The organism is Mucilaginibacter sp. P2_D11 (assembly GCF_056404435.1).
The window spans coordinates 115,344-346,029 of the sequence record NZ_JBFUEA010000006.1 but is presented as its reverse complement, the minus strand read 5'-3'; the positions used below and the strand labels follow the sequence as shown (position 1 = coordinate 346,029).

Sequence of the window (230,686 nt, the reverse complement as noted above, 5' to 3'; positions counted from 1 at the left end):
GAGGTATTGAAAGGGGCGTTGGCAATCTATTTTAACCAGCCATACATCATCCCTTCCTTTGTAACTGCAAAGGCCGAAAGCCTGGATAAGTACACCGGTGTGTACGCCTGCCCGGCTTTACCCATAAAAATAACAGTAACAAAAGATGGCAGTACGCTTTTTGCGCAGGCTACCGGGCAGGGTGCTTTTCCGCTGGATGCAACAACCACGCCCGATAAATTTAAGTTCGATGCGGCAGGGATAGTGATGGAATTTATGCCTGTCGAGGGTCAATTTACCTTAAAGCAGGGTGGTGGCGAATACGTGTTTACCAAAGAAAAGTAAATGGGCCTGCCCGAAAGGTAACGCGCTGTGTTATTCGAACTGTAGTTCCCAGGTGTCCTCGCCACCATCCACTATCCTGAAGATGGTTTTCGTTACCGAATGCCTGCCATCTGACGATTGCAGGGTTATGGTGTCATGGTCGTGATAAGTGCTTCCTGCTTGAGGCACCATAATGGCGGTCATGCCTTCGGGGTTGCCGTTTACGATTATTGTTTGCATGGTATTGGAGCTTTAATGTGAGGTAACAACAATCAGCAGGGGAATAAGTTTCGCAAGGGCGGTGTTGCCGTTATTGTTGTACTCAACCGCTTTGCCTAAACGGGTTTAGGAATTTCAACTCCATCTTTAAAATAGGCCTCCTTTGTAACAACTCCGTTCGCATCCCATGTTTTGAAGATGCCATCAAAGTTATTGTGTTTCATAAATATCTGAGATTTAATATTGCCACCTGGGAAGTGGTAAGTTGTTTTAAATCCCTCCTGGTAACCATCCTTGTATTCAATCTCACTGTAGAGAATGCCATCATTTCTCGTCTCCCAAATGCCCGTGAATGGCTGTCCTTCATAATCAAAAATCTCTTTTCCACCAACATCAAAACCTCTCAGATAAAGTTCTTCGAATGACGCTCTAATCATAACTCTTGTTTTAATATTTGATCTTTGTTAAAAGCTTCACGGATTTTTGGTGGGGACACCAAAAATAGAGGAGGGGTAAGGAGAGGTGCAAGGAGATAGCGCCACAAGTTACGGTTTCTTCGGTATCACCGCCGTGGCATCTATCTCCACCAAAATGTCATCGCGGAATAGTTTGCTCACCTGTACCAGCGTACTTGCGGGCGGGTGGTTTACATCGATGAATTTATCGCGGATGCTACGCAGGGTTTGGATATTGGCCACATCCAGCAGGTAATAATTCAGCTTTACCACGTTCGCCATAGTGCCGCCCTGGCTTTCTATGATGGCTTTTATATTGGCAAAGGTTTGTTCTATTTGCGCAGCTATGTCGCCTGGGCCAACAAGTTTGCCGTTTTTATCCAAGGCAACCTGCCCGGATAGGATAAGCATTTTGCTTGTGCCCAAATCTATAACGGCAACCTGCGAGTAACCCTTAGGCGTGGCAACAACAGGTGGGTTTACAAAGCCCACGGCAGTTTTTTGCTGTGCGAAGCAGGCCGTTGAAAATAACAATGTTGCAATTGCAAATAAGATATTTTTCATGAATATGTCTTGTCTCTTGATTCTTGTTTCTTGTCTCTTGCTTCTTTATTCCTAATGCCCCTTCTTCCTTTTCAACAAACCGCCCGTAGTATCATCCACGCTTTGCTGTACGATGAAGGCCTGTGGGTCGATGCTGAGTATCTCGCGTTTGATGAGGGGCACTTCTAAACGGGTGGCTACGGTGAAGATGATCTCGCGGGGCGAATTGATGTGCCCGTCTTTACCATAACCGCTCTTGCCCTGGTACACGGTTACGCCGCGGCCAAGGTTTTGGGTAATGGCCTGGCGTATCTCTTCGCCTTTGGCAGATACTACCGTCATGCCGGTGTATTGCTCCAAACCGTTCAATATCAAGTCAATCATCTTGGATGCAGAAAGATACGTAAGGATGGAGTACAAGCCTTGTTCTACGCTTAAAACATAAATGGCCGCCATAAAGATGAACACGTTAAGGGTAAGTATCACGTCGCTAACGCGTACTATCTGGGTTTTTTTGCTTACCAGTACGGCGGCAATTTCCGTACCGTCTAATACCGCGCCACCACGTATGGCCAAACCTATGCCGGCACCTATAAATACGCCGCCGAAAATGGCCGTAAGCAATTTATCGGGCGTAACATCGGGGAATTTTACAAAGGCTAATACCAATGCCAGCCCGCCGATAGCCAGCGCACTGCGGATGGCAAATCCAAGCCCCAGTTTGCGGTAACCTAAAAACAGGAAGGGCAGGTTTATAACGAAAATCAGTATAGGTAGGGGGAGGTGCGTAACATCGGCCACTAAAATGGCAATGCCGGTTACCCCGCCATCAATAAAATGGCTGGGCAGTAAAAAACCTTTAAGCCCCATCCCGGCAGAGAATATGCCCAAAATAACTAAAACGGTGTCGACTATTGCAGATCTGTATTTCATGGCGATACGTGTAGATGTGGGGTTAAGGTAGGGAAAAGTTTGCAGTTTCCGGTTTGCAGTTTGCAGTTCTTTGTAAACTGCCCACTGCCCACTGCCCACTGCCCACTGCTACCTGCCCACTGCTAACCGCCCACTGGCTCTACCACCCGCTCTTCAAGCCTTCTTTCAACGCTGCCTTATAATTCTCCAGGTCGAACGAGTAGAGGTAGGGGGCCTTGTGCGCGCCGCCTTTGCGGGTTTGCGGCAGCTTATTCAATATACCAAAGGCGAGTATGCGCCGCTGGAAGTTACGCCTGTCGAGCTTTTTGCCCAGTATAGTTTCGTATAGCTTCTGCAACTCGGGCATGGTAAATTCCTTAGGCATCAGGTTATAGCCTATGGGTTGGTAGCTTAGCTGCAAGCGCAGGGTATCAAGGGCCGTGTTGAAGATCAGTTCATGGTCCAGCAAAAAGACGGGCAGGTCGTTCAAGTCGCGCCAGGCGCATAGCTCGCTGAATTCATCTGGCGTGGGGATAGCGTCGAAAAAATCTACCAGGGCATAATAGCCTATGGAAATGAAACGGTGCGAGAAGAAGTTCTTTTCTTTCGGCAGGATATCGTTATACTGTTCGTTATGCAGCCGGTTACGGTCGGGGTCGCCAAATACATGAAACTGCTTCAAAAAAACTTTATCTATACCTGTGCGGGTAGCCAGTATGCGGCTAGCGGCGTTGTCGATAGGTTCGCGTTTCTGCACAAAGCCGCCCGGCAATTGCCAGCCCTCCTCGTTCTTGCTTTTCAGCATCAGCACTTTCATCTGCCCCTCATGGAAACCAAACACCACGCAATCTATAGAGATATGGTCCAGGTACACCTCAAAAGCATCGGTCGAAAATCGTTCCAGTTCTTCTTTAGTCAACATTTGTACTATTATACAAAATTACTTTGATTGTTTAAATTTAATATCTACAATTGTGTACCAATTACACCATTTAACGATACTTACTTACTGCCAATAATAACCAATAAGTTTAACAAACTGTTATTGGGATAGCATATCCCGCTGGGTTCGTTTTGGCAAAATATAAATTAAGCTTGCGCAATGAAAATTTTATTTACAAAAAAACCTCTTTTGAAGATAGCGGCAGTAGCCATGCTTACGCTACCCTTTGGCCAAGCCATGGCCCAGCAGCCGCGCCCGGACGCCAGGATGGACGCCTTCATAAATGCGTTGATGAAAAAAATGACCGTCGACGAAAAGATCGGCCAGCTTAACCTGGTTACCAGTGGCATGGCCATCACCGGCTCGGTTACCAACAATGGCGTAGATAACGGCATTGCCAAAGGGCAGATTGGCGGCATCTTTGGTTTATATGGGGTAGATAACGTACGCAAGGCGCAGGATCTGGCCGTAAAGAACAGCCGCCTGCATATACCTTTAATATTCGGGCTGGATGTAATACACGGGCACCGCACCATTTTCCCTATCCCGTTGGGCATGTCGGCCACCTGGGATTTGCCTTTGATACAAAACGCTGCACACATTGCCGCTAAAGAAGCCACCGCCGAGGGCCTTAACTGGGTGTTTTCGCCGATGGTTGATATTGCGCGCGATGCACGCTGGGGCCGCATATCTGAAGGCAGCGGGGAAGATCCTTTCCTGGGGGGAAAGATTGCCGCTGCTATGGTAAAGGGTTACCAGGGTACAAGCCTGCGTAATGCCGACGCCGTTATTGCCTGCGTAAAGCACTTTGCATTATACGGTGGGGCAGAGGCCGGCCGCGAGTACAACACGGTTGATATGAGCCGCCTGCAGATGTACCAGGATTACCTGCCGCCTTACAGGGCCGCAGTTGATGCCGGTGCGGGTAGTATCATGAGTTCGTTCAATACGGTGGATGGCATCCCATCAACAGGCAATAAATGGTTGCTTACAGATTTGTTGCGCAAGCAATGGGGCTTTAAAGGTTTCGTGGTGAGCGATTATACCTCGCTGAGCGAAATGAGCAACCACGGGCTGGGCGATCTGGCGCAGGTATCTGCCATTGCTTTAAAGGCAGGGCTGGATATGGATATGGTAGCCGAAGGTTTCCTGAATACCCTGAAGAAATCATTACAGCAAGGTAAAGTAACGCAGGGCGAGATAGACCTGGCTTGCCGCCGCGTACTGGAGGCCAAATATAAACTGGGCCTGTTTGATAACCCATACAAATCCATTAATGCCGATAACGAACGCAAAGACGTATTTACTGATGATAACCGCAAAGCTGCACGCATAGCTGCCGAGCACTCCTTCGTACTGTTGAAAAACGCAGGTCAGATTTTGCCGCTGAAAAAGAAAGGCGGCACTATTGCCGTTGTTGGGCCTCTGGCCGATAACAAACGCGATATGCTGGGTACCTGGGTTATTGCCGGTGAGTGGGAAAAATCGATAAGCGTACTGGAAGGCATCAAACACATCGTGGGCGATGACGTGAAGCTGCTTTACGCCAAGGGATCTAACATTACCGATGATGCCGAGTTTATGAAACGCCTTAATTTTGGCCCCGGCATGGTAACGCTGGATACCCGCACACCCCAGCAAATGATAGATGAAGCAGTAAACATGGCAAAAAAGGCGGATATCATTGTAGCTGTGGTAGGCGAGAGCCAAAGCATGAGCGGCGAATCATCCAGCCGGTCAGACATCAGCATCCCCGAAAGCCAGAGGAACCTGCTGAAAGCCCTTGCTAAGCTGGGCAAACCAATAGTAATTGTATTATTCAACGGCAGGCCGCTTACCCTAACCTGGGAAAACGAAAATGCAGCCGCTATATTAGATGTATGGGCGCCCGGCACCGAAGCTGGCAACGCCATTGGCGAAGTGCTGTTTGGTAACTACAATCCATCGGGCAAGCTTACCGCAACCTTCCCGCGCAGCATTGGGCAGATACCTATATATTATAACCACAAAAACACCGGCCGCCCTTATACCGATGGCCCAACCAAATTCAAATCTAATTACCTGGATATTTCTAACGATCCGCTGTTTCCGTTCGGTTATGGTTTAAGCTATACCAGCTTTAGCTACAGCGACGTGAAACTTAATAAAATGAAACTAAAAGGTAACGAAACTTTAACGGCAACAGTTACCATAACCAATACCGGCAGCTATGCAGGCGAAGAAGTGGTACAGCTTTACATCAGCGATCCGGTTGCCAGTATATCGCGCTCGGTAAAAGAATTGAAAGATTTCAGGAAACTGAAACTGGAAGCAGGAGAGGCTAAAGTGGTTACTTTCAGCATCACAACCGAGCAATTGAAGTTTTATAACAGCCAGTTGAAGTACGATTGGGAGCCGGGCGAATTTGTGATACAGATAGGTACCAACTCGGCCGATACGCACAACGCCAGGCTAACCTGGCTTAAATAGCCGATTGCCTAATGGTTAAATAGGGCTTATATAAATAATTGTAAAATATGCCATTGTACAACGCAATGGCATATTTTGTTTATAAAACCCTTAAAACCGCCGCCGCCCCAACGCAGCTTGAGCGCAAGGGCGGGGCTTTATTTAATTAATAAAAAATTAACATAAAAATAACCTACAGGTAATTTGTGTGGATGGGCGAGGGGCAAAAAGGGGGGCATTTTCCAAAAAAAAAACACCCGTATCAGAATTTAGAGGCTCCGTAAAACAAAATGTGCAGCATTTGATATAAAAACTGCTTTATAACAACTTTTTTACATTGCTAAGTTTTTATAAATAAGCCCTAATCGTTAACAGGTGAATAATAAAGTTTTTAAAAATTGTAAATTATCCTGCCAAACTTCTTAAAAAATAAATAATTCATAATTCTATAAAACAAACTTGTGTAACCTGTACACTCTATTTATATTAGATGCAGTACCATTATAAACTTTTCTGTAGTAGGAAAAGCCACAAAATTTCGGGGATTTGAAAAGGATGATGCGGTCGCCAAGACATATCGTTCAATTGTAAACAGGAAAAAAATTAGACAGGGTAGTATCGTTATATGATTAAACTTCTACAAAATTTTCTTTTTGACAACTTCATGTATAAAGGGAATCTCACCCCTTTAGTTAAAGAAAACTGTTCAGGTTTTTTCGTGTGCCTTCCTATCCTTAGTTACAAGCCCAAAATCATACATTAATGTAACCAAGATCTTAAATCAAATATATTAATCAACTAAATCTCAATCTCATGTTTAAAAGTTTACTCCTTAAAGGAAGAGTACTGTGCGTGCTATTATGCTGCATGGTTTCTTCACTGGTAGTTCAAGCCCAAACAAAACACACCGGCCGTGTAACCGGCAGCGATGACAAGCTGCCCGTTGTTGGCGCCAGTGTGCGTATCAAGGGCACATCTACCGGTACACAAACAGACGTTAGCGGACAGTTTACCATCAGTGTAAAAGCCGGCGACGTTTTGGTAGTTTCTTACCTTGGCTACACCAGCCAGGAAGTTACAGTAGGTGCCAGTGACAACATCAGCATCGTACTGCAAGTAGCCGCCAACAGCCTTAACGAAGTTGTTGTAACGGGCTATACCTCGCAACGTAAAAAGGACATCTCCGGTTCGGTTGCAACGGTAGATGTGGCACAGGCCATCAAAGTGCCGGCCAGCAGTTCAGACCAATTGCTACAGGGCCAGGCATCAGGTGTTACCGTAGTTACCCAGGGTTCTCCGGGTGCAGGTGCACAAATCCTTATCCGTGGTATCTCTAACTTTGCAAACTCTTCGCCGCTTATCATTATCGATGGTGTGCAGGGTGGTAGCTTAAGCAACGTTAACCCTAACGATATCGAATCTATGGCGGTATTGAAAGATGCGGGCGCCGCAGCTATCTACGGTATAGCGGGTGGTAACGGTGTTGTTATCGTTACAACCAAAAAAGGTAAAGCCGGCAAATCTACCATTACTTACGATGGTTACTACGGCACGCAAAGGCCTTTGGGTGGTAATCCTTTCAACGTATTGAACGCAAAAGATTACTTAGCATTGGTTAAAAAGGTAGATCCGCAAAACAGCTTGTTTTTGGCTAATGGTTCCATTGCAGACTACGGTGCGCAGGGCCCGGGCGTAAAAGGCAACTTTGCCGCAGGCGCTTCGCAGGTAGATCCTTCTAAATACCGTTTTGATGTGTTTAACCCAAACAACGATTACCTGATCCAAAAATACAATAATAACGAGGGTACCGATTGGTTTCACGCAGTGTTCAAACCTGCTACTATGCAATCGCATTCTGTGAGCGCACAGGGTGCAAATGATAAAAACGCCTATTACTTCTCTGCAGGTTACCTCAATCAGCAAGGTACGTTGATGAATACCTACTTCAAAAGGGCAACTACACGTATCAACACCACCTTCAATATCAAAGATCACTTCCGTTTTGGTGAAAACGCTTCGTTGTTTTATACGCTTGCTCCAAACGGCCAGGGTACTATCCCCGGCGGTAACCAGAATGAAGGTAACTCCATATCTGAAATTTACCGTATAGAGCCGCAAATCCCTATTTACGATATCTCTGGTAAGCAATATGGTGGTACCTGGGCAGGCCCTACCTCTTTAGGTAACGCGGTTAACCCGGTAGCTACACAGGACAGGCAAAAATACAACACAGTTAAAAACTGGAACATACAAGGTACTGTATTTGCCGAAGCAGATTTCTTGCAGCATTTTACTGCACGTACAGCTTTTAGCGGTACAATTGAGAACCAGGAACGCTACGCTATAGGCTATAGGCCATATGACAGCGGCGAAGGCCATGGTGGTACCGAAAGTTTTAACGAGCAGGCCAGCTACTATAACAACTATAACTGGAGTAACACTGTGGTTTATAACCAGGCATTTGGCAAACATAAGGTTAACTTCCTGGCTGGTTATGAGCAACGTGAAGAATTTGGCCGCGGCGTAGGTGGTAACGTAGTTAGCTTGCCGTCTTTAGACCCTGCTTTCGTTACCTTATCCGGCGGTACAGGCTCGTTAACAGCTTACAGCTATAACGCACAGCCTATTACCCACCAGTCGTTCTTTGGTAAATTCGATTATTCATACAACGAAAAATACTACATATCGGCTACAATACGCCGCGATGGTTCATCAAGGTTTGCGCCCGGCCACAACATCGGCTATTTCCCGGCCGTTTCTGCTGCATGGAATGTAACCCAGGAAGATTTTGCTAAAGGCATCAGCTGGTTAAATTCGTTTAAATTACGCGGTAGCTACGGTGTTTCCGGTTTTGATAATAACGTATCCCCGTCCAACGCCTTCTCTTTGTATGGCCTGGATAAAGGTTCATCGTTCTACGATATCACCGGTTCAAGCAACAGCATACAGCAAGGTTTCTTTAACCGTACTATCGGTAACGCCGCTACTACCTGGGAACGTGACTATGTTGCCAACATAGGTTTCGATGCAACCTTGTTCAATAAATTGAACCTATCTATTGAGTACTATCAAAAAAGATCTACAAACTTATTGTTCGCCCCGGCATTGCCTGCAACTACAGGTGGTGCCAGCCAGCCTTCTATCAATACGGGCGAGATACGTAACAAAGGTTTCGATGTATCGGCCAGCTACCGCGATAAAATCGGCAGCGATTTAAACTTCAACGTAGGGCTTACGCTTACTACTTACAAAAACAATATTTACGATATACCAAATCCTTTCACCAATGTGGGCAGCCGTATCGGCGATATCTCCCGCCAGGCAGCAGGTCACCCGGTAGGTTCGTTCTATGGGTATGATGTAATTGGTTATTTCGCTTCAGCTGCAGATGTAGCTGCTTCGCCTACACAATCTGATGCAGCCCCCGGCCGTTTCAAATACCGCGATGTTAATGGCGATAAAAAAATCACCTCTGACGACCGTACCTACTTTGGTAACCCTAACCCCGATTTTACTTACGGTGTTAACTTAGGCCTGAACTATAAAAACTTTGATTTAAGCGCTAACTTCTATGGTTCACAAGGCAACGACAACTTTAACTACGTAAAATATTGGACTAACTTCTACAGCTCGTTAACCGGTAACAAAGGCAACGACCTGTTGTACAACTCGTGGAGCCCAACCAACCTTACCCCTAAAGCGCCAATTGCAGAAGCTGCAAGTACCTTTAGCAGTGCAGGTGTGGTTAACTCTTACTACCTCGAGAACGGTTCGTTCCTGAAACTGAAACAGGTACAAGTAGGTTACACTTTTAAATCGGGCCTTAAACAAATTGGTGCTGATAAATTAAACGTATATATACAAGCTGTAAATCCGTTTGTTATCACCAAATACACCGGTTTAGATCCAGAATTGCAGGCCGTTACCGGTAACAGTAATGGTGTAGATTTTGGTAACTACCCAACTACCGAGCGTAAGTTTATCATTGGTGTACGCGCAACATTTTAATTAGAAGGATTTTTAAAAAATTTTAAATATGAAAAAATTAAATCACAAATTGATCATTGTGGGCTCCATTGCCACCCTTGCCTTCTCTTTGTCGTGTAAGAAGTTTTTGGAACAAACGCCCACAGGTTCGCTAAACCAAATAGTTTTAGCAAACAAAGCAGGTGTAGATGGCTTGTTGATAGGCGCTTACGCTTTGACGGACGGTGTTTACAACGGGCAGGCCGGTGCTACCTGGTCTACAGGTACAGACAACTGGATTTATGGTAGCGTTGGTGGGGATGATGCGCACAAGGGCTCTACCCCGGGTGACCAGCCAAGTGCCGCCGACATCGAGGCACGTACGCAAAACGGCGTAAATGATTACCTCGATCCAAAATGGAGAATGAACTTTGCGGGCGTTCAGCGTGCAAATGACGTAATCCGCGAGATACCTTTGGTAAAAGACGGTTCAATGTCGGCAGATAACATTGCCCAGGCAACTGCAGAGGCCCGTTTCCTGCGTGGTTTCTACCACTTCGAACTGGCCAAATTATGGAGGAACGTACCTTATGCAGACGAAAGCATCACTTACGATGCCGGTAACTACACCATAGGTAACCCTGGCCCAATATGGGATAAAATTGCTGCCGATTTTGCAGCAGCAGCAGCTGTTTTGCCAGAAACACAGCCACAGGTTGGCCGCGCAAACAAATGGGCAGCTAAAGCTTTCCAGGCAAAAGCGTTATTGTACGATCACAAATACGCCGAAGCGCTTACCATCTTAAAAGATGTTATCGCAAACGGTAAAACTGCAGGCGGTGCTAAATATGCGCTGGTACATTACGCTGATAACTTCAACCCATCTAAAAAGAACGGGCCAGAAGGTGTATTCGTGGTACAAACATCAGTAAAAGATGGTGCTAACGGCTTAAATGGTAACGCCGGTAGCACACTTAATTTTGCCGCTGGTGGCCCTGCTTCATGCTGCGGTTTCTTCCAGCCATCGTTCAGTTTTGTAAACGCATTCAAAACAGATGCGGTTACAGGTTTGCCATTATTGGACACCTATAACAATGCCGATTTGAAGAACGACCAGGGTATAAGCGAGTCTTCTGCTTTTGTTCCGGCAACTGAAACTGTCGACTCTCGTTTAGATTGGTCTGCCGGCCGTAGAGGTATCCCTTACCTTGACTGGGGCATTCACCCGGGAAAAGCATGGGCTCGTGACCAGGATGACGGTGGCCCATACAGCCCTATCAAAAACGTTTACTACCAGGCAGCACAAGCTACAACTTCTGATACTTACGGCGGTTGGGCAGCTAACCAGTCAACATCAAACAGCTACAATGCAATTCGTTTTGCCGACGTTATACTGTGGGCTGCAGAGTGCGAAGTAGAAGTAGGTTCGCTTGATAACGCGCTTGCTTACGTAAACATGATCCGTACCCGTGCAGCTGATGCTACCGGCTGGGTGCATACTTACGTAGATGCTACTAAACCAACAGGCGGTTACACCAGTACACCTGCTGCTAACTATAAAGTTGGTTTGTATCCTGCAGGTTCATTTACCGACAAAGCTACTGCGCGCAAAATCGTACAGTTCGAACGTCGCCTTGAACTTGGTATGGAAGGTCACCGTTTCTTCGACTTACAACGTTGGGATGGTATCACCGGCGGCCCTATGGGCAACGGCTTTATGGGTGCTCAGATCAATTTCTACCTGGATCATGAGAACCACGTGCCAAACTTCCCTATCCTGCTGTTGAAACAGGCTAAATTTACAGTTGGTAAAAACGAACTTTATCCAATTCCTCAGGCTCAGATTGATATTACCGCAGGTAGCATCAAACAAAACCCGGGTTATTAATTCGTAACCAGTACTTTAATCATAAAGAGGGGGAGATAATATCTCCTCCTCTTTTTTTATATTTATATATTTGTGTACTATTGAAACCTATGAGATCTGTTAAGCCCTTCCTACTCTTACTGTTTTCTGTTGCTTTTTTTTCGTGTAAGAAGGCCGCCCTTTTTGAGAAAATCGAATCGTCGCACTCGGGCATAAAGTTCAATAACCTCATTGTAGAGAACGATACCATCAACCCCCTGGATAAGCTGAATATATATAATGGCGGCGGCGTAGGCATAGGCGATTTCAACAACGATGGCAAGCCCGATATCTATTTTGTAGGCAACGCAGTATCAAACTGCATGTACCTTAACAAGGGCGATATGCAGTTTGACGATGTTACCGATAAGGCCGGCGTAGGCGGCAAAGGCGGATGGGGCAGGGGCGTAGCCGTAGTAGATATCAATAACGATGGCCTGGCCGATATTTACGTGTGCAACACGCTGCTGAACGACCCTGCAAAACGCATGAACCTGCTCTACATAAATCAGGGCGTGGGCAAAGATGGCGTCCCCACATTCAAAGAAGAAGCAAAAGCATACGGGCTTGATATCAATATACACTCTACCATGGCATCGTTCTTCGATTATGATAACGATGGCGATCTGGATATGTACCTCACCGTAAACGAGGCCCAATCTACCGATAACACCAGCGCCTTCAGGTACCTGGCTACTGATGGCTCGTCGCGCAGCACGGGCAGGCTGTACCGCAACGATTACAACCCTGCGCTAAAGCATCCCGTTTATACCGATGTTTCTAAAGCGGCAGGCATACTGATAGAAGGCTACGGCCACGCAGCCACCATTGCCGATATAAACCGCGATGGATGGAAAGATATTTACGTTACCAACGATTTTTTACCCAACAACATCCTCTACATCAACAATCACGACGGTACGTTTACCGACCGTTCTAAAGAATATTTTAAACACACCGCTACCAGCGCCATGGGCCAGGATATACAAGACATCAATAACGATGGCCTTGCCGATGTGTTTGAGCTGGATATGGACCCCGAGGATAACTACCGTAAAAAGATGTTCATGCCCGGCACGTCGTACCAGCTATACCAAAACTTCGATCATTACGGTTACCAATACCAATATAATCATAATACCCTGCAACTAAACCAGGGCCCGCGCCTGGGTCAAAACGACTCGATAGGCGCGCCTATATTTAGCGAAGTTGCCTTTTTTAGCGGTGTTGCCCAAACAGATTGGAGCTGGGGGCCGATGATAACCGACTTCGATAACGACGGTTACCGCGATATAGTAGTAACCAACGGCTACCCCCGCGACGTTACCGACCACGATTTTATCACTTTCCGCGACGAATCGTTCGCCGTAGCCACCAAAAAGCAAGTGCTCGATCAGATACCCATCGTAAAAATACCCAACTATGCTTTTCATAACAACGGCAACCTGGGCTTTGATGATGTAACTAAAAGCTGGGGGATGGATATTGCCTCCTTCTCTAACGGCTGCGTTTATGCCGATTTGGATGGCGATGGGGCCATGGATATGATTATCAATAATATAGATGATGAACCCTTCCTGTACCGCAACACCTCGCGCGATAAGGAGAAGGCCGATAACCATTTCTTACAGGTTCAATTTAAAGGAGGCCCTCAAAATTTGGGCGGCATAGGTGCCTGGGCCGATATTTATTACGATAAAGGCAAGCACCAGGTGTATGAGAATACGCCGTTCAGAGGCTACCTCTCCACGATACAGAATATTGCCCATTTTGGCCTGGGTAAAATAGGCGAAGTGGATTCGGTTGTTATCAAATGGCAAAACGGCAAGCAGCAAACCCTGAAGAACGTAAAGGCCGACCAAACCCTTGTGGTGGATATAAAAAACGCCGTTGATGGCTATAGTTTCGATACCGCGCCTATCGCTAAATCTACGTTGTTTACAGAAGTTACCAGCTCATTGGGTGTTACCTACAAGCACCAGGCCGATGATTTTATAGATTTCAATATACAGAAGCTGCTTCCGCATAAATTATCGGCCTACGCACCGGCCATTGCCGTTGGCGATGTGGATGGCAACGGCTTCGATGATATGGTGCTTGGCGGCACCGCCAAATACCCTGCACAGCTGCTTTTGCAGCAGGCAAACGGCAAGTTTACCCAACGGAATCTGCTGGCGGCTGTTGGCCCCGACGAAAAATACCAGGACGAAGGCTTGCTTTTGTTTGATGCAGACGGCGACGGCGACCTTGACCTGTACGCTGCAAGTGGCGGCTATGAAGACAAGTCGGGCTCACAATCGTACCAGGACAGGGTGTACGCTAACGATGGCAAGGGTAATTTCACCCTACAACCCAATGCCTTGCCCGTAAATTTTACCAGCAAGCTGTGTGTAAAGGCTGTAGATTACAACAAAGATGGCTCGCTGGATCTGTTTGTATCGGGCCGTGTTAACCCATGGAATTACCCTAAACCGGTATCGAGCTTTGTGCTGCGAAACGATAGCAGGAACGGGCAGATAAAGTTTACCGATGCCACCCCAACAGTAGCTAAGGGGCTGGACAATATAGGTTTGGTATGCGATGCCGCCTTTACAGATTACGATAACGACGGCTGGCCCGACCTGGTACTCACCGGCGAATGGATGCCCGTAACCTTCCTGAAAAACGACCATGGCGTATTCAAAAACGAAACGCCAACCACCGGCATTGCCGATAAATTGGGTTGGTGGAACACCATTGCCGGCGGCGACTTCGACCACGACGGCGATATCGATTACATTGTAGGCAACACCGGCACAAACACCTTTTACAAAGCTAGTGACGAATATCCGGTGTACATCACCGCGAAAGATTTCGATAACAATAACAGTTATGATGCTTTTCCGTCTTTGTTTTTGAAAGACCGCGAGGGCAAGATGCAGGAGTTCCCGGCACATACGCGCGAGGATATTGTTAAGCAGATGATCAGCATGCGCGTACGGTATCAAAATTATAAGTCGTTCGCGGTATCAACCATGGATTCGGTGCTTACGCCCGCTATGCGCGAAGGCGCCATCAGGTTAAAAGCCAATACCTTACAGTCGGTTTACCTGCGTAACGATGGCCATGGCAAATTTACCATGTTGCCGCTGCCGGCCGAGGCGCAAATATCGCAGTTGGCAGGTATGGTAGTAGATGATTTTGACGGCGATGGCAACCTTGATGTAGCACTAAACGGCAACGACTATGGCACCGAGGTAAGCACCGGCCGGTACGATGCTTTTAACGGCCTGCTGCTAAAAGGCGATGGCAAGGGCGGCTTTAAGCCTTTATCCATAATGCAAAGCGGCATTTATATCCCCGGCGATGGTAAGGCATTGGTAAAATTGCGTGGCGCAGGCGGGCAATACCTGCTGGCTGCCAGTCAGTTTAGGGGTGCGATGAAGATATTCCAATTGAAGAAGCCGGTACAAACCGTTGCCCTGCAGCCAACCGATATGTTTGCTACCATTCGGTACAAAAACGGGACAACCGCAAAACAAGAATTTTATAATGGACAATCGTTCTTGTCACAGTCGGGCAGATTCTTTAATATTGGTGGTTCAATGGCTTCGGTTGCCATAACCGATATTGCTGGCCACAAAAGGAGCATACCAATTAAATAACCTATTGCACTAAATTATGAAATACTTTAAAGTATTATTTGCCGCCGCGTTTTGTTTGGCAATAGCCGGCTGCGTTAATAAACCCAAAATAGCCCTTAAAAGCGACGCCGACGTATTGCACGAAAATGTAGACCAATTAACCCAGGTTATCATATATGATGTGTTTACGCCGCCCGTGGCCAGCCGCATATACGGCTATACTTCGTTGGCCGCCTACGAAGCCATGCGGTATTCAAACCCCAAATATAATTCGATAACGAGCCAGTTGAAGGGCTTCAAAAAAATGCCCGAGCCCCAAAAAGGCAAAAAGTACAACTTTGCGCTTGCTGCCACCAAGGCTTTTTTCACAGTAGCGCATAAGGTAACTTTCTCTATCGATACCCTAAAAAAATACGAATCGAAAGTATTTGCCATGTATCAGGACAACCTGGATACGGCAGAGTTTTCGCGCTCGGTTGATTTTGGTGAGAAGATAGGTAAAGCCATACTGGCCCGCGCAGCATTCGATAATTATCCGCAAACACGCGGCAAACCCCGCTTTATAGGCAGCAGCGACCCTGGTAAATGGCGCCCTACCGCTCCCGATTATCTGGACGGCGTTGAATATTGCTGGGGCACCATGCATACTTTCGCCATAGATACCTCTACCCAGTTTAAGCTGCCGCCGCCACCGCCCTTCAGCACGGATAAAAACAGCGAATTTTTTAAGCAGAACGTGGCAGTTTACGAGCAAAGTAAAAGCCTTACGCCCGAGCAGATAGAGATTGCGCGGTTTTGGGACGATAACCCCTTCGTAATAACGCACCAGGGGCATTTGATGTTCGTTAACAAAAAGATTACGCCGGGCGGCCACTGGATAGGCATCACTGCTATAGCCTGCAAAAAAACAAAAGCCGATGGTGTAAAAACCGCACAGGCCTATGCCTTAACTTCTATTGCCCTGTTCGATGCCTTTATAAGCGGCTGGCAAGTAAAATACGATACCCGCTACATAAGGCCGGTAACCGTTATCAACGAAAAGATTGACCAGAAATGGCTGCCTATGCTGCAAACTCCGCCCTTCCCCGAGTATCCGAGCGGGCACAGCGACATCAGCGCAGCATCGGCAGTTATGCTTACGCACTTATTTGGCGATAATTTTGAATACGACGACACCAGCGATCTGCGTTACATAGGTATGCAGCGCCATTTCAAGTCGTTCATGAAAGCATCGGATGAAACATCTATCAGTCGCTACTACGGAGGCATACATTACCTCAATAGCGTAAATGCGGGTGCCGAACAGGGTAAGCAGATTGGCGAATACATCTGGAACAAGCTAAAGCTGACCAATTAATATAGGCGGCGTTACTTTTATCATCAAAAATGAAAAGGACTTTTTTATTTACCTCCTGCATACTATCCGGGGTATTAGTATTATCCATAAGCACCATTTTCAATAGCTGCAAAAGCAAGGTTGGCGGGCCATATGAGCTAACAGGCGATACTTTGGCCGATGGTAAAGCGCTTGTACAGCAACATTGCACCAAATGCCATGCGCTTGTGCCGGTTGATGCACTCACCAAAGATGTGTGGACGATACATACCTTGCCGGCGATGGCACAGTTCTTCTCGATAAAAACCTACGGTGCCGATTACTATAAAGCCGATAACGATACCAGCGGCATGAGCCTGCTTAACTGGCAGGCCATCGTATCCTACTATAAGAAAGCAGCACCCGATACGCTGGTTGCTGCAAAGGCCCCTACGCCATTGTTGAATGATTGGGCTGGCTTTACCCTGAGGAAAGCCGAGAAAACGGCGGATATCTCTTTTACCTCGATGGTAATGGCTAACCCTAAAACCGGCAATATTTATACGGGCGATGTGGTAACCGGCAATTTAACCGAATTTAATAGCCAGCTTAAGCCGGTTAACAAAGTGAATTTACCCTCCGCTGCTGTCGACCTTAAATTTATAGCAGATTCGGCGGGCGTAAACCAGGCCATCGTATCGTGCATCGGTCGTATGGATCCGGTCGATTTCCCTAACGGCCGCGTATTTAAGGTTAACCTGGGCAATACGCTAACACTTAACCAGTTAGAAACCGACCTGCCACGGCCGGTGCAAACCTTAAGTGCCGATTTTGATAAGGATGGCAAACAGGAAGTTGTGATATGCTCCCAAGGCTTCCACACGGGTGGCGTTTACCTGCTTAAAGCATATGCAGACGGCAAGGGGTATAAGCGCACCTCTATTACCGATAGGCCCGGCGCTGTACAGGCTATTACCGGAGATTTCAACAGCGATGGCTGGGCAGACGTTATGGTGCTTTACGGCACCGGCGATGAGGGCCTTGCCATGTACATCAACAATAAAAAGGGTGGCTTTGATGCTACGGAGTTGATCAAATTCCCGCCTACCAATAGCTCCACCAGTTTCCAGCTGGCGGATATTGACCACGATGGCGATTTGGATTTGGTTTACACCTGCGGCTACAATTTCCACGATTCGCGCATCCTGAAACCCTACCACGGGTTATACATTTACGAGAACACGGGCAAATTCAACTTCAAACAAAAATGGTTTTACCCCATTAATGGTTGTAGCAAGGCCATTGCGGCTGATTTTGACGGCGATGGCGACCTGGATATAGCCACCATTGCTTTTTTTGCCAATATGAAAGATAAGCCTGCCGAAGAATTTATATATTTTGAGCAGGATAAGGCCATGCAGTTTAAGCCGCACGCCATCCCGGTAAGTAAATTAGGCCGCTGGATGGGCATGGATGTTGCCGATATAAACCACGATGGTAAGCCCGATATATTGCTGGCCAACTATGCCACCGGCTTTTTGTTCCAGCCGAATTTTGCACCAAATTGGGATGAGCATACGCCCTTCATCGTGTTAGAGAACCATACAAAAAAATAGGGCAAAAGATTAAAGCGTACCTGCGGGGCAAAGCGAATTGATGTTGAAGAAAAATAAGGTATCTGCAAATAAACTAGCCTTAATTATAGCTGCAGTAACAACTGCGGCTATAATTGTTTTTTACGGATGCAATAACACGCCACACGTAAACACCCCGGCAGAAAACATTGCCGATGGCAAGGCGCTTAGCCTGCAATACTGCAAAAGCTGCCACCAATACCCCGATCCCTCGCTTTTGGATAAAACCACCTGGGAAAACGGCATAATGCCCCAGATGGCCCTGCGCCTTGGCATACAGCAGGAAATGGGGCAGTATTATGTAGATAGTCACTCGGCCATGAGTTTAACCGCTTGGCAAAAGCTGCGCGATTATTATAAAAGTGCAGCTCCGCAAAAGCTGGCTCTGCCCAAACCGGATACCAGTACCGATTGGGCCATCTTCGGCCTTAAACTTCCCGCCAGGGTCGACCGAAAAGGCTCGCCTGCCATGACATCTATGATTGCCTTTAACCCCAACGATGGCAAACTTTATACCGGCGACGGCAATAACCTGTTAACCTGGAACGCGGGGTTGAAAGCAACACTGCTAAAAAAGCTACCCTCGCCAATATCTGCTGCAAACTTTTTTAAGCGGGCCGATGGCAGCAATACGAGCGTTTTTACCTGCATCGGTGTGCTGCCGCCGAACGACTACCTTAAAGGCAGCCTGCAGCAGTTGACACTTGGTGAGGCAAACGCCGATACGCTGATGCTGACCGATAGCCTGCCGCGCCCAGTTTTTACCGCCAGCGGCGACTTTAACAAAGATGGCCGTACAGATTATATCGTATGCGGTTATGGCAACACTACCGGTGGCCTGTACCTGGTAAAGCAGCAAGCTGATGGTCGTTTTATAAAGAAGATAATGCGGGCCGTCCCCGGCGCTATACAGGCAGAAATTGGCGACTATAACAACGATGGCTGGCCCGATGTAATGTGCCTTTTTGCGCAGGGCGACGAGGGCGTGTGGCTGTTTACCAACGATAAGAAAGGCGGCTTTATCCAACGCAACCTATTGCGCTTCCCGCCGGTTTATGGCACCAATAGTTTCCAGCTGGCAGATATAAACGGCGACGGAAAGAAAGACATCATTTACACCTGCGGCGACAATAACGATTATAGCAGTGTACTGAAGCCCTACCACGGCGTATATGTATTTACCAACCAGGGCAATTGGGCTTTTAAGCAAACCTACTTTTACCACATCAATGGGGCATCCAAGGTTATGTCGGCAGATTTTGATGGCGACGGCGATTTGGATATGGCCGTAATCGCATTCTTTGCCGATTTTAAGGATAACCCTGCCGAAGGTTTTACCTACCTGGAACAAACATCGGCAGGCAAATTCAAGCCTCACCGCGTACCCGTAAGCAAATATGGGCGCTGGATTTCTATGGAGGTAGCCGATTTCGACGGCGACGGCGATAAGGATATCGTGCTGGGCAACTTCTCCATCTACGGCGATAAACTCATCAACCAAAAAGATTTCAAACCCAACTGGGATATGTATAATCCCATTGTAGTGCTTGTGAATAAGGGGAAGGAGTAGGGGATTGGTGATTGGGAACACCCTAACCAGCCTGTCATCCCGAACGAGCAGTGTGGGGCTAAAGGTAGGGGCGAGGAGGAAACTTATGTGGCTTGATTAGCTGGAAATTCCTGGAAAACCATAGCTGCAACTGTTCAAAAACCTGGAAAAAGCTGGACAAGATTTCGCAGCCCGCAAATCTGCATTTAGCCTAAAAATGCCATTTTGATGCAAATTTCGCCCTTTTTTAGCCTGCGATGAAAAAACCATAAAAAAGCGTGAAAAAGTCCGAAAAACACAGAAAAACACAGATTTTCAAGGGCGTTTTTTGCACGTTTGAACCGTAGCCGGGCCAATAAAACCGGGTGTGGAATTATCTGAATCCGTCACATTTTCCGACTGATTTTCCAATTTTCTATAAAACAAAAACCGGACAAACAAAACTCTTTACCAATCGCCCAAATAGTATAACCAATTGATAAATAAGTACACTCTTTTAGGCGACGCTGAGCGTAGTTTTACTTCGCTAAATATTCATGATGAAGAAACTATTTTACGTCGCCGCTTTCGGTATCCTCATAAACGCTTTGCTGCTTGCAACCGCTTTTGCCCAGCAGGTTAAACAGGTAAAGCTCACCAACTTTGACTTACAGTCCTCCTCGCTTATTAAAGAAAACGGTGCCGAATTATCGGGAACAAAATACCATTCGGGCGTGTATTGGTTCCCGGTAAAGGTACCCTCAACTGTGCTCACTGGTTTGGTTGCCAACAAAATTTATCCCGACCCATACCAGGGGCTCAACAATATGCTGATACCCGATGCATCGGACCAGTTCAACAAAGAGTACAACCTGGAGCAATACAGCCACCTGCCAAACGACCCCAACCCATGGAAAAAGCCTTACTGGTACCGCACCACCTTTAAAGTGCCTGCGGCAGATAAAGGCAAGTTTTTCCAGCTGATATTTAAAGGCATAAACTATCGTGCTGCGGTATGGTTAAACGGCAAACAAATAGCCGATTCTACCCAAATGGCCGGCATGTTTGCCGAACATAATCTGGACGTAAGCGCAGCCATAATAGCCGGTGGCGATAATGCGCTGGCTGTCAAGATATATCCGCTGGATTATCCGGGTTATCCTGCAAAAGAACAATTAAAGGCCCTCGGCCCATTCTATGAAAATGGCGGCCCTACAGGCGATATCGGCAAAAACGTTACCATGCTTTGCTCTGCAGGCTGGGATTGGATCCCCCCCGTGCGTGACCGCAATATGGGCATATGGCAACCGGTTTTCCTGCGTACCACGGGCGGCGTTACCATCGGAAGGCCCAAATTAGTTACAGACCTGCCCAAGCTGCCAGATACCAGCGTGGCTAAGCTATCCTTAAGCCTCACGCTGGCCAACCATAGCGCGGCGGCAAGTACCGGCAAGCTCACCATCAGCATAAAACCTGAGAATTTTACGGGTGCAGCTGTACAGTTTTCGCAAAGCTTCACGGTGCCGGCCAATGCAGGCAAAACGGTGTCGCTCAGTGGCGATAACATCAGCCAATTGCTCATTAAACAGCCAAAACTTTGGTGGCCAAACGGCTATGGCAGGGCCAATTTATACCGCATCCGCCTGCAATACGCCAGCGGAACGGCTATTTCTGATGATACTACCTTCGTTTTTGGCATACGCACTGTAAGCTCTAAAGCCGAAACGGTGAACGGCTTTGTGCGCCGGAAGTTTTTCGTGAACGGCGAGAATGTGCATTTGGTAGGAGGGGCCTGGGTACCCGATATGATGGTGAACCGCGACTCGGCACGGTACGATTATGAAATGCACCTGTGCCGCAACGCCAACGTAAATTTGGTGCGCATTTGGGGTGGCGGCGTTACAGAGCCCGATGCTTTCTGGAACGCAGCCGATAAATACGGGCAGATGGTATGGTCGGATTTTTGGATAACCGGCGATACCCAGGGCGAATTTAAAGGCTCGCCCGATTGGCCGCTGGAGGGTAACGTATTCATCAACAACGTGGAGAGTACCATATACCGCATACGCAACCACCCCAGCTTGCTGGTTTGGACGGGCGGCAACGAGGGCCACGCCCGCAAAGAATTGTACGATGTAATGCGCAACGATATCATTACGCTGGATGGCACGCGCCCGTTCATCCCAAGTTCATCGGGCTTTGCCAAATTACCTGAGGGTTGGAAAGGTTCCTGGCCGGATGATATGCCATCGGGCGTGTACAGCGGCGGCCCTTACGAATGGAAGGACCCTAAAGATTATTACGCGTTGGCCAACGCCGGTAAAGATTGGGTATTTAAAGATGAAACCGGCCTGCCATCGCAACCGCCATACAGCACCCTAAAGCGGATAATACCGAACCTGGTTTGGGATACCAAATTGCCCTTCCCGCTGAACGATAGCTGGGGCTACCACGATGCAGCCACGGGTGCTGGCAGGTACGATAAGTACATCAACCAAATGGTGAGCCGCTACGGCCAGCCCAAAACTATGGTGGAGTTTAGCGACAAGATGCAGTTGATGAACGATAACGGGTACCGCGGCATTTTTGAGGCCGACGGGCATAAGCTGAACGAAACCGGCGGCGTAATGCTTTGGAAGCTAAATGCAGCGCTGCCAAGCGTTATATGGCAAATTTACGATTGGTACCTGGAACCCAACGCGGGCTACTACGCTATGCAAAACGCCTGCGAGCCACTGCATATACAATATAATTACGATAATAGCAGCGTGGCTATCATCAACCGTATGCACAAGGCTACCGGCAGTTTAACCGCCACGGCCGACGTGTACGATGTGGATAGCAAGCTCATCAAATCGATAACGGTTGCCCATGTAGGCCTCGCCCAAACAGGCGTGCAGGAAGTGGTACAATTGAAAGACGTATTGGCCGGCAACAAAGGCATGAGCTTCGTGGTGCTTAACCTGAAGAATGCTGCCGGCAAAGTACTGTCGCACAATGTTTATTGGTTATCGGCTACCGACGATTTTAATGCGCTGAACACACTGAAAGCTGCAACAGTAACCGCAAAAGTTATCAAAACAGAGAAAGGCCTCAGCGAAAATAAATGGACCATGACTTTCAGCAACACATCAGATAAGATTGCCTTCTTCGTGCGCCCGCAGCTGATGAGCAATGGCGACGAAGTGATGCCTAGCTATTGGACGGGCAACTACTTTTCGCTTGCCCCGCATGAAAGTATTACCGTAACCGTAGGGGCTCCGCTGGCCAAATTAGGCGGCAAAACCCCTACAGTACTATTAGAAGGATGGAACCTGCAAAAACAGGTAATTACGTTGCCAGTTAAATAGTTATATATAGTTGGGAATTGGTGTAAGCCGGGCGACACTTGCCCGGCTTTTTTGTGCACGGTCACAATGTACGAAACTGTACGTAGTAGTGTCCGTTATCGTACACCTCAAAAATAAAAAAGGCCTTAAACACTGCAATAAGGCGGTTTTTTCTGGTGGCATTGGCTTTGACTTAAAACTGGCAGACTAATTAACTCACCCACCGTTATGATAAAAAACCTCTTTAAAACCGCATGGCGTAATGTGTACAGGCAAAAGGCCTACACGTTTATCAACATTATCGGCCTGGGCTCGGGCATTGCCGTTTGTCTGGTGATTTTCGTGCTGATACAGTTCCATACCAGTTTCGATAACTTCCACGCCAAGAAAGACCGGACATACCGCCTGCTTACGGAGTATCACCATGCAGATTCTAAAGAGATTTTTTACGGGAAAGGCGTGTCCTGGGCCATCCCGCAATTCCTGAAGCAGTATATACCCGGCGTGCAGGAAGTTGCGCCGGTATTCAACGCCCGGCAAGAGCAAATGCAAGTGTTGAATGCAGAAGGGGAGGTATTAAAGAAATTTAAAGAGACCCAGGGCGTATTCGCGACAACGCCCGCTTTTTTCCGCATTTTCGATTTCCCGATGCTGCAAGGCAGCCCCAACGTGCTGAAAGACCCCAACATTGTTTTGCTAAGCCAGGCTACTGCCGAGCGTTACTTTGGCGACTGGCACAAGGCAATCGGCCAATCCATCAAATGGAATAATCAAACAACCATGAAAGTGGCCGGCATCATCAAAAACGCCCCTGTCAATACCGATTTCGATTTGCAGATCGTAATGTCACTGGGCACCGGCTGGACAGAGCGCATGGTGAAAGAGCATGAGTGGAACGGTACCATGGGTAGTTTTGGTTGTTATGTACTGGTGCCCCCCGGTATGACCGGCGATTACCTCACCGCCCAGGCACGTGCCATGGTGAAAAAGAACCACGAGCCCGACAATAAAGATAGCGAAATAGCCCAGGCACTGAATGCTGTGCATTACGATACCAAAGCCGGCGATTTTTCAGATAAAAGCATCAGCCCGCAGATGATAACCATGCTTTGGATGATCGCATCCTTCATATTGGTAATAGCCTGCGTAAACTTCATCAACCTGGCTACTGCACAAGCGATAAATCGTGCTAAGGAAGTAGGCATCCGCAAGGTACTGGGCGGCAACAGGGGGCAGCTGCAAATACAGTTCCTGGCAGAGACTCTGGTAATCGTATTGATTTCGCTGATACTGGCTGTTATCATTAGCTTAATCGCCATTCCCATGATCGGTAAAATTATGGATCTGGCACTTTCTGCAGCTATGCTGCTACAATTTAAGGTTGCTGCATTTGTGGCCGGGTTGGTGGTAGTGGTTACTGTGGTAGCCGGGTTCTATCCTTCGATGGTGTTGTCGGGCTTTAACCCAATCAATGCATTAAAAAGCAAGCTTGCATCTAAAGTGCCTAAGGGGATTTCGCTAAGGCATGCCCTGGTGGTGTTTCAGTTTGTGATAGCGCAGGGGCTCATCATCTGCACTTTCATCATCGTAAAGCAGATGAACTATTTCACTAAGCAAAGTATGGGCTTTGCCAAAGATGCCATCGTTAACGTGCCTTTCCCGGGCGATAGCGCAGGCATTAGCAAGTTAGACTACCTGAAACAGCGTTTGGCTACCATAAAAGGAGTGGAGGCAACCAGCCTTAACTCGAGCAGGCCCGCCGATGGCGATGAAGACTGGACGAACTTTATTTTTGAAAATTCGCCTAAGCGGGTAGATTTTTATTCGATAATAAAGATGGTGGATGAGAACTACGCCCCGCTGTACAAACTTAAATTTGCTGCGGGCCATAACCTGTCCCAATCAGATACCATCCGGGAGTTTTTAGTTAATGAGGCCTTGGTTGCTAAACTTGGCATCAGCAAGCCAGAAGATGCTTTAAATAAGCAGATAGCATTTAACGACAAAGTCAAAGGCAAAATAGTAGGCGTGCTGAAGAACTACCATAACCGTTCCTTTAAAGAGGAATATGCGCCGCTGCTCATTTCTTCGAATAAAAAGCAGTTTTCGCTTGCCAGTATCCAATTGTCGGCAGCAAATTTCAAATCGGCTTTGCCCGAGGTTGGGAAAGCATGGAACGATATTTACCCTGAGTTTGTGTTTGAATATGAGTTTGTAGACGACCAGTTGGCAAGCTTTTATAAACAGGAAAACCAATTGAGCCAGATATACCAGTGCTTCGCAGTAGTTGCTATCCTGTTAAGTTGCCTGGGCTTATATGGTCTGGCCTCATTCATGGCTGTACAGCGTATCAAAGAGGTGGGTATCCGCAAGGTGCTGGGTTCCTCAGTATCGGGCATCGTTTACCTGTTCTCTAAAGAATTCGTGGTGCTTATCGTTATCGGCTTTGCCATCGCATCGCCCATAACCTGGTACCTGATGGATAAATGGCTGCAGGATTATACCTATAAGATCAGCATCAACTGGAGCATATTTGCTATGGCGGGCGGCATAGCGGTTTGCATAGCCCTGGCCACCGTGAGTTTCCAGCTGATAAAAGCTGCGTTAGTGAACCCAATTAAGAGTTTGCGTTCCGAATAGAAGGGGCGGATTTGAAATTATCTATTTGATTATAAGGAATTTATAAATTAATAGATAATTTAATAGTACTATGTATTGCATAATACCATGTAATATGTATTTTTGTCTTATATAAAAACGACAAAATATGAACAGGTATAAAAAATTGCAAGCTGTAGTGCTCGGGTTAGCATTTGTGGCCATTACAACATCGTGCAGGCAACGTAGCACCACTGTGATTTCAACAGATGATAACGGCCAAACCAAACGCATCGAATATTCGGGCCAGGTAGTTTTTAGCAAGGATAAAACCGGGATAGATTATATCTCCAATGGCGGCTATGTTAAATTCGAACTTAACGGCCGTAAGATTGAAGCCGAAAACGAAAAAGGCAAGGTAGTTTATAACTACGATGGGGGCTATAAGGCCGCAGTATTGAATGCCGATGGCAAACAGTTTTTAGCAGAAGCCGTGCAAGAAATAAGCCGCGAGCAGGAAAAGATAAGGGCAGCCGCCAAAAAGACTCAGTAGCTGACCTTTATTTATTTCGCGCTTATGCCTGTGCCTGTGGCAACAAAACTTCAAAGTTTGCACCCTGGCCCGGTTGCGAATAGATATGCATGGTGCCTTTAAGGCTATCTACCAGGTGTTTCACAAGCGCCAGGCCGAAACCATAACCCTGTTCGCCACTGGTGCCATCTGTAGAGGTAGCTTTGCCTTGCAAAATGGTATCAATAGCTTCCTGGCTGAGGCCCACGCCGGTATCGGTTACGTTTATTTGCAGCAGGTTGTGCGTTTCTTCTATCTTCAGGCTCAGGTCTACGGTTATTTTACCGCTTCTGGGCGTAAACTTCATGGCGTTGGATATCAGGTTGCCGGTTATCTGCAACAGCTTGTTTTTGCTGAAAGGTATGGTTGCCGAGTTTACCGAAGTATTGATAACGAACGCGATATTTTTGGTGAGCGCCTGCGGGGTGTACAGCTTATCCAACTTATCTTTAAATACCAGCAGGTTAAATTCGTCGGCGTTAAGGCTTTTGGATTTGGGCAAGTCGGTACCCAGTATCTCGTCGGCCAGTTCCAATAACGAACGGCCGCTGCGCTGTATCAAATTGATGAATTCCAGCACTTCGTCTATTTCGTTCTCGTGCCCTTGTTCGCTTATAACCTGGGCAAGCCCGATAATGCCGCCAAGCGGGCCACGGATATCATGCGCCACTTTCTTTTTGGTTTCGTTGGCTTCGTACAGCTTGTTTTTGAGGCCGGTAATGGTTTTATGCGCCTTTAAGCGGTTCACTATTTCGTCAGCTATTATTTTCAGCAGTTCGATTTTTTCGGGCGAGAGGGTTTTGAGGTCCCGGTCTAAAACACAAAGCGCCCCCAGGCTATGCCCTTCATCGGTTTTTAGTGGGATACCGAAGTAATACTTTAGCTTTGGCTCATCTACCACATAAAATTTATCTTTAAAACGGTCGTCGCCTGTAAGGTCTTTCACTTCAAAATGCGGTTCGGGTATCGATATCGTGTACTGGCAAACCGAATCTTCGCGGGGCATCTGATCGATCTCCAGCCCATGGTTGGTAACCGTCCATTGCGTAAAAGAATCTATCAAATTTACCAGCGAGATAGATGTGCCGGCAACTGTGGCGGCTAACCTGGCCAGGTCTTTAAACGTGTCCTGGAAACTGGTATAATCAAGGTCGTAATCTGACAGGCTAATAATTCTGCCCATCTCATTTTCAGGGATCGGAGTAGTATGCATAAGTATAGATTGGGTCTGCCACTAATTACGGATTTTTATTTTGGGCGGATGTGTGTTTAGCCATAAAATATCACAAAAACGCGCTCATTTAAGCTAAAAGTAAAAAACGCATAACCGTAAACGCAAAAAGGCGCAAAAAATGCACAAAAAAAGACGCAAAATATTGCGTCTCTACGTTGTTTCCTTTTTGTAGAGGCGCAATATTTTGCGCCTCTACTATGCATGTCTGCCGGAGTTTTATTTCTGTAGCTCGGGCATCAGCTCTGTAGTGATACCAATCCTGTTCCAACCGTTTATAGCGATAATGGCCATCAGCACCTGCGACAGGTAAACTTCGTCGAATAGCGCTGCTGCCCTGTTGTAAGTCTCGTTTGATACGTGAGTACCGGCTATCAGTGTAACTTCTTCGGTAAGTGCCAATATGGCTTGCTCCTGCTCGTCGAAGAAGTTGGTATCGCGCCAGGCGTTGAGGGCGTAAATGCGTTGCTCGGTTTCGCCGGCTTTGCGGGCATCGCGGGTGTGCATGTCTATGCAAAATGCACAGCCGTTTATTTGTGAGGCGCGGATTTTTATCAGGTCTTTATGTTTGTGGCTCAGGCCTGTGCTTTCAACATATTTTTCCAAGGCGTACATGGCGCGCCATGCTGCGGGTTCTGCGGTGTTTAATTTTAATCTGCTCATTTTCTTTTGTTTTTGTTAAGACAAAGATGGGCATTGGGAGGGCCTCGAAAAATGAACTGAGTTTAAGAAAAACGAACCTTCGCGTGGTTATTTTACCGCAAAGGCCGCTAAGCTTTGCGTCCTTGTTAGCGCAAAGAACGCAAAGCTTTGCAAAGTGGCTAATGAGCAGCTAAACATTGATATTATAAAATAAAAACAGGACAGGCTTTGTGTTTCTTTGCGACTTCTTTGTGCACTTTGCGGTTAAATAGCCACTATAAAAAATCCTGTAATGACCAACATCAAACCTTCTTCGCTCTCAACCTACTTAAAAATTGCGGCGTAAAACCCAGGTACGATGCCAGCATGTATTGAGGGATGCGTTGCACGAAGGCCGGGAAAAGTGAGGTGAAAAAACGGTAGCGTTCCTCGTCGTTTTGGTTGAAGATGTAACCTACACGCCGCTGCGCGGCAATGAAGGATTTCTGCATCATGATGCGGAAGTAGGTTTCCAGCTTGGGTATCTTTTCGAAGAGTTCGGCGCGGTCTTTCTCGTGCAGCAGCAGCACTTCGGTTTCTTCTATGGTTTGTATATAGGTGCTTGCGGGCTGGCGGTTCAGCAGGCTGTCCTGGTCGGCAATCCACCAGCTTTCCAGCGCAAACTGTATAATTTGCTCGTTCAGCTTATTGTTTACGTAATACTGCCTCAACAGGCCCTTTAGCACGAAGTAGTTGCCCGCGCAGTGGTAACCGGGCTCCAGTATCATAGCTTTTTTTTTGAACTTCTTCAGTTCCAGCCTTCTGCAGAAAAGTTCTTCTTCGGCGGGAGTTAATTGCACGTAGCGTTTGATATGGGCAAGGAGTTCGGGATACATGATATGCAAATATATCGGATTAACATCATCACAAAAACATTACACCATCGATGGCGCAACGCCAAAAGTCTTTTTGAAGCTGTACGAAAAATGCGAAAGGTTCTCGAAACCCACATCCAGGTAAACATCCGATGGCTTTCGGCCTTTTTTGCTGATGAGGTAATGGGCCTCGGCAAGGCGTTTTTGCAGCAGCCATTGCCCCGGCGAGGTATGGAAAATCTTCCCGAAATCGCGCTTGAAACTGGCCAGGCTACGGCCCGTAAGCGTGGCGAATTTTTCCGCCGGCACGTTATACATGTAGTTCCGGTTCATGAACGATTCGAGGTCTATTTTACCGGGTTCGCTAAAATCGAACAGTATCTTGCTTAAGCCTGGGTCGTGCCGCAGCAAGAGTTCCACAGCCTCCCTCGTCTTCAATTCTGCCAAAGGCGCATTTGGCTGGGCATCTTGTGCAAAATACGGCAGCAGCGAATCGAAATAACCTTTCAGGTAAGCGTCGGGCCGCAACTTGTATAGTGGCGTGCCTGTGTAAGGCTCAACCGGGCCCAGTTTGTTTTCTGCGCTGTACCGCCGCAAAAAATCCTGGCTCAAAAATATGCTTAGCGATTTAAACGCCCCGCCCGGTGGTGGTACTTTAGTGGTTTTTATCAGTTGGTTCCGCCGCACCAGCCCCATAGTGCCGGCTTCGACTATTACGAGGCCGTTAGTGGTAGCCATGTGCATTTCGCCCGAAACCACGTAGCCCAGGGCATGCTCGTAAACAAACTGCTCATTACCGCGCTGCTTTTCGGCACCGCAGGAATAGAGCAGGTTGTTGAATTGGATATGGCCTTTTTCGTCCATCATATTAGCGTTAAATATATCCAATAATTATTTTAACTGGCTCATCAATATGGCATCGAAAGTTCTGTCGGGCAGTACTTTCCGCAAGAACAATAGTACGCTGGCCAGATAACCGCCGTGGTAACGTGTTTTCGGTTTTTTGGCTTCGATTGCCTTGCGCACCAGCGCGGTGATAACGCCGGGTTCCGACTCGTTGGCTTTGGTCTTTTTACTAATTTGCCCCGAGCGTTCTACCATGGCACTGTAAGCTCCGCTGCCCGATACTTTATTCAGGCTTTCCATGGCAATGTCGCCCCATTCAGATTTTACGCCGCCGGGTTCTATCACCACAACATCTATCCCAAATTGGGCAACTTCGTTGCGCAGGCTATCGCTTAAACCTTCCAATGCAAATTTACTGGCATGGTACCAGCCGCCCAGGGGTGTGGCCAGTTTGCCGCCGATTGAGGTGATATTGATAATACGCCCAAACTTCTGCGCACGCATATGGGGGATTACCAGTTGGGCCATCCGCGCTGCGCCGAAAACGTTCACATCAATTTGCTGGCGGGCATCGCTCAGAGGTACATCTTCTATCGCGCCGTAGGAGCCGTAACCTGCGTTGTTTATCAGCACATCTACTCGTCCCTCTGCTTTAACGATTGTGTCAACAGCGTTTACCATCGAGGCGTCGTCGGTTACATCAAGCGATAAAACCTTAACGCCCAGCTGGCGGATGTCTTCCATCTTATCGGTGCGGCGGGCGGCACCATACACGATGTGCCCATCCTTCAATAATTCTTTTGCGAAATCTTTACCCATGCCGGCAGATGCGCCGGTTATTAGTATTACTTTTTGCGTGATTTTCATTTGTTTTTATTTTATAAAGCTTTTGTGCTTTGTATAAAACAAATGTCGGGGTAAATTAAGGGTGCAGTTTTGGTAGGAAGCTCAAATTACTTTGGTATAAAGCTCAGGTGACAGGCTTATAGCTGTTGGTCTCCCTGGCTAAAGGCTTGTTTTTCTGTGTAACTCAGTTCCAATGCTTCTTCAATATTATTTTTTGTGGGCCTGATGTAGATAAAGTAGCCCACCAATAACAAAGATATCACAATAAAAAAAAGCGAGCCGGTGAGAAAAAAGGCTACGATGCCAAATAAGGAGGGGCCTTCCAACAAAGCCAGCCGCACAATTAGCGCGGTTTGGTAAATTGTCAGTTTTTGTTTTAAAGTATTATCAGGCTTTACAGCGCTGCTCAATATCTTCTTGAATATAAAATTACTGAGTATAAAACACGTTATGGCAAGCGCGGGTACAGCGTATAAAAGCGGGTCGTGCGTATCGCGCACGTTGATGATAATGCGCTTGCTTAGCAAAGTAACTACGACGGCAAAAAGTATCTGCCCGGCAGCCAATGCCAGGTGGATTATGGTAAATATGCGCATGAACGCTGCCGGTGTTTGTGGTTGATTTGTATTATATGCCATGATAAGGTATGTTGAAGCCCCAATATACAACAATTCAGCAGCAGTTGTTGTAAGCAGTGCAATTAATGGGGTGACAACAAACCCTCATTATCCTTCAGGGCCACGCCCGATAACTTGCGGTTTAAGGATTCTTGTATCAGATAAAATAATTTATCAGCCGCCTGTGCAATGGGTAAACCTTCGGGCCGGATATTGGAGATGCAGTTGCGCGAGTCATCGGTAAGGCCGGGTTTGGGCATATAGGTGAGATAGGCTCCCATGCTATCAGCCGAGCTTAAACCCGGCCGTTCGCCAATCAGTATCACCGAAAGCGATGCGCCCAGTTCTGCCGCTATGCCATCGGCAATGGCTACCCGGCCCTGCTCTACCAGGCAAAGCGGGGCCAGTTTCAGCTTGGCGGCTTGTAGTTTGGGTATCAGCAGTTTTAATAGATCCAGCGCGTTTTGGTTGATGGCTGTTGCCGAGAGTCCGTCGGCCAGTATCAGTACGATGCCGTCGTTCGATATCTGGTCGGCCAGGCGGTTTACGGATAGCTCGTCAAGCAAGCGGCCAAGGTCGGGCCGTTGCAGGTATTGCTCGCGGCCGGTGGCTTGGCTATGCAGCTGCAGCACCGGCAGGTGGAATTGCTCCAACTCATCGGCCAGCGCTTCCGTATCCATTACCGAATATACCGCATCGCGTGCATGGGCATGTGCCAGCTTAAACTCCAGTGAGGGTTTGGTAGGGATGCTGCTGCCCGTGCTGCCCAACGCAATGCGTGCCTGCGTAAACTCCTTTAAAAAGCTTAAAGGTTCATCGGGGTTGGGTTTATGCTTTACTATTTTAGCCACAAGGATTGCGTTTTGTTGATGAAAGCTTCCGGCCCGCCCTTGTTGGGGTTGCCATCAGCATCGGTTATGCCCTGCCTTATCAGCCAGGCCTCAAACTCCGGCGCGGGTTTAAGGCCCAGTACTTTGCGCAGATAAAGCGCATCGTGAAAGGACGTAGACTGGTAATTCAGCATGATATCATCAGAACCGGGTATGCCCATGATAAAATTGCAGCCCGCTACGCCCAGCAGGGTAAGCAGGTTATCCATATCGTCCTGGTCGGCCTCGGCGTGGTTGGTGTAGCAAACGTCCATACCCATGGGTAGGCCAAGCAGCTTTCCGCAAAAATGGTCTTCCAAAGCTGCGCGGGTAATCTGCTTGCCATCGTACAAATACTCGGGACCGATAAAACCCACTACCGAATTTACCAACAGCGGCTTGAATTTTTTGGCGACAGCATAGGCACGCGCTTCGCAGGTTTGCTGGTCTACCCCGTAATGGGCATTGGCCGATAAGCAACTACCTTGCCCGGTCTCGAAATACATTACGTTATGGCCCACGGTACCGCGCTTGAGCGACAGGGTTGCGGCGTAGGCTTCCTCCAGCAAGTTTAAATCGATACCGAAACTGGTATTTGCCTTTTGGGTACCGGCGATGGATTGGAAGCAAAGGTCGATAGGTGCGCCTTTGTTTACCAGCTCTAAAGTGGTGGTGATGTGACTGAGCACGCAGGATTGTGTGGGGATATCGAACTGTTGCCGCAGCTGGTCTATCAGCATAACAATTTTTAGTACCGCTGCGGGGCTATCGGTAGCCGGGTTTATGCCTATGCAGGCATCGCCGCTACCGTATAGCAAGCCCTCTAAAAGGCTCGCGGCAATGCCACGCGGGTCGTCGGTAGGGTGGTTGGGTTGCAGGCGGGTGGCAAAATGGCCCTTTAACCCGATGGTGTTACGGAATTTGGTTATCACTTCGCATTTTTTTGCTACCGCGATAAGGTCCTGGTTGCGCATGATTTTTGATACGGCGGCGGCCATTTCGGGCGTGAGGGCATCTTCTACGCTTTTTAATACCGCAGTATCGGTTTCATCCAGCAACAGCCAATCGCGCAGTCCGCCTACGGTAAGGTAGCTGATAATTTTAAACGCTTCGGCATCATGGGTATTCATAATCAGCCGCGTTACCTCATCTTCTTCGTAGGGGATAACTACCTCGTTCAAAAAATCCGTAAGTAGCACATCCGACAGCGTTATCTGCGCAGCAACGCGTTCTTCGTAGCTTCCTGCGCTTAACCCGGCCAGCACATCGCCGGTACGGTGCGGCGAAGCCTTGGCCAGCAGCACCCGCAGGCTATCGAAGCTGTAAACTTTACCGAGGATGGTGTGCTGGTAGGGCATTTAGTTAAAGACTGAATTATTGAGTTAGTGAATTATTGAATGACTGAGTTTTCGAATAGATGGATGCCCACTGCAAACTGCCTACTGCAAACCGGCATTCAGCATTTCATCGTCCATAATTTTGGTTTTGTGTTTGCCCATCAGCATAAAAATTGTCAGCGCAATAGCCAGTCCCGCAAAAAACACCAGGCTTAGCTGCAGGTTGTAGTAAACGATGGCAACGAGGCAAATAACGGAAATAAGCAGGGCTATCGCCGGGAAAACCGGGTAAAATATGGCAGCAAAAGGCCGCTCCAATTTAGGTTCCTTATGGCGTATTACAAACAGGCTTATCATGCTCATCATGTACATGGTTACGGCTCCCAATACCGATAGGATGATGATTTGGTCCAGCTGTTTTTGATAGATATACAAAGCCGCAAAACTAATTATCCCGCCGGCAATAATGGCCCAATGCGGTGTTTTAAAGCGTTGGCTTACGCTGGCCAGCGGCCTTGGCAGGTAACCGCTGCGCGCCATGGCATACACCTGCCGCGACGAGGCGATGATGGTGCCGTGTATAGATGCAATAAGCCCGAACAAGCCTATGCTGGCAAAAAGCTGCGTCAGTCCGCTGCCCTTGCCCAGCACCAGGCTGATGGCTTCGGGCAAAGGGTATGCAATGCTACTTAGCTTGTGCCAGTCGGCAACGCCGCCGGTGAGTATCATTACGCCGAATGCTAAAATAACCAGCGTGCCCAAAGCATAAATGTATCCCCGGGGAATGTTCCGTTTGGGGTTATCAACCTCCTCGGCAACCATGGCCACGCCTTCTATGGCCAAATAAAACCACACGGCGAAGGGCAGGGCCGCAAAAACGCCGCTCCAACCGAAGGGCATGGCGTCGGTTAAAAAATTATCCATCTTGAAATGCGGACCAACTACGCCCATAAAGAGCAGCAGTTCTATAACGGCCAAAATGGTGATGAACACCGAAAACGTGGCTGACTCCTTTACCCCATAAATATTAAGTATGATAAAAATTGCGTTAAAAGCCATGGCAGAAGGCAGCACCCCGATGGCCGGGTGCAGAAAGTGCAGGTAGCCGCCCAGCGAAAACGCGATGGCCGGCGTGGCAATCAAAAAATCGACAAGGGTAGCGTAGCCGGCAATAAGCCCGCCAAAAGGCCCCATGGCGCGGTAAGCATAAGCGAATGCGCCGCCTGCGTGGGGTATGGAGGTAGTAAGCTCTGTATAACTAAAAATAAAGGTAACATACATTACAGTAACGATTACCGTGGCGATAAGGAAACCTACCGTGCCCGATACGTTCCACCCGAAATTCCAGCCGAAGTATTCGCCGCTGATAACCAGGCCCACCGCTATGGCCCATAAATGCAGGGGCTTTAGCACCCGCTTCAGTTGTTTCGAATCTGTGTTTTCCAAAGCCTGTAGTTAATGTGCCTTTAAGGTACAGATAAAAAACCTGAGCCGGAAATTTTGCGCCACAAACGTGCAAAACCGGCCATACTGTTATCTTAATCTAATAATAAGATAACGCTGGTTTAATATTCATGCGATTTTTTAACTTTGCAGCCCTGATTAATATTGTAATAGAATAGTGCCTAAGAATAATACCCGTACGATAAAAGAAATTTGGGTTGAAGCCCTGCAAACGCCGGAAACACGCTCCAAAATATTGCTGGCTTCTGTACTTACCATCATCATATTAGCTTCCATGCCCTTCTTTTTCGGGCAGATAGAGAAACGAAACGGCATCGTGTTGAACGATTGGGTGCTGGCGCACCTGCCCGCCTACAACGTATCCCTCCTGATTTTCGCTATCATCTGGAGCATGGGCATACTGGTAGTATCGCGCGCTTTGTACGATCCCAATATCTACATCAAATACGCCTGGACGCTGTTCTTCGTAAACCTCTCGCGCATGATCACTATCGCCGCCTTCGCGCTGGATCCGCCGCGCGGCATGGTTCACCTTATAGACCCTATCACAGGTATATTTTATGGCAATGCCGTTATCACCAAAGATCTTTTCTACAGCGGCCACACCTCTACCATGATGCTGATCTTCTTATGCGTTGATAAACGCAGCGATAAGATCGTTGCCTTTTTTGCCCTCGTGGCGGTAATCGTGCTGCTGCTGATACAGCATATCCACTACACTATCGATGTTTTAGCGGCCCCGTTTTTTGTCTACATCATCTACCGCATTACCTGCTATTTCCTCAAGCTAAGCCCTCCCGCTAAAATTACGGGCGACCAGGCTTAAAAAAGCTTGTGGTTAGTGCATAATATCTTAAATTTATAGCTCGTTATTACCATTATAAACGGCTATACTATGTTCAGGAAAATCTTCGTAATTGCTTTGGTACTGGTTACCTCATACGCGCATGCACAGCAAAAAACGCCGCGCCAGCTGTTCCCCGGTTTGTTCGAGGCCGTGCAATCGTCGGATATCTTCCCCGATAATAAAACCTTTGTAGATTGTACGCCCAGGTTCGAGCCCAGCCAGATCATGAAATCGTACAACGAGCAAAAGGGCAAAACCGGGTTCGACCTGAAGGAGTTCGTGCTATCTAACTTTACGCCGCCTGCTTCGCCTACGCATGCTTTCCAAACCAATATCGAGGATGGCATCCGCAAGCATATCGATACCCTTTGGCAGGTGCTGCAGCGCAAGCCCGATGCCGGCTCAAAGCTATCGTCATTAGCAGCCTTGCCTAACCCGTACATCGTGCCGGGTGGCCGTTTCCGCGAGATATACTATTGGGACAGCTATTTCACCATGCTGGGCCTGCAGCAGAGCCACCAGGAAAAGGTTATCGAAAACATGATCGATAACTTTGCCTACCTGATAGATACTTACGGCTTTATCCCCAACGGCAACCGCGCTTATTACCTTACCCGCTCGCAACCGCCGTTCTTCGCCATGATGGTGAACCTGCTGGCCAAAAGCGAAGGGAACGCCATTTTTACCAAATACCAGCCGCAACTCATCAAAGAATATAATTACTGGATGCTGGGCTCGGCCGGGCTGGCCAAAGGTAAAGCCTCGCACCGCGCTGTACGCATGGCCGACGGCAGCCTGCTTAACCGCTACTGGGATGAAAGCGACCAGCCGCGCGAGGAATCGTACATCAAAGATGTGGATGCCGCTAAAACCACTACGCAAGCATTGCCTGTCTTTTACCACCATATCCGCGCGGCAGCAGCTTCGGGATGGGATTTCAGCAGCCGTTGGTTTACCGATCCTGCCAAAATCGGCACTATACAAACTGCCGACCTGGTGCCTGTAGACCTTAACTGCCTCATGTATAACATGGAGTTGACCATTGCCCGCAGCTATCACGTAAAAGGGAACAAGGCGCAATACCTATTGTACGCCGCCAAAGCAATTGCCCGCAAAAAAGCCATCCTGAAATACTTTTGGGACGAAAAGAACGACTGGTTCAACGATTATAACTGGACCACCAACAAGCGCAATGCCATACCAACCCTTGCGGCAGTTTTTCCGCTGGAGTTTAAAATCGCTACCGCCCTGCAAGCCAAAAAGGTTGCCGACGGTCTAAAAGCTAACTTCCTGAAACCGGGTGGACTGGTTACCACACTCAACTTTAGCGGCCAGCAATGGGATGCGCCTAACGGCTGGGCACCATTGCAGTATATGGCTATAGACGGGCTGGAAAACTACAACCACCACGAACTGGCCAAAGACATAGCCACCCGTTGGATGAACCTCAACATCCGTGTGTTCAAACAAACCGGCAAACTGCTGGAAAAATATAACGTGGTTGATACCAGCCTAACCGCCGGTGGCGGCGAATATCCCCTGCAAGACGGCTTCGGCTGGACAAACGGGGTGTTGTTGAAATTGATGAACCGGTATAATTTTGATGAGAAGAAGGGGGAGTAAGAATTATGAGCAATACATTGCGCTTGTTGGTTATGAGTCTATTACTTAATTTTTTACAGGTAGGTACCTCTGCGGCAACTCCCAGTATGTTAAAAAGCGCTGCATTAGCAGGCGATTCTCTTACGCTTAAAGCAAAAAAGTTGAAACACCTTTATATGCTTGCGAAAAACAGCTCCGGTCAAAAGGAAATAAATGAGGAGAATTTCTTCAATGAGTTTCCCGGTACCTTTAACGAATTAAACTTGCTATACGGGTATATCGAAAATAAGCCGGCGCCATTATATGAAGAGTCTGAACTACATATTTTGGGCTTGTTCAATACGCTTACCGCCATTAATGACACGGTCTATTACAAGAAAATTATTTCGATTGCAATAGGCGGGCATTGGGACGCAGACGCTATAAACTTTTTTCAGCATGGGCTTGAGCAACGGGTAATTACCAAACCCGAGCTAACTGTTTCTATTCTTAAAAAACTACCCAATAGCCAAATCAGCAGCTTTTGGTATTTTTATTTCGATGGTCCGCATCCTCAGAAACAAATCGACCCGGCGTTGCTAAAAATAAAATTGATAGATAAAAAGGTATTCGACCTGATGATAAAAAGCCAGGCTAAGGTGTTAAGCGAGAAAGAATAGTTAGAATCAGGATGCTTTGAATAAAAATAATGGCGATGCCTTTGGCCCGGGCTTTCCGCTCATACTACACGGGCCTTAACCACAGGGCCGGTATAAGCTTCAATCCCTATCGCTGGGTTTAGTGCACGGAAAATGCTGCACGGGATTGAAATTATAATTAATTACCCAATGTCTATCGAAAGGAAAATCATTTATATCGCCATTGCCTGTGTAACAGTAATGGTGCTGTACGTGCTGCTTGATGAGTACGTAGGCTATGTGTTCTCAGGTTTGCATTCGTAACCGGAAGAACGTATTGGAAACAAGAAAGCAGTCGGGCACGGTAAAAAAATGAAGCCACACGGAGACATCTATCTCTACAAGTTGAAATAGGGGCGGGGGAGTAGCAGCCAGGGCAAGTGCAAAATTGAAGGTTTTAAACTTTGTCAACTTTTAAAAAGTTGACAAAGCTGCCCCTTTTTATTTATAAGCGGATATATGTGTTGTTTTGATGCTCAGCACAAAGGATTTGCCTACCGACATCTTTACAGCTCTGTCCTGTAAAAAGGCTTTGATGGCTTCATCGTCTTTAAGCGCCTCGTAAAGGTCGCGTGCTACTGCCGATCCGCTAACGTTGTTGGTAACCTTGCCATTCTCCATGGTTAGATTAAATGTGTACCCGGATTTGCCGCGGTCGCCCGCCGATTCGAAATCGGTTATGTTTAATTTAAAACTTTGCTCTTCGGTAAGGCTTCGTTTTAAATGCAAGCGGATAACGGGGATATACCTTTTCCAGGTAGTTAAATATTTTCTTTCTTCCATGCGTGAACAACAAAGGTATGATAATAGATTGGTGTGGCGGGAATTAGTTTCAATTCGCAGTTTTCGGTGGGCGGTTAGCAGTTTTCAGTTGGTACGTTAAGCGATTTTATATTTCGACTGTGCCCACTGCAAACGGCCCTCTGCAAACTGCTAAAGGGCAATACTTTTAATGCGCTGTTGCTTGATATGCTTAAAAAGATGACGTTGGTTTAGCCAACACTTTAAACCTTGTACGCCGTTTGTTCCACATTATTATTTTGCGCAATGTGTAAGTTTTTTAAAAAGCGAACAACTAACAGTTTAAAAAGCTTATATGAAAACTTTGGTATTCCTAACGATTGTACTAATAACCGCCACATCCTGCGGACCGGATTCATCTCCTGAGAAACGGCTGAATATAAAAAACCAAGAACTTGAACAGAAAGTTGCAGCAATAATTAAACAGCAACAAATATTGAGGGATAGTATCTCAATGTTGAATAAAGAACTCGGCAAAATCAAACATTAAAAGCATCGCAATGAAATTTAATTTCATAAAAAAGGTACTATCATTCATTATAGCGGCTTTTTTTACCACCGGCGCACTGGCACAACAAGAAACACCACAGGCGAGGGCTGTTACCAAATTGTTTACGGAATACTTTAACGCCGGAAATTATAACCTGATATGCGATTTGTTCAGCGAAAAAGCAAAGCTTAAATTCCCGCCCGAGCGGACAACTGCTTTCCTTGAACAGCTGAAAAGCACGTACGGAAATATAAAAAACACCACATTTATTTCGGTAAAAAATACATTCACAACCTTTCGTGTCGACCTTGATAAGGGGCAGGTAATAATAGGGATAGCCGTTGACAGTCTCCAAAAAATCAATGGATTGTTTGCCAGGCCTTACCAGGCTATTGATCCGCTAAAAGTTAAACGTAATACCACTAAATTAAAGCTTCCCTTTATTGGTGAATGGACGGTGTTTTGGGGTGGAGATACCAAAGCGCTTAATCAGCATAATGGTATCAAATTTCAACAGTATGCGTTTGATATCGTTATTAATGGTTTAAACGGCCGTTCTTACAAAACCGACGGGCGATCAAACGCAGACTATTACGCATTCGGCGAAAAGATATTAGCCCCGGCGGATGGAACTGTTGTACTGGCGGTGGATGGTGTTGCAGACAACGTACCCGGGCAGGTAAACACATGGTATGTACCGGGGAATTCGGTCATTTTAAAGTCGGCGAATAATGAGTACTTTTTTTTTGCTCATCTAAAGCAAAATACCGTCAATGTAAAAGAGGGTGACGTGATAAAGCAAGGACAATTGCTTGGCCGATGTGGCAATTCGGGTAATTCATCTGAACCGCATTTGCATTTCCATATCCAGGATGCACTCAGTTTCGATAACGCGACCGGAATAAAATGTTACTTTAACAATATCTATGTAAATAGACAGGTATGGGATGATTACTCGCCTATAAAAGGAGAAAAAATAAAGAACATCGAAGATTGATAATGAGTGAAAAGGAATTTCTGAGCGTGATAAAGGCTAACCAGGGTATCATCCATAAGATATGCAGGCTTTACCGTGATAGCCCGGAGGATCGCGAAGATCTTTTCCAGGAAGTGATCTTCCAGCTTTGGCGGTCATACCCGTCGTTCAGTGGCATCTCAAAAGTTTCAACGTGGCTTTATCGAATTGCGCTGAATACCGCTATGGCATCGTTCAGAAAAAATAAACCAAATGTTACATTGGCCGAGTACCTGCCGGATGTACAATTTGAAGCTATAAATAATGAAGCCAGCGAAAAACAGGAAAAATTACTGGCTGGCATAAAACAATTAAACGAAGCCGACCGGGCGCTGATCGCCTTGTATCTTGATGAATTAAGTTATCAGGAAATAGCAGGAATACTGGGCATCAGCGAAAGCAACGTTGGGGTAAAACTTACGAGGATTAAAATTAGGTTGCGAAAAATAATGATCTAAACCATGCAAATTGAAGAATTAAAAAAGGAGTGGAAAAGCATCAAAACACCAGAAATTGACATTGACCGCCTTAGAGATATGACTGTAGCGAAAAGCCATCCGGTACTTAGTGGCCTCCGGAAGCAATTCACAATAGAATTGATTGGCTGGTCGGTTTTTCTTGTTGTTTGCTTTACCGGCTTAGATGCGGATAAAAAACCAATCCTTGCAAACGCGGCGATAATCATATCCGTAACGCTGCCTATGATTTTGAATGTTTATGGCTATCAATTATCAAAGGAACTTGTAGAAGGCCCGGACATATGTTCATCGCTACGAAACCGCATAAATTCCCTAAGGCGTTTTGCTGTGGTGAGTGTAATACTAAGGATAATGCTGATCGCCGGACTTGGTTACTTCTTTCTATCTTCCATCAAAATCGATCAGCGCAAACTTATGTTGGCTGGTGCCGGGGGCGTAGTTTTTATATTTCAACTTTACTTACTTGCGCGCGTTTGGGCCAAAAGAATAGGTAAGTTACGAGATACGCTTAGCTTATTAGAATAGCGTAGCTAAGCCGCTCTGGCCCAAACATTAAGTTAGCTTGTTTCACCCCGCAAAGCCGCGAAGGCCGCAACTGAAATCTTAGATCCTTTGCGTCTTCGCGGCTTTGCCTGATATAAACTTTATGGCTCCTCTTTAACTTAACAGCATTGGAGAGCACCCATGCGGATGTGCTTTGGTGCATGGATATTTAGGGCATGCCAATAACCTCATCAGCGAGTTGGAAATAGACCAGAATTGATAATGGAGGATAAAACGCTAAAAAGACCGATTAGAAAAACGCGGTATAAATGAAAGAAGTTTCGCAGATGTGCGGGACTTTCTTTATTAAGGCGTTTGAAATATTAAACCAAATTAATTCTTTCTGCAGATAACTGAATAGCATCAATTATCTGCTCTGCCCATTTCTCAGCCAATAACTGCAGGTCTTCGCTTGACCATGATTCGTGGTAAAGACGTTGATCCCATATGGCTTGCCGACTTGGTCCGATAAGATATTTAAATTTTTCCAGAAAGAATTTTAAATCAAGTTGTGCGTTAAAGGCGTTCACGCCGCCTCTTTTAAATCCGCTCAAAAATATATTTAATCCGAATTCATGAATGTCATTTCCAGTTAAAAGGTCTGCCTCGAGATCTGCTGATCCAAGGTACGACGACCCGCTATTTATCGAATACGAAAGGGTTGATTCGTTAAACATTTCACAAACAGGTTTTAAAATTGAATCCAATTGTTGCTTTAATGGAATAAGTATTTCATTAAACATGGTTTTCGTCCGTTCGACACTGAGCGTTTCCTTGACCTCCGGCTGCCCGAGCTTTGTAATGAGGTTGTTTAATTTTGATAATTTCTCATCGATTGGTTTTTTTGGTATTTCTAATTCTTTTTCCAACTCTGTTTCCAGCTCTTCGATGCTTGGAAGTTCAGATTTAAGATCTGTGGGAATCGCATTGGTTAATTGATACTCTGCAATGCCGATAGGTTTATTAATATCTCTTAATGCGTATTCGGCTGTAACTTTATTTTTATCCTTGCATAAAATTATTCCAATGGTTGGCCCGTCATCTGCCATTCTGTATTCATCGTCAAAAGCAGAAAGGTAAAAACTCATTTTTCCCGAGTATTCCGGTTTGAATTCGCCAATCTTTAATTCTATGATAACATGAGAATGCAATATAGTATGATAGAACAACAAGTCGAGGAAATACTCTTTGCCCCCTTTCTCAAGGCGGAATTGTTTACCCATGAAAGCAAAGCCTTTGCCCAGTTCCAACAAAAATTTATAGATGTGGTTGACGAGAGCATCTTCAAGTTCACGTTCGTTTGCCTCTTCTGATAACTGGAGAAAATCAAACTTGTAAGGGTCCTTAAAGAGTTCGCGGGCCAAATCGCTATTGGATAGAGGTAATGTACGATTGAAATTATGAAGGAGTATTCCCTGCCTTAAATGCAATCCGGAATTTAATTGATTTATCATCACATCCCTGCTCCATCCGTTTTCGATCGTTTTCCTAATGTAGAAATCCCGTATTTGCGGATCTTTTACCTTGTCTAAAAGTGAAATATGATGATACCAAGTAATTTGTGCAAGTGGCGCTTGCATTATTGGATTTTTATTTTCAGATGTGTTGCCATCAATATCTTGTGCAAGCCCGCCTTGCACAAATGAAGGATAAGCAGCGGCGAACGCCCGCATATATTTTAAATTTCGTTCGGAAATACCTTTCATGTCCGGGAAAGCATCTTTAAGATCAGCCGCTATACGAGAAATTACTTTGGCACCCCAACCCTCGGTGTTTTGTTGGTTTAGTATGGAATTGCCTATCCACCAATAAAGTTCAAGCATTTGTGCGTTGGCAGACAAAACGGCTTTAATTCTTGCCTTTTGTATTTGCGATTTGATACGCCCTAAAAACTCCTGATAGTTTGAAAATGAATCCATTTATCAAAACTAAAATAATTATGAATAAGATTGCCGCGAAAAAGAGCATAGCCATAGAGAATTCCAGTTGGTAACCGGCTAAATCAGAAGTTATACAAAAAAGCCTCAAATCTTTCGACTTGAGGCTTTCTTTCTAGATGTTGAACACTCAGGATTACTGTTTCTTAATTTCCACGCGGCGGTTCAATACACGGCCGGCTTCGGTGCTGTTATCGGCAATAGGTTTGCTTTCGCCCCAGCCTTTTACGGTGAGGTTATCGCCATTGATACCGCTGTTGGTCAGGTAAAGTTTTACTGCGGTAGCGCGCTCTTTAGAAAGCTCCAGGTTATGTGCATCCGTGCCTTCGGCAGATGCGTTGCCATTCAGTACGAATTTAACCGAGGGGTCTTTTTTCATCTCTGCCACGGCTTTATCCAAAATAGGGTAAGCATCGGTACGTAATATACCCGAGTTGAATTCAAACTGTATGTTGCTGAAATTATAATCGGGTGGGGCAGGGGCCGGTGCAGGCGGCTCAACCGGTGTGGTTTTCGGCGCTTCTACAACAGGTGCGGGCGCTGGTGCCGGCGCAGGCGCTACGGGCGCTGCTACTACTGCCTTTTTTGCTTTACAAGCCGGAAAAAGGACAAACCCGCCTAAAATAGCGGCTACGAATAGGGACGATCTTAATAGTTTCATAATGAATAAGGATTTCCGTAAAAATATAAAACGTTAGCACAGATTGCATATTGTAATTTAAATTTCGTTGAAGATGAACCTTCATTTTTACAATAACCCGCGTAACCTTGCATAGGAGAAGCAAAAACCGTACCTTTGCGGCATTATTGGGAAAATAGCGCCGGTTTTTATCTGCCTCATTATCAATAAAAAAATAAAAACAAAGGCGCAGGCATGAAAAAGATAGTTGATTACAGGAAGTTATTGGGTGTTAACGAAGCTGCAGAACTGCAGGAACTGAAAACAGTTTACCGCAGCATGATGAAAACCTGGCACCCCGATAAATTTCAGCATAGTGCAGAGGAAAAGGAAGCTGCCGAAGAAAAAAGCAAGACTATTATAGAAGCTTACCACTTTTTGGTGAGCATTGCGCCCGAAACCCGCAACCAAACTATTGCCGACTACACCCTAACCACCACTTCTTCGAACATAGCCGACTATGAGTACAAATCGCAGGTACTTAAAGTGAGCTTTTTAGATGGTAGCGAGTACGAGTACTTTGATGTACCGCGTGCGATTTACGTAAAGCTTGTGAATGCCGATTCGCCAGGCCGTTTTGCCCGCAGGCATATCTTCAATAACTATGTTTACCGCAGCGTAAGCAGGCTGGTGGCCAGCGCCTAATCAACCGCCACGTTGTTTAGGATTTGATTTGTGTTATTTAAAAGCTAAATTTAACACAACAATCAGCCTAAACAATGTTATGATATTCCTTGCAAAAAACTTTTCTTACAAATCGGCCGTTGTTGGTTGCATTATGGGCTTATCCATAGGTTTGGGTATGCTCAACTTCAACATAGCATTAAATTTAGGGTTGATTTTAGCGGTGGCTTTCGGATTCAAAAAAAATCCAACCAATGTACCGGTGCATCAAAAAATGCCCAATAATCTATAATAAGGCTCTAATTATTGGTAACTCTTAAATGATTGGCAATCTGCTGCTGTTCTGCCTTAGATAACTTATCGCCTTCGTATTCCCATCCATCGCTACCGGCCAGGTTTATCTCGCCCAGGTAATCCTTCAGGTTGATATTATCCAACCCCGGGATGTTATCGCCAATTTCGCCGGGGATACTGAGGTGGTTAAAAATGCTGTCGTCTTTTTTGTTGCCGCGATAGATGGCATAAACTACGGTTTCGCTTCTGTTGAGCAGGGCGGCGTTCATCAATTCAAAATAAACTTCCAGTGCCCTGCCATTATCGGCCTTTACAGTTAACGAAGGTACGTGCAGGTAGTTGATAGATGCGTTGTCCATAGTGTTTAAGTTTTATTAATATAGCTACAAAGCTAAGCTGTAAATGTTTCTGCGGATGTTAAAAACAGGTGTCATATAAAACAAAATGCCCCGCTAAGCTAAGCGAGGCATTTCTAGTGCTTCCGATGAGATTCGAACTCATATCGACGGCTTCGGAGACCATAATTCTATCCATTGAACTACGGAAACAATCTTGGCGCAAATATAGGATAATTATGCAAGCGGATTTATCTGAACTCGAATTTTATGGAATTAACGAATTGGCAGAATGTACTGGCATGTATCAAGAAATTCTGTTAATTCTTAAAATTCGTTCAATTCGAGTTCAGACAGCTTACCCGTTCCCAACCCTTTCTATTTCATCGCCGGCACTACCGCCGCTGCGCTTTACAGTTTTGTATTGCTTGCCAAAACGATAGGTAAACGATATGCTGTAAACCCGGCTGTCTCTCCGCAATAAAAAATATTCCGTTGCACTGGGGAAGGTGGTAAAGCCTTCCATGGCATTGGTGTAGAATACATCGCGTGCACTCACTTTTATGGTGCCCTTTTTGCCCAATACCGGGCGCGATAAACCTACCGACATTTGCCCGGTTGGATATAGCAGCTCCGCCACATCGTTACGGGCGCGGGTGGTATAAAAGCCCGATAGCTCGGCCGTGTACTTTTTGCCAATGCTGAACTGGTTACTGGCGTTCAGGTTCAACTGGTCTATCTGCGTAGTATAGGTGTTGCCGTTGAAGCCTTTTAGCTGCTTATGGTTGTATTGTGCCTGTGCGGTTATTTGCCACCAGCTTGCCGGGGTGGTGGTTAAGGTTAGCGATGCGCCCAGGTTGTGCGTGCTGCCTACATTACCCTGGGTGTACAGCAAAATGGCATCGTTGCTTGGGTCGGCAACGAATATTTGAGAGAAATAATTTTTTATACGGTTGTACGATACTGCCGTGCGCAGCAGGTTTTTATACTGATGGCTCAGCTCAAAGTTCCAGCTGAACTGCGGCAGCAGGTAGGGGTCGCCGGTAATGTAGGTGTATTTGTTTACGATAAGGTAAAACGGGTTCAGGTTTTGAAAGGCCGGCCTGTCTATACGACGACTGGCGGTCAGCGTGAAAGTGTTGGCGCTATCAGCCTCCATACTTAGATAGCCGCTCGGGAAAAACTGCCCGTACGAGCGCGAGAACGACGAATCCTTCTGCATAGCATTGCCCAACTGGCTGGCATCATAGCCCGTATGCTCGTAACGCAGGCCAAATTGCCCGCTCACCTTGCCCAGCTTAGTATCGTACGAAGTATAGAGGGCGTTTATCCTCTCCTTATAAATAAAGTGGTTGTTTTTTACGTTGTCATCCATCCAGTTGCCGCCAATTAGGTTCTGGTAATCGGCCAGATTATCGGTATTGCTAAACGATGCCTTGCCGCCAAATGCAAGCACATCGGTTTTGTTCACCTTGATGGTATAATCGGCCTTTGCGGATCCTATGCTAATGGTGGTGGGGATGTTTCCGCGCGATACTTCCAGGTAACCATTTGTACCGCTTAGCTCGTTTTGGAAGTTTTGGTTCGCTTTAATACTGTAATGCAGGTAGTCGGCATCCACGGCGAGATCCTGGTTGACGGTCACCTTGTGCCGCAGGTTAAGGTTGATGGCACCGTTGCGGAAACGGTTGTCGCTGGTGTTGGTGGTGTATATGGATGAATCTACTACGCCCTGCGGATTTTGCCAGTCGGCGGTGGCGCGATTGCTGTTATGACGATTAACAGCGGTACCTGTAAGCACGATCCCGATGGTGGTTTTATCACTCAGGTAATAATCCAGCCCTGTTTTTACGGTGTTGTTGAAGGCTCTGCCCGGCGAATACGAAAACTGATCGAGCAGGGCGGTAAGCTGGTTATTGCTGTCATAGTATTTACGCAGGGCATATATACTGAAAAAGTTAGTGTTATAGTTTGCGCTGTAATTAAGGAAGGTGTTGAACTTGCCCACCCGGTAATTGAGCGTAAGGCTGTTGTTGCTTTTGGAGTAAACCCCTTGGGCGAAAGAACCGGTTACAGAGCCATTAAAACCCTTAACTGTACTCTTTTTGGTTTTGATGTTGATGATGCCCGCATTGCCGCTGGCATCGAATTTTGCGGTGGGGTTGGCTATCAGTTCTATTTGCGATACCTGGGTGGCGCTCATGCTGCCCAACAGGTTGGCCAGTTCGGTGCCCGATAGGTAGGTGAGCTTATCATCTATCATTACGGTTACGCCGGGCTTGCCGTTGAGGGCGATGCCACCGTTCCTATCCACCGTAACGCCGGGCGAACGTTCCAAAACCTCCAGCACTGTAGAACCTGTATTGGTAACGGATGCATTTACATCCAGCACCACTTTGCCTTGTTTGTATTGTACAGGCAGCGTTTTGGCAGTAATGCTTACTTCGTTAAGCCCGGTGCTGGCCGGCTGCAGGGTAACAGAATCTTTATTGATATTGCCGGGGATATGATACGCCCGCGTAGTAAGCGGCGCATAGCCGGTATAGGTAACCACAAAAGTATAATCGCCGGTTTTGATATTGCTGAAGCTGGCAAGGCCCTGCAAATTGGTGAGCGTGGTTTGCAGTACGGTATTGCCTTGCTGTAGTTTTACGGTAGCAGCCTCGGCGGGTTGCGCTTTTTCTACAGAAACGATGAGCGAAAAACGATGCGCGTTGTTGGGTTGGCTGTGGGCATATATGCAAAAAAGGCATAGCAAGGCCATGCAGATAGTCGTTCGTAAATAATTCATCGATCAGTATTTTTTGTAAGACTCCTGCACTACATAAATAGTTACAAGCTGACTTAGCAATATTTAAAACGTACGGGTACTATTGGTAACGAAATCGATAAGGCAGATAATCCATACTATTAAGTTAAGGAAATGCTGTAAAGTTTATTTCACGCAAAGGCGCAAAGGCGCGAAGATTTTTAAGCTTTTAACTTTGCGGTCTTGGCGGCTTTGCGTGCAATCAGTTCGCTTTGTATTCAAAAGGCCATCCTACCAAATCTTTATCCTTTCATTTGGAGCCTTGTAATTTTTATCGCCCGGCTGTACGTTAAAAGCCCCATAGAAAGGGTCGAAATTCATCAAAGGACCATTTACACGCCACATGGCAGGCGAATGCGGATTGGTATTTACATACGTACGCAGGAACGCATCCCGTGTTTTCACGCGCCATATCCGGGCAATCGACAAGAAGAAGCGCTGATCGGGCGTAAAGCCATCAATTTTAACATTGCCTTTTCCTTGTTCCGTCATCTTAAAGGCATCGTAAGCTATAGCAATACCACCGTTATCGGCGGTGTTTTCGCCCAGGGTGAGGGCACCTTTTACATGAACGGTATCCAGCACGGTGAATGAACTGTATAAATTTGCTACCTGGCTTGTTTTCGCTTTGAATTTTTCATAATCCTCTTTGGTCCACCAGTTTTTTACGTTACCATCCTTATCAAATTGTGCGCCCTGGTCATCGAAGGCGTGTGTCATCTCGTGGCCAATTACCATCCCTATACCGCCATAGTTAATGGCATCATCTGCCGAAAAATCAAAATAGGGGAACTGCAGGATACCTGCGGGGAACACGATTTCGTTAAAAGATGGATTATAGTAAGCGGTAACGGTAGATGGGGTTGTGCCCCACTCCGTTTTATCAACGGGCTTGTTCAGTTTTGCCAATTGAACCTGGTAATCATTTTGGTTGAGTGACAGCACGTTTTCAAAATAACGGTTGCGGCTGATACGCACCCTGTCGTAATTACGCCATTTATCGGGGTAGCCAATTTTTTTGGTGATGGCGTATAGTTTTTCTTTTGCTTTTTGTTTGGTGCTATCGCTCATCCAATCCAGATGATTGATCCTGTTTTCGAAGGATTTTTGCAGGTTATTCACCAGCACCAGCACACGTTTTTTTGCATCCTCATTAAAATACCTTTTTACGTAAAGTTGCCCCAACGCCTGACCCAAATAGTTATCTACGTCGTCGGTAATAACCTGCCTGCGCGATTTTTGCTTGTTCTGCCCCGATAATACTTTACGGAACTCAAACGAGGCATCTACGAATGGTTTGCTCAGCGTGCCGGCGTAGTTGATAAGCGTATTGGCTTTTAAGTAGGTTTTCCAATCGTTTATAGGAACAGATTTCAATAGTGCATTCAACTTATCGTAATAAGCCGGTTGGGCCATATCGATAGTATCGGTTTTGGCGCCTAAATTGGCAAGCAACACCGCCCAGCTTATATTAGCTTGCGTTTTGCCGAGGGATTTGATAGCCACTTTATGGTAATTGGCTTTGATATCCCTCAACTCGACATTTGTTTTATGCGATGCCGCAATTTGTTTTTCGATGCCGTAACAAACAGCAGCATTCTTTGTGGCGCTAGCAGCGCTGCTACCGGTTAATTGAAACAAGGTGCTGATATACTTTTTATAAGCTTGCTGCGTGCGCAGGGTAGAAGAGTCTGTTTTAAAATAATAACCCTTTTCAGGCAGGCCCGTGCCACTTTGGTACGCATGGGCTATATTGATGCCGCTGTTTTTATTATCTGGCGAGATACCGAAACCGATGATGGAGGAATTGCCCGTTTTTTGTTCATCTGCAACGAATTTCATTAGCGATCCTACATTAGTTATAGCATTGATACGTGCCAATAGGGGCTTAACCGGCTGGTACCCGCGTTTGTTGATGGTTAGGGTATCCATTCCCGACGCATAAAAATCGCCAACCTTTTGGTCGATGCTTCCCATGGCATTCTTCGTTTTCGAAACGCTATCCAGGATATTTTGCAGCAATTGCTTTTGCGGTATGTTGAGGAAAGAGTAGGAACCCACGCCGGCCTGGTCGTCCGCAATCTTTGCGGTATCGTACCAGCGACCGTTCACGAAACGGAAGAAATTGTCGCCGGGCTTTATGGTGGAGTCTATTCCGGCTACATCGACAAAACTTCTCTTAGGGCCATCCAGGAATGTCCAGGCGCTCAGGATACATAAGGCCAAACATGAGTAAAGTACTTTCTTCATAACAAGCTTTTTGTTTAAAGGTAATATTTTTTAGATGCTTTTACCATTAGGCAAGGTTGGAAATTCCTGGAAACCTACAGCTAAAATCCGCGCAAAAGTTAGAAAAAGCTGGAAATTTTTCTCAGCCCTGAAAATATGCTGTTTTACCCAAAAACCGCTATTCCATGCGAATTTCGCCCTTTTTAACCTTGCGAAGAAAAAGCCACAAAAACACCCAAAAATGTCCGAAAAACACAGAAAAACGCGGATTTTTCTCGGCTATTTTAGCAAATTTATGCCGATTAACGAAGCAAAAATCAGGCATGCACGTCCTCTCCATCCGGCATCATTTCCCGGTATTTTTTCCGGATTTCTATAAAATAAAACCTGGAAAAAATACGGTCGAAAAATCCTGGTTCAGGGGGGCTACACGTTAAACCTAAAGTGCATGATGTCGCCATCCTGTACAATATAGGTTTTGCCTTCTATGCCCATTTTACCGGCTTCTTTGATAGCCGCTTCCGAGCCGTTATGTTTTACGAAATCATCGTATTTAATAACCTCCGCGCGGATAAAGCCCTTCTCGAAATCGGTGTGGATAACACCCGCTGCTTGTGGCGCGGTAAAGCCCTGGGTGATGGTCCAGGCGCGTACTTCCTGCACACCGGCGGTGAAGTAAGTTGCGAGGTTAAGCAGGCGGTAAGCCGCCTTTATCAGCTGGGTTACGCCCGATTCGGTTAAACCAAGATCGCCCAAAAACATCTGGCGGTCCTCGTAAGAATCCATTTCGGCTATTTCCGCTTCTATTTGTGCCGAGATGATCAGTACTTCGGCGTTCTCTGCTTTTGCAACCGCTTTTACGCGCTCTACATAAGCATTGCCGTTCACAACCGATGCTTCATCTACATTACAAACGTACATTACCGGTTTAGCGGTAAGCAACCATATATCGGCGATATATTCCTGATCTTCTTCGGCAACAGGGGCGGTACGTGCGCTTTTACCTTCCAGCAGGTGGTTGCGGTAAATGGTCAGCACATCATAAGCTTTCTTAGCTTCTTTGTCGCCACCGGTTTTGGCCATCTTTTCTATTTTCGATATCTTCTTTTCTATCGAATCCAAATCCTTCAGCTGAAGCTCGGTATCAATAATCTCCTTATCGCGGATAGGGTCTACCGAGCCATCAACGTGTATCACATTATCGTTATCAAAGCAACGTAAAACGTGTATTATAGCATTGGTGGCACGTATGTTGGCCAAAAACTGGTTACCCAAACCTTCGCCTTTGCTGGCGCCTTTCACCAGGCCGGCAATATCCACTATTTCGATAACGTTTGGCACGATGCTCTTGGGTTTCACTATCTCGGTAAGCTTGGTCAAGCGCTCATCCGGAACGGTAATTACGCCCACATTAGGCTCGATAGTACAGAACGGAAAGTTAGCCGCCTGTGCCTTTGCATTTGATAAACAGTTAAAAAGCGTTGATTTTCCCACATTCGGCAAACCCACTATACCACATTGTAAACCCATATTTTATTTTTTAGAATCAAGAAGCGAGAATCAGGATGCAAGACAAAAATCTTGATTCTTGTCTCTTGTTTCCTGACTCTTTTAAAGGCGCAAAGATAACAGAAAAAAAGGCTTGGAATTTGAAAAAATAAACGACTTTTGCCAGCATAACAGCAGGGCATAAACAACGTTAAAAAGATGTAAACAAGAGGGTTTGTGATATGGAAGAAATGGTTGAACAGGTAGAACTATTACTGGGGCAGGAGGACGTTGCACAACTGCAGGATTATTTGAACAACCTGAATATATCTGATGTTGAGGAACTTATAGGCGAACTTCCCGAGCATGGCCCTAAAATAATCGCTACTTTGTCGCTCAACCGGGCGGTAAACGTATTCCGAATACTCGATTTCCCCACCCAGGAACGCATCATCAAGAAACTTACCGGGCAAAAGGTTGGGGAAATTATCAACGAACTGCCGCCCGATGACCGTACCGCTTTTTTTGCCGAATTGCATGGCGATGCCGTAAAGAACCTCATCCTGCACCTTAGCCCTGCCGACCGCAAAGAGGCCCTTTCGCTTTTAGGTTACGAGGAAGAAAGCGTTGGCCGTTTGATGACACCCGATTACGTGGCCGTAAAAAAAACCTGGGACGTAACGCGTGTACTATCGCACATACGCCGCTACGGTAAAAACTCCGAAACCATCGACGTTATTTATGTGATTGATGAGAACGGCGTGCTGCTGGATGATATCCGGATCCGCGAGATATTGTTGGTGAAACCCGAAACTAAGGTGAGCGACCTTATGGACGGCCGCCTGATAGCCCTCAGCGCCAACGACCCGCAGGAAGAAGCCATCAACGTTTTCAGGATGAACAACCGCACTGCCTTACCGGTAATTGATGCAGAAGGCATATTGCTGGGTATAGTTACGGTAGACGATATCCTGTGGATAGCCAACGAAGAATACACCGAAGACATACAAAAGATAGGTGGTACGGAAGCTTTAGACGAGCCTTATTTGGATATCAACATCTTTCGATTGGTAAAAAAACGTGTGGGCTGGCTGATTGTTTTGTTTATTGGCGAGATGTTTACGGCAACCGCAATGGGTTTTTTTGAAGATTTAATTAAGCGCGTAACAGTATTGGCATTATTTATGCCCTTGATTATATCAAGCGGAGGGAATAGCGGTTCACAGGCCTCGACACTAATTATTCAGGCCATGGCATTAGGTGAGGTGACGGTAGCTGAATGGTGGCGGGTGATGCGTCGGGAGATATTATCCGGGTTGATGCTGGGGATTACTCTTGGAATTGTTGGTTTTTTAAGAATTTATACCTGGACATTTTTTACCGATATATACGGCGAGCACTGGATATTAGTGGGACTGACCGTCGGGTTTGCATTGGTAGGAGTAGTGTTATGGGGGTCGTTAGCTGGTTCCATGTTGCCATTGCTCTTAAAGAAATTAGGCGCCGATCCGGCGAGCTCTTCGGCGCCATTCGTAGCTACGCTGGTTGATGTTACCGGCCTCATTATCTACTTTACGGTAGCGGTGCTTTTCATGAAAGGCGTTTTATTATAAATTGTTGTTGTTGTTTGAGTAGTTTTTTATATTTTTAAAAGAAATACTTAAACCCAAACAATGGAATTACCTGTACCACCTCAAGAAACATTTCCGCCGGCCGATCAGCCGCAAATCGTACTGACAGACGAAGCAAGATATTACCTGCAAAAAGCCGGGCAATGGGCCTATTTTTTAGGTATCATGGGCTTTATTGGCACAGGACTAATTTTCATAGGAGCCTTGTTTGCAGGCACTATGTTTACGACCATGGCGCGGGTAAATCCTTTAATAGAAGGGATAGCCGCCGGCTTGGGTACTTTGATGACCGTTATTTATTTACTGTTGGCAGTGTTCAGCTTCTTTTTTGCCTTATATCTTTACCAGTTTGGCGATAAGATAAAAAGTGCGGTAGCCTATAACAACACTGCCGAGGCGACTGTGGCCTTCAGCAAATTAAAATCCTTCTTTAAAATGTGGGGCATTACCACGATTGTTTACCTCTCGTTTGTGGCATTGGCATTCGTAGGTATGATAGTAGCCGGCATAGGCGCAGCGTCTATGATGAGCCACTAACCAAACTGCAATTATCCATAAACAAAAATACCCTGCCTTTCGGCGGGGTATTTTTGCTTGTAATATTCAGGTTTAAATTAGGGCCTGCTTAATAAGAGAAATCTTCGTCAGCTTTGGCAACTTCATGCCCCTCGCTGAATTCGTAACGTTTCTCTACCACATCCTGGTGGTCTTTTATGTAATCTACCGTTTCTTTTAATCCTTCGGCAAATTTTTCGAAATCTTCCTTGTATAAAAATATCTTGTGCTTTATAAAAACTCCGTCTTCCAAACGTTTCTTGCTCTCAGTAATCGTAACATAGTAATCGTTGGACCGGGTTGCTTTTACATCAAAAAAATAAGTCCTTTTCCCGGCTCTCACCTTTTTGGAGTACACTTCCTCACGTTCTCTGTTGTCAAAATCTCCCATAAATCGTTATCGTAATAGTTTTGGTTGGGATAAATATAACTAATTTTTTAAACCACAACTATTAATTGTAACAATATTGAATATTTATTAAAACTAAAGCACAATAAAATTGTATGGTACGGCGTTTGCTAAACTTTTTCTTCTTCCTCCAGCAATTGCTTTTCGTAAAGCTCGAAGTAGGCGGTTTTAAGCTTCATCAGTTGGTTGTGGGTTCCCTGCTCAATAATTTGGCCGTTATCAATCACCAATATTTTATCGGCGTTTTTAATGGTAGATATACGGTGCGATATAATCACGCTGGTTTTGCCCTGCATAATGCGGCCCAGGTTGCTCAGTATCTCTTCCTCTGTGCGGGTATCCACTGCCGAAAGGCAATCGTCGAATATCAATACCTGCGGCTGCTTTACGATGGCGCGGGCTATACTTACGCGTTGTTTTTGCCCTCCGCTCAGCGTAACGCCACGCTCGCCAATCAACGTTTCGAAGCCTTTATCCAGCTCCATAATGTTGTTGTATACGGCAGCGTCTTTAGCGGCCTGCTCTACACGCTGCATATCCAGCACATCGGCGCTAAAAGCGATATTGTGCGCTATGATATCCGAGAACAGGAACACCTCCTGTGGCACGAAGCCTATTTGCGAGCGGTAGCTATCCAGGTTTAGCCCTGTTAGCGGCTTATCGTCTACCAATATCTCTCCACCGGTTGTATCATACATCCGCATAATCAAATTGCCGATAGTTGATTTGCCCGAACCCGTGCGCCCGATGATGGCCACCATTTCGCCAGGGTTGGCCACGAACGATACATGCTGCAATGCCTTAATGCCCGTATCCGGATAGGTGAAGGATACATCCCTGAATTCAATTTTTCCTGCCAACGTGTGCGGCAATGCTTTGGGCGATTGTATCTCCGGCTCTTCCTGTAAAAACTCGTTTATCCGCTTTTGCGATGCGGCTGCGCGTTGCACCAGCGACGTTACCCAGCCCAGCGAAATCACCGGAAAAGCAAGCATATTGAGGTAAACGATAAACTCGGCAATATTACCTGCGGTGATGTTGCCTTTCATCACCTCAACGCCGCCTATATAAATAGTGATAACGTTGCTGAGGCCTATCAGCAATAGCATAGATGGGAAAAACATGGCCTGCACTTTGGCCATAGCCATGCTTTGTGTTTTATAATCTTCGCTCTCGGCGGCAAATTTTTGGCGTACAAAACCCTCACGCACGTAAGATTTGATAACCCTAATGCCTGAGAAGTTCTCCTGCACAAAGCTGGAAAGGCCCGATAAGCGTTTTTGTATCTGTTCGCTGCGGTGCTCGATAATGGTATTTACATAAAAGATGATAACCGCCAAAACAGGCAGCGGCAATATCGAGAATATGGCCAGCCGTAAGTTAACCGTAACCATGGCGTATATTACAAGTATAAAAAGGATTACGGTGTTGATGCTGTACATAATGCCCGGGCCCAGATACATGCGCACGCGGCTTACATCTTCGGTAACACGGTTCATAAGATCGCCCGTGTTGTGGCGGCGATAAAAAGCGAGCGACAAACGCTGGTAGTGGTTGTATATCTCGTTCTTCATATCATACTCGATATGGCGCGACATGAGTATGATGGTCTGCCGCATAAAAAACAGAAATAAACCCCTCAGCAGGGCAAGCAACAAAACCAGCAAGCCGAACAGCAATAAACTCGAGCCGAATATGTCGTAGATAACGTTTTGCCGTTCGAAGCCGTTGAATAGCTGGTAGGTACTGATATTCTCGGTAACCAGATCGAACGCTACCCTAACCACCTGTGCAGGCAAAACCGCAAATATATTCGATATGATTACGAACAGCACGCCGGGTATAAGCCGCCAGCGGTATTTATAAAAGAATTTATTGAGATATGCGAGTGCTTTCATGGTTGTCTACAGTCCGGAAGTCGGAAAGTCCGCAATCCGAAAGAAAGAAGCTCAAAAGTAGGTAAAAGCAAACAAGCACGGAAAGGTAAAAGGCGAAAGATGGCGTTGTTATGGCGTTATTTTACCAACCGCATATCAAACCTAAACGGTCGCACATCTCCTATTTTTAATCCGGCGGCTTCAGGATGCATGGGATTAATCAAAACATTTTTAGCCAGCGGGTCAATCGCGCTGGGGATGTATAGCAGCAATGCACCTTTTGATTTTAACCAGGCGTTACCAATCCGCTGCAGTATAGCAGGTGCAGGGTACTTTCGCCAATTAAGCGGCAATTGGGCTACTTCAATCCGTTCGCTGCTGGCATCGTCGGGTATTATGATACTTACGGTCACCAGGTCGTTATGTATCTCGCCGGTTTGCAGGTGTACCAGTTTCTCTAAAATGGTTGTAGATGAATTTACCGATGCATATATCACCGGGATATGCTTATGCCAGCGCGCCACTGATAATAACCCGCCTTTGCCACTAAGATCCCGGGCGTATTTTTCCCGGGTTATTCTGTAGAATATCACGAGTAAAAGCCGTACTCGATGTTAGAAAGCAAATCATTCACCATGCGCGCACCCTCGCCTGTATCAAGCAGTTCAATGGGCGATATTTCGCCTAAGGCCATATTTGGGCGGGCAAGCCAGGTATCGGTAGTGGCGGCATCCCCTAAAATATCCAGGCCACGGGTGTAAATACGCGTAAATTCGTATAAAAAGTTCGATTGCTCTGTAGAGAGGCGCTCGTCTTTTTCGTAACGGTTTAATTGGCGGGTACTAATGTGCAGGATGTTGGAAAGCTGCGTGCGTGAAATATTTGTTTTTGCCAAAACAGTATCAATGGCCTGCTTGGGTAGCCCATCGCGGATTTTATCGATTGCGTTTTCTGTAGAGGGCGTGCGCTGATAAACAGCGCTTGGTTCTGCTAGCAAAAAGGTTAGAACACTATCGCTCTCTGATAATTCGTATGGGAGAGATGATATATCAAATATTTTAGGCTCTTTCATCTTGATCTGCTTTATGTCCTCAAATATACGGACATATGTCTTGGATGTCAAACTTTTCGTAATTTTTCCAGAAAAAATCTTTTAATCTTCGGACTTGCGGACTTTTCCGACTTCCCACTAATATAGTTTGCGCCTATTGAAAAAACCCCTACTTTTGCAGAACTGAAAAACGAATATTTTTTTGCTGTTCTGTAATGCCCTCTAATCAACCAACCGATAGTATTTTTAACCAGCTCGACGCTTTCGGACACAAAAAAGTTGTGTTTTGCAGCGATCCGGAAACCGGGTTGAGGGCCATCATTGCTATTCATGATACTACATTGGGCCCCGCGTTGGGCGGTACCCGTTTCTGGGCTTACAAAACCGAGCATGAAGCCCTGCAGGATGTTTTGCGACTATCTAAAAGCATGACCTATAAATCGGCCATTGCAGGTTTAAACCTGGGTGGAGGTAAGGCCGTTATCATCGGCGATTCGCGTAAAGACAAAACCGAGGCTTTGTTGCGCAAATTCGGCCGTTTTATCAAAAACCTTAACGGAGAATTTATTACTGCCGAGGATGTGGGCACCAACCCGCGCGATATGGAATACATACGTATGGAAACCCAGCACGTTACCGGCGTACCCGAAACCATAGGCGGCAGCGGCGACCCGGCCCCCATTGCAGCCTTGGGCGTTTTTATGGGGATAAAAGCTTGCATAAAGGAGCTTTACGGAAACGATAACGTGACCGGCAAGTCTGTTATAGTACAGGGGATTGGGCACGTGGGTGAGCATTTGGTAAAACTGCTGCGCGATGAGAACGCAAAAGTGTACGTAAGCGACATCAACGACGAGCGCACCCGCCAGGTATCAAAAAAATATGGTGCAGAGGCGGTTTCTAATAACTCGATATTTGATATCAATGCCGATATATATGCGCCCTGTGCTTTAGGCTCTACCATTAATACCGAAACTATCGCCCGGATGCACTGTGCTATAATTGCCGGCTCTGCGAATAATCAACTGCAGGATGAGGCCCTGCACGGCCAAATGCTGCTTGATAAAGGTATCTTGTTTGCGCCCGATTACGTAATAAACGCAGGTGGCATCATCAATTGTTATTCAGAACTGATGGGCTTCAGCAAAAAACGCACCCTGCAGCTTACCGAGAATATTTACGAGGCTACACGCAATGTCTTGCGTTTATCTAAAGCCGAGGGAATTTCTACTACCACAGCGGCAAACAAAATAGCCGAAAAACGCATTGCAGATATAAAAAAAGTAAAATCAACCTATTAATATATTATCATAAACAGCCCCGATTTACCGGGGCATAATCGTTCTTACAACATGTTAAACAGAAGGCATCTCAGGGTAAAGGTATTACAATCGTTATACGCATACCATCAATCGAACTCCCACGACATTAAACATCACGAAAAACAGCTGCTGAGCAGCATAGACCAGGTATATGAAATGTACATCTGGATGCTATCGCTCATTAGCGAGGTAATAGCCTACGCCGAGCGCGATGCAGAAGAAAGGGCCAACAAGCACCTGCCCACAGCCGACGACCTAAACCCAAACCTTAAGATATTAACCAACAAATTCTATACATCGCTCGGCGATAACAAAGAGTACCTGGTTTCGCTTAAGAAATACAAGGTAGATTGGTCGTTCGACCCCGAACTGGCGAAATCCTTGTTCATTACGCTCAAAAATTCGACTGAATACGCCGAATACCTGGCCAAAACAGACGATACCATCGGTACCGATAAAGACATCATCAAATTTATCTTCAAAAAGGTTATCCTGAAATCGTCGCTAGCGGAGCAGGTTTTCGAAGATAAGTTCATTTACTGGCCGGTAGATAGGGAGGTGCTACAGGCCCTTATAGCCAAAACATTCAAAAATTTTGCATACGATGACCCTAAGCAAAACCAACTGGCCGAAATTAGCGGTAACTGGGTTGAAGATCGTGAATTTGTGATAAACCTGTTCGAGCAAACTATTCGCTTCGATACACCTTACCAGGAACTGATAGCCGAGAAGACTCAAAACTGGGAACCGGACCGTATAGCCATGATGGATACGCTTTTAATGAAGATGGCTATTGTAGAGTTTATTAATTTTACCTCCATACCGGTTAAGGTAACCATAAATGAGTACCTTGAAATTTCAAAGGAATTTAGTACGCCTAAGAGTAATTCGTTTATAAACGGTATCTTAGACAAAATTTTGGCAGAATTAAAAGCCGACAACAAAGTAAAGAAAATAGGCAGGGGATTAATAGAATAAACATATCATGAAAAAGTTGATCTTAGGTATGATGACAGCCGCCACGTTGATGACGGCCTTCAGTTCTTGCACGCAAACCGGCGGTGCCGCCACGGTTAATAACGCAAGCGCAACCAATGCGCCGGTTATCAAATTCGAAAAAGAAACGCACGATTTTGGCAAAATCAAAACAGGCGACAAGGTAACTTACGAGTTTAAGTTCACCAATACAGGTAAATCGCCCCTAATTATTAAGGATGCCATAGCTACCTGCGGCTGCACCAAACCCGAGTGGCCACAAAAACCGATACAGGCAGGCGAAAAGGGCGCTATAAAAGTTACTTTTAACAGCGTAGGTAAAATGGGCCTGCAGGATAAACAAATAACCGTTACAGCCAATACCAACCCTGCACAAACCATGGTGCACCTTATTGGCGACGTAGCGAAATAAACAATACATAAACAAAAAAATGACAGCAACTATTTTCTTAGAGGCAGCAGCCCCTACTATTTTTGGCATTAATCCCCAGATACTGATGTTTGGGTTAATTGCCATCGTATTTTATTTCTTCATGATACGCCCGCAAATGAAAAAGGCCAAAGATCAGAAGAAATACGTAGACGAACTCAAAAAAGGCGATAAAGTAATCACAACCGCCGGTATCCACGGTAAGATCTATGAAATAGCCGAAACCACTTTCCTGATAGAAGTAGAGAACGGCGGCCGCATACGCTTCAGCAAATCGGCTATCTCATTAGAAGAGTCAAGGGCTTTGAACACCCCTGCAGTAGTTAAATAGCGGGTAAAGGATAAAGGTAAAAGGCGAAAGGTTGGCTTAGTTATATATAGCCTGCCTTTCGCCTTTCTTTTTTTAACAATTTAACCTATTACGTTTACCTTTGTTTTTTCGCCTTTTACCTTTTACCTCAAATAAATGGCAATAATCAAATTATCGGCAATAGAGCGCAGGCGGTTATCCGCATTTGCTACTTGCCTGGTATTATCGGTTTTTGCCTGGTTGTTTACAGCGCTTTCAAGCCAGCAAAACTACAAAGTAAAGCTGTTGGCGGTATTCAAAAATTCGCCGCAAAAGCGTGCCTTCCATTCTCTGCAGCCCGATACCATCAACGCAACCATACAAGGCACGGGCTGGAAGATGCTGTTTTCGCGCATGAATGGCGACGATGATAAAATAAGCATAGATCTTAGCGCTCTCGAGAGCAAAAACTATGTTGTTTTGAGCACGCAGTTAAAGCTGATAAATGCAAAAAGGGATATAGAGCGGCAGGTAGTTTCCATCGACCCTGATACCCTGTTCTTCGATTTGTCTAACAGGCTTATCAAGCGCGTGCCTGTAAAGTTGGTTACAGCGCTTAACTACCAACAGCAATTTGCCCAGTCGGATGCTATCAGCATAAAACCATCGTATGTAACCATCAGCGGCCCGGCAGACGTATTGGCAAAAATTACGTACTGGCAAACCGATTCGGTTATATTGAAGGACCTCAACGAAAGTTTCAACGCCCGGGTAAATTTACGCTCTCCGGCAGAAGGGAACCTAACGGTGCTGCCTAAAAGCGTTACGGTGAAAATACCGGTGGATGAGTTTACCGAAAAAACCATGCAGATACCCGTAAAACTCATCAATAACCATAACTTTTACGACGTAAAGATATTTCCGCAAAAGGTGAAGATTACGTTTACTACATCCTTAAAAGATTACCCCGACATCAACGAGGACGATTTTGAGGCCGTTGCCGATTTAGATCAGTGGCTGCAAGGCTACCGGGTGCTATCAGTAAGGCTTACGCACACACCATCGTACAGCAAAATAGTAAAGATAGAGCCGCTGAATGTTGATTTTATAGTGAAAAAATAATGTTTAAAGTAGGCATTACAGGCAATATCGGCAGCGGTAAAACCACCGTTTGCAAAGTGTTTGAAACGCTGGGCATCCCCGTATTCTATGCTGATGATGCCGCAAAAAAAGTGATGGTAAGCGATACCATTCTGATAGATGGTATTAAAGAGGCCTTCGGTGCAGAATCGTACCACAACGACGGCTCGCTCGACCGTAGGCATATCTCGGCCATTGTTTTCAGCAGCGAAGAGCAACTGGCTAAACTAAATGCGCTGGTGCACCCGGCCGTTTTCCGCGCATTCGATTTGTGGGTGCAGCAGTTCCAAAGCCGCGAGGACGTGCCTTACGTTCTAAAGGAAGCGGCAATCCTTTTCGAAAGCGGATCTTATAAAATGTGCGATCGTTCGCTATTGGTTTCTGCGCCGCAATCCTTACGCATCCAAAGGGTAGTACAGCGCGATAAGATACCCGCCGAAGAAGTGCAGAAGCGAGAGAGCCGCCAAATGGCTGAGGAGCAGAAGCTGGCACTGGCCGGAGATGTAATTATTAACGACGATTCCCAACTGGTAATACCCCAGGTGCTCAAATTGCACCAACTGTACCTGTCCCTGGCCAAGCACAAATGATACTAGACGATTTTTTACTCATCAATGCCAACGGCATATACTGCCGCTACGGCGATTTCTACCTCGACCCAAAAGAACCTGTAGATAAAGCCCTGATAAGCCACGCCCATGCCGACCATGCCGTTAGCGGCAACACCAACGTTTACGCTACGGCGGCTACAATTGCCTTTATGCAATTGCGCTATGGCAAAGGCGCGGGTAAGGCAATCAGCGTTGCTGCATATCATACACCGTTGAATGTTGGCGGGGTACAAGTAACTTTTATACCCGCCGGCCACATGCCCGGCTCGGCACAGATACTGATGGAATACCAGGGCACCCGGTATTTGTACACCGGCGATTACAAACTACAACCCGACGCTACCTGCGAACCTATGGAGTTTGTTGAAACCGATGTGTTGATAACCGAAACGACGTTTGCCAACCCCGATACCACTCACCCCGACCCGGTAGAAGAGATTAAAAAGCTCAACGATATCAAAATAAATATCCTGTTGGGTGCCTATAGCCTGGGTAAAAGCCAGCGGCTGATAAGGATGATAAACGACTACGCGCCACAGAAAAAGATACTGGTGCATCACCGCATTATGCCCATCAACGCTATATACGAGAAGATGGGTTTTGAACTGGGTAAACACCAGATGTATGGCCGCAAACTGATGAAAACGCAGGAGGAGTGGGTGTACATTGTTCCGCCTTTTACTTTCGATAGTTACCTGCGTGCAACGGGGGTAAAGCGGCTGTTTGCTTCGGGATGGAAAAACCTGCAGGTAAATATGAACGATACACTTTATATATCTGACCATGCCGACTGGAATGATATTATCACCACCATCAATCAAACCCGGCCAAAGCAGGTGTGGACCCTCCATGGCGACGGAAAACAGCTGAAAGATTATCTCAAAAATGATACTTTTGTAAAGTTATTAAACTAATGCTGCAGGAAAACGTAGACTATTACATCAATGCCGATGGCAATTTTGTGTTTACCGAGGCTTACCACCTTAAACGAGGCTACTGCTGCAAAAACAAATGCCTGCACTGCCCCTGGAAATACGGCAGGGAAGATGAGGATGAACAAAAAGAAAAATAAATATTTATATTTGCATCAAAATCAAGCTATTGCGCTATAATGGGAATTGAGGAAGATATAAAAAGTACGAATTTTGAGGATAACTACCACAAGGCGGTGATCAATCTGTCGTACACATACGGCTGGATGACTAATATTTCCAGGCCCAAATTTGAGCAATACAACCTTACACAGCAGCAGTTCAATATACTGCGCATACTACGCGGACAATACCCTAAGCCGGCTACCGTAAATTTGTTGAAGGAGCGAATGATTGATAAGATGTCTGATGCATCGCGCATTGTGGATAGGCTGGTACAAAAGGGCCTGGTATCGCGTTGCACCAACAGCAAGGATAGGCGCGCGGTAGATATCGGCATTAGCCAGGAAGGCCTGCAGGTGCTATCGAAAATGGATAAGGAATTCAGGACGAAAGATATTTTGCAGGATAACCTTACCGAAGAAGAAGCCGGCCAACTAAGCGATCTGCTGGATAAGATGCGAGGCGCATAGCCCAAAATCACTTGCTAAAATTTCCGTGTTTTTGCCGTAATGCATCAAATTTAGGGTCATTTTTCTCGCCGTTAGGAACATTTAGGGCACTGCGGCCGGGTTGTAGTTCATCGGCCCAAAAATCGTGGGTCTCTATCTGCATCAGGCCACAAATTCCGGCTGCCATTTTTTAAATCTGGCAAAAAATAGCCAGCCCACTAATCCCCCATAAATTGCCCCGGCAGTTACATCTACCGGGAAATGGACTCCCACATAAACCTGCGCAAAACAAATGAGTGCGGCCCACAGGATAGCCGCGGGCACAACCCATTTCCATTTTTTGCCGAATGCCAGGCATAAGAATATAGCTAATGCAAAATGGTCGGTAGCGTGGGTAGAGGGGAAGCTGTAGCCCGTGCCGCAGGGTACCCGGCTGATGACGGTTTTGGAGGTTACTGCATCCCGGCAGGGCCTATCGCGCTGCACCTGTTTTTTGATAAGGCTGGCGCTGCTGAAATCGGCGAAGCCGGCAGCTAAGGCAAGCATCAGCACCAGTATAGCACCCTGTTCTTTATAACGCCATATGCTGAATGCGATGATGAAGATATACAGTGGTATCCAAAACCTGGGGTTACGCATCAAGGGCATTATCCAATCAAAAAAAGCATTGGATAAATCGTGGTTAATGAAGTAGAATAAATGCCTGTCGAGCTGTAAAAGGAAATCTGGCATTGGCTTTTTAGATGGGTTATGAATTTGCTTATTTACTGGGTTTGTCCATTATAAACTTATACTTTTTCCCATTGTGGATAACATAAATATCTGTAGAAAAAGCAGTTTTTGAAATCGTATCGCCTTCGACCGCTAATTTCAGAATATCGCCCTTAGCATAAGATTCGTTACTTTGATGAAAATAATATTCCTGGTTATTAATCAAAGTTAAACCAACCGTTGACCTATTACTATATATTTCTACAATTTTGCCGGTAAACCTACTTTCATAGGTTTTTTTGACGCCGTCTGTCAGGCGCTTCCCATCGTACCGCGCAAAAAATACTGTTGCGATAAGCACAATTGCCATAAAAATCAGGTAAAGTATCCTTTTGATTTCCATTACTTAAAATAAATATGGGTAAGTATAGCCCGTATATTCAGCCCTAAAAGTACACCAATTTTACATTGTAATGGGTTAAATAGCTTATTTTTGCAGCCTAAAATACGGTACATTTTGACACTGATAAAATCAATTTCGGGTATAAGGGGCACCATCGGCGGCGCGGCGGGAGAAGGCTTAACGCCTCTGGATATCGTGAAATTTACCTCCGCTTATGGTAGCTGGGCGGTAAAACGCTCGGGCAAAAATAAGATCGTTATTGGCCGCGACGCGCGCCTTTCCGGCGATATGGTGAACAACCTGGTGATAGGTACTTTACAAGGTTTGGGCATTGATGTGATAGACCTCGGGCTATCTACCACCCCAACTGTAGAAGTTGCGGTGCCCGATGAAGAGGCTGCCGGCGGCATCATCCTCACGGCCAGCCACAACCCCAAGCAATGGAACGCCCTCAAATTGCTGAACGCCGACGGCGAGTTCATCAGCGATGCCGATGGCAAAGAAGTACTCGAAATTGCCGAGAACAGCGATTTTACCTATGCAAACGTTGACGCCCTTGGTAAGGTGACTAAAGACGACAGCTACCTGCAAAAACATATCGATAAAATACTCGCCCTACCTTTAGTTGATGTAGAGGCGATCAGGGCCGCCGATTTTAAGGTGGTGATTGATTGCGTAAACTCTACCGGCGGCATATTTGTGCCTGCCCTATTAAAAGCGTTGGGCGTAAATACCATACACGAACTTTATTGCGAGCCGGATGGTCATTTCCCGCATAATCCCGAGCCGCTGCCCGAGAATTTGGTAGCGCTTTCAAAGGAAGTATTAAAGAACAGGGCCGACATAGGCATAGCTGTAGACCCTGATGTTGACCGCCTTTGCTTTGTTTGCGAGGATGGCAATATGTTCGGCGAGGAGTACACGCTGGTTGCAGTGGCCGATTACGTGCTGAAGAACAACAAGGGCAACACCGTATCGAACCTTTCCAGCACCCGCGCTCTGCGCGATGTTACCGAGAAGGAGGGAGGCGAATACCATGCTGCCGCGGTTGGCGAAGTGAACGTGGTAAACAAAATGAAGGAAGTAAGCGCCGTTATAGGTGGCGAAGGCAATGGCGGGGTCATCTACCCCGAACTGCATTACGGCCGCGACGCACTGGTAGGCATCGCCCTGTTTTTAACCCATTTGGCTAAATATGGCAAACCGGTATCCGTTTTAAGGGCTTCTTACCCAGGGTACTTCATTTCTAAAAATAAGATCACATTGACGCCGGAGATGGATATCGATGCGCTGTTACTGAAGGTAGAAGAGAAGTACCAAAAGCAGCCGCACAGCACCATTGACGGGCTGAAAATAGAATTCGACAAAGAATGGGTACATTTGCGTAAATCGAATACAGAGCCTATTATCCGCATCTACTCCGAGGCAAATTCGGAAACCGTTGCGGCTAATCTGGCCGAAAAGATCATTCGTGATATAAAAGAAATATTAAATCTTAGTTAGTCCGAAAGTCAGAAAGACGGCAAGTCCGAAAGATAACCACTCACTATTCACCACTCACTAATTACTACCATGCGCGTTTACTTCGATAATGCTGCCACCACCGCTCTCGACCCTGAAGTTATAAAGGAAATGTATAAAGTAATGGAGGGCCAGTTCGGCAATCCATCCTCTATACATTCCCATGGCCGCGAGGTGCGTACGCTGATAGAACGTTCGCGCAAAACGGTAGCCAATTTGCTGCATACTTCGCCGGCTGAGATATTCTTTACCAGCGGCGGTACCGAGGCCGATAACACCGCCATCCGTTGCGGCATAAACGATAACAAGCTTACCCACGCCATCACTACCCAGCTGGAGCACCATGCCGTAATCCATACGCTACAATCGATGGAGAAGGCCGGTACCATCAAACTAAGCTACGTGGATGTGGATTGTAAAGGCAATGTAGATTACAATCACCTGGAAACCCTGCTGAAAGATAATGAGCGAAGCATGGTATCGCTGATGCACGCCAACAACGAACTGGGTACCATTACCGATATCGAACGCGTGGGCGACCTGTGCGAGGCCTACAACGCCATCTACCACAGCGATACCGTACAAACGGTTGGTCACTACAAGCACGACCTGAGTAAGTTGAAAGTGCATTTTATGGTATGCGCGGCCCATAAGCTGCACGGCCCAAAAGGCGTTGGCTTTTTACATGTAAACCATAAGGTAAAAATCAAACCTATGATATACGGCGGCGCGCAGGAACGCAACATGCGTGGCGGTACCGAAAACGTGTATGGTATAGTCGGTCTGGCAAAGGCTTTGGAGCTGGCTTACAGCGAAATGGATGCTCACCAGGCTTATATACAGGATCTGAAAAGCTACATGATGGCCAAACTGCAGCAGGAGATTGCCGGCGTAGCTTTCAACGGCGAAACAGACCCAGCAAAAAGCTTGTACACTGTACTAAACACTTCTTTCCCTGAAATGGACATGGCCGATATGCTGCTGTTTAATCTAGACATAGCCGGGATCTCCGCATCAGGCGGCAGCGCATGCAGCTCGGGTTCTGATATCGGTTCGCATGTACTTACCGCCATCGGAGCCAGTGCAGACAGGCCATCGGTTAGGTTCTCTTTCTCTAAGTACAATACTAAAGATGAGGTAGATTATACCGTGGCTAAGCTGAAAGAGCTTTGCATGGTGAGCGCGTAAAGCGCGTTTTCTTAAACTATGTCATTGCGAGCGCAGCGCGGCAACCTCATAGGACAGGTCGTCCGTCCTATGAGGTTGCCACGTCGCCCCATCGCTCATCCCGGCCCGCCGCTCCTCGCAATGACATAGCTTATAAGTTTTATGCCATTGTTGTGTGTTATCACCAACAATCCGTGGTGTATGTAAATGGATGGTGAACGTAATCCCGTCATCCCAATCCGCACCCAAGGCAAGCTGTTAGCCTAAATAGTGAGTTAAAATCCCAAAATCGTCAACTCCCGTTTCATAAAATCTTGCCGACGAATATCTGTAGTTCTCAGGGGAATCGGCTAATCGCCATTTCGGCTGCATGGGGTTATTATGAATGTAGTCCAACTTCTGTGTTAGTACTTGTGGGCTCCAAAGATCTATGCTTAATGGATTTCGTTCCCAAAATTGGAATTCCCTGTCTTTAGCGTTTACCCGGAAGATCCCGAGCCGTGTGTCTTTGGCCTCCTGTAATTTAAACTTCATCTGTTGCGCAGTAAATTTCAGAAACCTTTGTTGAATGTTCTGTTGTTTGTGACCATCCTGTATTTGCCACAGCAAATGGATATGGTTAGGCATTATTACAAAACCATAAACAACGACGCTTTTTTCGTCTATCAGGAATTTGAGGCTTTTGATGATGATGTCTTTATATTCATCCTCCCTCAAAAGTGAATTCCAATTGAGGATAGTTGCTGTAAAGAATTGTGGATGATGGTGAAAATTGATGAAAGCCATGTTAGGTGCTTAGGCATTGCAATATAATAACCTTCCCGCATTGTTAGGCTTAATCGTGATAAACAAAACAAGTGCAGTAGGGCTTTCGGTTGGTACCGTGTTTAAGTGCCTCGCGGGCTTGTTAGTGATAACACACAACAAGGGTAGAAAGAAAATAAATTTCTCCATAATAAATAATTGGCAAAGTTTTTGGTTGTTTATTAATTAACAATTAAAAACTAAATATCATGGAAAGCAACGAAAGAAACCCGGAATACAATCCGAGCCACAATCCAAACGAAACACCTGAAGAAGGCAAGAGCCGTCAGGAAGGTTCGGGCTACCGCCAGCAAAATGAGCAAGAACAACAGCAGGATGGTAACGATGCATCATACAGCGAACAAAACGATGTAACGCCACCCGATAGGAAAGAATTTCCAGCAGAGGGCCCTGCTCGTACAGATTTTGAAAGTCGCCCGCATGGCCGCACAACCGGCCGCATGGTAGGGCATGAGCCAGGTACGGAAGGGATATGATCAAAGATTCAAGATAGTAAGAATCAGGAAGCAAGATTCGCTTCAATTAAAAAGTCCGCATGGTTATACACCGTGCGGACTTTTTTTGTCTTGTATCTTAAGTCTTGTTTTCTTGCCTCTCTCAAAGGGCGGGAGGGGCCGGAGCCAGCATCTTTAAAAAAGTCGCCAGCTTCTCTTTCATTTCCCTGCGGTCGACTATAAAATCGAGGAAACCGTGTTCCTGCACAAATTCGGCAGTTTGAAAGCCTTTCGGCAAGTCTTTTTTAATGGTTTCTTTAATAACGCGCGGGCCGGCAAAGCCAATGAGCGAACCCGGTTCGGCAATGTTGATATCGCCAAGCATGGCGTATGATGCGGTAACGCCGCCTGTTGTTGGGTCGGTTAGTAAAGAGATGTAAGGTACCTTTGCCTGGCTTAGCAGGGCTAATTTAGCCGATGTTTTGGCCATCTGCATCAGCGAGAAGGCAGCTTCCATCATCCTGGCACCACCCGATTTGGAAATCATCAGGAAAGGAACCTTGTGTTTGATGCTGTAATCTATAGAACGGGCAATCTTTTCGCCCACTACAGAACCCATGGATCCACCTATAAAATTGAAATCCATACAGGCAATCACCACGTCCTCACCGTTCATTTTGCCAACGCCTGCGCGGATAGCATCCTGTAAACCGGTTTTCTTTTTAGTTTCTACCAGCCGGTCGGTGTACTTTTTGGTATCGGTAAAGTGCAATGGGTCGCCCGAGGTTAGGTCGCCAAACAGTTCGGTGAACTGGTTATCATCAAACAAAATAGAAAAATATTCTTTGGAGCCAATGCGTATATGGAAACCACAGTAGTGGCAAACGTATTGGTTTTCAACCTGTTCCGAGTAGTGAAGGGGTTTTTTACAGTTGGGGCATTTGTTCCAGATGCCATCGGGGGCTTCTTTCTTTTCCTCAGTAGTCGTAATTATCCCTTTGATTTCTCGCTTAAACCACGCCATATCTATATCTAAGTCTTTCAAGTGACACAAAGAAACGAAAAAAGGTTGTAATGTTTAAAAGTTTTAATGTTGAAAGGTTGTAAGGTAAAAAGGTTGTAAGGTTTCAATTTTTGCTTGCAGGTGAAAATGTTCGTTTCAGCTTTTGAACGGCAAGTAAAGTCTACAAAAACGATTGTCTACCTATATTATTCAACTTTTCAACCTTCAAACCTTCCAACTTTTCAACAATTTTTATAACTTCGGCGCACAAACAATAAGTTAATGAGTTTAAAAGATTACAAAGGAGTACTCACCGGAGACCAGGTGCAGGAACTATTTGAAGCAGCTAAAGCACACCAGTTTGCTTTGCCGGCGGTAAACGTTATCGGCACAAACACTATAAATGCAGTAATGGAAACAGCAAAAGCTGTTAACTCACCTGTTATTATCCAATTATCAAACGGCGGCGCGCAGTTTTACGCGGGTAAATCGCTTGATAATTCAAAATTGCAAGCCTGTATTTTAGGCGGCGTATCTGCTGCGAAGCACGTGCATTTATTAGCCGAGCATTACGGTGTTGCCGTAATTTTACATACCGACCATGCCGCAAAAAAATTATTGCCATGGATAGATGGTTTGTTGGAGCATGGCGAGAAATTCTTTGCTGAAACCGGCAAGCCTTTGTTCTCTTCGCACATGCTTGACCTTTCTGAAGAGCCTATCGAAGAAAATATCGAAATATCTGCTAAATACTTAGCCCGCATGGCTAAAATGGGCATGACCGTTGAAATTGAGCTGGGCGTAACCGGTGGTGAAGAAGATGGCGTTGATAACTCTGATGTAGATAGCTCACGCTTATACACCCAGCCAGAAGAGGTTGCTTACGCTTACGAAGAACTTTCTAAAGTGAGCGACAGGTTTACCATTGCTGCTGCATTTGGTAACGTACACGGTGTGTACAAACCGGGTAACGTTAAATTGCAACCGGTTATCCTGCACAACTCGCAGGTTTATTTAAAAGAGAAACATGGCCTTGCTGCCGAGAAACCTATCAACTTCGTGTTCCACGGTGGTTCGGGTTCGAGCCAGGAAGAAATCCGCGAAGCGATTTCTTACGGTGCTATCAAAATGAACATCGATACCGATATGCAGTTTGCATTTTGGGAAGGTATAAAAGATTACTACCAGGCAAAAGAAGGCTATTTGCAAACACAAATTGGCAGCCCGGATGGCGAGGATTCTCCAAACAAGAAATACTACGATCCACGCGTTTGGTTGCGCAAGGCAGAGGAAACGTTTGTAAAACGCTTAACTGTAGCCTTCGGCGATTTGAATTGCATCGACGCTAACAGCAAGTTATAAGCTGGTAGAACCAATAAGAATAAAAACCGCCTTTGTGTAAGAACATCGGCGGTTTTTTTAGGTTGTAAGGTTAAATATTGAGCGCCATGGCCAAAAAGAAAACCAAGAATTTATTCGAAAGATTTGCAAACTGGGCAACCATAGCAACCGGTAGCTCCCCGGCGTTCCTGGGGGCCATCGCTATTATAATTGTTTGGCTGATAACCGGGCCCATCTTTGATTATTCGGATACCTGGCAGCTCATTATCAATACAGGCACCACCATCGTTACTTTTTTGATGGTGTTTTTGATACAGAAATCGCAGAATAAGGATTCGAAGGCCATTCATTTAAAACTGAACGAATTGCTTGCATCGCACCAGGGAGCCAGCAACCGCATGGTGGATATTGAGGACCTGAGCGAGAACGACCTTGACCAATTGCATAAATTTTATGTAAAATTATCCGATCTTGCCGAGAAGGAGGACGACCTCACCTGCACGCATTCTATTGACGCTGCTGAGGAGAACCATAATTCAAAGCTAACCGGCTTTAAAAGTAAACCGCATTATGCCCGAGCCCTCAAAAATAGAAGTAGAACAGGTAACTGATCCGGCAGCGCTGGAGAAAGTATTTGCCATACGCCACGAAGTTTTTGTTGTAGAGCAGGGCTGCCCGCACGAACTGGAGATAGAGTTTAACGATCAAAGCACCCATTTTTTAGTCACCGTCGATGGTGAGCCCGCCGGCGCCTGTCGCTACCGAAAAACCGATAAAGGTTATAAATTAGAGCGTTTTGCTGTATTGAAGAAATTTCGTGGTTTTGGCGTAGGACAGGAGATGGTACGCGCTGTTTTAGCTGCCTTGCCTGCCGATGCCGCTTACGTTTACCTGCATGCCCAGTTGGATGCCGTTAGCCTCTACTCCCGTTTCGGGTTTGAGAAAACCGGGCCGGAGTTTGAGGAAGCAGGGATACGGCATTATAAGATGGTGAAGGGGTAGATGTGCGGATGTGCAGATTTCAGATGTGCAGATGAATGGCTCTCACCACCACGTCATTATAAGGCGCGAAGCAATCTCCCGAATTGAAGGTGCGATTCAGTATTACATATGATATGAAAAATGAGTAAATTTGAAAAGATGCTTGTCAAACTGCTATCCGGCAATTCTGACAATAATTTTACTTTCGATGATTTACGAAACATTTTATTACATCTGAATTTTAATGAAAAAACCACAGGCGGCAGCCATAGGATTTTTTATAAAGACGGCGTAAACGAAATAATAAACATCCAGCCAAATGGCAGCAAAGCAAAACCTTACCAGGTTAAGCAAGTTCGAAACTTGATTTTAAAATATAAATTGATGTTGTATGGAATATAAATATGAAATAATCCTTTACTGGAGTGAGGAAGACAAATCAATTATTGCCGAAGTGCCCGAACTGGCTGGTTGTATGGCTGATGGCGCAACTTACAGCGAAGCTATAGCAAATATTGAAATTGTTATAGAGCAATGGATACAAACGGCAAAGGAGCTAGATAGGCCTGTGCCATCGCCAAAAGGTAAACTAATGTACGCCTAATTGAATTACCACACATATCGCATTACGTTTATGTGTTTACGAATAATTCAACTCAGGTGAATCATCTATTAAAAAAGTATGACGTTACTTTTTCCACCCAAAAGGTCAATGGGAAATCGTGCCACGGTACGAGAGGTGGCGGTTTGGCTGAATTCTTGGATTCATACACCGACCAAATTAGTATCAGCGAAGGATTAGAAAATGTCGACTATTATTTGAACGGCGGGTCGCCCGACTATGAACACGGCTCAATTTCTTCTGAATTATACACCGCATGGCTTAATACCCATACAGCAGATATTTATCCGAGCACAGGGAATACGGAAAATTTGCTGCAGTCCATTCCTTTACAAGACTTCAGGAGCATATTGAAATTGTGGCAGACGTTTCTGAAAGGCTGACAAATTCTATGAGATTGCTTCAAACGCCGCGCACAACTCCCCCCGCAGTTTTCGCAATGACAAAGTTTTTTAGTTTTACTTCGCCCTATAAACCAGTTTCCCGGCTACAATCGTAGTATTCACCTTGATATCCTTTATCTTATCCGGGTCAATGGCCGTTGGGTCGGCATCGAGGATTACCATATCGGCGAAATAGCCGGGCAGCAACGAGCCTTTCTTTTTTTCTTCGAATGTAGTGTAGGCCCCGCCGTAGCAGTAGGCTTTTATGGCATCTTCGGCATCTACGCGCTGGTTGGCGCCTATCACATTGCCTTCTTTGGTTTTGCGGGCAACCGCGCTACCCAGGCGGATCATGGCGGGGTAGGTGGATATCGGCGCATCTGAATGCAGGGCATAAACGATGCCCATATCCTGTGCGGTACGGGTAGGGTGCAGCATCTTCAGGCGTTCCTCGCCATATACAGCCATCTTTTCGCCCAGTTCGTACATGTAGCAATGGAACACGGGGATGATGCCATCGCGTTTAATATCCTCCATTATTTTTAGTGTGGTAATGCTGCAATGTTCAATGCGGTGGCGTGGGTCGGGGCGCGGGTTTTGCTGCATTGCTTTTTCAATGGAGGTTATTACCATGGCTAACTCACGGTCGCCGTTAGAGTGGCAGGCAATTTGCCAACCTGCGTTATGGATGGCCAGGAATAAGCTATCCAGCCCGGCCTGACTACGGGCAGGGGGGATGCCGTAGTAATCGCGTTTGTCCGTGAGCGGGTTTATCATATCGTACGGGTCGTTAAGCCAGCAGGTTTTGCCGCTGAGCGAATTGCCTTGCACCACTTTTATGCCTGCAATGCGTAGGAAATCGGTTTCTGTACGTGGTATCGTTCCATTTAGTACCTGGTCCAGGTATTCCCACCATATGAGGAGGTTAACGCGCATGGGGAAGTTTTCGGCAACCAGTTTGCGGTATATTTGTACCTTTTGGGGACTGGTGTTTGCATCGCCTATGCTGGTTACGCCGCTGGCCAGTACCTGGTTAAAATAGAGGCGGTACCCTGCCATTTCCTCCTCCTCGGTCGGTTTGGGCGGATAGGTGATTTTTGCGCGGCGCAGGTAACCGGCGGCAGATTCCTTGCAAATGCCATCCGGTTTATTAGTGCCTAAATACCGTTCGAACAGCCCGCCTGCCGGGTCTTTGGTGGCTTCGGTAATGCCGGCTTTATCCATCAGGAAGGAGTTGGCAGCCGATAGGTGGCCGCTTACATGCCTCAATAATACCGGATGCTCGGTAGTGGCTTTATCAAGGCTATCCCTAACTGGCTGGCCGCCAAGTAAGGTTTCGTTATAGCCTACGCCCTGTATCAACATGCCTTTTGGGGTGATGGCCGCTTTACGTTTGATCAGCGCAATCAGGTTTTTCATCGAAGTAACCGTATCGAGCCGTATGGTTGCGTATAGTGCTTCGAAAGGATATACCGGCGCGGGGTGCTGGTGCACATCGTTAAAGCCGGGGACAACGGTTTTGCCATTCAGCTTGATGATTTTGGTATCCTTTCCGGCGTATTTGGCTATCTCGGCGTTTGTGCCTATCGCCAATATCTTACCATTAGCCATGGCTATTGCCTGTGCACGGTGGCCTTTTTGTTTAAGGGTGATGATGTTGCCACCGGTGAGGATCAAATCCGCTTGTTGGGCGTGTAGGGGCAGGTATAATGCGATGAGGATTATCAGCGCGAACAGCTTTTTCATGGCCGGTAAGGTCGGCAATGGATGTTAAGGGAAAGTTTACGTTGTATGATGCTTTAAGTTGCAGAGGGGGAACTTGTTATTTGCCTTGTCGCACACTTACCAACTTGTCATTGCGAGCGATAGCGTGGCAACCTCATAGGACATTTATACTCATGCAAAACTCCGGCGCTTGTCCTATGAGGTTGCCACGTCGCGCCCCCGCGCAATTGCCACGCAGCTCCTCGCAATGACAAAATTATAAAAACACTTGGGTAGAATACTATTGCTACCGCGGGCTTCCAGCCCTTGTTAGGCACAAGGTCAGCTTTCAGCTGACGCAAGCTGGAAGCTTGTAACATGCCCAGCACGAGATACGCTTCGCTAATCTCGCGGTAGCGGATTTGCTTACCCCATTGTCATTGCGAGCGCAGCGCGGCAACCTCATAGGACATTTTGCGTGTTTGCAAGGCCCTGATGCTTGTCCTATGAGGTTGCCACGTCGCGCCCCCGCGCAATTTCCCGCGCTGCTCCTCGCAAATGACAAATTTATAAAAACACTTGGGTAGAATACGCCATTGCCTCACCCAGTTTATCTAAATCAAGCCCCAGGTCGCTGTTTTGGTGCAGCAGGTAAGCTATGAGGTTTTCGGTAGCGATGTTGCCTGTAAGCTCATCTTTGGCCATAGGGCAGCCGCCATAGCCTTTTAGGGCAGCATCAAAACGGGTGCAGCCGGCCTCGTAGGCGGCGGCAACCTTTTCCTGCCAGGTATCGGGCGTGGAGTGGAGGTGCAGCCCGAAGCTGGTGATGGGCGAAAGGTTGGTCAAGGCGGGATACAAAGTGCTTATCTGCCCCGGCGTGGCTATGCCGATGGTATCCGACAAGGCGATGTAACCGATGCCTTCATCAATCATTTTTTGTGCCCAATGCTGCACAATTTCGGTATTCCATTCGTCCCCATAAGGATTACCGAAACCCATGGAGAGGTAAATCAGAAGCGATTTATCTTTGGCAAGACACAGTTCATTGATGCGCTTTACGCTTTCAAAGGCTTGCGCAATAGTGGTATTGGTGTTCCTTAACTGAAATGTTTCCGATATAGAAAAGGGGTAGCCCAAATAAGTGATTTCATCGTGCGCCGCTGCTTCTTCGGCACCGCGGTAATTGGCTATAATGGCTAAGAGTTTTGAGCGGGTGCTGCTTAAAACCAGCTTGCTCAAAACTTCCGCAGTGTCGTGCATTTGGGGGATGGCCTTGGGCGATACGAAACTCCCGAAATCGATGGTATCGAAACCTACCTGCAAAAGCAGGTTGATGTAGGCTGCCTTTATATCCGTCGGCACAAAATCGTGCAAGCCCTGCATGGCATCGCGGGGGCACTCGGTAATTCTTATCTGCTCAGGCATTAATCTATTTTTGAAACCTGTTTATCCTTCTGCACCAGTTGTTCCGGTTCGAATTTACGGATAATCAGCCTGCTGCCACCATTGTTGTTTACATAACTGGCCACCCAGTTGATGAACACGATGACCTTATTGCGCCCGCCCATCAATGATATCAGGTGCACGAACATCCAAATCAGCCAGGCGAAAAATCCCTGGAAACGTATCTTGCCCAAATCGGCAATAGCCTTGTTTCGGCCGATAGTAGCCAGGGAACCTTTGTCGAAATACTTGAACGGCTCGGGTTGTTCGCCGCGTACAAGGCGGGTGATGTTTTTGCCCGTAAGCTGGCCCATTTGTATGGCCACCTGTGCCACGCCGGGATGCCCTTTTGGCGTATCGTCTGTTATCATGGCAGCCACATCGCCAATGGCGAAGATGTTGCTGCTGCCAACCACACGGCACACATTATCAACCTTAATGCGGTTGCCGCGCTCTATGGCTTCTTTGCTGATGCCCTCCGGCACAACGCCCGCCACACCGGCACTCCAGATAACGTTTTTGGTACGGATGCTTTTACCGCCCTCGAATTTTATCTCCTGGCCATCGTAGCTTTCTACCTTTACGTTCAGCAACAACTCAACGCCCATTTTGGTGAGGAAATCCTCCGCAGCCTTTGAACCCTGTTCTGAGAATGGGCCGAGCACCCTGGGCAGGAAATCTACGAGGTAAACTTTCATCTCGTCTTTGGATAGCTCCGGATAGTCTTTATGCAGCACGTGGTTGCGCAGTTCGGCCAAAGCGCCTGCAAGCTCCACGCCGGTAGGGCCGGCACCCACCAGTACGAACGATAGGTAAGGCGCGCGTTCTTCCTTAGAAGGCTTTAAAATGGCCTCTTCCAGGTTCTGTAGCACCATATAACGCAGGTTTAGCGCTTCGGGTATCGATTTCATGGGCATGGCGTACTTTTCGATATCCTTATTGCCGAAGAAATTGGTGGTAGAGCCCGTGGCTATCACCAGGTAATCGTAGGGGATAGGGCCGATATCGGTTTGCACTACGTTCTTTTCGGTATCGATGTTGCTAACCTCGGCAATGCGGAAACGCAGGTTCTTTTGCCCCTCGAAGTTCTTGCGGAGCGAGAAGCCTATCGATTCGGCCTCCAGGCCGCCGGTGGCCACCTGGTATAGCAAGGGTTGAAAAGTGTGGTAGTTATGTTTATCCAGTAGTACTATCTCTACAGGCTTATCTGCAAGCTGTTTGGCAACCTGTATGCCGCCAAAGCCACCGCCGATGATGACTACCGTAGGGAATTTTGAAAGATTGTTGGTATCCATATTGAAGTAGTTAGCCCCCTCTAAATCTCCCCCAGCAGGGGAGACTTTTAAAAAAGCCCTCCCTTCCGGGGAGGGTTGGGTGGGGCTGCTTTTTTGTTTAACAAAAAAGGCTCCAAATGTTCTTTGGAGCCTTTAATTATAATGTCATATTATATTATCTGAGGTCTTTTTTCCCAAAGTCGATGATAACCGGGGTTGCTACGCAGATTGACGAGTAGGTACCGAAAAGTACACCAATCAATAAGGCGAACGAGAAACCACGTAACACATCGCCACCAAACAGGAACAAGATGATCAGGATCATTACCACGGTTAAAGCAGTGATAACGGTACGGCTAAGCGTGTTGTTGATAGCATGGTTGATAACCTCTTTAGGGTCATCAGTTTTTGCGTGGTGCAGGCTAAGGAACTCGCGGATACGGTCAAACACTACCACGGTATCATTAATAGAGTAGCCGATAACCGTGAGCAATGCTGCAATAAATGCCTGGTCGATATCTAACGAGAACGGTAATATATCTTTAAACAACGTGAAGAAAGATAATACCATTGCAGCATCGTGCGCGGTAGCAATCATCGCGCCAAGGCTAAACTGCCATTTGCGGAACCTGATGAATATATACGCCGATATTACCAGGATGGCAATAATGATGGTCCACTTTGCCGAAGACTTTAATTCGTTGGCAACGGTGGCTTCCACTTTTTGGTGGCTTAAAATATCTTTTGTAGTGATTGTAGTAACCGGGTTTACTTTTAAAGCATTGATTAATGCATCCGCTACTTTCTCGTCTGCATCCGGGGCAGTATCGTTAATCAGGTAGTTGGTTGTGATACTGATCTTATCGGCACCGTAGGTTTTTACTTCAGAACCAAAGCCTAAAGCTTTATCCAATTCCTTGTGAATCTCATCGGTTGTTGCTGCTTTGTTAGGGAACTGTACCAGGTAGGTACGGCCTCCACCAAAGTCTACGCCGTAGTTAAAGCCACGGGTTACCATTGATACCAAACCGGCAGCAATGAATAGGCCAGAGAAGATATAGAATTTGAAACGATTCTTCACGAAACCGTAATTGGCGTTTTTGAAGGTATGTGAGCTCCATGGATTTGAGAATTTGATATCCCAGCCTTTTTCGAGCATAAATTCAAATATCAACCTCGAGATCAATAATGAGCAGAACAAGGTAGTAATGATACCGATCATTAACGTAGTTGCAAAACCTTGTATTGGGCCCGAACCGAATATGAATAAGATGATACCGGTTAAGAAAGTACTGATGTTGGCATCGAGGATAGACGGCAATGCATGTTTAAAACCATCTGCAACCGCAATACGGATAGATTTTGCCAAAGCAAGCTCTTCGCGCACACGTTCGTAAACCAATACGTTGGCATCAACGGCAACACCTAATATCAGGATGATACCTGCTATACCCGGCAGCGTTAATACGGCGCGTATGCTTACTAAAACACCCAGCAGGAAGAACACGTTAACCAGTACGGCTACTACCGCAATAGTACCTGCACGGTTGTAATACGCTATCATGAAGATGAGGATAACCACCAAACCAAGGATACACGATAATAAACCGGCGCTGATAGCTTCCTGGCCTAAAGAGGGGCCTACCACCTCGCCGCCAACAATGCGGGCAGGTGCAAGTAAACGGCCGGCCTTTAATACGTTGGCCAAATCCTTGGTATCATCCTGCGTAAAGCTGCTACCCGAGATAGAAGACACGCCGCCCGAAATTTCGTTTTGCACACCCGGGGCAGAGTAAACGTTATCATCCAATACAATGGCGATAGACCTTTTGCCAACAGATGCTGCTGCGGTGATGGTTTTCCAGGCATGGGCACCTTGCGAGTTCATGTACATAGTAACCTCGTAGCCGCCTTTTTGCTGATCGATGTCGCTTTTGGCATCGGTGATAACATCGCCCGACAATACTGCGCCATTTTGCGCACCGGCAAGTTTAATGGCATACAGGTCGAACTGTTTTTTATCGTTCGGTTTAACACCCCAAAGCAATTTCAGGTTCGGAGGTAATTTGCTTTTAACATCGGCACTGCGCAGGTAGCTGTTCACCTTGGCGGTATCTGTTTTGTAAGCCAGGCCTACAACCGGGCCCGGTACAGCTTGTAACTGGCCTTGTTGAGTTTGGTAATAAGCAGGGCTTAAAACGCTGAACAATGGGTTTTGAGCAGCCAACTGGCTTTTGCTTAAGTTAGCAGTATCTGATTTTATGCTCTTCTTTAGTTTTGCCAGTAAAGAGGTAGCAGAATCTTGTTTTGATAGCGGTGCTTTGCTACCGGCTTTTGCAGTATCGATTTTTGCAGTATCGGCAACTTTGTTTTTGGCAGCCAGCATGGTGTTGATATTGCTTAGCATGCCAGCAACTTCGGTATTGTCGTAAGTTTCGTAAAACTCCAGTTTGGCGGTACCCGATAAAAGCTTATTAACACGCTCCGGTTCTTTAACGCCCGGCAGTTCGATCAAAATGCGGTTGGTGCTTTTTTGCAACTGGATATTTGGCTGCGTAACACCAAACTGATCCACACGGCGGTGCAATACGGTGTACGATTGCTGCACAGCGGCAGAGGCCTGATCTTTCAGGTAAGCTTCAACCTGGCTATTGGTTGAATTGAACTTTACTTTGTCCTGATTGCTGCTGTTTGCAAAAATGGCAGCCAATTTTCCATTGGGAGCGCGTTTTTCGTAAGCTTCAACAAAAAGGGTAATGTAATCTTTGTTGGTTTTTTCAACAACATCTTTTTCAGCATCGGCCATTGCCTGTACAAAGGCCGGATCGGTGTTGTTGTTAGATAAGGTTTGAACCAACTCACGCAACGAAATTTGCATGGTTACGCTCATACCGCCTTTTAAATCGAGGCCCAGGGCCAATTCTCTGTCAAGGCAGTATTGGTAGGTGTGCCCAATGAGCGGGTACACCGGTTGAGTAGCCATTGAATCTAAATAGGCTGTTTCCCTTTTAGGATCGCCTTTGGAAATAACCTTGGCATCGTTCTCAACTTTATGGGCCACCCACGTAAATGAAAGCTGGTACAAGCACACAACAGCCAGCAGAATGGCGAAAAATTTAATAACCCCTTTACCTTGCATCGCGAATTTATATGTAATTAATTAGTTTATAAGCTTTTTAAAAATAGACGGCAAATCTAATAAAATTTCGCAAGCATGAAATTTTTAATTGAAACAAAATAACAGCAGGTTTTGTTACCGGCGATCGAGCTGGATGAACGAGTAGGGCAGCGGATTTTTCTCGTCGGGTTCAAAATCTTCGCGGCTCGTTTGCTGCCAATCTGCATAATCAATTTGCGGGAGGAAAGTATCAGCCTCGAAAGCCTTATGCACTATGGTAAGATAGATGCGGTTGGTGATAGGCATTGCCTGCCGGTAAATTTCGGCACCGCCAACAATCATCACCTCTTCTTCGGGCCCGCAAAGCGCCAGGCCTTCCTCAACCGATCTCACCACTTCGCAGCCGGTTATCTCAATATTCTGCCGCGTAACCACGATGTTCCTGCGCCTCGGCAGCGGCTTGCCAACCGAATCGAATGTTTTGCGCCCCATGATTACGGTGCGGCCGGTGGTAACATCGCGGAAATGCTTCAAATCATTTGGCAAGTGCCAAAGCAGTTGATTGTTTTTGCCGATGGCGTAATTTTCGGCGATGGCGACGATGATGGAAATTGTCATTGGGTCATTGAGTCATTGGGTCATTGAGTCATTGAGTCATTGTTGGGCTGCTCGATGATTTTTTTACCAATGTATTTTATGTAGATGTTTAGTTTATGATGGATGGTTTCTAGCTCCTTGATGAGTTCTGCATGCTTATCCGCATTTATCAAATTTCGAACGAGGCATTTGTTTAACCAGCCTTTAGTTTCGATTAAGGAACCTCTGCTAAAGTAGCAGAAGTTTTTATTTTCCTTTTAATGATACCTGCCGAATCCTTCAGCAATATTTTCGCTTATCGAATCGGCGGCTCTTGTTAATTGTTTTCCTACAGTGTCCTTTGTAAAGTAGTCCCACTCTAAAACCAGAAACCATATTTTGTTGCCGAAGGTATCCGCAAGGGTATAAACCTCCAAGTCTTCAATTCTGTTACTCATCTTTTGAAATCATTGCGCAAGCTTCCTGAGCACTTCTTCGTCTTCTGCAATTATCTGTTTAACGTACTCGGCCCGTTTCGCTCTATCGGCAATTTTTGTGCTGATATCTTGCATATACCTCAAAGCTTCCCGTAATAAGCTTTCCGGCGCATTCTCCGGAATCTGCCTAACAGCTTTCTGTATTTCTTCTTTTAATTCCGGTGTTGTCATAACTCCTCCCATAATTGCTTAATTGGATAGGTTTTTAATTTGCCTTGTTTGAACAACTTCACATCATTCAAAACCTGCCTGTAAATTTCCATCAATTTTGCCCGCTGCGATTTTTTTAAATTAGTACGCTTGCTTTCCGGTTTAACTAAGAAATTCCTGGCCATAATCGAATTTACAAAATATTGGTTGAATAGAGGAAGTAAAACAAACTGTATTCAAAAAATCAAATTCCCTTAATGACCCAATGACCCAATGACCCAATGACCCAATGACCCAATGACCCAATGACCCAATGACCCAATGACCCAATGACCCAATGACCCAATGACCCAATGATTACACCGCAACAATCCCTTTAATGTGCGGATGCGGCTCATAATTCTCCAAAGTGAAATCTTCAAATTTGAATTTGAAAATATCTTTCACCTCCGGATTGATTTTCATCGTGGGCAATGGCTTCGGCTCGCGGCTTAGTTGCAGGCGGGCCTGCTCCAGGTGGTTGTTGTAAATATGTGCATCGCCAAAGGTGTGGATGAAGTCGCCGTACTCCAGGTCGCACACCTGGGCCATCATCATGGTGAGTAAAGCGTACGAGGCAATATTGAAAGGCACGCCCAAAAATATATCGGCGCTGCGCTGGTAAAGCTGGCAGGAGAGCTTGCCTCTTGTTTCGCCCTTGGCTGCGTCTGCGGACTGCACGTAAAACTGGAACAAGCTATGGCAGGGTGGGAGGGCCATCTGGTTAACATCTGCCACATTCCAGGCCGATACCATAATGCGGCGCGAATCGGGGTTGTTTTTGAGCGTATTTACCACCTGGGTAATCTGGTCTATATGGCCACCATCGGGCGTTGGCCAGCTACGCCATTGGTAACCGTAAACCGGACCGAGATTGCCGTCTGCATCGGCCCACTCATCCCAAATGCGCACGCCATTATCTTTCAAATACTGGATATTGGTATCGCCCGTTAAAAACCATATCAGCTCGTGGATGATGGATTTGAGGTGCAGCTTTTTGGTAGTCACCATCGGGAAGCCGTCCTGCAGGTTAAAGCGCATCTGGTAGCCAAATACGCTGAGGGTGCCGGTGCCGGTGCGGTCGTGCTTTTGCGCGCCGGTATCCATCACGTGCTGCATCAGGTCGAGGTATTGTTTCATGTCGGTTGCTTGAATCGGGTGAGTGGTTGCGTGGCGGATAGTTTGGCCGGTAGTACCAATGAACTAATGAACCAGTGAACCAATGAACTTTTAAAAACACAAAGAAAAATAATCTAATTTTGGTATCCTACCGATGTTTAAAAATACATCGGTTGTTAATCAAATTTTAAATGATCGTATTTCCGAACGCAAAGATAAACATAGGCCTTAATATCATCGAACGCCGGCCCGACGGCTACCACAATCTGGAGACGGTTTTTTACCCCATCAAAATAAACGACGTGCTGGAGGTGATAGAAGCCGACGAGCTCAGCTTCGACTATTCCGGGTTGGATATCCCGGGCGACCTTAACGACAACCTTTGCATCAAAGGCTACCATTTGCTGAAGAAGGATTTCCCGAAATTGCCGCCGGTGAAAATCCACCTCCATAAAAATATCCCGATAGGCGCGGGGCTTGGTGGAGGCTCGAGCGATGCGGCGTTTTTCATCAAGCTGATTAACGAGAAATTCGGCCTGGGTTTGTCGGCCGATGCTATGATGGATTATGCCCGGGTGCTTGGTGCCGACTGCGCGTTCTTCATAGAAGGCAAGCCGGTTTTCGCATTCGATAAAGGCGACGAGTTCGAGACGGTGAAATTAGACCTCTCGGCGTACAAAATTGTTTTGGTGATGCCAGATGCCCATGTATCCACGGCAGAGGCTTACAGAGGCGTAAAACCTACGCCTGTTAAAGAAAGCTTATACGAGCTGATAAAAACCCCCATAGCGAATTGGAAACGCCATATTAAGAACGATTTTGAGGGTCATATCTTCCGCGACAACCCCGTTATCCGTGGCGTAAAAGCAGAGCTGTACGAACACGGTGCGTTATACGCCAGTATGAGCGGCAGTGGAGCCTCCGTTTTCGGGATATTCGATACCCTGCCAGACCTTAGCGGTATGGAGGCCGACAACCAGGTTTTTTACGACGTTTAGGGTTCCGGAGCGCTTCAAAGAAAACCAAAGAAAACCAAAGAAAAACACCGATTTTTCTCCGATTTTCTCGGGTAAAATGAGGTGTTTTTAGCTATAAACTTCAATCGATATAATCCCTGTCCTCGTCACTTAGTGTACGGGGATTTGGTTTGTCGTCTTCGTCTCCATCGTAGCCGGCGTGGTTGTATTTACTGCGGCCGGGGCGGCCAACCAGGTAGCCTAAAATAAAAGTGGCTACGCCTACAATCAGCATCATCGTGATTTTAGAAACGTACATGGTAGAGAACAAAACCGTGAACTGTACCTTATCCAGGTTTTGCATAAAAACGATGGTGAGCAAAATTGCGATGATGAGCACTACGATGGTTTTTATTCTCATGGCTTAAAGTTGTTTATGGTTACCACAAGATGCGATTTTTTTGACCGGTTTTAAAATCGGTTTTCTACAGGGCCGAAACCAGGTTGATAAGGAGGGGTGAGGCAAGGCCAAACTCATGGGTCTTATTGCTGCCTTTTTTTCGCATCGCCCGCACGCGAAAATCTTATCCGTTAACCTCGCCTGATTTTTGCCTCGTTGGTTGCGTTGCGAGGTTTTCCAATGTTTCCCGTGAGATTTCCCACGAGCCGGTTTCCTTAAAAACAGGGCACGATTCCTGCCGGTTTTAAAGGTCGGTTTTCTGCCCGGAAAATCAATTCAGCATGCCTGGGCGGTACTCCTGCGATTTTTAATTTACGCTCGATTTTGCATCCGGTACACTTACTTAAATGGCGGTCATTAAAATAGATGCTTGAATTTTTTAGTTATATAAGGTATTGTAAGTGTCTCATTTTTATAACGATGAAGTCATATTTTGATGTTGTTGCCAATGTGTGCTATTTTTTTTAGTATTTTAAAATTTTAGAACCTTGTTTTATCTCTATTATAACATGATATGAATCTTGTAATAATTTGATTTTGAGTGTAATATTTATTTATCTAAATGCCATTTTTTAAAATAAGATCCAGTTTTAAGACTTGTAATTTGGCTTAATGCCACTCATGAAGCTGTTTTGGTGGAGCTTTGCTTCAGTACACTATCAAAAAATGAGATTTTGCGCGTATGGAAATTAGCAGGGCCTTGACGAGCTATTCCCCGTCCTGAAACTTGGATGCCTCAGAGGGGCTAAAAGCGGCTTCTTATTGGAGGCGCACTTAGCCCCTACCCCAGGGAATATCAGGGTGGTTAAATGAAAAATCGGGAGGAAATAACTACTTAAAGTTTACCTGGTCCGGCGTTTTACAACGCGCTTTTGCGCCACGGGATAAAGGAAGATAGTGGATAGGATGATGATCGCGCCAATCCAAAAACCCGGGGTTACGCGGTTCCTGTCGCCCAGGAAAAGGAAGGCCATGATGATGCCGTAAACAGGTTCCAGGTTGGTGATTAGCGCTACGCGGAACGCAGAAAGCTCGCGCATTACCGATACCCCGGCCACGTATGCCAGCGATGTACATACCGTGCCCAGCAGCACCAGGTAGCCGATATCAGATAGTTTCGGGATACTGAAATTAGCGAATCCGCCGGTTGCCAGCAGGTAAATACTTATCCATACGAAGGCCCCTGAAAGCTCGTAAAATGCTATTACGGGAGCCTCGTAAGTCTTCACGAAACGCGAATTGATGATAGCAAATAGTGCAGCCAATACCGCGCTGGCCAGCCCTGCTATGATGCCCTTAGTGTATTGTGTTTCGAATTTAAAAATCAAAATAATGCCAATGATTATCAACATCCCCGCAACGATTTCCATTTTGGAAATGCGCGTTTTGTTGATGAGCGGCTCGAAAATTGCGGTAAAAAGTGTGATGGAAGAGAGGCAAACCAGCGTCACCGGAACGGTAGAAAGTTTGATGGAAGCGAAGAAAAGTATCCAATGGCCACCCACTAAAGCCCCTGTAAAGGCCATTTTTACCAGTGTTTTTCGGAGGATTTTCGGTGTTTTTCTTTGAAAAATAAGGTAAAAAAATAAGGAAATCGCGGCAATCCCAACCCTGTACCAGACCAAATTTACGGCAGATATGGTGATTAACTGGCCAAGGATGCCGGTAAATCCCCATACGAAAACCGTAAAATGGAGGATGACGAGGTTCTTATTTAAGGTTGGGTTGGCGGTTTTTTCGGGCATTTATTTGGGTGCTTTCAGTATCAATACTGTGCCCAATATACCAAAAACTATGTTAGGAATAAGAACCGCGATCAAGGGTTCAAAGCCTCCTTTGACGGCGAAAACCAACGCGAATCGATTTACTACGATGTACACGAAACAGATGAAAATGCCTATCCCGAGGGGCAGCCCAACGCCGCCGCGCACCTTGCGCGAGGAGATGGCAACCGCAATTACACACAGCACGAAAGAGGAAAACGGCTCTACAAAGCGGCGGTATTTTTCAAACTGCATATCAATTAAAGCACCTGTGCCGCGCAACTTTTCTTTCTCTATAAGCGTGTTCAAAACCTTTAAACTCATGCCTCCATACACGTTGCTGTTTACGTTATCGTGCACCTCAAAGTCTATCGGGCGCATGTCTAAAACGGTATCGATAGGCGGCCCGTTAGAGATGAATTTTTCCTTTAAACCGTTTACATAACGTATAGATGGGCTGATGATTTTCCACTTGGTTTTCACCGTATCGAACTGTATGCTGGGCGCTGTGAGCCGCATTTTTAGCTCATCGCCATCAAATTTTTCCAGCATAAACTGATAGCCGACGTGTACTTGAGGGTCGTACGATTGCAGAAAAACGAAGGTGTTTTTGTCCAACTGGATGTGTACTTCGCTCTTGGTTGGGTCATCGCCGATGAAGAAATATTTGCTTTCGAAGTCTACCTTAAGCTTGTTGGTAAAGGGGATTACGAAAATATTGGCCAGTATAGATACGGTAAATATAACCGTTGCCGACACCATATAGGGCCTCATGAAACGATAGAAACTGGCCTTGCTGGTGAGGATGGGTACTATCTCCGTTTGATTGGCCATCTTGGCCGTAAAGAAAATAACCGCCAAAAAATTGATGAGCGGCGATAGCATCATCATATAAAACGGTACGAAACCGGCGTAGTATTTAAAGATAATATCGTTTAGAGTAGCGTTTTTTCCCAGGAAATTATCCAAGTGTTCTGATACATCGAATACGATGGAAATAGCCATAAAAATGCCCAGGGTGAATATAAATGTACCCAGGTATTTCTTGATGATATACCAATCGATGGTTTTTAAGTACCGGTCTAAAAACTTCCTCATTTACAAGCGTTGGCCTAAGCGGCTCACCATTATTTTCTTCCAGTGGTAAAACTCCCCGCTGATGATTTTATTGCGCGCCTCGGTTACCAGCCACAGGTAAAAATGCAGGTTGTGCAGGGTGGCTATCTGGGCGCCCAGCATCTCGCCGGAGTGTATCAGGTGGCGCAAATAAGCCTTGGTATATTGCGTATCGGCGTACAAATCGCTATCAGCTTCTATGGGCGAAAAGTCGTTTTCCCATTTTTTGTTACGCATATTCAGGATGCCATCTTTGGTAAAAAGCATGCCATTGCGGGCATTTCGGGTAGGCATCACGCAGTCGAACATGTCAATCCCGAGGGCGATATTCTCCAAAATATTCACCGGCGTACCCACGCCCATCAGGTATCGCGGCTTGTTTTGCGGCAATATATTGCACACAACTTCCGTCATGGCGTACATTTCTTCGGCAGGTTCGCCAACCGATAAACCGCCTATCGCGTTGCCTTCGCGCCCGAAAGAAGCAATCACTTCGGCCGACCGCACACGCAAATCCTTATAAACAGAACCCTGCACAATTGGGAACAAGGTTTGGTTATAACCGTATTTAGGTTGGGTAGTATCGAACCTGTCGCAGCAGCGTTTAAGCCAGCGATGGGTCATTTCAATAGAGCGTTTTGCGTAGTTATAATCGCAGGGGTAGGGGGTGCATTCGTCGAAAGCCATGATGATATCGGCTCCAATTACGCGCTGTATATCCATCACATTTTCGGGTGTAAACAGGTGTTTAGAGCCATCCACATGCGAACGGAAGGTAACGCCTTCTTCTTTTATTTTGCGAACATCCGTTAGCGAATACACCTGATAGCCGCCACTATCGGTTAAAATAGGGCCATCCCAGCCGTTGAATTTATGCAAGCCTCCGGCGCCTTCAATAATATCTAAACCAGGGCGCAGGTATAAATGGTAGGTGTTACCAAGGATAATCTGCGCCTTTATATCGTTTTTAAGTTCGCGCTGGTGCACGGCTTTTACTGTGCCCGCGGTACCAACCGGCATAAAAATGGGCGTTTGTATCACGCCATGGTCGGTAACAAGTTCGCCTGCGCGGGCTTTAGATAGGGGATCTTGAGCTGTTAAAGTAAATTCCATTAATCCCGCAAAATTAGTGATTTAGGTTGAAAGCGACGTAAGCCTTAACGTGGTTTAATCGTCAGGAATACGCGTTTATACCTTGATAATGCGGGCTTACCCTTGTCTGTTACTTTCAGGATAAATTGGGTTGTTTCCGTTGTTTTTACCTCGGGTGCTAACAGGAAAATTTTATATAAATTTTCTGCCACGAGGATTTTTACCGGTGTTTTTAGCGTACCTGTTTCTGCGTACTGAAACCATAAATAGCTTAGGTTATCGCCATCCGGATCGGTTGTCCCGCTTGCATCGAGCGAAAAAAATTCGCCGGCTGTTACTGTAATAGCCGTTGAATGCCCTAATGCCGGCACCGGCGGGTGGTTGGCACCACGGTAAGGCTTGGTTGTCCAATCCATCCGGGCCGCAAAATCGTTCTGATAATCATCGCGCCAGCGCCAGATGGTTGCCCAGTTATCATGAAAAGATACCGTATCATTACGCACAGCGCGGCCATAATTGTTAAAAAGCACGGGTGTATAACTATCCGCAGCATTAGTAAAAATGGGCCTTGTTTCGGATTCTATCGGTACGCCGCCGGTAAAACCTTTTGCATCAAAGTCGGCCAGGTTAGGCTTATAAAGTTCGTAACGGCCGCCCCATCCACCCCATTCCGGATGGTTTGGAACGTTCAGCCCGTTTGGTATCAGTGATAGCCATGAGGGAGTATCGCCCTCCATTGTATAGGCAACATCGGGATAAAGTGCGCCCAAAGGCCCCTTGCCTTGTTGGATATTATCGGCTATCCATCTATTGCTAATCGTTTCGTTATTTGCACCATCCACCGCCTTGCTCATGGCCAGCCAGGTGGCTTTTCCGTATCCGCCGGGGGTAACGATATAGAACAATTCGGGGAAGTTATTCCGGATCCAAATACCGCTATCGTCCTGGTCGGATATGGTATAAACACGCAGTTTGGCAACCATTTTTTTCATCGTTGCCACGTCGTTTGAATTTTTAAGCGTGTATAATGCCTGCGCCAAAGTGTTTGCGCCGCCCCATACCGAGATCCATAATGGGCGGGGATCGTTTTGTTTCAGTTCTCTTATTATCCAATCAGAGCCCGCAGAATTTTTCCCGGCGCCCGTAGCATTTAAGCCATAGCCGGGTTGCCCTTTTTTTACCAGCATACTTAATTTTTGCGCATCGGGGTAAGCCGGATCATGTTTCCGCAGGTTTGGCAATACCTTATTATATACACTAATTATTTTTTGGATAGATTCGGGCACTATCCAGGTTTTTTGATGAACCGATGTGGTTGCAATTAAGCCCTTTATATCAATATCATTACTATAAAGCAATAACCGTATCAAGCTTTGGGTATCATCGGCATCAGCTTCTATATCGGTAAGCACAATTACCCTATTTTTGGGTTCTTGCTGTGCGTTGGCAATAGTAATAACAAAAAGACAGAGTAGCGTTAGTGCAGTTTTAAACGGATTCATAAATGAAGGTTGGCGGCTAATTGGTTGTTTATGCTAATGTAGTTATTTTAAGATGGTAAGAGTATGTTGAAGATGAATTTGCAATTGGGGGAGATAAAGGGGCGGGTATATGATATAGAAAAATATTAAGTTTGGGAAATCAACCTACAACATTATCCATTAATGAATTTAGAACGATATCCTTACTACGCAAAGCTAGATTATTACGAGTACTTTTTTTATAGCGATGGCCCTAAGGGTACTATAAAAAAGGTAGTAAAATTTGTAAAAGCAAGCGATAATCCCGTTGTTTTCAACTTAGGATTTGGTGATGAAGACCCCTTAAGCGGTGAGGTGAGCGATTTGAATGTAACAGACAATAAGGACAGAGATATAGTATTAGCTACAGTAGCAAGCACGATTAACGACTTTTGCGAATGTTATGGTAACAATTATATTTATGCGCAAGGGTCTACATTGGCGAGAACGAGGTTGTATCAAATGGGCATAGCACGGCTTCTAGAAGAAATAGTTGTGGATTTTGAAATATTTGGTTTGAAAGACGGCGGTTTTGAAATTTTTCAGCAAAACGTTAATTATAAGGCATTTCTTGTGAAACGCAGGGAAAATAATTATTTTTGATTAAGTTATTTACAAAGGAGGTTTTATGCCAGCAGTGAAAAAGGTGGTTTACGAAAAGGGTTTTGGTAAAGCTATAGTTACCAATGAGCCTAGTAGCCATGATAACGACCCTTTCTTCTTAGAGAAGTTAGAGAAAGCAAAAAAAGTATTGTCTAACGTGAAGTTCCCTGAAGAAATAAAAAAGTAATTGGGATGGAGGATAGTAATCAAAAGTCCAAAACGGTGCCATGGGGTACCCCACCTGAAATTGACCCTAATATGAAAGACCATAGCAAGGACCCATTTGTGCTAGAAAGTGTTGAACGCGCCAAAGAATTCCTCCGCCTACACCCCATACCAAACTGGATGTTGAAAAAGTACGATATAAAATAACCACAAAGGCCCGAATTTTCGGGCCTTTGTGGTTATAAATCGAGGCAAACTGCAAAAACAGCCCCCCTTAAATGGCAACATGTCCAACCATTCCAACGCTTATAACTTCTACCAACTTTTCTAAATTTTTCCAACCTTTTTTATCAAATTTGCACCTTATTAATTAGGGGTTTGGAAGCTTATATTCAAGAGGCGTTATTCGTTCTATTTCAGTTATGTTTTATTATTCAGTTGTATTACCTGGTAGGTAATCACACAAAGCTATATGCCTATGCACCTTCGCAGGCTTTGCCGGAGGTTAGCATCCCAATTTCGGTTATCATCAGCGCCCGCAACGAAGCCAAAAACCTGGCTGTAAACCTGCCTTATATATTACAGCAAATCTATCCCGATTATGAGGTGGTAGTGGTAAATGATTGCTCTTACGACAGCTCGGACGTGGTGTTGGAAGATATCCAACGCGAGTTTCCGCACCTTAAAATTGTTACCATCACCGAGCACGACCGTTACAAAACCGGCAAGAAATTCGCCCTTACCCTGGGCATCAAAGCTGCCAAAAATGAGCATCTTTTGTTTACCGATGCCGATTGCAAGCCTGCTACCCTGCACTGGATAACCCGCATGGCGGCCAATTTCGGGGGCCAAACCCAACTGGTTTTAGGCTATTCGCCATACTTTCGCAGCCGCAATTTCCTTAACGCATTCGTCCGTTTCGAAACCGTTAAAACCGCCATCAACTATCTTTCGGCCGCGCTTAGTGGCGATGCTTATATGGGCATTGGGCGTAATTTGGCGTACACCAAAACTTTGTTTTTTGGCTCCAAGGGCTTCGCATCGCATATGCATATCCTTAGCGGTGATGATGATTTGTTTGTAAACCAAAACGCCACCGCAGAAAATGCAGTAATTGAGATACACCCCGATGCCTTTACTTATACCGATGCCAAAACCACTTTAGGTAGCTGGTTTAAGCAAAAAAAACGCCACATGGGTGTGGGTAAAGAGTACAAAAACAGGCACCGCCAAATGCTTAGCATCGATGCCATAAGCGGTTTTTTATTCTACGTTTTGTTTGCGCTATGCCTGGTATTTAAGTTTGAGCCTTTGCTGGCCGGCGGGGTTGTGGCTTTCAGACTGATACTTCAGTTTGTTATTTATAGCAGGATTTTTAAGAAGCTGGATGCCGGCGATATACTTTGGGCGCTGCCATTTTTTGATGTGATTTACTACCTTTACTTAAATGTATTTGGATTGATAGGTACTTTTATAAAAACCACCCGATGGAAGTAAACGCGAATTTTACCGAGAACGCAAAGAATGATTTTCACCTGGTGGTGAAGGCCAGGGAAGGCAACCAAAAAGCCTATGCCGACCTGATGCACCGCTACAAAGATTCCATCTATTTTATGGTGCTGAAGATGGTAAACAACAAGGAAGATGCGATGGACCTCACCGTAGAAACCTTTGCCAAAGCCTTTGAAAAACTGGAAAAATACCAGCCCGAGTACGCCTTTAGTACCTGGCTTTTCCGCGTGGCTACCAATAACTGTATCGATTTTATCCGCAAAAAGAAACTGAATACGCAATCAATCCACGGTATGTTGGATGAAGACGGCGACGAAAAACCGCTGCAAATAAAGGCAGATGTGCTCAACCCCGAAGAAACTTCCATCAAAAAACAGCAAACTGAAGAGCTGAAATTGTTGATAGAAAGCCTGCCCCTGCGTTACCGTAACCTGATAACGCTGCGCTATTTCGACGAGTTATCGTACGAGGAGATTGCCCAGCAGCTCGATTTACCATTGGGTACCGTAAAGGCGCAATTATTCAGGGCCCGGTTCTTACTGGGCAACATCATCAAAAAGCATAGTAAGGATGACATCTGATTTAATTCTGAAGTATTTCCCCGATGCAAGCCCTGCTCAGCAGGAGCAGTTTGCCCGCCTGCAGGAACTATACACTTTTTGGAACAACCAAATCAACGTAGTATCGCGCAAGGATATCGATTTGCTTTACGAGCGCCACGTGCTGCATTCTCTCGGCATAGCCAAAGTAATGCCCTTTATGCCCGGCGAAACCGTGCTGGATGTAGGTACCGGCGGCGGCTTCCCTGGCATTCCTTTAGCTATTCTCTTCCCCGAAACGAGGTTCCATTTAGTTGATTCCATCGGAAAAAAAATAAAGGTAGTGAACGAAGTTGCAGCAGCTTTAGGGCTGGTGAATGTAAGAGGAACCCACGCCAGGGCCGAAGAAATAAAGGAAAAATTCGATTTTGTGGTATCGCGCGCGGTTACGCAATTGAAAGATTTTTACCCTTGGGTAAAGGGCAAGTTCAGCAAATCTACCACCAACAAACTGGCCAGCGGGATACTCTATTTAAAAGGGGGGGACTTAACGCAAGAAATTGCCGAGTCGGGTTTAGCCGTTCAGCAATTCTACCTCAGGGATTATTTTGAGGAGGATTTTTTCGATACCAAGCAGGTTATCTACGTAAAGGGATAATTACGGTTTTTTGGTTCCTGCGGTATCTATTTTGATGTTCAGCTTAGTTATTGGTGCAACTTTTACATCCACTTTCTTCAAATTTACCTTAGTTACCGGTTTTACCTTCATTGGCTTTAGGCTGATTTTAGTATTGGTAACAACTACAGGCGAATCTATGGTGATATCGAGGTTTCTTACATCTGCTGCCACAACCGGCGCTACGAAAATTTTGGGCGCAACTGCAGCCCTAACCTTTACGGCTTTAACGCGTTTAGTAGGCTTGTCGGCCACTACCTTTGGAATTTCGAAGCTATCTCTCGATATGGTAGGCGGGCTTGCGGGACTAGCGGGTTCATCTATCGTTATCATCGGTGGCGGCGGTATTTTTTTACCCGATATGTTCAGTGCTACTTTTGGCGCTTTTTTGGGTTTTGCGGGCGGCGGTGGCGGCGGTAAGTTAGGTATGTCGCCAATATTTACGGCTTTGTTAAATATAATGTTGCCTACAAAGCCCGGTATCACTCTTGTTTTATTGCTGGCAAGGTAGGTAGCCTGGTTATCGGGCAGCCAAAAGTTCATCTCCAGTATCTTTTTGCCGGGTTTGTCTTTTACCGGGTAAGGGTAGCTTTCCAAGGCTTTTAATGCTATGGCTTCGTAACCTGTGCCTTTGCTTTGCATAACAGCTATGTTGGTCATTTTACCCGCTGCATTCAAATCGAAAGTAAATACAACTGCACCGTTTTCATTTGCTTTTAATGCTTCCGCAGGGAATTTTATGGTTTTATGTAGGTAGGCGGATACTGCTTCGTAAGGTTTTTTTAGTAAATATGGGGGCGGAGGAGGAAGCAGCTTATGTTTGGTGGTATCGCTTTTAGCATCGTTCCCTGCGACAATCGGCATCTTTGTTTGGCTGTCCACATCAATTACCTCCACTGTAAGCTTCATGGTTTTTTGGATGTAGGCAATATCTTCGGGGCTGGTGCTTTTGGCTAAAAATGTCTTTTTAATGCCTTTAACGGTAAACGAAAGATTGTCGGAGTAGGCGGTGATATCTTTTACCTTATCTATTATTTTAAAATACTTAATGGTTTTTGTTATGGGTTCGTCTATCCTGATTTCGGCTTGCACGGGTTTAGCCGGTGCCAGGTCGATAAATGCATAGTTTTTACTGAACACGAGGGTTGATGCGCACAGCATCCCTACACAGAGGGGCACTGCGGCCAGGTACTTTAGCCTTGCTAAGCTGCCTGATCGTTTTTGGTTTAACATGATGATTCGCTTTTTTAGGAGATTATAATTGAAAAAAGAATGTGCAATGGGCGAGCCCTGTATGCCGTAGGCGTTGTTAAGCAAAAAGGCCGAATAGGTGAGGGCGTCGCGCTCTTGTGCGGCGGTCTGCTCATCGGCAATATACTCGTGCAGGGTACGCAGGCTGCGCTGCAACAGGTAAATAAAGGGGTTAAACCAGCTGAAAACCTTAAGCACTTCCAAAAAAATGATGTCTGCCGAATGCCGTTGGCGGATGTGTACCAGTTCGTGCGCTATAATGGTATCGGCCTGTGGTACTTCGGTGCCGATGAACAGGTAATTAAAGAACGAAAACGCCGTGTTATCGCCCTTGAGCTGTATCAACTTATACTTATCTGCATAGCGCGATTTACTTTTGCGCGTAAGTAAGGATAAGCGATACAAGCGGTACGCCAATACCGCTAAAGTTACTACCGCACCTATTATATAGGCATATAACAATACATCCCCCAGGGTTATTTGCGCAACGGGCTCTTCGATAGTTATCTCGGGCAAGGGGGGACCGTTCACTACCTGTGGAGTATAAGCAACCGGCTGCAGGGTTATCTGCTCCACTGGCTTTAGTATGCTGAGCTGCGTAACCGGCAGTATAAACGATACCACGCAGCTAAACAGCAAAAAGGCGCGGCTTAACAGGTAATGGGTTTCGTTATTTAAAAACAAGCAATAGCACAAATAAAATACCCCCAGGTAAATATTTGCTTCAACAAGGTAGTGCAGCCAGTTCATTGTTTTTTGTTTTTGAGGTTGTTCAATAGTTCGGTCAGTTCATCCAGTTCTTTCAGGCCCAGGTCCTTCTCATCGGCAATAAACGATACCAGGCTTTTGTACGAATCGCTGAAGTAGTTCTTCATCAGCTTATCGAAGGTGAATTTCTTGTAATCGTCTTCGCTCACGGTAGGGAAGTACACATGCGAATTTCCGTAGGCCTTATGGTCTATAAAACCTTTGCCTTCCAGCACCCTTACCACGGTAGATACCGTGTTGTAAGCGGGTTTGGGCTCGGGTATGCGTTCGATGATATCCTTTACGATAGCTTCGTTCAATTGCCACAGTATCTGCATTATCTGCTCTTCGGCTTTAGTGAGTTCTTTTACTTTCATAGTAAACTATTTTTATAGTTATGCTAAGGTAGAACTATTTTTATAGTTTGCAAACTATTTTTGTAGTTTTTTTTTAACGTATCGTCTTTTGCGAGAAATGGCGGTGGGGAAAGACGACGCGGCAACTAGTGGCACCGAACCCGTCGAAGAACAGAAAAACCGGCATTGGCCTGTTCGGCAACCACTGAAACTGCTAAAGCACTGGCTTCCATAGAACAGGACGCAGCCGGCAGTTTCTTTTGGTTACTTTTCTTTGCTGCCAAAGAAAAGTAACATCCACAGGCCTTGAATAACTTACTGCCTTGCCTAACGAAGCACAAAAGACTGCAACGCCTAAACCTCATCACATTTTTTAGGTGCATTCCTGAGTTTCCTTACAGCCATGACGTGCAAGATGGTGGACCAATAAAAAATACACCTATTTTGCTAATAATATTAGGATTATTGCTACTTTAGGGCATCCAAAACTATGTCGTTACATCATCAGCTTGCTTTAACATTTATTAAAAAGATAGGCCCCGTACTGGCCAGATCTATGATGAGCCAGTTTGGCGATGCCGAGCAGATATTCCGCTTATCCAAATCTTCGCTGAGCAAAGCCAGGGGCGTTGGTGCAAAAACGCTGGGCCAGGCCGATTTTGATGAGGCTCTGCGCCGGGCCGAAGCGGAGCTGAATTTCATCGAAAGGAACGATATCGACGTGCTTTTTTATACCGATGCACGCTACCCAAGGCGCTTGAAGAACTGCCACGACGCACCTTTGTTGTTATACTCGCGGGGCAACGCCAACTTCAATGTGCCGCGTATCATCAGCATAGTAGGTACCCGCAACGCTACCGATTACGGCAAGCAACTATGCAAGCAGCTGGTTGAAGAATTGCAGGAATACCATATTATGATTACCAGCGGCCTGGCACTGGGTATTGATGTGGCGGCTCATAAAGAGTGCCTGCGGGCGGGAGTACCCACAGTGGGCGTACTGGGGCACGGGTTCGATAGGATGTACCCCTCGCAAAACCGCGCTACTGCCGATAAGATGCTGGAGAATGGCGGCCTGCTTACCGAATACCCATCGGGCACCAATCCCGATAGGGAGAACTTCCCGCAACGTAACCGCATTGTTGCCGGCATGGCCGATGCTACTGTAGTGGTGGAGGCAGGCTTAAAAGGCGGCGCATTGATAACCGCCGAAATTGCTAATACCTATAACCGCGACGTATTTGCCTTCCCCGGCAGACTGGGGGACGAATACTCTGAAGGATGCAACTTTTTGATACGCAATAACAAAGCACAATTGCTTGCCTGCGTTGCCGATTTGGCCTACAGCCTCGGCTGGGAAAAAAAGGGGGAATTGAAAGGTGCACCAGAACAACTGGTTTTGCCTATCGACCTATCGCCCGGCGAAAGGAATATTTACGATATCATCCGCGAGAACAAAACGCCATTGGCTATAGACGATTTGAGCATCAAAACCAATATGCCCGTAAGCCAATTGGCTATGGCTTTATTGGAGATGGAATTGCAGGGCTTCATCCGCTCGTTGCCGGGCAAAGCTTATTGCATCAATTAAATCTTTGGGTTATCATAATAGGTGAGTTTTCCCGAATCCTCATAAATTTCTTCCCAACTATCCAAATCAAACTCAATCAGCGCCACGGTACCCGGTGGCACTTCTTTTATGGCGCCGCTTAAAGTATAGAGTATTTGTTCTACGGCGGGGTTATGCCCAACAAGGGCTATGAAATCTTGCTCGGTAGGTAACTCATTGATGATGCGCATTAAGGTAGGTTCGCCTGCCTCATAAATCGCCTTTATAATGGTTGCGGGATTCAGCTTCAACGTATCGGTAAAAATATTTGCGGTAGTGTGGGTGCGTAAGGCCGGGCTGGTGACAAAAAGCTGGGGGATGATGCCTTTTTCCTGCAAATGTGAAGCCATGGCTTCGGCCCCTTTAATGCCTTTTTCGGTAAGGGGGCGTTCAAAATCGGTGTAGCCGCTTTCGTGGGTGGCTTTGGCATGGCGTATCAGTAGTAGCTTTTTCATCGGTTTTAAAAGTATAAAAAAAAGAGGAGCAAAAATTGCTCCTCTTTTGCCATTTTGGCAATTTCTTTATCAGAAAGTAAAACCTATCGAAACGCCGAATACTTTGCTTTTTATGGTACCGCTGCTGCTATCGTTTGATAAATTAGAAAGACCAAGATCGTAGCTTAGGCCGATAAGGAAACCGCCTTTAAGCTGCAAACCGGCTATGCCTTGTATGCCAAATTCGGTCTTTTTTACATCGTCAACCCCGTCTCCAAAGTTCACATCCGTTTCGGTTGTTGTGCCGCCGCTGGTCGATTTATCTTTACCGGAGATACCCATAGCCGCAAAGGGGCCGGCACCGAAATAAATATTTCCGACTACAATTGGGGCATGATAAACAATATTAACAGGCACCTGCAAATAATATAACTGAAACTTTTGGCTGGTATTGCTTATTTGCTCATCAAATTTGTAACCTTTACCGGTATAAAACAGGCCGGGCTGGATAGAAATAGCACCGGCTTTAAGATCGGCAAATACGCCTACCGAAAATGAAGTTAAAGAACCGGGCGAAAACGAAAAGCTTCCGCTTGATTGAGATACGTTGGCAAAATTTACGCCGCCTTTAATTCCAAGTTTTGGGATTTGCGCAGATGCGAATAACGCTGCAGAAGCAAGCGCTACTGTAAAGATTAATTTTCTCATATGTGGTAAAGATTTAAATTTCAGCTAATTTAAATAATAAAAGATGAAATTGCGATGAAAGCAAATTTACCTTTTATTTACGAAGGCGGTTATAGGTTCCTCGGGCATATCAACCATGCATTTAAAATGACCCAGCGGGCATTTCTCCAACCCGAATTTGGAGCAGGGGCGGCAGCCGATATCGGTACCGGCCACCAAAGCATCCTTTACCATATAGGGTTGTACGCCCAATAAATCGGGCACGGTGCCGCCCCAGATAGATACGATGGGTCTGTCGAAAGCTTCGGCAATATGGGTTAAGCCGGTATCGAAACCGATTACACTTTGGGCTTTTGATACCAGGAAAACCGACTCATCCAGCGAGGTTACTCCGCAGGCGTTATATACTTTAGGGCCCAGTGCGGCGGCCACTTCATCCCCATTGGCCTTTACGTCCTTACCGCCCAGCAGCACAACGGGCAAGTTTATTTCCCGGCAAATGCTGATGATTTTTGAGTTGGGCAGGCGTTTGGTAAAATGGGTTGCGCCTATAATAAATGCTATGAAACCGTTTTGATGACTGGTCGGAAGCAGATCCTCCAATTGGTGCCCGCCAACATAATAGTCTATCGGTCTGCCATCGTTTGTAACGCCTAGTGGTTCGGCGGCTTTTAAATAACGGTCTACAATATGGGTGTTGGGCACCAGCTTGAGGTTTAGCTTAAGGCTGAGCCATTTGCGGATGGTGTATTTTTTGAAGGTGTACGATTTAACGGCCGTGCGCATTTTGATGACGGCCGTGCGCAGGTTGTTGTGCAGATCTATAATGTAATCGTACTTTTCCTGTTTGATATTCGCAATGGTTTCGGCCAGGGTGGGCTTCAGCAGCAGCAGTTTATCCAGGTAAGGGTTGTTGTTGTAGATGTACTGAAAAGCTGGTTTGGTAATGAAATGCACCTCGGCATTGGGCACCTGCTTTTTGATACAGCGAACAACAGGCGTGGTATAAATAATATCACCCATCGAACTGAAGCGGATAACCAGTATTTTCATCTTGGTAATATTACCCGGTTACGCTATTTGCCCGTATTTTGTTGATGATGGATGTGGACGAGTAGCCCTCTACCAGGCTGATGGTTCTCACCTCGCCGCCATTGGCCAGTACTTCTTTGGCCCCGGCAATGTTTTCGATGGTGTAATCGGCACCTTTTACCAAAATATCAGGCATCAGGGTAACGATGAGGTCGCGCGGGGTATCTTCTTCAAATAGTACGATGCCGTCAACAAAAAACAGGGCGGCCAGTAATGCGGCGCGGTTACTTTGGTCGTTAACGGGGCGGCTTTCGCCTTTCAGTCGCTTTACAGATGCATCGGCATTAAGTCCGATGACCAGTTTATCACCAAGTTCGGCCGCTTTGGCCATGTAAGTAATATGGCCTAAATGCAGCAGATCGAACACACCGTTGGTGAATACTATCTTTTTACCCTCTGCCTTCCAGGCCTGTATGCGGGCCGCAAGGGTAGGGGTATCGGTTATTTTATCTAAGAGGGTTTGTTCGAGGTTGTGGCGCATGGGGTATATACTGTTATCGCCTGAGTAATTTCTCGCAAAGGCGCAAAGACGCAAAGTGGTTTTTAATCTTGGCGCCTTTGCGTCTTTGCGCGATACAAGATTCAGGATTGTATGTTTATTTCGGTTTCTTCGCTTCAAAAATCTTTTTAATTTCTTCCAAAGATAGCGCATTCAGGCACATTTCTTTGCTGAGACCGCCTTTGCGGGCCACATTTACGCCGTACTCCATATCCAGGAAACCGCTGTTGCGGTGTGCATCCGGGTTGATGGATAGCATAACACCCTTTTCCAAAGCGTATTGGTGCCAGCGCCAGTCGAGATCTAAGCGTACGGGGTTGGCATTTATTTCGATAATTACCTTATTGGCAGCGCAGGCATCTATCACTTTTTTACAGTCGATATCATAGCCTTTCCGGCTCAAAAGCAGCCTGCCAGTGGGGTGCCCCAATATCGTGGTGTACGGGTTTTCGATAGCTTTTATCAGTCGTGCGGTGGCTTTATCTTCGGCCATTTTTAGGTTGCTGTGTACCGATGCGACGATGAAATCGAAGCGTTGCAATATCTCGTCGGGGTAATCAAGCGAGCCATCGTTCAATATATCCGATTCGATCCCCTTGAATATACGGAATCCCTCCAGTTTTTTGTTGAGATGGTCTATTTCCTCGTGCTGTTGCAGCACACGCTCTATGCTGAGGCCCTTGGCGTAAAAAGCGCTCTTGCTATGGTCGCACATGCCCAGGTATTGCAGCTTCAACTGATCGCGACAGTAAAGGGCCATCTCTTCTACGGTGTTTACGCCGTCGCTCCAGGTGCTGTGGTTGTGCAGGGTGCCTTTGAGGTCGTGGTAGGTAATCAGCTTGGGTAGCTTGTTTGCAGCCGCCCGTTCGATAAAAGTATCGCCTTCGCGCAGTTCGGGCTGCATCCAGGTCAGCCCGGCTTTTTGATAGATAAATTCCTCGCTCGATGGTTCCTCCAATTCTTCGGTCATGAGGGCTAATACAGCCTCTACGTGCTCGTCGGAGCCGGTATTGATGAATAATTCTTTATAATATTCTGCTTTATCCACGCAAATAATATCAACCAGCAGCCCGTTTTTCAGTTCGCCGCCAATGTGGTCTCCATTCAAGCTCACATTCTGTAAAATTTCCGATTTTGCAAGGGCATCAAATGCAACTTGCTGGTTGAGGCTACCGACAACGATGACTAGTTCCGTTACAATTTCATTCCGCCGGCGAAATTCTCCTGCAAAATGTTTCAGCGCTTCCGGGAAAATGCCTTTTATTTCGTCCATCAGCAGATTGGCTTCTTCCTCCACCTGTGCGTACAGGAATTTGCCGTTCCCCGCCATCCGAAACTCGATGAGCCTGCGTATCTCGTCCTGTGTTTTCAGTCCGAAGCCTTTGGCTTCTATCAGTCGGTTTTCGTTGCAGGCGTAATAAAGTTCACCTACGTTTTCTATGCCCAGGTCCTTCCAAATGGTGGCCACTTTTTTGGCACCTATGCCCTTGATGCCCATCATCTCTACGATGCCTTCGGGGGTTTTATCCAGCATTTCCTGCAGTTCGGCCATGGTGCCGGTGTCCAGCAGTTCGGCAATTTTTGCCGCGAGGCTCTTGCCTATGCCGTCTATCTTCTCCAGCTCGGCAACGGTTTTACCGGCAATAGGGAAGGGGAGCTTATCAACCTTAAAAGCCGCGTTGGCTATCGATTTTATTTTGAAGGGGTTGGCCTCGTGCAATTCCATCAATTGCGACAGCAGGCGGAGCGTACGGGCTACGGGCTTATTTTCCATAAATTGGTTTGCGGTAAAAATACAAAAGGCAGGGGCAAAAATGCCTTTTATTATTGAACAACATTATCGCATATCTGTTTTTTAACCGCAGCGAGCACGGAGGAGGCGCAGAGGGGCACAGAGCTGGAGTGTGGTTTGGATTTTAACGGCAGAGCGCGCAGAGATTAATTGACGATAGCGTAATTGGAAAGAATAGTCGGTTAAAAGAACAGCAATTTCGGAAAGAGAATAATGCCTATCATTTTATAAGTCGTAAAAAAATAAAACAGGTATGCTACGATTCCAAGGAATTTTTTTGCTGTCTGAGATTTAATTTTAATCATTAGAATATATAAAACGAAAGCTATAAAAATAGCAAGGCAAAGCCAACTACTGTAAATACCAAATACAAACGGATCTAACCTGTCTTTTATTGGAGCAAAATAGTTGACGTAAATGCATAACGTTATCGCAATGAATAAAAACAAGTATGTGCTTGTTTTGAATGCTTTAATCATAATTAAATATACATATACAAATGTGAAGGTGAATCAGGAGTTATAAATAATTGAAAATAGGGGAATTAACGCTGAAGACAGGGATTGATTTGTCGTTTAGTTAATGACATTCGCTCCAACTCGTTCAAATTCTTGTTAACTCAAATTCGCGGGTGCACAGATGTTTATTTAGCCTATATGGAATAACGTTTTAAAACTGTTCTCTTTAAGTCCGAATCAGGCCAAATTTCGATTCTATAAAAGTCGTCTCCGTTGTCGCCATCTACTGATGCTAAATTTGAAGAATAAATGCGTACACGATATGCACCGGGTTCTACAGGCAATTCTAATTGAACACTTGAATCGGGGCAATCAAGGATTTGAATAAATCCGGATTTTATTATTATGCCACCCTCAACTACATGGTCATAATCAGCCAAAATAATATTTTCGTTAAAGCGATTCAATATTTCTACCTCCGCTTTAACCTGACCATAACATTCAAGTCCGACTCCTAAAATGCCATTCTCAATTGCTAACCTATCATCAAAAGCTTCCGCCGTCCAAAAGTTGTCTGATGCGGTATCACCCGGTGAATCTTTGTCGTAGATATAGAATTGGTTGTGTGTGGTGTAGAAATCTAATGGATATTTCATCTTGCTTAAAACTAAGTAATAATCCATGTTTAGCCAAGCGCCGCAGCAAAAAACTCGAATAATCGTGTCGTTCTATTCAGTCTTTACGTATTTTGTGGTTGATAAATCGATACTCTCATATGCATAATATCAACGATGAAATATTCGCCCAAAACCTGCTGCTAACGCAAGCTTATTGCGAAACGCAGCTTGCAAATGCAGATAAATCTCCGGCGGAAATATTTAGAAGTTTTAACCCGGAGTATGATGGCAAACCGTTGTACACTTTTGTAAAGGGGCAGTATTCAGCACCGGTATATCAATCAGCTCAATCTGCTGTCTACCCTTTTGACCATGATAAAGAATCATTTTATACCGATTTGTTTGAGCTGCAGTTGCTAAATAAAAGGATAATGGTAACTACCCTCGATGTAACTTCAAACTACTCCGGGAGGATATTAATTGCAGATATCGATCAATCTATACCTGATGGTGCTTCAGAGGCAGAATCGTTTGGGTTTATAGATGAGTATGACTGCCCACCTGTAGATACATGGTTTTATATTGTGCAATTGGAGTTTACCAGGAGGTTATATGCCTGGATACCGGAACGTTTTGTTGAATTGGTGAATGAGGGAATTGATGTAAACATGTTGAATATTTTCAATTGGCAGGACAATCCACGGCATATTGATTGTAGCAAAGAGCCTGGAGTTAAGAATATCCATCGTGAATATCAATATCAACCTCATGAAAAATACATGCCCGACAGGCGTTACATATTCCCAATAGTTTGCGCTGTTCTGCTCTTGATTATATTACTTTGTTGGGTCGAGTTCCATAATTATGAAGGTTGATTTTGATGAGTTAGGAATGATTCTTCGCAGGTGAAAATTCGTGAAATTCGAGTAACTAGTTCTATTCAATCTTTACGTATTTTGTGGTTGATACGCCGAAACGCTCATATGCACAACATCGACCATGAAATATTCGCCCAAAACCTATTGCTAACGCAAGTTTATTGCGAAATGCAGTTAATTAATGCGGATAAATCAGCAGCCGAAATATTGAGGAGTTTTAACCCGGATTATAATGGTCAAAAGGCATTTTCCTTTAAACCGGGAGAATATGACGGGGAAATCAAGACTTATTTTGAAGCGGGCTGGTCGGTCGATCCATGGAGAGACGACGATATGGTGATTTATAACGATTTGTTTGACCAACAATTAGCCAATAAAATGCATGTGGTGAAGTTGGATAAACTGCAGACGAGTTGTAAAGGTAAAATACTGGTAGCAGAGGTCGATAATACTGTAGTTGATGGATGTTCCGAAGCTAACTCTGATGGACTAATTGACATTTTTGACTGTCCGCCGATAGATACGTGGTTTTATTTAACTGACGATGAACATAGTAGGCTGATGTATTGCTGGATACCCGAGAAATTTGAGGAGCAAATAAATATAGCTGTGGCAGTAAATGCAACAGACTGTCTAAGATGGTTCGATACTACGTCTCAATAAAAAAAAGCCACCCTCACAGGCAGCTTTTCCATCAAAATATTTAAACACAAAATTATCTTATCACCACTTCGTAAGGCATGCGTGCCTGTGGGGTGCGCATCATTTGGGTTACGCCTTTTATTTGCTGGTAGTATTTATAGTTTTCGCCAAGCTCGGCTTTTACGAAGTGTGCGCTCATCTGAGCGGAGAAACCCTGGCCCAATTTGCTCAATACACTTTTTTGCTCGGGGTAGCTTACCAGTTGGTAATCTTTCAGGTTAGCCTTCTTTGCGGCAGATGCAACGGCATCGCTGATGTTGCCCAGGCGGTCAACCAGTCCAATCTTCAAAGCCTGCTGGCCTGTCCACACACGGCCCTGACCGATGGAGTTGATATAGGCCTGCGTTTTTTTGCGGCCATCGGCAACAGCTTTGGTGAAGGTATCGTAGCCGCGGTTCACACTTTTTTGCAACATGGCGCGTTCTTCGGGAGTAAGGGGACGGCTAACATCGCCTAAATCCGCATACTTGCCGGTTTTTACACCATCGAAAGTAACACCCAGCTTATCGTTAAAAAACTTCTGCATGTTGGGCAGTACTGCGAAGATGCCTATAGAACCCGTGATGGTGTTCGGCTCGGCAAAGATAGAATCCGCCGCGCAAGCGATATAATACCCGCCCGATGCAGCAACATCGCCCATAGAAACGATGATGGGTTTTACCTTTTTGGTCAGCATTACCTCGCGCCATATCACGTCAGATGCCAGCGAACTGCCGCCCGGAGAGTTCACCCTCAAAACGATTGCTTTTATCTTATCATCGGTACGGGCTTTGCGTATGGCCCTTGATATTTTTTCGGAGCCGATGCTGTTATCGTCGCCATCGCCGCCACTTATTTCGCCCGAGGCGTATATTACCGCAATGCGGTTTTTAGAGTAAGGCTTTTTATCGTCATCGTCTTTGCCGTCGTCTTTAGGGCTGCTTTTAACGTATTCGCCCAGTTCGACACTGTGCAGGTCGTCTTTCTCGTTAATATCGGTACGGCGTTTCAGTTCGTTTAAAATTTCGTCTTTGTATTTCAGCCCGTCAACAAGCTTGTATTTCAAAGCATCTTCCGGCTCCTGTATGCGACCGGTGTTGGCATAATTGAATAGCGAATCTTTATTGATATGGCGGCTCTTGCCAATGCCGGTAAGGAAATGATCGTACATAGAACCCAGGTACGAGGTCACCTGCTCGCGGTTGGCGTCGCTCATTTTAGTGAGGAAGAATGGCTCTACGGCGCTTTTGTAAGTGCCCACTTTGATAATCTGCGCCTCTATGCCCAGCTTATCCAGCGCACCTTTTAAAAAGGTAACCTCAGAGCTGAAGCCCTTGAATTCGATGATGCCCTTGGGGTTTAGGTACACTTTATCGGCAACGGAAGCCAGGTAATAAAAGCCCTGGGTGTAAATTTCGGAGTAGGCAACCACAAATTTGCCCGACTTTTTAAAGTCGAGAAGTGCGTTGCGCAGTTCCTCGGTAGTAGCCTGGCCCTGCATCATATAGCTTTCATCTAAAAAGATGCCTTTTATATTGCTGTCGTCTTTTGCTTTTTTAATGCTGGCGAGGATATCGTTCAACCCTAATGATTTTTCGCCGTCGAAACCCAGGAAACCGATGGCGGCAAGAGGGTTATTTGCGGTGCGTTCGTTTATCTGGTAATCTATTTTGATGTGCAGGATAGAGTTTGAGTCAACATCAGCTACTTTGTCTGAACTGGCCGCTGTAATAAGGCCCACGATGAGCAGGACGAACAGCACCCCAAAAATTACGGTAGAAATGATGATACCCACAACGGTGGCGAACACAAATTTGAAGAATTCTTTCATTAACTGTTATAAATCATTTATATATGCAAACTTACTAAAATAGCCCTGCTTAACCTTTATTAAGAGCCGGGTATGTGATATTTGTTACAACATGATTGACGTTTTTTTACTATTGGGCACCAACCTGGGCAACAGGCAATTGCATTTGCAACAGGCCATTGAGCACCTCCGGCAACAAATTTCGGAGGTAACAAGGGTTTCTGCCATTTACGAAACGCAATCATGGGGCAAAACCGATGAACCCGATTACCTTAACCAGGTGATACAGCTACAAACGAGCCTGCCGGCCCGAAAGCTGCTGGAAAAGATATTGGCTATAGAATTGCAGATGGGCCGCACGCGCGAGGTAAAATGGGGTTCGCGTATTATCGATATCGATATCTTATTTTATGGAGATGAGGTGATTGACGAGCCGGGCCTGGTGGTGCCCCATCCACAACTGCACAACCGCCGTTTCACGCTGGAACCCCTGGCCGAACTTTCCCCACAGATGATTCATCCCGTGCTGGGTAAAAACATTTTAGCACTCAAAAAAGACTTAAAAGACAGCTTGATTGTAAAAAAGTTATACTTTTGAAATATAAACCCGAACGATGGCCGATAACATACCAGCACAAGACCTCGATCTTGATTTTTTATACGAAATTGCCGATGGCAGCGATGAATTTATAGTAGATTCTATCGGCATGTTTTTAGATCAAACCCCGCAATTGCTTGCCAGCATAACCGCTGCGATAGATGCGCAAGATTGGGTAGTTGCCGCACAAGCATCGCACAAACTGAAACCAAACCTGGGCTTTTTTGGCATGCCGTGGTGCCAGGCTACCATACAGGAAGTGGAGATAGCCTGCAAGCAAGGCGCCGCTAACCCGCCCGAAATCATCGCTACATTTAACATGGTAAAAACCATGGTAAACAAAAACCTGATAGAGCTCGAAAAAATTAAGGCAGAGAAGGAAGCGAATCTTTAAACATCAAGAGTCAAGAATTAAGAGTCAAGAATCAAGACAAAAGAATTCCTGATATAACGAAAGAGGCGACCATTTATATGATCGCCTCTTTTTTATTTACAACAAACTATCCGTAGGTAACCTGCCTTCTATCTTGATTCTTGATTCTAATTTCTTGCCTCTTCCCTAAACTTCTTCCAGCTTAAAGCTGTAGCTTTCCATAATAAGGTTGGCCAGCAGGTTTTTGCAGGCCTGGTCTACTTTGGCGCTGGCGGTTTCGGTGCTGTCGGCTTCAATTTCCAGGGAGATGTGCTTGCCAATGCGTACGTTCTGTATTTCTGATAAACCCAGGTTTTTCATGCTGCCGGTTACGGCTTTGCCTTGCGGGTCCAGGATTTCTTTTTTCGGCATTACATCTATTTCGGCCAGGAATTTTTTCATCTGTGTACTTGTTTTTAGGAAAATACTACGCTAAGCGTGTTTGTTTCTGCTTAGGATAGTATCGTCGGCAAATTTTAGTTGGATTAACGATAGGGTGATATACATTACAATAACCACCGGAACTGCCGCAAATTTAAAAAATAGTATCAGTATTGCCGAAAACAGCAGCAATAAATAACGGTAAAAGTTTTTGTTGAAATCGCTGTTCTTGAATTTGAGCGACATTAGCGGAATCTCGGCCACCAGCAGTGTACACATCAAAGCAATGAAAACCAAAATGGCGTAAGGATTGAGTATGTAACGGCTAAGCGCATCGTACTGCTGCATAATAAGCGGTATAGATGCGATTAGGATAGCGTTGGCAGGCGTAGGCAGACCTATAAAGCTATCGGCCTGGCGGGTATCACTGTTGAATTTGGCCAGCCTCAGCATAGAGAATACCGCTAGCAAAAAGGCTGCGTAATTAACATATTCGCCAATGCCGGGTATCTGTGGCGAACGCGAAAGCAACTCGTACACGATTGCCGATGGCAATACGCCGAAGCTCACCATATCCGAGAGCGAATCCAGATCCTTGCCTATGCACGATGTGGAGTTTAGCACCCGCGAAGCAAACCCATCGAAAAAATCGAAGATTGCCGCCAAAAAAATGGCATAAGCCGCTATTACCAGGTTATCCTGAAACGCAAATACGATACCTACGCAGCCACTAAACAGGTTTGCGCAGGTAATGGCATTTGGAAGATGTTTTTTTACTTGCCTCCTCATAATCGGTTATGAAGGTATAACTATTTTTATTAATAACATGGAGTTATAAGTTAAGCTTGTGCTAAATTATAACTCCATATGCATAAATATATTATGAATTCATCGAAATCAGGAACTCTTCGTTAGTTTTTGTGCCCCTTATCTGGGCCTGTAAAAACTCCATGCTTTCCTGTGAATTCATATCGGCAAGGTGATTACGTAGTATCCATATACGCTGTAACGTATCGCGGTCAAGCAACAAATCGTCGCGGCGGGTGCTCGATGCTGTGATATCGATAGCCGGGAATATGCGCTTGTTGGATAATTTACGATCCAATTGCAGTTCCATGTTGCCGGTACCTTTAAATTCTTCAAAGATAACCTCATCCATTTTAGAGCCGGTTTCTGTAAGCGCGGTAGCGATGATGGTGAGCGAGCCGCCATCTTCTATATTACGGGCCGCACCGAAGAAACGTTTCGGTTTATGCAATGCATTTGCATCCACACCACCCGATAATATTTTACCCGATGCGGGGGCAACGGTGTTATAGGCACGTGCCAAACGAGTGATAGAATCCAGCAGGATAACCACATCGTGGCCACATTCTACCATGCGTTTTGCTTTCTCTAATACAATATTGGCAATTTTTACGTGGCGCTCTGCAGGCTCATCAAAGGTAGATGATACCACTTCGGCACGTACGCTGCGGGCCATATCGGTAACCTCCTCGGGGCGTTCATCAATCAGTAAGATGATCAGGTAAACTTCGGGATGGTTTTTGGCTATCGCGTTAGCAACATCCTTCAGCAACATAGTTTTACCTGTTTTTGGCTGCGCTACAATTAAACCACGCTGGCCCTTACCGATAGGAGAGAACAGGTCCATAATGCGGGTAGAATAGTTACCGGCATCAGTAAACAAGCTCAGTTTTTCCGATGGAAAAAGCGGTGTAAGGTGGTCGAACGGTACGCGGTCGCGCACTTCGGCAGGTATGCGGCCGTTGATGGCTTCTACGCGTACCAGCGGAAAATATTTTTCACCTTCTTTTGGCGGGCGTATGCTGCCGCGAACGGTATCGCCGGTTTTTAAGCCGAACAGTTTTATCTGGGATTGCGATACGTATATATCATCCGGGGATGTTAGGTAGTTATAATCAGAAGAGCGGAGGAAACCGTAGCCATCGGGCATAATTTCCAGCACGCCCTCGTTTACGATAACGTTATCAAAATCGAGGTTGATAGCGGGCTCCTGATTTTTTTGCGCAGGGCCGTTGCCGGTGTTGTTTACGCGGCGTTCGAATTTCTGCGGGCGGGCCTCGGCGGGCAGCTGTTCGGCCCTTATAGCCTGTTCCTCATCGGTTTCTACAGTAGTAGCCGAAACTGCAGGCGTAAAGTTGCCGCGGTTGTTGTTTTCCAACTCGTCTTCTTCCTGCTCAAAAAGGTTTGTATCGTTTAAAGGCACTTCTACCCTTGGCTCGTTTTTGGCTTTTACTACGCGGGTTCTTTTGCGTGTTTTTTCGGCTGGCTCGGCTTCGGCCGGTGCTTCGGTATCTTCGCCTGCAGGTTTTGGCGCGTAATTGTTCTCGGTGATGCTTTGCTGGATCCTGGCGGCTTCTATTAATTGCCTTTGTTCAACTATTGCGGCAACAAGCTGGGCTTTCCTAAGCTCATCAGCAGTGGCAATACCCAAACTCCTAGCAATATCGCGCAACTCAGAAACGAGTTTGTCGTTCAATTCTATTGTATCAGACATGATATGAATTATAGTTCAAAAGGATTTTTTAGTTGGAAAATTGTTTTGCAAACCCTGTATATGCAATATTTAAGCCAGGTAAGTATAAGCAATAATGACGTGGTGATAAAAATTGTTTCTTGTAAGCAAGAAAATGCAGAGGAAAACGATGCAATTTTAATGAAATATTCTTAAAATGCAAATTTAATAAAAAAATAACAGGTTGTGTAGTTTTTTTTAGATTTTTGGCATCGAAATAAAACATTAAGATGATATCCCGCCAGCAACTTATAGCCCAGATAAAACAAAAGAAAACTTTTTTATGCGTGGGGTTAGACACCGATGTAGAAAAAATTCCCGAATTCCTGAGGGAATACCCCGATCCGGCCTTTGAATTCAACAAGCGCATCATCGATGCCACTAAAGATTTGTGCATAGCCTACAAACCCAACGCCGCCTTTTACGAAAGCCGCGGCATGGCCGGTTTGCAGAGCCTTATATCTACTTATGAGTACCTCCCGAAAGATTGTTTATCTATTATAGATGCCAAACGCGGCGATATAGGCAACACATCCGACAACTACGCCAAAGCGTTTTTTAATGAGGATGTAACCGGTATGGGCTTCGATGCCATTACCGTTACCCCTTATATGGGCAACGATAGCGTTACGCCATATTTAAAGTATGAAGGTAAATGGGTGATTATCCTGGCGCTTACCTCATCGGTAGGGAGTAAGGATTTTCAGTACCTCAACACCGGCGAAGGCTTCCTTTACGAAACCGTAATACAAAAGGCCAATACCTGGGCAGGGGCCGATAGGCTGATGTTTGTAGTAGGCGCTACCAAAAGCACCGAGTTCACCAATATACGCCAATATGCGCCCGATAACTTTTTGCTAGTGCCCGGTGTTGGCGCACAAGGCGGCAGCCTGGAAGATGTGTGCAAATACGGCATGACCAAGGATTGCGGCCTTATCGTAAACGCATCGCGCTCCATCATCTACGCCAGCAACGGTGAAGACTTTGCCGAAGCAGCCCGCGCCGAGGCCCTGAGCTTGCAGCAGCAGATGCAGGTAGAGTTGGAAAAGGCGGGGGTGATATAGTTTCCCGTTGGCTAAAGCCGAACGGCAATGAAGGTGGATTGGCGGTTATTATTTTCAGGCTCCCGGTTTCATTGCCGTTCCTTTCAAGCTTCCCGTTGGCTAAAGCCGTACGGCAATGAAGGAGGATTGGCCGTTTATGTTTTTCAGGTTCCCACCTTCATTGCCGTTCCTTTCAAGGAACGGCGCTTGGCGGTAAAACAAAAATAAAGCCTTCTTTGCCCGTTAGAGACTAGGTAGCTGCCAACCTTCAGTTCTCAATAATTATTACCTAAATAGAGATATGATTTCAGAACTTGAGCAGCAAACCTCCGACATAGATTGGTTTTTCACCAATGGAGAATACATAGCATTTGTTGCATCGGGCGGTGGTAAATTGCCATTATCGGTATCAACAAACGTTGAGACATCCTTTTTGGCGGCTTATTGTAGGCTGTTGAACTCTATTTCACCTATTGTAATTAATCCCAATCTAAACCAAATAGTGCCCGATTTTGATGAAAGGTATTTGGCTGATTTTAAAGATATGGCGCAAAAAGGGTTTTTCTCTTTCGATAAAACCGTTTTAAGTAATTTTTCCGAACTCAATTATCATTTGGTTGCCTCACCGGTTATTCCTTTGAACTTATCCGATTTAGAGCCAAACATCGTTAAGATGATAATGAAAACGAGCATCCATGGCCATATTGGCGATAGATTCAATATTTCGGACTTCGATTTATAATTCCCAAATTTTAAATCTTCCTAGCTACCGGTATTTTCAACCCTCCTTATTTTGGGACATTTGGATAAGAGACATGTGTAACATTTTTGTGTTTTGCTTAAAAAGCTGCAAAAACTAACCCCCATCCTCCAATCTCTAACCTCTTTTCCCTAAATTACCTCCCAATCTAATGCTTTCATATGAAACAATACCTTACGCTGCTCTTCGCCGCCTCGCTGGCATCCTCCGCATTCGCCCAAACCGATAAAAAACCATTTAAACCCGCCGATTTTTACAAGATACCCACCGTAAGCGATGCCCAGGTTTCGCCCGATGGCAAATGGGTGGCCTATGGCGTATCTACGGTTGATACCGCTAAGGATAAACGCGTATCGCACCTGTGGATGCAAAGTTGGGATGGCAAATCATCAATACAACTTACCTTTGGCGACCAGCCCGCCTCGCGCGCACGCTGGAGCCCCGATGGCAAATACCTGGCTTTTTTGTCCTCGCGCGATTCTAAGAACGGCTCGCAGCTTTGGCTGCTCGACCGCCGCGGCGGCGAGGCCCAAAAGGTAACCGATATAAAAGGCGACCTGGGCGATTACGAATGGAGCCCCGACGGCAGCAGGTTAGTAATGGTTATAGGCGATCCTGACAACGCCGGCAAAGAAGCGCCAAAAACGCCTAAGCCGATAGTGGTAGACCGCTACCATTTTAAGCAGGATTACCGGGGCTACCTGGAGCACGACCATAATCACCTGTACATCTTCGATATCGGTACCAAAAAACTAGATACCTTAACCAAAGGCAACTTTGACGAAGGCTCGCCAACGTGGTCGCCAGATGGCAAGAGCATCGCATTCGTAAGCAACCGTGATACTGACCCCGACAGGAGCGAAAACGCCGATATTTTTGTGGTAGAGGCTAAAGCCAATGGCGCGGTAAAACAATTAACCACCTGGAAAGGGCACGATGTGGGCCCCAAATACAGCCCCGATGGCAAATACATCGCCTACCTGCGCCAAAACAGCGAGGGTTATAATATGTACAGCCAGAATGTGCTTTGCCTGATGAATGCCGATGGCAGCGGAACGCAATTGCTAACCAAAGATCTCGACCGCCCCGTAGATAGCCCCGAATGGAGCAAAGACGGCAAAAGCATAGCCTTTTTGGTGGATGATGACCGGGAGCGTTATGCAGCAACCTATACCCTTGCCAATAAAAAGATAAGCATTATCCCGGCTACCCGGGGTAAAGTAAATGTGGGTGATATTGCTGCACAAGGCCCCGGCAGTTGGGTAATAACCCTCAGCGACCCATATACGCCCTACGAGGTTTACGCCCTGGAAGCCGGTAAGCTTCGTCGCCTTACTTTTCAACAGCAGGACTGGACAAGCAAAGTTACTTTGGCGCAGGTTACAAGTTTTCGCTCTACCAGCAGCGATGGTACAAAGGTGTCTGGCATATTATACCGGCCGGATAGCACCAGTACCAAAAAGATGCCTTTTATCCTGTTTGTACATGGCGGGCCGGTTGCGCAGGACGATTACAGCTTTGATGCCACCTGCCAGTCGCTTGCAGTAGCCGGTTATGCTGTGGCTACGGTGAATTACCGTGGGAGTTCGGGCAGGGGGATAGAATACACCCGCACCATTGCCGCCGATTGGGGTAACAAAGAAGTGATTGACTTGCACGGCGCGGTAGATTACCTGGTAAAAGAAGGCATTGCCGACCCTGATAAGCTTGGCGTAGGCGGCTGGAGCTACGGCGGCATCACTACCGACTTTTTGATAGCCAGCGATACCCGCTTCAAAGCCGCAGCAAGTGGCGCAGGCAGCGCGTTGCAGATTGCCAACTACGGCATAGACCAGTATATATTGCAGTATGATAACGAACTTGGCCAGCCCTGGAAGAATATTGATGTGTACAACAAAATATCGTACCCATTCCTACATGCCGACAGGATAAAGACCCCGGTGCTGTTCATGTCGGGCTTGAAGGATTTTAACGTACCTACTGCTGGCAGCGAGCAGATGTACCAGGCCCTAAAATCACTTGGCGTACCTGCGGAGTTGATACTGTACCCTAATCAAAACCATGGCATCAGCATCCCCAGCTACCAGGTGGATAGGGTGGAACGGTATATTAAATGGTATGATAAGTATTTGAAATAGAGGTTAGAGGCCGAAGAATAGAGATTAGATTAGGAAGCCCCGCACTATTGAAGTTGCGGGGCTTCATTCTTTTTAAAGCTAATTATTATTGAATTATCTTTCAATATATTTTGAAAGTTCAGGATTATATTTACATTTGTCGCATCAAATAATAAACGCGATGGATAAAGTATTAGCACATCAATTACTGCAGTTGGCGGGTTTGGCGCAAATAGTGCTGGCCGTTGGCAGCGTAGCCATACCAAAAGTATTGGGTTGGCAGCCTGAACTGGCGAAGTTAAAAACCGTTGTCAAACAAATGGTTTGGGTTCACGGAGCTTACATTTTGGTAATAAACCTTTGCCTGGGTCTTGTGTCGTTTTTTGCGGCCGGAGACCTGCTTAACGGCTCCAGGTTGGCAGCGCTGCTAACCGGTTTTATTGCAGTTTACTGGATATCAAGAGTGCTTACTCAATTCTTTTACTTCGACAGGAGCGCTTTCCCTAAAGGAGGGTTTAACTTGTTGGCCGAGGTAGTTTTAACTACGCTGTTTATAGCGCTTAGCCTAACTTACAGTTGGGTGTTTTACTTAAATTTTTAAATGGGATGGATACGCAGCTAATAGTTCACCTGCTATGTTTTGCGCTGATCAATTTGGCGGTAGTACTGGTTGGATATGTATTTATTAAACAGAAGCTGGTTTTCGCGGGTTGGTTCATGCTTGCCGTGAGCATTGCCGGCGTTTATTTCCTATTCATCAATGAGCATCCCATCCTGAAGATGCTTGCCATTATTGCCACCACCTTCAGCGCTATGAAGGTGATAGCCGTTACAGAGGGCTATAAGAACCGGCCGCTTACTTTAACTTTTAAGCAGTGGTGCACTTATGCCATCGGCTGGGTGGGGATGCGCGCGCAGCCGTTTGAAACGCTCGGACAAAAGGCCGTACCAGGCGGCGGGGAAATGGTAAAGTTTGGTATCAGCAGGATAATAGCCGGTGCGTTGCTGATTTTACTGGCGCACGGTATCGTCGCTTTACATTTAGAGGCAACACTCACGTACATTTTAGTAACTCCCGTACTTTTAGTTGCCTTGAGTTTGATACTGCATTTTGGCTTGCTGAGCGTAAGCGCGGGCATGTGGCGTTTCTCCGGCGTGAATACGTATTACCTGTTCCGCCAGCCGGCGAAAGCCCTTAGCTTAACGGAACTCTGGAGCAAACGCTGGAACATCGCCTTTAGCGAGATGACTTCCGTTGCCATATTCCGGCCTTTGAAAAATAGGGTAGGAGCACCGGCGGCCTTAATGATATCCTTTATCTTTTCCGGCTTCCTGCACGAACTGGCTCTCAGCCTGCCTGTTAACAGCGGCTACGGCTTGCCTACGCTTTATTTTGTAATACAGGGGATATTGGTTTTGGTTGAAAAACTACTGGCCAGTCGTGGTGTTCTGTTTTTGCGAAACAGACTGGTTGCCAGGGTGTGGGTTTTCTTCTGGCTCGTCGTGCCGATGCCACTGCTTTTCCACGAGCAATTTATTAAGCAAATCGTATGGCCATTGGTTGGGCTGCATGTTTAATTTGTAAGGCCGGCCGGGTTATCAGAACATATCTGAAAATGAGCACCCCGACCAACCTTATCAACACTACTTTAGGGTTGAAGCTTACCTTCTATCGAATCATCCAGCGTTTGGCCTATAGCGGCCCCTACAAGCTGTTTTACGAAGGCCACGGTGTTGCCGTGCTTATTGTCCCAATAGTAGCCTTGCGTAGGGCTTACTTTTATGACGGAGATTCGCGGGTCGTCTACGCCTTCGGTAAACCATGTTTTTAATATCGGCTCCCACAATTCTTTTATTTTTTCCTTGTCGGCGCTCACTTCGGCTATGCCGTAAACATTCAGGAAATCGGAGTATTTAGAGCCCTGGAACAGCAGCTGCACCATCGGGTCTACCAGTATTTCCGCGTTTTTGTGGCTATCGTTCGCACTCAGGAACCACAGGTCGCCGTTATCGTCAATCTTTTGTGGCGACATGGGGCGGGTAGAGAATGGCAATCCGGTTTTAATATTGCTGCAGAAAAAGCAGCTGGTGCCTTCGGCCATTTCTTTAAGTTTTTTCCAGGCATCGTTGCCTTCCAGGTTCTCCAGATTATGCTCTGGTTGTTGTTGATTGATGCTGTCCATAACAGGTTTGTATATTTTATAATGATAATATATTAACCTGTGAGAAATTTAATTGTTTGGGAGATTTAGAAATGTTAAAAAAGTTGGAGAGGTTAGAAAAGTTAGGAAGGTTGTAAAGTTGGCCGACCCATGGCACGTTGTCTTTGCGAGCCCGCAGCGGGAGGGGATGGAACAGGGGCGGCGTGGCAATCATCGGTGAGCAGAGCGATTATTTATTTCTCGTGATACGCATGGTGGATTTGCTAACCCGACCTTAGAGCCGATGGTTGCCGCGCTATCGCTCGCAATGACGATGGGATTAGTTTGGTGGTTTTTCAAGCTACACCCTACGCAAAACTCACTTTCCGCTCCGGGTGGCGGCTGGCGTAACCTGTAACGATGTTCTTGATGTAATCGTTGCCCGGGTAGGGGGTGAGGTGGTTTTTGAGTTGCTGTATGTTATCCGCTTCGAAGTAGTGCGAAATATAGCCCATGCCGTAAAAGCGGCCCTCTTCTATCAGGATGCAGCTGTGCTCGTCGCCGGTGCGGCCCTCGTCGCGGATGGCGAAGGTGGGCAGGGCTTTTTTCAGTTCGTCCATAGCAGCGGTAACTTTCAGATTGTACTCTTCGGGTGTTTCGTGGCCCTCGCAGGCGCAGGCATTTACATTATTGCCTGTGCATGGCTGGTCGTTCTTTTGGATGAAACACATCTTAGGGCACAGGCTGAAGGTCTCTATCAGCGTATTGAGCAGGTTGTAGCCCTCCAGCAGCGAGTTGCAGGCATATACCGCCGGCATGTGCTTGCGGTGCTTGTCGACAGCCAGGCGCAGGTAGCCGCGCTGATCCTCATAGGCATAAAGCCCGTAGGTATTCTCGAAACGTTTGAGCGAGCGGTTGTATTTTGGCCACAGGCGTTTTATCTCCACTGCTTCCAGAACGAATGCGATGAGTTCGGTACCGCAGGCCTGGTAGCTGATGCGGTGGATGCTCTTCAAAAATTCCTGCCGCTGCAGGCCGGGGTTATTGCCGGTAAAGTGGCTGCAAACACGTTTTTTTAGGTTTTTGGCCTTGCCTACATAAACCACCTTGCCCTTTTCATCGTGGAAGTAATATACGCCGGGGCACCAGGGGAGGGCATCCACATCTGCCTTTGGCAGGTTAGCGGGCAGGCGTTGTTCTTTTGAGTTGAGTTTCAGGGCCTGGCCTATGTGGTTGGCGGTATCGTTTTTAAGGTAAAGCGAAAATAGTTCCGCAGTGGCCTCGGCATCGCCCATAGCACGGTGTCGGCTGTTATTACCGATGCCTAAATGGCTGCAAAGCTTGCCTAAGCTGTACGATAGCAGCCCCGGCATTATCTTGCGCCCCAGCCTTACGGTGCAAAGTTTATTAGCATTCAGCTCGTAGCCGGCTGCATTGAGATGGTAACGCAAAAAAGAGTAATCGAAATTTACGTTGTGCGCCACGAATATTTGCCCTTTCAATAGGTGGAATATCTCATGCGCTACATCTTCGAACAGCGGTGCGGCGCTCACCATTTCGTTAGTGATGCCGGTTAAGGCACGGATATACACCGGGATATCGCGCTGCGGGTTCACCAGCGTTTCAAAGCGGCGGGTTATCTTTTTGCCATCGTGTATGCAAATAGCAATCTCGGTAATGCCATTTGCGCTGGCATGCCCCCCGGTAGTCTCGATATCCACAATAGCGTACATAAATCAAATGTAATACTATTTTGCTAATTTATTTAGTCTGTAAAAGTTAAAAAAGTTGGAGAGGTTAAAAAGGTTAAAAAACTTATGAGCTTAAGAAGCGCCACTGTAATCCACTGTTTCACCGTCGCCATTTATGCTATATCTGTTTCCCTCAAAATCCACTAATCTTATTTCCTTGTCGACAATATCAAAAGAGAGTTCGCCATTGAGGTTAACGAAAATATCGGCGCCGCTATATTGCCATTTGATATCGCCATTAGCAGTTATGCGGCTTATATCTACTTCGCCATGCACAATAAAGTCGCCCTCAAATTCATATATGCCAAAGCAGGTGGCAAAATCCAGTTGTTTGCGCCACAATAATTTCAAATATGGCAAAGTGAGTGCGTACACCTCGTTGCCGTAACATACAAAAAGTATCTCATTTTTTATTGCGGAAGAGCTACCTGCAGGGCTTAATGCAATTGTACCTCCGCATAATATGACACTGCAAAAATCTGCATCGTGCTCCTTTATACTGATGACATATGCATCCGAATAATACGGATTGCTTGCATCACCATATACGTTTTTATACGGCGGTGCACTTGCCATATTTTGCTTTGTTATGCTTACTTCAAATTCACCGTATTGGGTTGTCATGCCCTAAGATACAAACTCGCTCCCAATAAAAAGCCCCGATAGCAGTGCTACCGGGGCTGAAATATCTTCGGACATTCCGAATAAAGGCTTACTTAGTTTTTTTCGGCTGAACTTTCTGTTGCTCGCGCATCATTTCTTCCAGTTTGGCACCGAAGCCTGATTTTTTCTTTTTGTCTTCAGGTTTCTTTTTGTTCTCTTGTATCTGGGCATGTATCTTCTTGTCATCAACCATGAATTTGATCAGGTATTGCTGCGCAAAAGTAAGCATGTTGGCCAGGAAGTAGTAATAGTTCAAACCAGATGGGTAGCTGTTCAGTGTTACCAGGAAGATGACCGGCGTAATGTAGCCGATATATTTCATCTGCCCGGTTGCACCCGAGATCTGGTTGTTGAAGTAAGTGTATATCAATGTAGAGATGGTCATCAATAAACACATCAAGCTGATGTGGCTTACGCCGAATATAGGGGCGAAAGTGATAACCGAATCGTAGGTGGATAAATCGTGCATCCACAGGAAGCTTTGGCCGCGAAGCTCGAACAAGCTTGGGAAAAAGCGGAAGAATGCGATTACAATTGGCATCTGTATCACCAAAGGCAAGCAACCGCCCAGCGGGTTTACGCCTGCTTTTTTGTAAAGCTTAAGGTATTCCTGCTGCAAAAGGGTGGGGTTATCTTCGCCAACTTTTGCCTTTATCTCATCCATCTCGGGCTTCAACACACGCATTTTGGCCATGCTGAGGTACGATTTATAGGTAAGCGGCGAAAGCACCAGCTTAAGGATAATTGTAAGCACCAATATGATGATACCGTAGTTCCAGTTGAATTTATTCAGGAAGTTGAAGATAGGCAACGTGGCAAACTGGTTGATGTATTTCAACGGGCCCCAGCCCAGGTTCACCAGTTTCTGCAGATCGTAACCCTGGTCTTTCAGGGTAGAAAAACGGTTTGGCCCGAAGTAGAATATCAGCGGAGTTGCGCCCAGGGCATCACGGCCAAGCGACAAATCTGCTTTCATTTGCTTCACATCAGTAGTATCGTTGATATCGGTAGCAACCGATACGTTCGTTTTGCTGATGCCGCCGGTAGCGATAAGCGCATTAGAGAAAAAGTGCTGCTTAAAGGCCACCCATTGCATTTTTTTATCAGTGATGGGTTTGGCATCATCCTTGGCCTCGCTCAGGTAATCTACTTCGTTATCAGTATTTTTATAATACACAGTAGAGTACTGGCGCTCCATTTTGATATCTTTTTCCTGTTTGTGCAGGCTCGCGGCCCAGCTAAGGTTAAGGGCACCTGCGTTGGCTATAACCTGATCGAGCCCTACTGGCTTAATGGTTAAGCCCAGTTTGTAGCCGCCACCGGTTAGGCTGTATATATAATCAATATACTGCGTAGGGCTGTAGCTTAAGCGCATGGTAAGCGAGGCTGAATCTTTACCCGCAACCTTCAACTCGGTTGCGCTTGGCGTAAAGTAAAGGTCGTTAGTGTTGATGGGTTTGCCCAGCGCGCTGAAGGTCAGTCCGAAGGTGTTTTTATCGCCACTGAACAATACCAACGGTTTTTTATCGAAGGTTTTGTATTTCTTCAGCTCGGCAGAGTAAACACGGCCACCTTTGGTTGAAAGCTTAAGCGAAAGCTCGTCGTTTTCTACGGTGATGAATTCTTCTTTGCCCAAGCTTGCCGCGCCAAATGGCGATTTAAGCACAGCAGAATCTACCACGGCAGGTTTCTTTGCGGTATCGGGTTTTGCGGTGGTGATTGCGGGTGCTGTTACACCGGCTTTTTTCAACGAATCGAGGTGTACCCGTTGTTGTTCTTTTTTGATGTCGGCATCCGAAGGCTTCATGAAGTATATCGAAGCCCCCATGATCACCATGATCAGGAATAATCCTGTAAACGTATTTCTATCCATTATCTAATATATCGTATGATTACCGCCGGCGGGTTTTGTTACAACCGTGTGCTAATCAACATACTGTTTTTAAGCGTTATTTCTTGCGGGCGTAAGCCAGCGAAGCGGCGACAAAGTTAATAAAAAGTGGATGCGGATTTGCAACAGTTGATTTTAATTCCGGGTGGAACTGCGCACCCACAAAAAACGGGTGGTTTTTAAGCTCAACTACCTCTACCAAACCGTTTTCGGGGTTAATGCCCGATGGCAGCAAACCGGCAGTTTCGTACTGTTTAATGTACTCGTTGTTGAATTCGTAACGGTGGCGGTGGCGTTCGGTAATATGATTTTTGCCGTAAATAAGCGCTGCCTTGCTGTTCTTTTTCAAGTCGCATGGGTAGGAGCCGAGGCGCATGGTGCCGCCTTTGTTGGTGATGTTTTTCTGGTCCTCCATCATGGCTATTACCGGGTAAGGCGTATCGGCGTTCATTTCGGTGCTGCTGGCGTTGGCCAGACCCAAAACATTGCGGCCAAACTCAACCACGGCGCACTGCATGCCCAAACATATACCGAAGAACGGGATATTATTCTGACGAACGTAGCGTATGGCCTCTATCTTACCTTCGAAACCGCGCTCGCCAAAGCCGGGTGCAACCAAAACGCCATGCAGGCCTTTCAGCTTATCTACGGCGTTCTCAACAGTCAGTTGTTCTGATGGGATATATTGCACTTTTACCTTGCATTCGTTTGATGCGCCTGCGTGTATAAAGGCTTCGATGATGGATTTATAGGCATCGGGCAGTTCTACGTACTTACCAACCAGGCCTATCTTCACTTCGGAAGTAGGGTTTTTCAAACGGCCCAAAAATGCTTTCCAATTGTCAAGGTTAGGCTCGTTTTTGTGGCTCAGCTTCAGTTTGGTCAACACGGTTTTATCCAGCTGCTCGCGCAGCATCAACAGGGGCACATCGTAAATGGTTGATGCATCCATCGATTCGATAACTGCATTGATGTTTACGTTGCAAAACAGGGCTATCTTTTTACGAATATCCATGTTAATAGGGTGCTCGGTACGGCAAACTAATATATCGGGCTGGATGCCGTACTCTAAAAGCATTTTTACCGAGTGTTGCGTAGGCTTGGTTTTGAGTTCGCCTGCTGCGGCCAGGAAAGGTATCAGCGTAAGGTGTATTACCAGTGCATTGCCGCTGCCTGCTTCCCATTTAAACTGGCGTACGGCCTCTACGAAGGGTAGTGATTCAATATCACCCACGGTGCCGCCAATCTCGGTTATCACGATGTCGTAATTGCCGGTTTCGCCCAGTATGCGCATGTTGCGCTTTATCTCGTCGGTAATGTGCGGTACCACCTGCACGGTTTTGCCCAGGAACGCACCTTCGCGCTCGCGGTTGATCACATTTTGATAAATGCGGCCGGTGGTAATGTTGTTGGCTTTAGAGGTAGGGGTGTTCAGGAAACGCTCGTAGTGGCCAAGGTCGAGGTCGGTTTCGGCACCGTCTTCGGTAACGTAGCATTCGCCATGCTCGTAGGGGTTAAGGGTTCCCGGGTCGATATTAATATACGGGTCGAACTTTTGGATGGTAACGCGGTAGCCGCGGGCCTGGAGGAGTTTAGCTAATGAGGCGGAAATGATGCCCTTGCCCAACGACGAGGTAACGCCACCCGTAACAAAAATGTATTTAGTCATGAGATTTTTTTGAAATCCCGGCAGCGGAATATGGTCGTTGCCGAATGTTTGTGTACGGGGTACAAAAGTAGGAAAATTTACGGGCTTTGGGGTATCAAAAATGCAAATGTGGAAAAGGTTTGGGGGAGATGTTGTAATGTTGGAAAGTTAGAAGGTTGGAATGTCGTAAACTGAAGCGGGGTTCTTTGCAGATTGCCAGATATGAGCGGTAATAATGATCCTGGCTTATGCTATTTAAATGGAAAAGCCTTGCTGATGGCAACATCAACAAGGCTTTTTGATCTTCAGTATAGAAGCAAATTACTTACCTGCCATATCCGCGTTATATTCACTCACGTATTTTTGCAGCGCGGTGTAATTGTAAGTATCTTCTGCGTTGAATTTTTCTGCAAGCGGCGCATCATCGGCAATCACTGCCATGAAAATCTTTTTGCGTTTAAGCCTTAAGGCATTGTGCTGTTTCGCTACGGGTTGTAATGAAATAACGGGGGAATTGTCTTTACTAATGTATAAAGTGGTCACAGGCGAGCCGCCAATGCCAATGTTACCCCCTATTATTGGTTTGCCGCTTGTGTTGTTAGCAGCATCTTCGTAAACGGTGAGTTTTCCTTTTTGCCTCAAGGCCAGGTATTCGGGTTGGGTTGCACCTGGTTTAAGCACCGCAACGTAGTGGGTTTCGCCATCAAAATACTCCTTTATGTTATCGGCTTTTATTTTGCTGAATTCGGTTGCGTTTACCGGTCGGTATTTCATATCGGTAAAAAGCCCGCCTTTAATTTCGCATTTAACGGTGTCGTTAGCATTGGTGATAACATAGCCATTGCCTGCATTGCCTTGTGCAAAACCTGATGAATAAAAAGCGCCGCACATACATGCTGTAAGTACAATTTTGTGAATTTTCATAAAAAGGTGTTTAGATGAATAATTTAGCACATTTCACTGTAGGGGAGCGGCAAGTGCTTTGTTAGACAACCCAATATAGCAAAGGTTTAATACTCTATTTTATTTTTTGGTGAATTCCTTAGAAATAATTTCATTTTAAATTCTGCGGATTTTTTTGTATATTAAGGATAAAAGGCTTAAGTACCGTCGCTTAGGCTTTAAAAACAAATTTTTAATATGTAAAAAACACAAGTAAAATGAAATCAGAGAAAATTTTAGTGGTCGATATTGAGGCCACTTGCTGGGAGGGCAGGAACCCGCCCGGCCAGGAGAGCGACATTATTGAAGTAGGCGTTTGCCTGCTGGATGTCGACACCGGCGAAATCAGCGCCAACCGGGGCATTTTGGTCATACCAGAACGCTCGCAGATAAGTAAATTCTGCACACAATTAACTTCCATTACGCCGGGTTTGATTGAGGAAGGGATTTATTTCGACGATGCCTGCGATATTCTGGAGCGCGAGTACGATTCTCAAAATCGCGTTTGGGCAAGCTATGGCGACTACGACCGCAACCAGTTTCAGCGCCAATGCAGCGAAATGCGGGTAGCTTATCCGTTCGGCCCCTCGCACATCAACGTGAAAACCATGTTTGCACAAAAGCGCAGGATGAACCGCAGTGTAGGTATGGCAAGCGCCCTGGAATTGCTGAATTTGCCGCTGGAAGGTACCCACCACCGCGGTGTAGACGATGCGAAGAATATCGCTAAGATATTGCGCTGGGTACTCAACAACTAACGCAACAGCTTACCGCCCGGTAAGCGCGTTAAAAATTAAACCGGATGTTTACTGTTCTATCCAACCGGTTTTCCCATCACTTTTTAGCAACCAGGAATTGGTAAGTAGCCACTAAGCTTACGGGTTTCTTCAATGGCGTAAAACCAGCGCAAAGTTTTATTTCAAACAGGTGTAACAAATCTAATTAGACGGTTGTCATATGTCTATAGTACTATGCATTGCATGGTATTATGCGAATCGATAATTTTTACCTCGATAGAGACGGCTCGTATTTTTCACTGTAAACATCTAACGCAATAACTATGAAACTAAAACTTTTAATCATCATCATCTTTTCTGCTGCCATCATTCCGTGCTTTGCACAAACGGCGCCGGCATTATTCTCTTTAAAGGGGGTGACTATGGACTCGGCAACAAACAAACCCTTAAACTATGTAACCGTTAACCTGCGTAACCAAGCAAAGCAGCTTTTGCGCACAGCGGCAACAAAAACAGACGGTGCATTCCACTTTGAGAAGCTACCCGCGGGGAAATACCTGATATCGATAGTGAGTGTTGGGTATAATTCGAAAACGATTCCTATCGATCTTACGGACAATGCAAACCCTGCGCGAGACCTGGGAAGTATCGTGCTCAGCGAGCAGACAACTCAGCTTAAAGCCGTCGCCATTACAGCGGATAAGCCAATTGTAAGACAGGAAGTGGACAAACTTACCTATGATCTTAAGTCGGATCCCGACAGCAAGAGCAGCAACGTGCTGGATATGATGCGGAAAGTGCCGCTGTTATCTGTAGACGCAGAAGATAATATCCTTTTAAAGGGACAAACCGGTTTTAAGATACTGGTCAACGGGAAGCCCTCCAGCATGATGGAGCGGGATCCCAAGAATATCCTGAAAAGCATGCCCGCCTCCACCATCCAGAGTATCGAGGTAATTACCAATCCTTCGTCGAAATACGATGCAGAAGGCATAGGCGGCATCATCAATATCGTAACCAATAAAAGAATCGACAACGGATACAACGGATCCATAAATGTGAGCCACGTATTCCCGGTAGGTGGCCCAAGGGCAGGCGGGTCATTTTCTTCTAAGCAGGGCAAGTTCGAGCTGTCGGCATTTTTCGGTGCCAATATTGCAAACTCGCCTGAGGTAACCAATTCAATCCGTAGGCTGACTACCGGTAGCAGCCCGACCAACCTGAGCCAGAATAACTCTGCCGAATGGGATGGCAAAAACGGCTATGCGGAAGTAGGGCTCAGTTATGAAATAGATAGCCTCAACCTAATTTCGGGGCAATTTAACCTGAACGGCAATAACCAGGATGGCACCAACCTGCAAAATTCTATCCTGAATGGGGCAGGAGGCGTTATCCAGCAGTATGATTTGTTTAATGATAACCAGGCCGGTGGCAGGGGAATAAACGTTGCTTTAAATTATCAATTGGGTTTTAAAAGCAGCAAGCAAAGGCTGCTCACTTTTTCCTATCAGTATTTTACGTTCAATAATACGCAAAATGCCGACTTAACAGCGTCGAACCGGGTGAACTACACTACGCCCGATTATCGCCAGCATAACGAAGGGGAATCTTCGGAACAAACATTTCAGATCGATTATGTGCACCCCATAAAAAAGCTGAATATAGAAGGGGGCGTTAAGGCCATTATCAGGGATAATAACAGCGATTTTCAATACCAGTCGTTTAATTCGGCGAATGGTGGTTTTGAAACCGACCCGGCACGGAGCAATAAATTCGACAACAACCAAAAGGTATTAGGTGCATATAACAGCTATACCTATACCTTAAAAACCTGGGCCTTTAAGGCAGGGGCACGAATTGAGGAGACGATTATCGATGCCGATTTCATTTCAACCTCGTCGCAGTTAAGCAAACATTTCTTCAATATCGTCCCTTCTGTCAGCATCAATAAGAAATTTAAGAACATGAGCGCCCTTAACCTGGGGTTTTCTCAACGGATACAACGCCCGGGTATTTATCAGCTCAACCCCTTTGTCGACCGCTCGAACCCAAATTTCGAATCATCGGGCAATCCCAACCTCAGGCCCGCGGTATCAAATAATTTGCAGTTAGGCTATAGCGTATCTAAAAAAGCTTCTTTGAACCTGATGCTTGGCTATAATTATTTTAACGACCTTATTATGCCCGTAGTGGTTTTTAACCCTGCTACTAACATTACCCGCAGTAGTTTCGATAATACCGGGAAGGCCCGGCTGTTTACCTTCAACGCCAATATCAGTTACCCAATCACCAAAAAATGGAGCACGTCTTTTAACGGCAGGATAGCGCACGGGCGGGTGCAGGGCACAGTAAACGGCGTACTGGTAAAGAACCAGGGCTTTATGTACGGCGCATCGGTAAACAGCGGCTATAATTTCGAAAAGGGCTGGCGCGTTAGCGTAAACGCTTTTTTAAACGGCCCCAATTTGTCGATACAGGGTACCTCGAACCCATACGCCAGTACCTCTATCAGTGTTAATAAAGACATCGTAAAGAGTAAACTTTCGTTTGCTGTATCGGCAAATAACCCTTTCACCAAATACAGGAATAACATTAAAGATTCCTTCGGCCCCGATTTTACCCAGACCAATATTAACCGCAATTATTTCAGGGGTGTTACCGCCAGCTTAAACTACCGTTTCGGTAAACTTAAAGAGAGTATGAAGAAAAACAAAAGAGGCATTAGTAATGATGATGTGCAAGGAGCTTCTTCTGGAAATTAAATCCGGAGGAGGCGTTGTGGGGATGTTGAAAAGGTTGGAAAAAGGCAAAAAAGTTTAGGAGGTGCTATCTCCAATAAATTATTTTCAGGGTGCTTAAACCTTCGGTTTTGCAAAGGGTCATAAAGCAAAATCCTAATACACCTTTAATCAGCTATCACATGAAATTCATTTTGACGGGTTTATTCCTTTTTGACGCGCTTTCGCTAAGTGCGCAGCACAGCGGCAATATTGTTTATGGTGCACAATCGTACACCAGGATAAAACAGGATAATCAAAAACTTTACCTTACCGATTCTACCTTCGTCGTAGAGGCCAATGTTTTGATGAATGTGATTGCCGATAGTTATGTGGTTACCTTCGGCGTGGCAGATTCTGCCGCCACCGTTGCCGATGCAAACAGCCGGATAAATAAACGTATTGCCGGGTTTAAAAGCGCCTTGCCTAAATTCGATATTAAGCCGGATGACGTATTCGTTGATATGGTTACCCAGAACAAGTACTACGATTATAAGATAAAAGGCAACCTGGTTGAGCAGTATTTAAAGGGCTTCGAGATAAAAAAGAACGTAATCATCAAAATGAGCAGCGTAAAAGAGCTGGACGAATTATTGGTAGCAGCCGCCAGTTTCGGAATATACGACCTGGTGAAGGTGGATTACGTGATAAACAACCTCGATACCATCAGCGATCAGCTGTTCAAACTCGCCACGGGCATCATCAAAAAAAAGAAGGACTTATATGTGGAGGCTACCGGCATGCAACTGAAGCCTGCAGCCCAAATTTACGACGAAGCACTGCACAGTTATTACCCATCCGAGCTTTACAAAACTTATACAGCCTCTAACAGCAGCGTGGTAGAATTTGATGGCCCGCGCGTAAGGAAAGACCTGAAAACTGCCACTACTTATTATTACGACACCATCAGTTACTCCGGGTTGGATAAGGTTATTAACCCGGCAGTTACCGAGCCGGCTGTAGAGTTTGTGTTCTCGTTACAGATAAAATATAAAATTGCCAATTATAAATAACGAGCCGAAATGTGTTAAGATACGGGATAACGAGGAAATTTACTCCGGGGTTGTTGGTGACAACAACGGCGGGAAGTGGCAGAAAGTTCCGTCGCTACGGTATAATCTTTTAAAAAATTCCGCTGCTTCAGTAGTGAACAGGTGTCTACTTGGTTTTGTCCAGCACAGTAATCACGCCTTTTTTTATTTCCACATAGAAAATTGCAACGCCCTCTACGGCAACATTAGCGGCATCGGTTGCGGGTTTCCATGCTGGCACTAATGGAATCATGAATCTCATTTTTTGCACAAAATCGTTGTTGTCAACATCGTCAAGAGATACTTGTCGCGTTATGAGTGGTCTTATTAATAAGCCCTCTGCCGACACTGTGCTTGTGTACGAAAGCTGTATAGAATATTTTTCCGTTGGTAAAATCCTGCTGATCCTAACCTTTAGTGAATCTGCGAAGGCAGCGGTCATTACCGGCGGCGTCTGTGCAAACAAAGCACACGACATAAAAAGGAATAGTATCAGGCTCGAGATTTTTTTCATTTATAGTGGGTAAGAAATACTAAAACAGCCCGTTTATCTCCCGCTCTATCTTCTCTACAATGGTGGCCATATCTTCGGTATTGTTGGCAAAATCGAGGTTGTCTTTATCCAATACCAGCAGTTTACCCAGCTTGTAGCCTTTTATCCATTTATCGTACTTCTCGTTCAGTTTAGAGAGGTAATCTATCCTTATGCCTATTTCGTATTCGCGGCCGCGGCGTTGAATATTGTTTACCAGGGTAGGTACCGACGCTTTAAGGTACACCAGCAAATCGGGTGGTTTGATAAACTCGGTGATGTTATCAAACATGCTCTCGTAGTTCTGGTAATCGCGTGTGGTCATCAGCCCCATATCGTGCAGGTTCTCGGCGAAGATGTAGGCATCTTCGTAAATGGTGCGGTCCTGGATAATGTTGCGGCCGCTGCTCTGTATCTCGCGTATCTGGCGGTATCGGCTGTTGAGGAAGTATATCTGCAGGTTAAAGCTCCAGCGTTTCATTTCGCTGTAAAAATCTTCCAGGTAGGGGTTGTTGTCAACCGCTTCGTAAAGGGGCTCCCAGCCGTAATTTTTCGCCAGCATTTCTGTAAGGGTAGTTTTACCCGCGCCAATATTTCCTACAATAGCTATGTGCATGAGATGGTGTTGTGATTATTTGTTGATAGTTAATAGTTTATAGTTCATGGTAGGAGGCATAGCCCAACCAGCACTAGCTACCTCGCTAATATACACTATGAACCATGAACCATCAAACGATGTTTTGAATTTGGTGTAAGAAATGGCTGTAGCTGCTATGAACTATGAACCATCAGCCATCAACTAACTTAAAACTTCCTGAAACCGATAATTTCCCTAACCTCCCTGATAGTTTTAGAGGCGCTTTCACGGGCTTTTTCTTCGCCCATTTTGGCTACCTTCCTCAGGTATGCGGCATCGTTGGCTATATCGTTTATTTTTTCGCGGATGGGCGCGGTGGCCATGATCATGTCTTCGGCAAGCTGTTTCTTTAGGTCGCCGTAGCGGATAGCCATGGTATTGTACAGGTTATCGAAGTGTGCCAGCGTATCAGGGGTAGAAACTACTTTCAGCAAATCGAACAGGTTTTGTATTTCCAGTGGTTTCTCCTGGTTTTCTACAGTGGGGCCGCCATCGGTAACGGCGCGCATCACCTTTTTGCGGATAGCTTCAGGCGTGTCTGATAAAAAAACGGCGTTGCCTTCGCTTTCGCTTTTGCCCATTTTGCCTTTACCGTCCAACCCGGGTATCTTCACCAAACTCTCGCCGAAGCTAAAAGCATAAGGCTCGGGGAAGTAATCGTTGTTGTAGAGACGGTTAAAACGGTTGCCAAAGGTGCGGGCCATCTCCAGGTGTTGTTCCTGGTCTTTACCTACAGGCACTTTGGTTGCCTTGTGTATAATGATATCGGCAGCCATTAAAACGGGGTAAGTTAAAAGGCCGGCGTTCACGTTATCGGGGTTGGCGCGTACCTTATCTTTAAATGAGGTAGAGCGTTCCAACTCGCCGGTGTAGGCGTTCATGTTGAGATACAGATATAATTCCGTAACTTCCGGCACATCGCTTTGTACGTAAATGGTTGATTTTTCAGGGTCAATACCCGATGCCAGATACTCTACCAAAACCTGCTTTACGTTGCCGTGCAGGTTAGCAGGGGTAGGGTGGGTGGTTAAGGAATGCAGGTCGGCAATAAAAAAATAGCAGTTATATTCATCCTGCATTTTAACGAAGTTTTGTACAGCCCCGTAATAATTGCCCAAATGCAGGTTCCCGGTAGATCTTATGCCACTAACAACAGTTTCCATATAGGGGGCGAAAGTAAGTATTTTTTATATTTTTGAGGGCGATGAAAATGATATTGAAGAAAGTGCACGTGTACCTTTACGCTTTTAGCGTGGCGTTTTCGTACCTGATACTGTTCCCCTTCTTCTATTACTTTTCGCGCAAAACATCCCGCTATAAGTACATGAATGCGCTGCGGAGGTTTTGGGGCTTCATCAGTTCGTTGTTAGTAGGCATACTGTATAGCTTTGATGTTGAACAACCTATCGACTGGAGCCGAACCTACATTATTTGCCCCAACCACACGAGCAACCTGGATATCACCGCCATGAGCATCTTCGTAAAAACCAACGATTGCTGCTTTATGGGCAAGCAGGAACTGGCGGATTTCTTCGTGACGAGCCTCTTCTTCCGAACGGTAGACGTGCCGGTTGACCGTCAAAGCAAAATCGCATCCTTCCGCGCGTTTAAAAAGGTAATGGAACGTTTACAAAGCGGCGTTACCACCATCATCTTCCCCGAAGCCACCATACCCGACCATTACCCTCCCCAACTGAAAGATTTTAAGAACGGACCTTTCCGCATGGCCATAGAGCTTAAAATTCCTATAATACCCGTAACATCCTTAAATACCTGGGAAATTTTATGGGACGACGGGCTTAAATACGGCTCGAGGCCAGGGATATGTAATATATTTGTACATAAGCCGATAGAAACGGCGCACTTAACTATTGACGATGCTGATGCCCTGCGCGACCAGGTGCACGCCATCATCAGCCAAAAATTAGCACAGCATGACCATAGACGAACAAACAGTTGATAAGATAGCCCACCTTGCCCGCCTGGAACTTGCCGCCGGCGAAAAAGCCGAAATGATTGCCGATATGAACAAGATACTCGGCTTTATGGATAAGCTTAACGAGGTAGATACCACCGGCGTTGAGCCATTGGTGTACATGACCGATGAGCCCAACATCTTGCGCGAAGACGTAGTAAAGCAGGTAATAACTACCGCCGAAGCATTGAAAAATGCTCCCGGTCATGATAATAGCCACTTTTTGGTAGCGAAGGTGATTAAGTAGACGCAAGATTAATAGAGTCAAGAAACAAGAGTCAAGAAACAAGAGTCAAGAAACAAGAGTCAAGAAACAAGAAGTTAAACATCTTAAAGTGCTGTTACTCTTATCTCTTGTTTCTTGACTCTTGATTCTATTATCTTTTCAAAATCCTCTGTAACATTTCACCCTGCCTTATTGTCAAAGAAAGAAAAACGGATGATACCACTAGCTAAAGCCAAGGAAGAGCCACTGATTATTTTAAAGGATATTGGGCGTAAATACGTTATCGGCGCGGAGATTATACACGCTATCAAGTCGGTTACGCTTAATATAAATAAAGGCGAATTCGTTGCGCTAATGGGGCCATCAGGTTCGGGTAAATCTACGCTGATGAACATCCTGGGCTGTTTAGACACCCCAACCAAGGGTGAATACAGCCTTAATGGTATCAACGTAAGCCACATGACCGATAACGAACTGGCCGAAGTGCGTAACACCGAAATCGGTTTCGTTTTCCAAACTTTTAACCTTTTGCCGCGTAACAGCGCTTTAGATAATGTTGCCTTGCCGCTGGTTTATGCCGGCATCAGCAAAGAGAAACGCCGCGACCGTGCCAAAGCAGCACTGGAAAACGTGGGCCTTGGCAACCGTACCGACCACCGCCCCAACGAGCTATCGGGCGGGCAGCGCCAACGCGTAGCCGTGGCCCGTGCCTTGATCAACAATCCATCCATCATACTGGCCGATGAGCCTACGGGTAACCTGGATACCAAAACTTCCATCGAAATTATGGGGCTGATAGAGGATATCCATTCAAAAGGCAATACCATTATTTTGGTAACGCACGAGGAGGATATCGCCTTGCATGCCCACCGCATTGTACGTATGCGCGATGGTTTGGTAGAGAACGATTACCAAAACACCAACATCCAAACCGTGCGCCAGCACAGCGCTGCTGCCGGGATTGATTTGGGTAAGTAGTTCATTCAAATTATTTTCTTCACCCTCTTTGCGAAGCAGAGAGGGTCGAACAGCGTAACACATTCGGGGTGAGTCAACTCGTGTGCATGCAAATAAATGTCCTTCAATGTGGAAAATCTAAAAACGGGCCGCTTTTACGGGCAAACCAACTGTACCATCCACCTGGATTTTGCTACCATTACGGATACGGAATACACCCACGATAGGGTAGACTGGCACTACCACGATAACGCCTACTTTACCTTTATTTTAGATGGCAAAGTTATCGAGGGCAATAAGAAAGAAGTGTATAACTGCACCGCCGGCAGCCTGCTGTTCCACAACTGGCAGGATGCGCACTACAACATCAAACCTAAAGGCTTTACGCGCGGCTTCCACATCGAACTGAACCAAAGCTGGTTTGATAACTTCAAACTTTACCGCGATAATTTACAAGGCAGCTTTGCGGTGGCTAACCCCGATATTAAATTCCTGTTCTACAAGATATTCCGGGAGACCAAAGTACATGATGGCCTCACCGCGCTTTCTACCGAAGCCCTGCTGCTGCAGGCATTGGCCCGCATGCAGGGCGATACCCAATCTGCCGCCAAACAAACACCGTTTTGGGTAGGCAGGCTAAGGGAAATCCTGAACGACAACGTTGCCGCTAAATTTACCCTTGCCGAGGTATCTGCAACATTGAACATCCACCCGGTGCACTTATCACGCGATTTCTCTAAGTACTTCCACTGTAACCTTGGCGAATATATCCGCAAGCTGCGCATCGAAAAAGCTTTCAGCTTGCTGCCGGACATGAATTTGTCCCTAACGGATATTGCCCTCAGTTGCGGCTTTGCCGATCAGAGCCATTTCCTGCGTAGTTTTAAAAGTTTTAACCAGGCAAACCCAACCACATATCGTAAACTTTTAATGCGGGCATGTTAATCCTGTTCTATTTTGGGCCGTTAAATTAACGCAGATTTGCATGTACAACATCAAAACAGAAAACATGCCTATCAAAATAAAACACCTGCTATTTGCCGCGCTTTGCTTAATGGCCTTTAAAGCTTCGGCACAAACCACCAACATAATAGAGCCTGCACCCATCACGGCACCAATCCACAAAGCCAACATTGGCCGTATCATTTTTTTGAACGATACTATCCCCGTAGCGCAGATAACGGATGCTGATATCGTAAAAGAACTGGTGCTGAACCCGAAGAACAACCTCAGTATGTGCGCTTTTATGGGTAATTCGCTTACCAATTACCAGCATCAGATGGCACCGGAGCTTACGGTGGAGCAATTGAACCAGGGCAACTTCCAGTTCTCGTTTTTTATAGACGATAAGCTCATTTACCAGGAAAACATGCACAAAGGAGCCGGTTATAATTGGCTGAAAAACAGCCGAACTGCCCTGCGCATCAAACTTATCAGCACCCAGCACGAGGACATGTGGAGCCGCTACCTGTTTACCCGCATGATGACGCGTGGTGGAGAAGATGCTTTAACTACAGGTACGCATACCTTACGGATAGAGCTGCGGCCTTACATTGCCATCCCTGCGCTTAAGGTAGGAAATATCATAGCCAAAGGCGATTTGAAAATCATTGTACAGCCTGCCGAAGTGAAGGATGTACAGATACAAACTATAAAGCCCGGCAGCGGATGGCCGGTTTCTGCTGAGCCATATGATAAAAAGCTAATTATGGACATGAACGAGAAGATTGCCCAGAATAAATTCAAGAACATCAGCGGCGTAGTGGTCATCAAAAACGGCAAGCTACTGATCGAAGAATACTTTAACGGCGAAGGCCGCGATACCCTACACGATCCGCGCTCCGTTGGCAAAACATTCGCATCAGCGGTGATGGGCATAGCCATAAAGGATGGCTACATCAAATCGGAGCAGCAAACGCTTGGCGATTTTTACAACCTGAAGAATTACCGCAACTACTCGCCCAAAAAAGACAGCATCACCATCAAAAGCCTGCTCACCATGAGCTCGGTCTTCGACGCGAACGATAACGACGGCGACTCGCCAGGGAACGAAAACAATATGTACCCCACGGATAACTGGGTGAAATTCGCGCTGGATTTGAAGGTAGACAGCAGCAAGCAAGCCTACAAAAACTGGAACTATTTTACCGCGGGTATTGTAGTGTTAGGGGATATCCTCAACCAAAAAGTACCCGGCGGGTTGGATAAATACGCCGATGCCAAACTGTTCAACCCCCTCGGCATTGTCAATTACAAATGGCAGTACACCCCACAACACGTGGCCAATACAGCAGGAGGCATCAGGCTAAGAGCATTGGATTTTGCCAAATTCGGGCAGTTATACAAGAATAACGGCGTATGGAAAGGCAAGCAAATTATCCCGAAAGAATGGGTGGAAAAATCATTCACGAAACAAATGACCTTGCCCGCAGATGTTGTTGGCCCCGGCAATTACGGCTACCTGTTTTGGAACAAAACTTACACCATTGGCGATAAGGCCTATGAAACCTGGTACTGCACCGGCAATGGCGGCAACAAGATATTTATCTTTAAAGACCAGCCGCTGGTGATAATCGTAACTGCCACAGCTTACAACGAAGGTTACGCACACGCTCAGGTTGATAAGATGATGCAGCAGTATATATTGCCGGCGGTAGTGAAGTAGGGGATTTATCAAAATATAAGCAATCGTCATGTTGGACTTGTTTCAACACCCCATCATAAAAGTGGCCACTATGCTAAGCCTATTTGCATGTCGGTTACCTGCCGTGTGGGGTGCCGAAAAGATTTCGGCATGACGTTTTGTGATTTTTGTACCCTTACTAGCACACCTCCGCCAGCTTACAAACAAACTCAGCCATGTAAATTGCCCGCTCTGGCGTTATGGGTTTTTTGTTGCCTACAATGAGGGTGTGGTTTACGATTTCTATCACGAAATCGTCTTCGCGGATATCCATCACCGCGTTACGGAACTGGCGGTCCATACAGCTGATGGCTTTGGCATGGTCGTTCACCATTACGTAGAAGGTATCGCTAAAGGCTTTGTCTTCTTTAAAATCCAGCTCCAGTGGGTGTATCAGTTCGGCTAATTTATCGCGCAGAGTTTCGGGGCGGATTTTTACACGACCAAAATCGCGTTTGAGGTAGGCCAGGGCCCAGGTTTGGTATTCAAAATGGTCGGTAATGAGACCTTCGTGTGCTTTTTTGGAATGAGTGTCTACAAACAATACATAGCAATCGCTATGGCCGTTCTTGATAACGTAAGAGCCCAGCAGGTTATAATCGTGGTACTGGTTAAAGGCATCGAAATCTTCCAGATGGAAGTTGATATGCCCGGTTAGCTGCATATTGAAACGCGACCTCAACTCATCGTACGTAGCCTGGAAACTGTCTATCGTGTCCTGCGAAAGCCCCTTAGTATCGAATAAAAAACTACTCATTGCTTAAATTTATGACAGCCTAAATATAGCAACAAGCCGAATTAATTATTTTGTGTATTTTACACTAATAATTAAAACCTTCAGCCTGATGAAACATATCAAAAAAGTGGCGCTTTGCCTGGCTTGCTGCATTGCCATTAGCTTCGCTGCATCTGCCCAAACAAAAACTGCCGAACAAATAAACCAGGACTTAAGCATCGGCCGCAAGAAAATCGATTCGCTGGATAAACTCCTCATCAGCGTTTTGGGTAACAGGCAACGCATCGTGCGGGAGATTGGTGCATATAAAAAGAAGAATAACGTACCCCCATTACAGCCTGCCCGCTTTAAAGAAGTGGTTGACAGGGCCGTTGCAGCGGGTGCCGTTGAAGGCCTTTCTACCGAATTCGTTACCGAGTTGATGAACGCCATCCACAAAGAAAGCCTCCGAATGGAGGGTGACAGCACCCTTAAAAATTAAGATTGAAGTAAATTGTTAGCCTAATATTAAATTAAGCGTTGTTTACTAAGGGATAATTTTATGTATTTTGCCACCAAAACAAAACGCTGTAAATGAGAAAATTATTCCTATCCCTTATTACTTTAACTGCTGTTGCCTTGCTATTGCAAAGCTGCGAAAAATCAAAAAAGGTTATCGTACCCCAGGCCATCAGGGTGCAGGGGCTTTTTTCCTTAACGGGTAACTGGTCGTCTCTGGGCATCACTTCTAAAGCCGCTTTAGAAATTGCTCAGGAGGATATCAATAAATACCTGGACACAAAGGATGCCAACTTCAGGCTATCGGTTGCGGTATCTGATACCAAACTCGAAACCGAAACAGCCAGGTTGTTGTTCGTTGATGCTAAAGACCGGGGCATAAAATTCGTAATCGGGCCGCAATCGAGCGCCGAGCTCGCGCTTATAAAGCCAGAGGCCGATGCCCACAATGTATTGGTGGTGAGCCAAAGCAGCACAGCTGGGAGCTTAGCCATTGCCGATGATAACGTGTTCCGTTTTTGCCCTTCGGATAAGATAGAAGGTGCTGCGAGCGGTGCAACCATATTTAAGCAGGGTGCCACAGGTTTGGTTACCGTTGCCCGCGACGATGCCGGCAACAAAGGTCTGCAGACTTCTACCGGTGCGGCATTCACCACAAAAGGCGGCGAAGTAAGCGCTGTTGCACCCTATGCCATTACCACAACCAACTATGCATCGGTTATAGCCAGTATAAAAGCCGAGGTTGCACGCTTAACCACATCTAAGGGTGCGGGCAAGGTTGCGGTTTACCTGGCATCGTTTGATGAAGGTATCGAGCTATTCAAGCTCGCTAGTGCCGAGCCTACGCTAAACAGTATAAAATGGTACGGCGGCGATGGCGTTGTGCTGAGCACTGCATTGACAGGCAACGCCGTTGCGGCGGAGTTTGCCATTAAAACCGGCTTTTTTGCGCCATCATTCGGTTTGCCCACTGCGCTGCAAAGCAAATGGCAGCCCATTGCCGATAGGATAAAAGCCAAAACCGGCACCGACCCGGATGCTTACGCCCTGGCCGTTTATGATGCCTTATGGACGATTGCCTATACGCTTGAAGATGCCAAGGGCAGCACTACCGATTTTGCGAAGATAAAAACCCTGTTTGTGGCCCAGGCCAATAAAGATACCGGCATAACCGGTGCCGATGCCCTCGATGCAGCCGGCGACCGCGCCAGCGGGACTTTCGATTACTTCGGTATCGTTAAAGATGGTGCCGGCTATAAATGGGCGTTGGTAGGCAAGAGCGACGATTAAGATCGAATTCCCTGGATATTGCGAGAGCGCTGGTTGGCTAAGTGGCCGATTAGCGCTTTTTGCATTTAAACCGAATTAGCCTATTGTTTGTCGGTTGGCCAAGGCGCATATAGGTTCTCCCAGCCATTGCTCAGGTATTTCTCATTCGGTGAAAAATCGCCGGCTCCAATATCCAAATCCTTGGAATTAGGGATGCGATAATCGCCCCAATTACAGGTTTTTAGGGTCTTTTTATCGTGGCTTATCCATTGCCCTATAAATTGATTATTTGAATAACTATCCGAGTGGATGTCCATATCATCGTACTGAACAACGTTATTTTTATCGATATAAATTTTCGCGATGACCATGCCCTTGAACACTCCCGAATGCTCATTATTGCCGGTTTCTGAAAGCACGTAGGGGCCTAAAAGTGTGTACCTGCCTTTTATGCCCTTGTCTTTATATTCGTCGTCAAGTCCGTAATAATCCGGAGACGATATACCCGCCACGTTCAACGTTATCCTACCGCTAAAACTCTGGATGTTGTTTTTCACCCACGATTTGCCCGTTACGATATACGTGTCGGGCTTTTCAGGGTCTTTTTTTGCCGATAGGAATTTTATCCGCAGGCGTTGAAAATTATCGCCGATGAAGCCAAATACCGCAGAGTTATCAGTATGTGTAAATATGCCGGACAGGTCATACTTCAGTAGCTCTTTCCTGGCTGCCTTGCGTTTCTCTAATGTGTTGTAAGGTGGTGGGTCGGCTTGCGCCGAAGCAGGCCTGTGATAAGCTAAAAAGCAGAGTAATAGCAGGATTTTCAATGATGGTTTCATAGTGATTTAGGTTCAGGCTTTCCTTGGCTTATTGCGGTGCATGATAAGCTGATAAATTAAAACGATGAGAGATATCAGGACGAGGTAAATTGATGCAAAAATAACCACATAGCATATCCCGTATATTATCGTTATTATTTTTCCGCCAAAATCCAATAAAAGATTAACGGTAATACTTGACAGGACCATTGCTAAGAGGCTAAATATTAAAACCTTAAAAGCTACTCTTCCCCATTTGCTAAGCTTGAAACTTATCATTGTTATGGGTTTTATCTTTAGTTTTCGAGATGAATTACAGTGTTCTCTATCCAGTCTTCATTCATGTGTTCAAGCACATCCGCGTACCTCGGGTTGGTTTTATCAACAATCTCAAATTGCTGCCTCCAAAAACCATCTCCAACTATTTCCTGATAAATGTAAAGGATTGATTCGTTAGAGAATTGAATGAAATAGTTGGTCGCCTCATCCTCTTTAATGGCCGTTATAGTTAAATTGTTATCTAATTCAGGGTGTGGTATTTTTTGCCATAGTCGCTTTTTCCATAATTGCCTTGATAATATTTTTTTGCTTTGCTGATAGGTTAATTTAGATGAATCGAAATATAAACATCCTGCATCAAACTCCAGTACCATTTGCAAACCGTAATGATTAGTGAGGTCATTTTGAAAAAATAGATTCCGTATGATTTGCGTTTGTAAATCAAGTGCTTGCATAATTCTACATTTAACTTATCAATATTCTACTTATGCAAAACCCCATCCTGCACCCACCACCACAGCCAATTGCCGCCGCTTGCTTTGCTTAAATCGAATTTAGCCAAATCGAAATGGCCTGCACCGGTGTCTGAGCCTTGTATTTCATACACTTTCAAAGCCTGCTGGTCATGGTTCCAGTTTAATGGTTTGCCGGGGGCGAGGGTCTCAGGCAGTTTCGTAGCATCAGGTAACAAGAAATAGGCTTTGCTACTACCGAATACAACCGCCTGTCCGTCTTCGTCCATGCAAACGGCGGTGCGTTCATCGGCGGCTATGCCTTTGATAGAGACATGCCAGTCTTTGGCAATCCGGGCGAGGAACACCACATGGCGGCCCTGGCGGCTGCGGGTAAGGTAATGCTGGTCGGTTATTACATCGTGCAGGTAGGGGGCGTGGACAAAATCGTTATTGTAGAGCTTTACCAAATTGTGATAGGGGTTGGCCAACGCCGTATCTGCCGTAAGGCTGGCAATTTCGCCGCTGTAGTAAAAGCCGCCCAGGATGGCGCAACCCGCGCTGGTACCGCCTACCGGCACATACTTTTTGTTAAGCAGGTAGTTTATGGCGGCCATGGTTTTGATGCCCCGCCAGTACTTCATGTAATTACTTTGGTCGCCGCCGGCGATGAACAGCATTTCGGCATTGCGGATGATGTTGGCCACCGTATCATTATCAGCCAGCTCGCGCGAATCTATTTTGAGCGTTTCCACGGAGTTTACTTTGCCCAGTTCATAAATGTAGGGGTTATAAGCCGCCGTACCCGATGCGCGGATAATCACCACATCTCCGCCGCCGCTTCGGTTAATCATCCATTTAAAGGCCGCATCTACGTCTTTACCGCCACCCATCATCACCACACCAAGCCTGGTAGGCGTTTTTAAATCGGCGGTATCGCCGATAACGCCGAGGGATGCGGGGCGGTTGGGGTATTTTTTGGTGGTATCGGGCTTTGGGGCAACTTGGGTATCTTCCCGAACAACTTTCGATTCAACAATTAGCTGTCCATTTTTTTTCTTTGAAAAGACTTCGATGCAAACCTTGCCTTTGTTGATTGTCTTTTCGCCAATAAAATCTATAGGAATTTCTGACTGGCTTATCCACTCGTCGTAGTTGAGGAGCCGTTTACGAACGATGGTAACATCGGTATGGTTAAGTGTCCGGATAAAAGGTAGTTTTTGGTACCCGGAATATTTACCTTTCCACACGTCGGAAAAAGTGTATGTGTGTCCATCCAAATCAACCGCGTATTTCTTTAGATAGTACTTCCCTTTGTTATGTACCCTTACCATTACCGAATCGGGCAAGGTTGTTTGTCGGGCAAGCCCGGTAAAGCAAGCCAGGCAAAAAAAAGAAGCGAGTACAAACTTCATTAGGTAAACATAAGCCTTTGAAGATGAAATCGCAATATGCTCAACTTCTCTAATTCGTGCTTTATACAAATCCGAAATCGAAAACCGCAAATCCGAAATCAATTAATACTTATACGCTGCCATCTTGCCGCAGCTGCAGGCGCAATTGGGGTCGGTTATGCCCAGTTTCTTTAAAAAGAACTGGTAAAAGCCAATGCGGTCGTTCATGCTGTAGTTATCCTCGCCTTTGTTGCATTCCAGTTCGCCGTTTACGATGATGATGGTCATGCCGAAGCCGGGTGTGCGGCCGGCGGCCTTGTCTTTGGCGTTGGGCTGCCACCTGCCCACCATTACATCATGTGCGCTTGGTTTATGCGTTTCGGGCGTCATCCAAAAATAAATGGCTGTTTTAAAAGCCACTACCGGGTCGGTTTCTACCAGTGCGGGGCTATCCAGCAGTATATGTTTGTTGCCAAAGATGCAGTCTGATGCGTAACCATAATTGCCATTATAGCTCAGTTGTATTGGGCCCCGGCCATAATATTTTTGGCCTTTAACGGGCGGGTATTCGTCGCTATCGCTTACGTAGGTGCGGGTAATATCGGCTTCGCGCTTTAGCATCAGGCCATCGGTATAGCTCTCGTTAATGCCGTGGCGGGTTTCATGGGCTATCTGGGCAAAGAAAGCAGCCAGTTCGCGTTTGTTGGTTATGGCATCTTTGTCAGTACAAAAGCCGCCATAATCAACAGTAAAGGTGCTGTCGGGTTTTTCTTTGGCCCATTCTTCGTTCCAGTCGCCGTCCTGGCGCACTATACTGTCTTTACCTGTGCGTTTATCGGTACGAACGAACTGGTAAACGGAAACCGCACGCCGGTTTACTTTCACCTTTACCTGCGCCATCTCGTCAACCGCTTTTATAAAGGCCTGGTAGGTATAGAATTTATCGCGCTGGGGGAAAAGGTCGTTGTATTGTTTCTCGCTCAGAAATTTACTGAAAGAGGGGAGTGGTGGGGGGAGCAATACCACCTCCGTGATTTTGCCACTATTGCATTTAAAGCTAAACAGCGGGATAGCAAGCAAACAAATTAAAGCAAGCTTAGCGGATGATATGATGAGTTTCATGGCAGCAATGATATATATTTGAACAAACACCACGCTGGTATTTAAGTTCGGATTATTTTACCACAAAGAACACAAAGATGTGCTGCTTTATTATCACAAAGTGCACAAAGTTTTTTAAAACCGATAATAAGCAAACAAAAAAATCTTTGTGAACTTTGTGTTTTTATCTTAGCGGCCTTTGTGGTTAATCATAAACATGAGATGAAGATATATACTAAAACCGGCGATAAAGGCTATACCTCCTTAATTGGCGGTACCCGTGTGCCCAAGCACCACCTGCGCATTGAAAGCTATGGTACCGTAGATGAGCTGAACAGCTGGATTGGCCTTATACGCGATCAGCACCTGGCTCCGCATGATAAGGACATACTGAAAGAAATACAGGACAGGCTCTTCACCATCGGTTCCTCGTTGGCGGCCGATCCCGAAAAATCGCGTATGGTAACGCCCGACCTTAAACCTGCCGACGTGGAGCTGCTGGAGCAGGAAATGGACCGCATGAACGAAACTTTGCCCGAACTGCGTCATTTTATTTTGCCGGGCGGAAATAATGTTATATCTTACTGCCACATAGCCCGCTGTGTTTGCCGCCGCGCCGAACGCTTGAGCGTGCACCTGGCGGAGGAAAGCACGGTTGATGAGTTAGTGAATATTTACCTTAACCGGCTGAGCGACTACCTGTTTACGCTTGGGCGTATGGTGGGCTTTGATGCAAAAGTTGCTGAAAATCAGTGGTTACCAAGATTATAAAAAAATTACAAAAAAATAGTAAAAATCAATTTAAAAATATTATACTTTTGCGAAAAAGGAAATTTACCCAACTAATATAAAAACATGTATTGGACACTTGAATTAGCATCGCATTTAGAAGATGCGCCATGGCCGGCAACAAAAGATGAATTAATTGATTATGCAATCCGTTCGGGCGCGCCGGTGGAGGTTATAGAAAACCTACAGGCACTTGAAGACGATGGCGAACCGTATGAGAACATAGAGGAGATTTGGCCGGATTATCCTACTAAAGACGATTTCTTTTTTAACGAAGACGAGTATTAATTATACTTGTATAATACTTAGAGCCTCCGCATTTGTGGGGGCTTTTTTTGTGGGCAACGTTTTTGGAACGGTTTTGGTATGGCTATATGTAAATACATCTATACTTAAATATAAAACACAGCATTATGAGAGGCTTATTGTACATCATCGCCGTCATCCTGATCATTGGATGGCTATTCGGGTACTTCTACGGAAACGCCGGCAGCTTAATCCACATCTTATTGGTTATAGCCATTATAGCATTAATATTAGGCGTTATCAGGAGGGCCTGACCAATAAACAATGTCTGCGCATGGCCGCAGCTTTATAGATAATTCAAATCAACGGGCATTGCAACAGCGGCGCCCGTTTTTTTATGGCGTTTTGCATTGGTTTTGGCATTTACGCCAATACAGTCAACTGAAACTTTAACAATTATAACACACAACAACATGAGGGGTATATTGTACATCATTGCCGTTATGCTGGTTATTGGATGGATATTCGGTTTTTTCTTTAGCCACGCAGGTAACCTAATACATGCATTACTGGTAATCGCTATCGTAGCGTTGTTACTAGGCATTATCAGGCGGGCCTGATAAGTATATAACGTTTGCGCATGGCCGCAACGTTGTAGATAATTTATGAATGGATACGCAAACGCAATATCTGTTTTTTTTTACGTTTTTGGAATGGTTTTGGCATTAGGCCAGTACAATCTACTGAAACATTAACATATAAAAACACAACAACATGAGAAGCTTATTGTACCTTGTCGCGGTTATCCTGGTCGTTATCTGGATTTTCGGCGCGTTCGTAAGTCCGTTTGGCGGCAATATTATCCACGTATTATTGGTAATTGCTATTATCGCTTTACTACTTGGCGTTATCAGAAGAGCCTGATAATCCACCCGCAAGCAAAATAATTAACCATCGGCTTATTAGGCCGATGGTTTTTTGTTTATAAGGGCCTCGGCAATGGCAATATCATCGGGGAAAGTTATCTTGATATTGCTGTAATTGCCTTCAATTAGCTGTATTTCAACGCCTAGCTGTTCCACTACCGATGCATCATCGGTAAATTTAGGGTCGAAAGGTTGTTGGTAGGCTTCCCTTAATATTTCTGATTGAAAGGTTTGCGGAGTTTGTACCAGGTAGATGCCCTCGCGGTTTAAGCTTTGCGAGGAGTCGCCCTCTAACTGCCTTACCGAATCGCGGCTTTTAACGGCTACTACGGCGCTGCCATGGGCCTCGGCGCAATTATAGGCCTCGTCTATCACCGCAGGGCTTATAAGAGGCCTAACGGCATCGTGTACAGCAATTAGCACATTTTTATCGGTAATTTGGTCAATTGCATTTTTAACCGAATGGAAGCGCGTTTCGCCGCCTGCAATTAATGCGTGTTTTATAACAAAGTTATGCACAGCGCATAGCTCTTTCCACAGCGTATGATAGCGCGCATGCAGTACCACAATCAGCTTCGGCTGCAGGACACTGGCAGAGAAAGCCTCCAGCGTATGCATCAGCACCGGCTTGCCGTTCAGCCCAATGAATTGCTTAGGCAAGGCCGACTGCATCCGTGTGCCCGAACCACCAGCTACGATGACGGCGTAGGTTTTAGATTTTAGATTTGGGATTTTAGATTTGAGATGGGACATGCTTTAGATTTTAGACGTGAGATATGAGATATGAGATAAAATATGCATGGCGGCTTTATTAGCACCAAAGCTATAAAACACAAATGAGATATAAACTTTCGCTTATATCTCATTTGTATCTTGATGAAATTGAGCTAGTCTCAAATCTCACATCTAATATCTCAAATCTAAATTTAGATAATCAGCATCGCGTCGCCGTAGCTGTAAAAGCGGTATTTCTCTTTAACGGCAATTTCGTAGGCGTTCATTACGTGCTCGTAACCGCCAAATGCACTCACCATCATCAATAAGGTAGACTCGGGCGTGTGAAAATTGGTTATCATGCTGTTCGCTATGCTGAATTCGTATGGCGGGAAGATGAACTTGCTGGTCCAATCGTTTGCGGCTTTAAGCGTTTTGTTGGCCGATACAGCCGACTCGATAGTACGCATAGACGTGGTACCCACGGCGCAGATGCGGCTCTTGCGCTCGATGCCTTTGTTTACGATATCTGCCTGTTTTGCTTCGATGATAAACTGTTCAGAATCCATCTTGTGCTTGGTAAGGTCCTCCACTTCAACCGGGCGGAATGTGCCTAAACCAACGTGCAGGGTAACCTCGGCAAATTCAACGCCTTTCAGTTCCAGGCGTTTCATCAGCTCGCGGCTAAAGTGCAGGCCGGCGGTAGGGGCAGCAACTGCGCCTTCGTGCTTGGCAAATATGGTTTGGTAGCGTTCTTTATCGTCGGCAGTGGCTTTGCGTTTGATATATTTTGGCAGCGGTGTTTCGCCCAGTATTTCTACGTTGCGGCGGAATTCCTCGTCGGTACCGTCGAACAAGAAGCGGATGGTGCGGCCGCGCGACGTGGTGTTATCAACAACCTCGGCTATCAGTAAGTCGTCGTCGCCAAAGTATAATTTGTTGCCTACGCGTATTTTGCGGGCCGGGTCAACCAAAACGTCCCAAAGGCGTAGTTCTTTATTAAGTTCGCGCAGCAGGAAAACTTCGATGGTGGCACCGGTTTTTTCTTTATTGCCATACATGCGCGCAGGGAATACTTTGGTGTTGTTCAGGATCATTACATCCTTGTCATCAAAATAATCCAATATATCCTTAAATATTTTATGCTCAATTTTGCCCGAATCGCGGTGGAGCACCATTAAGCGCGATTGATCGCGTATGTCAGATGGCGAATGAGCGATAAGTGACTCGGGTAAATTGAATTTAAACTGGGATAATTTCATGCTTTATATATGAATTTTCAGGGCGCAAATGTACGGAATTTTTGTTAGTTTAACCGATTTTTATAACATTTCGTTTTGATTATTAGAAAAATACTTTTATGGCGAACGCTGTAACTTAAAGCCGCAGCCGCAGTCTAAACCCCATATCGCCCTGCACAGCTATAAAAGCACGGGGCGCTTTGCCTGTTACGATAACGATACCGATATGATCATATTAAAACTTATCCGCGAGAGCTTCCTGTTTGCATACGATGCGCTCAGGCAAAACAAGTTGCGTACGCTGCTTTCCCTGCTGGGCGTAACCATTGGTATATTTACCATCATTGCGGTACGCTCTGCGGTTGATACCCTGCGCAATAACTTGCAGGCAAGCGTAAATAAGCTAGGCAATAACAGTATTTACGTGGAGAAATGGCCCTGGGTAGGCGAGGATAACTTTCCCTGGTGGAAGTATATGCAACGCCCCGTGCCTAAGCTGCGCGATTTTGAGCAGATGCGCCGCCGCAGCCAAACTGCCAAGGCTATTACTTATGAGATAAGCATTGCTAACCGTACCGTAAAATATGGTAGCAACACGGTAGATGGCGCACAGATAGGCGCGGTATCGCATGAGCACGATAAGGTAATTAGCTTCGATTTTCAGGATGGGCGATATTTTACAGATATTGAATCGCGTACAGGCTCGCCAGTGGCCATCGTTGGTTATGATATAGCCGACAACCTGTTCCCCTCCGGCGATGCTGTGGGCAAGCAAATGAAGATAATGGGCCGCAAGGTTACCATTATAGGTGTTTTTAGCAAGCAGGGAGATGATATGCTGGGTATTTCTACCGATAAGCAATTGATTGTGCCATTGAATTTCGCCAAAAACGTTATCGATATAGAGGACGAAAAATACTCGCCTTCGTTAGTAATCCGAGGGCACGACAACCTTTCCGAAGATGAAGTAGAAAGCGAAGTACGCGGGCTGATGCGCTCTATCCGTAGCATTCGCCCCGGCGATGAAGATAACTTCGCCCTCAACAAATCAAGCGTCATCTCCAACCAGTTGGATAGCGTTTTCGGCTTCGTGAACGTCGCGGGCGCCATCATAGGTGGCTTCAGCGTACTGGTTGGCGGTTTTGGTATTGCTAACATCATGTTCGTATCGGTAAAAGAGCGTACCAATATCATCGGCATACAGAAATCATTGGGTGCCAAAAATTATTTTATCCTGCTGCAGTTCCTCATCGAATCGGTGGTACTTTGCCTGATGGGGGGGCTTATCGGGCTGGGGCTTGTGTACCTGGGCACCGTGGGGGCTAAGGCAGCCTCGGGGCTCCAAATTGTTTTAGACACAACCAATATCATCAGAGGCTTAAGTATTTCGGTAATCATCGGCATCATTGCGGGCATTATACCGGCCTGGTTTGCATCCCGCATGGATCCTGTTGAGGCAATACGTACCAATTAATTAGCATCAGGCGGGCAATGGCCAAATATTTTAAACTACTGCCGCCTGCTGCTTCAGATTACTTTACCTATGCTATAAGTTTTGCGCTTGTATTCGATTTCGGCTTTTTGCCGCGTATAAAGGATGGCAGCGAAACTATGGGCATGTTCCTGCTCTTCTCCGTATTGATGGCCTTTGGGTTGCTGGCTTTTTCTTTCTTGTTCTATTACTTTATCAGAAGCAAGCTGAGGCATATAGCTGCTTATTGCTTAATGATGTACCTGCTATCAGAACTTATCGCTGCTTTTGTATTGGGAAGACCCTGCCTGTTCGGCCTATTTACTGGCACCGTGGTGTACAACGGTACATCCTATCCGGAAATCTTCGTTTTCCAGAAGCGTGCAGCCCTCGGGTTATCCATGTCGTTTATTACAGCGGCAGCAATCTGTTTCGCCCGGAAAGCTCTGGCATCGTACGTAAAAAACGCAGCACCGCCTAAAGCCGGTTAAATATTCTGGGTTATTACTGGCTTACAATGCCTGGATACCTTTTCGAAAAGCACCTCGGGCACGAAGGGCTTCGTGAGGAAATCGCTCATGCCATGCTCAAAGGCTTTGGTATGGGTTTCTGGCATAGCATCGGCCGTGAAGGCGATGATAGGCAGCGAGGGTTGTTGTTCTTTGATGATAGCTGAAGCCTCGAAGCCATCCATCACAGGCATCTGCAGGTCCATAATGATTAAGTCGTAAGCCTTTTCGCCGGCCATTTTCACGGCTATCAGCCCGTTGGCGGCATCATCCACATTAGCCTGCCATTTTTTGAGGAATTTGGCTGCTATCATAATATTCATCTTATTATCATCTACCACCAAAATATTCATGCCGTAAAGATCGGGCGGCAATAAGGTAGCGACAGGTTTTTCCGGCAGCGCCGGTGCCTGCTCTGCCAGCTGGAACCATACCGAAAAAATAAACTGGGTGCCCTTGCCCAGTTCGCTGGTAACATGTATGCTGCTTTTGTAAAGCTCCACCAGCCTTTTGGTTATCGCCAGCCCGAGGCCGGTGCCGCCATAATCGGCATTGATAACTTGTTCTTCCTGTATAAATGGATCGAATATTATCCCGAAGTTCTCGGCAGCTATGCCAATGCCCGTATCGGTAACCTTAAAGGTGATGAGTATTTCGCCATCTGTGGCCCGCTCTTTCTGCAGCACAATGCCCACCTTGCCTTGTTTGGTAAACTTAACGGCGTTGTTCACCAGGTTTATGAGTACCTGGCTAAGCCTGTTTTGATCGCCTACGAGGTATGCGGGGATGCTTTGGTCGGCAATGAGTTCTATTTCCAGGTTTTTCTCCACCGCCCGGGCGTAGAACGATTGCTTGATGTTTTGCGCCAGGTGATGAATGTTGAACGGCGAGTTATTGAGCACCAGTTTGCCGGCCTCTATCTTATTATAATCAAGTATATCGTTGATAATAGCCAGCAGGTTCTCTCCGCTGAATTTAAGCGTATTGAGGTACTCCAGTTGTTCGGGCCTTGGGTCTTCGGCCAGCAGCAAATTGGTTGTGCCTATTACCGCGTTCATGGGCGTGCGTATCTCATGGCTCATGATAGACAGGAACTCCGATTTGAAGCGCGAGGCACGCTCGGCTTGTTCTTTGGCGGTGATTAATTCCTGCCGGGCAATTTGCTGCCTGGTAATATCTTCGCCTATGCTGGTGGTGCCTTTAAGATTGCCTTCGTTATCGTAGCTGATGGTGTTTTGCCAGCTGATGGTACGCAACTCGCCGCTGCGGCAGATAACCGGGTTTACGTAATGCACTTTTACGGTATTGGTGATAAACCAGTCCGTCATCATCTCGCGCAGGTCCTCGGGGATAAAATTATCCATCCAATTCATACCCAGTATCTCATCCTGCTGGTAGCCAAGCAGGTTGGCCAGGTGCTTGTTGCAGAATATCACTTCCCCTTTCTCATCCAGCGAAAGCGCGGCCAGGTTAATGGTTTCCAGCACCTGGCGGAATTTATTTTCGGTGCTTTTGTGTTCTATTTCGGCCTGCTTCCGCTGGGTAATATCCTGTAGGGTGCCTACTATCTTACGCAGGCTGCCATCCTCGCGGTATTTCAGTTTACCGGTAATAACGCTGATATGTTTTAATTTGCCCTTAGGCGTTATAATGCGGTACTCTACTGCTACATCGGATGCGGCCTTAAACAGGTTTCTTACAATATATACATCGTCGGGGTGTATATATTTTATTAACGCCCTGCCCGCGTGCGTTAACGATGCTTCGTGTTCATCCAGTTCGTATATGGCGCTTATTTCTTCGCTCCAGGTAAGTTTTTTTGTAGCGTTATAAAATTTCCAGTTGCCTATTTTGGCTATGGTTTGCGCTTCCTGCAATTCGGCCTGGCTTACTTTCACCGCTTTTTCGGCAAGCCGGGCCTCTGTTATATCCTGTATTATACCAACAATACGGCTTAACTTGCCGGCTTCATCGGTTTGCAAATCGCCGCGCAATATCTTTATATATTTAACATTCCCCCTAGGCGTTACCAGTTTATGCTCGTGGTTGAGGTTGGTAATAGTGGTAATGTTTTCGAAGTACGCTGCGGTCTTCTTCAAGTCATCCGGATGCACCAGGCTCATGTAATACTTGAATTTATCAACGCCTTGCAGTATCGAATCAAGTTCAAGTATCTTAAATAAATTATCCGACCAGTAATCTTCGCGCGTTTGGGCATCAAACCACCAGTTGCCGGTTTTGGCTATGCTTTGTGCCTGCTGAAGCAAATATTCGCTCTCCTGTAAAGCATCGGCACGTTTCTTTTGCTCGGTAATATCCGTAACTGATACCGAGATGCGGTGCAAATAATTGCCGTTGATATCGAACACAGGCGCCGCTTTGGCCATAAACCATTTTGGCTGCCCGTACAGCGAAGGGAACTCCAGCGTGTAGGGCTCGCGGTGTTTCATTACATGGTCAAAGGCCTTTGCAAAAGGTACGGCCTGCGCCGGGCCCATCACTTCGACCAAATGTTTATTGAGGAACTGTTCGCGGGTAACGTACGGCGGGCTATGCGGCCCGAACCATACGTTTAGGCATATGATGTCCTCGTCGAGCTCGAAGATGGTATCGTTCATCGAACTGATGAGCGCGTGCAATTGCTGGCGGCTCTCGCGCAGCTTATGGTCGTTAGCTACCAGGCTTTCGTTCAGTTGCAATACATCGTTTATTGCTTTCCTGAACTGCTGTTGGTAGCTTCCCATCACAAAGAACGATACATAGGCTATTAACGTGAATATCACCAGCAATATGATGAGTATGGTGCCTGAGATAAACAGCTTGGGCGAGGTATAATAGGCGCAGAGGATAACCACCAGGTTCAATACGCTAATGGTAACAAACTCCCAGCGTTTGCTGCAAAAAAATGTAAGCGAAATGAATATGGTGATAGAACTGAACAGGTACACATGCTCAAAACCGTTTTTGCCCAGCAATACGCCGTTGTTGATGGCAAGGTACGCTATAATGGTTGCGTAAACCGAGTACTTGTATGCCGTTTTATACCTGCCGAACGACAGGCCGAGCGCCAGGGCACAAAAAAGACAGTTTACAGCGCGTAGCCAGATAGGGTCGTAAGAGTTGTAATAACACAAATAGTGAAGCGATGGGCTTGCGATAAGCAAACCCAGCAGAAGCAGGCGGTAAACCGTATGGTCGTTATCTATCTTCAGCAGGGTTTTTTCCTTAAACGCCATGCAAGGGGTGTTTTTTTAACATCAGCCAACAATATACGGTAAAAACGCATCTACCGGAATAAGAATTTTACAATTAGTAAATTGTATCTTGAAGCCTGTTTATACGCATATTTACTTACATTTGTTGCAAATACTATATTTTCCATGTCTGATACCGCACAACTAAAAATTGGTGATAAAACATACGAACTGCCTGTAATTGAAGGCACCGAGGGCGAAAAGGCGATAGATATTTCTAAACTGCGCGACTTAAGCGGCTACGTTACTTTAGACGTAGGGTATAAGAATACCGGTGCTACCAAAAGCGCCATTACCTTTTTAGATGGCGAGGTAGGCATACTTAAATACCGCGGTTACCCTATAGAGGAACTGGCCGAAAAATCGAGCTTTATAGAGGTTGCATACCTGCTGATATACGGCGAATTGCCAACTGCCGGGCAGCTGGAAAGCTTTGGGCGCGAGATTAGCCGCCACACCCTGGTGCACGAGGATATGAAGAAGTTTTTCGATGGCTTCCCTTCCGGCTCGCACCCTATGGGGCAGTTATCGTCGTTGATTGGCGCTTTGGCGGCTTTCAACCCGGCATCGCTTAAGCCGGGCCTTACTGCCGAGGAGGTGAACCTGGAAATTATCAAGCTGATTGCTAAAATGAGTACCATCGTATCGTGGATATACAAAAAATCGTTGGGACACCCCATGATGTATCCGCAGAATAAGCTGGATTACGTAACCAACTTTTTGTACATGACCTTTGGGCAACGTACCGAGGACGTGGTAATAGACCCTGTAGTGGTAAGCGCCATGAACAAACTGCTGATACTGCATGCAGATCATGAGCAGAATTGCTCGGCTTCAACCGTGCGTATCGTTGGTTCGTCAGACGCTAACCTGTATGCTTCTATTTCTGCGGGGATATCTGCACTTTGGGGGCCGCTGCACGGCGGCGCCAACCAGGCGGTGATAGAGATGCTGCAGAAGATAAAAGAGGACGGCGGTGATACCGATAAGTGGATCAAAAAAGCCAAGGATAAGAACGATCCTTTCCGTTTGATGGGTTTTGGGCACCGCGTTTACAAAAATTTCGACCCGAGGGCAAAAATCATCAAAAAGGCCTGCGACGATATCCTGGAAAAACTGCACATACAGGATGAAACCCTGGAAATTGCCAAAAAACTGGAAGAAGTTGCCCTGAGCGACCCATACTTTGTTGAGCGCAAGCTTTACCCTAACGTAGATTTTTACTCGGGCATTATTTATACCGCCTTAGGTTTCCCTACAGATATGTTTACCGTGCTGTTTGCCCTTGGCCGCCTGCCGGGATGGATTGCCCAGTGGAAAGAAATGAAAGCCAACAAAGAACCTATTGGCCGCCCGCGCCAGATATACGTTGGTGCTACGGATAGGGAATATACCGATATTAAGGGAAGATAGTTAAATCTTTTTACACCATAGCGATGGGTTTCAAACCCATCGCTATAATAAATACAACAAAAGCCCGCCATTTGCCGGGCTTTTTTTATAACCAGCCAGATGACCACACGCGAACTGCTTAAGCAATATTGGGGCCACGATAACTTTCGGCCGATGCAGGAGGAGATCATCGCGTCGGTAATGCAGGGGCACGATACGCTGGCCTTGCTGCCTACCGGCGGTGGCAAATCGGTGTGTTTCCAGATACCGGCTTTGGCTAAGGATGGTATCTGCATCGTAGTATCGCCGCTCATCGCGCTGATGAAAGACCAGGTGGAGAACCTGAGGGAGAAGGGCATCGATGCGGTTTCCATCGTATCGGGCATGAGCCGCCGCGAGGTGGATATCGCCCTGGATAATTGTATTTACGGCTACACCAAGTTCCTGTACCTCTCGCCAGAGCGTTTGTTATCCGAATTGGTGCGAGAACGCATCAAGTACATGAAGGTAAACCTTTTTGCGGTAGATGAAGCACATTGTATATCGCAATGGGGCTATGATTTCCGTCCGCCCTACCTTCATATTGCCGAACTGCGCGACCTGCACCCCAAAGTACCTGTGCTGGCCCTCACGGCAACAGCCACGGCCGATGTGCGCGTAGATATACAAGAGAAGCTTTTGTTTAAACCAGGCAGCATGCTGTACCAGCAAAGCTTTGCTCGTAAAAATATCAGCTACGTAGTGCGCCATGCCGAAAACAAGAGCCGCGCCCTTATGGATGTGGTTAGCGGGGTAAAAGGCAGCGGCATTGTTTACGTGCGTACACGCAAAGGCACTGCCGATGTGGCCAAATTCCTAAACGAACACAATTACAAGGCCGATTATTACCACGGTGGCCTCAGCGCCGATGAGCGCAGCGAAAAACAAGAGGCCTGGAAAAACAACCGAACCCGCATCATCGTAGCCACCAATGCCTTCGGTATGGGGATAGATAAACCGGATGTGCGTTTAGTGGTACACCTGGAGGCCCCCGATAGCCTGGAGGCTTATTACCAGGAGGCCGGTCGCGCCGGTCGCGACGAGCAAAAGGCATACGGGGTATTACTTTACGATGGCATAGACAGGCTGCGTCGCGAGAAAGTATTCGCGCAGAGTTTCCCCTCGGTTGCAGAAATCAAGCAAACCTACCATTACCTGGCCAATTACTGCCGGGTAGCGTATGATAGCGGGGAGGGACTAAGCTTCGACCTGGATCTGGCCGATTTTTGCAGCACCTATAAGCTCGATGCCATCAAAACCCTTAACGCGCTGAAGTTTTTAGAGCAGAACGAATATGTGGCATTTACCGAGAGCGTTTTCCTGCCCTCGCGCTTCAGGTTCGAGGTGACTAACGAAGAACTTTACAACTTCCAGATACAGAACCCCGGCTGGGACCCATTCATCAAAACGCTGCTGCGATCGTATGGCGGCTCCTTCGAGAATTACGTACGGCTGAAAGAGTTCGACCTAGCGCGGCGCACCGGCATGAGCGTGCAGCAGGTGGTAGATGGGTTGAACCAGTTGGGCGGCTACCAACTGCTGAATTACCTGCCTCAAACTGACAAGCCGCAGATAACCTGGCTAATGCCACGGCAACACAACGATAATGTATTCATCAACAAGGCAGATATAGAGGCCCGCAAGGCCACCTACCGCAAAAAGATGGAGGCCGTATTTGCCTATGCCGAGCACAAACGCTGCCGCAGCCAGATGTTGTTGGCCTATTTCGACGAAACCAACGCCGCCAGATGTGGGGTATGCGATGTTTGCCTTACCGAAAAGCGGCAAAAGAATGCGTCGGAGATATTCGAGAACATCACCAACGAAATAGTGGAGCTGTTAAGCGTAGATGCCCACAACATTGGCCAACTGATAACGAGCCTGAAGCGTGGCACTGAAAAAGAAAAGATAGAAACGCTGCGCCTACTGCTGGATGCCGGGAAAATAAAAACGGACGGGGAGAAGTATTATTTGTAGGGGGGACTAAATTGCTAATGCCAATTCCTTCAATTCCTTTTGTTCTACTTTGTCGGATGGGTAATATTTATTAATCATTAATTTTATCAAAGAAAAACTCTCAACAGATTGAAAAGGCGGCTTTGCCAACTCATCAATAAATTCAGCAATTTGCTTTGCTTTTAAAATTTCGTATTGAGCAGACATCAAACCAAGGTCATCCTGCCTGTGCAAGGAAATCATCTCTTCAGTTTTTTTGATATTTTCAATCAATTCTTTTAAATGATGAATACGCCTCATAATTCAAATTTAAACATTTATTTCTAAAAAACCTTTTGGCACTCTTTTTCGCTGCGCGGTTGGTTTTGTTTTACCAAAATGGTCTAACCAGTATGCTTTGTCGGCTTCGGTGATATAAAACGACTTGCTTTCGGAAGAATGCACAACCACAATATAGCCGTCTATTCCGTAGCTATGCACGCTATTTGGGTAGATGAATTGTTTTAAAGCTTTTTCTTTAGCCTTTACGACATCGTAATCTATAAAGGAAACGATATCAATATCCAGTGGATTTTTATTTTTTGTAACGTAGGATCCATCTATCCATTGTTTTATATCGCTATTACCGCAAACAACTTTCAAATCGTTGCAATACAATTTGTACTGTTCAAATAAATAGCGGCGCTTTTCACTATCGGGTCTAATAACAAATTCCTCTTCAAACGCTGCCAAACTACAAGCTATCGTGGTTTCGGGGATAAGAAGGCCACGTTGGTTAAAATCAAACATATTTATAACACTTGGTTCGTAAATATATATATCATTTCTGCGTACTCCTAATCAGCCAGTTCACCATGTGGATTTCTTTTCTAAAAGGCACGAATCGAGCCGAATCTTCATGTTCGTTTTATCTGCACATCCGAAATCTATATCCCGAAGCTTCGGGACACATCCGCATCTTTTTCGCCGACCCTTTTCCACCGTTCACCGATGTAATTGCCCTGTACGTCTAATAGGCGGTATTTTGCTGTAACGTTTCCTAACTGGTAGCGTCATATGGGTGTATTTAATAAAACGAAAAAACACAAAACGTACTCACCATCAAAATATTAGGAATCATGAAAGCGAAATTTTTAACCATAGCAACCATCTTCACTTTAGCCTTAGGTACCGTAACCACCGCCTTTGCAGCCACCAGCAATAACAACGAAGAAGTAGCCACCGTTTTAACAAACGTTAGCCAGATAAACAAAATAGAAATACGCGGTAACGTGCAGCTGTTCGTATCAGATGGCAGCGCCGACCAGGTGAAAGTTTACAACCGTTACTACGCCGAAAGCGCCCTGGTACAAAACGATAACGGTGTACTGCGCATTGCATCATACAACGCAAAAACCCTGATAGTTTGGGTAACCGCTGCCGACCTGCGCGCCATCTCTGCTTACGATAACGCCGAAGTAAAATCATTCGGGAACCTGTCTAAAATCGATTTGGATGTTAACCTGTACAACAACGCTTCTGCACAGTTGAGCCTGGATGCCTTTAAAGCAAACATCACCGTGAACGACCGCGCCAAAGCCGACCTTACCGGTAACGTAACTGATTACAACTTAACCCACGACCAAAGCGCAAGCGTAAACCAAACCAACCTGGTAGCAGTAAACAAAGCCGATAAAACAACCAACAAGCACACCCTGGCTAAAGAAGACGTAGCCGCCCTGTAAGCACTACTTTTGCAAAAGTTCAATATATATTCTGCAGCCATCGCGTAAGCGGTGGCTTTTTTTTATGGGATCAGCTCTTTTCAAGGAACCTGTGTTTTTCTGCGTTTTTCTTTAAAAATCGTAAAGTTGTCGTCAAACAAGAGCGCTTCTCCGTCCATCTCTATTAGCACGGTATCCTGCACGCTGTTTTTGCGCGCAGCCTCTAGCATCGCAGCAGAGGTATCGATTCCGGTAACTTTGTGTTTTTTATATTGCCCCAAATGCGCGCCGTTCCCAACGCCGATTTCCAGCAGCTTACCTTGAGGTAGTTTATTTACCTCATTAAACAACCGTTGTTTTTGTGGTTTTAGAATTACATCTACCAGGGGATAGAACAATGAGAAATTGTTATAAAAGGCGGTAGTTTGTTTACTCATTAGCTATCTGTTTTTTTTATCAGCTTTTATGGCCCGTTTGTATTCGTTCAAAGACTTATCCAGATCCTGCCCCTGGTTATGTATGCTTTCGCAAAATATCTTGCAGGCTTTTGGGTTTTCGCTGCTGCCGCATTGGCTTTCGCAACCTGTTAAAGTGTTGCGGGGCATCAGGGCATATAAATGGGTAACGGTAAAGCCTACGGCTAAAAAGATGGCCAATACGCCGGCGAAAAACCATTTAGGAAAGCGGTTGTCCTGTACCAAAGGAGTAGCCGGCGGGGTGTTAAACGGAAATATGTACCTGATCCGGTCATAATGCCAGCATAGCAGGTAAATACAGGCAATCACCATGAGCGGCGCAGTAAGCAATGAACCTTCAAACCTAACCGCCAGCGATAAGATGCAAATATTGAGGATAATAGGCAGGTAAAGCAAGGTGCCTAATACCACCGTGCGCGGAATGAGCAGCAAAAGGGCGGCGAGGATCTGCGCGTAACCTATAAAAGTGTAATAATAACCCGTATGGTGCAGCGCCTCCAGGTAGTGGCCCATGGGTTGGTTATTGTGCAGATCGGTAAAGCGTTCGCCAATGATCTTAACATAGCCGGCAGGCAAAAAACCTGCGGCAAGCGACAGGCGCGTGAATGTTGTAAAATAGCGCATCCATTTATTGCGCCTTACTTCGGCGTGTAAGGTGTCAAGTCTTGCAGATAATCTCATTTTAAAAGTTCTTTGAAAAACAAAGTTAATTATCGCGGCGATAAATGCAAATTATTTTTTCATAATACTTAGCTACCTTGTAAGCAGTACTTTTGCAAAAGTTTGATATATATTCTGTAGCTATCAAGCAGTTAAGCCTGCCTTTCTTCAGAATTACCGAATTGGCCTTTTAGTTCGGGCCATTGTGCAAAAAGGGGGGAGAGAGGGAATTGTACTCCGTTTTTAATTTTTTTCCTGGCCGGAAACCTGGGAAGTCTCCACCGTAAATTGATCGGAGTCTTTAAGAACCACGATTTCTACTTTTACCAGGCCGCCTGGGCTTAACCATGTGTTCTCCTTCAACTTTTTGTAACTACTGTTCATCTTATCGGTCACCATTGGCATAATCGACATCGACAAATAACTTTTAGATGAATAGCAAATGTTATCTTTATAATACATAATTATTTTTCCGGCGTCGCGCACAGCAAGTGTATCTGTATTGTCGGCTTTAGATAGTGTGATCAAGGGATTCGGCGCAATAAGCGCCCAGATCTGTTCCCTGGTTTTCCCGAGGGTATGGTCCTGTGCTTTTACGGAACAAATTGAAATAAGAATGATAACGAGCGTTAAGAATGCTTTCATTTTTTGGTGTAGGGTTCAAGCCAAATATAAGGATGTAGCAGCGATATCAACCCACGCTCATCTTCTTTTTATTTATATTCCTCTTACTTCTTTTGCCTTGCCCTCTTGCTTCTAATTCCACTCTCCAACTTCGCCGACTCATTTCTGTCGTTCACCGATATAAACCCGCACTGTGTCTATTTCACACTATTCTCCTGTAACGTTTCGGCGTTGGGCTCGTCTTATTAGTGTATTAAGTTACTAAACAACATAAGGCATTCAAAATCAAAATATTAAATACCATGAAAACTACAATATTCGCCATCTTAGCTACAGCATCATTAGCTTTGGGCAGCACAAATTCAAGCTTCGCTTCAGTAAAAAACGATAACAAGGAAGTAAGCACTATCTTAACAAACGTAAGCCACATCAGCAAAATAGAAGTACACGGAAACGTTGAGCTTTACGTATCAGACGGCAACGCCGACCAAGTAAAGGTTTACAACCAGTACTACGCCGAAAGCGCTTTGGTACAGAGCCAAAACGGTGTGTTACGCATATCATCATACAAAGCCGAAAAATTGGTAGTATGGGTTACCGCAGCCGATTTGCGCGAGATTGCCGCTTACGATAACGCAGCCATAAAATCATTCGGCAGTTTATCTAAGATAGACCTCGACGTTAACCTTTACAACAACGCTACCGCCCGGTTGAATTTGGAAGCTTACCGCGCAACCTTAATGGTAAACGACAATGCAAAAGTAACCTTAACCGGCAGCGTTACCGAGTACTGCTTAAAATACGCCGACTCTGCCACCGTGGTAAACGATAACTTCGTCACCGTAAATGAAAGCAAAATACAAATCGACGCAAGAAGAGATATTGCCGGCTTATAATGAACATCTTTCACAACCCTACATATATCTTAAAAGCTGTTGCCTGGCAACGGCTTTTTTATTTTAGGTTTTTGATGTAACTTCAAGCCGTATATCGGCGTCAAAACCAAAAAACTCACAAACCATGAAAAATACCTTTACCAAAATATTCATTTTAGCAATGCTTTCAGTTAGTTTGCTCACCTCATCGTGCAGGCGTTTCAGGCCCGTACATGGCTCGGGCGTGGCAGGTACCGAAAAGCGTACCGTAGTAAGTTTTAGCAAAATAGACGTATCGGGCGGATTGAAAGTTATCCTTACGCAGGATAGCTCATCTACTGTAACCGTTACAGCCGACGATAACCTGCTTAAATACATTAAAACCGAGATTGAAGGCAACAAGCTGCACGTCTACACCACCCGCAATATCCAGAGCCAAACTCAGGTGTTGATTTCCATCGGCCTGAAACAACTCGAATCGTTGGAAGCATCGGGCGCGGTAGAAGTATTATCCGTGGGCCGTATCACCACCAAAGACCTCGACCTGGCCTTCTCCGGCTCTACCAACGTAGATCTGGACATCAGCGCTGCCGATGTGCATACCGATGGCAGCGGCAGTACCGAATTGAAGCTGAAGGGGCAGGCAGCATCGCACCACGTAACCCTAAGCGGCAGCGGCGATATAGACGCGTTGGATTTTGTAGTAGGCAAATACGATATCGAAACATCCGGCGCCAGCCATTGCCGCATCAACGTGCTTAAAGATCTTGGCGTACACAGCAGCGGGTCGTCTGAAATAGAATACCGCGGCAGCCCATCAAACGTAAGCAGCGATAAATCGGGCTCGGCATCGATAACGAAGATAGACTAGGCAAATAAGAATGCAGTGGTAGTTTTAACCTATTGATTATAAAAGAAGAAAAGCGGCTTCGTCAAAAGTCGCTTTCTTTTTTTGCTCAATATTTCAACAAGGGTTATCCTCTTATCTTATATCCTGGTATGATAACGGCTTCGATTTTTTCAGTGTTTTTTGCCATGCCTGCAAAGCGGCCGGTGCTTGCAGAGCGAACTATCCACTGGCCTGTTTGAGGGGTGACAGCCTTGGAAACGCTTTTGGATACGTCGGTTTTTCCGTTAGTTGGTTTCTGCAAAGATTTGCTCATAATATCCTATTATCTGTTCTGTATCAGCTATTCTGCTTATGGGTATAACAAATATAGCGCTATTTTCTTTATTCCCCAATACTTGAAAATGGTTAATAAATGTACGGCGTAGTATCTCTTTATATACCTGATAACGCTTATTATTCTCGTTAGTTGTTTCGGTAATTAAATTTGCAGCTAAAAATCCCCAGGTATTTGTGGTCGTACGTGACTCCATTTCTACCATTATATCGAGTATGGTTCCTCCGATTTGCCCAAACGAGTTTTGCCGAGTCATCATACGGTATCTTAAATCTTGGATGCTATCGACCGAATTTTGTTTTGGAGTTAAATCTATCTTCGGATAATAGTCCAATGTCATCAGTCCTTCAGGATAAGTTTTTACAGACACCACATATTTGATACACGAACGCGAATTATGGCAATAAAATCTATAAATAAATTCGCGCAGGAAGGATTCTTGCAATGGATACCTGTTCTTTCTTATTTGTATAAGTTGATATGATAAGGATTGGTCGAACATACAAATCAAATTTAGCATATTATCCGAAATGATTAAAATTTCAGTAGACGTGCTAAATATTTTGAGTTTGCTTTTCCGGCAGGAAAAAATCACTTAGGTTTTGACTTAATCAAATCGCAATCATAACTTTAAGTGTCTACAGCCATTAAAATAAATTAACCTTTAGTACTTCATATTAGCGTAGTGGTGTAAATAATCTTTCAAAATAAATTCATACTTTTGCGCCTCTAAAAAGCTGCCATGCGTTGTTGTAATCCGCATGGCGGTTTTTGCATTAAAAACAATATCCGGTAAAAAAAGATGAATATATCACAGGAAAAAATCGATAGCCTGAACACGGTCGTAAAAATCAACCTGGCGCCGGCTGATTATCAGCCACGCGTTGAAAAACTTATTAAAGAACAAGCCAAAAAAGCCAAGATACCGGGTTTCCGCCCGGGCATGGTGCCTGCTGCGCATATCAAGAAAATGTATGGCAAAAGCATCCTGGTTGATGAGATAAACAACCTGCTGAGCGATACTTTGAACAAATACCTCGAAGATGAAAAACTGGAAGTATTGGGCCAGCCTTTGCCAAAACGCGAAGACGACCGCAAAGAATACAACTGGGATTTTGCCGACGATTTTGAATTCAACTACGAAATTGGTTTGGCCCCGGCCTTCGATATCGACTTTACTTCTAAAGACCAGATAACTCAATACATCATCAAAGCCGATGAGGAAACCCTTGCCCAAAGGGTGAAAAGCATCCGTCGTGCTTATGGCAAAATGACAAATCCTGACGTATCGGCAGATGGTGACGTGCTTTATTCCGAATTGGTGCAGCTTTCTCCGGATGGTAGCATTTTTGAGGATGGCATTAGCAACACCGCATCCGTACGTTTAGACCTGATAACCGATGAAGCCATAAAAGCATCATTGATAGGTTTGAAAAAAGGCGACGAGGCAGTGATTGACCTGCAGGCAGCCTTTAATAACGATGCAGCTAAGATTGCAGGTTTATTGAAGATTGACGAGGAAACAGCAGCCGAGCTGAAATCGAGCTTTAAATTAACGGTAAAAAACGTAAACCGTTTAGATGAAGCCGATTTGAACCAGGAGTTCTTTGACAAATTATTTGGTGAAGGTACCGTAACAACCGAAGACGGCTTCAGGGAAAAAATTACCGAGGAAGTGGAGACCATGATGCAGCAGGATAGCGAACGCAAACTGCAGAACGACATCTACAACTACAGCCTCAACAAAGTGCAGTTTAACCTGCCCGATGATTTCCTGAAGCGCTGGTTGCAGGCAACTAACGATAAGCTTAGCGCCGAAGAACTGGAAGGCGGTTACGACGATTTCGCAAAAAACCTGAAATGGACACTGATTGCCAACAAATTGGTACGCGATGCAAACATCGATATTAAGTACGAGGAAGTGTTCAACTACGCAAAGGCCAGCTTAGATCAGCAGTTCCGCGCGTATAGCCAGCAATCATTGCCGGAGGATCAACTGTCGCAATACACTGTGCAGTACCTGCAAAACAAAGAACAGGCCAACAAGATATTTGAGGAAGTGAAAGCCGTTAAGGTTTTCGATTACGTAAAAAGCGTAATTACCTTAGATAAAAAAGAGATACTGTTTACAGATTTCAACAAACTGGAAGACTAAGCAGCTCCCCGTTTTTAATATCCTTTACCAAAAGCATTTGCCCAAAGCAGATGCTTTTGGCGTTTAAAGCCTCACCTAAATACCAATATCCATTATGTCATCTCGATGGAGCAGCGGGAGGTAAGAGTGTAGGGGCGAAAGAGAGAACCTGTTCGGTTTGCAAATCGGATCCGCGTGTCGGCATTGCGCAACTAACAAGGTTTCTCCTCGCTATCGCTCGTTCGAAATGACAAGCTTATGAAATAAGAAGCGCAAACAATTTTTACTTTATACAAACTTTATATCACCAAATCTATTCAACTAAAAACTATATTAGCCCCATTACCCAAAGCATTACAATATAACAAACACATATATCATGAGCAGTAATATCGATAAGAACGAATTCCGTAAATATGCCGTTAAGCACCACCGCATAAATGGCCTCACTGTAGATAAATACCTTTCCACATTCGATCGTAACAACCAGCCAGCCGGCATTTACAACCCAACCGGCATGACGCCCTACATCATAGAAGAACGCCAGATGAACGTGGCCCAGATGGACGTGTTCTCGCGCCTGATGATGGACCGCATCATTTTCCTGGGCGATGCTATTTATGATCAAAACGCAAACATTATTCAGGCTCAATTGCTTTTCTTGCAGTCGGCAGATGCTAAGCGCGATATCCAGATCTACATCAACTCGCCGGGCGGCTCGGTTTACGCAGGTTTGGGCATTTATGATACCATGCAATTCATCTCTAACGATGTTGCCACTATCTGTACAGGTATGGCAGCATCAATGGGTGCCGTATTGTTATGCGCAGGTACAGCAGGCAAAAGGGCAGCGTTGCCGCACTCGAGGGTGATGATACATCAGCCATCGGGTGGTGCACAGGGTCAGCAAAGCGATATCGAGATTACGTATCACGAAATTACTAAACTGAAAAAAGAACTGTACCAGATTATTGCCGACCATAGCGGCGCATCGTACGAAAAGGTTTGGGAAGCATCAGATCGTGATTACTGGATGATTGCCGAAGAAGCCAAAGAATTTGGTATGGTAGATGAGATTTTGAGAGGGAATACGAACAAAGGGAAATAATCTAATAAGCTTGTGCAACGTTTATGCGTTGTGCAAGCTTTGCAATTAAATATTTAATTGATTATTTTTGATAAACCAATTAACAAATGAACAAGAACAGCAAGGAGATCAGGTGCTCGTTTTGCGGGGCAGGGAAGCAGGATTCACTGATGCTGATAGCCGGACTCGACGCGCATATTTGCGATAAGTGCGTTAACCAGGCCAACGAGATACTTGCAGAAGAGCTTAAGGTGCGGAAAGTAAAGGCATCGCCATCATCGCCCGCTGTTTTAAAACCGGCAGAAATAAAGAGCCATCTCGACCAATACATCATCGGCCAGGACGACGCTAAGAAAGTGCTGGCGGTATCGGTTTACAACCACTACAAACGCCTTAACCAGCGTGTTGATAAGGATGAGGTGGAGATAGAGAAATCGAACATCATTATGGTGGGCGAAACCGGCACGGGCAAAACCCTGCTGGCCAAAACCCTCGCCAAAATATTGAACGTACCCTTCTGTATTTGCGATGCTACGGTGCTTACCGAAGCCGGCTATGTTGGGGAGGATGTGGAAAGCATACTTACCCGTTTGCTGCAAAGTGCCGATTACGACGTGAATACCGCCGAACGCGGCATCGTGTATATCGACGAGGTAGATAAAATAGCGCGCAAAAGCGATAACGCGTCCATCACCCGCGATGTAAGCGGCGAAGGCGTACAGCAGGCCTTACTGAAAATTTTGGAAGGGACCATGGTGAACGTACCACCACAAGGCGGCCGTAAGCATCCCGACCAGAAGATGATTACCGTAAACACCAGCAACATCTTATTTATCTGCGGCGGTGCTTTTGACGGTATCGACAGGAAGATAGCCAACAGGTTGCGTACCCAAACCGTAGGTTATAAAATGAAGCGCGACGACGGCGAAGTGGATATGAAGAACCTGTACAAGTACATCACCCCGCAGGATTTGAAATCGTTTGGGTTGATACCCGAGCTCATCGGCCGTTTGCCGGTGCTTACTTACCTAAATCCGCTGGATAGAGAAGCGCTGCATAACATCCTCACCGAGCCTAAAAACTCGTTGCTGAAACAGTATAAAAAACTGTTCGAATATGAAGGCGTAAAGCTGGAGTTTGATGTAGATGTGCTCGACTTTATTGTTGATAAGGCAATGGAGTTTAAATTAGGTGCCCGTGGACTGCGTTCTATCTGCGAAGCGATCATGATAGATGCCATGTTCGAATTCCCGTCGCAGAAGGATGTTAAGCGTTTAAACGTAACTTTAGAATACGCAAGGGAGAAGTTCGAAAAATCCGACCTGAAAAAATTAAAGGTAGCATAACAATAATTTGGCTTTAAATAGCTATATTTGTATTACAATACAACGCAGCCCTGGCGATAACCCGCCGGGGTTTGCTGTATAAAAAGGTTTTTAAACGCCCCCAAAGGAATTCGCCGATGGGATAAATAATAGGAGAACTCAAAAATGAACGAACAATTAGATGTTAAAAAAGACGAAGCAACATCAGACGCAAAAAAGATTAAAGAAGTACAATCGCCCATCAAATCGGGCTTGAAAACCAAGGAGGCCATTGTTGCCAACTGGTTGCCGCGCTACACCGGCCGCCCGCTGGATGGTTTCGGCAAGTACATCATCCTCACCAACTTTTCTAAATACCTGCAGCTGTTTTCAGAGTGGCACGAGAATGCACCCATCATGGGCATCGATAAACCGATGCAAAGCGTAACCGCCAACGGCATCACTATCATCAACTTTGGTATGGGTAGCTCAGTAGCTGCTACCATAATGGACTTGCTTACGGCTATAAAGCCAGAGGCAGTGATATTTTTGGGCAAATGCGGCGGCCTTAAAAAGAAGAACAACGTAGGCGACCTTATACTGCCCATAGCAGCCATCCGTGGTGAAGGTACATCTAATGATTACCTGCCTGCCGAAGTGCCCGCACTGCCATCCTTTGCCCTGCAGAAAGCTATCTCTACCACCATACGCGATTACGGCCGCGATTACTGGACCGGTACCTGCTACACCACAAACCGCCGCGTGTGGGAGCACGATAAAGATTTTAAGAAATACCTGAAAGATTTGCGCGCCATGGCCATTGATATGGAAACGGCAACCATTTTCACCACAGGCTTCGCCAACAAGATACCAACCGGCGCGCTGTTGCTGGTTTCAGATCAGCCGATGATACCCGAGGGCGTAAAAACCGCCGAGAGCGACTCGAGCGTTACCGAGCAATACGTAGAAACCCACCTTCACGTAGGTATCGAATCATTGAAGCAACTCATCAATGGTGGCTTAACGGTTAAGCATTTGAAGTTTTAATTGAAAAATGGTTCCAAAAATAACCAGTATACGATATGTTGCCGTTTACGACTACAACAAACTGCCGCCCGCAGCATAGGGGGATATTGAGGCTATATATTCGTTTAACAACGGCTTCCGGCACGGTGAACCGATATTGTTCTTGTATAAGTTGATTATTTGCCGGGTTTCGTACAGTATCCGTTTTTGTCATCAATTTTAATTCGGAATCTTTGATAAAGGCTGTGTCTTCGAGGTCCGCTGGTTCTATTTTAAACAAGTCTTTTATGGCACTTGTTGCTCTGCTTACGTTTGGTACGTGCCGTTTTAATAAATAAAATTCAACCCGGCCTAAACCTGCACTATTTTGGGCAAAGCAGGGGCAGTTAGCCACTATAAAAACAAATGTCAAAACTTTATACATACTGTTAAAATTATTAAAAATTTTCATATCGACTAATTTCCAACCACCACCTTCTTCATCCCCTCCCTGCCATAAAACACCGGGAAATACATCTGCTCTGCTTTGGCGGGGTTTAGACTGTATTTGCCGCTGTAGCGGGGCATCAGGTTTACGGTAAATGTGTAGGTGCCTTGTTTAAGCTTGCGGCAAAATATGCTTACCTTTTCCTTGAAGAATTCGCGGTGTACCTCGTTGTTGCCCCATTGCTGGTCCTTGCTTTCGTAAGAGCAGCCTGCGGGGATAGGTATCTCCACCATTACAAAATCTGCATCGCCGCGTACAGTAACTTCAGCCTTAAGCTGTACCGCCTCGCCGCCTTTTAAGCTAACTACTTTGTCGCCGTTGCGCTCAAACCAGGTGTTCACCGTGAAGTCCTTGCTTACCTTTTGGGGCTTACCGTTCCAAAACTGCTGGTAGCCCGTGATGTAAATTGGCAGGCTGCCCGTTTTGTTGATGCTGATGGCGTTATCTTTAAGTGTTGTGGTGTACGGGAAAGTTGTAACCGTTTCGGTTATTGCGCCTTTTATGGTTAATTCCGCTGGTTTTAAAGCCTTGCCGTTTTGCAGCAGATCGGGCAGGATGGTTTCCAGTATCAGGGCCGATTCGTAGGTGTTGCGCCATTCGCCCAGTTTGCGCTGCTCTAAAAAGTACCCGCGTATTTTCGCAAGCAGTTCGGGGTGTTTGCCTTCGGCCTGGATAATTTTATAAGCAATAAGGCTTAACTGTACAGAGTTGTCGAAGAAGCGGTAATTTTCCTCGCCCCAATATAGATTACCGAACATCGTTTTACGCGCCGCGCCAATCAGGCTGTCGGTTTTAATTGCTAAGCCAAATCGCTGTTTCAATAGTAACAGTTGGAAACGGTTGTAATTCGATACTTCCTTTTGTGTTTTGTATTCTTTTTCTATCAGGCCGAAGTATTTGGGATAATCTACTTTGGCACCCAGCCTATGAAGCAATTGCAGGCAGGCTAGCTTTTCTTCACCTCGGTAACTTTCCATCTGGTACACCAGGTAATCGGTTAGTTTTTGTTTATCCAGTTGCACGGTGTATCCCATGTTTTGTGCGTCCGTTAAGGCTTCTACGGCGTGCAGGCTTATCCACAGTTCTTCGTCGCTATCGCTCCACCAGCCCCATATGCCGGATGGCTTGCGGTTGCCCTGTAGTTTTTTTATCACATCCAAAATATTCCGCTCGTATTTAAAGGGCTCACCCAAAAAGGTTTTGATGCGTTTCTCTGCTAATAGTCCTTTAAGTTTAGATGCCAGTTGTTCGTTGCAGAGATATTTGTACTCCCGAAGGCGTTTGGCTTCTTCGGCCAGCGCGGGCAGGGCAGAGGCTTCGGCCCTAAAAGTTACCAGCCCCATCGCAGGGTCGAATTTGAGGCTGATGGTGGTATCCCTGTCCAAAGCTGCAAAAATACCTTTGATTTCCTGCACGCCTTGTTTGATTACCGGTATTTTTCGTTGTTCGCCATCGAAATAGCCGTTGTCGCGTTTAATGCTGTATTCAAACTCCAGGCTGTCGGTAGCCGAGGCCACGATATTCATCGTATCTATTTTGGCATTGCTTACCTGTAAGTTGCCATTTGTTAATACTTTGCCATTATAACTGAAAGTGCGGCTGACGCTAACCGGGGTGGAATTATAGTTCATCACCTTGCCTATTAAACTCATCTCATCGCCTTCCACAGCAAACTGCGGCGCAATAAAGTTGGCGCTAAGTGGCTTAAAAGATTTGATTTGGTTCTCTGCAAAGCCGCTTTGGCGCTGCCCGTTGATGCCCACCACAAAGGTGCGCCAGTTGGTGATATCATCCGGGAAAACAGTGGTAAAGCTTGCTTTGCCGTTTTCGTCGGTAGTGAGTTTGGGTTGCCAGTAGGCGTAATCGGAGAAGTTTTTGCGGAGGGTGTGGGCATCGCCACCTTGTGGTGCATTGCCAGGGGCAACTACTGCGTTTGCTTTTGGCTTTGTAGAGATTAGTATCACACCGTTGGCACCTCGCGAGCCGTATATGCCCGTGGCGGCAGCGTCTTTTAATACACTTATATCGCCTATCATACCTGGGTTTAGCCCGTTCAGGTTGGCCACTATTTCACCATCCACAACATATAAAGGTGCGTTGGTACCAATGGATGAGTTCCCTCTAATCTGGATGCTAATCCCTCCACCGGGTGTGCCTGTGGCCTGGGTTACTATAACGCCCGCAACCCGCCCTTCTAAAAGTTGGTCGAACGTAAGCGTGCCGACCGCACCGGTTACATCTCTTCTCTTTACGGTACCGTAACCAACTACCACAACCTCCTGCAATTGGTTGCTTAAAGATGTTAATTTAAGGGTAATGTTTGTGCCCTGCACGTAATCCATTTCGTGCGTGAGGTAGCCAAGGTACGATACTATAATTTTGCCTCGCGGAGGAACTTGCAACCTAAATTCGCCGTTAATATTGGTAACGGTGCCGACAGTTGTGCCTTTAATTTTCACCATAGCGCCAATAACTGGCTGTTTATCGTCGCTGCCGATAATTTTACCGCTTAAGGTTTGGCTAAAGTTGCCGGTGCTGAAGTATTTTTGGTTAAATGCTTCTTTTAATTTCAGGGCGTCATTTTCAATTTGATAATCCGCGTTACGGTATGGCTCGCTCTTGCGGTTATCAATTACCCGCGCAATTTTTATACTTACCGAATCCCTGGCGTGCGTGGGCGAAATACCGAACCTGTAATAATTCAAACCATGCATTTTAACTTCGATACTATCTTTTATATCGTACCGGTCGCCCTGCAGCAAAAAGAATAGCCTGTATTTCCCTTGCTCCAGCTGGCCCAGGTCGGTAGTATTACCGGGGTACACCCTAATGTAATCGGGGTTATTGTAGCGGTAAAGAATGACGTTTTTAATAAGGGCCATTTTTTCGTTCTCTATCGGCAGGCGGTCTATCGTTAACCTACCCACATCGTGCCCGTTTATCAGTGTATTGGTAAATAATTGGGTGGTGTTGGCGCGTTTATCCAGGTAATCCTGCCAGAGGCTGTCCACAGCGTTGTTGGTTAATACATATTGCTTGTAATTGGTTGTGCCGCTGATATTGCCCAGCCAACGGGAAAACGGATAGCTTGCGGGTATGCTTTTTTGCCGGATGAGCCCCGGCTCAAAAAGATAATTATAGTTCGGCTCCGCCAAAAAACCTTGAGGTTTGTCGCCCTGGTGATCGTATAAAGTGTAATTTGGCGCAAGCGGGCCCGTAAGCACGGCTCTGCCAGAATTAGCGGCAGGGTTTAAAAAGAAGATCCTGTCGGTTTGTGCTATCATCGCCCGCCGCCCGTCGAAATTATTTATAACGCTTACGAGGTATTTGTTGATGTTATTGGCCTCGGCGATGGATAAGGTATCAGGTGCTTTTTGCGTGGCGTATGCATTGGCGTTTATGCCGAGGATGAGTTTTTTATTACGCTCCACCATCACACTGTCCACTTCAATAATTTGCCCGGCTGTACGCAGCATCAGCGAATGGTAGCCGGGAGAAACCTTAAAACTGTATGGCTGTAATTGCTGTGCCTGGCTAAAATAAACCGGCAGCCCATCTATGTATAGGATGTGTACAGGTACTATGTCGCCGTTGTTCACTACAAAAGGGGCTATTTGCGTTACGGTGTCAATGCCCGCTTCCTCTATGCGGTAGATATTGTTTTGGGGGTGCGTAAACCGGTAATAAACAATGCTGTCCAGCCCAATCTCATGGCTCCAGCGTTGCCAGTTTAGTTTTGAATAGCCCTGCAGGTAGGGAGTACTCTGGTTAAACTCATTTTTTGGTTTAATGTACCTGTCCTGTTTGCCCAGGAAAGGTATATTGGGCATTCTGTAACTGAATTTTTTGGTGAGCGCCCATGCGGTAACATCCGTATTGGCAACGGGTTTGCCGGCAGCATCAGTAACTACTACAACGGTTTGTACTTTTTGGCCCGGGTAAACCGATACGGGTTGCTTTATGGCTATGCTTAACTGGCCGGGACTGTAAGCAGGAGACACGTTCGCTGTTTTAACAAAACCTGCCCATATGTAATTTACTACCATGGCAAAAGGTGTACCCGGGTTGCAGGCTTTGCGGTAAAAAAGCTTGTCGGCCTGCCCCTGATCTATCAACCTGCCACTGGCGAAAACCGAGTAAAAAAAATGCAGTTTGCGCGGGTTAGCCACATTTACAAATACCGAATCGGCGGTGCGTTCAGTTGAAAGGGAGATATTGCCTTCAAAATTTATCATGTTCACATCGGTATCTGTACTGTCGGTCTTGATATTGTATTCGCTGGCGTTCGGGTTGACCAACACAAAACCGGGCAGGGCAATTTTTTGCCGGGTAAGCGTATCGCCATCGGCGTTTAAGGCGCTCACAATACCCATCGTGGCAGCCGGCTTGCCATATTCCTGGTGGCTTATTTTTAATGAATCGTTAACCACATCGGTTATGGTATGGAACCGGTGGTATTTAAATTCACCCTCTGCTCCGCGGTTCTGCTGCTCGTTGTTGGCGTTTAAAAATTGCGCATTTATATTATACTGAACGTCCGCCTTCGGGAAGATGGAATCGGAGATGGTTACTTTTGTTTCTCCAACAGCATCCAGCGCAAACCGATGTGTCCAAAGCGTGTCCGGTACAAACTGGTGGTTGGCTGTCTGCCGGTTTACATCGGTTGTTATAATGTTCAAAACTACCCGCCCATCGGCCACCGGCAGGTCGTTTTCATCAGTGGCTTTTAAATAAACCACCTGCGGGCTGCCCGGCCAATGTTCTTTTTTATCGGCCCGCATCGTAAAACGGACCGACTTTAATTCATATTCTTCGTATTTAAAACTGCCCGAGTAAATAACATCGTTACTGTTTTCCTCCTGGTTGTTGCTGTCGTTATCACCCTCTCCGCTTTTTTTCTTTAGTTGTTTGGCCGGGTCGCTAAGTAAAACTTTATAAGCTTGGTCCAGGTCGAGGCCCAGGCTGTCTGCCAATACAAAACTGTACTCGAAACCGCCATCGCGGTAGCTGCTTACCGTACCCAATTTTTTGGTGCCGTCATCGGTAACCAGCTTTACCAGCAGTGTTTTGTTCGTAATAGGTTTTTTGCTCTTTAGGTTCAGTATAAAGGCCTTAAATTTTACGGTATCGCGGGGTTTGTAAATAGGCTTGTTAAACGCCATAAAGCCGGTGTAGGGTTTGGGCTTATAAGAATAGTTGTTTTTATGTTTAAAAATATTTTTTACAGACAACCACAACTTTGCCCACCAACCCTTTTCATAGTTATAATAAAGGGCCGGGCTAACCTGGTAAAAGTTGCTCACCCCGGCATGGTCCACCTGTAAAATGCTGGTGGCTTTGGCGCGGTTAAAATGCCAGGTACCGCTATTGGCATCATATGCTACTTTTTTACCATCCAGCAGCACCATAGCATTGGTTATATATGCGCCTTTTTTATCGGTAAGGGCAAAACGGTGCTCGTATTTGCCGGTAAAGAGTTTTAAAAAGGCAGAATGATTTTCGATGACCGCGTATTGCAGTTTGTTCTCATCGGCATGCACTTTTACGTAGTTGCCTGCGGGCAGCGTGTTTTCCCAATACCCATCGGTAAGGAAAGAATCTACCGGGTTGTGGAAGAGCTTATCGTCTAATGGCTTTTGGGGCGCTTTGTAAAACGCCAGCACATCGGGTGCGCTCAGCTTATAAACATAAGTATAGTAGCTGCTTTGCCTGCTTGTTGTTAAGGGGCGCTGGGCAAATGCGGTTTCACAAACAAACAATAATGTGAATATGGTGATAATTCTGGTAAATAATTGCGGCATATAAAGGTTATTGTGGGATGATACCCCCGGGTTTTAAATATAGGTTTTCTGCTTGTCCTGTTAAGATGCGGATTCAGTTACTATTCCATAAAAAATGTTTGAGAAACTGATTGTCCGGCATGAAGCCGGCAACTCGTTAGGTGGTTGCCGATATTTTCATGTCACAAGCTTATGCTGCCAATATTTAAGTTTATTATTTGGGAACACGAGCTAACTGCATACTTGTGCCTGCAAACTCTTGATAATCTATAGCTGATTTGTAGTAATTTTACATTTTTCGTAAAAATATTGCAGAAAATATATAATTTCAGCCGTTTATTGTAAAAAGTGCTGATAATATATGAAACGTTACCTTCCTTTCTTCATCATCCTTATAATTTTAGGACTTACTTTTGCCTTTCCCTCTATAGAATACGATAAATCGGTAAAGGCAAATTTCAACACCGGCGATATCGCCTGGATGCTGATGTCTACCGCCCTGGTTTTGATCATGACACCCGGTTTGGCGTTCTTTTATGGTGGTATGGTGAATAAAAAGAACGTGATATCTACCATGTTGCAAAGCATCGTGTGTATGGTTATCATCACGGTAATGTGGGGCATATTTGGTTTCAGCCTGGCCTTCGGCGATAGCCTGGGCGGCATTATAGGCAACCCATCTACTTATTTTATGATGAAGGGCATGCTGGGCAATACCAGCTGGCCTTTAGCGCCAACCATCCCGCTGTTGCTGTTTGCCATGTATCAGCTAAAATTTGCTATCATTACCCCGGCGCTCATCACCGGCGCCTTTGCCGAGCGTATCCGCTTCAACTCCTATATCATCTTTTTGGTGCTGTTCTCCATATTCATATTCTCGCCTCTGGCCCATGCTACCTGGCACCCCGATGGCGTGCTGGCCAAACTGGGCGTGCTCGATTTTGCCGGAGGTACCGTGGTGCACATGAGCGCAGGCTGGGCAGCATTGGCATCAGCTTTATACTTAAAAAGTCGCAACGAAGCAAACCACTCCCCGGCGCGTATCACTTATGTAATGATAGGCACGGGCTTATTATGGTTCGGCTGGTTTGGTTTTAACGCAGGCTCGGCGTTCGGGGCCAATCATTTGGCGGTTACTGCGCTGGCAACCAGCACAACGGCAAGCGCAGCAGCAGGTGTTACCTGGATATTTTTCGATATGCTGCGCGGGCGCAAGCCATCGGCCATGGGTACCTGTATAGGTGCGGTGGTTGGTTTGGTAGCCATTACACCGGCGGCGGGTTTCGTGAGCGTGCCGCATTCGCTGGCAATCGGCATCATATCGGCAGTGGTAAGTAATTTGGTGGTAGAGTGGCGCACCCGCACCACTATTGATGATACGCTGGATGTATTCCCTTGCCACGGGGTAGGTGGTATGGTGGGTATGCTGCTAACAGGCGTATTTGCTAACCATAACGTTAACGCGGCCAATGCCACCGGCGACGGGCTGTTCTTTGGCCATACGCATTTGTTTTTTGTACAGTTGCTGGCGCTTGTTGCCACATCAATATTCTCGTTTTTTGGTTCGCTGTTGTTGTTGAAGATAACCGATATGATATCGCCACTGCGCGTATCTAAGGAAGAAGAAGAAGTTGGGCTGGATATTAGCCAGCACGGGGAGAAACTGTAGGGAAGGATTCTAATATCGAATGATGAATTTCGAATGCCGAACGCCGAAGGAAAAACCTTTGGCGTTTGATGTTTTATGGTGGCTTTAAGTTTTTAATTCGTAACTTCCATTAAACACGTTAAAGGTCATCATGAAGGAGTTTCTATTCAAGAAATTAATCGGCAGGAAAGGGTTATATTGTAAGATAACCTACGAGTTTGATAGCCCGGGAATCGAACAAAGCGAAGTTATTTTTGATCCTAATGATCCCTGGTACAACGAAATTATATCGGGCTTTGGCTACTTCTCTGGTAAGTATGGTTTGCATCCCAGGTCCGGATACAAATTGACAATTAGCGACGTGCACGGGATGATCTTAGATACGACGCCTGCAGTGGTTTTTTATGCTGTTGTTACGTTGCTGTGTAAGGAAACCGGTTATGTTATTTCGGATTTTGGATTTGATGACAATGGTGATTTGGTTGTGCCTCAGTAATTTTACCCTCCATCCGTCCTATGAATGGGACGGTGTGGAAGGTGGACCGCGCAATATGACAACAGCGTGTAATCAGGGCCAATCTGCATTGCCGTCGGTTTTAACCGATGGGAAGAAGGATAAGTCGACGGGGTAATTATACTCTCCCTGTATCATCCATCAAAATCCCCGTTTAAGTTATTGCTTCAATGTTATGGCAAAGCTAAATTTGGTGCTAAACCACCATTATAGTATGCCTAAATTATTCTCATGCCTTGTGGCATTTTGCTTATGCATTATAAACCTGGTGCAGGCCTACGGGCAGCTCTCGGGCTATACTATTGCTAAAAAACATGCTATTATCTCCAATAGGCCTGCCCCTGGTTTTTTTGAGGGTGCCCTGCTGGGCAATGGCGGCATGGGCGTAAACGTAACTACCCGTCCCGATGGCATCGTGCTGTACTTTGGGCACAACAATGTGTGGGATATCCGGCTTGCCGAAAACCATAAAGATGAGCTTGGCACCTTTGCGCAGGTATTCGATAAGGTTAAGAATATACCAGCAAACTATGCCAACCTGAGCGACGATGCCTGGTACAACCAATACAGCAATATGGCCGGCGAGAATTACCGACAGCCATACCCGCGGCCGTTCCCTTGCGGTTCGGTTTTGCTGGGGTTTGATAGGCGTAAGGTACAGGTGCTGGGCCATGTGCTCGATATCTCCAATGGGCTGTGCACGGTAAAACTGCTGACTGCCGACAAGCAGCATTTATCCCTCCTGATATTTACGGATATGGCTGCCGACCGCCTGCTGATGCAACTGGTTGATGATAAAGGCAACCCTGCAAACAACGTTTTCGATAGGATAAAGGTAATGCCCGACCCCTCCACGCCCAGTAACATCCCGCAACCCCAAACCCAGGAAGATTTATCCGCAGGCACGCTCTCTTTCAGGCAGGTATTACCCTTTGAAGAACCCGCTAAACGCAAGGTAGATACCGCGCACCCAAAGGATAAAGCCTTCAGACTAACGGTAAAAGTAAACGGCCCGTTAACTAAAACTAGCCGGATAAACTGGAATGGCATTACTGAAAACATGGCTATGCTTGAAGCTGCCCTGCCTGTTGCGCCCTTTTACGCTTCGGTAAGCCTGCAGGAGGGCCTGGCTACATCAGTAAGCGTGGGTACTCCATCCATCAGCAAACCTGGGATGACCCAATTTGATAGCGTTAGGCTGAACAACGAGCTTGTTTGGAAAGTGTACTGGGCAAAATCTGCGGTACTTTTATCGGACACTCTTTTGGAGCAAACCTGGTATCGTAACCTTTATTTCTTCAATTGCGCGGCAAAGGCCGGCGTTACCTGCCCGGGTTTGTTTGCCAACTGGAGCTACAACAACATCGGCACCGCCTGGCATGGCGATTACCACATGAATTACAACACCCAGCAACCATTTTGGGTAACCTTCAGCAGCAACCATTTGGAGAAGAATCTGCCGTATGTCAGCCTTATCCAAAAGCTGATGCCGCTGAGCCGCAAGTGGGCGCAGGAATATTACAACCTGCCGGGCGCTTATTTCCCGCACTCGGCCTACCCTGTGGAGATGAGCATAAACCCATACCCGCTGCCCGATTGGGGCTGGGAGGTGAGCGAAACGCCATGGGCCGTGCAGGGGCTTTGGTGGCATTATCTGTACTCGGGCGATAGGTTTTTCCTACGTGATCAGGCCTACGAGCCCATAAAAGCAGCCGTACAATTCCTTGCCGCTTACATGAAACGTCCCGATGCGCATGGCGGCGAACGCTGGAACGACGACAAATACCATATCTTCCCCACGGTGCCGCCGGAGCTATACGGGCTGCGACCTGGATTCAAATTTAATTACGACTGCGGGGTAGACCTGTCCCTCACCAAATTCATCTTCAAGGCCTTCAAACAGGCAAGCCAGATATTGGGGACGGCGGGGCAGGAGCAGGCCCTATTGGCCGACGTTGATGATATACTGGCACATTTCCCGGAATACCCCACTGCCTTGTCAGCAGCAGGCAACAAGGTGATGGTAGCGGTGCCCGGCGAAGAGGCCGGTACGGTTTATAACCTTCCAATCCCCCTTTTCGCGGCTTTCCCATGCGAGGATTACGGCCTGCACTCGGATAGTAAAACGCAGCAGTTGTTAAAAGATAGCTATCAAAATCAGCTCAACGAGGGTGGCAACGATTTGGTATTTATCAACTTGCAGGCAGCGCGCATTGGCATGCTGAACCTGGATGATTTTAAGCGGCAGATAAACTATTCCCTGTTGCCCAATGGCACCGCTACCGATATGGTGATGCAAACCAAAGGCCGCTACAGCGACCAAACCGACTACGCCTACATGGCGGGCATGGGCATTTGGTTTGAGAATTTTGCGTTGCCCGCAGTAATCAACGAATGCCTGATGCAAAGCTACAACGGGGCCATCCGCCTGTTCCCCAACTGGCCAAAAGACAAGGATGCCCGTTTCGAAAATCTGCGGGCGGCAGGTGCATTTTTAGTAAGCGCAACGCAGGTTAAGGGGAAAGTAAGCACTGTTAATATACTGAGCGAGAAAGGGCAAACGCTCCGGTTAATCTCGCCATGGGGCAACGGGGCTACAGTCGCCACATCCGCAGGAAAAAAGCGGGTAAGCGGCAAGCTTATCGTGCTGCAGACTTTGCCTGGGCAGCGGATTGTGCTTAGTCCAAGGTAAGATATATTTTTTGGCGGGGCCTTAGTTTCTGAAGGGCATAAGCTTATATTTGGTGGTATCAAGCCCTTTATCTACCATGAAAAATCTACTCTCATTATTCCTGTTGTCTTTTTTCGCAGCAACGCTGCAAGCTCAGGATATGCCCGCCGATAGCGGCACCTTTTTGCTTCATAAATTCGAGCAGCGCATAGGCAAAGAAACCTATAAGGTTTATAATTATAAGGATTCGAAGAAGTACGTTCTCGATTTTAAGTTTGTGGATAGGGGCAGCCCTGTGCCGTTAAAGGCCACCATTAAAGTAAACCCCGTTGCCGACCCGCTGGAACTGGTGATAAAAGGCAAGACCTCCCGATTTTCGGACGTGAACGATTCTATCAAGGTAAACGGTAACACGGCTGTCATCCGCGTAAACGATTCTACCTACAGCAAAAAGCTTTTGCCTTACTCGTTCCCCATTACGGGTTACTCGCCCGCTACGGTGCAAATGCTGCTGTTGAAATACTGGAACAACAAAAAGCAGCCGGCAACTATCAATACCCTGCCGTTCGGCTCTTTGCAGATAAAAAAGGCAGGTACAGATGTGCTCACCTTCAATGGCAAGCCGCTACCGCTTATACACTACACCATCAGCGGCTTGATTTGGGGCGACGAAACACTGTGGACCGACAATGCAGGCAAGCTGATGTGCATCCTTACCATTGATGCCGAGGGTGATAAAACCGAAATGATGAGCGAACCCTACGAGGCGCTATTGCCCGAACTAATCAAACGCGCTGCTGGTTATGGCATGGCGGCTTTCGCCAGATCTACGGCGGTGCCTGTAAAGGGGCTCGGGGTAGTGGCAATTACCGGCGGCAACATTGTTGATGTAGTGAACGGCGTTGCTATCCCCAATGGGGTATTGATACTGAAAGACGGCATCATCGCCAAGATAGGCAAAGCCGGTACAGTTATACCAAAAGGTGCGCAGGTGATAGATGCTAAGGGTAAAACCATATTGCCCGGCCTTTGGGACATGCACGCCCACTTCGAGCAAACAGAATGGGGGCCGGCCTACCTGGCAGCAGGCGTAACCACCGTGCGCGATTGCGGTAACGAACTGGGTTTTATAGATGCCATCCAACGCGCGATAGATAGCGGCAAAGGCATAGGCCCCAAGATATTAATGGCGGGGATTATTGATGGCAAGGGGCCGATGGCGCTGGGCATTATCCAGGCCGATACCAAAGAGGAAGCCATAAAAGCCGTAGATACTTACAAAGCCCGCGGCTTCGACCAGATAAAGATTTACAGCTCCATGAAACCGGCTATAGTAAAGGCCGTTTGCGGTGAAGCGCATAAGCTTGGCTTAACCGTAACAGGGCATATCCCCAATGGTATGACACTGAAGGCCGGCGTAGATTCGGGTATGAATATGGTGAACCACATGCAATACGTGTACAGCATGATGAAACGGAACAAAGACCGCTCGGTAAATTTCGACGACTCCATCAGCATAGCGGCCATTAAGTTTTTAGTCGACCGTAAAGTGGTTATCGACCCCACCATTGGTGTTTATGATATGGCCTACCGCAATGTAAAGGACGATATCACCCAAATGGAACCGGCTTTTTATACGCTGCCCTTGCCGCTACAAATACAATTTAAAAACACGGGAGAGGATTCGGCAACTGCTGCCCGCTTTAAGCCGCTGCTCCAAAGCCTGAAACAATTGGTAAAACGCCTTTACTATGCGGGTGTGCCTATTGTGGCCGGTACCGATATGGGCTTCCCCGGCTTTAGTGTTGACCGCGAACTGGAAATATACGTAGCTGCTGGCTTAACACCTGCACAGGCGCTCAAAACCGCTACCATCACCCCGGCGCAGGTAATGGGCCTCGATAAAAAGACGGGCAGCATAACCATCGGCAAAAACGCCGATATCATCATTGTAGACGGTAACCCGCTTACTAATATCAGCGATATCCGCAATGTGAAGGTGGTGATAAAGGCAGGCAAGGTTTATAGCCCGATGGTGCTGCACAAGATGGTAGGCTTCAGTAAGTAAATTTTGATTGCACCGATTTTTTTGATTGTACCGATTTTTTCAGAAACGTTGTCGCGAGTTTTCAATTCGTGATGCACATTGCTTCAATTTTCAGCTGAATTAATTGAAAGGAATTAATGGAACTCACAACTTTATACAGGCCGGTTGGCCCTAAAGAACTTAAGCTGATAGAAGAATCGGGATGGAAGCGCTTCCCGAAGCGATTGATAGAGCAACCGATATTTTATCCGGTAATGAACGAGGAATACGCCGCGCAAATTGCCCGTGATTGGAATGTACCGGCATCGGGTTCAGGCTTCGTAACGAAATTCCATTTGCCTGCCGAATACCTGTCGAAATACGAAGTGCAAAACGTTGGTGGGAGAATTCACAATGAGTTATGGGTGCCTGCGGAAGACTTGGAGGAATTTAACGACCATATTGTGGGGGAGATAGTGGTAACACAATCTTTTTACCCTGCGCAGTGAGATAAGCTATTTACGCTTGCTTTGTTAGCGTATCCACATGTTTTAGGATATCCGGCATCCTGTGTTCGCCTTTCATGCCTTTGATGAGCGCAGCGGCTTCCTCAGTATCCATGCCAATGGCCGATACAAATAGCGGGTTCTTGCTTTGTCCGCGTTCTACGGGAATTACTTTCTGCTCTGTATTTTTAAACGACGTTTTGGCTACGCCGATAACAGGGATGTTGCCACCAAGTGCCTCAAATAATTTGCCGCCCAAACCATACGTGCCTTCATTATCGATGTAAACATTGCCGTCGACGATAACAATGTCTATTTGATCGACCCCTGCCTGCTCTATAACTTTTAAAATGCAGGGCAATTCTCGTTTGTAAAACTCTCCGGGTACGTAAGGTTCGATATTATCAACCTGTACACTAATTACATCAGCCGCGACAGTGTCGTCCCATTTAAACAAAGCCCCAACGGCTTTTGCAGAATCTTCTAAATAGTAAACATCAATTGCTAATATCATTTTCCTATGGATGCCGTTGAAATTAGGTTCCGGCCCCCAATAATACTCATCAGTCAGATTACCACCTTCATCCCATTCCTTCATCAATCCATAATCCAAATTATATTTGATAAAAGCCTCTTGCATCAACTGCCCGTTATCAAAATATCCCCTCACGAAACCGTCCGGGTAACCATTTAAGCACTGCGTTTCCAATAACAAATTTCCGTTGGGGAATCTTTCTTCAACAACGCCGGTAAAGGGCGTGCCTTTATAGTGATAAATTTCACCTCCGCCAACATCAACACCCACGATTCTCATGTCCGGGTCGTTTATATCTACTATTTGCATCACACTAACTCCGGCTTAAACCTCTTTGCCAATAACCCTGTCGCTTTATCTAAATCTATCTCCGCAACGGCAACCCCTGCTTCGCCGTAAGGTTGGTAGGCAAGGCACTCACCCTGCGGAGTAACAATACACGATGCTGCTTCCTGGTATTTGGTGGCGTATCCTACGCTGGCGAAGTAGACGGTGTTTTCCATGGCGCGCATCATCATGGCTTTTTCGTAGTAGGGGCTGTGCTTGTCGCCCCATTCGCTTAGCTGTACGCCTTCGGTATCACTGCCGGTAAAATGCGGGTGGAACACTACCTCTGCACCATTACGTGCAGCCCATCGCACAGATTCGGGGTAGCGGAAACCTTCGTGGCAAATGGTAATGCCGAATTTTAGGCCGTCAGCTTCAAAAAGGCTGCGTTCGGTGCCGACGGTCCAGATGTTGTCTTCGCTCGGGTCAAGCTGGTTTTTGGTTTGGTAGCCCAATAGCTTTCCGGTTTTTGATACAACCCAGGCCACGTTCAGCAGTTCTCCATCTTTGTACCAATCCATGGGGATGATGATGCAGATGCCGTTTTCGGCAGCTATTACGCAAACCTTGTCCAAGGCAGCCTGCATATTCTCGGGCGTAGCTTTTTCCGCACCAAAACCGGGGTAACCGGGCAGGTAAGTTTCGGGAAAGCAAACTACAACGGCCTGTTTGTCCGAGGCTTCTTTGGCTAGTTTTGCTATCCATTTGATACCATCATGGATTGACTTTGGATAGGGAGGGGAGGCGACTGCTATCTTCATGGTGATACTAAGATAGTTCAACGGGTTTGAATATCGAATAGTTCGGTGGTGATTTTACCGCAAAGCGCGCAAAGTCTTGCGAACGGATGAGCGCAAAGAGCGCAAAGCCTTGCGAGTTTGCTAAAAAGTCTTCAAATCTTTTATGAAGCTCAATAAGCTTTGTGCTCTTTGCGTTTTTTTCTTTGCGCCCTTTGCGGTTAAATCAACCCTACAAGCTTTTCAAATACTTTATCGTCTCCGGTATTTGCTTAGCATGGTTGGGGCTTTCGTCTTCGATGAAATAGTGGCGAATGCCAACGGCTTTGGCAGCTTTCAATACTTCAGGGATATTGATCTGCCCGGTTCCCAGGGCTACGTCGTTCTTGATGTCGGTGCCACCGGTAAGGTCGTTGGCCACGCCTTTGCGGATATCTTTCAGATGCAGCAGCCTGAAGCGGGTGGGGTATTTAAGCAGCAGTTTGGCCGGGTCGGCACCGCCGTGGAAGGTCCAAAGCACGTCCATTTCAAACTTAACATAAGCCGGGTTGGTGTTTTTTACGATGTAATCGAACAAGGTGCCATCTTCGTATTGCCCAAATTCGTAACCATGTATGTGGTAGCATAGCGTCAGGCTGTTGGCTTTTAGCGTACGACCTGCTTTGTTGAGGCCGGCCACGGCTTTTTTGGCATCGTCTATTGTGAAAATTTTGCCGTGGGGCAGCCAGGCCACCATCACGTACTGCGAACCCAGAATGCCGGCCATACGCACGGCCTCCAACGGTTCTTTTACCAGTAAATCATAATCTACCCCAATAGATGGCATGCTGATGCCGCGCTTATTCAGCATCTGCCTGAACTTGTAAATATCCACGCCTTTTGGGTTGGGGCCCTCCATTTGGGTAATGCCCAGTGCTTTTACGCTATCTAAAACAGCCTCGGGCCGGGCCGAGAAACTCGCGCGATAGGTATAAGCCTGCACGCCTATTGGGGCAGTGAATAAACTTTGGCTCGTTTGAGCAACCTTTGCCGATTTAGGTACCGAACAGCCCGCAAGGGCAAGCACCGTTGTAATATAGAGGAATGATGTTTTCTTCATGATGTATTTGATAATCAAAATTAAGGTTTTTTGTTTTAACGGCTTATCCCGTTCCCTGTTCGAACGCATTAAATCAAGGTTTTAAATGCCCCTTATCCCTACGCAACGGTTAAGCAAATATTAATGCATTATAATGACAATATGTTTAAACACAATTAAGATAAAACCTTACCTTTGCGGCTCAATACAAGTGCATGAGCGATTCGATAAAGCATGAGTGCGGAGTAGCATTTATCCGCCTGTTAAAGCCGTTATCCTTTTACCAAAAAAAGTACGGCACGGCGTTGTACGGCATAAACAAATTATACCTTTTAATGGAAAAACAGCATAACCGCGGGCAAGACGGCGCGGGCGTTGCAACCATTAAACTGGATATTGAACCAGGCAAACGATACATCAGCCGGCACCGGTCGATGGCGTCGAACGCGGTGGCCGATATCTTCGAGTATATACAGAAGAAATTTGCCGAGATAGAGAAAGAGCAACCTGAAAAAATGAAGGATGCTGAATGGCTCAAAGAACATGTAAGCTTTACCGGCGAAGTTCTTTTGGGCCATTTGCGTTATGGTACGCACGGCAAAAACAGCATCGAAAGCTGCCACCCTTTCCTGCGCCAAAACAATTGGATGACGCGTAACCTGGTTATTGCTGGTAACTTCAACATGACTAATGTTGATGAACTGCTACAACAACTGTACGATCTTGGTCAGCACCCTAAAGAACAAGCCGACACCATTACCGTGCTGGAAAAAATGGGTCACTTCATCGATACCGAGAACCAGGGCCTTTTTGACCAGTACAAACGCGAAGGGCTTGATGACAACCGCGAGATAAGCAAGCTGATAGCCAATGATATGGATGTGGCAAAAATTTTGCGAAAATCTGCCAAGAACTGGGATGGTGGTTACACCATAGCGGGTATCTTGGGCCACGGCGACGCTTTTGTAATGCGCGACCCGGTTGGCATACGCCCCGCTTACTATTATTATAACGACGAAATTGTGGTGGCCGCTTCCGAGCGACCTGCTATACAAACCGCCTTTAATATCCCCATTGACGAGGTTAGGGAGATACGCCCGGGCCATGCGCTTATTGTTAAAAAGAACGGTAAGATAACCGAGGAGATGTTTAGCGAGCCGAAGGAACAAAAGTCGTGCTCGTTCGAGCGGATTTACTTCTCTCGCGGCAGCGATGCTTCTATTTACCGCGAGCGTAAACAATTAGGCAGGTTGCTTTGCCCGCAGATATTGAACGCTGTTGATAACGACATGAAGAACACCGTGTTCTCCTACATCCCAAATACAGCCGAAGTGGCTTTTTATGGCATGGTAGAGGGGGTGCATAAATACATTAAACAATACCAGCGCGACAAGTTGCTTAACCGCGAGGATAAGATTAGCGAAGAAGAATTAACCGAAGTGCTGAGTATGGCGCCGCGTGTTGAGAAGATAGCGATTAAGGATGTTAAGCTGCGTACCTTTATTACACAGGATGCCGACCGTAGCGAGATGGTGGCCCACGTTTACGATACCACCTACGGCCTCATCAAAAACGATTTGGATACTTTGGTGGTTTTAGATGATTCCATCGTACGCGGTACCACGCTTAAACAAAGCATCCTGAAGATTTTAGACCGCCTTGGCCCTAAAAAGGTGGTGGTGGTTTCTTCTGCCCCGCAGATTCGCTACCCGGATTGTTACGGTATAGATATGTCGCGCATGGGCGAATTCGTTGCCTTCGAGGCAGCGATCAGCCTGTTGAAAGATGCAGGCCGCGACGATGTGATACTGGGCGTTTACCAAAAATGTAAAGATAGCTTGAAACTGCGTAAAGAGCAGGTTACCAATTACGTACAAGCCATATACGAGCCATTTACCGATCAGGAGATATCAGACCGTATTGCGCAAATCATCACTCCAAAAGGTGTAAAATGTGAAGTAAAGGTGCTTTACCAAACCCTGGATAACCTGCATATTGCCTGCCCCGGCCACGCCGGCGACTGGTACTTCAGCGGCGATTACCCAACCCCTGGCGGTAACAAAGTAGTGAACCGCGCCTTCGTTAACTGGATGGAAGGCAAGAACGAGAGGGCGTATTAGCCCCCCAGCCCCCTGAAGGGGGAGTTTTTGAAAAGCTAATTCAATGATAAAAAAGAGGCCGTCTCATAAGTAATTATGAGGCGGTTTTTTTATTGGCATCAGTTCACATTGGGCTATTAGGGATCAAAGCTATACTGATGAAAAAAGTCTTTGAGCGAATGTTTAGCGAGCGCTTTGAAGGTGAAAAGAAGAAAAGCCCTATGCTTTCCATTTTCTGAGGTTATGTGCGATAGAAAGCAACCCGATTTCGACCTCTGTTTTGGTTAATCCCTTGAGCAGGAACCTACGGAACCCATGATTGCTTTTGATCTGGCCGAAGACTGGTTCCACATCAACCGGTCGTTGCTTGCGGTATTTGATGCCTTGTTCTGTATTAAGCCGCTCTTTGGTTTGCTGCTTATGTTTTCTAAGGCTATGGTTTACTTCGGCGATACGGTGTCCCTGGCTTTGGTGGCAAACGCCCCGCATTGGGCAGCCCCGGCAGTTCCCGGCCTGGTACCGGCTAATGAGTTGTATGTACCCGGATGAGGTTATTCGTTGCCCGTCCCCGATGTGCTTCATTTTTTGGCCCATCGGACAAATCAGGCAGTTATCTTGTTCATTGTAGTGCAGTGCATCGTTGCTAAAGGCTTTTACCCCTTCTTTTTGTTCTTTATCGAAAGTGTTGTACTTGATATAGGCATCAATATGTTTTGCTTTTAATAAACTATAGTTCTCGTCCGAGCCATAGCCCGCATCTGCTACAACTGCTTTAGGCTTTTGCTGGTACAAAGCCTCGTACCCATCAAGGTGGGAAGCCAGGGTTTGGTAGTCATTGGTTGTTTGGTGCAGAGAGTAGTTCAGAATGAATTGCCGCTGGGTACTGATCTGAAAATTGTAAGCCGGCTTGAGTTGACCGTTCAGCATATGGTCTTCTTTCATCCGCATGAAAGTGGCATCGGTATCTGTTTTAGAATAACTGTTCCGGCCAGCCAGCAGCTTTTCCTGCTCTTCATACCTGGCCAGGTTCTCCGGCCAGTGCTTTTTAGCATAGTTTAGTTTCTGGCGAACCTTGGGGCTAACATCTTCTTTGTTTTCCAGCACCGCATTGATCTTTGCAATCGCCTGTTTTACTTTTTCAGGATTGATTTGCTCATATTCAACAGGCGAGGCATCTTTCAATTCTTCGGCAGCGATACCCTGGGCATACTTCCATAGTTCATCTAACTGCGTTTTGATCTTCTCTTTATGGTGTTTGATGCCCTTACCCCACACAAAAGTGTATTTGTTTGAGGCTGATTCGATCTTGGTGCCATCGGTAAATACCACTTCTTTCAGGGATACGACACCCTGCTCTGCTAAAAGAAAAACAATCTGAGAGAAGATCTCCTTTAAGATACCTGATAGCTTTTCATTACGGAAACGGTTGATGGTATTATGGTCGGGCTTTGCCATTCCGCATAACCACATAAAATGAACGTTCTGTTTTACCTGGTCTTCCAGTTTACGACTTGAATAGATATTGGTCAGGTAACCATAAACCAGTACTTTCAGCAACAGGCGTGGATGATAGCTGGATGCGCCACCACCTTTATACTTGCGGTTGATCGGTTTGGTATCGACCTGGTCGATCACTTGTTGTACAACCCGGACCGGATGTCCTTGAGGTATCAGTTCTTCTAAACTGTACGGCAGTAGTGTCAGTTGATCCGGCGCATATGGCTTAAAGACCACCGTTGATGATTTCCCCTTTCCCATGCCTTTAAGTTACGGAAAATCTCCCTAAAACAAAAAGAGGCTGCCCTTTTGAGACAGCCTCTTCCTATTTTAGTCTTAACACTTATTTCTTGTCGTCTTGATGCCAAATCCTGCTCCCCTTTCAGGGGGCTGGGGGGGCACTATATATTAAACTGCTTAAAATGGTGGTCCAAATGCTTGTATTGTAGCTGGTCCCATTCATGAGTAGTTAAAGCGCCAAAAAACGGGTGCGGCTTTTTGGTGATGGCTTCGGGGCCGCCGGCTGCCATGCGGCTGATGTAGGCGGCAAGTTTCTCTTTCTCCGTACCGAAATCCGGCTGGTGCTTTATGCGAGCCTCTTTAAAGGTGGGCAAATTCTTATCGAAAGGTGCATCACTCAATAACTTCTTCTTGGCTATTTTACCGAAAAGGAAACCGATGATGCCGCGTTTAACTACCAGTTCTTCGAAACCTAATTTGATGGGTACCTGGCAGTGCGCCACCATTTGCGAGGCATTCATTTTACCCCAAAGGGCAGGGGAGGTTGGTGTTAACTTATCGAGCCGGGCAAGCAGCTCCTGGTTGTCTGCGGTATTGTATAAACTTTTCATTGTGCGCGATTAGGTGATTTTTTTTGTAAATATACCCGGAAGATGCGCAGAAAAGATGAAATGTTAAAGAAGAGGTTATAAAAATCCTATGATGTTTAGCTATGCGTCTCTGTTCCCGGTGGCGAGAAAACATAGTGGGTAACCAGCCTATCAACCAACACCAGCGATGCGATGATTAAGGCAATGCCGGCCACCTGGTTTAGGCGATGCACCAGTCTTACCGATATCTTGTCGCGCAGCTTATCGGCATAAAAAGCCTTGGTGGTATCCAACCCGAACTGCACCACCAGGATGGTGATGAACATAATGGCTATTTTGAGGGTGCGATTATGTACGCCGCCATGGTAAACCGTACTGGCAGCGCCTATTACTACCGTCCAATGAAATAGGATGGTAGGGTTGAAAATGCACATCAAAAAGCCTTTGAAGAAGTACCCGGCACGGTCTACGGCCGAGGGTACAGTGTTGGAGTAATTAACGTCGCTTTTCTTGAAAAGATAATAAACGCCTACGGCAAAAAGTATCAGGCTGCCTAAAACGCCTATCAGGGTTTTGGTTTGCGGCGCTACGGTAAACAACTGCGAACCAAAGAGTATAGCCCCCACGAACACCACATCGCTGCAAACCACCCCGAGAGCCAAAGCTACGCCTGCATGGAAGCCTTTTTCGATACTGGTTTTAATTAAAGCGAAAAAAACCGGGCCGGTTAAAAATGTTAATACCAATCCAAACCCAATCCCCGAAATAATGGCTTCTATCATTAAGTTAGGCGTATATATTGCTTTCTATCCAGTTAAAAAAATCAGGACACTAATATGCAAACTTTTATCTGTTAAACACAAAACATAACGTTGTGATTTATATTTTGAAAAAATTAATGCCTAATTATAAAAAATGAATTAAGTTTAGTGCTTCAAACTTACCAAGTTTATTACTATAACCTATATTTTAAAAATGGAACAAAACAACTCAAAGAGTAATGGGTCGGCGTTGTACACGCTGGTAACTGTATTCTTTTTCTGGGGCTTCCTTGCAGCTTCGAACGGGATTTTCATACCTTTCTGCAAAGCTCATTTCCACCTCTCACAATTCGAATCGCAACTGATCGATTTTACTTTTTATGGCGGCTATTTTATCGGCTCGCTTATCTTGTACTTTGCTTCGGCAGCAACTAAAATCGATATCCTGAATAAGATGGGTTATAAGAACGGTATTATCTACGGCCTCCTTATTTCTGCTGTAGGCGCCTTGATTATGGTGCCCGCCATCGGATCCGGCTCGTTCGCCTTTATATTGTTTACTTTCTTTGTTATCGCATTAGGTTTTTCATTACAGCAAACTGCGGCTAATCCGTTCGTAGTAGCCCTTGGCAGCGCTGAAACAGGTACGCACCGATTGAATTTTGCGGGTGGCGTAAACAACTTCGGTAGTATTTGGGGGCCGGTTATCGTAGGCATCGTGCTTTTTGGTTCCGCCTCGAAGAAGATAAAGCCAGAGGATGTGCAGATATCATCGGTAAACAACCTGTATTACATACTTGCCGGTTTATTTATTGCGGTAGCGATATTCTTCTGGGTATCTAAACTGCCAAAAGTAACCAGCGATGAAAAAATAGAGCCCAGCAACAAGGCCAACAAGCCATTAGCTATCATTTTCCTTGCCTTCCTGTTGATATTAGCCGCAGGGCCTGTTAGTACCTATTTTGGCGACAAAGCTGCAAAAGAAAATAACATAACCGTAAATGCTACTTTGTTTAAAGAGCATGGTGGTGAAACATTAGAGCAAATAGAAAACATAAAAAAAATTACGCCTCAAGAAAAGGCCGACTTCGTGTTTTATGTAAAGCATGTAAACCAATACAAATCGTACATGGTTTATGCTTCACTTGCCATTATATTGATTACCCTGCTTTCTACCATAGCAACCAGCAGCAAGCATAAAGAAGGCTGGGGTGCCATGCAGTACCCGCAGCTTATATTGGGCATGCTGGCCATATTTACCTATGTAGGGGTTGAGGTTACCATCCAAAGCAATATGGGTGCATTGTTAGAGACCAAAGACTTCGGCGGTTTAAAAACCGATGAGGTAGCACCATATATTTCGCTTTATTGGGGTAGTTTGATGATTGGCCGTTGGACAGGTGCCATCGCCGCTTTCAACTTATCTAAGATTGCCAAATTCCTTCTTACGGTAGTATTGCCTTTTGCGGCATTTGGTGTTGTGCTTTTAGTTAATGGCATCAGCGGTGTGCACATAGCACAATTTTATCCTTATGCAATTTGTGTAGCTGTGCTTGTAATAGGGTTTCTTGCCGGCGATCAAAAGCCGGTACGTACGCTCGCGTTATTCGGTATATTGGGTGCTGTATTCATGCTGATAGGTTTATTCACTACCGGCATAATCGCAATATTTGCATTCATTAGTGGTGGCTTATGCTGCTCTATCATGTGGCCGTCTATCTTTTCGCTATCGGTTACCGGTTTGGGCAAATACACCAGCCAGGGTTCTGCATTTTTGATCATGATGATTTTGGGCGGTTCTATCATCCCGCCGGTGCAAGGCATACTGGCCGATACTGCAGGTATCCACCACTCGTACATCATACCTGTTATCGGCTTTGCTTACCTTGCTTTCTTTGCATGGAAAGCCGGTTCGATATTAAAAGGACAAGGCATAGATGTGGATAACCTGGAAGCAGGCGGTGGGCACTAATTTTTTGTTCATTGGGTCATTGAGTCATTCGCTTCGCTGTCACTAGCATTGTAGGCAAAATGGCTCAATGACGCAATGACTCAATGATACTTATGAACAAACCCACTTTCGACCATATTTTCATGAACCTGGCTACCGACCTGGCCAAGCGCTCGCACTGCGTTAAGGCACAGGTAGGTGCTGTGTTGGCTAAGGATACGCGCATCATCTCCATTGGCTATAACGGCCCGCCCGCAGGTACCCACAATTGCGATGAGGAGTTCCCGGAGCACGGCTGCGCACGCGACTCTAAGGGCAGTTGCTCGCTTGCCCTGCATGCCGAGGAGAACGCCATACTCTACGCCGTAAAGAATGGTGCCAACCTGGAGGGCGCTACCTTATACACCACGCTATCGCCATGTTTGCCGTGCGCAAGGCTTATCTTTTCTGCCGGCATCAAGCAGGTTTACTTCGATAAATCTTACGCGCAATACAAAGGCCTGGCCAGTGATGAGGGCGTTGATTTTCTGAATAAGTTTGGGGTGAGCGCGGTGAAGGTTGTTTGAAGTTGAAACGTTGGAAAGTTGCAATGTTGAAAGGTTAGGAGAACCAGTGTAGTAGCACAATGTCTAATCAACGGAATCATTTAATCAATAAAATCAACGATTCAGACAATCAACGGCTCCACCTTATCCAATGCAAACTGCAGTTGCTGCTCGGGGGTGAGATTGGTGTTATCTAATATAATGGCATCTTCGGCGCGTACCAGGGGGCTTTCGGCGCGGGTGGTGTCGGCGTAATCGCGGTGGGCCAGGTTCTCAAATACCTCTTCCAGCGTAACCTCCGGGTTCTTGGGATGTATCTCTTTATAACGGCGTTCGGCGCGTACTTTTGGGTCGGCGGTCATGAATAGCTTTACGGGCGCATGCGGAAACACGGCGGTGCCTATGTCGCGGCCATCCATCACGATGTTTTTTGATTTGCCCATGCGCTGCTGCTGCTTTACCATTTCGCGGCGCACCTCTTTAAGGGCCGATACCGCGCTTACCTTTTCAGATACCGGCATCTGGCGTATCTCTTCAGATACCTCCTCATCGTTCAGCAGGATGTGCGATTCGTAATCGCGCGAGTGGAAGTTGAGGTGGATGTTTTTCAACGCCTGCTCTATCTGCGCATGATCGGCCATATCTACGTTGTTCCGCAGGAAATACAGCGCAACGGCACGGTACATGGCACCGCTATCAACATAAATAAAATGGAGTTTTTTGGCCAGTGCCTTGGCCAGCGTGCTTTTGCCGCATGATGAGTAGCCATCTATCGCTACTATAATGTTATTGCTCATCGGGTGCGAAGTTACGTTTTTTTGCCCGCCTTTTGCAATTGCATAGTATTCGACCGGGCGCAGCTGTTCCACTTTTAATGTGGAGCACTTATTTTTAACTTAGTATTGATAGTCAAACAGTTATAGTTTTTTGTGGAACACTTTGGAACATCCCTGCTGTTGATATAAACCTTGTAATTTGTTTATTATTAATAGGTTAAGCAAATGCTGCTTCGTCCGATTTTTTGAGGTGGAACACCCTTTGGAATACCTCCGCCACGCTCATCAACTAATTTATTAAATTCGCGCTATGAATTTTGATAAGGCCGGGCTGCAGAAAACAATCAGCTATAAAACATCGCGCAGCGGCGGAAAAGGCGGGCAAAACGTAAATAAGGTATCCAGCAAGGTAGAGCTGTTGTTCGATATAGAAAACTCGGTGCTGTTTACCGACGAGGAGAAACTATTGCTTAGCCAAAAGCTGCAAAGCCGTTTCAATAAAGACGGGCTGGTGCAGGTGGTTTGCGACGAGGAACGCAGCCAGTACCTCAATAAAGAGATAGCCCTCGAACGCCTAATGGTGTTGCTTGCCAATGCGTTGGTTAAACCCAAAGTGCGCAAGAAACTTAAAGTAAGCAAAGCCGCCAAACTGGCCCGGCTGGACAACAAAAAAGCCCAGGCCGACAAAAAAGCTACCCGCAAAAGGGATTTCGATTTTTAATTAAACCTGTACGCATTAGCTTTAAGAAGGCTAATCCCAACCCTTTCTCCCGAAGAAAATAGCTGAAATTCCAGGTTTTTTATGCCCCTTTTTTGTAAAAAAGGGGTCTGTTTAGCCGTGAATTTCCGTGAATTTCGACTTTTAATTAAACCTGTACAATAGCGTGGCCGAACCCCATTGATGGGCATGCGCCATATATTTTACGTCGCGCGTGTTAAATATGGCTGCTAAGCCGTACACAAACCTGCCGCTTACGTAATTTACGCCCACCTCATTGCTGAAAACAAAATGGCGGATGTCTTTGGTCACTTCCATGGTGCCGGGCACAGGGTGGTCTTTAAACATGCTGCCTTGTATAGTGGCATCATAACCTACCACATTGGCCTGGGGCTTGTAATACAAGAAAAATTCGTGCTCATGCAGCAGGCTGTTCTTACCTTTAGAAACTGTGCTTTGCGTGCTGGCCGACTGGAACAACTGGTTTAAGTTGCCGAAACGGAACAGTAAGCCCGTGCCTGCACCAACAAAGCCGGTGCCCAGGTTGGCGTACGAAGCGCTGGTGACATCTATCCAGCCATCGCGGCCGATGAGCTTATTGTACTCGCCACCTATGTTTAAAACAAAGCTGTTGCGTACCTGGTATTCCCAGCCCTCGGGCGGGTAAAAGCCGAAGGTGCGGTGAATGGACTCCTGTATGCCCTGGCCGCCTGCTGCGGGGCCGATAACGCCAACTTTGGCACTCAGTTTTAAATTACTTTCGTTTTTGTATAGTAGGTTTAAGGATGCGCCTGCGTATAGGTAGCCCGCAAAAGGCCTATCCAGATAGTCGACCGATGGTATGGCGGCAGATTGCGGGTTGAATAGCTTTTGCCCGACTTCCAGGCCGAACACCTTATTGGCTAGTTTATCATTCTTGCTTGCATCTAAGGCGGCGCGGTAATAGGCAAATATACCGTTGGTATAGTACCTATCGCTGCCCTGTGCCAAAAACGAATCATTATCAGATTGCAGGCCGAATTCGTGGCCACGGGTTTGCGCAAAGGCGCTGCTTGCTGCAAACAGGCAGGCGGTAAAAGCTAATAGTTTAATTTTCATCAAAGGGTTATAAATAAGCTTCGCTAAATTAAAAAAAGGCTTAACAATTTCGCCGTGTTTATTAAAAACAATACCCGAAGCTCACATAGGGCCATGGTACAAACTGCTCCGAATTGATAATCGGGCTAACGCCCCCCTGAACATAAATCCGCCATCGGCAGGCTGGTAGCGGTAGCCAAAGTTTAAGCTGCCAAAAATCCCACTTTCGTTATTGCGACCATAGTAGATATCGTTTGTGCCGTCCTCGTAATTATACGAGGCATTAAAAAACACGGTATTAGAGTTTACGTTATAATACGTTATACCGGCACCTACTTCAAAATACTTGCCTTTTTTCCCTAATAAGTAATTTATAACAACGGGCACGGTAAAAAGGTGATCGCCGCCATCGGCAAAATAGCTTATGCCTATGCGGCCACCAAGGCCATCCTGCCGGTTTTTAAAACGAGTATCGTAGTTGGCAGAATATACGGCACCCGGGCCCAATAATTCAAAATAAATACTTTGCGCCTTTTTGACGGCGTAACTGTTTTGAATAGAATCTGCCGGGGATATTTTTTGCGCAAACGCAGTGGAACCAAGTATTGTAAACAAGGCAATAATAGGTAGTAGTTTAAACATGATAAGGATTTAACTTAATGGAATATAGTTGAGATATTATGATTTGGTTTTAAGCCCCACAAATATACAGCATGAGTATCTGCACGTTATATTTTGTGGGGCTTAAAACCGGTATTACTTTACTGTATAGCGGTACACATACCTGCCCAGGTTGCCTTCGGTGTCCATACCTTCTATAATGGCTTTGTAGGTGCCGCGGCCATCGGCATTGTAAAACTCTACAAAGGTGGCACCGGTTACCTTATCGGTAAGCACTTTTGGGCTCCAGAAAACGGTGCTGCGTAAATCGCCGCCAAAGGTGCCTGGTTTGGGCACATCATACTTGGGCGAATAAAACTCTCGTGCAACGGCATAGCCTGTTGGCATTATGGTTAGGATATTTGGTGGTGGTATCAATTCCTGCAAATCGGCAAAAGAAATCTTGGTGCCTTTTTCCTGCTTTTTAAGGTTGATCTCCACGATGCCCGAGGTGCCGTACAAATCGTCGATACCGCTGAGGCCAGGCGTTTTGAATACCTCTACCGATTCTACATTGCTGGTGGCTACGCCATTCAGGTACAGCAAATCTACCGGCATGCCGTTCACGAAGATTTGTAACGGCTTTTTATCCTGGCTGTTGTAGTTCTTCATGAAATAGATCTTATTCTGATCTATCGTAGTGCCCAATATATAGCTTTGCAGGCACAGTGCCAGGTTGGTGCAATTGCGTAGCGACGAACCGGCGATCTGCTGATCGGCCAGCATGGGCAGGCCTGTAAAAGCGGGGAAGTCGTTATGACCCACTTTTTTTGCAGGGGCGGCCTTTATCACTACCTCTTTCAACTGGTGCAGGTTGTTGAATTGCTTTAAGCTATTCAGCAGGAAGTTCTTCATCGTGGTATCTATATTGGCCACTTCATCAAAAGCCATATTATTCCTGGTTGGCAATTGGTAGGTTTCGGGGTTGGCGGTTACCACCAGATTTTTGCCGTTTGCATTGGCCCGGGCGGTGATAATAACCTTAGATGAATCGTTGAAGTTGAGTTTAGAGAAATGGTAGTTGCCCACCATATCGGTAACGGTTTCGGCATAAAAATTACGCGATGGTATTTGCAGGCGCAGGTAGCCTTTGGCTATCGTCATGCCGGTGTTGTTGCGCAGCACGCCACTTATCTCCAGCCCGTTCTGCTCGGGGAAAACGGTAATCTGCGGCACTTTATCCGTTATTACGTTGCGGTAACTCAGGCGGCGGTAGCCCTGCGTAAGCATCAAAATATCCAGGTTTTCGGCGGCGTTGGCATCCTTGCTAATGAAGTAATAGTTTGGCTTTTCGATGTAGCCCTTCAGGTCAGACGTGAGCAGGGTACTGGTTAGTATAGTGGTTTCGGCGTCATCGTCGAACGGTACTTTCGTTTCGTCTATAACCGACACCGAGAAGGTGCCCGCAACCGGCAGCGCCTTGTTTTTGGCGGTTATGGCCAACCTCACCTTTTGCCTGATGGCGTACGATTTGCTGGCCGAGTTGATGTTGAGGGTAAGAGCATCGTTATGCTGGATGAAAACCACACGCTCGCAAAGGGCAACGCCATGGTCTGTGAGCAAGGTAAGCTGTACAATACCGGTAGGGAACTTATTTTTGGGGATGCTGGCGCTGTAAATAGGCGCATCTAACTTAGTTTGCGCGGCAAAATAAACCGCGCCGCCGTTTTGGGCAATAATATAATACAGCTTGCCCTGGTTAAGCGGGAAATAGGTAGGGTTGGCGGATATTTTGATGTTGAGGTTATCGCCATCGTTATTGAAAACCGAAAGGTTTATGCCCGATGCCCTGATGCGCGGCAAATCATAAGTGCCTTTGCTGCCATCGGCATATTCTATATTGGCTTTATAAGTCTTGCCGGTTTCAGGCATCAGCGCAAATATACCCATGCCCAGGTGCTGCGAGGCCAGGTTGGCCACTACATTGCCATCATTATCGGTTACGGTGCCTTTTATATTAATGCCCAGCCCATTGCTGTTGATGGCTTTAAAAGCTACTTTAGAGCGCACGCCGGTGATCAACTCGCCGCCTTCGGGGAAAAACTGGATATCTTTATCAGAAGCCGCTGCTTTAAGCGGGAAGGTGCGCGTTACGCTTGTGCGGTTGCCCATATCAATTATGGCAATCAAATTGGCCCCTTTTAAAGCTGTAGCCGCACCGCTGAATTCGGCGTTCAGCAAGCCGTTCTGGTCGGTAGTGCCTTTGCCTTTGCTTAGCTCCTCGTTATTGGCCACAACCGTCCAGCTTACCTTTTTCCCGGCCAGGGCAAGGCCCTCCTTAGGGTCGAAATAGGTGATTCCCGCGTTTACTTTGGTAAGGCCCGCTGCTGCTGTTGAGGTAAAGGCGATGTTGGTGGCTACGGTTTTATCTACCGCGTTGCCAATTACCAGGTTTTTATTGAAGAAGTAGTCCGGGTCGTAATTGCGCATATAGGCGGTATAGGCCCGCAAGTGGTAGTTGCCCTGCTTAAATTCGGCAGTTGTAAGCCCAATATTGCCATTGGCCACGCCATTTACCACGGGCAGCTTAAGGTACCGCATCAAAGAGTCCTGGCTGTTGGCAATATCCACATAAACAATATTGCTTAATATGGTTGGCGAGTGCTGGTCAATAGTTACATAGGCTTTAAACCAAATGGTATCGCCGGCGGCATAATATGGCTTATCCAAATGCAGGTAAACCTTCTCGAAAGGGTAGGAGGTGATGAGCTTGGTTGTTTTAGCAACTATGGTGTTGAGGCCAATCGTATCGCGTTGGGCAAATACAGGGGTGCAGGCTACGAGGAATAGTATAAAAAAAGCAAATCTTTTAAAGTTCATTTGTGTTGAAATGTGGCCGGGCTAAGATAAACATTTAGCTTTACGACGTGTTGAAAGCATGGGCGATTTAACATTTTATAACAGTATTGTTAGATAAATAGTATGGCAATAGAAATAGAACGGAAGTTTTTGGTTGATGGGGACTTGTGGGCGTCCTTGGGCAAACCGGCGGGTAAACTGTTTAAGCAGGGTTATATCCTTAGCGATGATAAGCGTACCGTACGCGTGCGCGTAACTGATGAGGCTGCCTACCTTACCCTTAAGGGCAGCACCACGGGCATCAGCCGCAACGAATATGAATACGTAATCCCCATTGCCGATGGCAACGAGATACTGGCCGGCCTAACGATATCGGCCATAGAAAAGATGCGGTATTTTATACCTTTTGGTAATCACCTGTGGGAAGTGGACGTGTTCAGCGGCGATAATGAGGGCCTGATAGTGGCCGAGATAGAATTGAGTAGCGAGGACGAAGCCTTCGAAAAGCCCGAATGGGTTACTACCGAGGTGAGCGACGACCACCGCTACAGCAACGCCAGCCTATCGGTAAGCCCTTATAAAGACTGGGGCGGCAAAAGCCTGTAAACGGCCTTGCTGTTAAAACAACAAAACCTGCTCAAATGGCAGGTTTTGTTGTTTTTGGTATAGTGCTATTTACCAGCCGCTGCCTTTTGTAGCTGCGCCTGATGCGATGTGCCCTTCTGCGGTAGCTTTACCCATTATAGCTGCCATTTTGTTTCCGTCTGCATCTTTACCGGTTGCAATGTAACGACCCGATTTGATATCGATAACAGGATCTATCATTGGAACATTCTTGGTTTTGGTTTTTACTGAATAGGCGGTAATGCCTCCTGATTGTGCTGCCATGTTTTTTAAGTTTTTTTAGTGTAAACTGTATTAATTGAAATTTGTTTTGTTGCCCGCCGTAATAATTTAGGTTTGCTACGGGCGTTATTGGTTAAAGCAGGCAAGTTATGTAATAATAATTAACTAACAAATTTTATGCAGATTTGTTATTTTTTGTTGGTAATTAAGCTATAAATGGCCGAATCGAGGAAGCGGCCTTCACTAAAATAATTCTCTCTGAAGTAGGCCTCGCGCACAAAACCGCAACGTTCCAGCGTACTGATTGATGCCCGGTTTGAGGGGTTTACGTTTGCTTCTATGGAATGCATGTGCATTACTTCGAAAGCATATTTAATTGCCTCATTCATAGCTTCCTGCATTATCCCCTTGCCCTGGTAGGCGGGGCTAAGCATATAGCCAATTTCGGCCCGGTGGTTTTCTTTATCCAGCCGCCAAAAGCATATGTTGCCTATCGGGAGGGGCTCGCCATTAAGGCATATACCCCACATAATGCCGTCGTTTTTTTCGTGCTGCGTTTGTACCACTTTTATCCAATCTGTCACCTCTTCAGTGGTTTTTGCAGGCGGCCGGTCGATATATTTCATCACTTCGGGACTGCTTCGCAGCGCAAAAAAGGCTTCGGTATCTTCAAAATTTATGGCGCGCAGTGTTAAGCGCGGGGTTTGCAGTACCGGGAAAGGGTGCAGGTTTACCTGGAGCATAGGCGTGTTTGAGATGGATAAATATAACTGATAATAGCTTTTGAAAGCATAATCCGAATAAAAATCTAACCATTTGCCGCTATAATTGTTGTATAATTATGCAAACACTGATGAACAACATGAAACCCTATATTTTGATAGTTGCCCTGGCGCTGGCATCATGCACGGGTAATAACAACAAAACCGCAGATACGCTAAAAACCGATAGTGGTAAAGCCGATAGCGCGAACGCTAAACTGAAAGCACCGGCTCAAAATATGGAATATTGCTTTTTGCATACCGATGGCATGAATGCGGAAGACACAACGGCTGTACATTTAGTCATAAACGGCGGTAAAGTAACCGGCGACATGTATTGGCTGCCAAAAGAAAAGGATAGGCGAAAAGGTACCCTTACCGGCACTGCAGATGGGAATATTATAAAAGTACAATGGCATTATATGCAGGAGGGGCAAACTGATTCAGTTGCGGTGGAGTTTAAGCTGTCGTCGCAACAGCTTGCGCAGAAATCTTCGATGCTAGATGCTAAAACCGGCCGCGAAGTTGTAGACCCGAAAGCCGATTATATCACCATATATAATATGGATACCTGCGGAAAGTTTAAAAAGTAAAGCTGTTTAGGGCAACACGGCTTTGCCCGGTTTACTTATACTGATTGAATGCGCCATGCTTGTGGTGCATTTTTTATTTTAGCCCGTTTTGTGGGGTATTGCTGTTGCCGGTAACTACCGCAACAGGTATTGCTTGCGATGGATACAAAACAGGGCGGGAGTGTTATAATTAGTCGGCCTGACCGATGTCTTTTTTAGTATCTGCTTGTCCGATATCTTTCTTGGTGTCTGCCTGGCCGATGTCTTTTTTGGTTGATGGCTTGGTAGTAGTGGTATCGCGTTTTACAGGTGCTATAGTGGTGAATGCCGAAACTACGCCTGTGGTTAATATAAGTACTGCTGCTATGATTGCTTTTTTCACGATTGCTTTTTGTTAGGGGTTATTATGCGCTGCTTTTATTTGTGGGTAGAAGTATATAATTAGTCGGCCTGGCCAATGTCTTTTTTAGTATCTGCTTGTCCGATATCTTTCTTGGTGTCTGCCTGGCCGATATCTTTTTTAGTTGATGGCTTGGTGGTAGTGGTATCGCGTTTTACAGGTGCAATGGTGGTAAATGCTGAAACTACACCTGTCGTTAATATAAGTGCTGCTGCTATGATTGCTTTTTTCATGATTGGGGTTATTATGCTCTGCTTTGTTTGTGGATAGATGATTTAATTAGTCTGCCTGGCCAATGTCTTTTTTGGTATCTGCTTGTCCGATATCTTTCTTGGTATCTGCCTGGCCAATATCTTTCTTAGTTGAAGGCTTGGTAGTAATGGTATCGCGTTTTACAGGTGCTATAGTGGTGAAGGCTGAAACGATGCCTGTGGTTAATATAAGTGCTGCTGCTATGATTACTTTTTTCATGATTGTTATTGTTTTGGGGTTTTGTATGTTATTGTGAGATTTTTTGTTGTATGATTTAATTAGTCTGCCTGACCGATGTCTTTTTTGGTATCTGCTTGTCCGATATCTTTCTTGGTGTCTGCCTGGCCGATATCTTTCTTAGTTGAAGGCTTGGTAGTAGTTGTATCGCGTTTTACAGGTGCTATAGTGGTGAATGCCGAAACGATGCCTGTGGTTAATATGAGTGCTGCTGCTATGATTACTTTTTTCATGATTGCTTTTGTTTTGGGGTTTTGTATGTTATTGTGAGATTTTTTGTTGTATGATTTAATTAGTCGGCCTGGCCAATGTCTTTTTTGGTATCTGCTTGTCCGATATCTTTCTTGGTATCCGCCTGGCCGATATCTTTCTTAGTTGAAGGCTTGGTAGTAGTGGTATCGCGTTTTGCAGGTGCCATAGTGGTGAATGCCGAAACGATGCCTGTGGTTAATATAAGTGCTGCTGCTATGATTACTTTTTTCATGGTGGTTATTAATTAGGGGTGTTGTGTTTTTATGTGAGATTTTATTGCTTTCGATGTCAAATTAATCGGCCTGGCCAATGTCTTTTTTAGTATCTGCTTGTCCGATATCTTTCTTGGTATCTGCCTGGCCGATATCTTTTTTGGTTGATGGCTTGGTGGTAGTGGTATCGCGTTTTGCAGGTACGATGGTGAATGCCGAAACGATGCCGGTTGTTAAGATTAATGCTGCTGCGATGATGGTCTTTTTCATGTTATTTGTTGTTAGGGGTAATTTTTTAAAAGTGTTTTTATTTGTGGTATGTCTTTGGTGTTTCCTGGTTGATGTTTTAATTAATCGGCGGTGCCAATATCCTTGCGGAATGGTGTTGTGCTATGTTCAATGGCCGCTGCGGTTGGCTGCGGGTTTACCTCTTTTGTGCAAGAGAGCAGTATGCCGGTACCTGCGAATAATGCTGCGATAAATATCTTTCTCATATCAGGGGTTTTTAATGGTGATTAATCTGCAATGCCAATGTCTTTACGGAAGCCGATAGAGGGTTTCAGTATTACGCCGAGCGCGGTGCCGCTGCTTTTTGTAATGCAGGATGCCATTATGCCCGAAAGTAAAATCAACGCTGCCATGCAAATTTTTTTCATGTTGTTTAATAGTTTAAATTTTATTAAAAATTAATTCGCTTGCTGCATCTGTTATTAGCGATATTACGGGGCTTTTTGGGCTTTTGTAATCAATAGTTTATAATTTCAATCAGCAGAAAATGTATTTTTTTTGGCGCAAAAATAACGTAATAAATAGCTTATAACTTATTGTTATTCAGTTATTTAAACAACGCAAATATAAATATGTTTTTTAATTTTCGGGAAACTATTTCATTTTTTTTTATTCATTTTTTTTCTAAATTTAATACAAACATCCATACTTAGTATTTATTTTATAACTTTCACGGCATTTCAATGTATAGAGCCCCGATGACTAAAATTTATCCCCTGATAGTTCTGTTGTTTATTTGTTGTTCTGTTGGGGCCAATAATGTTTATGCAAATATTAACTCAAGGGATACATCTGAGGTAATCAAACTGAATAAACAGGCATTAGATAACCGTTATACCAGCCCCGAGCAAACCATAGAGGTAGCCAACAAAGCCCTGGCGCTTGCGCAGGAGTTGAATTATAACCGGGGGATAGGGGAGGCTTACAGGGTAATAGGCATAGGCAATTATTACCTTAACCAGGCCGGCAAAGCCATTGATAATTACCTTAAGGCACTTGATGTTTTCAAGGCCACTAACGACCTCCGCAACCAGGCTAAAGTGCTCAACAACATTGGTAACCTGTACCTGGACAATAATAAAGACAAGGCGCTGGAATACCTTAACCAGGCTTTGGGTATAGCCCAAAACATCAACGACCAATCGGTAAAAGCATCAATTATGATGAACATTGGCAACGTGTATTACCGCAACAAAAGCTATAACCAGGCCCTTACTTATTACGATAAAAGCAACGTGATGTTCTCTGACCTGGGCGACTCGATAAACCTGGTGCAGGTGCAGCAAAACAGGGGCGTTATCTACTACAACCTGCACGAATTTGATAAAGCCGAAACACTGCTGCTCGCAGCCAATAAAGCCGGCAAAGAGCTCGATCTGAACAAGCCGGTAGCCAGTACCAACCTTACCCTTGCAACGCTTTACATAGCGCAGGGAAAATTTGATGATGCCAGCCGCATGGTAACCGAAGGGCAGGCCTATGCCAAGGTGCTGAAAGATGAGAAGCTAACCAACGATTATAATTACATCATTTACCAGCTGGAATCGAAGCGTAAGAATTACGAAAAGGCGCTGTATTACCTGCAGTTGATCTTCAGGCAGGATAGCGTGATACACAGCTCTAACGAATCTACACAGATAACGATGTTGCAGGAGCAGTACAAGCAGGCGGCCACGCAGCGAGAGAAGGATGCCATTATACTGCAACAGCAAAACGATAGGATTAAATTTTGGGCCGTAACAATAGTTGCCGGCCTTTTGCTTGTAGTGATCGCTTTACTGGTAACCAACGTAAAACGCAAGGCAAATACCAACGCCAAACTAACCGAGCTGAACGGCGAGGTATCTAAGCAAAAAGATAACCTGAATAGGGTGAACCATCACCTGGAAGAAATCATTGATGAACGAACGAAGGATTTGCAGGTGAAGAATAGGAAATTATCAGAATACTCCTCTTACCTTTCGCACCAGATACGCGGGCCAATTGCCACCCTGCGCGGCCTCATGAACCTGGAGAAGGAAGGGTTGGTTGATGAGAAAGAATGCATCAAAATGATGGATAAATGCGTATCAGACATCGATCAGAAAATCATCGAAATGAGCGATATGCTGAACGACAGCGGCAAAACCGTTTATTAAATCCTTAACCTTAGCTTAGCGCTGGCCAGGTAGCGTGTATCTGCGCCTCCAACAAACCCAAATACAGGCAGTATATGGATATCATATGCAGAATAAGCAGTTGCTTGTGCCTGCGGTAGCCTTGTGTTTCAAAAGCCAGCGTTTCTTTGCCCGCGGTTACAAAAAAGCGTACCTCGCCTTTGCGCGGCTTAAACCTCGATTTCAGCAAGTCGAACGCCTTCACTTTCAACTTAGTCGCCGGATCGTGTATGATGCCGTTTTTTACTGCGTCATCATTGGCTATGGATATCATGTAGTTGCTCATATCGATCTTGTTTTATACCACATTGTATGCAGTATATTACTTAAAGCCATTGATATGCCAAACAGGGCCATAACGCATAAAAAAAACCAATGATTTCATCCAGTGTAATTCTGTTAAGTTTTACTCAAATTATTTACACAGTATGAAATTTGGGATTTGATCGTAAAAAGCCAACTGTTTTGTTTACTAAACAGTTGGCTAAACTTTATTACGAAACGTGATTTTTGTTCAGCAGTTCTTCGTACAGCAAAATTACTTTGCGCTGTAGGTTGGTTATTTCGGTTTCCCTATCCAGTAATTTCTTTTGGATGATGTTAAGGCTCACATCTTGCGTGCTGGGTTCTTCTACGTATTCAAGCGAAAGCAGGTTAACCACGCTTACCTCAAAAATGTTGGCTATCTGCTCAAGCCTCGATAAATTAATATCGGTAACGCCGGTTTCGATTTTAGAAAACGCAGGGATAGAAATGCCTAAACGGCTGGCAACGTCTTCCTGGCTCCAGCCGCGATCGTGGCGGAGCGTACGGATGTTTTTACCGGCCGATTTGTTGGTCTTCTTTTTGATAGTTTCGCTCATCATGTACATAAAAATTAATTAATGGGAAATAGGGTATTAATACCTATCCAAATGGAATGCCATTAATCAAAATGTGCTCCTATTGCGTTATATTAACACAACGTTAAACATACATGAAAAAACTGGGGAATTAGTTCCTCAACAAATGGGGTTAAATGGTTACTCTGCCCCGCCTATTATGCTCAGCTTGGCAAACTTGAGCAACAATTGCTTCTGCCCGATTTCCTTAAAGAAAATAGTTGCTTTAATATCCGGTTTATTGCCTTCCATGGTAAGCACCTTGCCAAAACCAAAGCGCTCGTGCTCTACCTGCATGCCTACTTGGAGGTTACTGGTATCAGATATTTTAAAATCTTTTGATACCACGTGCGCCTTGGCCAGTATAGATGTTGTTTTAACCGGCGGAGGTGTTGTGGCGGCTTTTGGCTTAGAAAAGGTATCGCCCTTGGTATCGGGCTTGCGGCTCCAGGCGTTGCGTTCATCATCAAAAAACGAGCTTTGCGCCGGCTTGGCCGAATAATCCAACTCCAGGTAACGCGCGTCTATCTCATCCAGAAAGCGGCTGGGCTCACAATTGATCAGCGTACCGAATTTAAAGCGCGAAGTAGCATAGCTGATGGTCAGCTTGCGCTCGGCACGGGTAACGGCCACGTAAAACAAGCGGCGCTCTTCCTCCAGATCGCTGCGCGAGTTGAGCGACATTTGCGAGGGGAACAGGTTCTCTTCCAACCCTACCACAAACACCTGCGGAAACTCCAAACCCTTGGAGGAGTGGATGGTCATGAGCGATACCGTATCGGCATCCTTGTTTTTATCCTTATCGTCGTTAGTTAACAGGGCAATATCCTGCATAAACACGTCGAGGCCTTTTTCTTCGATATCTTCCCTTTCAGAGAATTCCTTGATACCGTTCAACAACTCCTGTATGTTTTCGTAGCGGTTGAGGCCCTCTACCGATTTATCCTCGTAAAGGTCCTTCAACAGGCCCGAATGCTGGGCAATGTAAAGTGCAGCTTCGTAGGCGCTTTGGTTTTTGGCCAACACCTGGAAGCTCTGTATCATAGCCGCAAAGGACGATAGCGATGCGGGTGCTTTCTCGATGTAACGGTTGGGTTGCAGTATCACCTCGAAAGGGGTAATACTGTTCTTATCCGCCGCTACGATAATACGGTCAACAGTTGTGTCCCCAATACCGCGTTTCGGGTAATTGATAACGCGTTTAAGCGCTTCCTCATCGTTAGGATTAAAGGTGAGGCGGAAATAGGCGATAAGGTCCTTTATTTCTTTACGCTGATAGAAAGACAGGCCTCCGTATATCTTGTATGGGATATTCAGCTTGCGCAAAGCCTCCTCCATCGATCGGGATTGCGCATTGGTGCGGTACAGGATGGCAAAATCGTGCCATTTCATTCCCATGCTGCTACGGTCTTGCATAATGGCTTCGGCAACTGTTTTGCCCTCCTCGTTATCGCTGAAGGCGCGCATCACTTTTATCTTGTCGCCGGTTTCTTTTTCGGAGAAAACGTTTTTCTTCAACTGCTCTTTGTTGTTGGCAATGATGCTGTTAGCAACGTTTACGATATTTTGGGTAGAGCGGTAGTTCTGTTCCAGTTTGAACACTTTCAGATCCGGGTAATCCTTCTCAAAGTTGAGGATGTTCTGGATGTTTGCCCCGCGGAAAGCGTAGATACTCTGCGCATCATCGCCTACCACGCATATGTTCTCGTTTACGGCAGCAAGGCGCTTTACGATGAGGTACTGCGAAAAGTTGGTATCCTGGTACTCATCCACCATCAGGTATTTAAACTTGTGCTGGTATTTGTTCAGCACCTCGGGGTGCAGTTTTAAAAGTTCGTTTGTTTTAAACAACAGGTCGTCGAAATCCATGGCGCCGGCGCGATAGCAGCGTTGAACATAGGTTTGGTATATCACACCCAGTTTGCCACGGCCGCCGCTGTGATCGTCGGCCTGGATTTGGTCGTTCTGCTGGTATTCCTGCCAGCCAACCAGGTTGTTTTTTGCTGCAGAGATGCGGTTCAATACAAAATTTACGGCGTACAGCTTATCATCTAGGTTCATTTCTTTCAAAATTGCACGCAGAACGCTCTTGCTGTCGTCGGTATCGTAAATGGTGAAGTTGCTGGGATAGCCAATTTTATCGGCCTCCACGCGCAGCAATTTGGCAAACACCGAGTGGAAGGTGCCCATCCAGATGTTTTTGGCTTCGGGGCCGCAGATGTGGTTTATACGCTCGCGCATTTCGCGGGCGGCCTTGTTGGTAAAAGTAAGCACCAGTATGTTGAACGAATCTACCCCGCTGCGGATGAGGTGGGCAACCCGGTAAGTAATAACGCGTGTTTTGCCCGATCCTGCGCCGGCGATAATCATCACCGGGCCTTTAATTTGCAGTACGGCGGCCTTTTGTTCGGGGTTTAACCCAGCTAAATAATCCAAATCCTTTTCCTCTTTTCTTAAAAGGCGAAATTAAGGTTTTAGGCTGAAAGGGGAAGATAAAGGCGGGTAAAAAATGCTAACAGTATTGATACAGTTTGCAACGTTGGTTATTAACCGCAAAGAACGCAAAGGATTTTCAATGCGTTTATTCGCAAAGAACGCAAAGATTAAACAGGTAACGCCTTATAAAATTATACCTCACAAATCAGCTTTAAAGGCTTTGCGTTCTTTGCGGTTTTTCTTTTGCGTTCTTTGCGGTTAAATAACGATGAGCACCAGAATCACAACCGCACCTTAATCCCCCCATTCACCACAAAACCATCTAGCGGGGCGTATATATCCCTGAAAACGGGGTTAGTTATGCTGCCTGTGTAAATGGTATCGAATTTTGTTTGCCGGGTGTCCGTCAGGTTTTCAAAATTGATGAAGAGCGAAAAACGCTCCCATATCCGCTCGACCATTAGCCCGGTGGTCCAATAGCTTTTGCCGGTTTTGCCGTCGTTTAGCAATTGCGGACTAAAATAGTAAGCCTCCAAACCAATCTTCACTTTATCAGGGATTTCGTACAGCAAAACGTTATTTAGCCGATGTTTAGATACTAGCGGATAGGTGCTAATAGTGTTCCCGGTATGTTGCGTAACATGCGCAAAGGTATAACCCACAAAAAGCTTAAAGTTGTTGTAGGTGAGTTTGACGTTGGTTTCGGTGCCTTTGGTGTTGAGGTCGCCTGGCGGCTGCTGGTATTGCAGGTTGCCGTTTGGCAAAGCGGTAAGCAGTATTGGGTGCTCTACGCGGGTATAGAAGAACAACTGATTGATGCTGAAGCTTACCTTGTTATCAAATAAACCTGTACGGTAATTGATATCATAATTGGCACCGTAGGATCGCTCGGCGCGGGTGTTGGCCACATCAATGGGTAATACGTTACGGAATTGTATCCGCTCGGCATCTTCAGTGAAAACGTTGGGCGCCTTATAGCCCAGGCCGCCACCAAGCCGGGTAGAGACCTGCGGACTTATCTTCCACAAACCCGATACGCGCGGCAGGAAAAAGAAGCCGTATTTGTTGTGATGGTCGCCCCGAAGGCCTGATTCCAGGATGAATTTATCGCTGATATCCCAGGTGTTCTGCACGAATGCGCCGATGGTTTTATAGTTATAGCTGCGTAGGGCGAAGCTGCTGGTTTTGTGTTCGCTGAAGTCATCGCCCAGGTAATTGATGCCGGCCGCCCAATCGGTTTTGGCGCTTTTGTAGGTGTAATTGGCTTCACTGTACGTGGAAAGCTGTATGCCCTGGAAGGTATAATCGGGCAGGTTGATGGTGCGGTTAAAATAGCTTACGCTGTTTTTGAATTGCAGGGCTTCTTTGTCATTCAGCCTGGTATTAAGGGTGGCCTGTGTGCTGTGGCGGCTGGTTTTATTTTGCTCGAAGTAGGTATGCTGCGCATCGCCATTGCCTTTTATGTAATGCAAATCGCCGCCTATACGGTTTTCGATGGTGCTGTTGACGCCGACGCTGAGGTCGGTTTTATCATTGAGGTAGAGGAACAATTTTGGGTTGAGCGTAAAACGGTTGTATTTGGGGATAGCCGTGAGGTCGATATTCGACGGGTCATAAGGCGAGCCGTGGTTGTAGGCGGCGTAAATGGTAAGACCTGTTTTCCTGAACTTTTGGGCGTAAAAACCGCTTACATCTAAGCCTAAAGCAGACGTGCCGTTCAGCAGGATGCTGAGTTGCCTTTCTGTAGTTGGCACTTTTGAAACCAGGTTTACCAGGCCCGCAATAGCGCCGCCGCCATACAGGGTAGAGGAGGAGCCTTTAATTACTTCCACCTGCTTTAGGTCCAGCGGGGCAATTTGCAGCAGGCCTAATCCACCCGAAAATCCGGAGTATAACGGGAAGCCATCGCGGATAATTTGGGTGTATTTGCCATCCAGCCCTTGTATGCGTATGCTGGCATTGCCACTGGTGGCCGATGTTTGCTGGGTTTGTATGCCGGTACTTTCGGCCAGTATCATGCGGATGTCGCCGGGTTTCATATTGCCTTTTTCGTCTATCTCCTCCCCGGCAATTACCTCTACACGGGTGGGGATGCCGGCAATGGTGCGGCTGCTGCGGGTAGCGCCTACAACCACTTCTTCCAGTTCTTCGCCATCCCCCTTGCCCTCGGGCGCCAGGAGCATGAGCCTAGGTTCTGTTTGTGCAAGCGGGAAATCCAAAGTATCGGTAAGTGGTTGGTAACCTACATATCTGAATAGGATAACCTGCTTCCCGTTGGGGATATTGGTTATAGTAACCAGTCCGGCGGTATCTGACGATGCGCCCTTGCCGCTGCCCTGCAGCAACGCCGTAGCACCAATGAGTGGCAGGTTGGTTTTGGCATCTTTAATGGTGGCCCTGAATGTATTTTGCGAATAAGCTATAGCAGTATAAAGCAGTGCCGTTATCAGCACGATAAGTTTTTTCATTGAAATGAATAGTGTTAAATTAATACGATTTAGAAGGCCGCTAGCGGCTTATTGAATGGTATTAACTTAATTGAGGCGGTTGCCATATGGATTGCATAACCGGTTTTAGCGCAGGTTGTTGATAGGTCGAATTGTGCTCAACCACAATTTCGGTGGCTGTGCTGCCAGCATTAATAACGCGATTGGTAAGCGTAAAACCCGCGCAGGTACCGCAGGAGAAAAACGGTGAGCACCCTCCACAGTCCTTTTCCTGTTTTTGGCTCGCTGTTTCTTTTTTGGTGATAGACTTCGCGATGCAGTCGTCGGCGCAGCAGGGCCTTACCGAAAGGAGCAGCACATATACCGAAAAAAGGATGCAAAGGAATTTCACGGGGCAAATATAGGAGAACGATGGTACGATTAACCACAAGAGTACAAAGAATAAAAATAATGATGCTTCGAGAATCTTTTTTTAGTCCGTTTTTGTGGTTATTTAAACACAGAGAACACTAAGACTTGCGGAGCGTAGAGGCGCAGAGAGCACGAAGTTTTAAAAGTTTTTTTTCGCGCAAAGTCGCCAAGCCGCAAAAAAACCTTTGCGCCTTCGGGGCTTTGCGTGCAATATAAATTAGCTAAACGCTGCGTTCTTGGTCGTAAAATAACAAAGCGTTAAAGCTTCTTCTTTACCGCCATATAAATCACCCATCCAAAAGGCACAAGCCAAATGATATCGTTAAACACATTTACCCAGAAAAAGGCAGGGGTTAGTTTACCTAACACAATATAGTACACCGAACCGATTGGCCCCAGCAGTTTCCCTATCCAGCCCACTAAAATAAGCGGCCAGTAGGCGTTCGGGTCGCGGGAGGCGAAGTAGTAGGCGATGCCGTAAACCCCAACCAGCATCCCTACGCAGCGCAGGATAATCAGCAGGAAATCTGTAGGCGGGTTGCCGAATAGCAGTATCTGCGGGTAAGCCGAGATGACTAATCCCCAGAAAATATTATAAATGGCAGCCAAAAGCATAATGGCTTTGGCGTATTTGAGTTTTGTGGTGGCTTGCATCTGACAAGAGGTTTGGTGGTTAATTCTGCTACAAATTTAATGAAAATACTAAACTTTCAAATAATATTGAAAATTAAATTACATTTACGGAGTGGAGTTTTAGTTAAGCTAATCTTAAGCAAATGCACAAATACGATATAGCAATAATTGGAGGCGGTATTGCCGGCATGGCAACAGCAATGCGGCTGCAGGCTGCGGGGCGGTCTACCCTGATATTAGAATCGCACGGGCAGCCGGGTGGATGTGCCGGGTATTTCTCAAAAAAGGGTTTCAGTTTCGATGTGGGTGCAACTACCCTGGTGGATTTTGGCCCTGATGGAGTAGGAGGCGAATTTTTTAAAAGCGTTGGCTTGTCAATGCCGCCATCGGAGGTCCTCGATTATCGGCTGTGGCTGCCCGACAAATCAATATACCTTCCCTGCGACAAGGATAAATGGCACCGCGAGCGGGCCGAAAAGCTGGGCAACACGCCGGCACACCGCGCTTTCTGGGCCTTGATGGATAAGTTGGCCAATGTGTTCTGGAAGGCCAGCCGCGCCGGTATTAAACTTCCGCTGCAAAATTTAAGGGATGGTTATAACGCGGTGAAGGCTATCGGTATAAGCAATTTACCCCTGGCCCGGTTTGCAAACTGCACCATGATGGATGTTTTAAGAAAGTACAAACTGGATGATGATATCGAATTGAAAGCCGTTTTAAGCATGCTGGTAGAAGATACGGTGAACACCACTTTAGATGAGGCCCCGGTAATAAATGCTGCCTTGGGCATAACTATCCGTGGTGCCGGATTGCGGAGAGCAACAGGTGGCATGAAAGGTTTTTGGCAACATTTAACCGCCCGGTATAAAACGCTGGGTGGCGTATTGATGGTTGGGCAACGGGTTGAAAAGCTTGAACGCGCTGATGATGAATTCAGGGTTATTACCCGTAAAGGTACTTTTATTGCCCGGCAGGTAGTGAGTGCCATACCCGCCGAAAATACGATGAAGATTGCGCCCATGGATATACAAACAGCGCTGGGCCGCTATGTAAAGCGCGACAAGCCCCGATACGAAAGCGCCCTGGTCATGTTTTTAGGCGTGCCCGAAACCGAGGTAGCCTGCCCGGAGCTTAGGCACCATCAATTATTTCACGATTACGATTTGCCTTTGGGCGATGGCAATAATATGTTCATTTCGGTTTCAGCGCCCGGCGATGAGGCAAGTGCCCCCACAGGATACCGGTCGGTAATGATATCCACGCATTGCAAACTGGGCGGTTGGCAAAATCTTACCGAAGAAGCTTATCAACTCAAGAAAAGCGAAATCGGGGACCATCTTTTAAATTTAGCGAGGCGCGTTTACCCGGAGCTTGGCAGAAATGCGGTGGTTTACGAAGTAGGCACTCCACGCAGTTACGAAAAATATACCGGGCGGATAAACGGCACAGTAGGCGGAGTGAGGCAAAATTTAAGCAATTCGAACTTTAAGGCCATGCCTCATGATATCGGTATTGAAAATTTCAGGATGGTGGGCGATACTACCTGGCCGGGCTTGGGGACTGTGGCCTGCATCCTCGGGAGTAGGATAGTGGCAGAGCAGCTTTTGAAGGGTTGATAGATGTAGTTTGATGTTCAGTGAGAGAAGTTATAGTTTTTCTACTTCTTCGATAGATAACTTTGTGAATTGAGCTATTTTAGATGTCGAAAGCCCCTCCATTTTCAACCTGCCGGCAATTTCAAGAGCAGCTTTACACTTACCTATCTTAACACCTTTTTCAAATGCATCGTTATACGCATCCTTATAAGCTTTTTTAACGCGTCGTTAAAGGCATCATTATACACATCGGATGCCTGAGAAACGGCATAGTCAAGTACAGCCTGATTATCCCATTTCCGTTTCAACTTTGCATCCCACATCATTTTTAAATTTATAGTTTTTCTATTTCCTCAATGGAGAGTTTGGTGGTTTTTGCTATGAACTCCACGGATAAGCCTTCTTTTTTAAGCTCACGGGCAGTCTCGACAATACCAAGGTGTCTACCTTCCGCTTTAGCTGTCGAAACCGCATACTCCAACACGTTTTGGTTATCCCATTTATATTTTAAGCTGCTATCGTACATGTCTTTTTCCTCCTTTGTAAGATTTGTATATTCTGCAATGCTGAATAGTTTTTCGAAAATGGGTTTGCGTAAATAAACCGGAATTTTGTCCATCCGGCTCATGTTTTTTAAAACATAAAGCCATTTGTCAAGGTCGCTCATCAAATCAGCCTCGCCTTTAGCAAATTATTCGTGAAGTTAATGTATTTTAATTGTACTCATGAGGGCTTCGCCGTTTACTCAATTCAATATAAGTATAACCCAATTTATCGTAAAATATTTCGCCTGTTTCGCGGTTGCATAGGCAAATATCGTGCAGGTAAGCATTGGCGGGGCTTCCCTCTAAACTAAAGTTCTCCAAAAGTGCCACTAAGTAAATTTCATCAATATTATATCTCCAGGTATTTCGCTTACCTTTTGGTGCCTGTCCACTTATCAGGCGCGACGTGTAAAACAAAGCCCTCTCTTTAAAATATCCTTGCTTAGCACGTTGCACTTCAATTAAAAAACGCTCGCCTTTGTCGCCCGTACAAAGCAAATCGAACACCGCACCTCCTTCATCCTTTGTATCGCCGAGATGCTCGGTTTTGTTATACGTTAGGTCAATAATATATTTACGCCCGCGGAACACCACGTTTAAAAAGGCAATCAGCAGGTCTTTGTTAGGCTCACTGCCAAATATCTTCTTAAAAGCAAAGTCAACTAATGGGTCGATATATCTTCCGGGCACTGGCGGCTTAGTTTCGGGCATATTCAAATATAATGCTTTGTCAGCCATGTCCAAATTGCCTTTCGTTTTTGATTTGCACATTGTAAAAACAATTAACACTTTAGCCGTTTATTCTGAAAACATCCTCCTCATGAATCGCCTTGCCAACTCCACTTCCCCATATTTATTACAGCACGCCAACAACCCCGTTAACTGGTACCCATGGGGGCCGGAGGCTTTGCATAAGGCCAAAGAAGAGAACAAGCTGATACTGGTTAGCATCGGCTACTCCGCATGCCACTGGTGCCACGTAATGGAGCATGAGAGTTTTGAGGACGATGCCGTTGCTGCGGTAATGAACGAGTATTTCGTGTGTATTAAAGTCGACCGGGAGGAACGGCCCGACGTTGACCAGATATATATGAGCGCCGTACAATTGATGAGCGGCAGGGGAGGCTGGCCGCTCAACTGCATCTGCCTGCCCGACCAACGCCCAATCTACGGCGGTACCTATTTCCGCAAGAATGATTGGACGAGCTTGCTCTTCAACCTGGCCGATTTCTACAAAACAAAGCCCCAGGAGGCCGAAGAATACGCCGTAAGGCTTACCGATGGCATCAAGCAATACGAATCGGTAGCATTCGTTCACGAGCAGCCCGAATATACCAAAGCCGATTTGGCACCCATCCTCAAAAACTGGAAGCGCTATATTGATGAAGAAGAAGGCGGCCTCGGCGGCGCGCCAAAATTCCCGATGCCTAACAACTGGCTGTTCCTGATACGTTACGCCCACCTGATGCAGGATGAGCAGATTGCCCAAGTGGCAAAACTCACGTTAAAAAAAATGGCTTACGGCGGCATTTATGACCACATAGGTGGCGGCTTTGCCCGCTATGCGGTGGATGGTGTTTGGCATGTGCCCCATTTCGAGAAGATGCTGTATGATAACGGACAGCTCCTCAGCCTTTACGCTGAAGCCTATACCTGGAACTCCGACCCGCTTTGTAAAACCATCGCCGATGAAATTATCAGTTTCGTAGAACGCGAGCTAACCTCGCCCGAATATGGTTTCTATTCGGCGCTCGATGCCGATAGCGAGGGCAAGGAAGGCAAATACTATATTTTCACCAAGGCCGAGCTTGTAGAAATATTAGGCGATGAAACCGAAATCTTCTGCATTTATTATCACGCTACCGATGCCGGTAATTGGGAAGAAGAGCATTCCAACGTATTCTTCCGCAGGGAAGATGATGAGGCGTTGGCGGCTACTCTGGGCCTGTCGGTGGATGAGTTGCGAAGCCGTATAGACCTCGCCCGCCAAAAGGTTTTTGATGCGAGGGATAAGCGCATCAGGCCGGGGCTTGATAATAAAATATTAGCCTCGTGGAACGGGTTGATGCTGAAAGGCCTTTGCGATGCCTACCGCGCCTTTGACGAGCCGGCATACCTTGACCTCGCCCTGCGGAATGCAGAATTCCTGAGCAACAACATGCTATCGGGCGATAAACTGCTACGGATATTCAAAGAACCCGTGCTGCTGCCCAACGGCGACCATGAGCCGATAGCCACCTTTTTGGATGATTACGCCAACATCGTTGATGCCTTTATCGCCCTGTACGAATCAACTTTCGACGAGCAATGGCTCCTTCGCGCCAAGGGCATCACCGATTACGCTATCCTGCATTATTACGATGAGCCCAGCGGCATGTTCTTTTACACCGCCGACGATGACGAGCACCTCATAGCCCGCAAATACGAGATGATGGATGGCGTGATACCGGCTTCCAACTCAGTTATGGCGCGCAACCTTAAAAAGCTTGGGCTGTTCTTCGATGAAGAAACCTATCATGCAATATCGGCACAAATGCTGCGCAACATCGTTCCGCATCTGGCTAAATACAGCACCGGTTACAGCAACTGGACGGCCCTTTTGCTTGATGAGCTATTCGGCACTTATGAGGTGGCCATTACCGGCGATGATGCCGATGCGCTGCGTAAAGAGATGGAACAAAACTACATCCCCAATAAAATAATGTTGGGCGGTAAAAAAGGAACATTACCTTTGCTGGCAGATAAGCCGGGAGATATGAGCCGGATTTATGTTTGCCGGGATAAAACCTGCAGCCTGCCGGTTGATAATACGGCGGATGCTTTAAAACAAATAAATAAAGATTCCATTATATAAATAAACAGCAAGCGAAACCATTGCCTTAAACAACAACCGGCAATGAATTTCCGTTAATCCAATCGTTAACGAATAATCATCATAATGAAAATTGAACCACAACACGTAGTATCATTAACATACGATTTGTATGTTAAACAAGAAGACGGCAGCGAAGGCCTGGCAGAAAGCGCAACGCAGGAGCAACCGCTAACCTTTTTGTTCGGCGCGGGCCAAATGATACCCAAATTCGAAGAGAACTTAAGCACCCTTTCAACAGGTGATACCTATGATTTCCGCATATCCGCAGCAGAAGGCTACGGCGAATTCGACGAAGAAGCAGTAGCTAATTTGCCGAAAGAGATGTTCCAGGGTACCGAGATACCGCAAATTGGCGAAGTATTGCCTTTGCAGGATAACAACGGCAACCGTTTCCAGGGCCAGGTAGTATCGGTTACCGAGGATTCGGTAATTGTAGACCTTAACCACCCTATGGCCGGTCAGGAATTGCACTTTAAAGGCGAGATATTGAACGTTCGTCCTGCTACGCCAGAGGAACTTTCTCACGGCCACGCACACGGCCCGGATGGCCACCACCATCACTAAGCCGGAAGACGGAAGTCTGAAAGAAAACGCAACAGGCGCATCGTATGTTTACGGTGCGCCTGTGTTGTTTGTGGCAAAATCAAGCCGGCCTATATCGGTAATGCGGGCATTTATCATGATGCGGCAGGCCACCGGCTCACCATTCTTTTTTGCAGGGAAAAATATTTTATCCTCCTGGTTGGGCAGGTTTAAGTTCATATTGATTACCCGCTCATAACCATCCTTACCCAAAATAGTAACTTTGTAGTAAGCCAACCTCCCCAGGGGGCTTATCAATAATTCTGCTACCGCCGTGTATTTTATACGATTTATATCCCAAATGTCTTCCGGTAGCCTGAACAAGTTAAGGTAGGGTATATACCCATAATATCTGCCGCCGATTTTTATTGGCTTGGTAACCACGTCTGTACTGTCGATAGTCTCGTCCACAAAATAATGCAGGTCGCTGCCCGCTACTTCGGGGGCTTCGTATTCCAGCTTTTTTGCGTCATAGTTATATACCTGCAGCAAATGCCCCCGTATGTCGAAAAAACGCCAGGTACCTACTTTTACGTCGTTATCAAAATTACCCGATGCCACAGGTATCGTTTCTCCATAACGCGCATGGTAAAGCCCCTGCTTTATCGTTTTGTTGGTTTTGAGCACATGGTACACCTCGTAAACCGAATCGGTTAACCGGGTAGTTTTTTGTTTGGTATCCTGCGCTGTGGCGATACTTGCCACAAGTATCGCCACAGCCATCAACAAGTAATTTTTGAGCATAAACTATCTTTAATAAAAATCTATCCCGCCTTCTTCGGTGATATACACCCTGATGATGATTCTGCATGCCACCGGCTCGCCGTTGAGGGTAGCAGGCGTAAAAATCTTGTCTTCGGGTGGCAGCAGGTCTGGTTTCAGTCGGATAAAATGATCTTCCGCCCCGTTGTTGATGTTTACCTTAATATCCGCCAGCCTGCCGCCGGGGCTCACCAGCAATTCGAGCGTGGTTTTAACCTCGTTCAGCATCACCTCAGGATGCGATTCATATTCGGCAGGTAGCTTAAATAATTTCAGGTAGTTTAAATAACCAAAATAGCGCCCGCCTGTTTTTACGGGTTTATGCGCTTTATCAGTTGGGCCGAGGGTGTTATCGAGGAGGTATCTGAAATTGGACGTAGTGTCTTCCTTCGCCTCGAATGTTACTGTGTTGGTGTCGTAATCATAGGTTTGCATGGGGTGGCCGGCGGCATCGTAAAAACGCCAGAGGCCGATGCGCTTGTCCTGATTGTACATGCCGGTTGCTACAGGCTGGCGATCCCTGTAAATAGCTTGATATAAGCCCTGCATAATCGTTTTATCAGTTTTTAAAACATGATAAATTTCCTTTACCGAATTAGTAAGCCTGGTTGTTATCTCGCGTGTATCTTGTGCTTTACAACAGGCCGCAGCAAACAGCAGGGTCAGTAATAATGCCGGCCCCTTTAACCAATCTCCGATTTTCTGTGCATCAGTCAAAATCGAGGTGGTTGGTATCGGTGATGTATGCTTTTATCATGATGCGGCAGGCAATTCCCTCGCCGTTTAAAGTGGCCGGAGTGAATATTTTGTCGGCCTCATCGGGCAGGTTGGTGCTCATGTTAATTACTCTTACCGTTTCGCCTTTGATGTTCAGGTTTACCTTATAGCTGGCCAGCCTGCCTAGCGGGCTTATCAGCAATTCTACGGTTACATCGAAGAAGTTTTTGGTTGATGGGTCGATATAATCGGGCAGCGTAAAAAGTTGCAGGTAGGGGATATACCCGTAATACCGGCCGCCTATTTTAATGGGTTTGGTTACCTTGTCGGTAGGCTGCAGTTCCCTGTCTACAAAGTAACGCAGGGAAGACGTGGTATCTTCCGGCGCTTCGAAAATCAGTTTGGCTGCTGTATAATCGTAAACCTCAAGCTGTTGGCCTTGCGAACTGAAAAAACGCCATAAGCCCACTTTCTTGTTATTGTCGTACATGCCCATGGCCACTACTGTTTTTCTTTGGAACAGCGCCTGGTACAGGCCTTGCTTGATGTTCTTATTGGCTTTCAGCACCGTTGAAACTTCCTGTACCGAATCGGTAAGCCAGTTTTTTTTCTTCGTGGTTTCCTGTGCGTTTCCGTTATAGGCTAATAATAAGCAGGCAAAAAATAGGGTGAGTGTCCTCAACATGCGTTTTATTTTCGGTTCGGGTTATGAATTGTACCGGATGCCCGGGTTTATTTTCTGTAATTCGGCTACGAAAGCGGCTTTATCCTGTGGGGAGATCACAACCGAATCGAATTTATTATAAAATAGCTCCAACCTATCCATCGAAAGGGCCGGGGCGCTTAATATGCTGCTGTTATCTTCTACTTTGGTTATGCTGCCGATATCCAGGCTGGTGTTAAAGAATATACCGCATTTCACCCGCAACGTGCCATCGCTTTGGATGGTATAATTGGTATTGAAAAACACCGGCAAAAACACTGCCGACATTACTGCGAGCAGCAACACGGCTCCAATGTACCTGCCGCCGGCAATGTAGCCAACTTCTATCAATAGCAAAATAATCAGCGGGATAAAGATAACGAATCCCCTCTTTGACGGGAATTTTTGCTTCTGGTTTAACATGGGGTGAAAATACTAAGCAGAGTGGTTATAATGAAATGGCTTTAGGTCTACTTTTCATGAATCTGACTTGTTAGATAAAGTAATAACAGCCGGAGTGTGCAAGTTATATTCTTTAATCTGGTCCACCCAAAAAATAATAATATCCCTTACGTCTTCGGTTGGTATGGAAATGTCTTCTTTGGATTCATCCATGCCGGAAAACGTGCTTGCCGGCATTCCAATCGTTAAGAAATTCAATGTCCCTCCCGCATCGTCATCGAAGGGCTGTCCAATAATTGCTTTTTCTATTTCCGGCAAAACATCTTCCAATAAAAAACTTAAAGATTGCTCCAAAAAATATCCGGAAAGATGATAATTCAATAATGGGTCGCTGTTCGAAAATAAAACTGCATAGGTTTTTGCCCCCGATTTTTCAGTCGTGACAAACGATAACTGATACTTTTCTATAATCGAACCCATCTTGCTGCTTGAATTTTTTTCGGCGAACGATTTACCGCAGGTTAAAAGTAGCGATTTTTTTACTCCGGCCTACCACCACCGCCGCCAAAACCACCACCGCCTTCACCGCCGCCGCGCCTGCCACCTCCACGGTTACGGCCACCTTTGCTGCCGGCGAATTTCTGCAGCCTTATCGCAAACGACAGCATAAAATAACGGCCAAGGCGGTTGGTGCGGGTATCTATGATCTGGTTGCCGCTTACGCTGCGGGTTACACCGGTATTTTGGTTAAATAAATCGAAGGCCTGGAAGCGTAGCGCGCCGATATTGCCCTTCAAAAACTGGTACTCTACATAAGTGCTCAGCAGGGTAGGGTTGGCCTTAACCGTGCTACTAAAACCGTGGTTAATCGTTTGGGTAAGGTTGTAGCCCAGTATCCAACCCTTGAAAAAGTAATTGCGGCCATCAAGCCCCAGCGTCCAGGTGCGGGCATCGGTACTGATGAACGACGGGATGCTGTAATTAGTGGTATTTACGCTGTAATTGCCGCTCACTTCGGTATCCATCAGGCTATCGATATCTATGCGGATACGTGCCCCCTGGTTAAATACCCAGTTCTTGCCCACGTTGCGCACATCGTTAAGGTAACTGATGTTGTTGTTGAAATTGGCGCCACCGTTTAGCGTAACGGTAAATTTTCGGTTGGCAAAGGGTTTGGAGTAAGCGTAATTACCGTTGGCCGAGTAAAAGCCGTCCGTATTTAAATAACGGGTTTCCTGTATGGTGTTGTTGCGGCTGGTAGTGCCCGAAGTGGTGCCAACGGTGATAGGCCGCGTATTGCTAACTATTTTATCCTGGGTGCTGGTGAACGATAGGTTGGTGAACAGCGAGTTGCCGCTGGCGATATCGAACTGGTTGTACCGCAGGCTGACGTTGTTGTTGAACGCCGGCTTTAGGTCGGGGTTACCGTAGATGCGGTTTTGGGGGTTGCTAAAATCGGGCTGAAGCTGTAACTGGGTAAAGCTAGGCTGACTGTTGCTGCCGCTATAATTGACAGACAATGAATGGTTTTTGGCAAAGTTGTAGATAAACCTGGCCGTTGGTATATAGTTGAGGGTATGCGTGCTGGTACTGAAATTATGCGATTGCCCATCAAGCGAGCCGGGTTGCACGGCCATGCCCACCGTGTAGTTGTATTTGGTTTTTACGCCGCGCAGGTTAAGCCCGAATTTATTGGTAATAAACTGGTAGTTGTACAGCGTGCTCAATGAGTCTACATACGTTTGGCCCAGCGTAACGGGGTCTATGCGGTAATTGTAGCGGTTGTTATCGGTATTGCTGTAATTGTGGTTGTAGTTGGCTTCCAGGTAATTGCCGTTGCCTATGGGCTCGGTGTAGGATAACGATATGCCGTAGCGGTTGCTGCTGTTATTGGTGTTTATTTGCTGGTATAGCGGCGTGGTTATGCCTGCTTGTTCGGTAGTGTATTGATCGTTAAGGTCCTGCGTGTTTTTGGAGTAACCCAGGCTGGTGTTGATACTGAAGTTGCGCCCCTTTTTGGCGAATTTATGGTTATACAACACGCTGATGCTGCCGCTTGGCGCGGTAGAGTTGGTTAAGGCCAGCTCGTTACCGGTGACGGTGGTATCGTTACGCGTATTGCTGAAGGCATCTGTACTGTTATCGTTGGAGGAATTATAGTTGAAGTTGGGGTTTATCTTGAGGTAATTCAGGCTGTCTATCCGGTACTCCATATTAAAGTCTATCCGGTGGTTAAGGTTGTGGGTGCGCCCGTCGCTATTATCGGCACCCAAAATAGCACCCGACTGGAACAGGCTCTGCGTTTGCGAGGTGGTAGTGCTTAGCCTATCGCGATTAGCGTAGCTATAGCTGCCATAAACGGTTATCTTTTTGCCCCATTCGTTGCGGTAGTTAAAGCCTAGCGAGCGGTTGGTCGTGATACCGTTGGCCGTGCTTACGCCGCCACCTGCAGACCCGCCTCCACCACCACGTCCGGCCCTGCCGCCGCCCCCTCCGCCAGCGCCCAGGTTGAACGCGTTGGTATTGTTATTATTTACGGTACCGATGAGCGATACCTGCTCGTCTTCCCTAAAAGCATTGGCCGATATGCGTGCCAGGTAACGGTCGTCGTTACCTATGCCTACTGTGCCCTGACCGAATTTGCCTGTCCGTTTGCCTTTTTGTATGGTGATGTTCAAAATCTTATCCGGGTCGCCGGTTTTGATGCCCGTTAAGTTGGCCTGATCGCCGTAATCATCTATCACCTGTATGTTCTCTACGATATCGGCAGGCAGGTTTTGGGTGGCGGTTTGCACATCGCCATTGAAATAATCCTTGCCGTTTACACGCACCTTGGTAATCTGCTTACCGTGCGCAGTAACGTTGCCGTCTTTATCTACCGATACGCCGGGCAGCTTCTTCAGCAAATCCTCAACCGGCGAACCTTCGCGCACTTTGTAGGCGGCAGCTTTATATTCAACCGTATCTTCTTTAATGGTGATGGGGTTTATGGCAGTTACATTTACCTGCCCCAGCATATTGGTTTGTACTTTCAGTTTGATGGGGTCCAGCCGGATGGCGGTATTTAGGTTGTCCATAGCATATTTCCTGCTCATCGCTTCATAACCCAATCCCGAAACGGTTATCTTGAAATTTCTGGAGAAAACCGCTCCGAAACTAAACCCGCCTTTGGTATCGCTGGCTACCACCATGCTGTCTTTGTCGGAGGTGAGTTTTACCGTCATCCCGGGCACCGCGCCAAGGCTATCTATCAGGGTGCCGCTAACGGCGCGCGGAGGCTGTTGTGCAAATAGTACTTTCGCAGAAAGCGTAAGGATGAGAAGCAATAAGGATAAACGTTTTGTCATGGCAGTGGGATAACTCCGCTAATGACGGTTAAAGTATAGAGAAGTTTAATTGTAATGCCAATGTCATACAAATGTTGCAATGAGAATGGCTTTTAACTATGAATTTAATTATTTATTAATTTTATTAACCCTTTTTTTAGGAATTGCAGAAATGAATGCCTATCTTTAATCCGTCCCCATTTATAAAAACTAATTGATAAACTAACCTCCCGATCCCTAATGGCATTCATACATGATGTATTAGAACAACCTTCCTATGGGTGGAAGGATGCAAATGGCAACCTTTCCAAACCAACCAACGGTCAAATTTTCAAAGAATTTTTTTCGAGGCTTAACATCTTCAAAACCAAAAAGAACTGGCTTTCTTTTATGAGTTGGATGATGGTGGTAACGCTGTCGGTATTCCTGCTTTTATTCATTTTCAAATACTTCTCTATCCAGGGATTGATTATTGCCTTTCTTTACAGCATGGTAGTAATGGGTACCCACGGTACCATTTGGTACCACCGCTATTGCACCCACGGTGCATATAAGTTTAAAAATAACTTCTGGCGCTTTTTCACCCAAAACCTTACCTTAAAAATTATCCCAGAGGAGATATACGCTATATCGCACCATGTGCACCACGCGTTATCCGACCAACCGGGCGATCCATACAATGCACAGGGCGGTTTCTTGTACTGCTTTTTGGCCGATGCAAACCACCAGCCCATCAACCGTAATATGAACGAGAAAGAGTACGCCCGCTGCGTTACTTTAATGAAACATACAGGCGTATCGGTAAACACCTACGCGCAATACCAAAAATGGGGTTCGGTAGCAAATCCTTTCCATGCTGTTGTTGGCGTTATTGCCAACTGGGCATTTTGGTTCACGGTATTTTATTTAATTGGCGGCGTAGCTTTAGGTTGCGCAATTTTTGGTGCCGCAGGCTTTTGGGCCGTTGGTGTACGTACCTTTAATTACGAAGGCCACGGCAAAGGCGAAGACAAACGCCGCGACGGGGTTGACCATAACCGCAAGGATATGTCGGTAAACCAGCTTTGGCCGGGCTTTGTGGCCGGCGAGTGGCACAACAACCACCACCTTTTCCCAAAAAGTGCGCGTTCGGGTTTCAAGCCGCACCAGATAGATACCGCCTTTTACTACATCAAATTCATGAGTATGATAGGCGCGGTAAGCCAGTATAAAGATTCGAAAGAGCAATTTTTAAAAGAGTATGTAAGGCCAGCTTTAAAGCCTGAGCCGGTGTACTGCCCTGAAACCGGCAAGCAGATATTTGCTACAGAAATAGCGCGATAAAGTTATCGCGAGGTAAATACATGGAAGGGGTGCGAAAGCGCCCCTTTTTTTATGGTAGCCATTTGCAGAAAAAACCAATTGACTGAGGGGCACCGGAGCCAAAAAATATTGTTCGCACATCCCCGATAAAATAGAGAAGGTGAAGTTTAGCAAGGTGCGCCTCGGCATTACCAAACTCAGCAGGTAAGCTTGCCCTAAATCCTTTTAACCAAACATGGTACTATTTTAACTTCATCACATAAATGATACATACGGGGGCGCAAAAAACGCTCCTTTTTTTATTTAATAGCATTTTTTGGGCACGGGTTTACGAATGAATATATAACTTAGTAAACCAATTATTACCAAACCAAATTTTCTGATGTCGAAAAAAATTTACTGCATGTTTAGCGTGTTGCTGGTAGCTATGCTGTGCACAGGCGGTGCAATGGCGCAAAGCCAACCGATAGGCATATTTGATGCGCAGACCGATGTTGGTCCCGTTAAAAATAAAGGCAATGTACAATACGATGCCAAATCGCAGCAATACACGGTTAGCGGTTCGGGCACCAATATATGGGCCAATACCGATGAGTTCCACTACGTATGGAAGAAGATGACCGGCGATTTCATCCTCCGCACCAGCGCCGAATTTATTGGCAAAGGAACCGAGCTGCACCGAAAATGGGGCTTTATGGTACGCAAATCCTTAGACGGCAACTCGGCACATGTAAACGCCGTTGTGCATGGCGATGGCCTTACCTCGCTGCAATACCGCAAAACCACGGGCGCGGTAACCGAAGAGCAAAAATCATCCCTCACTTTCGCTGGTATTGTGCAATTGCAACGCAAAGGCAATACCTATACCATGTCGGTGGCGCGCAAGGGCGATGTTTTTGGTCCTGAAGAAAAAGTGGATATCGACCTGGGCGACGATGTTTACGTGGGCATTTTCGTGTGCTCGCACAACGCCGATGTTACCGAACAGGCCGTTTTTAGCAACGTGAGCATCACAAAGGTTAAAGCCGGTAAATAGGCATTTTTTAAGATGCATTGTTTGCAAACCAATATATTTAATTTAGTAAACCCAATTATTGCTAACCTATAATTAAATGTCGAAAAAAATAACCTGTTCTTTAGCAGCTGCATTTATTGGTACGCTGTTTTGTTTCACTATTTATGCTCAATCCCCATCGTTAGGCATATTTGACGGGCACACCGATATTGGTGTTATTAAACACAAAGGCACTGTTGCTTACGACGCAAAAAACCAGCAGTACCAGGTCACCGGCTCCGGGGGCGATATGTGGAACGATCACGATGATTTCCACTTCGTTTGGAAAAAGATGACCGGCGATTTTATCCTGCGTACAAACAGCGCCTTCTTATCAGGCGATGAACCAAACCGTAAATATGGCCTGATGGTGCGTAAAACATTAGATGCGAATTCGGCACAGGTAAACGTAATGGTGCATGGCATGGGGGTAACATCTATGCAATACCGTAAAGTAACCGGCGGCCAAACTGCTGAGGACAGGACAGACGTTATTTCTGCAGAAGTTTTGCAGCTGGAAAGGAAAGGCAGCACTTATTATATATCCGTAGCGCGCAAAGGCGATGTATTCGGCCCGGAAAAAAAGATCGACCTGGACTTTGGTGACGACGTGTATGTAGGCGTTTATGCCTGTGCACACAATGCCGATAAAGTAGAGAAGGTGCAATACAACAACGTGCGTATCATCACCCCGGCACCCGCCGACCTGGTTCCATACAAAAAATACCTCGGCAGCGCCATAGAATTATTGGATATGGCCACGCAGAACAGCCGCATAATTTACCAGTCGCCCAAATCCTTACAGGCCCCTAACTGGATGAAGAACGGCAAATCGCTTATCTACAACAGCGATGGTACATTATACAATTTCAATCTGGCCAGCAGCACGCCAACGGCTATCAATACCAACCCTGCCAAAAACAATAATAACGACCACGTTATCTCTTTCGATGGCAAGATGCTTACCATCAGCAGCGGCGATGGGGGCCCTTCCATCGGCTATACCGTGCCTGTAGGCGGGGGCGATGCCAAAATGGTTACAACCAAGGGCGTGGGCGCAAGCTATATGCACGGCTGGTCGCCCGACGGTAAATTCCTGGTGTTTTGCGGCGAGCGTGGCGGCGAGTACGATGTGTACCGCATACCATCAAACGGCGGCCCCGAAGAAAGGCTAACCACAACCAAAGGCCTGGATGATGGCCCCGAGTACACGCCCGATGGCAAATACATCTACTTCAACTCGGTACGCAGCGGCCTGATGCAGGTTTGGCGCATGGATGCCGATGGCAGCAACCAAACCCAAATAACCAACGATGATTATAATAACTGGTTCCCGCACATCTCTCCGGATGGCAAATGGATCGTATATATCACTTTTTTGAAGAACGAAGTTGCCCCGGGCGACCATCCTTTTTACAAACATGTTTATATTCGCGTAATGCCTGCAGCAGGTGGCCCCTCAAAAGTGGTGGCCTATTTATATGGCGGGCAGGGTACTATCAACACGCCGTCATGGTCGCCGGATAGCAAGCACATCGCTTTCGTAAGCAATTCCAATTTATTGTTTCCAGTATTCCCTATAGCAAAAAACTAATAACCTAAAACAACATGACTACATCCCGCAGAAGTTTCCTTAAGAACAGCGCAGTGGCTCTTACCGCCGCAGCCTTATTACCCGATAGCGTATTCGCAGCGGGAAAAATACAACGCGTAGGCTTGCAGCTTTATTCGGTACGCGATCACATGCGCGATGACCCTGCCGGCACACTAAAAAAACTGGCCGATATGGGTTACGTGCACGTAGAACACGCCAACTATATTAACCGCAAATTCTATGGCTACACAGCGCAGGAATTCAAAAAAATATTAAACGACCTTGGCCTGGTAATGCCCAGCGGCCATACCGTAATGACATCCGCGCACTGGGATGCAGCAAAAAATGATTTTACCGATGCCTGGAAATGGACGATTGAAGACGCCGCCGTGCTTGGCCAAAAATATGTGTTTAGCCCATGGATGGATGTTGCCGTACGTACGGATAAGGCTGCGCTCGACCGCACCATGGAGCAATTCAACAAAAGCGGCGAGCTGTGCCAAAAATCGGGGATGAAATTCGGTTACCACAACCACGATTTTGAATTTACCACCATGGTAGGTGATATGCGCTTGTTCGATTATATTATGCAGCATACCGACCCAAAACTTGTTTCTCAACAGCTGGATATCGGTAATATGTATGGCCGCGAGAACGATGCGGTATCGCTCATTAAAAAATACCCGGGCCGGTTCGAATCGATGCACGTAAAAGATGAAATAAAGAGCGCGGAGCACCCCAACGAAGGTACAGGCTACGAAAGCTGCGTATTGGGCAAAGGCGTATTGCCGGTGAAAGATGTACTGAAGGCAGCCAAAAAAATTGGCGGAACGCAGTATCTGATCATCGAACAGGAGTCGTACCAGGGCATGGATCCGATAGACTCTGTAAAAATTGATTTACAAACCATGAAAAAATGGGGTTATTAGTAGTTTAAACACTACTTTTCGGCTTCATTTATAGGTAACGTGATATTGCATGAGCGCAATATCCCGTTATGTATGCATAAACTAAATTATTCAGGATTTTGAACCATCAAATGAACAGGCGGATAGCGATCCGCAACATGGCTTTGATTATGGGCAGCGCGGCCTTGTTGCCGGCCTGCCTCAGCGGTGATAAGGGCAAGCCCATCGTAGAATTGAAGCACCTTAAGCTGGATGCCGCACAGGAAAACCTGGTGAGCAATCTCTGCGAAACCATCCTCCCAAAAACAAGCACCCCCGGCGCCAAAGACCTCGGCATAAACCTTTTTGTTTTCAAGATGATCGACGACTGTTTCGACAAAAAGGGGCAGGACGATTTTATGGCGGGGTTAAAAGAGTTTGAAGATGCCGCGGATAAAAAGTACGGCAAATCATTCAACGAACTCACCGTGGCGGAACGCACCGCTTTTGTGAAGGACGTAGAACGGGGAGACGAATTACGCACGGCTGCTGCAGATAACAGAACGCCGGCCCCACGCACAAAAGCGCAGGATTTTTATTTTACCGTAAAAGGGCAAACGGTATTCGGGTACACCACCTCGCAATACTTCATGACCAAGCAAATAGTTTATGAACTGATACCGGGCAGGTACAATGCTATGTTCCCGGTTAAAAAGAAAGCGGCAGTATAGCATGGCTAATTTAAATATAGATAGTATAAAGGAACGCACGTTTGATGCCATCGTTATCGGCTCGGGCATGAGCGGGGGATGGGCAGCAAAAGAGCTGGGCGATAAAGGACTGAAGACACTGGTGCTGGAACGCGGCCGCGACGTAAAGCACTTGAAAGATTACCCCACCACCAATATGTACCCCTGGGAGTTTGCGCACCACGGGCAAATAACCGACGAACTGCGCCAGGCAAACCCTATTGTAAGCAAGTGCTACGCTTTTGGCGAAGATGCCCAGCACTTCTTCGTGAAAGATAAAGAGCACCCCTACGTACAGGAAAAACCTTTCGACTGGATACGCGGGTACCAGGTAGGCGGCAAATCGCTGCTGTGGGCACGCCAAACCCAGCGCTGGAGCGATTTCGATTTCGAAGGCCCGGCACGCGATGGCTTCGCGGTAGACTGGCCCATCCGCTATAAAGATATTGCGCCCTGGTACAGCCATGTTGAAAAATTTGCAGGCATATCCGGCAACCTGGATGGCCTGGCCGAATTGCCCGACGGCGAATTTTTGCCGGGCTTCCCCCTCAACGCGGTGGAGCAGCGTTTCAGCAAGCACGTAAAAGATCATTATCAAAACAGGCACGTCATCAGCGCGCGTTGCGCCCATTTATCAAAACCCAACCAAATACATTTGGATCAGGGTAGGGGGCAATGCCAAAAACGTACGCTGTGCCAGCGCGGCTGCCCGTTCGGCGGCTACTTCAGCGCAAATGCATCTACCATACCATGGGCATTGCGCTCGGGCCATGTAACCTTAAGGCCATTCTCGGTGGTTGAATCCATCATTTACGACGAAAAACTAGGCAAAGCCACCGGCGTGCGGGTCATAGATACCAACACCAAAGAAGCCATAGAATATTATGCCGACGTTATTTTCCTGAACGCGGCAGCATTGAACAGCAACCTGGTATTGCTCAACTCAACCTCGCATCGTTTCCCTAATGGTTTGGGCAACGATAGCGGCACGCTGGGCAAATATGTGGCTTTCCACAATTATTCGGCTCACATCAATGCCGAGTGGGACGGCGATAAAGAATGGACAACCGATGGCCGCAACCCGGCTGGCGGCGGTTATATACCACGTTTCCGCAATGTGTACAAGCAAGAGACCGACTTTTTGCGTGGCTACGCAGCCGGCTTCAGTGCCTACCGCTACCGCGAAACCAGCAGCGACGGCATAGGCGAGGACCTGAAGAAGAACCTCGTTAAAGATGACCTGAGCAAATGGCACGTAGGCTCGCACATGATGGGCGAAACTATCCCGAAGGAAACGAATTACGTGGCGCTGGATAAAAGCCAGAAAGACCCATGGGGCATACCACAGCTGAAAATTTCTGTGGAATACGATGATAACGATGCCAAAATGAAAAAGGATTACGTGGAGCAGATGACCGAGATGTTCACCTCGGCAGGCTTCACCAATATACAGGCATCGGTAGATAACCGTGCGCCGGGCCTGGACATCCACGAGATGGGCGGTGTGCGTATGGGCAACGATCCAAAAACATCCATGCTGGATAAATGGCACCGCCTGCACGCCTGCAAAAATGTTTACGTAACCGATGGCGCCAGCATGACATCAACCTCATGCCAAAACCCATCGCTTACTTATATGGCTTTTGCGGCGAGAGCGGTTGATCATTGGGTGACCAGTAGGCAGTAAGCAGTTTGCGGTGGGCAGTTGCAGAAATCAGTTAGCAGTTTTCAGTGGGCGGTTTGTATTGGTACACATCTTTTTTAACTGGAAACCGGCAAATACTAGCTGAAAAAGAACTGCAAACTGAAAACCGCCCACTGTTAACTGGTTAAATGTGTTAATAAAACACAATGAAAAAGATATTTGAAAAATAATTTTTATGCCTACATTAGGCGAGGTAACCAATACTAAACAAATTTACTTTAACGCATTAATATTATGTCTACAAACACTTATGACGCTATTGTCATTGGTTCAGGGATATCTGGCGGCTGGGCTGCAAAAGAACTGAGCGAGAAGGGTTTAAAAACCATCATGCTGGAGCGCGGTAGGAATATCGAGCACATTAAGGATTATGTGAACGCTACCAAGGGGCCCTGGGAGTTCCCGCACCGTGGCGGCCGCACCCAAAAAATGATTGAGGACTACCCGGTTTTGAAGCGCGACTATCCGCTGAACGAGGTCAACCTCGATTACTGGGTTGACGAGAAAGAAAGCCCGTACACAGAAGTTAAGCGTTTCGATTGGTTTAGGGGTTACCATGTAGGTGGCCGTTCGCTGATGTGGGGCCGCCAAAGCTACCGCTGGCACGAGACTGATTTCGAGGCAAACTTAAAAGACGGTGTGGGCGTTGACTGGCCTATCCGTTATAAAGACCTTGAAAAATGGTATAGCTACGCAGAGCAGTTTGCAGGTATATCGGGCAACCGCGATGGCGTACCAATTTTGCCGGATGGCGATTTTATGCCGCCGATGGATATGAACGTTGTAGAAAAAGACGTTCAGAAACGTTTTAAGGATTTTTACAAAGAAACACGCCACTTTGTTATAGGCCGTGTAGCCAATATTACCGTACCGCATAACAACCGCACCAACTGCCAATATCGTAATAAATGCTGGTTAGGATGCCCGTTTGGCGCATACTTCAGCACACAGTCGTCAACTTTGCCTGCCGCCATGGCAACCGGTAATTTAACCGTTCGCCCTTGGTCAATAGTAACAGAGATATTGTACGATAAGGACACTAAAAAAGCAAAAGGCGTACGCATAGTAGATGCCGAAACCAACAAAACTTACGATTACTTCGCAAAAATTGTATTTGTTAATGCATCGGCGCTAAACAGCGCCTGGGTACTAATGAACTCCGCTACCGACGTTTGGGAAGGCGGCTTAGGCAGCAGCAGCGGCGAGCTTGGCCACAACGTAATGGATCACCACTTAGGTGTTGGCGCCGGCGGCAGGATGGAAGGCTTTGAGGATAAATACTACTTTGGCCGCAGGGCAAATGGTATATACATACCGCGTTACCGCAACCTTAATGGCGAAAAACGCGATTATATCCGCGGTTTTGGTTACCAGGGCAGCGGCAGCCGCAGTGGCTGGAGCCGCGATATTGCTGAAATGAACATAGGCGGCGCATTTAAAGATGCATTATCAGAACCGGGAGGCTGGACTTTCGGTATGGGCGGCTTCGGCGAAACCCTGCCATACCACGATAACAAGATAACGCTTGATAAAACCAACAAAGATAAATGGGGCTTGCCAACGCTGGCGATTGACGTTGAGGTGAAAGACAACGAGAAGAAGATGCGTGTAGATATGATGAACGATGCTGTGGAGATGCTGACCAACGCCGGGCTGAAAGATGTAGGAGGTTACACTACCGAAGGGGTACTTGGCCGTGGCATACACGAGATGGGTACCGCGCGCATGGGTCGCGATCCAAAAACATCGGTATTGAACGAGTGGAACCAGGTTTGGGATGCCAAGAACGTATTCGTTACCGATGGTGCCGCCATGACCTCTTCTGCTTGCCAGAACCCATCGCTTACTTATATGGCGCTTACTGCCCGTGCAGCAAACTACGCGGTTGAGCAACTGAAAAAAGGTAATATTTAATCCAATTAGCATCACTAAAATGACTGAGAAGAAAGAAGAAACCACCGAAGCCGGTACCTCCAGGCGGGATTTTATCAAGAATACCTCGCTGGCAGCAGCAGGTTTCATGATTGTCCCCCGCTTTGTGCTGGGCGGTAAAGGTTATAGGGCTCCAAGCGATATGCTGCAGGTTGCGGGCGTTGGCGCAGGCGGCAAGGGCGAAAGCGATATTGCCAATTTCGCCAAAAGCGGTAAAGCTAACATTGCGTACCTCTGCGATGTGGACGACCGCCGCGCGGCTAACTCTGTAAAGAGGTTCCCGAAAGCAAAATATTATAAAGACTGGCGCGAGATGCTGGATAAGGAAGCAAAAAATATCGATGCGGTATCTGTTTCCACGCCAGATCATAACCATGCCATTGTAGCCCTTGGCGCCATGCAGCTGGGTAAACACGTTTACGTGCAAAAACCTTTAACGCATGATATTTGGGAAGCACGGGAGCTTACTGCCGCTGCAAAAAAATATAAGGTAGTTACCCAAATGGGCAACCAGGGGGCATCAAACGATGGTACCCGCCAATTGGCCGAGTGGTATAACGCAGGGCTGATAGGCAATGTACATACGGTTTACTGCTGGACAAACCGCCCCGTATGGCCGCAGGGCATACAATGGCCGGCTACAAAAAGCGAAGTGCCTAAAGAGCTTGACTGGAACCTTTGGCTGGGTACTGCCCCTTATAAAGAATATGTAGATAAATTAGTGCCATTTAACTGGCGCGGATGGTGGGATTACGGTACCGGTGCACTGGGCGATATGGGCTGCCACCTGGTAGAAGCACCGTTCCGTGTGCTTGGGTTAGAGTATGTAAAAGATGTACAGGCCAGTGTAGGTACTGTCTATGTAGATGAGTTTAAACGTGGCCGTTTCCCTGAGAGCTGCCCGCCATCGAGTCACATTACCTTAACCTTCCCAAAAACCAAGAAAACAAAAGGCGATGTAACCGTGCACTGGATGGACGGTGGTATCCAACCAGAACGCCCTGAAGAGCTTGGCCCGGATGAAAAATTCGGCGACGATGGTAATGGTACCTTATTCATCGGTACAAAAGGTAAAATGATAGCCAGCACCTACAGCTCTAACCCGCTGTTGTTGCCAACATCGCGCACAAAAGAGGTTAAGGTAAAACAAACTTACGCCCGTGTAGAAGGCCAGGCAGATGGTCACTACAAGCAATGGGTAGAAGCTTGTTTGGCGGGTTATGGTAAAATGGAAGTAAGTTCTCCGTTTGAAACCGCCGGCCCGCTTACCGAAGCATTACTGATGGCAAACCTTGCTGTTCGCGGGCACGATATTGTGCCTAAAGGCCGCCCGGAAAGCATAAAATTGCTTTGGGATAACAACGCTATGAAGGTTACCAACTTTGATGAGGTTAACCAGTTTGTAAAACGTGAATATCGCAAAGGCTGGTAATCAGCAATACTAATTCAATAATTCATTAATTCAATAATTACCAAAATGAATAGAAGAGATGCCATTGGCCGTGTTGGTTTAATCCTGGGGGGTACCATCATCGGCGCTGAGTTCTTTATGTCGGGTTGTAAATCGGGTAGTACTGCAAATACCGAAGACCTTTCTAAACCCGAAACCACCGCGTTTTTAGACGAGGTTGGCGAAACCATTTTGCCCGAAACAAGCACCCCTGGTGCAAAAGCGGCCAAAGTAGGTGCCTTTATGGCCCTGATGGTGAAAGATTGCTACACCGAAGCAGACCAGAAAGTATTCCAGGAAGGTATTGGCAAGCTGGATGATGCCAGCAATGCAAAATTCAGCAAGAAATTCATGGAGATTACCGCGGCGCAACGCACCGAGCTTTTAACCGCGCTTGATGCCGAAGCAAAAGAATACGCAAAGAAAAAGAGCGCTGATGCCGATGCAGATAAAATTAAGCATGCCGGCGAAAAAGACTATAAAGCGCCGGATGTGCCTAACCATTACTTCACCATGATGAAGCAACTAACCCTGCTGGGCTATTTTACATCAGAAGTTGGTGCCACCAAAGCCCTGCGCTACGTACCGGTACCGGGCAAGTACATAGGCGATTACCCTTACAAAAAAGGCGACCACGCCTGGGCACTTTCATAGGAAGCCCCAATGCGGCCCGGCCTGGTTTTACCCTCTTGCGTTGCAATCGATTGTAAAATAAGAAATATAGGTAAGTTATAAGGCCGCACGTTTTTGTTTTCAATCTAAAATTAATACTTTTA

Annotated in this window: 216 protein-coding genes, 1 tRNA gene and 2 pseudogenes (1 of these 219 running past the window's edge); 107 read left to right on the top strand and 112 right to left on the bottom strand. The window is 46.2% G+C overall.

Annotated features, from left to right (window positions below):
- Window positions 1-324: the 3' portion of a serine hydrolase domain-containing protein gene (locus AC1DXC_RS11900; protein ID WP_477459375.1), read on the top strand. Its footprint begins 999 nt before the window's first position; 324 of the gene's 1,323 nt are visible here — the last part of the coding sequence; its start codon lies off the left edge, out of view; its stop codon occupies window positions 322-324.
- 30 nt (window positions 325-354) lie between these two features.
- Here the strand turns inward: AC1DXC_RS11900 and AC1DXC_RS11895 are convergent, their stop codons facing one another.
- The 5 genes from AC1DXC_RS11895 to AC1DXC_RS11875 form a co-directional block, all read right to left on the bottom strand.
- Window positions 355-543, bottom strand: a complete 189-nt coding sequence (locus AC1DXC_RS11895; protein ID WP_477459374.1) for a hypothetical protein — start codon at window positions 541-543, stop codon at window positions 355-357.
- Window positions 544-638: 95 nt separating this feature from the next.
- Window positions 639-959 (bottom strand): toxin-antitoxin system YwqK family antitoxin, encoded by a 321-nt coding sequence (locus AC1DXC_RS11890; protein WP_477459373.1) that lies wholly within the window; start codon window positions 957-959, stop codon window positions 639-641.
- 108 nt (window positions 960-1,067) lie between these two features.
- Window positions 1,068-1,541 carry a RidA family protein gene (locus tag AC1DXC_RS11885; protein WP_477459372.1) on the bottom strand — a complete coding sequence of 158 codons (474 nt, stop codon included), beginning with the start codon at window positions 1,539-1,541 and terminating at the stop codon, window positions 1,068-1,070.
- Window positions 1,542-1,592: 51 nt separating this feature from the next.
- Window positions 1,593-2,453 carry a YitT family protein gene (locus tag AC1DXC_RS11880; RefSeq protein WP_477459371.1) on the bottom strand — a complete coding sequence of 287 codons (861 nt, stop codon included), beginning with the start codon at window positions 2,451-2,453 and terminating at the stop codon, window positions 1,593-1,595.
- Window positions 2,454-2,592: 139 nt separating this feature from the next.
- Window positions 2,593-3,354, bottom strand: a complete 762-nt coding sequence (locus AC1DXC_RS11875; RefSeq protein ID WP_477459370.1) for an NUDIX hydrolase — start codon at window positions 3,352-3,354, stop codon at window positions 2,593-2,595.
- Between the two features lie 180 nt (window positions 3,355-3,534).
- Between AC1DXC_RS11875 and bglX the strand changes: the two genes are divergently transcribed.
- The 10 genes from bglX (at window position 3,535) to AC1DXC_RS11825 (ending at window position 26,275) form a co-directional block, all read left to right on the top strand.
- A complete protein-coding gene (bglX, locus tag AC1DXC_RS11870) occupies window positions 3,535-5,844 on the top strand; it encodes a beta-glucosidase BglX (RefSeq protein WP_477459369.1) in 2,310 nt (769 codons plus the stop codon).
- A 792-nt stretch (window positions 5,845-6,636) separates the two neighbouring features.
- Window positions 6,637-9,831: a SusC/RagA family TonB-linked outer membrane protein gene (locus AC1DXC_RS11865; protein ID WP_477459368.1), complete on the top strand. Its 3,195-nt coding sequence runs from the start codon at window positions 6,637-6,639 to the stop codon at window positions 9,829-9,831.
- Between the two features lie 28 nt (window positions 9,832-9,859).
- A complete protein-coding gene (locus tag AC1DXC_RS11860; protein ID WP_477459367.1) occupies window positions 9,860-11,677 on the top strand; it encodes a RagB/SusD family nutrient uptake outer membrane protein in 1,818 nt (605 codons plus the stop codon).
- A gap of 89 nt (window positions 11,678-11,766) precedes the next feature.
- Entirely contained in the window at window positions 11,767-15,339 is a 3,573-nt protein-coding gene (locus AC1DXC_RS11855; RefSeq protein WP_477459366.1) for a VCBS repeat-containing protein, read from the top strand.
- A gap of 16 nt (window positions 15,340-15,355) precedes the next feature.
- Window positions 15,356-16,675, top strand: a complete 1,320-nt coding sequence (locus AC1DXC_RS11850) for a vanadium-dependent haloperoxidase (protein ID WP_477459365.1) — start codon at window positions 15,356-15,358, stop codon at window positions 16,673-16,675.
- Window positions 16,676-16,704: 29 nt separating this feature from the next.
- Window positions 16,705-18,249 (top strand): FG-GAP repeat domain-containing protein, encoded by a 1,545-nt coding sequence (locus AC1DXC_RS11845; RefSeq protein ID WP_477459364.1) that lies wholly within the window; start codon window positions 16,705-16,707, stop codon window positions 18,247-18,249.
- A gap of 40 nt (window positions 18,250-18,289) precedes the next feature.
- A complete protein-coding gene (locus tag AC1DXC_RS11840; protein ID WP_477459363.1) occupies window positions 18,290-19,837 on the top strand; it encodes an FG-GAP repeat domain-containing protein in 1,548 nt (515 codons plus the stop codon).
- Window positions 19,838-20,352: 515 nt separating this feature from the next.
- Complete coding sequence (locus tag AC1DXC_RS11835; protein WP_477459362.1) at window positions 20,353-23,145, top strand: glycoside hydrolase family 2 protein; 2,793 nt, start codon at window positions 20,353-20,355, stop codon at window positions 23,143-23,145.
- Between the two features lie 207 nt (window positions 23,146-23,352).
- Window positions 23,353-25,764, top strand: coding sequence for an ABC transporter permease (locus AC1DXC_RS11830; RefSeq protein ID WP_477459361.1), 2,412 nt, complete (start codon window positions 23,353-23,355; stop codon window positions 25,762-25,764).
- Between the two features lie 127 nt (window positions 25,765-25,891).
- On the top strand, window positions 25,892-26,275 hold the full coding sequence (locus AC1DXC_RS11825; protein WP_477459360.1) for a hypothetical protein: 384 nt from the start codon (window positions 25,892-25,894) through the stop codon (window positions 26,273-26,275).
- Between the two features lie 22 nt (window positions 26,276-26,297).
- On the opposite strand, the gene AC1DXC_RS11820 is transcribed toward AC1DXC_RS11825, so the two are convergent.
- The 9 genes from AC1DXC_RS11820 to eat all read right to left on the bottom strand — a co-directional run bounded on the left by AC1DXC_RS11820 (window position 26,298) and on the right by eat (window position 34,981).
- The gene (locus AC1DXC_RS11820) at window positions 26,298-27,476 is read right to left on the bottom strand and encodes a GAF domain-containing sensor histidine kinase (RefSeq protein ID WP_477459359.1); all 1,179 of its coding nucleotides are present in this window, start codon (window positions 27,474-27,476) and stop codon (window positions 26,298-26,300) included.
- A 267-nt stretch (window positions 27,477-27,743) separates the two neighbouring features.
- Window positions 27,744-28,187, bottom strand: a complete 444-nt coding sequence (locus AC1DXC_RS11815) for a carboxymuconolactone decarboxylase family protein (RefSeq protein WP_477459358.1) — start codon at window positions 28,185-28,187, stop codon at window positions 27,744-27,746.
- 281 nt (window positions 28,188-28,468) lie between these two features.
- The gene (locus AC1DXC_RS11810) at window positions 28,469-29,041 is read right to left on the bottom strand and encodes a Crp/Fnr family transcriptional regulator (RefSeq protein ID WP_477459357.1); all 573 of its coding nucleotides are present in this window, start codon (window positions 29,039-29,041) and stop codon (window positions 28,469-28,471) included.
- 39 nt (window positions 29,042-29,080) lie between these two features.
- A complete protein-coding gene (locus AC1DXC_RS11805; protein WP_477459356.1) occupies window positions 29,081-29,887 on the bottom strand; it encodes a helix-turn-helix domain-containing protein in 807 nt (268 codons plus the stop codon).
- Window positions 29,888-29,911: 24 nt separating this feature from the next.
- On the bottom strand, window positions 29,912-30,733 hold the full coding sequence (locus AC1DXC_RS11800) for an oxidoreductase (protein ID WP_477459355.1): 822 nt from the start codon (window positions 30,731-30,733) through the stop codon (window positions 29,912-29,914).
- 116 nt (window positions 30,734-30,849) lie between these two features.
- A complete protein-coding gene (locus AC1DXC_RS11795; RefSeq protein WP_477459354.1) occupies window positions 30,850-31,350 on the bottom strand; it encodes a hypothetical protein in 501 nt (166 codons plus the stop codon).
- Between the two features lie 62 nt (window positions 31,351-31,412).
- A complete protein-coding gene (eutC, locus tag AC1DXC_RS11790) occupies window positions 31,413-32,180 on the bottom strand; it encodes an ethanolamine ammonia-lyase subunit EutC (RefSeq protein ID WP_477459353.1) in 768 nt (255 codons plus the stop codon).
- Window positions 32,168-33,556 (bottom strand): ethanolamine ammonia-lyase subunit EutB, encoded by a 1,389-nt coding sequence (locus AC1DXC_RS11785; RefSeq protein ID WP_477459352.1) that lies wholly within the window; start codon window positions 33,554-33,556, stop codon window positions 32,168-32,170. Before AC1DXC_RS11785 ends, eutC begins: the two co-directional genes overlap by 13 nt.
- Before the next feature lie 81 nt (window positions 33,557-33,637).
- Complete coding sequence (gene eat / locus AC1DXC_RS11780) at window positions 33,638-34,981, bottom strand: ethanolamine permease (RefSeq protein WP_477459351.1); 1,344 nt, start codon at window positions 34,979-34,981, stop codon at window positions 33,638-33,640.
- A 175-nt stretch (window positions 34,982-35,156) separates the two neighbouring features.
- Here eat and AC1DXC_RS11775 point away from each other — a divergent pair, with 175 nt between their 5' ends.
- The 3 genes from AC1DXC_RS11775 to AC1DXC_RS11765 all read left to right on the top strand — a co-directional run bounded on the left by AC1DXC_RS11775 (window position 35,157) and on the right by AC1DXC_RS11765 (window position 38,107).
- The gene (locus AC1DXC_RS11775) at window positions 35,157-35,825 is read left to right on the top strand and encodes a phosphatase PAP2-related protein (protein WP_477459350.1); all 669 of its coding nucleotides are present in this window, start codon (window positions 35,157-35,159) and stop codon (window positions 35,823-35,825) included.
- A 69-nt stretch (window positions 35,826-35,894) separates the two neighbouring features.
- Entirely contained in the window at window positions 35,895-37,469 is a 1,575-nt protein-coding gene (gene treA / locus AC1DXC_RS11770) for an alpha,alpha-trehalase TreA (protein ID WP_477459349.1), read from the top strand.
- 32 nt (window positions 37,470-37,501) lie between these two features.
- Window positions 37,502-38,107: a hypothetical protein gene (locus tag AC1DXC_RS11765; RefSeq protein ID WP_477459348.1), complete on the top strand. Its 606-nt coding sequence runs from the start codon at window positions 37,502-37,504 to the stop codon at window positions 38,105-38,107.
- Between the two features lie 459 nt (window positions 38,108-38,566).
- Here the strand turns inward: AC1DXC_RS11765 and AC1DXC_RS11760 are convergent, their stop codons facing one another.
- Window positions 38,567-38,908 (bottom strand): hypothetical protein, encoded by a 342-nt coding sequence (locus AC1DXC_RS11760; protein WP_477459347.1) that lies wholly within the window; start codon window positions 38,906-38,908, stop codon window positions 38,567-38,569.
- A 313-nt stretch (window positions 38,909-39,221) separates the two neighbouring features.
- Between AC1DXC_RS11760 and AC1DXC_RS11755 the strand changes: the two genes are divergently transcribed.
- The 4 genes from AC1DXC_RS11755 to AC1DXC_RS11740 are packed head-to-tail and all read left to right on the top strand — an operon-like array spanning window position 39,222 to window position 41,435.
- Entirely contained in the window at window positions 39,222-39,416 is a 195-nt protein-coding gene (locus AC1DXC_RS11755) for a hypothetical protein (RefSeq protein ID WP_477459346.1), read from the top strand.
- A 10-nt stretch (window positions 39,417-39,426) separates the two neighbouring features.
- Window positions 39,427-40,413 carry a peptidoglycan DD-metalloendopeptidase family protein gene (locus AC1DXC_RS11750; protein ID WP_477459345.1) on the top strand — a complete coding sequence of 329 codons (987 nt, stop codon included), beginning with the start codon at window positions 39,427-39,429 and terminating at the stop codon, window positions 40,411-40,413.
- 2 nt (window positions 40,414-40,415) lie between these two features.
- A complete protein-coding gene (locus AC1DXC_RS11745) occupies window positions 40,416-40,889 on the top strand; it encodes an RNA polymerase sigma factor (protein WP_477459344.1) in 474 nt (157 codons plus the stop codon).
- Window positions 40,890-40,892: 3 nt separating this feature from the next.
- Window positions 40,893-41,435: a hypothetical protein gene (locus AC1DXC_RS11740; protein ID WP_477459343.1), complete on the top strand. Its 543-nt coding sequence runs from the start codon at window positions 40,893-40,895 to the stop codon at window positions 41,433-41,435.
- Between the two features lie 341 nt (window positions 41,436-41,776).
- Here the strand turns inward: AC1DXC_RS11740 and AC1DXC_RS11735 are convergent, their stop codons facing one another.
- Both AC1DXC_RS11735 and AC1DXC_RS11730 read right to left on the bottom strand, forming a co-directional pair.
- Window positions 41,777-43,372: a PDDEXK nuclease domain-containing protein gene (locus tag AC1DXC_RS11735; RefSeq protein ID WP_477459342.1), complete on the bottom strand. Its 1,596-nt coding sequence runs from the start codon at window positions 43,370-43,372 to the stop codon at window positions 41,777-41,779.
- Between the two features lie 154 nt (window positions 43,373-43,526).
- Window positions 43,527-44,051, bottom strand: a complete 525-nt coding sequence (locus AC1DXC_RS11730; RefSeq protein ID WP_477459341.1) for an OmpA family protein — start codon at window positions 44,049-44,051, stop codon at window positions 43,527-43,529.
- A gap of 213 nt (window positions 44,052-44,264) precedes the next feature.
- On the opposite strand from AC1DXC_RS11730, the gene AC1DXC_RS11725 reads away from it, so the two are divergent.
- The gene (locus AC1DXC_RS11725; RefSeq protein WP_477459340.1) at window positions 44,265-44,714 is read left to right on the top strand and encodes a KTSC domain-containing protein; all 450 of its coding nucleotides are present in this window, start codon (window positions 44,265-44,267) and stop codon (window positions 44,712-44,714) included.
- Window positions 44,715-44,992: 278 nt separating this feature from the next.
- Here the strand turns inward: AC1DXC_RS11725 and AC1DXC_RS11720 are convergent, their stop codons facing one another.
- The 4 genes from AC1DXC_RS11720 to AC1DXC_RS11705 all read right to left on the bottom strand — a co-directional run bounded on the left by AC1DXC_RS11720 (window position 44,993) and on the right by AC1DXC_RS11705 (window position 50,381).
- Entirely contained in the window at window positions 44,993-45,346 is a 354-nt protein-coding gene (locus AC1DXC_RS11720; RefSeq protein WP_477459339.1) for a hypothetical protein, read from the bottom strand.
- A 117-nt stretch (window positions 45,347-45,463) separates the two neighbouring features.
- A tRNA-Arg gene (locus tag AC1DXC_RS11715) sits at window positions 45,464-45,535 on the bottom strand.
- 145 nt (window positions 45,536-45,680) lie between these two features.
- On the bottom strand, window positions 45,681-48,113 hold the full coding sequence (locus AC1DXC_RS11710; protein WP_477459338.1) for a TonB-dependent receptor: 2,433 nt from the start codon (window positions 48,111-48,113) through the stop codon (window positions 45,681-45,683).
- Window positions 48,114-48,362: 249 nt separating this feature from the next.
- Window positions 48,363-50,381, bottom strand: a complete 2,019-nt coding sequence (locus AC1DXC_RS11705; RefSeq protein WP_477459337.1) for a M13 family metallopeptidase — start codon at window positions 50,379-50,381, stop codon at window positions 48,363-48,365.
- Window positions 50,382-50,415: 34 nt separating this feature from the next.
- Between AC1DXC_RS11705 and AC1DXC_RS11700 the strand changes: the two genes are divergently transcribed.
- A complete protein-coding gene (locus AC1DXC_RS11700) occupies window positions 50,416-50,739 on the top strand; it encodes a hypothetical protein (protein WP_477459336.1) in 324 nt (107 codons plus the stop codon).
- Window positions 50,740-50,786: 47 nt separating this feature from the next.
- Here the strand turns inward: AC1DXC_RS11700 and ychF are convergent, their stop codons facing one another.
- A complete protein-coding gene (ychF, locus tag AC1DXC_RS11695) occupies window positions 50,787-51,890 on the bottom strand; it encodes a redox-regulated ATPase YchF (RefSeq protein WP_477459335.1) in 1,104 nt (367 codons plus the stop codon).
- A gap of 200 nt (window positions 51,891-52,090) precedes the next feature.
- On the opposite strand from ychF, the gene mgtE reads away from it, so the two are divergent.
- The gene (gene mgtE / locus AC1DXC_RS11690) at window positions 52,091-53,461 is read left to right on the top strand and encodes a magnesium transporter (protein WP_477459334.1); all 1,371 of its coding nucleotides are present in this window, start codon (window positions 52,091-52,093) and stop codon (window positions 53,459-53,461) included.
- Between the two features lie 60 nt (window positions 53,462-53,521).
- Window positions 53,522-54,016, top strand: a complete 495-nt coding sequence (locus AC1DXC_RS11685) for a DUF5362 family protein (protein WP_477459333.1) — start codon at window positions 53,522-53,524, stop codon at window positions 54,014-54,016.
- Window positions 54,017-54,104: 88 nt separating this feature from the next.
- Here the strand turns inward: AC1DXC_RS11685 and AC1DXC_RS11680 are convergent, their stop codons facing one another.
- From AC1DXC_RS11680 to parS, 4 genes are all read right to left on the bottom strand, one after another.
- The gene (locus tag AC1DXC_RS11680) at window positions 54,105-54,425 is read right to left on the bottom strand and encodes a DUF3276 family protein (protein ID WP_477459332.1); all 321 of its coding nucleotides are present in this window, start codon (window positions 54,423-54,425) and stop codon (window positions 54,105-54,107) included.
- 128 nt (window positions 54,426-54,553) lie between these two features.
- Entirely contained in the window at window positions 54,554-56,341 is a 1,788-nt protein-coding gene (locus tag AC1DXC_RS11675; RefSeq protein ID WP_477459331.1) for an ABC transporter ATP-binding protein, read from the bottom strand.
- 116 nt (window positions 56,342-56,457) lie between these two features.
- Window positions 56,458-56,913 carry an RES family NAD+ phosphorylase gene (locus tag AC1DXC_RS11670; RefSeq protein ID WP_477459330.1) on the bottom strand — a complete coding sequence of 152 codons (456 nt, stop codon included), beginning with the start codon at window positions 56,911-56,913 and terminating at the stop codon, window positions 56,458-56,460.
- On the bottom strand, window positions 56,910-57,392 hold the full coding sequence (parS, locus tag AC1DXC_RS11665; protein WP_477459329.1) for a type II RES/Xre toxin-antitoxin system antitoxin: 483 nt from the start codon (window positions 57,390-57,392) through the stop codon (window positions 56,910-56,912). Before parS ends, AC1DXC_RS11670 begins: the two co-directional genes overlap by 4 nt.
- 194 nt (window positions 57,393-57,586) lie before the next feature.
- On the opposite strand from parS, the gene AC1DXC_RS11660 reads away from it, so the two are divergent.
- The 9 genes from AC1DXC_RS11660 to AC1DXC_RS11620 all read left to right on the top strand — a co-directional run bounded on the left by AC1DXC_RS11660 (window position 57,587) and on the right by AC1DXC_RS11620 (window position 63,723).
- Window positions 57,587-58,672, top strand: a complete 1,086-nt coding sequence (locus tag AC1DXC_RS11660; RefSeq protein WP_477459328.1) for a Glu/Leu/Phe/Val family dehydrogenase — start codon at window positions 57,587-57,589, stop codon at window positions 58,670-58,672.
- A gap of 51 nt (window positions 58,673-58,723) precedes the next feature.
- Window positions 58,724-59,671, top strand: a complete 948-nt coding sequence (gene nusB, locus AC1DXC_RS11655; RefSeq protein WP_477459327.1) for a transcription antitermination factor NusB — start codon at window positions 58,724-58,726, stop codon at window positions 59,669-59,671.
- A 7-nt stretch (window positions 59,672-59,678) separates the two neighbouring features.
- Window positions 59,679-60,101, top strand: coding sequence for a DUF1573 domain-containing protein (locus tag AC1DXC_RS11650; RefSeq protein WP_477459326.1), 423 nt, complete (start codon window positions 59,679-59,681; stop codon window positions 60,099-60,101).
- Between the two features lie 19 nt (window positions 60,102-60,120).
- On the top strand, window positions 60,121-60,450 hold the full coding sequence (gene yajC / locus AC1DXC_RS11645) for a preprotein translocase subunit YajC (protein WP_477459325.1): 330 nt from the start codon (window positions 60,121-60,123) through the stop codon (window positions 60,448-60,450).
- A 135-nt stretch (window positions 60,451-60,585) separates the two neighbouring features.
- Entirely contained in the window at window positions 60,586-61,530 is a 945-nt protein-coding gene (locus AC1DXC_RS11640) for a CdaR family protein (protein WP_477459324.1), read from the top strand.
- Window positions 61,530-62,138, top strand: a complete 609-nt coding sequence (gene coaE, locus AC1DXC_RS11635; protein WP_477459323.1) for a dephospho-CoA kinase — start codon at window positions 61,530-61,532, stop codon at window positions 62,136-62,138. The genes AC1DXC_RS11640 and coaE overlap by 1 nt, the downstream gene beginning before the upstream one ends.
- Window positions 62,135-63,073 (top strand): MBL fold metallo-hydrolase, encoded by a 939-nt coding sequence (locus AC1DXC_RS11630; RefSeq protein WP_477459322.1) that lies wholly within the window; start codon window positions 62,135-62,137, stop codon window positions 63,071-63,073. Before coaE ends, AC1DXC_RS11630 begins: the two co-directional genes overlap by 4 nt.
- Window positions 63,073-63,231 carry a DUF5522 domain-containing protein gene (locus AC1DXC_RS11625; RefSeq protein WP_158288432.1) on the top strand — a complete coding sequence of 53 codons (159 nt, stop codon included), beginning with the start codon at window positions 63,073-63,075 and terminating at the stop codon, window positions 63,229-63,231. The genes AC1DXC_RS11630 and AC1DXC_RS11625 overlap by 1 nt, the downstream gene beginning before the upstream one ends.
- A 39-nt stretch (window positions 63,232-63,270) precedes the next feature.
- Complete coding sequence (locus AC1DXC_RS11620; protein ID WP_477459321.1) at window positions 63,271-63,723, top strand: MarR family winged helix-turn-helix transcriptional regulator; 453 nt, start codon at window positions 63,271-63,273, stop codon at window positions 63,721-63,723.
- Between the two features lie 141 nt (window positions 63,724-63,864).
- On the opposite strand, the gene AC1DXC_RS11615 is transcribed toward AC1DXC_RS11620, so the two are convergent.
- Together AC1DXC_RS11615 and AC1DXC_RS11610 are read right to left on the bottom strand one after the other, a co-directional pair.
- A complete protein-coding gene (locus AC1DXC_RS11615) occupies window positions 63,865-64,434 on the bottom strand; it encodes a phosphatase PAP2 family protein (protein WP_477459320.1) in 570 nt (189 codons plus the stop codon).
- A 28-nt stretch (window positions 64,435-64,462) separates the two neighbouring features.
- Entirely contained in the window at window positions 64,463-64,816 is a 354-nt protein-coding gene (locus AC1DXC_RS11610; RefSeq protein ID WP_477459319.1) for a hypothetical protein, read from the bottom strand.
- 114 nt (window positions 64,817-64,930) lie between these two features.
- Between AC1DXC_RS11610 and glmM the strand changes: the two genes are divergently transcribed.
- Entirely contained in the window at window positions 64,931-66,319 is a 1,389-nt protein-coding gene (glmM, locus tag AC1DXC_RS11605) for a phosphoglucosamine mutase (protein ID WP_477459318.1), read from the top strand.
- A 69-nt stretch (window positions 66,320-66,388) separates the two neighbouring features.
- Window positions 66,389-67,525 (top strand): cysteine desulfurase family protein, encoded by a 1,137-nt coding sequence (locus AC1DXC_RS11600; protein WP_477459317.1) that lies wholly within the window; start codon window positions 66,389-66,391, stop codon window positions 67,523-67,525.
- 237 nt (window positions 67,526-67,762) lie between these two features.
- On the opposite strand, the gene AC1DXC_RS11595 is transcribed toward AC1DXC_RS11600, so the two are convergent.
- Entirely contained in the window at window positions 67,763-68,290 is a 528-nt protein-coding gene (locus AC1DXC_RS11595) for a transposase (RefSeq protein ID WP_477459316.1), read from the bottom strand.
- Window positions 68,291-68,517: 227 nt separating this feature from the next.
- Here AC1DXC_RS11595 and AC1DXC_RS11590 point away from each other — a divergent pair, with 227 nt between their 5' ends.
- Entirely contained in the window at window positions 68,518-68,805 is a 288-nt protein-coding gene (locus tag AC1DXC_RS11590) for a hypothetical protein (protein WP_477459315.1), read from the top strand.
- A 121-nt stretch (window positions 68,806-68,926) separates the two neighbouring features.
- Here the strand turns inward: AC1DXC_RS11590 and accD are convergent, their stop codons facing one another.
- Complete coding sequence (gene accD / locus AC1DXC_RS11585) at window positions 68,927-69,787, bottom strand: acetyl-CoA carboxylase, carboxyltransferase subunit beta (RefSeq protein WP_477459314.1); 861 nt, start codon at window positions 69,785-69,787, stop codon at window positions 68,927-68,929.
- A 261-nt stretch (window positions 69,788-70,048) separates the two neighbouring features.
- Here accD and fbaA point away from each other — a divergent pair, with 261 nt between their 5' ends.
- The 5 genes from fbaA (at window position 70,049) to AC1DXC_RS11560 (ending at window position 72,692) form a co-directional block, all read left to right on the top strand.
- Complete coding sequence (gene fbaA, locus AC1DXC_RS11580) at window positions 70,049-71,128, top strand: class II fructose-bisphosphate aldolase (RefSeq protein WP_477459313.1); 1,080 nt, start codon at window positions 70,049-70,051, stop codon at window positions 71,126-71,128.
- 86 nt (window positions 71,129-71,214) lie between these two features.
- Entirely contained in the window at window positions 71,215-71,718 is a 504-nt protein-coding gene (locus AC1DXC_RS11575; RefSeq protein WP_477459312.1) for a low affinity iron permease family protein, read from the top strand.
- Window positions 71,678-72,109, top strand: a complete 432-nt coding sequence (locus AC1DXC_RS11570) for a GNAT family N-acetyltransferase (RefSeq protein ID WP_477459311.1) — start codon at window positions 71,678-71,680, stop codon at window positions 72,107-72,109. Before AC1DXC_RS11575 ends, AC1DXC_RS11570 begins: the two co-directional genes overlap by 41 nt.
- Window positions 72,110-72,229: 120 nt before the next feature.
- The gene (locus AC1DXC_RS11565) at window positions 72,230-72,490 is read left to right on the top strand and encodes a type II toxin-antitoxin system HicA family toxin (RefSeq protein WP_477459310.1); all 261 of its coding nucleotides are present in this window, start codon (window positions 72,230-72,232) and stop codon (window positions 72,488-72,490) included.
- Window positions 72,480-72,692 carry a type II toxin-antitoxin system HicB family antitoxin gene (locus tag AC1DXC_RS11560; protein ID WP_477459309.1) on the top strand — a complete coding sequence of 71 codons (213 nt, stop codon included), beginning with the start codon at window positions 72,480-72,482 and terminating at the stop codon, window positions 72,690-72,692. Before AC1DXC_RS11565 ends, AC1DXC_RS11560 begins: the two co-directional genes overlap by 11 nt.
- A 476-nt stretch (window positions 72,693-73,168) precedes the next feature.
- Here AC1DXC_RS11560 and AC1DXC_RS11555 read toward each other — a convergent pair whose 3' ends face one another.
- From AC1DXC_RS11555 to AC1DXC_RS11520, 8 genes and pseudogenes are all read right to left on the bottom strand, one after another.
- Window positions 73,169-74,839, bottom strand: a complete 1,671-nt coding sequence (locus AC1DXC_RS11555) for an amidohydrolase (RefSeq protein ID WP_477459308.1) — start codon at window positions 74,837-74,839, stop codon at window positions 73,169-73,171.
- A 525-nt stretch (window positions 74,840-75,364) separates the two neighbouring features.
- Window positions 75,365-76,222 carry a hydroxymethylglutaryl-CoA lyase gene (locus tag AC1DXC_RS11550; protein ID WP_477459307.1) on the bottom strand — a complete coding sequence of 286 codons (858 nt, stop codon included), beginning with the start codon at window positions 76,220-76,222 and terminating at the stop codon, window positions 75,365-75,367.
- The gene (locus tag AC1DXC_RS11545; RefSeq protein ID WP_477459306.1) at window positions 76,222-77,535 is read right to left on the bottom strand and encodes an NAD(P)/FAD-dependent oxidoreductase; all 1,314 of its coding nucleotides are present in this window, start codon (window positions 77,533-77,535) and stop codon (window positions 76,222-76,224) included. Before AC1DXC_RS11545 ends, AC1DXC_RS11550 begins: the two co-directional genes overlap by 1 nt.
- Before the next feature lie 154 nt (window positions 77,536-77,689).
- Window positions 77,690-80,653, bottom strand: coding sequence for a protein translocase subunit SecDF (gene secDF, locus AC1DXC_RS11540; RefSeq protein ID WP_477459305.1), 2,964 nt, complete (start codon window positions 80,651-80,653; stop codon window positions 77,690-77,692).
- A gap of 114 nt (window positions 80,654-80,767) precedes the next feature.
- On the bottom strand, window positions 80,768-81,250 hold the full coding sequence (locus tag AC1DXC_RS11535; RefSeq protein WP_477459304.1) for a dihydrofolate reductase: 483 nt from the start codon (window positions 81,248-81,250) through the stop codon (window positions 80,768-80,770).
- Window positions 81,251-81,270: 20 nt separating this feature from the next.
- Window positions 81,271-81,666, bottom strand: a pseudogene (locus tag AC1DXC_RS11530) (four helix bundle protein).
- A gap of 9 nt (window positions 81,667-81,675) precedes the next feature.
- Window positions 81,676-81,876 (bottom strand): hypothetical protein, encoded by a 201-nt coding sequence (locus AC1DXC_RS11525; protein ID WP_477459303.1) that lies wholly within the window; start codon window positions 81,874-81,876, stop codon window positions 81,676-81,678.
- Between the two features lie 336 nt (window positions 81,877-82,212).
- On the bottom strand, window positions 82,213-83,034 hold the full coding sequence (locus AC1DXC_RS11520; protein ID WP_477459302.1) for a thymidylate synthase: 822 nt from the start codon (window positions 83,032-83,034) through the stop codon (window positions 82,213-82,215).
- Between the two features lie 170 nt (window positions 83,035-83,204).
- On the opposite strand from AC1DXC_RS11520, the gene ispE reads away from it, so the two are divergent.
- Entirely contained in the window at window positions 83,205-84,011 is an 807-nt protein-coding gene (gene ispE / locus AC1DXC_RS11515) for a 4-(cytidine 5'-diphospho)-2-C-methyl-D-erythritol kinase (RefSeq protein ID WP_477459301.1), read from the top strand.
- A gap of 100 nt (window positions 84,012-84,111) precedes the next feature.
- On the opposite strand, the gene AC1DXC_RS11510 is transcribed toward ispE, so the two are convergent.
- From AC1DXC_RS11510 to AC1DXC_RS11490, 5 genes are all read right to left on the bottom strand, one after another.
- A complete protein-coding gene (locus tag AC1DXC_RS11510; protein ID WP_477459300.1) occupies window positions 84,112-84,390 on the bottom strand; it encodes a LapA family protein in 279 nt (92 codons plus the stop codon).
- A gap of 881 nt (window positions 84,391-85,271) precedes the next feature.
- Window positions 85,272-86,174, bottom strand: coding sequence for a DMT family transporter (locus tag AC1DXC_RS11505; RefSeq protein ID WP_477459299.1), 903 nt, complete (start codon window positions 86,172-86,174; stop codon window positions 85,272-85,274).
- Window positions 86,175-87,290, bottom strand: a complete 1,116-nt coding sequence (locus AC1DXC_RS11500) for an LptF/LptG family permease (RefSeq protein ID WP_477459298.1) — start codon at window positions 87,288-87,290, stop codon at window positions 86,175-86,177.
- Window positions 87,291-88,421 carry a tRNA guanosine(34) transglycosylase Tgt gene (gene tgt / locus AC1DXC_RS11495; protein ID WP_477459297.1) on the bottom strand — a complete coding sequence of 377 codons (1,131 nt, stop codon included), beginning with the start codon at window positions 88,419-88,421 and terminating at the stop codon, window positions 87,291-87,293. It abuts the gene before it with no gap.
- A gap of 44 nt (window positions 88,422-88,465) precedes the next feature.
- The gene (locus tag AC1DXC_RS11490; protein WP_477459296.1) at window positions 88,466-89,902 is read right to left on the bottom strand and encodes a DUF1593 domain-containing protein; all 1,437 of its coding nucleotides are present in this window, start codon (window positions 89,900-89,902) and stop codon (window positions 88,466-88,468) included.
- A 162-nt stretch (window positions 89,903-90,064) separates the two neighbouring features.
- Here AC1DXC_RS11490 and AC1DXC_RS11485 point away from each other — a divergent pair, with 162 nt between their 5' ends.
- The 6 genes from AC1DXC_RS11485 to rsmG all read left to right on the top strand — a co-directional run bounded on the left by AC1DXC_RS11485 (window position 90,065) and on the right by rsmG (window position 93,397).
- Complete coding sequence (locus AC1DXC_RS11485; protein WP_477459295.1) at window positions 90,065-90,523, top strand: DUF6934 family protein; 459 nt, start codon at window positions 90,065-90,067, stop codon at window positions 90,521-90,523.
- 25 nt (window positions 90,524-90,548) lie between these two features.
- Window positions 90,549-90,710 carry a hypothetical protein gene (locus AC1DXC_RS11480; protein ID WP_477459294.1) on the top strand — a complete coding sequence of 54 codons (162 nt, stop codon included), beginning with the start codon at window positions 90,549-90,551 and terminating at the stop codon, window positions 90,708-90,710.
- Window positions 90,711-90,715: 5 nt separating this feature from the next.
- A complete protein-coding gene (locus AC1DXC_RS11475) occupies window positions 90,716-90,895 on the top strand; it encodes a hypothetical protein (protein WP_477459293.1) in 180 nt (59 codons plus the stop codon).
- 231 nt (window positions 90,896-91,126) lie between these two features.
- Window positions 91,127-92,185, top strand: a complete 1,059-nt coding sequence (locus AC1DXC_RS11470) for a glycosyltransferase (protein WP_477459292.1) — start codon at window positions 91,127-91,129, stop codon at window positions 92,183-92,185.
- Complete coding sequence (locus AC1DXC_RS11465) at window positions 92,176-92,781, top strand: RNA polymerase sigma factor (protein WP_477459291.1); 606 nt, start codon at window positions 92,176-92,178, stop codon at window positions 92,779-92,781. The genes AC1DXC_RS11470 and AC1DXC_RS11465 overlap by 10 nt, the downstream gene beginning before the upstream one ends.
- Window positions 92,771-93,397 carry a 16S rRNA (guanine(527)-N(7))-methyltransferase RsmG gene (gene rsmG / locus AC1DXC_RS11460; RefSeq protein WP_477459290.1) on the top strand — a complete coding sequence of 209 codons (627 nt, stop codon included), beginning with the start codon at window positions 92,771-92,773 and terminating at the stop codon, window positions 93,395-93,397. Before AC1DXC_RS11465 ends, rsmG begins: the two co-directional genes overlap by 11 nt.
- Here rsmG and AC1DXC_RS11455 read toward each other — a convergent pair whose 3' ends face one another.
- On the bottom strand, window positions 93,398-95,416 hold the full coding sequence (locus AC1DXC_RS11455; RefSeq protein WP_477459289.1) for a M56 family metallopeptidase: 2,019 nt from the start codon (window positions 95,414-95,416) through the stop codon (window positions 93,398-93,400).
- On the bottom strand, window positions 95,413-95,790 hold the full coding sequence (locus AC1DXC_RS11450) for a BlaI/MecI/CopY family transcriptional regulator (protein WP_477459288.1): 378 nt from the start codon (window positions 95,788-95,790) through the stop codon (window positions 95,413-95,415). The genes AC1DXC_RS11455 and AC1DXC_RS11450 overlap by 4 nt, the downstream gene beginning before the upstream one ends.
- 469 nt (window positions 95,791-96,259) lie before the next feature.
- Here AC1DXC_RS11450 and dprA point away from each other — a divergent pair, with 469 nt between their 5' ends.
- Window positions 96,260-97,360, top strand: coding sequence for a DNA-processing protein DprA (gene dprA / locus AC1DXC_RS11445; protein ID WP_477459287.1), 1,101 nt, complete (start codon window positions 96,260-96,262; stop codon window positions 97,358-97,360).
- Here the strand turns inward: dprA and AC1DXC_RS11440 are convergent.
- The 6 genes from AC1DXC_RS11440 to AC1DXC_RS11415 form a co-directional block, all read right to left on the bottom strand.
- Window positions 97,357-97,833 carry a SixA phosphatase family protein gene (locus AC1DXC_RS11440; protein WP_477459286.1) on the bottom strand — a complete coding sequence of 159 codons (477 nt, stop codon included), beginning with the start codon at window positions 97,831-97,833 and terminating at the stop codon, window positions 97,357-97,359. The two genes, dprA and AC1DXC_RS11440, sit on opposite strands and share 4 nt — an antisense overlap.
- A 69-nt stretch (window positions 97,834-97,902) precedes the next feature.
- Complete coding sequence (locus AC1DXC_RS11435) at window positions 97,903-98,520, bottom strand: outer membrane beta-barrel protein (protein ID WP_477459285.1); 618 nt, start codon at window positions 98,518-98,520, stop codon at window positions 97,903-97,905.
- A gap of 66 nt (window positions 98,521-98,586) precedes the next feature.
- Window positions 98,587-99,552 carry a glycosyltransferase family 9 protein gene (locus AC1DXC_RS11430; protein ID WP_477459284.1) on the bottom strand — a complete coding sequence of 322 codons (966 nt, stop codon included), beginning with the start codon at window positions 99,550-99,552 and terminating at the stop codon, window positions 98,587-98,589.
- A gap of 10 nt (window positions 99,553-99,562) precedes the next feature.
- Complete coding sequence (rfaE2, locus tag AC1DXC_RS11425; RefSeq protein ID WP_477459283.1) at window positions 99,563-100,072, bottom strand: D-glycero-beta-D-manno-heptose 1-phosphate adenylyltransferase; 510 nt, start codon at window positions 100,070-100,072, stop codon at window positions 99,563-99,565.
- A 115-nt stretch (window positions 100,073-100,187) separates the two neighbouring features.
- Window positions 100,188-101,864, bottom strand: coding sequence for a helix-hairpin-helix domain-containing protein (locus tag AC1DXC_RS11420; protein ID WP_477459282.1), 1,677 nt, complete (start codon window positions 101,862-101,864; stop codon window positions 100,188-100,190).
- A 670-nt stretch (window positions 101,865-102,534) separates the two neighbouring features.
- Window positions 102,535-103,023: a hypothetical protein gene (locus tag AC1DXC_RS11415; protein WP_477459281.1), complete on the bottom strand. Its 489-nt coding sequence runs from the start codon at window positions 103,021-103,023 to the stop codon at window positions 102,535-102,537.
- Between the two features lie 92 nt (window positions 103,024-103,115).
- On the opposite strand from AC1DXC_RS11415, the gene AC1DXC_RS11410 reads away from it, so the two are divergent.
- Both AC1DXC_RS11410 and AC1DXC_RS11405 read left to right on the top strand, forming a co-directional pair.
- Entirely contained in the window at window positions 103,116-103,832 is a 717-nt protein-coding gene (locus tag AC1DXC_RS11410; RefSeq protein ID WP_477459280.1) for a hypothetical protein, read from the top strand.
- A gap of 108 nt (window positions 103,833-103,940) precedes the next feature.
- Window positions 103,941-104,498 carry a hypothetical protein gene (locus AC1DXC_RS11405; protein WP_477459279.1) on the top strand — a complete coding sequence of 186 codons (558 nt, stop codon included), beginning with the start codon at window positions 103,941-103,943 and terminating at the stop codon, window positions 104,496-104,498.
- Between the two features lie 52 nt (window positions 104,499-104,550).
- Here the strand turns inward: AC1DXC_RS11405 and sppA are convergent, their stop codons facing one another.
- Window positions 104,551-106,347, bottom strand: a complete 1,797-nt coding sequence (gene sppA, locus AC1DXC_RS11400; RefSeq protein WP_477459278.1) for a signal peptide peptidase SppA — start codon at window positions 106,345-106,347, stop codon at window positions 104,551-104,553.
- Between the two features lie 91 nt (window positions 106,348-106,438).
- On the opposite strand from sppA, the gene folK reads away from it, so the two are divergent.
- Together folK and AC1DXC_RS11390 are read left to right on the top strand one after the other, a co-directional pair.
- The gene (folK, locus tag AC1DXC_RS11395) at window positions 106,439-106,924 is read left to right on the top strand and encodes a 2-amino-4-hydroxy-6-hydroxymethyldihydropteridine diphosphokinase (RefSeq protein ID WP_477459277.1); all 486 of its coding nucleotides are present in this window, start codon (window positions 106,439-106,441) and stop codon (window positions 106,922-106,924) included.
- A 16-nt stretch (window positions 106,925-106,940) separates the two neighbouring features.
- On the top strand, window positions 106,941-107,318 hold the full coding sequence (locus tag AC1DXC_RS11390; protein ID WP_477459276.1) for an Hpt domain-containing protein: 378 nt from the start codon (window positions 106,941-106,943) through the stop codon (window positions 107,316-107,318).
- A 165-nt stretch (window positions 107,319-107,483) separates the two neighbouring features.
- Here AC1DXC_RS11390 and purS read toward each other — a convergent pair whose 3' ends face one another.
- The 3 genes from purS to rho form a co-directional block, all read right to left on the bottom strand.
- Window positions 107,484-107,738 carry a phosphoribosylformylglycinamidine synthase subunit PurS gene (purS, locus tag AC1DXC_RS11385; protein ID WP_477459275.1) on the bottom strand — a complete coding sequence of 85 codons (255 nt, stop codon included), beginning with the start codon at window positions 107,736-107,738 and terminating at the stop codon, window positions 107,484-107,486.
- A 30-nt stretch (window positions 107,739-107,768) separates the two neighbouring features.
- Complete coding sequence (pssA, locus tag AC1DXC_RS11380; protein ID WP_477459274.1) at window positions 107,769-108,506, bottom strand: CDP-diacylglycerol--serine O-phosphatidyltransferase; 738 nt, start codon at window positions 108,504-108,506, stop codon at window positions 107,769-107,771.
- Between the two features lie 91 nt (window positions 108,507-108,597).
- On the bottom strand, window positions 108,598-110,238 hold the full coding sequence (rho, locus tag AC1DXC_RS11375) for a transcription termination factor Rho (protein ID WP_477459273.1): 1,641 nt from the start codon (window positions 110,236-110,238) through the stop codon (window positions 108,598-108,600).
- A 251-nt stretch (window positions 110,239-110,489) separates the two neighbouring features.
- On the opposite strand from rho, the gene pyrF reads away from it, so the two are divergent.
- From pyrF to AC1DXC_RS11350, 5 genes are all read left to right on the top strand, one after another.
- Window positions 110,490-111,320, top strand: coding sequence for an orotidine-5'-phosphate decarboxylase (gene pyrF / locus AC1DXC_RS11370; RefSeq protein WP_477459427.1), 831 nt, complete (start codon window positions 110,490-110,492; stop codon window positions 111,318-111,320).
- A gap of 280 nt (window positions 111,321-111,600) precedes the next feature.
- Window positions 111,601-112,041, top strand: coding sequence for a hypothetical protein (locus AC1DXC_RS11365; protein WP_477459272.1), 441 nt, complete (start codon window positions 111,601-111,603; stop codon window positions 112,039-112,041).
- A 179-nt stretch (window positions 112,042-112,220) separates the two neighbouring features.
- On the top strand, window positions 112,221-114,197 hold the full coding sequence (locus tag AC1DXC_RS11360; RefSeq protein ID WP_477459271.1) for a prolyl oligopeptidase family serine peptidase: 1,977 nt from the start codon (window positions 112,221-112,223) through the stop codon (window positions 114,195-114,197).
- A 160-nt stretch (window positions 114,198-114,357) separates the two neighbouring features.
- Window positions 114,358-114,777, top strand: coding sequence for a hypothetical protein (locus AC1DXC_RS11355; protein ID WP_477459270.1), 420 nt, complete (start codon window positions 114,358-114,360; stop codon window positions 114,775-114,777).
- Between the two features lie 5 nt (window positions 114,778-114,782).
- Complete coding sequence (locus tag AC1DXC_RS11350; RefSeq protein WP_477459269.1) at window positions 114,783-115,754, top strand: MBOAT family protein; 972 nt, start codon at window positions 114,783-114,785, stop codon at window positions 115,752-115,754.
- Between the two features lie 71 nt (window positions 115,755-115,825).
- Here AC1DXC_RS11350 and AC1DXC_RS11345 read toward each other — a convergent pair whose 3' ends face one another.
- The 6 genes from AC1DXC_RS11345 to AC1DXC_RS11320 form a co-directional block, all read right to left on the bottom strand.
- Complete coding sequence (locus AC1DXC_RS11345) at window positions 115,826-116,359, bottom strand: pyridoxamine 5'-phosphate oxidase family protein (protein ID WP_477459268.1); 534 nt, start codon at window positions 116,357-116,359, stop codon at window positions 115,826-115,828.
- 326 nt (window positions 116,360-116,685) lie between these two features.
- Entirely contained in the window at window positions 116,686-118,050 is a 1,365-nt protein-coding gene (locus AC1DXC_RS11340; RefSeq protein WP_477459267.1) for an exonuclease domain-containing protein, read from the bottom strand.
- A gap of 90 nt (window positions 118,051-118,140) precedes the next feature.
- Window positions 118,141-118,692: a hypothetical protein gene (locus AC1DXC_RS11335; protein WP_477459266.1), complete on the bottom strand. Its 552-nt coding sequence runs from the start codon at window positions 118,690-118,692 to the stop codon at window positions 118,141-118,143.
- Window positions 118,693-118,780: 88 nt separating this feature from the next.
- Window positions 118,781-120,604, bottom strand: a complete 1,824-nt coding sequence (gene yidC / locus AC1DXC_RS11330; RefSeq protein ID WP_477459265.1) for a membrane protein insertase YidC — start codon at window positions 120,602-120,604, stop codon at window positions 118,781-118,783.
- A gap of 76 nt (window positions 120,605-120,680) precedes the next feature.
- The gene (locus AC1DXC_RS11325) at window positions 120,681-122,291 is read right to left on the bottom strand and encodes a CTP synthase (protein WP_477459264.1); all 1,611 of its coding nucleotides are present in this window, start codon (window positions 122,289-122,291) and stop codon (window positions 120,681-120,683) included.
- Between the two features lie 300 nt (window positions 122,292-122,591).
- Window positions 122,592-123,194, bottom strand: a complete 603-nt coding sequence (locus AC1DXC_RS11320) for a hypothetical protein (protein WP_477459263.1) — start codon at window positions 123,192-123,194, stop codon at window positions 122,592-122,594.
- A gap of 236 nt (window positions 123,195-123,430) precedes the next feature.
- On the opposite strand from AC1DXC_RS11320, the gene AC1DXC_RS11315 reads away from it, so the two are divergent.
- From AC1DXC_RS11315 to AC1DXC_RS11305, 3 genes are all read left to right on the top strand, one after another.
- On the top strand, window positions 123,431-123,970 hold the full coding sequence (locus AC1DXC_RS11315; protein WP_477459262.1) for a 3'-5' exonuclease: 540 nt from the start codon (window positions 123,431-123,433) through the stop codon (window positions 123,968-123,970).
- Between the two features lie 302 nt (window positions 123,971-124,272).
- Entirely contained in the window at window positions 124,273-126,711 is a 2,439-nt protein-coding gene (locus tag AC1DXC_RS11310) for a TonB-dependent receptor domain-containing protein (protein WP_477459261.1), read from the top strand.
- Window positions 126,712-126,869: 158 nt separating this feature from the next.
- On the top strand, window positions 126,870-127,739 hold the full coding sequence (locus AC1DXC_RS11305) for an SIMPL domain-containing protein (RefSeq protein ID WP_477459260.1): 870 nt from the start codon (window positions 126,870-126,872) through the stop codon (window positions 127,737-127,739).
- Between the two features lie 145 nt (window positions 127,740-127,884).
- On the opposite strand, the gene AC1DXC_RS11300 is transcribed toward AC1DXC_RS11305, so the two are convergent.
- The 3 genes from AC1DXC_RS11300 to trpS all read right to left on the bottom strand — a co-directional run bounded on the left by AC1DXC_RS11300 (window position 127,885) and on the right by trpS (window position 130,089).
- Window positions 127,885-128,271, bottom strand: a complete 387-nt coding sequence (locus AC1DXC_RS11300; RefSeq protein WP_477459259.1) for a hypothetical protein — start codon at window positions 128,269-128,271, stop codon at window positions 127,885-127,887.
- Window positions 128,272-128,290: 19 nt separating this feature from the next.
- Window positions 128,291-128,905: a deoxynucleoside kinase gene (locus AC1DXC_RS11295; protein ID WP_133232732.1), complete on the bottom strand. Its 615-nt coding sequence runs from the start codon at window positions 128,903-128,905 to the stop codon at window positions 128,291-128,293.
- Window positions 128,906-129,093: 188 nt separating this feature from the next.
- Window positions 129,094-130,089, bottom strand: coding sequence for a tryptophan--tRNA ligase (trpS, locus tag AC1DXC_RS11290; RefSeq protein WP_477459258.1), 996 nt, complete (start codon window positions 130,087-130,089; stop codon window positions 129,094-129,096).
- Between the two features lie 41 nt (window positions 130,090-130,130).
- Here trpS and AC1DXC_RS11285 point away from each other — a divergent pair, with 41 nt between their 5' ends.
- The 5 genes from AC1DXC_RS11285 (at window position 130,131) to AC1DXC_RS11265 (ending at window position 134,749) form a co-directional block, all read left to right on the top strand.
- A complete protein-coding gene (locus AC1DXC_RS11285; protein WP_477459257.1) occupies window positions 130,131-130,886 on the top strand; it encodes a lysophospholipid acyltransferase family protein in 756 nt (251 codons plus the stop codon).
- Complete coding sequence (gene gatC / locus AC1DXC_RS11280; RefSeq protein WP_477459256.1) at window positions 130,861-131,148, top strand: Asp-tRNA(Asn)/Glu-tRNA(Gln) amidotransferase subunit GatC; 288 nt, start codon at window positions 130,861-130,863, stop codon at window positions 131,146-131,148. Before AC1DXC_RS11285 ends, gatC begins: the two co-directional genes overlap by 26 nt.
- A gap of 192 nt (window positions 131,149-131,340) precedes the next feature.
- On the top strand, window positions 131,341-132,105 hold the full coding sequence (locus AC1DXC_RS11275; RefSeq protein ID WP_477459426.1) for an ABC transporter ATP-binding protein: 765 nt from the start codon (window positions 131,341-131,343) through the stop codon (window positions 132,103-132,105).
- Window positions 132,106-132,213: 108 nt separating this feature from the next.
- Entirely contained in the window at window positions 132,214-133,029 is an 816-nt protein-coding gene (locus AC1DXC_RS11270) for a helix-turn-helix domain-containing protein (RefSeq protein WP_477459255.1), read from the top strand.
- A 40-nt stretch (window positions 133,030-133,069) separates the two neighbouring features.
- A complete protein-coding gene (locus AC1DXC_RS11265; RefSeq protein ID WP_477459254.1) occupies window positions 133,070-134,749 on the top strand; it encodes a serine hydrolase domain-containing protein in 1,680 nt (559 codons plus the stop codon).
- A 157-nt stretch (window positions 134,750-134,906) separates the two neighbouring features.
- Here the strand turns inward: AC1DXC_RS11265 and AC1DXC_RS11260 are convergent, their stop codons facing one another.
- Window positions 134,907-135,524 (bottom strand): hypothetical protein, encoded by a 618-nt coding sequence (locus AC1DXC_RS11260; protein WP_477459253.1) that lies wholly within the window; start codon window positions 135,522-135,524, stop codon window positions 134,907-134,909.
- An 88-nt stretch (window positions 135,525-135,612) separates the two neighbouring features.
- Here AC1DXC_RS11260 and AC1DXC_RS11255 point away from each other — a divergent pair, with 88 nt between their 5' ends.
- Both AC1DXC_RS11255 and AC1DXC_RS11250 read left to right on the top strand, forming a co-directional pair.
- On the top strand, window positions 135,613-135,984 hold the full coding sequence (locus AC1DXC_RS11255; protein WP_477459252.1) for a chorismate mutase: 372 nt from the start codon (window positions 135,613-135,615) through the stop codon (window positions 135,982-135,984).
- A 92-nt stretch (window positions 135,985-136,076) separates the two neighbouring features.
- A complete protein-coding gene (locus tag AC1DXC_RS11250) occupies window positions 136,077-137,291 on the top strand; it encodes an ABC transporter substrate-binding protein (RefSeq protein WP_477459251.1) in 1,215 nt (404 codons plus the stop codon).
- 80 nt (window positions 137,292-137,371) lie between these two features.
- Here AC1DXC_RS11250 and AC1DXC_RS11245 read toward each other — a convergent pair whose 3' ends face one another.
- The 4 genes from AC1DXC_RS11245 to AC1DXC_RS11230 all read right to left on the bottom strand — a co-directional run bounded on the left by AC1DXC_RS11245 (window position 137,372) and on the right by AC1DXC_RS11230 (window position 141,335).
- The gene (locus AC1DXC_RS11245; RefSeq protein WP_477459250.1) at window positions 137,372-138,109 is read right to left on the bottom strand and encodes a hypothetical protein; all 738 of its coding nucleotides are present in this window, start codon (window positions 138,107-138,109) and stop codon (window positions 137,372-137,374) included.
- 275 nt (window positions 138,110-138,384) lie between these two features.
- A complete protein-coding gene (locus AC1DXC_RS11240; protein ID WP_477459249.1) occupies window positions 138,385-138,822 on the bottom strand; it encodes a hypothetical protein in 438 nt (145 codons plus the stop codon).
- A 26-nt stretch (window positions 138,823-138,848) separates the two neighbouring features.
- A complete protein-coding gene (locus tag AC1DXC_RS11235; protein ID WP_477459248.1) occupies window positions 138,849-140,234 on the bottom strand; it encodes a cyanophycinase in 1,386 nt (461 codons plus the stop codon).
- A 102-nt stretch (window positions 140,235-140,336) separates the two neighbouring features.
- Entirely contained in the window at window positions 140,337-141,335 is a 999-nt protein-coding gene (locus AC1DXC_RS11230) for a chitinase (protein ID WP_477459247.1), read from the bottom strand.
- Between the two features lie 201 nt (window positions 141,336-141,536).
- On the opposite strand from AC1DXC_RS11230, the gene AC1DXC_RS11225 reads away from it, so the two are divergent.
- From AC1DXC_RS11225 to AC1DXC_RS11205, 5 genes are all read left to right on the top strand, one after another.
- Complete coding sequence (locus AC1DXC_RS11225; RefSeq protein ID WP_477459246.1) at window positions 141,537-142,085, top strand: cob(I)yrinic acid a,c-diamide adenosyltransferase; 549 nt, start codon at window positions 141,537-141,539, stop codon at window positions 142,083-142,085.
- A gap of 84 nt (window positions 142,086-142,169) precedes the next feature.
- Window positions 142,170-142,391, top strand: a complete 222-nt coding sequence (locus tag AC1DXC_RS11220) for a DUF2795 domain-containing protein (RefSeq protein WP_002996718.1) — start codon at window positions 142,170-142,172, stop codon at window positions 142,389-142,391.
- Window positions 142,392-142,516: 125 nt separating this feature from the next.
- Window positions 142,517-142,663 carry a lmo0937 family membrane protein gene (locus AC1DXC_RS11215; RefSeq protein WP_477459245.1) on the top strand — a complete coding sequence of 49 codons (147 nt, stop codon included), beginning with the start codon at window positions 142,517-142,519 and terminating at the stop codon, window positions 142,661-142,663.
- Window positions 142,664-142,822: 159 nt separating this feature from the next.
- Entirely contained in the window at window positions 142,823-142,969 is a 147-nt protein-coding gene (locus AC1DXC_RS11210; RefSeq protein ID WP_477459244.1) for a lmo0937 family membrane protein, read from the top strand.
- A 154-nt stretch (window positions 142,970-143,123) separates the two neighbouring features.
- Complete coding sequence (locus AC1DXC_RS11205) at window positions 143,124-143,273, top strand: lmo0937 family membrane protein (protein ID WP_477459243.1); 150 nt, start codon at window positions 143,124-143,126, stop codon at window positions 143,271-143,273.
- A gap of 38 nt (window positions 143,274-143,311) precedes the next feature.
- Here the strand turns inward: AC1DXC_RS11205 and AC1DXC_RS11200 are convergent, their stop codons facing one another.
- Both AC1DXC_RS11200 and queA read right to left on the bottom strand, forming a co-directional pair.
- Window positions 143,312-144,028, bottom strand: a complete 717-nt coding sequence (locus AC1DXC_RS11200; RefSeq protein ID WP_477459242.1) for a 2-C-methyl-D-erythritol 4-phosphate cytidylyltransferase — start codon at window positions 144,026-144,028, stop codon at window positions 143,312-143,314.
- A 173-nt stretch (window positions 144,029-144,201) separates the two neighbouring features.
- A complete protein-coding gene (gene queA / locus AC1DXC_RS11195; protein WP_477459241.1) occupies window positions 144,202-145,251 on the bottom strand; it encodes a tRNA preQ1(34) S-adenosylmethionine ribosyltransferase-isomerase QueA in 1,050 nt (349 codons plus the stop codon).
- Window positions 145,252-145,456: 205 nt separating this feature from the next.
- On the opposite strand from queA, the gene AC1DXC_RS11190 reads away from it, so the two are divergent.
- Together AC1DXC_RS11190 and AC1DXC_RS11185 are read left to right on the top strand one after the other, a co-directional pair.
- Entirely contained in the window at window positions 145,457-146,704 is a 1,248-nt protein-coding gene (locus AC1DXC_RS11190) for an ABC transporter permease (RefSeq protein ID WP_477459240.1), read from the top strand.
- 17 nt (window positions 146,705-146,721) lie between these two features.
- Window positions 146,722-147,192 carry a hypothetical protein gene (locus tag AC1DXC_RS11185; protein WP_477459239.1) on the top strand — a complete coding sequence of 157 codons (471 nt, stop codon included), beginning with the start codon at window positions 146,722-146,724 and terminating at the stop codon, window positions 147,190-147,192.
- On the opposite strand, the gene AC1DXC_RS11180 is transcribed toward AC1DXC_RS11185, so the two are convergent.
- Window positions 147,189-150,446 carry a PAS domain-containing hybrid sensor histidine kinase/response regulator gene (locus AC1DXC_RS11180; RefSeq protein ID WP_477459238.1) on the bottom strand — a complete coding sequence of 1,086 codons (3,258 nt, stop codon included), beginning with the start codon at window positions 150,444-150,446 and terminating at the stop codon, window positions 147,189-147,191. The genes AC1DXC_RS11185 and AC1DXC_RS11180 overlap by 4 nt on opposite strands.
- Before the next feature lie 144 nt (window positions 150,447-150,590).
- Here AC1DXC_RS11180 and AC1DXC_RS11175 point away from each other — a divergent pair, with 144 nt between their 5' ends.
- Window positions 150,591-151,877: a citrate synthase gene (locus tag AC1DXC_RS11175; RefSeq protein WP_477459237.1), complete on the top strand. Its 1,287-nt coding sequence runs from the start codon at window positions 150,591-150,593 to the stop codon at window positions 151,875-151,877.
- A gap of 99 nt (window positions 151,878-151,976) precedes the next feature.
- On the top strand, window positions 151,977-153,872 hold the full coding sequence (locus tag AC1DXC_RS11170; RefSeq protein WP_477459236.1) for a RecQ family ATP-dependent DNA helicase: 1,896 nt from the start codon (window positions 151,977-151,979) through the stop codon (window positions 153,870-153,872).
- Between the two features lie 6 nt (window positions 153,873-153,878).
- Here the strand turns inward: AC1DXC_RS11170 and AC1DXC_RS11165 are convergent, their stop codons facing one another.
- Both AC1DXC_RS11165 and AC1DXC_RS11160 read right to left on the bottom strand, forming a co-directional pair.
- Window positions 153,879-154,151: a hypothetical protein gene (locus tag AC1DXC_RS11165; RefSeq protein WP_477459235.1), complete on the bottom strand. Its 273-nt coding sequence runs from the start codon at window positions 154,149-154,151 to the stop codon at window positions 153,879-153,881.
- Between the two features lie 9 nt (window positions 154,152-154,160).
- Window positions 154,161-154,640: a DUF6932 family protein gene (locus tag AC1DXC_RS11160; protein ID WP_477459234.1), complete on the bottom strand. Its 480-nt coding sequence runs from the start codon at window positions 154,638-154,640 to the stop codon at window positions 154,161-154,163.
- 329 nt (window positions 154,641-154,969) lie between these two features.
- Between AC1DXC_RS11160 and AC1DXC_RS11155 the strand changes: the two genes are divergently transcribed.
- Window positions 154,970-155,575 (top strand): GIN domain-containing protein, encoded by a 606-nt coding sequence (locus tag AC1DXC_RS11155; protein ID WP_477459233.1) that lies wholly within the window; start codon window positions 154,970-154,972, stop codon window positions 155,573-155,575.
- A gap of 80 nt (window positions 155,576-155,655) precedes the next feature.
- On the opposite strand, the gene AC1DXC_RS11150 is transcribed toward AC1DXC_RS11155, so the two are convergent.
- The 3 genes from AC1DXC_RS11150 to AC1DXC_RS11140 all read right to left on the bottom strand — a co-directional run bounded on the left by AC1DXC_RS11150 (window position 155,656) and on the right by AC1DXC_RS11140 (window position 157,335).
- Window positions 155,656-155,991 (bottom strand): class I SAM-dependent methyltransferase, encoded by a 336-nt coding sequence (locus AC1DXC_RS11150; protein ID WP_477459232.1) that lies wholly within the window; start codon window positions 155,989-155,991, stop codon window positions 155,656-155,658.
- 3 nt (window positions 155,992-155,994) lie between these two features.
- Complete coding sequence (locus AC1DXC_RS11145) at window positions 155,995-156,711, bottom strand: hypothetical protein (protein ID WP_477459231.1); 717 nt, start codon at window positions 156,709-156,711, stop codon at window positions 155,995-155,997.
- A gap of 222 nt (window positions 156,712-156,933) precedes the next feature.
- Entirely contained in the window at window positions 156,934-157,335 is a 402-nt protein-coding gene (locus AC1DXC_RS11140; protein WP_477459230.1) for a hypothetical protein, read from the bottom strand.
- Window positions 157,336-157,616: 281 nt separating this feature from the next.
- Here AC1DXC_RS11140 and AC1DXC_RS11135 point away from each other — a divergent pair, with 281 nt between their 5' ends.
- Together AC1DXC_RS11135 and AC1DXC_RS11130 are read left to right on the top strand one after the other, a co-directional pair.
- The gene (locus tag AC1DXC_RS11135) at window positions 157,617-158,210 is read left to right on the top strand and encodes a GIN domain-containing protein (RefSeq protein ID WP_477459229.1); all 594 of its coding nucleotides are present in this window, start codon (window positions 157,617-157,619) and stop codon (window positions 158,208-158,210) included.
- Window positions 158,211-158,334: 124 nt separating this feature from the next.
- A complete protein-coding gene (locus tag AC1DXC_RS11130; protein WP_477459228.1) occupies window positions 158,335-159,060 on the top strand; it encodes a head GIN domain-containing protein in 726 nt (241 codons plus the stop codon).
- Between the two features lie 263 nt (window positions 159,061-159,323).
- Here the strand turns inward: AC1DXC_RS11130 and AC1DXC_RS11125 are convergent, their stop codons facing one another.
- Window positions 159,324-159,713 carry a hypothetical protein gene (locus AC1DXC_RS11125; RefSeq protein WP_477459227.1) on the bottom strand — a complete coding sequence of 130 codons (390 nt, stop codon included), beginning with the start codon at window positions 159,711-159,713 and terminating at the stop codon, window positions 159,324-159,326.
- A 462-nt stretch (window positions 159,714-160,175) separates the two neighbouring features.
- Between AC1DXC_RS11125 and tig the strand changes: the two genes are divergently transcribed.
- The 4 genes from tig to AC1DXC_RS11105 all read left to right on the top strand — a co-directional run bounded on the left by tig (window position 160,176) and on the right by AC1DXC_RS11105 (window position 164,945).
- Window positions 160,176-161,528 carry a trigger factor gene (tig, locus tag AC1DXC_RS11120; protein ID WP_477459226.1) on the top strand — a complete coding sequence of 451 codons (1,353 nt, stop codon included), beginning with the start codon at window positions 160,176-160,178 and terminating at the stop codon, window positions 161,526-161,528.
- A gap of 358 nt (window positions 161,529-161,886) precedes the next feature.
- Window positions 161,887-162,615: an ATP-dependent Clp endopeptidase proteolytic subunit ClpP gene (clpP, locus tag AC1DXC_RS11115; protein WP_477459225.1), complete on the top strand. Its 729-nt coding sequence runs from the start codon at window positions 161,887-161,889 to the stop codon at window positions 162,613-162,615.
- A gap of 86 nt (window positions 162,616-162,701) precedes the next feature.
- Window positions 162,702-163,940 (top strand): ATP-dependent Clp protease ATP-binding subunit ClpX, encoded by a 1,239-nt coding sequence (gene clpX / locus AC1DXC_RS11110; protein ID WP_477459224.1) that lies wholly within the window; start codon window positions 162,702-162,704, stop codon window positions 163,938-163,940.
- 144 nt (window positions 163,941-164,084) lie between these two features.
- Window positions 164,085-164,945 (top strand): AMP nucleosidase, encoded by an 861-nt coding sequence (locus AC1DXC_RS11105; RefSeq protein WP_477459223.1) that lies wholly within the window; start codon window positions 164,085-164,087, stop codon window positions 164,943-164,945.
- Here AC1DXC_RS11105 and AC1DXC_RS11100 read toward each other — a convergent pair.
- Both AC1DXC_RS11100 and AC1DXC_RS11095 read right to left on the bottom strand, forming a co-directional pair.
- Window positions 164,926-165,375 (bottom strand): hypothetical protein, encoded by a 450-nt coding sequence (locus AC1DXC_RS11100; protein ID WP_477459222.1) that lies wholly within the window; start codon window positions 165,373-165,375, stop codon window positions 164,926-164,928. The two genes, AC1DXC_RS11105 and AC1DXC_RS11100, sit on opposite strands and share 20 nt — an antisense overlap.
- A gap of 5 nt (window positions 165,376-165,380) precedes the next feature.
- Entirely contained in the window at window positions 165,381-171,212 is a 5,832-nt protein-coding gene (locus AC1DXC_RS11095) for a carboxypeptidase-like regulatory domain-containing protein (RefSeq protein ID WP_477459221.1), read from the bottom strand.
- A gap of 340 nt (window positions 171,213-171,552) precedes the next feature.
- Between AC1DXC_RS11095 and AC1DXC_RS11090 the strand changes: the two genes are divergently transcribed.
- The 5 genes from AC1DXC_RS11090 (at window position 171,553) to AC1DXC_RS11070 (ending at window position 178,559) form a co-directional block, all read left to right on the top strand.
- Complete coding sequence (locus AC1DXC_RS11090) at window positions 171,553-172,860, top strand: ammonium transporter (RefSeq protein ID WP_477459220.1); 1,308 nt, start codon at window positions 171,553-171,555, stop codon at window positions 172,858-172,860.
- A 130-nt stretch (window positions 172,861-172,990) separates the two neighbouring features.
- Window positions 172,991-173,335 carry a hypothetical protein gene (locus AC1DXC_RS11085; RefSeq protein WP_477459219.1) on the top strand — a complete coding sequence of 115 codons (345 nt, stop codon included), beginning with the start codon at window positions 172,991-172,993 and terminating at the stop codon, window positions 173,333-173,335.
- A 232-nt stretch (window positions 173,336-173,567) separates the two neighbouring features.
- Window positions 173,568-176,045: a glycosyl hydrolase family 95 catalytic domain-containing protein gene (locus AC1DXC_RS11080; RefSeq protein WP_477459218.1), complete on the top strand. Its 2,478-nt coding sequence runs from the start codon at window positions 173,568-173,570 to the stop codon at window positions 176,043-176,045.
- A 76-nt stretch (window positions 176,046-176,121) separates the two neighbouring features.
- Window positions 176,122-178,092 carry an amidohydrolase family protein gene (locus AC1DXC_RS11075; protein WP_477459217.1) on the top strand — a complete coding sequence of 657 codons (1,971 nt, stop codon included), beginning with the start codon at window positions 176,122-176,124 and terminating at the stop codon, window positions 178,090-178,092.
- 116 nt (window positions 178,093-178,208) lie between these two features.
- Entirely contained in the window at window positions 178,209-178,559 is a 351-nt protein-coding gene (locus AC1DXC_RS11070) for a hypothetical protein (protein ID WP_477459216.1), read from the top strand.
- A 10-nt stretch (window positions 178,560-178,569) separates the two neighbouring features.
- Here the strand turns inward: AC1DXC_RS11070 and AC1DXC_RS11065 are convergent, their stop codons facing one another.
- The 3 genes from AC1DXC_RS11065 to AC1DXC_RS11055 form a co-directional block, all read right to left on the bottom strand.
- On the bottom strand, window positions 178,570-179,400 hold the full coding sequence (locus AC1DXC_RS11065; protein WP_477459215.1) for an endonuclease V: 831 nt from the start codon (window positions 179,398-179,400) through the stop codon (window positions 178,570-178,572).
- Window positions 179,400-180,179: a carbon-nitrogen hydrolase family protein gene (locus AC1DXC_RS11060; RefSeq protein WP_477459214.1), complete on the bottom strand. Its 780-nt coding sequence runs from the start codon at window positions 180,177-180,179 to the stop codon at window positions 179,400-179,402. Before AC1DXC_RS11060 ends, AC1DXC_RS11065 begins: the two co-directional genes overlap by 1 nt.
- A gap of 208 nt (window positions 180,180-180,387) precedes the next feature.
- Window positions 180,388-181,254 carry a sugar phosphate isomerase/epimerase family protein gene (locus AC1DXC_RS11055; protein WP_477459213.1) on the bottom strand — a complete coding sequence of 289 codons (867 nt, stop codon included), beginning with the start codon at window positions 181,252-181,254 and terminating at the stop codon, window positions 180,388-180,390.
- 194 nt (window positions 181,255-181,448) lie between these two features.
- Here AC1DXC_RS11055 and AC1DXC_RS11050 point away from each other — a divergent pair, with 194 nt between their 5' ends.
- Window positions 181,449-183,353, top strand: a complete 1,905-nt coding sequence (locus tag AC1DXC_RS11050; protein WP_477459212.1) for an amidophosphoribosyltransferase — start codon at window positions 181,449-181,451, stop codon at window positions 183,351-183,353.
- A 198-nt stretch (window positions 183,354-183,551) separates the two neighbouring features.
- Here the strand turns inward: AC1DXC_RS11050 and AC1DXC_RS11045 are convergent, their stop codons facing one another.
- The 3 genes from AC1DXC_RS11045 to AC1DXC_RS11035 all read right to left on the bottom strand — a co-directional run bounded on the left by AC1DXC_RS11045 (window position 183,552) and on the right by AC1DXC_RS11035 (window position 186,441).
- Window positions 183,552-185,090: an IS1182 family transposase gene (locus AC1DXC_RS11045; protein ID WP_477459211.1), complete on the bottom strand. Its 1,539-nt coding sequence runs from the start codon at window positions 185,088-185,090 to the stop codon at window positions 183,552-183,554.
- 140 nt (window positions 185,091-185,230) lie between these two features.
- Window positions 185,231-185,680, bottom strand: coding sequence for a DUF1569 domain-containing protein (locus tag AC1DXC_RS11040; protein ID WP_477459210.1), 450 nt, complete (start codon window positions 185,678-185,680; stop codon window positions 185,231-185,233).
- 95 nt (window positions 185,681-185,775) lie between these two features.
- Window positions 185,776-186,441, bottom strand: coding sequence for a LysE family translocator (locus AC1DXC_RS11035; RefSeq protein WP_477459209.1), 666 nt, complete (start codon window positions 186,439-186,441; stop codon window positions 185,776-185,778).
- Window positions 186,442-186,634: 193 nt separating this feature from the next.
- Here AC1DXC_RS11035 and AC1DXC_RS11030 point away from each other — a divergent pair, with 193 nt between their 5' ends.
- Together AC1DXC_RS11030 and AC1DXC_RS11025 are read left to right on the top strand one after the other, a co-directional pair.
- On the top strand, window positions 186,635-188,392 hold the full coding sequence (locus AC1DXC_RS11030) for an MFS transporter (protein ID WP_477459208.1): 1,758 nt from the start codon (window positions 186,635-186,637) through the stop codon (window positions 188,390-188,392).
- Window positions 188,393-188,484: 92 nt separating this feature from the next.
- The gene (locus AC1DXC_RS11025; protein ID WP_477459207.1) at window positions 188,485-188,937 is read left to right on the top strand and encodes a deoxycytidylate deaminase; all 453 of its coding nucleotides are present in this window, start codon (window positions 188,485-188,487) and stop codon (window positions 188,935-188,937) included.
- 101 nt (window positions 188,938-189,038) lie between these two features.
- On the opposite strand, the gene cmk is transcribed toward AC1DXC_RS11025, so the two are convergent.
- On the bottom strand, window positions 189,039-189,713 hold the full coding sequence (gene cmk, locus AC1DXC_RS11020; protein WP_477459206.1) for a (d)CMP kinase: 675 nt from the start codon (window positions 189,711-189,713) through the stop codon (window positions 189,039-189,041).
- Between the two features lie 289 nt (window positions 189,714-190,002).
- Here cmk and arfB point away from each other — a divergent pair, with 289 nt between their 5' ends.
- On the top strand, window positions 190,003-190,413 hold the full coding sequence (gene arfB, locus AC1DXC_RS11015) for an alternative ribosome rescue aminoacyl-tRNA hydrolase ArfB (protein WP_477459205.1): 411 nt from the start codon (window positions 190,003-190,005) through the stop codon (window positions 190,411-190,413).
- Window positions 190,414-190,554: 141 nt separating this feature from the next.
- Here arfB and AC1DXC_RS11010 read toward each other — a convergent pair whose 3' ends face one another.
- From AC1DXC_RS11010 to AC1DXC_RS11000, 3 genes are all read right to left on the bottom strand, one after another.
- Complete coding sequence (locus AC1DXC_RS11010; RefSeq protein ID WP_477459204.1) at window positions 190,555-191,508, bottom strand: lipid A deacylase LpxR family protein; 954 nt, start codon at window positions 191,506-191,508, stop codon at window positions 190,555-190,557.
- An 81-nt stretch (window positions 191,509-191,589) separates the two neighbouring features.
- On the bottom strand, window positions 191,590-192,129 hold the full coding sequence (locus tag AC1DXC_RS11005) for a hypothetical protein (RefSeq protein ID WP_477459203.1): 540 nt from the start codon (window positions 192,127-192,129) through the stop codon (window positions 191,590-191,592).
- Between the two features lie 114 nt (window positions 192,130-192,243).
- Window positions 192,244-194,967, bottom strand: a complete 2,724-nt coding sequence (locus AC1DXC_RS11000; protein WP_477459202.1) for a carboxypeptidase regulatory-like domain-containing protein — start codon at window positions 194,965-194,967, stop codon at window positions 192,244-192,246.
- Window positions 194,968-195,069: 102 nt separating this feature from the next.
- Between AC1DXC_RS11000 and AC1DXC_RS10995 the strand changes: the two genes are divergently transcribed.
- The gene (locus AC1DXC_RS10995; RefSeq protein ID WP_477459201.1) at window positions 195,070-195,552 is read left to right on the top strand and encodes a CYTH domain-containing protein; all 483 of its coding nucleotides are present in this window, start codon (window positions 195,070-195,072) and stop codon (window positions 195,550-195,552) included.
- A 69-nt stretch (window positions 195,553-195,621) separates the two neighbouring features.
- On the opposite strand, the gene AC1DXC_RS10990 is transcribed toward AC1DXC_RS10995, so the two are convergent.
- Window positions 195,622-195,834: a hypothetical protein gene (locus tag AC1DXC_RS10990; RefSeq protein ID WP_133235335.1), complete on the bottom strand. Its 213-nt coding sequence runs from the start codon at window positions 195,832-195,834 to the stop codon at window positions 195,622-195,624.
- A 146-nt stretch (window positions 195,835-195,980) separates the two neighbouring features.
- Window positions 195,981-196,535: a GNAT family N-acetyltransferase gene (locus tag AC1DXC_RS10985; RefSeq protein ID WP_477459200.1), complete on the bottom strand. Its 555-nt coding sequence runs from the start codon at window positions 196,533-196,535 to the stop codon at window positions 195,981-195,983.
- 98 nt (window positions 196,536-196,633) lie between these two features.
- Here AC1DXC_RS10985 and AC1DXC_RS10980 point away from each other — a divergent pair, with 98 nt between their 5' ends.
- On the top strand, window positions 196,634-197,146 hold the full coding sequence (locus tag AC1DXC_RS10980) for a hypothetical protein (RefSeq protein WP_477459199.1): 513 nt from the start codon (window positions 196,634-196,636) through the stop codon (window positions 197,144-197,146).
- Window positions 197,147-197,315: 169 nt separating this feature from the next.
- Here AC1DXC_RS10980 and AC1DXC_RS10975 read toward each other — a convergent pair whose 3' ends face one another.
- From AC1DXC_RS10975 to AC1DXC_RS10940, 8 genes are all read right to left on the bottom strand, one after another.
- Window positions 197,316-197,507, bottom strand: a complete 192-nt coding sequence (locus tag AC1DXC_RS10975; protein WP_477459198.1) for a hypothetical protein — start codon at window positions 197,505-197,507, stop codon at window positions 197,316-197,318.
- Between the two features lie 59 nt (window positions 197,508-197,566).
- Window positions 197,567-197,758: a hypothetical protein gene (locus AC1DXC_RS10970; RefSeq protein ID WP_477459197.1), complete on the bottom strand. Its 192-nt coding sequence runs from the start codon at window positions 197,756-197,758 to the stop codon at window positions 197,567-197,569.
- A gap of 46 nt (window positions 197,759-197,804) precedes the next feature.
- The gene (locus tag AC1DXC_RS10965; RefSeq protein WP_477459196.1) at window positions 197,805-197,996 is read right to left on the bottom strand and encodes a hypothetical protein; all 192 of its coding nucleotides are present in this window, start codon (window positions 197,994-197,996) and stop codon (window positions 197,805-197,807) included.
- A gap of 59 nt (window positions 197,997-198,055) precedes the next feature.
- Window positions 198,056-198,247, bottom strand: a complete 192-nt coding sequence (locus tag AC1DXC_RS10960) for a hypothetical protein (protein WP_477459195.1) — start codon at window positions 198,245-198,247, stop codon at window positions 198,056-198,058.
- 59 nt (window positions 198,248-198,306) lie between these two features.
- Window positions 198,307-198,498, bottom strand: a complete 192-nt coding sequence (locus tag AC1DXC_RS10955; RefSeq protein WP_477459194.1) for a hypothetical protein — start codon at window positions 198,496-198,498, stop codon at window positions 198,307-198,309.
- A 61-nt stretch (window positions 198,499-198,559) separates the two neighbouring features.
- A complete protein-coding gene (locus AC1DXC_RS10950) occupies window positions 198,560-198,748 on the bottom strand; it encodes a hypothetical protein (protein ID WP_477459193.1) in 189 nt (62 codons plus the stop codon).
- 80 nt (window positions 198,749-198,828) lie between these two features.
- Window positions 198,829-198,972 carry a hypothetical protein gene (locus tag AC1DXC_RS10945; protein WP_477459192.1) on the bottom strand — a complete coding sequence of 48 codons (144 nt, stop codon included), beginning with the start codon at window positions 198,970-198,972 and terminating at the stop codon, window positions 198,829-198,831.
- A gap of 21 nt (window positions 198,973-198,993) precedes the next feature.
- A complete protein-coding gene (locus AC1DXC_RS10940) occupies window positions 198,994-199,134 on the bottom strand; it encodes a hypothetical protein (protein WP_477459191.1) in 141 nt (46 codons plus the stop codon).
- A 330-nt stretch (window positions 199,135-199,464) separates the two neighbouring features.
- On the opposite strand from AC1DXC_RS10940, the gene AC1DXC_RS10935 reads away from it, so the two are divergent.
- Window positions 199,465-200,904 (top strand): tetratricopeptide repeat protein, encoded by a 1,440-nt coding sequence (locus AC1DXC_RS10935; protein WP_477459190.1) that lies wholly within the window; start codon window positions 199,465-199,467, stop codon window positions 200,902-200,904.
- Between the two features lie 10 nt (window positions 200,905-200,914).
- Here AC1DXC_RS10935 and AC1DXC_RS10930 read toward each other — a convergent pair whose 3' ends face one another.
- From AC1DXC_RS10930 to AC1DXC_RS10915, 4 genes are all read right to left on the bottom strand, one after another.
- Window positions 200,915-201,208: a hypothetical protein gene (locus tag AC1DXC_RS10930; RefSeq protein ID WP_477459189.1), complete on the bottom strand. Its 294-nt coding sequence runs from the start codon at window positions 201,206-201,208 to the stop codon at window positions 200,915-200,917.
- A gap of 208 nt (window positions 201,209-201,416) precedes the next feature.
- On the bottom strand, window positions 201,417-201,788 hold the full coding sequence (locus AC1DXC_RS10925; RefSeq protein WP_477459188.1) for a helix-turn-helix domain-containing protein: 372 nt from the start codon (window positions 201,786-201,788) through the stop codon (window positions 201,417-201,419).
- 156 nt (window positions 201,789-201,944) lie between these two features.
- Window positions 201,945-204,239, bottom strand: coding sequence for an ATP-dependent helicase (locus AC1DXC_RS10920; protein WP_477459187.1), 2,295 nt, complete (start codon window positions 204,237-204,239; stop codon window positions 201,945-201,947).
- Between the two features lie 281 nt (window positions 204,240-204,520).
- Entirely contained in the window at window positions 204,521-206,707 is a 2,187-nt protein-coding gene (locus AC1DXC_RS10915) for a TonB-dependent receptor (protein WP_477459186.1), read from the bottom strand.
- A gap of 158 nt (window positions 206,708-206,865) precedes the next feature.
- Between AC1DXC_RS10915 and AC1DXC_RS10910 the strand changes: the two genes are divergently transcribed.
- The gene (locus AC1DXC_RS10910; RefSeq protein WP_477459185.1) at window positions 206,866-207,090 is read left to right on the top strand and encodes a hypothetical protein; all 225 of its coding nucleotides are present in this window, start codon (window positions 206,866-206,868) and stop codon (window positions 207,088-207,090) included.
- 265 nt (window positions 207,091-207,355) lie between these two features.
- On the opposite strand, the gene AC1DXC_RS10905 is transcribed toward AC1DXC_RS10910, so the two are convergent.
- Window positions 207,356-207,751 (bottom strand): hypothetical protein, encoded by a 396-nt coding sequence (locus tag AC1DXC_RS10905; RefSeq protein WP_477459184.1) that lies wholly within the window; start codon window positions 207,749-207,751, stop codon window positions 207,356-207,358.
- A gap of 122 nt (window positions 207,752-207,873) precedes the next feature.
- Here AC1DXC_RS10905 and AC1DXC_RS10900 point away from each other — a divergent pair, with 122 nt between their 5' ends.
- On the top strand, window positions 207,874-209,346 hold the full coding sequence (locus AC1DXC_RS10900; RefSeq protein WP_477459183.1) for a phytoene desaturase family protein: 1,473 nt from the start codon (window positions 207,874-207,876) through the stop codon (window positions 209,344-209,346).
- Window positions 209,347-209,659: 313 nt separating this feature from the next.
- On the opposite strand, the pseudogene AC1DXC_RS10895 reads toward AC1DXC_RS10900, so the two are convergent.
- Window positions 209,660-210,581: pseudogene (locus AC1DXC_RS10895) on the bottom strand (Rpn family recombination-promoting nuclease/putative transposase).
- 25 nt (window positions 210,582-210,606) lie between these two features.
- Here AC1DXC_RS10895 and AC1DXC_RS10890 point away from each other — a divergent pair.
- Together AC1DXC_RS10890 and AC1DXC_RS10885 are read left to right on the top strand one after the other, a co-directional pair.
- On the top strand, window positions 210,607-212,724 hold the full coding sequence (locus AC1DXC_RS10890) for a thioredoxin domain-containing protein (protein WP_477459182.1): 2,118 nt from the start codon (window positions 210,607-210,609) through the stop codon (window positions 212,722-212,724).
- An 84-nt stretch (window positions 212,725-212,808) separates the two neighbouring features.
- On the top strand, window positions 212,809-213,309 hold the full coding sequence (locus tag AC1DXC_RS10885; protein WP_477459181.1) for an FKBP-type peptidyl-prolyl cis-trans isomerase: 501 nt from the start codon (window positions 212,809-212,811) through the stop codon (window positions 213,307-213,309).
- A gap of 48 nt (window positions 213,310-213,357) precedes the next feature.
- Here AC1DXC_RS10885 and AC1DXC_RS10880 read toward each other — a convergent pair whose 3' ends face one another.
- The 6 genes from AC1DXC_RS10880 to AC1DXC_RS10855 are packed head-to-tail and all read right to left on the bottom strand — an operon-like array spanning window position 213,358 to window position 219,258.
- A complete protein-coding gene (locus AC1DXC_RS10880; RefSeq protein WP_477459180.1) occupies window positions 213,358-214,071 on the bottom strand; it encodes a hypothetical protein in 714 nt (237 codons plus the stop codon).
- Window positions 214,072-214,080: 9 nt separating this feature from the next.
- Window positions 214,081-214,806, bottom strand: coding sequence for a hypothetical protein (locus AC1DXC_RS10875; RefSeq protein ID WP_477459179.1), 726 nt, complete (start codon window positions 214,804-214,806; stop codon window positions 214,081-214,083).
- Entirely contained in the window at window positions 214,799-215,491 is a 693-nt protein-coding gene (locus tag AC1DXC_RS10870; RefSeq protein WP_477459178.1) for a hypothetical protein, read from the bottom strand. Before AC1DXC_RS10870 ends, AC1DXC_RS10875 begins: the two co-directional genes overlap by 8 nt.
- Window positions 215,492-215,512: 21 nt before the next feature.
- The gene (locus tag AC1DXC_RS10865; RefSeq protein WP_477459177.1) at window positions 215,513-215,932 is read right to left on the bottom strand and encodes a PH domain-containing protein; all 420 of its coding nucleotides are present in this window, start codon (window positions 215,930-215,932) and stop codon (window positions 215,513-215,515) included.
- Between the two features lie 54 nt (window positions 215,933-215,986).
- A complete protein-coding gene (locus AC1DXC_RS10860) occupies window positions 215,987-216,391 on the bottom strand; it encodes a hypothetical protein (protein ID WP_477459176.1) in 405 nt (134 codons plus the stop codon).
- A gap of 59 nt (window positions 216,392-216,450) precedes the next feature.
- Window positions 216,451-219,258, bottom strand: coding sequence for an outer membrane beta-barrel protein (locus tag AC1DXC_RS10855; RefSeq protein WP_477459175.1), 2,808 nt, complete (start codon window positions 219,256-219,258; stop codon window positions 216,451-216,453).
- Window positions 219,259-219,477: 219 nt separating this feature from the next.
- Here AC1DXC_RS10855 and AC1DXC_RS10850 point away from each other — a divergent pair, with 219 nt between their 5' ends.
- The 9 genes from AC1DXC_RS10850 to AC1DXC_RS10810 all read left to right on the top strand — a co-directional run bounded on the left by AC1DXC_RS10850 (window position 219,478) and on the right by AC1DXC_RS10810 (window position 230,564).
- The gene (locus AC1DXC_RS10850; protein ID WP_477459174.1) at window positions 219,478-220,560 is read left to right on the top strand and encodes a fatty acid desaturase; all 1,083 of its coding nucleotides are present in this window, start codon (window positions 219,478-219,480) and stop codon (window positions 220,558-220,560) included.
- 361 nt (window positions 220,561-220,921) lie between these two features.
- Entirely contained in the window at window positions 220,922-221,575 is a 654-nt protein-coding gene (locus tag AC1DXC_RS10845) for a hypothetical protein (protein ID WP_477459173.1), read from the top strand.
- A 76-nt stretch (window positions 221,576-221,651) separates the two neighbouring features.
- Window positions 221,652-223,187 (top strand): TolB family protein, encoded by a 1,536-nt coding sequence (locus tag AC1DXC_RS10840; protein ID WP_477459172.1) that lies wholly within the window; start codon window positions 221,652-221,654, stop codon window positions 223,185-223,187.
- A 14-nt stretch (window positions 223,188-223,201) separates the two neighbouring features.
- Entirely contained in the window at window positions 223,202-224,116 is a 915-nt protein-coding gene (locus AC1DXC_RS10835) for a sugar phosphate isomerase/epimerase family protein (RefSeq protein WP_477459171.1), read from the top strand.
- A gap of 110 nt (window positions 224,117-224,226) precedes the next feature.
- Window positions 224,227-224,805 carry a gluconate 2-dehydrogenase subunit 3 family protein gene (locus AC1DXC_RS10830; RefSeq protein ID WP_477459170.1) on the top strand — a complete coding sequence of 193 codons (579 nt, stop codon included), beginning with the start codon at window positions 224,227-224,229 and terminating at the stop codon, window positions 224,803-224,805.
- A gap of 1 nt (window position 224,806) precedes the next feature.
- Window positions 224,807-226,510: a GMC oxidoreductase gene (locus AC1DXC_RS10825; RefSeq protein WP_477459169.1), complete on the top strand. Its 1,704-nt coding sequence runs from the start codon at window positions 224,807-224,809 to the stop codon at window positions 226,508-226,510.
- A gap of 252 nt (window positions 226,511-226,762) precedes the next feature.
- A complete protein-coding gene (locus AC1DXC_RS10820) occupies window positions 226,763-228,442 on the top strand; it encodes a GMC oxidoreductase (RefSeq protein WP_477459168.1) in 1,680 nt (559 codons plus the stop codon).
- A 19-nt stretch (window positions 228,443-228,461) separates the two neighbouring features.
- On the top strand, window positions 228,462-229,892 hold the full coding sequence (locus AC1DXC_RS10815) for a Gfo/Idh/MocA family protein (protein ID WP_477459167.1): 1,431 nt from the start codon (window positions 228,462-228,464) through the stop codon (window positions 229,890-229,892).
- Window positions 229,893-229,937: 45 nt separating this feature from the next.
- Window positions 229,938-230,564: a gluconate 2-dehydrogenase subunit 3 family protein gene (locus AC1DXC_RS10810; protein ID WP_477459166.1), complete on the top strand. Its 627-nt coding sequence runs from the start codon at window positions 229,938-229,940 to the stop codon at window positions 230,562-230,564.
- Window positions 230,565-230,686: the final 122 nt, after the last annotated feature.

What these genes read in the sequence shown, in the direction of transcription:
- AC1DXC_RS11895 (WP_477459374.1), bottom strand. Translation starts at nt 543, where the DNA reads ATGCAAACAATAATCGTAAACGGCAACCCCGAAGGCATGACCGCCATT.
- AC1DXC_RS11890 (WP_477459373.1), bottom strand. Translation starts at nt 959, where the DNA reads ATGATTAGAGCGTCATTCGAAGAACTTTATCTGAGAGGTTTTGATGTT.
- AC1DXC_RS11885 (WP_477459372.1), bottom strand. Translation starts at nt 1,541, where the DNA reads ATGAAAAATATCTTATTTGCAATTGCAACATTGTTATTTTCAACGGCC.
- AC1DXC_RS11880 (WP_477459371.1), bottom strand. Translation starts at nt 2,453, where the DNA reads ATGAAATACAGATCTGCAATAGTCGACACCGTTTTAGTTATTTTGGGC.
- AC1DXC_RS11875 (WP_477459370.1), bottom strand. Translation starts at nt 3,354, where the DNA reads ATGTTGACTAAAGAAGAACTGGAACGATTTTCGACCGATGCTTTTGAG.
- bglX (WP_477459369.1), top strand. Translation starts at nt 3,535, where the DNA reads ATGAAAATTTTATTTACAAAAAAACCTCTTTTGAAGATAGCGGCAGTA.
- AC1DXC_RS11865 (WP_477459368.1), top strand. Translation starts at nt 6,637, where the DNA reads ATGTTTAAAAGTTTACTCCTTAAAGGAAGAGTACTGTGCGTGCTATTA.
- AC1DXC_RS11860 (WP_477459367.1), top strand. Translation starts at nt 9,860, where the DNA reads ATGAAAAAATTAAATCACAAATTGATCATTGTGGGCTCCATTGCCACC.
- AC1DXC_RS11855 (WP_477459366.1), top strand. Translation starts at nt 11,767, where the DNA reads ATGAGATCTGTTAAGCCCTTCCTACTCTTACTGTTTTCTGTTGCTTTT.
- AC1DXC_RS11850 (WP_477459365.1), top strand. Translation starts at nt 15,356, where the DNA reads ATGAAATACTTTAAAGTATTATTTGCCGCCGCGTTTTGTTTGGCAATA.
- AC1DXC_RS11845 (WP_477459364.1), top strand. Translation starts at nt 16,705, where the DNA reads ATGAAAAGGACTTTTTTATTTACCTCCTGCATACTATCCGGGGTATTA.
- AC1DXC_RS11840 (WP_477459363.1), top strand. Translation starts at nt 18,290, where the DNA reads ATGTTGAAGAAAAATAAGGTATCTGCAAATAAACTAGCCTTAATTATA.
- AC1DXC_RS11835 (WP_477459362.1), top strand. Translation starts at nt 20,353, where the DNA reads ATGATGAAGAAACTATTTTACGTCGCCGCTTTCGGTATCCTCATAAAC.
- AC1DXC_RS11830 (WP_477459361.1), top strand. Translation starts at nt 23,353, where the DNA reads ATGATAAAAAACCTCTTTAAAACCGCATGGCGTAATGTGTACAGGCAA.
- AC1DXC_RS11825 (WP_477459360.1), top strand. Translation starts at nt 25,892, where the DNA reads ATGAACAGGTATAAAAAATTGCAAGCTGTAGTGCTCGGGTTAGCATTT.
- AC1DXC_RS11820 (WP_477459359.1), bottom strand. Translation starts at nt 27,476, where the DNA reads ATGGGCAGAATTATTAGCCTGTCAGATTACGACCTTGATTATACCAGT.
- AC1DXC_RS11815 (WP_477459358.1), bottom strand. Translation starts at nt 28,187, where the DNA reads ATGAGCAGATTAAAATTAAACACCGCAGAACCCGCAGCATGGCGCGCC.
- AC1DXC_RS11810 (WP_477459357.1), bottom strand. Translation starts at nt 29,041, where the DNA reads ATGTATCCCGAACTCCTTGCCCATATCAAACGCTACGTGCAATTAACT.
- AC1DXC_RS11805 (WP_477459356.1), bottom strand. Translation starts at nt 29,887, where the DNA reads ATGATGGACGAAAAAGGCCATATCCAATTCAACAACCTGCTCTATTCC.
- AC1DXC_RS11800 (WP_477459355.1), bottom strand. Translation starts at nt 30,733, where the DNA reads ATGAAAATCACGCAAAAAGTAATACTAATAACCGGCGCATCTGCCGGC.
- AC1DXC_RS11795 (WP_477459354.1), bottom strand. Translation starts at nt 31,350, where the DNA reads ATGGCATATAATACAAATCAACCACAAACACCGGCAGCGTTCATGCGC.
- AC1DXC_RS11785 (WP_477459352.1), bottom strand. Translation starts at nt 33,556, where the DNA reads ATGCCCTACCAGCACACCATCCTCGGTAAAGTTTACAGCTTCGATAGC.
- treA (WP_477459349.1), top strand. Translation starts at nt 35,895, where the DNA reads ATGTTCAGGAAAATCTTCGTAATTGCTTTGGTACTGGTTACCTCATAC.
- AC1DXC_RS11765 (WP_477459348.1), top strand. Translation starts at nt 37,502, where the DNA reads ATGAGTCTATTACTTAATTTTTTACAGGTAGGTACCTCTGCGGCAACT.
- AC1DXC_RS11760 (WP_477459347.1), bottom strand. Translation starts at nt 38,908, where the DNA reads ATGGAAGAAAGAAAATATTTAACTACCTGGAAAAGGTATATCCCCGTT.
- AC1DXC_RS11755 (WP_477459346.1), top strand. Translation starts at nt 39,222, where the DNA reads ATGAAAACTTTGGTATTCCTAACGATTGTACTAATAACCGCCACATCC.
- AC1DXC_RS11750 (WP_477459345.1), top strand. Translation starts at nt 39,427, where the DNA reads ATGAAATTTAATTTCATAAAAAAGGTACTATCATTCATTATAGCGGCT.
- AC1DXC_RS11745 (WP_477459344.1), top strand. Translation starts at nt 40,416, where the DNA reads ATGAGTGAAAAGGAATTTCTGAGCGTGATAAAGGCTAACCAGGGTATC.
- AC1DXC_RS11740 (WP_477459343.1), top strand. Translation starts at nt 40,893, where the DNA reads ATGCAAATTGAAGAATTAAAAAAGGAGTGGAAAAGCATCAAAACACCA.
- AC1DXC_RS11735 (WP_477459342.1), bottom strand. Translation starts at nt 43,372, where the DNA reads ATGGATTCATTTTCAAACTATCAGGAGTTTTTAGGGCGTATCAAATCG.
- AC1DXC_RS11730 (WP_477459341.1), bottom strand. Translation starts at nt 44,051, where the DNA reads ATGAAACTATTAAGATCGTCCCTATTCGTAGCCGCTATTTTAGGCGGG.
- AC1DXC_RS11725 (WP_477459340.1), top strand. Translation starts at nt 44,265, where the DNA reads ATGAAAAAGATAGTTGATTACAGGAAGTTATTGGGTGTTAACGAAGCT.
- AC1DXC_RS11720 (WP_477459339.1), bottom strand. Translation starts at nt 45,346, where the DNA reads ATGGACAACGCATCTATCAACTACCTGCACGTACCTTCGTTAACTGTA.
- AC1DXC_RS11710 (WP_477459338.1), bottom strand. Translation starts at nt 48,113, where the DNA reads ATGAATTATTTACGAACGACTATCTGCATGGCCTTGCTATGCCTTTTT.
- AC1DXC_RS11705 (WP_477459337.1), bottom strand. Translation starts at nt 50,381, where the DNA reads ATGAAGAAAGTACTTTACTCATGTTTGGCCTTATGTATCCTGAGCGCC.
- AC1DXC_RS11700 (WP_477459336.1), top strand. Translation starts at nt 50,416, where the DNA reads ATGCTTTTACCATTAGGCAAGGTTGGAAATTCCTGGAAACCTACAGCT.
- ychF (WP_477459335.1), bottom strand. Translation starts at nt 51,890, where the DNA reads ATGGGTTTACAATGTGGTATAGTGGGTTTGCCGAATGTGGGAAAATCA.
- mgtE (WP_477459334.1), top strand. Translation starts at nt 52,091, where the DNA reads ATGGAAGAAATGGTTGAACAGGTAGAACTATTACTGGGGCAGGAGGAC.
- AC1DXC_RS11685 (WP_477459333.1), top strand. Translation starts at nt 53,522, where the DNA reads ATGGAATTACCTGTACCACCTCAAGAAACATTTCCGCCGGCCGATCAG.
- AC1DXC_RS11680 (WP_477459332.1), bottom strand. Translation starts at nt 54,425, where the DNA reads ATGGGAGATTTTGACAACAGAGAACGTGAGGAAGTGTACTCCAAAAAG.
- AC1DXC_RS11675 (WP_477459331.1), bottom strand. Translation starts at nt 56,341, where the DNA reads ATGAAAGCACTCGCATATCTCAATAAATTCTTTTATAAATACCGCTGG.
- parS (WP_477459329.1), bottom strand. Translation starts at nt 57,392, where the DNA reads ATGAAAGAGCCTAAAATATTTGATATATCATCTCTCCCATACGAATTA.
- AC1DXC_RS11660 (WP_477459328.1), top strand. Translation starts at nt 57,587, where the DNA reads ATGCCCTCTAATCAACCAACCGATAGTATTTTTAACCAGCTCGACGCT.
- nusB (WP_477459327.1), top strand. Translation starts at nt 58,724, where the DNA reads ATGTTAAACAGAAGGCATCTCAGGGTAAAGGTATTACAATCGTTATAC.
- AC1DXC_RS11650 (WP_477459326.1), top strand. Translation starts at nt 59,679, where the DNA reads ATGAAAAAGTTGATCTTAGGTATGATGACAGCCGCCACGTTGATGACG.
- yajC (WP_477459325.1), top strand. Translation starts at nt 60,121, where the DNA reads ATGACAGCAACTATTTTCTTAGAGGCAGCAGCCCCTACTATTTTTGGC.
- AC1DXC_RS11640 (WP_477459324.1), top strand. Translation starts at nt 60,586, where the DNA reads ATGGCAATAATCAAATTATCGGCAATAGAGCGCAGGCGGTTATCCGCA.
- coaE (WP_477459323.1), top strand. Translation starts at nt 61,530, where the DNA reads ATGTTTAAAGTAGGCATTACAGGCAATATCGGCAGCGGTAAAACCACC.
- AC1DXC_RS11630 (WP_477459322.1), top strand. Translation starts at nt 62,135, where the DNA reads ATGATACTAGACGATTTTTTACTCATCAATGCCAACGGCATATACTGC.
- AC1DXC_RS11625 (WP_158288432.1), top strand. Translation starts at nt 63,073, where the DNA reads ATGCTGCAGGAAAACGTAGACTATTACATCAATGCCGATGGCAATTTT.
- AC1DXC_RS11620 (WP_477459321.1), top strand. Translation starts at nt 63,271, where the DNA reads ATGGGAATTGAGGAAGATATAAAAAGTACGAATTTTGAGGATAACTAC.
- AC1DXC_RS11615 (WP_477459320.1), bottom strand. Translation starts at nt 64,434, where the DNA reads ATGCCAGATTTCCTTTTACAGCTCGACAGGCATTTATTCTACTTCATT.
- AC1DXC_RS11610 (WP_477459319.1), bottom strand. Translation starts at nt 64,816, where the DNA reads ATGGAAATCAAAAGGATACTTTACCTGATTTTTATGGCAATTGTGCTT.
- AC1DXC_RS11600 (WP_477459317.1), top strand. Translation starts at nt 66,389, where the DNA reads ATGCGCGTTTACTTCGATAATGCTGCCACCACCGCTCTCGACCCTGAA.
- AC1DXC_RS11595 (WP_477459316.1), bottom strand. Translation starts at nt 68,290, where the DNA reads ATGGCTTTCATCAATTTTCACCATCATCCACAATTCTTTACAGCAACT.
- AC1DXC_RS11590 (WP_477459315.1), top strand. Translation starts at nt 68,518, where the DNA reads ATGGAAAGCAACGAAAGAAACCCGGAATACAATCCGAGCCACAATCCA.
- accD (WP_477459314.1), bottom strand. Translation starts at nt 69,787, where the DNA reads ATGGCGTGGTTTAAGCGAGAAATCAAAGGGATAATTACGACTACTGAG.
- fbaA (WP_477459313.1), top strand. Translation starts at nt 70,049, where the DNA reads ATGAGTTTAAAAGATTACAAAGGAGTACTCACCGGAGACCAGGTGCAG.
- AC1DXC_RS11575 (WP_477459312.1), top strand. Translation starts at nt 71,215, where the DNA reads ATGGCCAAAAAGAAAACCAAGAATTTATTCGAAAGATTTGCAAACTGG.
- AC1DXC_RS11570 (WP_477459311.1), top strand. Translation starts at nt 71,678, where the DNA reads ATGCCCGAGCCCTCAAAAATAGAAGTAGAACAGGTAACTGATCCGGCA.
- AC1DXC_RS11565 (WP_477459310.1), top strand. Translation starts at nt 72,230, where the DNA reads ATGAGTAAATTTGAAAAGATGCTTGTCAAACTGCTATCCGGCAATTCT.
- AC1DXC_RS11560 (WP_477459309.1), top strand. Translation starts at nt 72,480, where the DNA reads ATGGAATATAAATATGAAATAATCCTTTACTGGAGTGAGGAAGACAAA.
- AC1DXC_RS11555 (WP_477459308.1), bottom strand. Translation starts at nt 74,839, where the DNA reads ATGAAAAAGCTGTTCGCGCTGATAATCCTCATCGCATTATACCTGCCC.
- AC1DXC_RS11550 (WP_477459307.1), bottom strand. Translation starts at nt 76,222, where the DNA reads ATGCCTGAGCAGATAAGAATTACCGAGTGCCCCCGCGATGCCATGCAG.
- AC1DXC_RS11545 (WP_477459306.1), bottom strand. Translation starts at nt 77,535, where the DNA reads ATGGATACCAACAATCTTTCAAAATTCCCTACGGTAGTCATCATCGGC.
- secDF (WP_477459305.1), bottom strand. Translation starts at nt 80,653, where the DNA reads ATGCAAGGTAAAGGGGTTATTAAATTTTTCGCCATTCTGCTGGCTGTT.
- AC1DXC_RS11535 (WP_477459304.1), bottom strand. Translation starts at nt 81,250, where the DNA reads ATGACAATTTCCATCATCGTCGCCATCGCCGAAAATTACGCCATCGGC.
- AC1DXC_RS11525 (WP_477459303.1), bottom strand. Translation starts at nt 81,876, where the DNA reads ATGACAACACCGGAATTAAAAGAAGAAATACAGAAAGCTGTTAGGCAG.
- AC1DXC_RS11520 (WP_477459302.1), bottom strand. Translation starts at nt 83,034, where the DNA reads ATGAAACAATACCTCGACCTGATGCAGCACGTGATGGATACCGGCGCG.
- ispE (WP_477459301.1), top strand. Translation starts at nt 83,205, where the DNA reads ATGATCGTATTTCCGAACGCAAAGATAAACATAGGCCTTAATATCATC.
- AC1DXC_RS11510 (WP_477459300.1), bottom strand. Translation starts at nt 84,390, where the DNA reads ATGAGAATAAAAACCATCGTAGTGCTCATCATCGCAATTTTGCTCACC.
- AC1DXC_RS11505 (WP_477459299.1), bottom strand. Translation starts at nt 86,174, where the DNA reads ATGCCCGAAAAAACCGCCAACCCAACCTTAAATAAGAACCTCGTCATC.
- AC1DXC_RS11500 (WP_477459298.1), bottom strand. Translation starts at nt 87,290, where the DNA reads ATGAGGAAGTTTTTAGACCGGTACTTAAAAACCATCGATTGGTATATC.
- tgt (WP_477459297.1), bottom strand. Translation starts at nt 88,421, where the DNA reads ATGGAATTTACTTTAACAGCTCAAGATCCCCTATCTAAAGCCCGCGCA.
- AC1DXC_RS11490 (WP_477459296.1), bottom strand. Translation starts at nt 89,902, where the DNA reads ATGAATCCGTTTAAAACTGCACTAACGCTACTCTGTCTTTTTGTTATT.
- AC1DXC_RS11485 (WP_477459295.1), top strand. Translation starts at nt 90,065, where the DNA reads ATGAATTTAGAACGATATCCTTACTACGCAAAGCTAGATTATTACGAG.
- AC1DXC_RS11480 (WP_477459294.1), top strand. Translation starts at nt 90,549, where the DNA reads ATGCCAGCAGTGAAAAAGGTGGTTTACGAAAAGGGTTTTGGTAAAGCT.
- AC1DXC_RS11475 (WP_477459293.1), top strand. Translation starts at nt 90,716, where the DNA reads ATGGAGGATAGTAATCAAAAGTCCAAAACGGTGCCATGGGGTACCCCA.
- AC1DXC_RS11465 (WP_477459291.1), top strand. Translation starts at nt 92,176, where the DNA reads ATGGAAGTAAACGCGAATTTTACCGAGAACGCAAAGAATGATTTTCAC.
- rsmG (WP_477459290.1), top strand. Translation starts at nt 92,771, where the DNA reads ATGACATCTGATTTAATTCTGAAGTATTTCCCCGATGCAAGCCCTGCT.
- AC1DXC_RS11455 (WP_477459289.1), bottom strand. Translation starts at nt 95,416, where the DNA reads ATGAACTGGCTGCACTACCTTGTTGAAGCAAATATTTACCTGGGGGTA.
- AC1DXC_RS11450 (WP_477459288.1), bottom strand. Translation starts at nt 95,790, where the DNA reads ATGAAAGTAAAAGAACTCACTAAAGCCGAAGAGCAGATAATGCAGATA.
- dprA (WP_477459287.1), top strand. Translation starts at nt 96,260, where the DNA reads ATGTCGTTACATCATCAGCTTGCTTTAACATTTATTAAAAAGATAGGC.
- AC1DXC_RS11440 (WP_477459286.1), bottom strand. Translation starts at nt 97,833, where the DNA reads ATGAAAAAGCTACTACTGATACGCCATGCCAAAGCCACCCACGAAAGC.
- AC1DXC_RS11435 (WP_477459285.1), bottom strand. Translation starts at nt 98,520, where the DNA reads ATGAGAAAATTAATCTTTACAGTAGCGCTTGCTTCTGCAGCGTTATTC.
- AC1DXC_RS11430 (WP_477459284.1), bottom strand. Translation starts at nt 99,552, where the DNA reads ATGAAAATACTGGTTATCCGCTTCAGTTCGATGGGTGATATTATTTAT.
- rfaE2 (WP_477459283.1), bottom strand. Translation starts at nt 100,072, where the DNA reads ATGCGCCACAACCTCGAACAAACCCTCTTAGATAAAATAACCGATACC.
- AC1DXC_RS11420 (WP_477459282.1), bottom strand. Translation starts at nt 101,864, where the DNA reads ATGGAAAATAAGCCCGTAGCCCGTACGCTCCGCCTGCTGTCGCAATTG.
- AC1DXC_RS11415 (WP_477459281.1), bottom strand. Translation starts at nt 103,023, where the DNA reads ATGGATTATTACTTAGTTTTAAGCAAGATGAAATATCCATTAGATTTC.
- AC1DXC_RS11410 (WP_477459280.1), top strand. Translation starts at nt 103,116, where the DNA reads ATGCATAATATCAACGATGAAATATTCGCCCAAAACCTGCTGCTAACG.
- AC1DXC_RS11405 (WP_477459279.1), top strand. Translation starts at nt 103,941, where the DNA reads ATGCACAACATCGACCATGAAATATTCGCCCAAAACCTATTGCTAACG.
- sppA (WP_477459278.1), bottom strand. Translation starts at nt 106,347, where the DNA reads ATGAAAGAATTCTTCAAATTTGTGTTCGCCACCGTTGTGGGTATCATC.
- folK (WP_477459277.1), top strand. Translation starts at nt 106,439, where the DNA reads ATGATTGACGTTTTTTTACTATTGGGCACCAACCTGGGCAACAGGCAA.
- AC1DXC_RS11390 (WP_477459276.1), top strand. Translation starts at nt 106,941, where the DNA reads ATGGCCGATAACATACCAGCACAAGACCTCGATCTTGATTTTTTATAC.
- purS (WP_477459275.1), bottom strand. Translation starts at nt 107,738, where the DNA reads ATGAAAAAATTCCTGGCCGAAATAGATGTAATGCCGAAAAAAGAAATC.
- pssA (WP_477459274.1), bottom strand. Translation starts at nt 108,506, where the DNA reads ATGAGGAGGCAAGTAAAAAAACATCTTCCAAATGCCATTACCTGCGCA.
- rho (WP_477459273.1), bottom strand. Translation starts at nt 110,238, where the DNA reads ATGTCTGATACAATAGAATTGAACGACAAACTCGTTTCTGAGTTGCGC.
- AC1DXC_RS11365 (WP_477459272.1), top strand. Translation starts at nt 111,601, where the DNA reads ATGATTTCAGAACTTGAGCAGCAAACCTCCGACATAGATTGGTTTTTC.
- AC1DXC_RS11360 (WP_477459271.1), top strand. Translation starts at nt 112,221, where the DNA reads ATGAAACAATACCTTACGCTGCTCTTCGCCGCCTCGCTGGCATCCTCC.
- AC1DXC_RS11355 (WP_477459270.1), top strand. Translation starts at nt 114,358, where the DNA reads ATGGATAAAGTATTAGCACATCAATTACTGCAGTTGGCGGGTTTGGCG.
- AC1DXC_RS11350 (WP_477459269.1), top strand. Translation starts at nt 114,783, where the DNA reads ATGGATACGCAGCTAATAGTTCACCTGCTATGTTTTGCGCTGATCAAT.
- AC1DXC_RS11345 (WP_477459268.1), bottom strand. Translation starts at nt 116,359, where the DNA reads ATGGACAGCATCAATCAACAACAACCAGAGCATAATCTGGAGAACCTG.
- AC1DXC_RS11340 (WP_477459267.1), bottom strand. Translation starts at nt 118,050, where the DNA reads ATGTACGCTATTGTGGATATCGAGACTACCGGGGGGCATGCCAGCGCA.
- AC1DXC_RS11335 (WP_477459266.1), bottom strand. Translation starts at nt 118,692, where the DNA reads ATGACAACCCAATACGGTGAATTTGAAGTAAGCATAACAAAGCAAAAT.
- yidC (WP_477459265.1), bottom strand. Translation starts at nt 120,604, where the DNA reads ATGGATAGAAATACGTTTACAGGATTATTCCTGATCATGGTGATCATG.
- AC1DXC_RS11325 (WP_477459264.1), bottom strand. Translation starts at nt 122,291, where the DNA reads ATGACTAAATACATTTTTGTTACGGGTGGCGTTACCTCGTCGTTGGGC.
- AC1DXC_RS11320 (WP_477459263.1), bottom strand. Translation starts at nt 123,194, where the DNA reads ATGAAAATTCACAAAATTGTACTTACAGCATGTATGTGCGGCGCTTTT.
- AC1DXC_RS11315 (WP_477459262.1), top strand. Translation starts at nt 123,431, where the DNA reads ATGAAATCAGAGAAAATTTTAGTGGTCGATATTGAGGCCACTTGCTGG.
- AC1DXC_RS11310 (WP_477459261.1), top strand. Translation starts at nt 124,273, where the DNA reads ATGAAACTAAAACTTTTAATCATCATCATCTTTTCTGCTGCCATCATT.
- AC1DXC_RS11305 (WP_477459260.1), top strand. Translation starts at nt 126,870, where the DNA reads ATGAAATTCATTTTGACGGGTTTATTCCTTTTTGACGCGCTTTCGCTA.
- AC1DXC_RS11300 (WP_477459259.1), bottom strand. Translation starts at nt 128,271, where the DNA reads ATGAAAAAAATCTCGAGCCTGATACTATTCCTTTTTATGTCGTGTGCT.
- AC1DXC_RS11295 (WP_133232732.1), bottom strand. Translation starts at nt 128,905, where the DNA reads ATGCACATAGCTATTGTAGGAAATATTGGCGCGGGTAAAACTACCCTT.
- trpS (WP_477459258.1), bottom strand. Translation starts at nt 130,089, where the DNA reads ATGGAAACTGTTGTTAGTGGCATAAGATCTACCGGGAACCTGCATTTG.
- AC1DXC_RS11285 (WP_477459257.1), top strand. Translation starts at nt 130,131, where the DNA reads ATGAAAATGATATTGAAGAAAGTGCACGTGTACCTTTACGCTTTTAGC.
- gatC (WP_477459256.1), top strand. Translation starts at nt 130,861, where the DNA reads ATGACCATAGACGAACAAACAGTTGATAAGATAGCCCACCTTGCCCGC.
- AC1DXC_RS11275 (WP_477459426.1), top strand. Translation starts at nt 131,341, where the DNA reads ATGATACCACTAGCTAAAGCCAAGGAAGAGCCACTGATTATTTTAAAG.
- AC1DXC_RS11265 (WP_477459254.1), top strand. Translation starts at nt 133,070, where the DNA reads ATGTACAACATCAAAACAGAAAACATGCCTATCAAAATAAAACACCTG.
- AC1DXC_RS11260 (WP_477459253.1), bottom strand. Translation starts at nt 135,524, where the DNA reads ATGAGTAGTTTTTTATTCGATACTAAGGGGCTTTCGCAGGACACGATA.
- AC1DXC_RS11255 (WP_477459252.1), top strand. Translation starts at nt 135,613, where the DNA reads ATGAAACATATCAAAAAAGTGGCGCTTTGCCTGGCTTGCTGCATTGCC.
- AC1DXC_RS11250 (WP_477459251.1), top strand. Translation starts at nt 136,077, where the DNA reads ATGAGAAAATTATTCCTATCCCTTATTACTTTAACTGCTGTTGCCTTG.
- AC1DXC_RS11245 (WP_477459250.1), bottom strand. Translation starts at nt 138,109, where the DNA reads ATGAAACCATCATTGAAAATCCTGCTATTACTCTGCTTTTTAGCTTAT.
- AC1DXC_RS11240 (WP_477459249.1), bottom strand. Translation starts at nt 138,822, where the DNA reads ATGCAAGCACTTGATTTACAAACGCAAATCATACGGAATCTATTTTTT.
- AC1DXC_RS11235 (WP_477459248.1), bottom strand. Translation starts at nt 140,234, where the DNA reads ATGAAGTTTGTACTCGCTTCTTTTTTTTGCCTGGCTTGCTTTACCGGG.
- AC1DXC_RS11230 (WP_477459247.1), bottom strand. Translation starts at nt 141,335, where the DNA reads ATGAAACTCATCATATCATCCGCTAAGCTTGCTTTAATTTGTTTGCTT.
- AC1DXC_RS11225 (WP_477459246.1), top strand. Translation starts at nt 141,537, where the DNA reads ATGAAGATATATACTAAAACCGGCGATAAAGGCTATACCTCCTTAATT.
- AC1DXC_RS11220 (WP_002996718.1), top strand. Translation starts at nt 142,170, where the DNA reads ATGTATTGGACACTTGAATTAGCATCGCATTTAGAAGATGCGCCATGG.
- AC1DXC_RS11215 (WP_477459245.1), top strand. Translation starts at nt 142,517, where the DNA reads ATGAGAGGCTTATTGTACATCATCGCCGTCATCCTGATCATTGGATGG.
- AC1DXC_RS11210 (WP_477459244.1), top strand. Translation starts at nt 142,823, where the DNA reads ATGAGGGGTATATTGTACATCATTGCCGTTATGCTGGTTATTGGATGG.
- AC1DXC_RS11205 (WP_477459243.1), top strand. Translation starts at nt 143,124, where the DNA reads ATGAGAAGCTTATTGTACCTTGTCGCGGTTATCCTGGTCGTTATCTGG.
- AC1DXC_RS11200 (WP_477459242.1), bottom strand. Translation starts at nt 144,028, where the DNA reads ATGTCCCATCTCAAATCTAAAATCCCAAATCTAAAATCTAAAACCTAC.
- queA (WP_477459241.1), bottom strand. Translation starts at nt 145,251, where the DNA reads ATGAAATTATCCCAGTTTAAATTCAATTTACCCGAGTCACTTATCGCT.
- AC1DXC_RS11190 (WP_477459240.1), top strand. Translation starts at nt 145,457, where the DNA reads ATGATCATATTAAAACTTATCCGCGAGAGCTTCCTGTTTGCATACGAT.
- AC1DXC_RS11185 (WP_477459239.1), top strand. Translation starts at nt 146,722, where the DNA reads ATGGCCAAATATTTTAAACTACTGCCGCCTGCTGCTTCAGATTACTTT.
- AC1DXC_RS11180 (WP_477459238.1), bottom strand. Translation starts at nt 150,446, where the DNA reads ATGGCGTTTAAGGAAAAAACCCTGCTGAAGATAGATAACGACCATACG.
- AC1DXC_RS11175 (WP_477459237.1), top strand. Translation starts at nt 150,591, where the DNA reads ATGTCTGATACCGCACAACTAAAAATTGGTGATAAAACATACGAACTG.
- AC1DXC_RS11170 (WP_477459236.1), top strand. Translation starts at nt 151,977, where the DNA reads ATGACCACACGCGAACTGCTTAAGCAATATTGGGGCCACGATAACTTT.
- AC1DXC_RS11165 (WP_477459235.1), bottom strand. Translation starts at nt 154,151, where the DNA reads ATGAGGCGTATTCATCATTTAAAAGAATTGATTGAAAATATCAAAAAA.
- AC1DXC_RS11160 (WP_477459234.1), bottom strand. Translation starts at nt 154,640, where the DNA reads ATGTTTGATTTTAACCAACGTGGCCTTCTTATCCCCGAAACCACGATA.
- AC1DXC_RS11155 (WP_477459233.1), top strand. Translation starts at nt 154,970, where the DNA reads ATGAAAGCGAAATTTTTAACCATAGCAACCATCTTCACTTTAGCCTTA.
- AC1DXC_RS11150 (WP_477459232.1), bottom strand. Translation starts at nt 155,991, where the DNA reads ATGAGTAAACAAACTACCGCCTTTTATAACAATTTCTCATTGTTCTAT.
- AC1DXC_RS11145 (WP_477459231.1), bottom strand. Translation starts at nt 156,711, where the DNA reads ATGAGATTATCTGCAAGACTTGACACCTTACACGCCGAAGTAAGGCGC.
- AC1DXC_RS11140 (WP_477459230.1), bottom strand. Translation starts at nt 157,335, where the DNA reads ATGAAAGCATTCTTAACGCTCGTTATCATTCTTATTTCAATTTGTTCC.
- AC1DXC_RS11135 (WP_477459229.1), top strand. Translation starts at nt 157,617, where the DNA reads ATGAAAACTACAATATTCGCCATCTTAGCTACAGCATCATTAGCTTTG.
- AC1DXC_RS11130 (WP_477459228.1), top strand. Translation starts at nt 158,335, where the DNA reads ATGAAAAATACCTTTACCAAAATATTCATTTTAGCAATGCTTTCAGTT.
- AC1DXC_RS11125 (WP_477459227.1), bottom strand. Translation starts at nt 159,713, where the DNA reads ATGACATTGGACTATTATCCGAAGATAGATTTAACTCCAAAACAAAAT.
- tig (WP_477459226.1), top strand. Translation starts at nt 160,176, where the DNA reads ATGAATATATCACAGGAAAAAATCGATAGCCTGAACACGGTCGTAAAA.
- clpP (WP_477459225.1), top strand. Translation starts at nt 161,887, where the DNA reads ATGAGCAGTAATATCGATAAGAACGAATTCCGTAAATATGCCGTTAAG.
- clpX (WP_477459224.1), top strand. Translation starts at nt 162,702, where the DNA reads ATGAACAAGAACAGCAAGGAGATCAGGTGCTCGTTTTGCGGGGCAGGG.
- AC1DXC_RS11105 (WP_477459223.1), top strand. Translation starts at nt 164,085, where the DNA reads ATGAACGAACAATTAGATGTTAAAAAAGACGAAGCAACATCAGACGCA.
- AC1DXC_RS11100 (WP_477459222.1), bottom strand. Translation starts at nt 165,375, where the DNA reads ATGAAAATTTTTAATAATTTTAACAGTATGTATAAAGTTTTGACATTT.
- AC1DXC_RS11095 (WP_477459221.1), bottom strand. Translation starts at nt 171,212, where the DNA reads ATGCCGCAATTATTTACCAGAATTATCACCATATTCACATTATTGTTT.
- AC1DXC_RS11090 (WP_477459220.1), top strand. Translation starts at nt 171,553, where the DNA reads ATGAAACGTTACCTTCCTTTCTTCATCATCCTTATAATTTTAGGACTT.
- AC1DXC_RS11085 (WP_477459219.1), top strand. Translation starts at nt 172,991, where the DNA reads ATGAAGGAGTTTCTATTCAAGAAATTAATCGGCAGGAAAGGGTTATAT.
- AC1DXC_RS11080 (WP_477459218.1), top strand. Translation starts at nt 173,568, where the DNA reads ATGCCTAAATTATTCTCATGCCTTGTGGCATTTTGCTTATGCATTATA.
- AC1DXC_RS11075 (WP_477459217.1), top strand. Translation starts at nt 176,122, where the DNA reads ATGAAAAATCTACTCTCATTATTCCTGTTGTCTTTTTTCGCAGCAACG.
- AC1DXC_RS11070 (WP_477459216.1), top strand. Translation starts at nt 178,209, where the DNA reads ATGGAACTCACAACTTTATACAGGCCGGTTGGCCCTAAAGAACTTAAG.
- AC1DXC_RS11065 (WP_477459215.1), bottom strand. Translation starts at nt 179,400, where the DNA reads ATGCAAATAGTAGATATAAACGACCCGGACATGAGAATCGTGGGTGTT.
- AC1DXC_RS11060 (WP_477459214.1), bottom strand. Translation starts at nt 180,179, where the DNA reads ATGAAGATAGCAGTCGCCTCCCCTCCCTATCCAAAGTCAATCCATGAT.
- AC1DXC_RS11055 (WP_477459213.1), bottom strand. Translation starts at nt 181,254, where the DNA reads ATGAAGAAAACATCATTCCTCTATATTACAACGGTGCTTGCCCTTGCG.
- AC1DXC_RS11050 (WP_477459212.1), top strand. Translation starts at nt 181,449, where the DNA reads ATGAGCGATTCGATAAAGCATGAGTGCGGAGTAGCATTTATCCGCCTG.
- AC1DXC_RS11045 (WP_477459211.1), bottom strand. Translation starts at nt 185,090, where the DNA reads ATGGGAAAGGGGAAATCATCAACGGTGGTCTTTAAGCCATATGCGCCG.
- AC1DXC_RS11040 (WP_477459210.1), bottom strand. Translation starts at nt 185,680, where the DNA reads ATGAAAAGTTTATACAATACCGCAGACAACCAGGAGCTGCTTGCCCGG.
- AC1DXC_RS11035 (WP_477459209.1), bottom strand. Translation starts at nt 186,441, where the DNA reads ATGATAGAAGCCATTATTTCGGGGATTGGGTTTGGATTGGTATTAACA.
- AC1DXC_RS11030 (WP_477459208.1), top strand. Translation starts at nt 186,635, where the DNA reads ATGGAACAAAACAACTCAAAGAGTAATGGGTCGGCGTTGTACACGCTG.
- AC1DXC_RS11025 (WP_477459207.1), top strand. Translation starts at nt 188,485, where the DNA reads ATGAACAAACCCACTTTCGACCATATTTTCATGAACCTGGCTACCGAC.
- cmk (WP_477459206.1), bottom strand. Translation starts at nt 189,713, where the DNA reads ATGAGCAATAACATTATAGTAGCGATAGATGGCTACTCATCATGCGGC.
- arfB (WP_477459205.1), top strand. Translation starts at nt 190,003, where the DNA reads ATGAATTTTGATAAGGCCGGGCTGCAGAAAACAATCAGCTATAAAACA.
- AC1DXC_RS11010 (WP_477459204.1), bottom strand. Translation starts at nt 191,508, where the DNA reads ATGAAAATTAAACTATTAGCTTTTACCGCCTGCCTGTTTGCAGCAAGC.
- AC1DXC_RS11005 (WP_477459203.1), bottom strand. Translation starts at nt 192,129, where the DNA reads ATGTTTAAACTACTACCTATTATTGCCTTGTTTACAATACTTGGTTCC.
- AC1DXC_RS11000 (WP_477459202.1), bottom strand. Translation starts at nt 194,967, where the DNA reads ATGAACTTTAAAAGATTTGCTTTTTTTATACTATTCCTCGTAGCCTGC.
- AC1DXC_RS10995 (WP_477459201.1), top strand. Translation starts at nt 195,070, where the DNA reads ATGGCAATAGAAATAGAACGGAAGTTTTTGGTTGATGGGGACTTGTGG.
- AC1DXC_RS10990 (WP_133235335.1), bottom strand. Translation starts at nt 195,834, where the DNA reads ATGGCAGCACAATCAGGAGGCATTACCGCCTATTCAGTAAAAACCAAA.
- AC1DXC_RS10985 (WP_477459200.1), bottom strand. Translation starts at nt 196,535, where the DNA reads ATGCTCCAGGTAAACCTGCACCCTTTCCCGGTACTGCAAACCCCGCGC.
- AC1DXC_RS10980 (WP_477459199.1), top strand. Translation starts at nt 196,634, where the DNA reads ATGCAAACACTGATGAACAACATGAAACCCTATATTTTGATAGTTGCC.
- AC1DXC_RS10970 (WP_477459197.1), bottom strand. Translation starts at nt 197,758, where the DNA reads ATGAAAAAAGCAATCATAGCAGCAGCACTTATATTAACGACAGGTGTA.
- AC1DXC_RS10965 (WP_477459196.1), bottom strand. Translation starts at nt 197,996, where the DNA reads ATGAAAAAAGTAATCATAGCAGCAGCACTTATATTAACCACAGGCATC.
- AC1DXC_RS10960 (WP_477459195.1), bottom strand. Translation starts at nt 198,247, where the DNA reads ATGAAAAAAGTAATCATAGCAGCAGCACTCATATTAACCACAGGCATC.
- AC1DXC_RS10955 (WP_477459194.1), bottom strand. Translation starts at nt 198,498, where the DNA reads ATGAAAAAAGTAATCATAGCAGCAGCACTTATATTAACCACAGGCATC.
- AC1DXC_RS10950 (WP_477459193.1), bottom strand. Translation starts at nt 198,748, where the DNA reads ATGAAAAAGACCATCATCGCAGCAGCATTAATCTTAACAACCGGCATC.
- AC1DXC_RS10945 (WP_477459192.1), bottom strand. Translation starts at nt 198,972, where the DNA reads ATGAGAAAGATATTTATCGCAGCATTATTCGCAGGTACCGGCATACTG.
- AC1DXC_RS10940 (WP_477459191.1), bottom strand. Translation starts at nt 199,134, where the DNA reads ATGAAAAAAATTTGCATGGCAGCGTTGATTTTACTTTCGGGCATAATG.
- AC1DXC_RS10935 (WP_477459190.1), top strand. Translation starts at nt 199,465, where the DNA reads ATGACTAAAATTTATCCCCTGATAGTTCTGTTGTTTATTTGTTGTTCT.
- AC1DXC_RS10930 (WP_477459189.1), bottom strand. Translation starts at nt 201,208, where the DNA reads ATGAGCAACTACATGATATCCATAGCCAATGATGACGCAGTAAAAAAC.
- AC1DXC_RS10925 (WP_477459188.1), bottom strand. Translation starts at nt 201,788, where the DNA reads ATGATGAGCGAAACTATCAAAAAGAAGACCAACAAATCGGCCGGTAAA.
- AC1DXC_RS10915 (WP_477459186.1), bottom strand. Translation starts at nt 206,707, where the DNA reads ATGAAAAAACTTATCGTGCTGATAACGGCACTGCTTTATACTGCTATA.
- AC1DXC_RS10905 (WP_477459184.1), bottom strand. Translation starts at nt 207,751, where the DNA reads ATGCAAGCCACCACAAAACTCAAATACGCCAAAGCCATTATGCTTTTG.
- AC1DXC_RS10900 (WP_477459183.1), top strand. Translation starts at nt 207,874, where the DNA reads ATGCACAAATACGATATAGCAATAATTGGAGGCGGTATTGCCGGCATG.
- AC1DXC_RS10890 (WP_477459182.1), top strand. Translation starts at nt 210,607, where the DNA reads ATGTCCAAATTGCCTTTCGTTTTTGATTTGCACATTGTAAAAACAATT.
- AC1DXC_RS10885 (WP_477459181.1), top strand. Translation starts at nt 212,809, where the DNA reads ATGAAAATTGAACCACAACACGTAGTATCATTAACATACGATTTGTAT.
- AC1DXC_RS10880 (WP_477459180.1), bottom strand. Translation starts at nt 214,071, where the DNA reads ATGCTCAAAAATTACTTGTTGATGGCTGTGGCGATACTTGTGGCAAGT.
- AC1DXC_RS10870 (WP_477459178.1), bottom strand. Translation starts at nt 215,491, where the DNA reads ATGTTGAGGACACTCACCCTATTTTTTGCCTGCTTATTATTAGCCTAT.
- AC1DXC_RS10865 (WP_477459177.1), bottom strand. Translation starts at nt 215,932, where the DNA reads ATGTTAAACCAGAAGCAAAAATTCCCGTCAAAGAGGGGATTCGTTATC.
- AC1DXC_RS10860 (WP_477459176.1), bottom strand. Translation starts at nt 216,391, where the DNA reads ATGGGTTCGATTATAGAAAAGTATCAGTTATCGTTTGTCACGACTGAA.
- AC1DXC_RS10855 (WP_477459175.1), bottom strand. Translation starts at nt 219,258, where the DNA reads ATGACAAAACGTTTATCCTTATTGCTTCTCATCCTTACGCTTTCTGCG.
- AC1DXC_RS10850 (WP_477459174.1), top strand. Translation starts at nt 219,478, where the DNA reads ATGGCATTCATACATGATGTATTAGAACAACCTTCCTATGGGTGGAAG.
- AC1DXC_RS10845 (WP_477459173.1), top strand. Translation starts at nt 220,922, where the DNA reads ATGTCGAAAAAAATTTACTGCATGTTTAGCGTGTTGCTGGTAGCTATG.
- AC1DXC_RS10840 (WP_477459172.1), top strand. Translation starts at nt 221,652, where the DNA reads ATGTCGAAAAAAATAACCTGTTCTTTAGCAGCTGCATTTATTGGTACG.
- AC1DXC_RS10835 (WP_477459171.1), top strand. Translation starts at nt 223,202, where the DNA reads ATGACTACATCCCGCAGAAGTTTCCTTAAGAACAGCGCAGTGGCTCTT.
- AC1DXC_RS10830 (WP_477459170.1), top strand. Translation starts at nt 224,227, where the DNA reads ATGAACAGGCGGATAGCGATCCGCAACATGGCTTTGATTATGGGCAGC.
- AC1DXC_RS10825 (WP_477459169.1), top strand. Translation starts at nt 224,807, where the DNA reads ATGGCTAATTTAAATATAGATAGTATAAAGGAACGCACGTTTGATGCC.
- AC1DXC_RS10820 (WP_477459168.1), top strand. Translation starts at nt 226,763, where the DNA reads ATGTCTACAAACACTTATGACGCTATTGTCATTGGTTCAGGGATATCT.
- AC1DXC_RS10815 (WP_477459167.1), top strand. Translation starts at nt 228,462, where the DNA reads ATGACTGAGAAGAAAGAAGAAACCACCGAAGCCGGTACCTCCAGGCGG.
- AC1DXC_RS10810 (WP_477459166.1), top strand. Translation starts at nt 229,938, where the DNA reads ATGAATAGAAGAGATGCCATTGGCCGTGTTGGTTTAATCCTGGGGGGT.